The organism is Mycobacterium sp. IDUB_17, assembly GCF_055419465.1.
Genome location: NZ_JBVAXS010000006.1, coordinates 45489 through 276174 on the forward strand (window position 1 = coordinate 45489; position 230686 = coordinate 276174).

Annotated in this window: 212 protein-coding genes, 2 tRNA genes and 2 pseudogenes (1 of these 216 running past the window's edge); 86 read left to right on the plus strand and 130 right to left on the minus strand. The window is 67.3% G+C overall.

What is annotated here, in order from left to right:
• Positions 1–315 precede the first annotated feature (315 nt).
• Positions 316–1623 (plus strand): amino acid deaminase, encoded by a 1308-nt coding sequence (locus ACZYZ7_RS23630; RefSeq protein ID WP_463742137.1) that lies wholly within the window; start codon positions 316–318, stop codon positions 1621–1623.
• A 43-nt stretch (positions 1624–1666) separates the two neighbouring features.
• Here ACZYZ7_RS23630 and ACZYZ7_RS23635 read toward each other — a convergent pair whose 3' ends face one another.
• The 5 genes from ACZYZ7_RS23635 to infC all read right to left on the minus strand — a co-directional run bounded on the left by ACZYZ7_RS23635 (position 1667) and on the right by infC (position 4313).
• The gene (locus ACZYZ7_RS23635; RefSeq protein WP_463741961.1) at positions 1667–2107 is read right to left on the minus strand and encodes a hemerythrin domain-containing protein; all 441 of its coding nucleotides are present in this window, start codon (positions 2105–2107) and stop codon (positions 1667–1669) included.
• Between the two features lie 164 nt (positions 2108–2271).
• Positions 2272–3030 carry a TrmH family RNA methyltransferase gene (locus ACZYZ7_RS23640; protein WP_463741962.1) on the minus strand — a complete coding sequence of 253 codons (759 nt, stop codon included), beginning with the start codon at positions 3028–3030 and terminating at the stop codon, positions 2272–2274.
• A 23-nt stretch (positions 3031–3053) separates the two neighbouring features.
• The gene (gene rplT / locus ACZYZ7_RS23645) at positions 3054–3443 is read right to left on the minus strand and encodes a 50S ribosomal protein L20 (protein ID WP_135455381.1); all 390 of its coding nucleotides are present in this window, start codon (positions 3441–3443) and stop codon (positions 3054–3056) included.
• 40 nt (positions 3444–3483) lie between these two features.
• Positions 3484–3678, minus strand: coding sequence for a 50S ribosomal protein L35 (gene rpmI / locus ACZYZ7_RS23650; RefSeq protein ID WP_135455383.1), 195 nt, complete (start codon positions 3676–3678; stop codon positions 3484–3486).
• A 23-nt stretch (positions 3679–3701) separates the two neighbouring features.
• Positions 3702–4313, minus strand: a complete 612-nt coding sequence (gene infC / locus ACZYZ7_RS23655; protein ID WP_167858141.1) for a translation initiation factor IF-3 — start codon at positions 4311–4313, stop codon at positions 3702–3704.
• A gap of 263 nt (positions 4314–4576) precedes the next feature.
• Between infC and ACZYZ7_RS23660 the strand changes: the two genes are divergently transcribed.
• From ACZYZ7_RS23660 to ACZYZ7_RS23670, 3 genes are all read left to right on the plus strand, one after another.
• Positions 4577–4963: a DUF1844 domain-containing protein gene (locus ACZYZ7_RS23660; protein ID WP_450070534.1), complete on the plus strand. Its 387-nt coding sequence runs from the start codon at positions 4577–4579 to the stop codon at positions 4961–4963.
• A 67-nt stretch (positions 4964–5030) separates the two neighbouring features.
• Entirely contained in the window at positions 5031–8357 is a 3327-nt protein-coding gene (gene lysX / locus ACZYZ7_RS23665) for a bifunctional lysylphosphatidylglycerol synthetase/lysine--tRNA ligase LysX (protein WP_450070535.1), read from the plus strand.
• 74 nt (positions 8358–8431) lie between these two features.
• Positions 8432–9766 (plus strand): alpha/beta hydrolase, encoded by a 1335-nt coding sequence (locus ACZYZ7_RS23670; protein ID WP_450070784.1) that lies wholly within the window; start codon positions 8432–8434, stop codon positions 9764–9766.
• 3 nt (positions 9767–9769) lie between these two features.
• Here ACZYZ7_RS23670 and ACZYZ7_RS23675 read toward each other — a convergent pair whose 3' ends face one another.
• Together ACZYZ7_RS23675 and ACZYZ7_RS23680 are read right to left on the minus strand one after the other, a co-directional pair.
• A complete protein-coding gene (locus tag ACZYZ7_RS23675; RefSeq protein WP_463741963.1) occupies positions 9770–10909 on the minus strand; it encodes a hypothetical protein in 1140 nt (379 codons plus the stop codon).
• Positions 10906–12246: a hypothetical protein gene (locus ACZYZ7_RS23680; protein WP_450070537.1), complete on the minus strand. Its 1341-nt coding sequence runs from the start codon at positions 12244–12246 to the stop codon at positions 10906–10908. Before ACZYZ7_RS23680 ends, ACZYZ7_RS23675 begins: the two co-directional genes overlap by 4 nt.
• 61 nt (positions 12247–12307) lie before the next feature.
• Here ACZYZ7_RS23680 and ACZYZ7_RS23685 point away from each other — a divergent pair, with 61 nt between their 5' ends.
• Positions 12308–12751, plus strand: coding sequence for a hypothetical protein (locus ACZYZ7_RS23685; protein ID WP_135455394.1), 444 nt, complete (start codon positions 12308–12310; stop codon positions 12749–12751).
• Between the two features lies 1 nt (position 12752).
• Here the strand turns inward: ACZYZ7_RS23685 and ACZYZ7_RS23690 are convergent, their stop codons facing one another.
• From ACZYZ7_RS23690 to ACZYZ7_RS23700, 3 genes are all read right to left on the minus strand, one after another.
• Complete coding sequence (locus tag ACZYZ7_RS23690; protein WP_450070538.1) at positions 12753–13949, minus strand: CHAT domain-containing protein; 1197 nt, start codon at positions 13947–13949, stop codon at positions 12753–12755.
• Positions 13946–15691 carry a tetratricopeptide repeat protein gene (locus ACZYZ7_RS23695; RefSeq protein WP_450070539.1) on the minus strand — a complete coding sequence of 582 codons (1746 nt, stop codon included), beginning with the start codon at positions 15689–15691 and terminating at the stop codon, positions 13946–13948. Before ACZYZ7_RS23695 ends, ACZYZ7_RS23690 begins: the two co-directional genes overlap by 4 nt.
• A 71-nt stretch (positions 15692–15762) precedes the next feature.
• Positions 15763–16257, minus strand: a complete 495-nt coding sequence (locus ACZYZ7_RS23700) for a lipoprotein LpqH (protein WP_135460100.1) — start codon at positions 16255–16257, stop codon at positions 15763–15765.
• 123 nt (positions 16258–16380) lie between these two features.
• Between ACZYZ7_RS23700 and ACZYZ7_RS23705 the strand changes: the two genes are divergently transcribed.
• From ACZYZ7_RS23705 to ACZYZ7_RS23715, 3 genes are read left to right on the plus strand one after another with little or no spacing between them, the layout of a single operon-like run.
• Entirely contained in the window at positions 16381–16731 is a 351-nt protein-coding gene (locus ACZYZ7_RS23705) for a hypothetical protein (protein ID WP_450070540.1), read from the plus strand.
• 3 nt (positions 16732–16734) lie between these two features.
• Positions 16735–17904, plus strand: a complete 1170-nt coding sequence (locus ACZYZ7_RS23710) for a winged helix DNA-binding domain-containing protein (RefSeq protein WP_450070541.1) — start codon at positions 16735–16737, stop codon at positions 17902–17904.
• Positions 17904–18470, plus strand: a complete 567-nt coding sequence (locus ACZYZ7_RS23715) for a hypothetical protein (RefSeq protein WP_450070542.1) — start codon at positions 17904–17906, stop codon at positions 18468–18470. Before ACZYZ7_RS23710 ends, ACZYZ7_RS23715 begins: the two co-directional genes overlap by 1 nt.
• A 26-nt stretch (positions 18471–18496) precedes the next feature.
• Here the strand turns inward: ACZYZ7_RS23715 and ACZYZ7_RS23720 are convergent, their stop codons facing one another.
• Positions 18497–20143: an ABC-F family ATP-binding cassette domain-containing protein gene (locus ACZYZ7_RS23720; protein WP_450070543.1), complete on the minus strand. Its 1647-nt coding sequence runs from the start codon at positions 20141–20143 to the stop codon at positions 18497–18499.
• A gap of 63 nt (positions 20144–20206) precedes the next feature.
• Complete coding sequence (gene uvrA / locus ACZYZ7_RS23725; protein WP_450070544.1) at positions 20207–23101, minus strand: excinuclease ABC subunit UvrA; 2895 nt, start codon at positions 23099–23101, stop codon at positions 20207–20209.
• Positions 23102–23174: 73 nt separating this feature from the next.
• On the opposite strand from uvrA, the gene ACZYZ7_RS23730 reads away from it, so the two are divergent.
• The gene (locus tag ACZYZ7_RS23730) at positions 23175–23858 is read left to right on the plus strand and encodes an MBL fold metallo-hydrolase (protein WP_450070545.1); all 684 of its coding nucleotides are present in this window, start codon (positions 23175–23177) and stop codon (positions 23856–23858) included.
• An 18-nt stretch (positions 23859–23876) separates the two neighbouring features.
• Here the strand turns inward: ACZYZ7_RS23730 and ACZYZ7_RS23735 are convergent, their stop codons facing one another.
• Positions 23877–24320, minus strand: a complete 444-nt coding sequence (locus tag ACZYZ7_RS23735) for a universal stress protein (protein ID WP_044524035.1) — start codon at positions 24318–24320, stop codon at positions 23877–23879.
• A 349-nt stretch (positions 24321–24669) separates the two neighbouring features.
• On the opposite strand from ACZYZ7_RS23735, the gene ACZYZ7_RS23740 reads away from it, so the two are divergent.
• The gene (locus tag ACZYZ7_RS23740; RefSeq protein ID WP_450070546.1) at positions 24670–26208 is read left to right on the plus strand and encodes a glycosyltransferase family 39 protein; all 1539 of its coding nucleotides are present in this window, start codon (positions 24670–24672) and stop codon (positions 26206–26208) included.
• 1 nt (position 26209) lies between these two features.
• Here ACZYZ7_RS23740 and ACZYZ7_RS23745 read toward each other — a convergent pair whose 3' ends face one another.
• The 3 genes and pseudogenes from ACZYZ7_RS23745 to ACZYZ7_RS23755 form a co-directional block, all read right to left on the minus strand.
• Positions 26210–27055, minus strand: a complete 846-nt coding sequence (locus ACZYZ7_RS23745) for an acyl-CoA thioesterase (protein ID WP_450070785.1) — start codon at positions 27053–27055, stop codon at positions 26210–26212.
• An 89-nt stretch (positions 27056–27144) separates the two neighbouring features.
• Positions 27145–27777, minus strand: coding sequence for a type 2 periplasmic-binding domain-containing protein (locus tag ACZYZ7_RS23750; protein WP_463742147.1), 633 nt, complete (start codon positions 27775–27777; stop codon positions 27145–27147).
• A 165-nt stretch (positions 27778–27942) separates the two neighbouring features.
• Positions 27943–28101, minus strand: a pseudogene (locus ACZYZ7_RS23755) (LysR family transcriptional regulator); the annotation flags it as partial.
• 64 nt (positions 28102–28165) lie between these two features.
• Here ACZYZ7_RS23755 and ACZYZ7_RS23760 point away from each other — a divergent pair.
• The gene (locus ACZYZ7_RS23760) at positions 28166–28753 is read left to right on the plus strand and encodes a DapH/DapD/GlmU-related protein (protein WP_463741964.1); all 588 of its coding nucleotides are present in this window, start codon (positions 28166–28168) and stop codon (positions 28751–28753) included.
• 68 nt (positions 28754–28821) lie between these two features.
• On the opposite strand, the gene ACZYZ7_RS23765 is transcribed toward ACZYZ7_RS23760, so the two are convergent.
• The 3 genes from ACZYZ7_RS23765 to ACZYZ7_RS23775 all read right to left on the minus strand — a co-directional run bounded on the left by ACZYZ7_RS23765 (position 28822) and on the right by ACZYZ7_RS23775 (position 31192).
• Positions 28822–28892: transfer RNA gene (locus ACZYZ7_RS23765), tRNA-Cys, on the minus strand.
• A 61-nt stretch (positions 28893–28953) separates the two neighbouring features.
• A complete protein-coding gene (locus ACZYZ7_RS23770) occupies positions 28954–29721 on the minus strand; it encodes a DUF899 domain-containing protein (protein ID WP_450070549.1) in 768 nt (255 codons plus the stop codon).
• A 76-nt stretch (positions 29722–29797) separates the two neighbouring features.
• Positions 29798–31192, minus strand: a complete 1395-nt coding sequence (locus tag ACZYZ7_RS23775; RefSeq protein ID WP_450070550.1) for an MFS transporter — start codon at positions 31190–31192, stop codon at positions 29798–29800.
• Positions 31193–31348: 156 nt separating this feature from the next.
• Here ACZYZ7_RS23775 and ACZYZ7_RS23780 point away from each other — a divergent pair, with 156 nt between their 5' ends.
• From ACZYZ7_RS23780 to ACZYZ7_RS23790, 3 genes are all read left to right on the plus strand, one after another.
• Positions 31349–32452: a DUF418 domain-containing protein gene (locus tag ACZYZ7_RS23780; protein WP_450070551.1), complete on the plus strand. Its 1104-nt coding sequence runs from the start codon at positions 31349–31351 to the stop codon at positions 32450–32452.
• Positions 32453–32528: 76 nt separating this feature from the next.
• On the plus strand, positions 32529–33683 hold the full coding sequence (locus ACZYZ7_RS23785) for a sensor histidine kinase (protein WP_450070552.1): 1155 nt from the start codon (positions 32529–32531) through the stop codon (positions 33681–33683).
• Positions 33680–34357, plus strand: coding sequence for a response regulator (locus ACZYZ7_RS23790; protein WP_450070553.1), 678 nt, complete (start codon positions 33680–33682; stop codon positions 34355–34357). The genes ACZYZ7_RS23785 and ACZYZ7_RS23790 overlap by 4 nt, the downstream gene beginning before the upstream one ends.
• Positions 34358–34401: 44 nt before the next feature.
• On the opposite strand, the gene uvrB is transcribed toward ACZYZ7_RS23790, so the two are convergent.
• Complete coding sequence (uvrB, locus tag ACZYZ7_RS23795) at positions 34402–36561, minus strand: excinuclease ABC subunit UvrB (RefSeq protein ID WP_450070554.1); 2160 nt, start codon at positions 36559–36561, stop codon at positions 34402–34404.
• Positions 36562–36628: 67 nt separating this feature from the next.
• Here uvrB and ACZYZ7_RS23800 point away from each other — a divergent pair, with 67 nt between their 5' ends.
• Both ACZYZ7_RS23800 and ACZYZ7_RS23805 read left to right on the plus strand, forming a co-directional pair.
• Complete coding sequence (locus tag ACZYZ7_RS23800; protein ID WP_210115671.1) at positions 36629–37135, plus strand: ribonuclease FAU-1 family protein; 507 nt, start codon at positions 36629–36631, stop codon at positions 37133–37135.
• 11 nt (positions 37136–37146) lie between these two features.
• The gene (locus tag ACZYZ7_RS23805) at positions 37147–37722 is read left to right on the plus strand and encodes a hypothetical protein (protein ID WP_450070555.1); all 576 of its coding nucleotides are present in this window, start codon (positions 37147–37149) and stop codon (positions 37720–37722) included.
• An 11-nt stretch (positions 37723–37733) separates the two neighbouring features.
• Here the strand turns inward: ACZYZ7_RS23805 and glsA are convergent, their stop codons facing one another.
• Positions 37734–38657, minus strand: coding sequence for a glutaminase A (glsA, locus tag ACZYZ7_RS23810; RefSeq protein WP_450070556.1), 924 nt, complete (start codon positions 38655–38657; stop codon positions 37734–37736).
• Between the two features lie 190 nt (positions 38658–38847).
• Here glsA and ACZYZ7_RS23815 point away from each other — a divergent pair, with 190 nt between their 5' ends.
• Positions 38848–40395, plus strand: a complete 1548-nt coding sequence (locus tag ACZYZ7_RS23815) for an APC family permease (protein WP_210115531.1) — start codon at positions 38848–38850, stop codon at positions 40393–40395.
• Positions 40396–40468: 73 nt separating this feature from the next.
• On the opposite strand, the gene ACZYZ7_RS23820 is transcribed toward ACZYZ7_RS23815, so the two are convergent.
• Positions 40469–41203, minus strand: coding sequence for a FadR/GntR family transcriptional regulator (locus ACZYZ7_RS23820; RefSeq protein WP_135455432.1), 735 nt, complete (start codon positions 41201–41203; stop codon positions 40469–40471).
• A gap of 171 nt (positions 41204–41374) precedes the next feature.
• Between ACZYZ7_RS23820 and ACZYZ7_RS23825 the strand changes: the two genes are divergently transcribed.
• The 9 genes from ACZYZ7_RS23825 to ACZYZ7_RS23865 all read left to right on the plus strand — a co-directional run bounded on the left by ACZYZ7_RS23825 (position 41375) and on the right by ACZYZ7_RS23865 (position 51124).
• The gene (locus ACZYZ7_RS23825; protein ID WP_450070557.1) at positions 41375–42106 is read left to right on the plus strand and encodes an SDR family NAD(P)-dependent oxidoreductase; all 732 of its coding nucleotides are present in this window, start codon (positions 41375–41377) and stop codon (positions 42104–42106) included.
• Positions 42103–43371: a YlbE family protein gene (locus ACZYZ7_RS23830; RefSeq protein ID WP_450070558.1), complete on the plus strand. Its 1269-nt coding sequence runs from the start codon at positions 42103–42105 to the stop codon at positions 43369–43371. The genes ACZYZ7_RS23825 and ACZYZ7_RS23830 overlap by 4 nt, the downstream gene beginning before the upstream one ends.
• Positions 43368–44135, plus strand: coding sequence for an SDR family NAD(P)-dependent oxidoreductase (locus ACZYZ7_RS23835; RefSeq protein ID WP_450070559.1), 768 nt, complete (start codon positions 43368–43370; stop codon positions 44133–44135). Before ACZYZ7_RS23830 ends, ACZYZ7_RS23835 begins: the two co-directional genes overlap by 4 nt.
• Complete coding sequence (locus ACZYZ7_RS23840) at positions 44132–45211, plus strand: hypothetical protein (RefSeq protein WP_135455433.1); 1080 nt, start codon at positions 44132–44134, stop codon at positions 45209–45211. Before ACZYZ7_RS23835 ends, ACZYZ7_RS23840 begins: the two co-directional genes overlap by 4 nt.
• Positions 45204–46493, plus strand: a complete 1290-nt coding sequence (locus ACZYZ7_RS23845; protein ID WP_450070560.1) for a glutamine synthetase family protein — start codon at positions 45204–45206, stop codon at positions 46491–46493. The genes ACZYZ7_RS23840 and ACZYZ7_RS23845 overlap by 8 nt, the downstream gene beginning before the upstream one ends.
• On the plus strand, positions 46490–47869 hold the full coding sequence (locus tag ACZYZ7_RS23850; RefSeq protein ID WP_450070561.1) for a glutamine synthetase family protein: 1380 nt from the start codon (positions 46490–46492) through the stop codon (positions 47867–47869). The genes ACZYZ7_RS23845 and ACZYZ7_RS23850 overlap by 4 nt, the downstream gene beginning before the upstream one ends.
• A gap of 30 nt (positions 47870–47899) precedes the next feature.
• Positions 47900–48844 carry an alpha/beta hydrolase gene (locus tag ACZYZ7_RS23855; RefSeq protein WP_135455440.1) on the plus strand — a complete coding sequence of 315 codons (945 nt, stop codon included), beginning with the start codon at positions 47900–47902 and terminating at the stop codon, positions 48842–48844.
• Positions 48841–49569, plus strand: coding sequence for an SDR family NAD(P)-dependent oxidoreductase (locus tag ACZYZ7_RS23860; RefSeq protein WP_135455442.1), 729 nt, complete (start codon positions 48841–48843; stop codon positions 49567–49569). Before ACZYZ7_RS23855 ends, ACZYZ7_RS23860 begins: the two co-directional genes overlap by 4 nt.
• Before the next feature lie 91 nt (positions 49570–49660).
• Entirely contained in the window at positions 49661–51124 is a 1464-nt protein-coding gene (locus tag ACZYZ7_RS23865) for a flavin-containing monooxygenase (protein ID WP_135455444.1), read from the plus strand.
• A 27-nt stretch (positions 51125–51151) separates the two neighbouring features.
• Here the strand turns inward: ACZYZ7_RS23865 and coaE are convergent, their stop codons facing one another.
• Together coaE and rpsA are read right to left on the minus strand one after the other, a co-directional pair.
• Entirely contained in the window at positions 51152–52315 is a 1164-nt protein-coding gene (coaE, locus tag ACZYZ7_RS23870; protein WP_450070562.1) for a dephospho-CoA kinase, read from the minus strand.
• A 75-nt stretch (positions 52316–52390) separates the two neighbouring features.
• Positions 52391–53830 carry a 30S ribosomal protein S1 gene (gene rpsA, locus ACZYZ7_RS23875; protein ID WP_135455447.1) on the minus strand — a complete coding sequence of 480 codons (1440 nt, stop codon included), beginning with the start codon at positions 53828–53830 and terminating at the stop codon, positions 52391–52393.
• Positions 53831–54068: 238 nt separating this feature from the next.
• Here rpsA and ACZYZ7_RS23880 point away from each other — a divergent pair, with 238 nt between their 5' ends.
• Complete coding sequence (locus ACZYZ7_RS23880; RefSeq protein WP_450070563.1) at positions 54069–55259, plus strand: PrsW family intramembrane metalloprotease; 1191 nt, start codon at positions 54069–54071, stop codon at positions 55257–55259.
• Positions 55260–55325: 66 nt separating this feature from the next.
• Positions 55326–55961 (plus strand): LysE family translocator, encoded by a 636-nt coding sequence (locus tag ACZYZ7_RS23885; RefSeq protein WP_450070564.1) that lies wholly within the window; start codon positions 55326–55328, stop codon positions 55959–55961.
• 27 nt (positions 55962–55988) lie between these two features.
• Here ACZYZ7_RS23885 and polA read toward each other — a convergent pair whose 3' ends face one another.
• A complete protein-coding gene (gene polA, locus ACZYZ7_RS23890; RefSeq protein ID WP_450070786.1) occupies positions 55989–58661 on the minus strand; it encodes a DNA polymerase I in 2673 nt (890 codons plus the stop codon).
• A gap of 76 nt (positions 58662–58737) precedes the next feature.
• Complete coding sequence (locus ACZYZ7_RS23895; protein ID WP_450070565.1) at positions 58738–59625, minus strand: LysR family transcriptional regulator; 888 nt, start codon at positions 59623–59625, stop codon at positions 58738–58740.
• A 70-nt stretch (positions 59626–59695) separates the two neighbouring features.
• On the opposite strand from ACZYZ7_RS23895, the gene ACZYZ7_RS23900 reads away from it, so the two are divergent.
• A complete protein-coding gene (locus tag ACZYZ7_RS23900) occupies positions 59696–60826 on the plus strand; it encodes an FAD-dependent monooxygenase (RefSeq protein ID WP_450070566.1) in 1131 nt (376 codons plus the stop codon).
• Positions 60823–61536, plus strand: a complete 714-nt coding sequence (locus ACZYZ7_RS23905) for an alpha/beta fold hydrolase (RefSeq protein WP_450070567.1) — start codon at positions 60823–60825, stop codon at positions 61534–61536. Before ACZYZ7_RS23900 ends, ACZYZ7_RS23905 begins: the two co-directional genes overlap by 4 nt.
• Here the strand turns inward: ACZYZ7_RS23905 and ACZYZ7_RS23910 are convergent.
• The gene (locus tag ACZYZ7_RS23910; protein ID WP_450070568.1) at positions 61433–62902 is read right to left on the minus strand and encodes an FAD-dependent monooxygenase; all 1470 of its coding nucleotides are present in this window, start codon (positions 62900–62902) and stop codon (positions 61433–61435) included. The two genes, ACZYZ7_RS23905 and ACZYZ7_RS23910, sit on opposite strands and share 104 nt — an antisense overlap.
• Positions 62899–63468 carry a TetR/AcrR family transcriptional regulator gene (locus tag ACZYZ7_RS23915; protein ID WP_450070569.1) on the minus strand — a complete coding sequence of 190 codons (570 nt, stop codon included), beginning with the start codon at positions 63466–63468 and terminating at the stop codon, positions 62899–62901. Before ACZYZ7_RS23915 ends, ACZYZ7_RS23910 begins: the two co-directional genes overlap by 4 nt.
• Positions 63469–63578: 110 nt before the next feature.
• On the opposite strand from ACZYZ7_RS23915, the gene ACZYZ7_RS23920 reads away from it, so the two are divergent.
• From ACZYZ7_RS23920 to ACZYZ7_RS23930, 3 genes are read left to right on the plus strand one after another with little or no spacing between them, the layout of a single operon-like run.
• Positions 63579–64016 (plus strand): Zn-ribbon domain-containing OB-fold protein, encoded by a 438-nt coding sequence (locus ACZYZ7_RS23920; RefSeq protein WP_135455465.1) that lies wholly within the window; start codon positions 63579–63581, stop codon positions 64014–64016.
• Entirely contained in the window at positions 64013–65215 is a 1203-nt protein-coding gene (locus ACZYZ7_RS23925; protein WP_135455467.1) for a lipid-transfer protein, read from the plus strand. Before ACZYZ7_RS23920 ends, ACZYZ7_RS23925 begins: the two co-directional genes overlap by 4 nt.
• Before the next feature lie 11 nt (positions 65216–65226).
• Complete coding sequence (locus ACZYZ7_RS23930) at positions 65227–65454, plus strand: DUF167 domain-containing protein (protein WP_044524007.1); 228 nt, start codon at positions 65227–65229, stop codon at positions 65452–65454.
• Here the strand turns inward: ACZYZ7_RS23930 and ACZYZ7_RS23935 are convergent.
• The 3 genes from ACZYZ7_RS23935 to ACZYZ7_RS23945 form a co-directional block, all read right to left on the minus strand.
• The gene (locus ACZYZ7_RS23935) at positions 65432–67441 is read right to left on the minus strand and encodes a DUF7064 domain-containing protein (protein ID WP_450070570.1); all 2010 of its coding nucleotides are present in this window, start codon (positions 67439–67441) and stop codon (positions 65432–65434) included. The two genes, ACZYZ7_RS23930 and ACZYZ7_RS23935, sit on opposite strands and share 23 nt — an antisense overlap.
• A gap of 45 nt (positions 67442–67486) precedes the next feature.
• Positions 67487–69424, minus strand: coding sequence for a primary-amine oxidase (locus ACZYZ7_RS23940; RefSeq protein WP_450070571.1), 1938 nt, complete (start codon positions 69422–69424; stop codon positions 67487–67489).
• A 74-nt stretch (positions 69425–69498) separates the two neighbouring features.
• On the minus strand, positions 69499–71010 hold the full coding sequence (locus ACZYZ7_RS23945; protein WP_450070572.1) for a carboxylesterase/lipase family protein: 1512 nt from the start codon (positions 71008–71010) through the stop codon (positions 69499–69501).
• Between the two features lie 76 nt (positions 71011–71086).
• Here ACZYZ7_RS23945 and ACZYZ7_RS23950 point away from each other — a divergent pair, with 76 nt between their 5' ends.
• Positions 71087–71803, plus strand: a complete 717-nt coding sequence (locus ACZYZ7_RS23950; protein WP_450070573.1) for a hypothetical protein — start codon at positions 71087–71089, stop codon at positions 71801–71803.
• 7 nt (positions 71804–71810) lie between these two features.
• Here the strand turns inward: ACZYZ7_RS23950 and ACZYZ7_RS23955 are convergent, their stop codons facing one another.
• From ACZYZ7_RS23955 to ACZYZ7_RS23980, 6 genes are read right to left on the minus strand one after another with little or no spacing between them, the layout of a single operon-like run.
• Positions 71811–73235 (minus strand): APC family permease, encoded by a 1425-nt coding sequence (locus ACZYZ7_RS23955; RefSeq protein ID WP_135455475.1) that lies wholly within the window; start codon positions 73233–73235, stop codon positions 71811–71813.
• 16 nt (positions 73236–73251) lie between these two features.
• Positions 73252–74631 carry a glutamine synthetase family protein gene (locus ACZYZ7_RS23960; protein ID WP_463741965.1) on the minus strand — a complete coding sequence of 460 codons (1380 nt, stop codon included), beginning with the start codon at positions 74629–74631 and terminating at the stop codon, positions 73252–73254.
• Entirely contained in the window at positions 74628–76292 is a 1665-nt protein-coding gene (locus ACZYZ7_RS23965; protein WP_463741966.1) for a flavin-containing monooxygenase, read from the minus strand. Before ACZYZ7_RS23965 ends, ACZYZ7_RS23960 begins: the two co-directional genes overlap by 4 nt.
• A 13-nt stretch (positions 76293–76305) precedes the next feature.
• Entirely contained in the window at positions 76306–77496 is a 1191-nt protein-coding gene (locus ACZYZ7_RS23970; RefSeq protein WP_463741967.1) for an iron-containing alcohol dehydrogenase family protein, read from the minus strand.
• 43 nt (positions 77497–77539) lie between these two features.
• Positions 77540–78895: an aldehyde dehydrogenase family protein gene (locus tag ACZYZ7_RS23975; protein ID WP_463741968.1), complete on the minus strand. Its 1356-nt coding sequence runs from the start codon at positions 78893–78895 to the stop codon at positions 77540–77542.
• Complete coding sequence (locus ACZYZ7_RS23980) at positions 78892–79626, minus strand: gamma-glutamyl-gamma-aminobutyrate hydrolase family protein (RefSeq protein ID WP_463741969.1); 735 nt, start codon at positions 79624–79626, stop codon at positions 78892–78894. Before ACZYZ7_RS23980 ends, ACZYZ7_RS23975 begins: the two co-directional genes overlap by 4 nt.
• A gap of 66 nt (positions 79627–79692) precedes the next feature.
• On the opposite strand from ACZYZ7_RS23980, the gene ACZYZ7_RS23985 reads away from it, so the two are divergent.
• Positions 79693–80418, plus strand: coding sequence for a FadR/GntR family transcriptional regulator (locus tag ACZYZ7_RS23985; protein WP_463741970.1), 726 nt, complete (start codon positions 79693–79695; stop codon positions 80416–80418).
• Here the strand turns inward: ACZYZ7_RS23985 and ACZYZ7_RS23990 are convergent.
• On the minus strand, positions 80415–80753 hold the full coding sequence (locus ACZYZ7_RS23990; protein ID WP_463741971.1) for a hypothetical protein: 339 nt from the start codon (positions 80751–80753) through the stop codon (positions 80415–80417). The genes ACZYZ7_RS23985 and ACZYZ7_RS23990 overlap by 4 nt on opposite strands.
• Positions 80754–80877: 124 nt before the next feature.
• Here ACZYZ7_RS23990 and rbpA point away from each other — a divergent pair, with 124 nt between their 5' ends.
• The gene (gene rbpA / locus ACZYZ7_RS23995) at positions 80878–81216 is read left to right on the plus strand and encodes an RNA polymerase-binding protein RbpA (protein WP_135455492.1); all 339 of its coding nucleotides are present in this window, start codon (positions 80878–80880) and stop codon (positions 81214–81216) included.
• Between the two features lie 78 nt (positions 81217–81294).
• Here rbpA and ACZYZ7_RS24000 read toward each other — a convergent pair.
• The 11 genes and pseudogenes from ACZYZ7_RS24000 to ACZYZ7_RS24050 form a co-directional block, all read right to left on the minus strand.
• Positions 81295–82029 (minus strand): annotated as a pseudogene (locus tag ACZYZ7_RS24000) (polyprenol monophosphomannose synthase); the annotation flags it as partial.
• Positions 82030–82092: 63 nt separating this feature from the next.
• Entirely contained in the window at positions 82093–83970 is a 1878-nt protein-coding gene (gene lnt / locus ACZYZ7_RS24005) for an apolipoprotein N-acyltransferase (RefSeq protein ID WP_463741972.1), read from the minus strand.
• Entirely contained in the window at positions 83960–85555 is a 1596-nt protein-coding gene (locus ACZYZ7_RS24010) for an amidohydrolase (protein WP_463741973.1), read from the minus strand. Before ACZYZ7_RS24010 ends, lnt begins: the two co-directional genes overlap by 11 nt.
• Before the next feature lie 17 nt (positions 85556–85572).
• Positions 85573–86085: an FxsA family protein gene (locus tag ACZYZ7_RS24015; RefSeq protein WP_135455498.1), complete on the minus strand. Its 513-nt coding sequence runs from the start codon at positions 86083–86085 to the stop codon at positions 85573–85575.
• A 48-nt stretch (positions 86086–86133) separates the two neighbouring features.
• Positions 86134–86517 (minus strand): PPOX class F420-dependent oxidoreductase, encoded by a 384-nt coding sequence (locus ACZYZ7_RS24020; RefSeq protein ID WP_463741974.1) that lies wholly within the window; start codon positions 86515–86517, stop codon positions 86134–86136.
• Positions 86518–86576: 59 nt separating this feature from the next.
• Positions 86577–90248, minus strand: a complete 3672-nt coding sequence (cobN, locus tag ACZYZ7_RS24025) for a cobaltochelatase subunit CobN (protein WP_463741975.1) — start codon at positions 90246–90248, stop codon at positions 86577–86579.
• 304 nt (positions 90249–90552) lie between these two features.
• A complete protein-coding gene (locus ACZYZ7_RS24030) occupies positions 90553–90978 on the minus strand; it encodes a hypothetical protein (RefSeq protein ID WP_463742138.1) in 426 nt (141 codons plus the stop codon).
• A gap of 47 nt (positions 90979–91025) precedes the next feature.
• Positions 91026–92270 carry a DUF58 domain-containing protein gene (locus tag ACZYZ7_RS24035; RefSeq protein ID WP_135455505.1) on the minus strand — a complete coding sequence of 415 codons (1245 nt, stop codon included), beginning with the start codon at positions 92268–92270 and terminating at the stop codon, positions 91026–91028.
• 5 nt (positions 92271–92275) lie between these two features.
• Positions 92276–93247: an AAA family ATPase gene (locus tag ACZYZ7_RS24040; protein ID WP_450070583.1), complete on the minus strand. Its 972-nt coding sequence runs from the start codon at positions 93245–93247 to the stop codon at positions 92276–92278.
• On the minus strand, positions 93244–93726 hold the full coding sequence (locus tag ACZYZ7_RS24045) for a hypothetical protein (RefSeq protein ID WP_450070584.1): 483 nt from the start codon (positions 93724–93726) through the stop codon (positions 93244–93246). The genes ACZYZ7_RS24040 and ACZYZ7_RS24045 overlap by 4 nt, the downstream gene beginning before the upstream one ends.
• Positions 93723–94634 carry a DUF4129 domain-containing protein gene (locus tag ACZYZ7_RS24050; protein WP_135455511.1) on the minus strand — a complete coding sequence of 304 codons (912 nt, stop codon included), beginning with the start codon at positions 94632–94634 and terminating at the stop codon, positions 93723–93725. The genes ACZYZ7_RS24045 and ACZYZ7_RS24050 overlap by 4 nt, the downstream gene beginning before the upstream one ends.
• A gap of 68 nt (positions 94635–94702) precedes the next feature.
• Between ACZYZ7_RS24050 and cobG the strand changes: the two genes are divergently transcribed.
• From cobG to ACZYZ7_RS24075, 5 genes are all read left to right on the plus strand, one after another.
• The gene (gene cobG / locus ACZYZ7_RS24055) at positions 94703–95821 is read left to right on the plus strand and encodes a precorrin-3B synthase (RefSeq protein WP_135455513.1); all 1119 of its coding nucleotides are present in this window, start codon (positions 94703–94705) and stop codon (positions 95819–95821) included.
• A 9-nt stretch (positions 95822–95830) separates the two neighbouring features.
• A complete protein-coding gene (locus ACZYZ7_RS24060) occupies positions 95831–96457 on the plus strand; it encodes a precorrin-8X methylmutase (RefSeq protein ID WP_463741976.1) in 627 nt (208 codons plus the stop codon).
• Positions 96458–96465: 8 nt separating this feature from the next.
• Complete coding sequence (locus ACZYZ7_RS24065; RefSeq protein ID WP_463742139.1) at positions 96466–97980, plus strand: precorrin-2 C(20)-methyltransferase; 1515 nt, start codon at positions 96466–96468, stop codon at positions 97978–97980.
• Between the two features lie 97 nt (positions 97981–98077).
• Positions 98078–98716, plus strand: coding sequence for a TetR/AcrR family transcriptional regulator (locus ACZYZ7_RS24070; RefSeq protein ID WP_135455519.1), 639 nt, complete (start codon positions 98078–98080; stop codon positions 98714–98716).
• On the plus strand, positions 98713–99786 hold the full coding sequence (locus ACZYZ7_RS24075) for a phosphotransferase family protein (protein WP_463741977.1): 1074 nt from the start codon (positions 98713–98715) through the stop codon (positions 99784–99786). Before ACZYZ7_RS24070 ends, ACZYZ7_RS24075 begins: the two co-directional genes overlap by 4 nt.
• Here ACZYZ7_RS24075 and ACZYZ7_RS24080 read toward each other — a convergent pair.
• Genes ACZYZ7_RS24080 through ACZYZ7_RS24100 form a run of 5 tightly spaced genes read right to left on the minus strand, consistent with a single transcriptional unit; the run spans position 99776 to position 104783 of the window.
• A complete protein-coding gene (locus tag ACZYZ7_RS24080) occupies positions 99776–101335 on the minus strand; it encodes an adenylate/guanylate cyclase domain-containing protein (RefSeq protein ID WP_463741978.1) in 1560 nt (519 codons plus the stop codon). The two genes, ACZYZ7_RS24075 and ACZYZ7_RS24080, sit on opposite strands and share 11 nt — an antisense overlap.
• 28 nt (positions 101336–101363) lie before the next feature.
• Complete coding sequence (locus ACZYZ7_RS24085; RefSeq protein WP_450070588.1) at positions 101364–102095, minus strand: cobalt-precorrin-6A reductase; 732 nt, start codon at positions 102093–102095, stop codon at positions 101364–101366.
• Positions 102095–102850 (minus strand): precorrin-4 C(11)-methyltransferase, encoded by a 756-nt coding sequence (cobM, locus tag ACZYZ7_RS24090; protein WP_463741979.1) that lies wholly within the window; start codon positions 102848–102850, stop codon positions 102095–102097. The genes ACZYZ7_RS24085 and cobM overlap by 1 nt, the downstream gene beginning before the upstream one ends.
• On the minus strand, positions 102847–104028 hold the full coding sequence (gene cbiE, locus ACZYZ7_RS24095; RefSeq protein ID WP_450070589.1) for a precorrin-6y C5,15-methyltransferase (decarboxylating) subunit CbiE: 1182 nt from the start codon (positions 104026–104028) through the stop codon (positions 102847–102849). Before cbiE ends, cobM begins: the two co-directional genes overlap by 4 nt.
• Positions 104025–104783 (minus strand): SDR family NAD(P)-dependent oxidoreductase, encoded by a 759-nt coding sequence (locus tag ACZYZ7_RS24100; protein ID WP_463741980.1) that lies wholly within the window; start codon positions 104781–104783, stop codon positions 104025–104027. The genes cbiE and ACZYZ7_RS24100 overlap by 4 nt, the downstream gene beginning before the upstream one ends.
• 35 nt (positions 104784–104818) lie before the next feature.
• On the opposite strand from ACZYZ7_RS24100, the gene ACZYZ7_RS24105 reads away from it, so the two are divergent.
• The gene (locus tag ACZYZ7_RS24105; RefSeq protein ID WP_135455533.1) at positions 104819–105244 is read left to right on the plus strand and encodes a F420-dependent biliverdin reductase; all 426 of its coding nucleotides are present in this window, start codon (positions 104819–104821) and stop codon (positions 105242–105244) included.
• A gap of 104 nt (positions 105245–105348) precedes the next feature.
• On the opposite strand, the gene ACZYZ7_RS24110 is transcribed toward ACZYZ7_RS24105, so the two are convergent.
• Positions 105349–106476: a M24 family metallopeptidase gene (locus ACZYZ7_RS24110; RefSeq protein ID WP_463741981.1), complete on the minus strand. Its 1128-nt coding sequence runs from the start codon at positions 106474–106476 to the stop codon at positions 105349–105351.
• A gap of 10 nt (positions 106477–106486) precedes the next feature.
• Complete coding sequence (locus ACZYZ7_RS24115) at positions 106487–106882, minus strand: VOC family protein (RefSeq protein WP_463741982.1); 396 nt, start codon at positions 106880–106882, stop codon at positions 106487–106489.
• A gap of 22 nt (positions 106883–106904) precedes the next feature.
• On the opposite strand from ACZYZ7_RS24115, the gene ACZYZ7_RS24120 reads away from it, so the two are divergent.
• Together ACZYZ7_RS24120 and ACZYZ7_RS24125 are read left to right on the plus strand one after the other, a co-directional pair.
• Positions 106905–107765, plus strand: a complete 861-nt coding sequence (locus ACZYZ7_RS24120) for a hypothetical protein (RefSeq protein ID WP_463741983.1) — start codon at positions 106905–106907, stop codon at positions 107763–107765.
• Positions 107762–108721, plus strand: a complete 960-nt coding sequence (locus ACZYZ7_RS24125; RefSeq protein WP_463741984.1) for a 5'-3' exonuclease — start codon at positions 107762–107764, stop codon at positions 108719–108721. Before ACZYZ7_RS24120 ends, ACZYZ7_RS24125 begins: the two co-directional genes overlap by 4 nt.
• A gap of 78 nt (positions 108722–108799) precedes the next feature.
• Here ACZYZ7_RS24125 and ACZYZ7_RS24130 read toward each other — a convergent pair whose 3' ends face one another.
• From ACZYZ7_RS24130 to pafA, 7 genes are all read right to left on the minus strand, one after another.
• Positions 108800–109597, minus strand: coding sequence for a DUF4333 domain-containing protein (locus tag ACZYZ7_RS24130; RefSeq protein ID WP_135455544.1), 798 nt, complete (start codon positions 109595–109597; stop codon positions 108800–108802).
• Positions 109598–109635: 38 nt separating this feature from the next.
• Complete coding sequence (locus tag ACZYZ7_RS24135; RefSeq protein WP_463741985.1) at positions 109636–112386, minus strand: DEAD/DEAH box helicase; 2751 nt, start codon at positions 112384–112386, stop codon at positions 109636–109638.
• Positions 112376–113320: a twin-arginine translocase subunit TatC gene (tatC, locus tag ACZYZ7_RS24140; RefSeq protein WP_135455547.1), complete on the minus strand. Its 945-nt coding sequence runs from the start codon at positions 113318–113320 to the stop codon at positions 112376–112378. Before tatC ends, ACZYZ7_RS24135 begins: the two co-directional genes overlap by 11 nt.
• A 76-nt stretch (positions 113321–113396) precedes the next feature.
• Positions 113397–113645: a Sec-independent protein translocase subunit TatA gene (gene tatA, locus ACZYZ7_RS24145; protein WP_135455549.1), complete on the minus strand. Its 249-nt coding sequence runs from the start codon at positions 113643–113645 to the stop codon at positions 113397–113399.
• Between the two features lie 30 nt (positions 113646–113675).
• Complete coding sequence (locus tag ACZYZ7_RS24150) at positions 113676–114632, minus strand: helix-turn-helix transcriptional regulator (protein WP_463741986.1); 957 nt, start codon at positions 114630–114632, stop codon at positions 113676–113678.
• Positions 114629–115642, minus strand: a complete 1014-nt coding sequence (locus tag ACZYZ7_RS24155; protein WP_463741987.1) for a helix-turn-helix transcriptional regulator — start codon at positions 115640–115642, stop codon at positions 114629–114631. Before ACZYZ7_RS24155 ends, ACZYZ7_RS24150 begins: the two co-directional genes overlap by 4 nt.
• Positions 115643–115660: 18 nt before the next feature.
• Positions 115661–117019: a Pup--protein ligase gene (pafA, locus tag ACZYZ7_RS24160; protein WP_135455556.1), complete on the minus strand. Its 1359-nt coding sequence runs from the start codon at positions 117017–117019 to the stop codon at positions 115661–115663.
• A 146-nt stretch (positions 117020–117165) separates the two neighbouring features.
• Here pafA and ACZYZ7_RS24165 point away from each other — a divergent pair, with 146 nt between their 5' ends.
• Positions 117166–117846: a suppressor of fused domain protein gene (locus ACZYZ7_RS24165; RefSeq protein WP_463741988.1), complete on the plus strand. Its 681-nt coding sequence runs from the start codon at positions 117166–117168 to the stop codon at positions 117844–117846.
• Between the two features lie 14 nt (positions 117847–117860).
• On the opposite strand, the gene ACZYZ7_RS24170 is transcribed toward ACZYZ7_RS24165, so the two are convergent.
• The gene (locus ACZYZ7_RS24170; protein WP_450070598.1) at positions 117861–118520 is read right to left on the minus strand and encodes a TetR/AcrR family transcriptional regulator; all 660 of its coding nucleotides are present in this window, start codon (positions 118518–118520) and stop codon (positions 117861–117863) included.
• Between the two features lie 80 nt (positions 118521–118600).
• Here ACZYZ7_RS24170 and ACZYZ7_RS24175 point away from each other — a divergent pair, with 80 nt between their 5' ends.
• Positions 118601–119053, plus strand: a complete 453-nt coding sequence (locus ACZYZ7_RS24175; RefSeq protein WP_463741989.1) for a hypothetical protein — start codon at positions 118601–118603, stop codon at positions 119051–119053.
• A 22-nt stretch (positions 119054–119075) separates the two neighbouring features.
• On the opposite strand, the gene ACZYZ7_RS24180 is transcribed toward ACZYZ7_RS24175, so the two are convergent.
• Entirely contained in the window at positions 119076–120590 is a 1515-nt protein-coding gene (locus ACZYZ7_RS24180; protein ID WP_450070787.1) for a PucR family transcriptional regulator, read from the minus strand.
• A 176-nt stretch (positions 120591–120766) separates the two neighbouring features.
• Between ACZYZ7_RS24180 and ACZYZ7_RS24185 the strand changes: the two genes are divergently transcribed.
• The 4 genes from ACZYZ7_RS24185 (at position 120767) to ACZYZ7_RS24200 (ending at position 126854) form a co-directional block, all read left to right on the plus strand.
• Positions 120767–121618 (plus strand): universal stress protein, encoded by an 852-nt coding sequence (locus ACZYZ7_RS24185; RefSeq protein ID WP_463741990.1) that lies wholly within the window; start codon positions 120767–120769, stop codon positions 121616–121618.
• Positions 121611–123152, plus strand: a complete 1542-nt coding sequence (locus ACZYZ7_RS24190) for an APC family permease (protein ID WP_463741991.1) — start codon at positions 121611–121613, stop codon at positions 123150–123152. The genes ACZYZ7_RS24185 and ACZYZ7_RS24190 overlap by 8 nt, the downstream gene beginning before the upstream one ends.
• A gap of 102 nt (positions 123153–123254) precedes the next feature.
• Entirely contained in the window at positions 123255–124124 is an 870-nt protein-coding gene (locus ACZYZ7_RS24195; protein WP_450070602.1) for a DUF559 domain-containing protein, read from the plus strand.
• A 135-nt stretch (positions 124125–124259) separates the two neighbouring features.
• Positions 124260–126854, plus strand: a complete 2595-nt coding sequence (locus ACZYZ7_RS24200; RefSeq protein ID WP_450070603.1) for an NAD-glutamate dehydrogenase domain-containing protein — start codon at positions 124260–124262, stop codon at positions 126852–126854.
• Here the strand turns inward: ACZYZ7_RS24200 and ACZYZ7_RS24205 are convergent.
• Together ACZYZ7_RS24205 and ACZYZ7_RS24210 are read right to left on the minus strand one after the other, a co-directional pair.
• Entirely contained in the window at positions 126820–127851 is a 1032-nt protein-coding gene (locus ACZYZ7_RS24205; protein ID WP_450070604.1) for an agmatine deiminase family protein, read from the minus strand. The two genes, ACZYZ7_RS24200 and ACZYZ7_RS24205, sit on opposite strands and share 35 nt — an antisense overlap.
• Positions 127848–128840 carry a nitrilase-related carbon-nitrogen hydrolase gene (locus ACZYZ7_RS24210; RefSeq protein ID WP_450070605.1) on the minus strand — a complete coding sequence of 331 codons (993 nt, stop codon included), beginning with the start codon at positions 128838–128840 and terminating at the stop codon, positions 127848–127850. The genes ACZYZ7_RS24205 and ACZYZ7_RS24210 overlap by 4 nt, the downstream gene beginning before the upstream one ends.
• 81 nt (positions 128841–128921) lie before the next feature.
• On the opposite strand from ACZYZ7_RS24210, the gene ACZYZ7_RS24215 reads away from it, so the two are divergent.
• The gene (locus tag ACZYZ7_RS24215; protein ID WP_463741992.1) at positions 128922–129545 is read left to right on the plus strand and encodes a TetR/AcrR family transcriptional regulator C-terminal domain-containing protein; all 624 of its coding nucleotides are present in this window, start codon (positions 128922–128924) and stop codon (positions 129543–129545) included.
• A 107-nt stretch (positions 129546–129652) separates the two neighbouring features.
• A complete protein-coding gene (locus tag ACZYZ7_RS24220; protein ID WP_463741993.1) occupies positions 129653–130777 on the plus strand; it encodes a baeRF11 domain-containing protein in 1125 nt (374 codons plus the stop codon).
• Between the two features lie 12 nt (positions 130778–130789).
• On the opposite strand, the gene prcA is transcribed toward ACZYZ7_RS24220, so the two are convergent.
• The 9 genes from prcA to ACZYZ7_RS24265 all read right to left on the minus strand — a co-directional run bounded on the left by prcA (position 130790) and on the right by ACZYZ7_RS24265 (position 138887).
• A complete protein-coding gene (gene prcA, locus ACZYZ7_RS24225; RefSeq protein WP_450070608.1) occupies positions 130790–131539 on the minus strand; it encodes a proteasome subunit alpha in 750 nt (249 codons plus the stop codon).
• A complete protein-coding gene (prcB, locus tag ACZYZ7_RS24230; RefSeq protein ID WP_450070609.1) occupies positions 131540–132337 on the minus strand; it encodes a proteasome subunit beta in 798 nt (265 codons plus the stop codon).
• Between the two features lie 62 nt (positions 132338–132399).
• On the minus strand, positions 132400–132594 hold the full coding sequence (locus ACZYZ7_RS24235; protein ID WP_003880265.1) for a ubiquitin-like protein Pup: 195 nt from the start codon (positions 132592–132594) through the stop codon (positions 132400–132402).
• Positions 132595–132699: 105 nt separating this feature from the next.
• The gene (dop, locus tag ACZYZ7_RS24240; protein WP_135455580.1) at positions 132700–134208 is read right to left on the minus strand and encodes a depupylase/deamidase Dop; all 1509 of its coding nucleotides are present in this window, start codon (positions 134206–134208) and stop codon (positions 132700–132702) included.
• Positions 134209–134217: 9 nt separating this feature from the next.
• Positions 134218–135138, minus strand: coding sequence for an ectoine hydroxylase (thpD, locus tag ACZYZ7_RS24245; protein WP_463741994.1), 921 nt, complete (start codon positions 135136–135138; stop codon positions 134218–134220).
• On the minus strand, positions 135135–135527 hold the full coding sequence (locus ACZYZ7_RS24250; protein ID WP_463741995.1) for an ectoine synthase: 393 nt from the start codon (positions 135525–135527) through the stop codon (positions 135135–135137). Before ACZYZ7_RS24250 ends, thpD begins: the two co-directional genes overlap by 4 nt.
• Positions 135528–135540: 13 nt before the next feature.
• Complete coding sequence (gene ectB, locus ACZYZ7_RS24255; RefSeq protein ID WP_135455584.1) at positions 135541–136827, minus strand: diaminobutyrate--2-oxoglutarate transaminase; 1287 nt, start codon at positions 136825–136827, stop codon at positions 135541–135543.
• Positions 136828–136874: 47 nt separating this feature from the next.
• Positions 136875–137420, minus strand: coding sequence for a diaminobutyrate acetyltransferase (gene ectA / locus ACZYZ7_RS24260; protein ID WP_463741996.1), 546 nt, complete (start codon positions 137418–137420; stop codon positions 136875–136877).
• Positions 137421–137936: 516 nt separating this feature from the next.
• Positions 137937–138887 (minus strand): DMT family transporter, encoded by a 951-nt coding sequence (locus ACZYZ7_RS24265; protein ID WP_463741997.1) that lies wholly within the window; start codon positions 138885–138887, stop codon positions 137937–137939.
• A gap of 73 nt (positions 138888–138960) precedes the next feature.
• Between ACZYZ7_RS24265 and ACZYZ7_RS24270 the strand changes: the two genes are divergently transcribed.
• Positions 138961–139863, plus strand: a complete 903-nt coding sequence (locus ACZYZ7_RS24270) for a LysR family transcriptional regulator (RefSeq protein WP_463741998.1) — start codon at positions 138961–138963, stop codon at positions 139861–139863.
• Between the two features lie 221 nt (positions 139864–140084).
• Complete coding sequence (locus ACZYZ7_RS24275) at positions 140085–141164, plus strand: hypothetical protein (protein WP_463741999.1); 1080 nt, start codon at positions 140085–140087, stop codon at positions 141162–141164.
• A gap of 4 nt (positions 141165–141168) precedes the next feature.
• On the opposite strand, the gene ACZYZ7_RS24280 is transcribed toward ACZYZ7_RS24275, so the two are convergent.
• A complete protein-coding gene (locus ACZYZ7_RS24280) occupies positions 141169–141666 on the minus strand; it encodes an adenosine-specific kinase (protein ID WP_463742000.1) in 498 nt (165 codons plus the stop codon).
• Positions 141667–141719: 53 nt separating this feature from the next.
• Positions 141720–143561 carry a proteasome ATPase gene (arc, locus tag ACZYZ7_RS24285; protein ID WP_463742001.1) on the minus strand — a complete coding sequence of 614 codons (1842 nt, stop codon included), beginning with the start codon at positions 143559–143561 and terminating at the stop codon, positions 141720–141722.
• 145 nt (positions 143562–143706) lie between these two features.
• Here arc and ACZYZ7_RS24290 point away from each other — a divergent pair, with 145 nt between their 5' ends.
• From ACZYZ7_RS24290 to ACZYZ7_RS24300, 3 genes are read left to right on the plus strand one after another with little or no spacing between them, the layout of a single operon-like run.
• On the plus strand, positions 143707–144210 hold the full coding sequence (locus ACZYZ7_RS24290) for an MTB12 family secreted protein (protein ID WP_135455602.1): 504 nt from the start codon (positions 143707–143709) through the stop codon (positions 144208–144210).
• A gap of 8 nt (positions 144211–144218) precedes the next feature.
• Positions 144219–144761: a lipoprotein LppK gene (lppK, locus tag ACZYZ7_RS24295; protein ID WP_135455604.1), complete on the plus strand. Its 543-nt coding sequence runs from the start codon at positions 144219–144221 to the stop codon at positions 144759–144761.
• 6 nt (positions 144762–144767) lie between these two features.
• Positions 144768–145061 (plus strand): DUF503 domain-containing protein, encoded by a 294-nt coding sequence (locus tag ACZYZ7_RS24300; protein ID WP_135455606.1) that lies wholly within the window; start codon positions 144768–144770, stop codon positions 145059–145061.
• Between the two features lie 88 nt (positions 145062–145149).
• On the opposite strand, the gene ACZYZ7_RS24305 is transcribed toward ACZYZ7_RS24300, so the two are convergent.
• Positions 145150–146022: a tRNA (adenine-N1)-methyltransferase gene (locus ACZYZ7_RS24305; protein WP_135455608.1), complete on the minus strand. Its 873-nt coding sequence runs from the start codon at positions 146020–146022 to the stop codon at positions 145150–145152.
• Positions 146023–146107: 85 nt separating this feature from the next.
• Between ACZYZ7_RS24305 and ACZYZ7_RS24310 the strand changes: the two genes are divergently transcribed.
• From ACZYZ7_RS24310 to ACZYZ7_RS24320, 3 genes are read left to right on the plus strand one after another with little or no spacing between them, the layout of a single operon-like run.
• Positions 146108–146935, plus strand: coding sequence for a RecB family exonuclease (locus tag ACZYZ7_RS24310; protein ID WP_450070617.1), 828 nt, complete (start codon positions 146108–146110; stop codon positions 146933–146935).
• Positions 146932–147729, plus strand: a complete 798-nt coding sequence (locus ACZYZ7_RS24315) for a thioesterase family protein (protein ID WP_463742002.1) — start codon at positions 146932–146934, stop codon at positions 147727–147729. Before ACZYZ7_RS24310 ends, ACZYZ7_RS24315 begins: the two co-directional genes overlap by 4 nt.
• A complete protein-coding gene (locus tag ACZYZ7_RS24320; RefSeq protein WP_463742003.1) occupies positions 147726–148244 on the plus strand; it encodes a DinB family protein in 519 nt (172 codons plus the stop codon). Before ACZYZ7_RS24315 ends, ACZYZ7_RS24320 begins: the two co-directional genes overlap by 4 nt.
• Here ACZYZ7_RS24320 and ACZYZ7_RS24325 read toward each other — a convergent pair.
• From ACZYZ7_RS24325 to ACZYZ7_RS24335, 3 genes are all read right to left on the minus strand, one after another.
• A complete protein-coding gene (locus tag ACZYZ7_RS24325) occupies positions 148241–148486 on the minus strand; it encodes a hypothetical protein (protein WP_463742004.1) in 246 nt (81 codons plus the stop codon). The two genes, ACZYZ7_RS24320 and ACZYZ7_RS24325, sit on opposite strands and share 4 nt — an antisense overlap.
• A gap of 260 nt (positions 148487–148746) precedes the next feature.
• Positions 148747–148995, minus strand: a complete 249-nt coding sequence (locus ACZYZ7_RS24330) for a DUF3297 family protein (protein ID WP_135455621.1) — start codon at positions 148993–148995, stop codon at positions 148747–148749.
• 513 nt (positions 148996–149508) lie between these two features.
• A complete protein-coding gene (locus ACZYZ7_RS24335; protein ID WP_463742005.1) occupies positions 149509–150345 on the minus strand; it encodes a class I SAM-dependent methyltransferase in 837 nt (278 codons plus the stop codon).
• Positions 150346–150442: 97 nt separating this feature from the next.
• On the opposite strand from ACZYZ7_RS24335, the gene ACZYZ7_RS24340 reads away from it, so the two are divergent.
• From ACZYZ7_RS24340 to ACZYZ7_RS24355, 4 genes are all read left to right on the plus strand, one after another.
• Positions 150443–151033 carry a TetR/AcrR family transcriptional regulator gene (locus tag ACZYZ7_RS24340; protein WP_450070621.1) on the plus strand — a complete coding sequence of 197 codons (591 nt, stop codon included), beginning with the start codon at positions 150443–150445 and terminating at the stop codon, positions 151031–151033.
• A gap of 124 nt (positions 151034–151157) precedes the next feature.
• A complete protein-coding gene (locus tag ACZYZ7_RS24345) occupies positions 151158–151475 on the plus strand; it encodes an ArsR/SmtB family transcription factor (protein ID WP_463742006.1) in 318 nt (105 codons plus the stop codon).
• Complete coding sequence (locus ACZYZ7_RS24350) at positions 151472–152020, plus strand: SRPBCC family protein (protein ID WP_463742007.1); 549 nt, start codon at positions 151472–151474, stop codon at positions 152018–152020. Before ACZYZ7_RS24345 ends, ACZYZ7_RS24350 begins: the two co-directional genes overlap by 4 nt.
• Positions 152001–152633: a flavodoxin family protein gene (locus tag ACZYZ7_RS24355; RefSeq protein ID WP_463742008.1), complete on the plus strand. Its 633-nt coding sequence runs from the start codon at positions 152001–152003 to the stop codon at positions 152631–152633. Before ACZYZ7_RS24350 ends, ACZYZ7_RS24355 begins: the two co-directional genes overlap by 20 nt.
• On the opposite strand, the gene ACZYZ7_RS24360 is transcribed toward ACZYZ7_RS24355, so the two are convergent.
• From ACZYZ7_RS24360 to ACZYZ7_RS24375, 4 genes are all read right to left on the minus strand, one after another.
• Complete coding sequence (locus tag ACZYZ7_RS24360) at positions 152599–153975, minus strand: FAD-containing oxidoreductase (protein ID WP_463742009.1); 1377 nt, start codon at positions 153973–153975, stop codon at positions 152599–152601. The two genes, ACZYZ7_RS24355 and ACZYZ7_RS24360, sit on opposite strands and share 35 nt — an antisense overlap.
• A gap of 3 nt (positions 153976–153978) precedes the next feature.
• Entirely contained in the window at positions 153979–154461 is a 483-nt protein-coding gene (locus ACZYZ7_RS24365; RefSeq protein ID WP_450070625.1) for a DUF4126 family protein, read from the minus strand.
• Positions 154462–154550: 89 nt separating this feature from the next.
• The gene (hisG, locus tag ACZYZ7_RS24370; protein WP_450070788.1) at positions 154551–155405 is read right to left on the minus strand and encodes an ATP phosphoribosyltransferase; all 855 of its coding nucleotides are present in this window, start codon (positions 155403–155405) and stop codon (positions 154551–154553) included.
• Between the two features lie 15 nt (positions 155406–155420).
• Positions 155421–155702 carry a phosphoribosyl-ATP diphosphatase gene (locus tag ACZYZ7_RS24375; protein ID WP_070188706.1) on the minus strand — a complete coding sequence of 94 codons (282 nt, stop codon included), beginning with the start codon at positions 155700–155702 and terminating at the stop codon, positions 155421–155423.
• 37 nt (positions 155703–155739) lie between these two features.
• On the opposite strand from ACZYZ7_RS24375, the gene ACZYZ7_RS24380 reads away from it, so the two are divergent.
• Entirely contained in the window at positions 155740–156216 is a 477-nt protein-coding gene (locus tag ACZYZ7_RS24380; protein WP_450070626.1) for a hypothetical protein, read from the plus strand.
• Here the strand turns inward: ACZYZ7_RS24380 and ACZYZ7_RS24385 are convergent.
• Together ACZYZ7_RS24385 and ACZYZ7_RS24390 are read right to left on the minus strand one after the other, a co-directional pair.
• A complete protein-coding gene (locus ACZYZ7_RS24385; RefSeq protein WP_167857877.1) occupies positions 156213–157688 on the minus strand; it encodes a sugar porter family MFS transporter in 1476 nt (491 codons plus the stop codon). The two genes, ACZYZ7_RS24380 and ACZYZ7_RS24385, sit on opposite strands and share 4 nt — an antisense overlap.
• A gap of 98 nt (positions 157689–157786) precedes the next feature.
• Complete coding sequence (locus tag ACZYZ7_RS24390) at positions 157787–158470, minus strand: HAD family hydrolase (RefSeq protein WP_135460113.1); 684 nt, start codon at positions 158468–158470, stop codon at positions 157787–157789.
• A gap of 45 nt (positions 158471–158515) precedes the next feature.
• Here ACZYZ7_RS24390 and ACZYZ7_RS24395 point away from each other — a divergent pair, with 45 nt between their 5' ends.
• On the plus strand, positions 158516–159313 hold the full coding sequence (locus ACZYZ7_RS24395; RefSeq protein WP_450070627.1) for an SDR family oxidoreductase: 798 nt from the start codon (positions 158516–158518) through the stop codon (positions 159311–159313).
• Positions 159314–159367: 54 nt separating this feature from the next.
• Here the strand turns inward: ACZYZ7_RS24395 and metH are convergent, their stop codons facing one another.
• Positions 159368–163123 carry a methionine synthase gene (gene metH / locus ACZYZ7_RS24400; RefSeq protein WP_450070628.1) on the minus strand — a complete coding sequence of 1252 codons (3756 nt, stop codon included), beginning with the start codon at positions 163121–163123 and terminating at the stop codon, positions 159368–159370.
• Positions 163124–163555: 432 nt separating this feature from the next.
• Between metH and ACZYZ7_RS24405 the strand changes: the two genes are divergently transcribed.
• Positions 163556–164434 (plus strand): PAC2 family protein, encoded by an 879-nt coding sequence (locus tag ACZYZ7_RS24405; protein WP_135455640.1) that lies wholly within the window; start codon positions 163556–163558, stop codon positions 164432–164434.
• Positions 164435–164519: 85 nt separating this feature from the next.
• Here the strand turns inward: ACZYZ7_RS24405 and ACZYZ7_RS24410 are convergent, their stop codons facing one another.
• From ACZYZ7_RS24410 to ACZYZ7_RS24420, 3 genes are all read right to left on the minus strand, one after another.
• Complete coding sequence (locus tag ACZYZ7_RS24410) at positions 164520–165404, minus strand: SDR family oxidoreductase (RefSeq protein ID WP_450070629.1); 885 nt, start codon at positions 165402–165404, stop codon at positions 164520–164522.
• A 38-nt stretch (positions 165405–165442) separates the two neighbouring features.
• A complete protein-coding gene (gene mshC / locus ACZYZ7_RS24415; protein ID WP_463742010.1) occupies positions 165443–166681 on the minus strand; it encodes a cysteine--1-D-myo-inosityl 2-amino-2-deoxy-alpha-D-glucopyranoside ligase in 1239 nt (412 codons plus the stop codon).
• Positions 166682–166797: 116 nt separating this feature from the next.
• Positions 166798–167559: a 3'(2'),5'-bisphosphate nucleotidase CysQ gene (locus ACZYZ7_RS24420; RefSeq protein WP_463742011.1), complete on the minus strand. Its 762-nt coding sequence runs from the start codon at positions 167557–167559 to the stop codon at positions 166798–166800.
• Positions 167560–167637: 78 nt separating this feature from the next.
• On the opposite strand from ACZYZ7_RS24420, the gene ACZYZ7_RS24425 reads away from it, so the two are divergent.
• Positions 167638–168669 (plus strand): alpha/beta fold hydrolase, encoded by a 1032-nt coding sequence (locus ACZYZ7_RS24425; protein ID WP_463742012.1) that lies wholly within the window; start codon positions 167638–167640, stop codon positions 168667–168669.
• 126 nt (positions 168670–168795) lie between these two features.
• Here the strand turns inward: ACZYZ7_RS24425 and ACZYZ7_RS24430 are convergent, their stop codons facing one another.
• From ACZYZ7_RS24430 to ACZYZ7_RS24450, 5 genes are read right to left on the minus strand one after another with little or no spacing between them, the layout of a single operon-like run.
• Positions 168796–169632 (minus strand): SCO1664 family protein, encoded by an 837-nt coding sequence (locus ACZYZ7_RS24430; RefSeq protein WP_450070633.1) that lies wholly within the window; start codon positions 169630–169632, stop codon positions 168796–168798.
• Positions 169616–170203 (minus strand): DUF3090 domain-containing protein, encoded by a 588-nt coding sequence (locus tag ACZYZ7_RS24435; protein WP_135455653.1) that lies wholly within the window; start codon positions 170201–170203, stop codon positions 169616–169618. Before ACZYZ7_RS24435 ends, ACZYZ7_RS24430 begins: the two co-directional genes overlap by 17 nt.
• Positions 170204–170238: 35 nt before the next feature.
• The gene (locus ACZYZ7_RS24440; RefSeq protein WP_135455655.1) at positions 170239–170910 is read right to left on the minus strand and encodes a histidine phosphatase family protein; all 672 of its coding nucleotides are present in this window, start codon (positions 170908–170910) and stop codon (positions 170239–170241) included.
• Between the two features lie 55 nt (positions 170911–170965).
• Positions 170966–171796 carry an undecaprenyl-diphosphate phosphatase gene (locus ACZYZ7_RS24445; protein ID WP_463742140.1) on the minus strand — a complete coding sequence of 277 codons (831 nt, stop codon included), beginning with the start codon at positions 171794–171796 and terminating at the stop codon, positions 170966–170968.
• A 55-nt stretch (positions 171797–171851) separates the two neighbouring features.
• Entirely contained in the window at positions 171852–172163 is a 312-nt protein-coding gene (locus ACZYZ7_RS24450) for a hypothetical protein (RefSeq protein ID WP_135455657.1), read from the minus strand.
• A gap of 123 nt (positions 172164–172286) precedes the next feature.
• On the opposite strand from ACZYZ7_RS24450, the gene ACZYZ7_RS24455 reads away from it, so the two are divergent.
• Genes ACZYZ7_RS24455 through ACZYZ7_RS24465 form a run of 3 tightly spaced genes read left to right on the plus strand, consistent with a single transcriptional unit; the run spans position 172287 to position 174642 of the window.
• On the plus strand, positions 172287–173315 hold the full coding sequence (locus ACZYZ7_RS24455; RefSeq protein WP_463742013.1) for a YncE family protein: 1029 nt from the start codon (positions 172287–172289) through the stop codon (positions 173313–173315).
• Positions 173312–173581 (plus strand): DUF5703 family protein, encoded by a 270-nt coding sequence (locus tag ACZYZ7_RS24460; RefSeq protein ID WP_463742014.1) that lies wholly within the window; start codon positions 173312–173314, stop codon positions 173579–173581. The genes ACZYZ7_RS24455 and ACZYZ7_RS24460 overlap by 4 nt, the downstream gene beginning before the upstream one ends.
• Positions 173581–174642, plus strand: coding sequence for a quinone-dependent dihydroorotate dehydrogenase (locus ACZYZ7_RS24465; RefSeq protein ID WP_450070789.1), 1062 nt, complete (start codon positions 173581–173583; stop codon positions 174640–174642). Before ACZYZ7_RS24460 ends, ACZYZ7_RS24465 begins: the two co-directional genes overlap by 1 nt.
• Positions 174643–174660: 18 nt before the next feature.
• Here ACZYZ7_RS24465 and ACZYZ7_RS24470 read toward each other — a convergent pair whose 3' ends face one another.
• Positions 174661–175185, minus strand: a complete 525-nt coding sequence (locus ACZYZ7_RS24470; protein ID WP_463742015.1) for a YbhB/YbcL family Raf kinase inhibitor-like protein — start codon at positions 175183–175185, stop codon at positions 174661–174663.
• Positions 175186–175225: 40 nt separating this feature from the next.
• Positions 175226–176569, minus strand: a complete 1344-nt coding sequence (locus ACZYZ7_RS24475) for a M20/M25/M40 family metallo-hydrolase (RefSeq protein ID WP_167857878.1) — start codon at positions 176567–176569, stop codon at positions 175226–175228.
• Between the two features lie 88 nt (positions 176570–176657).
• Here ACZYZ7_RS24475 and ACZYZ7_RS24480 point away from each other — a divergent pair.
• Positions 176658–176743 (plus strand) — tRNA-Leu (locus ACZYZ7_RS24480).
• Positions 176744–176819: 76 nt separating this feature from the next.
• Here ACZYZ7_RS24480 and ACZYZ7_RS24485 read toward each other — a convergent pair.
• Both ACZYZ7_RS24485 and ACZYZ7_RS24490 read right to left on the minus strand, forming a co-directional pair.
• Positions 176820–178169 (minus strand): alpha/beta fold hydrolase, encoded by a 1350-nt coding sequence (locus tag ACZYZ7_RS24485; RefSeq protein WP_463742016.1) that lies wholly within the window; start codon positions 178167–178169, stop codon positions 176820–176822.
• 15 nt (positions 178170–178184) lie between these two features.
• Positions 178185–180023: a S8 family serine peptidase gene (locus ACZYZ7_RS24490; protein WP_463742017.1), complete on the minus strand. Its 1839-nt coding sequence runs from the start codon at positions 180021–180023 to the stop codon at positions 178185–178187.
• A 212-nt stretch (positions 180024–180235) separates the two neighbouring features.
• On the opposite strand from ACZYZ7_RS24490, the gene ACZYZ7_RS24495 reads away from it, so the two are divergent.
• The 3 genes from ACZYZ7_RS24495 to ACZYZ7_RS24505 all read left to right on the plus strand — a co-directional run bounded on the left by ACZYZ7_RS24495 (position 180236) and on the right by ACZYZ7_RS24505 (position 185936).
• Positions 180236–182098 carry a peroxidase family protein gene (locus tag ACZYZ7_RS24495; protein ID WP_463742018.1) on the plus strand — a complete coding sequence of 621 codons (1863 nt, stop codon included), beginning with the start codon at positions 180236–180238 and terminating at the stop codon, positions 182096–182098.
• Positions 182099–182106: 8 nt separating this feature from the next.
• Positions 182107–183213 (plus strand): catalase family protein, encoded by a 1107-nt coding sequence (locus tag ACZYZ7_RS24500; protein ID WP_450070790.1) that lies wholly within the window; start codon positions 182107–182109, stop codon positions 183211–183213.
• 122 nt (positions 183214–183335) lie between these two features.
• Complete coding sequence (locus ACZYZ7_RS24505) at positions 183336–185936, plus strand: LuxR C-terminal-related transcriptional regulator (RefSeq protein WP_463742019.1); 2601 nt, start codon at positions 183336–183338, stop codon at positions 185934–185936.
• Positions 185937–185957: 21 nt separating this feature from the next.
• Here ACZYZ7_RS24505 and ACZYZ7_RS24510 read toward each other — a convergent pair whose 3' ends face one another.
• The 5 genes from ACZYZ7_RS24510 to ACZYZ7_RS24530 form a co-directional block, all read right to left on the minus strand.
• On the minus strand, positions 185958–190019 hold the full coding sequence (locus ACZYZ7_RS24510; RefSeq protein ID WP_463742020.1) for a molybdopterin-dependent oxidoreductase: 4062 nt from the start codon (positions 190017–190019) through the stop codon (positions 185958–185960).
• Positions 190020–190138: 119 nt separating this feature from the next.
• Positions 190139–190531 (minus strand): universal stress protein, encoded by a 393-nt coding sequence (locus ACZYZ7_RS24515; protein WP_135455675.1) that lies wholly within the window; start codon positions 190529–190531, stop codon positions 190139–190141.
• 31 nt (positions 190532–190562) lie between these two features.
• The gene (locus ACZYZ7_RS24520) at positions 190563–192104 is read right to left on the minus strand and encodes a tripartite tricarboxylate transporter permease (protein ID WP_463742021.1); all 1542 of its coding nucleotides are present in this window, start codon (positions 192102–192104) and stop codon (positions 190563–190565) included.
• Entirely contained in the window at positions 192105–192590 is a 486-nt protein-coding gene (locus tag ACZYZ7_RS24525; RefSeq protein WP_463742022.1) for a tripartite tricarboxylate transporter TctB family protein, read from the minus strand.
• Entirely contained in the window at positions 192587–193570 is a 984-nt protein-coding gene (locus ACZYZ7_RS24530) for a Bug family tripartite tricarboxylate transporter substrate binding protein (RefSeq protein ID WP_463742023.1), read from the minus strand. The genes ACZYZ7_RS24525 and ACZYZ7_RS24530 overlap by 4 nt, the downstream gene beginning before the upstream one ends.
• 67 nt (positions 193571–193637) lie before the next feature.
• On the opposite strand from ACZYZ7_RS24530, the gene ACZYZ7_RS24535 reads away from it, so the two are divergent.
• The 5 genes from ACZYZ7_RS24535 to ACZYZ7_RS24555 all read left to right on the plus strand — a co-directional run bounded on the left by ACZYZ7_RS24535 (position 193638) and on the right by ACZYZ7_RS24555 (position 198728).
• Positions 193638–195260, plus strand: coding sequence for a sensor histidine kinase (locus tag ACZYZ7_RS24535; protein WP_463742024.1), 1623 nt, complete (start codon positions 193638–193640; stop codon positions 195258–195260).
• Positions 195253–195903 (plus strand): response regulator, encoded by a 651-nt coding sequence (locus tag ACZYZ7_RS24540; protein ID WP_450070645.1) that lies wholly within the window; start codon positions 195253–195255, stop codon positions 195901–195903. The genes ACZYZ7_RS24535 and ACZYZ7_RS24540 overlap by 8 nt, the downstream gene beginning before the upstream one ends.
• A 107-nt stretch (positions 195904–196010) precedes the next feature.
• A complete protein-coding gene (locus tag ACZYZ7_RS24545; RefSeq protein WP_450070646.1) occupies positions 196011–197219 on the plus strand; it encodes a cytochrome P450 in 1209 nt (402 codons plus the stop codon).
• A 58-nt stretch (positions 197220–197277) separates the two neighbouring features.
• Positions 197278–198000 (plus strand): type 1 glutamine amidotransferase, encoded by a 723-nt coding sequence (locus ACZYZ7_RS24550; protein WP_450070647.1) that lies wholly within the window; start codon positions 197278–197280, stop codon positions 197998–198000.
• 47 nt (positions 198001–198047) lie between these two features.
• On the plus strand, positions 198048–198728 hold the full coding sequence (locus ACZYZ7_RS24555; RefSeq protein WP_463742025.1) for a phosphoribosyltransferase: 681 nt from the start codon (positions 198048–198050) through the stop codon (positions 198726–198728).
• Here ACZYZ7_RS24555 and ACZYZ7_RS24560 read toward each other — a convergent pair.
• The 20 genes from ACZYZ7_RS24560 to ACZYZ7_RS24655 form a co-directional block, all read right to left on the minus strand.
• Positions 198725–199105: a hypothetical protein gene (locus ACZYZ7_RS24560; RefSeq protein WP_463742026.1), complete on the minus strand. Its 381-nt coding sequence runs from the start codon at positions 199103–199105 to the stop codon at positions 198725–198727. The genes ACZYZ7_RS24555 and ACZYZ7_RS24560 overlap by 4 nt on opposite strands.
• Before the next feature lie 72 nt (positions 199106–199177).
• Positions 199178–199999 carry a DivIVA-like cell division protein Wag31 gene (gene wag31 / locus ACZYZ7_RS24565; protein WP_450070649.1) on the minus strand — a complete coding sequence of 274 codons (822 nt, stop codon included), beginning with the start codon at positions 199997–199999 and terminating at the stop codon, positions 199178–199180.
• Positions 200000–200206: 207 nt separating this feature from the next.
• A complete protein-coding gene (locus ACZYZ7_RS24570; RefSeq protein ID WP_036449468.1) occupies positions 200207–200497 on the minus strand; it encodes a YggT family protein in 291 nt (96 codons plus the stop codon).
• A gap of 178 nt (positions 200498–200675) precedes the next feature.
• Positions 200676–201317, minus strand: coding sequence for a cell division protein SepF (locus ACZYZ7_RS24575; RefSeq protein ID WP_450070650.1), 642 nt, complete (start codon positions 201315–201317; stop codon positions 200676–200678).
• The gene (locus ACZYZ7_RS24580; RefSeq protein WP_135455700.1) at positions 201314–202147 is read right to left on the minus strand and encodes a YggS family pyridoxal phosphate-dependent enzyme; all 834 of its coding nucleotides are present in this window, start codon (positions 202145–202147) and stop codon (positions 201314–201316) included. Before ACZYZ7_RS24580 ends, ACZYZ7_RS24575 begins: the two co-directional genes overlap by 4 nt.
• Positions 202148–202180: 33 nt before the next feature.
• Positions 202181–202891: a peptidoglycan editing factor PgeF gene (pgeF, locus tag ACZYZ7_RS24585; RefSeq protein ID WP_135455702.1), complete on the minus strand. Its 711-nt coding sequence runs from the start codon at positions 202889–202891 to the stop codon at positions 202181–202183.
• A 34-nt stretch (positions 202892–202925) separates the two neighbouring features.
• Entirely contained in the window at positions 202926–204086 is a 1161-nt protein-coding gene (gene ftsZ / locus ACZYZ7_RS24590) for a cell division protein FtsZ (RefSeq protein ID WP_039321525.1), read from the minus strand.
• 180 nt (positions 204087–204266) lie between these two features.
• A complete protein-coding gene (locus tag ACZYZ7_RS24595) occupies positions 204267–205130 on the minus strand; it encodes a cell division protein FtsQ/DivIB (RefSeq protein WP_286175304.1) in 864 nt (287 codons plus the stop codon).
• A gap of 92 nt (positions 205131–205222) precedes the next feature.
• Positions 205223–206641 (minus strand): UDP-N-acetylmuramate--L-alanine ligase, encoded by a 1419-nt coding sequence (gene murC / locus ACZYZ7_RS24600; protein WP_450070791.1) that lies wholly within the window; start codon positions 206639–206641, stop codon positions 205223–205225.
• Positions 206642–206679: 38 nt separating this feature from the next.
• A complete protein-coding gene (gene murG / locus ACZYZ7_RS24605) occupies positions 206680–207882 on the minus strand; it encodes an undecaprenyldiphospho-muramoylpentapeptide beta-N-acetylglucosaminyltransferase (RefSeq protein ID WP_450070792.1) in 1203 nt (400 codons plus the stop codon).
• A 23-nt stretch (positions 207883–207905) separates the two neighbouring features.
• A complete protein-coding gene (gene ftsW / locus ACZYZ7_RS24610) occupies positions 207906–209525 on the minus strand; it encodes a putative lipid II flippase FtsW (protein ID WP_450070793.1) in 1620 nt (539 codons plus the stop codon).
• A gap of 14 nt (positions 209526–209539) precedes the next feature.
• Positions 209540–211081, minus strand: a complete 1542-nt coding sequence (gene murD, locus ACZYZ7_RS24615; RefSeq protein ID WP_450070652.1) for a UDP-N-acetylmuramoyl-L-alanine--D-glutamate ligase — start codon at positions 211079–211081, stop codon at positions 209540–209542.
• Position 211082: 1 nt separating this feature from the next.
• Positions 211083–212162, minus strand: coding sequence for a phospho-N-acetylmuramoyl-pentapeptide-transferase (gene mraY, locus ACZYZ7_RS24620; RefSeq protein WP_135455708.1), 1080 nt, complete (start codon positions 212160–212162; stop codon positions 211083–211085).
• Positions 212159–213721: a UDP-N-acetylmuramoyl-tripeptide--D-alanyl-D-alanine ligase gene (locus ACZYZ7_RS24625; protein ID WP_135455710.1), complete on the minus strand. Its 1563-nt coding sequence runs from the start codon at positions 213719–213721 to the stop codon at positions 212159–212161. The genes mraY and ACZYZ7_RS24625 overlap by 4 nt, the downstream gene beginning before the upstream one ends.
• The gene (locus ACZYZ7_RS24630; RefSeq protein ID WP_450070653.1) at positions 213718–215259 is read right to left on the minus strand and encodes a UDP-N-acetylmuramoyl-L-alanyl-D-glutamate--2,6-diaminopimelate ligase; all 1542 of its coding nucleotides are present in this window, start codon (positions 215257–215259) and stop codon (positions 213718–213720) included. The genes ACZYZ7_RS24625 and ACZYZ7_RS24630 overlap by 4 nt, the downstream gene beginning before the upstream one ends.
• Before the next feature lie 52 nt (positions 215260–215311).
• Positions 215312–217240, minus strand: coding sequence for a peptidoglycan D,D-transpeptidase FtsI family protein (locus ACZYZ7_RS24635; protein ID WP_450070654.1), 1929 nt, complete (start codon positions 217238–217240; stop codon positions 215312–215314).
• Entirely contained in the window at positions 217237–218379 is a 1143-nt protein-coding gene (gene ftsL, locus ACZYZ7_RS24640; protein WP_450070655.1) for a cell division protein FtsL, read from the minus strand. The genes ACZYZ7_RS24635 and ftsL overlap by 4 nt, the downstream gene beginning before the upstream one ends.
• Positions 218376–219554, minus strand: a complete 1179-nt coding sequence (gene rsmH / locus ACZYZ7_RS24645) for a 16S rRNA (cytosine(1402)-N(4))-methyltransferase RsmH (protein WP_463742027.1) — start codon at positions 219552–219554, stop codon at positions 218376–218378. The genes ftsL and rsmH overlap by 4 nt, the downstream gene beginning before the upstream one ends.
• Positions 219529–219960 (minus strand): division/cell wall cluster transcriptional repressor MraZ, encoded by a 432-nt coding sequence (mraZ, locus tag ACZYZ7_RS24650; RefSeq protein WP_135455719.1) that lies wholly within the window; start codon positions 219958–219960, stop codon positions 219529–219531. Before mraZ ends, rsmH begins: the two co-directional genes overlap by 26 nt.
• Before the next feature lie 421 nt (positions 219961–220381).
• On the minus strand, positions 220382–220783 hold the full coding sequence (locus tag ACZYZ7_RS24655; RefSeq protein WP_135455721.1) for a DUF3040 domain-containing protein: 402 nt from the start codon (positions 220781–220783) through the stop codon (positions 220382–220384).
• Positions 220784–221011: 228 nt separating this feature from the next.
• On the opposite strand from ACZYZ7_RS24655, the gene ACZYZ7_RS24660 reads away from it, so the two are divergent.
• From ACZYZ7_RS24660 to ACZYZ7_RS24675, 4 genes are all read left to right on the plus strand, one after another.
• The gene (locus tag ACZYZ7_RS24660) at positions 221012–221608 is read left to right on the plus strand and encodes a GNAT family N-acetyltransferase (RefSeq protein WP_167857880.1); all 597 of its coding nucleotides are present in this window, start codon (positions 221012–221014) and stop codon (positions 221606–221608) included.
• Positions 221609–221619: 11 nt separating this feature from the next.
• Entirely contained in the window at positions 221620–222336 is a 717-nt protein-coding gene (locus ACZYZ7_RS24665) for an LppM family (lipo)protein (RefSeq protein WP_135455723.1), read from the plus strand.
• A 122-nt stretch (positions 222337–222458) separates the two neighbouring features.
• Entirely contained in the window at positions 222459–223547 is a 1089-nt protein-coding gene (idsA2, locus tag ACZYZ7_RS24670) for a bifunctional (2E,6E)-farnesyl/geranyl diphosphate synthase (protein ID WP_463742028.1), read from the plus strand.
• A gap of 31 nt (positions 223548–223578) precedes the next feature.
• Positions 223579–225105: an alpha-(1->6)-mannopyranosyltransferase A gene (locus ACZYZ7_RS24675; protein ID WP_450070657.1), complete on the plus strand. Its 1527-nt coding sequence runs from the start codon at positions 223579–223581 to the stop codon at positions 225103–225105.
• Here the strand turns inward: ACZYZ7_RS24675 and ACZYZ7_RS24680 are convergent.
• The gene (locus ACZYZ7_RS24680; RefSeq protein WP_450070658.1) at positions 225094–225498 is read right to left on the minus strand and encodes an Rv2175c family DNA-binding protein; all 405 of its coding nucleotides are present in this window, start codon (positions 225496–225498) and stop codon (positions 225094–225096) included. The two genes, ACZYZ7_RS24675 and ACZYZ7_RS24680, sit on opposite strands and share 12 nt — an antisense overlap.
• A 36-nt stretch (positions 225499–225534) precedes the next feature.
• Here ACZYZ7_RS24680 and ACZYZ7_RS24685 point away from each other — a divergent pair, with 36 nt between their 5' ends.
• A complete protein-coding gene (locus ACZYZ7_RS24685) occupies positions 225535–226806 on the plus strand; it encodes a protein kinase domain-containing protein (protein ID WP_463742029.1) in 1272 nt (423 codons plus the stop codon).
• Here the strand turns inward: ACZYZ7_RS24685 and ACZYZ7_RS24690 are convergent.
• From ACZYZ7_RS24690 to ACZYZ7_RS24700, 3 genes are read right to left on the minus strand one after another with little or no spacing between them, the layout of a single operon-like run.
• Positions 226803–228200 carry a class II 3-deoxy-7-phosphoheptulonate synthase gene (locus ACZYZ7_RS24690; protein WP_135455732.1) on the minus strand — a complete coding sequence of 466 codons (1398 nt, stop codon included), beginning with the start codon at positions 228198–228200 and terminating at the stop codon, positions 226803–226805. The genes ACZYZ7_RS24685 and ACZYZ7_RS24690 overlap by 4 nt on opposite strands.
• 4 nt (positions 228201–228204) lie before the next feature.
• Positions 228205–228753, minus strand: coding sequence for a polyadenylate-specific 3'-exoribonuclease AS (locus tag ACZYZ7_RS24695; RefSeq protein WP_463742030.1), 549 nt, complete (start codon positions 228751–228753; stop codon positions 228205–228207).
• Positions 228753–229628, minus strand: coding sequence for a hypothetical protein (locus ACZYZ7_RS24700; RefSeq protein ID WP_135455736.1), 876 nt, complete (start codon positions 229626–229628; stop codon positions 228753–228755). The genes ACZYZ7_RS24695 and ACZYZ7_RS24700 overlap by 1 nt, the downstream gene beginning before the upstream one ends.
• A gap of 83 nt (positions 229629–229711) precedes the next feature.
• Between ACZYZ7_RS24700 and ACZYZ7_RS24705 the strand changes: the two genes are divergently transcribed.
• A protein-coding gene (locus ACZYZ7_RS24705) for a glycosyltransferase family 87 protein (RefSeq protein ID WP_463742031.1) crosses the window boundary here: on the plus strand, positions 229712–230686 show its 5' portion. The gene runs 339 nt beyond the window's last position; the window shows 975 of its 1314 coding nt (coding positions 1–975); its start codon is at positions 229712–229714; its stop codon lies beyond the right edge, outside the window.

The following is a 230686-nucleotide window of genomic DNA, read 5'->3' on the forward strand; positions in this document are numbered from 1 at the left end:
TGAGCACCGGCCAGGTGCAATCCGGCCTGAGCACCGGCCAGGTGCAATCCGGCCTGAGCACCGGCCAGGTGCAATCCGGCTTCCGCACCGGCGAGGACCAGCGGTTCACCGAGGCAGGCGACTCTGCCAACGGGGTCTGTGGCCAATTCGGGCACTGCTGTCCTTCGGAGTCGAGACGATTGACGCGGTGTCACATGCTATGTTAGATAGGTCACACTGAAAAATGCAACATAGATTGCATTGTTCGCAACGCAGCAGCTCACACCGTTCTGGTGCGTGCAACGCACCAGAATCACCATGGAGGACACGATCAGCATGACGACGCGAGGCGAGCTCACGCCGGCCGGTCGGGCGTGGGACACTCTTCGCGCCGAACGCCTGTCGGAATTGGACAAGGCGCTTCCTGTCGAGGCCGACGGCCTCACCACCGCGGAGTTCCTGGCCACCCAGCCCCGCCTCTCCGCCTTCACCACACCGGTGATGACGCTGGACGATTCGGCCATCGAAGACAATGTCGCCGCCATGGCGGCCTGGTGCACAGCACACGGGGTGGAACTGGCGCCGCACGGAAAGACCACCATGTCGCCGGTCCTGTGGGATCGCCAATTGCGCAGCGGCGCATGGGGAATCACCCTTGCCACACCGAGCCAGGTACGCGTCGCGGTGAACTTCGGCGTTCGGCGGATCCTGCTTGCCAATGCCCTGGTCGACCCGGCCGCCCTGCGCTGGCTGGCCCGGGAGATGGCCGCCCGGCCCGATCTCGTGGTGCTCACCTGGGCGGATTCGACAGCCACCGTCGACGCGATGGACGCGGCACTGGCCGACACCCGGGTGGCCCGGCCTATTCCGGTACTCGTCGAACTCGGCGAGCCCGGCGGGCGGACCGGAGCCCGCTCGGTCGACGAGGCCGCAGCGGTGGCCGCACGGATCGCGGCCACCGACTCCCTGCGCCTGGCCGGCGTGTGCGGATACGAGGGGTCACTGGCGCATGACGCTTCCGAGGCGTCGATGGCACGCGTCAGGCACTACCTGGAGGAAATGGCGCGGCTGCACCGGAACATCGACGCCGCGGGCCACTACCCCACCGACGCCGATGTGTACGTAAGCGCCGGCGGCAGCGCCTATTTCGATCTCGTGGCCGATGTTCTGGCCCCGCTCGCCGGTGGCCGCACGCACGTCGTGGTCCGCGCGGGGGCCTACATCATCCACGACGACGGCTTCTACACGGGGATAACGCCTTTCGGCCGCAGCCGTGAAAAGTACCGGCTACGTTCGGCGATGCACACCTGGGCGCGGGTGGTGTCACGCCCAGAACCCGGGCTGGCACTGCTGGACGCCGGAAAGCGGGATGTCCCGTTCGACGAGGGACTCCCCACCCCGCAGCTGGTCGCCGCGCAGCTCGGTGCACCCGCGCGTCCGCTCACCGGCGCCGAGATCGTCGCCGTCAACGACCAGCACGCATTCCTGACCATCCCGCCCGATTCCGACATTCGCGTGGGTGACGTTGTGCGGCTGGGGCTTTCCCACCCATGCACCGCCTTCGACAAGTGGAGATGGATCCCGGTGGTGGCGCGACAGGAGACGGATCCTGTCGTCGTCGACCTGATCCGCACCTACTTCTGACCCGGACCTCGCCGACACCGCGACGTAGGTTCTCGTCCACGCCCTAGGAAATCATCTCGCGACCCGGGTGGGCCTCGCGCCACCCGGCCATCGCGGCATCCAAGTCGACACCGTCGAGCGCGGTGAGCGCAGCCGGGAACAGTCCGTCCTCTTCTTTCGCGATGTGCGCGTAGAGCTCCTCGATCTCATCGCGCACCCGTTGCTGATCCCCGGGGTCGGACAGGTCCACGACCTCGAGGTAGGCGGCCAGCTCGCGGTGTTCGGCCACCAACGGGTCGATGTGCTCGGCGTAGAGCTCGTCGCGGTGCATCACCGCGAACAGCCCGTTTTCCTCACCCTGCCAATGGGAACGCAATTCCTCGAACATCGCCGTCAGCCGCTGACGGGCCACGTCCAGCTCGCCCCGATCCAGGGCGCGGACCGCTTCGCGGCCGTGATCGACGGCCCGCTCATGCTCGGCGATGTAATCCCGCAGAAGGGGCATGTCCCGGCATCCGCAGTATTGGCACACGGCTCGTCCTCCGGCGATCTCGGCGTATCCATCGACCTTAGACCGACCTTCTGACTCCACGAGTGAAGCGCTGCGGCGGAAAACGGGGCCGAAAATCGCCCCGGCGCTACGCCCGCGACGGACTGGCTGAGCCGAAACTACTCTGAGATCTGGCCGATGCGGTGGGCGCGGGCGCTCTGATACAGGCAGATCGACGCCGCCGAGGCGATGTTGAGACTTTCGGAATTTCCGGGCATCGGAATGTGCACCCGGTGGTCGGCTGCCGAGGCCAATTCGGTTGGCAGGCCGTGGGCTTCGGGACCGAACAGCCAGGCGGTGGGCCCGGCCAGGTCCACATGGTCGAGGCTGGCCTCGCCGTCGATCGTGGTGGCCAACACCTGCAACCCGGCGGCCTGAAGCCGCGCAACGGTTGCCGCCTCATCGGGCTCCCCGATCACCGGCAGCGAGAAGATGCTGCCGGCCGACGCCCGCAGACACTTGCTGTTGTAGGGGTCGACGCTGTTGCCGGCCAGCACCACCGCGTCCGCGCCCATCGCGTCGGCGGTCCGGATCAACGTACCCGCGTTGCCCGGCTCCGAGATCTGCACGGGTACCGCGATCAACCGGGGCGCGGCAGCCAGAACATCATCGAGGGAGACTTCCGGCAACCGGCACACCGCCACCAGGCCGACCGGTGTCACGGTGTCCGACAAGGCTTTTGCCGCACGCTCGGTGACCAACTGCACCGGCGCGTCGGCCAGCAGCGCGCCGAAGCGATCCAGCGCGGCCTCGGTCGCGAACACCTCGGAAACAAGTCCGCGCCGCAACGCGGCCTCGACGAGGTTGGGACCCTCGGCAAGGAAGCGTGCGGCGCGGCGGCGCCCGATGTGGCGCTGCAGTTTGACTGCAGCCGCCACCCGGGCAGAACGCTCGGTGAGCGTCAGGCGGCCTCATTCGAGGGCGCATTGACGTCCTCGGGCAGCGCGGCCTTGGCAACCTCGACCAGCGCAGTGAACGCGGCGGCATCGCTGACGGCGATCTCGGCCAGGTTCTTGCGGTCGACCTCGACGCCTGCGGCCTTGAGACCCTGGATCAGGCGGTTGTAGGTGATGTCGTTGGCGCGGGCCGCGGCGTTGATACGCGAGATCCACAGCTTGCGGAACTCACCCTTGCGGGCACGGCGGTCCCGGTAGGCGTAGGTCAGCGAATGCAGCTGCTGTTCCTTGGCCTTGCGGTACAGGCGGGACCGCTGGCCGCGGTAGCCCTTCGAGGCCTTGAGTACGGTACGCCGCTTCTTCTGGGCGTTGAGTGCGCGCTTCACGCGTGCCATGGGATGTTCCTATTCTCGTTCGGTACGGGGAGCGGCAGGTCTAGCCGTTGAGCAACTTGTTGACACGCTGGGTGTCGTTGGCTGCCACCACGGTGCGGCCGTCAAGCCGGCGGGTGCGCTTGGAGGCCTTGTGCTCCAGCAGGTGACGCCGGCCGGCCTTCTGGCGCACGATCTTGCCGGTCCCGGTCTTGCGGAAGCGCTTCGATGCTCCGCTGTGGGTCTTCGCCTTGGGCATGAATCCTCAGTTCTGTCTTGAAACTAGTTCTGCGTAACGTCTGGTTCTTCTGGTGCGGCTGGTGCAGCCTGCTGCCCGCCGCCGGGGCGCTCGGCCTGCTCCGCCGCCTTGGCGCGAGTCTTCGCGCCGCGGTGCGGTGCCAGCACCATCGTCATGTTGCGGCCGTCCTGCTTGGCAGACGTCTCGACGAAGCCGTAATCGGCGACATCGGCGCCCAACCGCTGCAGCAACCGGTACCCGAGTTCGGGGCGGGACTGCTCACGACCGCGGAACATGATGGTCACCTTGACCTTGGACCCGGCTTCGAGGAAGCGGACCACATGGCCCTTCTTCGTCTCGTAGTCGTGATCGTCGATCTTGGGACGCAGCTTCTGTTCCTTGACGACGGTCTGCTGCTGGTTCTTGCGAGACTCGCGCTCCTTGAGTGCCGTCTCGTACTTGAACTTGCCGTAATCCATGATCTTGCAGACCGGGGGTTTAGCGGCTGGTGCAACTTCGACGAGGTCGAGATCGGCATCCGCGGCGACGCGGAGAGCATCTTCGATGCGCACGATCCCTACCTGCTCGCCGTTCGGTCCGATCAGGCGGACTTCAGGTACGCGAATGCGCTCGTTGATGCGGGTCTCAGTGCTGATGGGGCCTCCTATGTTGGGTCTGCTGAGGAGACCCACCCATCTGCATCTCTGCCCGAAGAACAGAAAAGCCCTGCTAAAAGCAGGGCCCAATGCCGACCGATCACGGCTTACGCCGCCTGCACCTCCAGTATCTGGAGCACAGAACCGGCGTCCGAGGACACCGGCGACCGGACCGTTGTACCTTGTGGCCAACGGTGGGAGTGGGACTCCACTTGCTGTCCCTGACATAAGCCGGGACGGTCGCGCATGACAGTCTAGCAGGCATGACCGATCCGACAGAAACGCCCGCCGACGCTACGCCGCAGGACTCAAGCGATCTGGACGGCCCCGCCGTCCGCGAACTTGCCGACATCCCCGCGGTGGAAGTGATCACCCGGGCGGCGGTCATGTTGATGAGCGCCGCGGCCGAGAAGATCGGACTGTCCGCCGAGGATCCCGAGGATAGCCCGCACCGTGATCTTGATGAGGCCCGCAGGCTCATCACCGCGCTGGCCGGCCTCGTGACGGCATCGGCCGAATACCTCGGACCGCACGCGGGCCCCGTGCGCGACGGCCTCAAGAGTCTGCAACTGGCATTCCGTGAAGCCAGCGCCGCGCCCGAGGAACCGGGCAAAGGCCCAGGCGAGAAGTACACCGGTCCGGTCTGGTAATCGCCTGGAAGGTGTCTGTGCGCGCGATGGACCCAATTGACGGTTTGACCGCCTATTCTCCGGGCTTATGACCGTTATCAGCCGCGGCCGCCGCGCCGGGGTCCAGCCCGCGTCGAGGTTCTCCTGGGTTCCCGCAGCGGCGGGTTGGACCGTCGGGGTCATCGCCACCCTGTCGCTGATCGCCAGCGTTTCTCCGGCGGTGCGCTGGTTGATCCAGGTGCCGCGCGAGTTCGTCAACGACTACATCTTCAACTTCCCCGACACCAGCTTCGCCTGGGCCTTCGTGCTGGCGTTGTTGGCCGCCGCGCTCGCGGCCCGCAAGCGGATCGCCTGGTGGATCCTGGTGCTCTACATGGTGGGCGCCATCGGCTGGAACCTCGGTGACCTCGCCACGGGCGGTGATCCGCTCGCCGAGGATGTCGGCGAGGTCATCGGCGTCGCATTCCACCTGGCCGCCATCGCCTTGCTGATGCTGGCCCGCAATCAGTTCTGGGCCAAGGTACGGCGCGGGGCGCTGCTCAAATCCGCCGTCGTGCTGGTCGCGGGCATGGCGATCGGCATCCTGGCTGCGTGGGGACTGCTGGAGCTGTTCCCCGGCACGCTGGCCTCCGAGTGGCGGCTGCTGTATGCCGTCAACCGGGTGAGCGGCTTTGCGACGGTCCCGACCGAGGTTTTCGAGGGCTATTCGCACACCTTCCTCAACGCCATCTTCGGCCTGTTCGGCGCTCTCGCGCTGATGGTGGCCGCCGTCGTGCTGTTCCAGTCGCAGCGCGCCTCCAATGCGCTGACCGGTGAGGACGAATCGGCGATCCGCGGGCTGCTGGAGGCCTACGGCAAGAACGACTCGCTGGGCTATTTCGCCACCCGCCGCGACAAGTCGGTGGTGTTCGCCCCCAACGGGCGGGCCGCGATCGCCTACCGCGTGGAGGTGGGTGTGTGCCTGGCCGGCGGTGATCCTGTCGGTGATCCCAAGGCCTGGCCGCAGGCGATCGCGGCCTGGCTGCAGTTGTGCCAGACCTACGGCTGGGCGCCGGGCGTGATGGGCGCCAGCTCGGCCGCGGCCGAGGCGTTCCGGGCGGCCGGACTCAACGCACTGCAACTCGGCGACGAGGCCATCCTGCACCCGGACAACTTCCGGCTGTCCGGCCCGGACATGCGCGCGGTGCGACAGGCGGTCACCCGGGCTCGCCGGGCCGGGACCTCGGTGCGCATCCGGCGCCACCGCGAGCTGGATCAGGCGGAGATGGCCGAGGTGATCCGGCGCGCCGACGCCTGGCGGGACACCGAGACCGAACGCGGCTTCTCGATGGCGCTGGGCCGGCTCGGCGACCCGGCCGACGGTGACTGCCTGCTCGTCGAGGCGATGCAGCATCGCGGGGACAACTCAGAACCTGAGGTGGTCGCATTGCTCTCGTTGGTGCCGTGGGGCGCCAACGGCGTCTCGCTCGACGTCATGCGCCGCTCCCCCCAGTCCCCCAACGGCACCATCGAACTGATGGTCAGCGAACTGTGCATGCAGTCCGAAGGCATTGGGGTCAGCCGGATTTCACTGAATTTCGCGATGTTCCGGTCGGCGTTCCAACAGGGTGCGCAACTGGGCGCGGGTCCGGTGGCCCGGCTCTGGCGGGCCCTGCTGGTGTTCTTCTCCCGATGGTGGCAGCTGGAGACGCTGTACCGGTCGAACATGAAGTACCAGCCCGAGTGGGTGCCGCGGTACGCCTGCTACGAGGATGCCCGGCTGATCCCGCGGGTCGGGGTGGCCTCGGTGATCGCCGAAGGTTTCCTGGTGCTGCCGTTCTCCCGGCGAAACAAGCAGCACACCGGCGAACACGTCGCGGCCCCGGCCGATCTGGTGGATTCGGGCCAGCTGCACCACGACGGCAGTGCTCCGGACCGCAACGGGCTGCGGGACGTTCTGACCGACGACGATCAACAACGGCTACCCGAGCAGGTCCGGGTCCGGATGGCCAAGCTGCGCCAGTTGCAGGCCAACGGTGTGGACGCCTATCCCGTGGGCCAGGCCCCCAGCCATACCGTCGCGGCCGCACTGGAGTCCGCTGACAGTGACACCGTGAGCGTGGCCGGGCGGATCCTGCGGATCCGGGACTATGGCGGCGTGCTGTTCGCTCAACTGCGCGATTGGTCAGGCGAAGTTCAGCTGTTGCTCGACAACACCCGCCTGACGCAGGCCGGCACCGCCGACTTCACCGAAACAATCGATCTCGGCGATCTGATCGAGGTCACCGGTTCGATGGGACGCAGCCGCAACGGCACGCACTCGCTGCTGGTCGACAGTTGGCGATTGATCGGCAAATGCCTCCGCCCGCTGCCGGACAAGTGGAAGGGCCTGACCGACCAGGAGGCCCGGGTACGGGCCCGCTACGTGGACCTGGCCGTCAACACCGAGGCGCGGGATCTGATCCGGGCCCGTAGCGGCGTGCTGCACGCCATTCGGGAGACGTTGTACGGCAAGGGTTTCCTCGAAGTGGAGACGCCGATCCTGCAACAGATCCACGGCGGCGCCAACGCCCGGCCGTTCCTGACCCACATCAACGCCTACGACCTCGATCTGTATCTGCGGATAGCACCCGAGCTGTACCTCAAGCGGTTGTGCGTCGGCGGTGTCGAGCGGGTCTTCGAACTGGGCCGGGCGTTCCGCAACGAAGGCGTGGACTTCAGCCACAACCCGGAGTTCACCCTGCTGGAGGCCTATCAGGCCCACGCCGACTACAACGTGTGGATCGACGGCTGCCGCGAACTGATCCAGAACGCCGCCCAGGCCGCCAACGGAGCCCAGGTCTTCCAGCGGCCGCGTGCCGATGGGGTCCTCGAACCGGTCGACATCTCGGGCCGGTGGGCAGTCAAGACCGTGCACGACGCGGTGTCAGAAGCCCTCGGCGAGCACGTCACCGTCGAGACGGATCTGGCCACGCTGCGCCGGCTCTGCGATGCGGCGCACATCCCGTACCTGACCCACTGGGACGCCGGGGCCGTGGTGCTGGAGATGTACGAGCACCTCGTCGAGGACCGCACCGAAGAACCCACGTTCTACAAGGACTTCCCGACGTCGGTATCGCCGCTGACCCGGCCGCACCGCAGCGTTCCCGGGGTTGCCGAGCGCTGGGACCTGGTGGCCTGGGGCGTCGAGCTGGGCACCGCCTACAGCGAACTGACCGACCCCGTCGAACAGCGCCGGCGGCTGCAGGAGCAGTCGTTGCTGGCCTCAGGCGGTGACCCCGAGGCCATGGAACTCGACGAGGATTTCCTGCAGGCGATGGAGTATGCGATGCCACCGACAGGCGGTCTCGGCATGGGTGTGGACCGCGTGGTCATGTTGATCACCGGACGTAGCATCCGCGAAACACTGCCGTTTCCTCTGGCCAAACCTCGTTAGCAGGCGGTTCACAGCGGTTCCCAAGATTCGGCGACGACGATATTGGTGTGACCTTCACTCACCACCTGTCCTTGATGCACGGCTGGGTACCGACCAGCGTCCAAGTCATCGCCGCCGTGGTGCTGATCGCCGCAATCGGCTGGCGTACCCGCCGCTGGGCGCTCATCTGGCTGCCGCTGGCCGCCGCAGTGGGCGGCATCCTGGTCGTCGGCACCAACTGGTACATCGACTCCGAGGGCCTGGCGGGCAACCCTGCACCGCGGTCGCTGTGGGTGTGGATCGCGCTGACGGGTGTGGCCGTTGTGGTCCTGCTCGCCGGGTGGCGCGGCAGCCGTTGGTGGCGGCGCGGCACCGCGGTCATGGCGGTGCCGATGACCCTGCTGTGCACGGCCCTGGCGCTGAACCTGTGGGTGGGCTACTTCCCGTGGGTACAGACCGCCTGGAACCAGCTGACGGCCGGGCCGCTACCCGACCAGACCGATCAGGTCACGGTGGCCGCGATGCAACGTCAGGGCACCATCCCGGCCAAGGGCAGCGTGGTGCCGGTCGAGATCCCCAACACCGCATCGGGTTTCCGGCATCGTGGTGAATACGTGTATCTGCCGCCTGCGTGGTTCGCCACCAATCCCGCGCCACAGTTGCCGACGGTGATGATGATCGGCGGCGAGTTCAACACCCCAGCCGACTGGATGCGGGCCGGCAACGTGATCAAGACGATGGACGACTTCGCCGCGACCCACCACGGGTACGCGCCGGTGCTGGTGTTCGCCGACCCCGGCGGCACCTTCAACAACGACACCGAATGCGTCAACGGCAAGCGCGGGAACTCCGCCGACCACCTCACCAAAGACGTTGTGCCGTATATGAGCAACCACTACGGCGTCAACCCGGCCGCGGCCGGCTGGGGCATCGTCGGCTGGTCCATGGGCGGCACCTGCGCGGTGGACCTGGCAGTCATGCACCCTGAGTTGTTCAGTGCATTCGTGGACATCGCGGGTGACATCGGCCCGAACTCGGGCACCAAGGCGCAGACCATCGACCGGCTCTTCGGCGGGAACGCCGCGGCCTGGGATGCGTTCGACCCGAGCACGGCGATCAACCGACACGGCCAGTACGAGCAGACCGCCGGCTGGTTCGACGTCAACGACACGTCGACGGCGGGCAAGCCCGCGGGCCGCGCCAACGATCAGGCCAAGGCGGCCAACGCCCTCTGCGCACTCGGCTCGAAACACGGCATCGCCTGCGCGGTGGTGACCCAACAAGGCACACACGACTGGCCGTTCGCCAGCCACGCGTTCTCCGCTGCCCTGCCCTGGCTGGCCGGTGTGATCGGCACCCCCCAGGTGACCCCGGTCGGATTACCGCAGACATCGCCGTCGGCGGCCTACATCCAGACCGCCGCCAAATAACCGTCAGTAGTCGGATTCGGCCGCACGTACCTCGGCAAGGAACGCGTCGGCCGCCGCGGCGAGCCGCGAATCGGATACCGCGGCGAGCCCCGAATTGGATACTGCCCCAGCCAGCCGGGCCCGCGCGAACGCCCGCACCCGGTCCCGGTCCGCTGCGGACTCGTCGACGCCGTCCGCGCCGACCCGCACCGTGGCCTGTGACCAATCCGTATTCCACGCGCGGGTCTCGCTGAGCGGCTGCCCATCTGGAGCGCGCAGCGGCAGCACGGCGCGGCCTGTGGCGTCGAGGACACCGGAGCCGGCGCAGCCGCCGCCGCGCATTTCCACGCCGATGCCTGCCGATGAATCCGGGCCCGAGAGCGCCACCCGCACCACCGCGCTGGTTGCCTCGCCAACGGCGGTAACCGACCACTCGACGGTGTCCTCGGCGGCGTCGAATACCGCGGGCGGTACCGCCGCCCAGTCGACCGTCGCCACCCCTCGGGCGATCAGGCCCGCCTGGCCGGATCCGTCGCCGGCCCCGGCCGCCAGGGCGTAGTCCTCACGCCGAGCCGTCGCGACGACGGTGTCAGGCCAGTCCAGCCCGACCTCGGCGGCCAACTCCCGACATTCTCCGACCAGCTCGTCGACCCTCGGATCACCTTGACCGGCGAGGAAATTCAGCGCCTCCATGTGGGGTGCCAGCAGGCTCTCCACGTCGGAGTCCAGGGTGTCGTCGGTGAAGAAGTCCTCGGCCGCCACCGTCAGCAGGGCGAGTTCCGCATCGAGCAGCGGGCGCTCGAGCGCCGCGATGCCGTCGCGGTCACTGGCCGGCCACCACCGGCGCAGCCAGTGGCCAATCGCCAGGCGCCGCAACGCATCCGTCGAGCCGGGCAGCAGCTGCACATCGGGCAGGTCGAGCGGTTGTCCCAGTTCCCTGTGACGCAGCGCGTTCAAGACAGCGACGTGGCCGGACTCCCCGAGCACGCGCCACAACCAATCCGCACGCTCGGGGTCGGTGAATGCGATGGAAGGTGGTTCGCCGGCGCCCCCATCCACCACCCACGACAGCACGGCGCCGCCGACCTCCAGCACTGCGACCAAGGGCGCACCGTGGTCCAGGTGGCCCGTGCTCCACAGGCCGGCGTCAGCACCCAATTTCACTCTGCCACCTGCACTTCCAGCATCGCCTTGATCCGCTGCCGATGATCGAGGCTGACCGATCTGGCCACACCTTCCAACAGGGACCGCAGGTCGTCGACGTCCGCGCAGGACTCCTGCCACACGTCGCGGCCGTGCAGCCGCGCCCACAGCCGGCTCAGGTAGGGCCGGGCGAACGCACCGAGATCGTCGATGACCTGCTGCTGGCGCGGGTGCACCGCCGTGCCGGCCGCCAGATAGCGGCGGGCATGCAGCACATACGCCTCCTTGGCCAACCGGGCCTGGATCCGTGCCGACAGTTGATAGCGTCCCGACGCCGAGGCGTCGAGCGGATGGAGGTCGGTCGCCACCTCGATGCCTGTGAGAAGCGCGGCCTGTTTGTCCTCGGCGAGCAGCCCCCACGGCGCGCAGGCCCGGTCCACTTCCTCGGAGCACAGCAGCGGGAGATCGGGCAGCTCATCGCGGTCCAGGGCTCGGCGCAACGTCGCACGGACCCGGTCCACCACGCTGCGGTCCAGCGGGCGGTCCCCCTCGCCCGGCCCGCTGATCGACGGAGCCTGTTGCGGCAGAACTGAACTCAGCCCGATGTCGACGATCGACCACGGCTGAGCAGTCCCGACACGTCGCGCCCCGGCACCCAGGTTGTACGGCGTGGCGTCGGCCACCAACGCCGACCACACCCGCTGCCGGGCCGCCTCCGCACGGTGGCTGTCGGCCGGGCCGAGCACGGTGGCCAGCCCGGCGAAGAACGGACCGGTGATGGCGTCCGACGGGACGACGTCACCCCAGCTGCGCGCCAGTTGGCGCCGCAACCGGTCGACGACCTGCGGTTCGGCCACATACGCGTTGAGCGCTTCAATGGCCGTGCGGTCACGGCCCTCGTGCAGCTCGGCCAGCACCTCGGCCGCCACCTGCGATCGATCGGATGTCGGAGCGCCCCGCGTCACCGCGAGTTCGAAACACGCCGGAAAATACAACTCCTGGGCATTGCCGTTGGTGATGCGCAGCCGCCGGCGCTGCAGTTTGAGTTCGACGAACCAGGCCGCCGCAGCACGCAGATGTGGCCCGCTACGCACCATCTGCTCGTGCAGGTCGGCGGCCACGTCGGGCGCCAGAATCGGCGCCGAAAACTGTGTGTTGCTGCGGAGTCTGAGCACCAGTGGATCGATGATCCGTTTGACGGTCCGGCGCAGCGGCCCGCCGTCGTCACCGCTGAACACCTCGACCCCGGGCCCGAGTGCGCGCCAGGCCCGGTCGATCACGGCGCGGCGCGGCTGCGCCGAAGTCATGCCCGAATTGGGGCCGGCCTCAGCCCCAGCCGTATCGGACCCGATGCTCACCGGCACCAGGATAGAGCCGAAGTTGGGTTCGGTAGCGCTCCCCCGGCCGGACCCTGGGAACATGACCGACGCCGTGCTGATCACCGTCCTGTGCCTGTTGGGCACGGGCGCCGTGTTGACCGCCGCCCGCCGGGCCCGGTGTATCCACCCGAATGACGAGGCCGACGAGCGTCTGGTCACCCTGGGCGAGCTGGTGGCCGAGTTCGACCACATGCTGGTCCGCAAGGGATTACTGACCGGGACTCAGCTTGCCCTGATCCGTACCGGAACCCGGTCGCGCGGGATCATCACCGGGATGCGCGCCACCGGCGCGATCCGGGAGGACTACCGCGAGGTCGAACTCGATCTGATGGTCAGCCGGCGCGGCGGCGGTCAGTTCCCGGTGCGCCAGCGCGCGCTGATTCCCGCGACGGCACTGGCGAAAGTCTCACCTGGCAACGTGATCGACACCTACTACCGGCCCGGTGACGAGAGCACCGTCGCGGTGTGTGTGACCCCGGCCTGATTCAGCGGGCGCCGTCGACGGTGAACGTGGCCATCGCGGCCCAGTACAGCGGGCTGGCCGTGGTGTCACCGTCGCGCCAGCGGCGCATCGTGGCGCGCTGCCAGCGGTTCACCGCCAGGCCCGCGTTCTCGTCGCGATGTGCCAGATCCACTCCGACGATGGTGTCCGCCATCGGATCGGCCTCGGGTGCATTGCCGAACTGCCGGAAGCCCGCAGTCGTCGGCAGCGACCACAGCGTCGCGGTGACCAACTGCGCGCCGCCCAGGATCATGGCGGCGACCAGGCCGGCCGCCTCGTCGAACCGGTAGTCGCCGCCGGATGCGCACGCCAGCAACGCCACCCGGGGTGGGATCGGCAACCGCGCCGCGATCATCTCCCCCGCGGTCAGCGGCCGGTCTTCGGCCAGATGCAGCGCGGCCCGATCGGCGTGGCCGGCGGCACCGTCAGCGGCACTGGCGTGCCCGACGTAGAGCAGCCGGCTCGGGTCCTGGGCGCACGCGTCGGCCAACCAGCGCCGATCGGTATCGGTGCGACGGAACAGCTCGACGGTGTCGGCGACCTTCGGCAGGACGGCGTGGCCGGCCACCAGGTCACCGAAATGCTCCGACAGCGGAGTCTGTGGCGATGGGCGACCCATCACCGAGCCCAGGGCCGAATCCGGCCGCTGTCCGGGAATGCGCGGATCCAGCACCAGCACCGGCGGCCGTCCGAGGCGGTCCTGCCAACGGGCCGGGGTGCGCGGTGCGTGAACGATGTTGGGCGGCACCGCCATCAGCACGTCCACCAACTCCATCAACCGGAAGCCGTCGGGGCCCGGCATCGCCAGCTGCCCCCAGGGCACCCGGCCCAACCGCGGGCTCGGCGTCACGAACAGGACGGGCCGCACGTCGGCGACGCAGTCGGCCAGTAGCTGCCAGCCGGCGATCCCGATCAGGTGCGAGCCCAGCAACCGGGCCAGGTCGAGTTCCGCCTCGGCGGTGGCGAACGCGCCTGTGGTCACGGCCCGTTCAATCGCGTCGCCGTGGGTTTCGGTACCGATCGGGTCCGGCAGCGCAGGGTTGAGAACGGCCTCCACCGCCTGCATGTGCGGTTCCTCTATCACCCAGGTGACCGAACGTTGCGGCTCCCCGACCACACGCAGGCTCACATAGGTCGCGATACCGACATCGGCGAACCGCAGTACCAGAGTGTCGGTCATGGCCACGTCGTCCATTCCCCACCGGGCGCGGTGACGTCCTGTCCGTACCGCTGCAGCGCCAGCTCCCGGTAGTGGCTCATGATCGGGCCCGAACTCGGATCCATCCGCAGCGGGGGCAACGGTCCGAGCCGCGTCAGCTCGCCTTCGCCGCCGACCGGCCCTGCAGCGGCCGCAACAGCGAGTTGCGGCGCGAGTTCGGCTTCGACCGGAACCACAGCCGTGGCGGTTCCGGTCCAATCTGCGACCGGACCCGGCCCAGCTGCCGGATCTGTACTGAAGGTTCCTCGCGCGCTGTGGTATTCGACCAGTTCACACGTCAGATCGATATTGTCCGATTCCCAGGCCACAGCGAACGCCCCCGCCAACAACGGAGCCGAGACGCCGCTCGCCCAGCGGGCCCTGGCTCCGGCGTCGGTGATCGTGTAGCGCACCGAATCGACTGCCAGCGCGGCGGGAACCAACAGAGCGGCGGCCCGGTCGAGCTTGACCATCGCACGGCGGTACTCCGGCGTGCCCGGGGCGCAGTCGACCACGCCGACCCCCGCCGCGTACCGGGCCTCGACCTGGTTCCAGTCCTGGCCGGGCTCGCCGACGCCGTCGAAACCCATCTCGACGAGCGCATCGGCCCGCCAGATGTTTCCGAGGTGCGCATCGAGCCGGGCGTACTGCAGCCAGCTGTGTCGCGGCGACGCGTCCAGGAACTGCCTGGCCTGCTCCACCAGTTGTACCGCCTCCTCGAAGGCGCCACGGAAGATGGCGATCCAGCTGCGTTGCAACAGGATCCGGTGAATGTGGAGCGGCTTGCCCAGCTCCCGCCAGTGCCGCTCGGCGTGCTCCCAACATTCATCGGCTTCCTTCAGGCGACCGAGTCCCAACCGGATCAGTCCGAAATACAGCCAGCTCCGGGAGACGTCGTGGGCGCGGGCATGTTCGGCGATCACCGGGTAGGCCGCGGTGACCAGGTCCTGGGTCTCCGCGTAACGACCGGCCGACCAGGCCGAGGCCCCTCGCTCGAGCTGGGCGCGGGCGGTGGCGAGCCTCCAGTCGCGGGCCTCCGCGCGGGCACCGGCCCGGCGCAACCACGGTTCGGCCTCGTCGAGCCGGCCGGACTCGATGCAGAACCGGCCGTAACCCAGTGCGCCGGTGACGAAAAGGGAATCGGTCTCGGCGTCGTCGGCACCGGGCCCGGCATTCTGGAGTACGTCGAGCACCTCGGCCCACACCGGTACCGATGCCGCATACAGGTCATCGTCGCAAAGACCGCTCGCGATCAGAATTCTGGTGTGGCAGATCAGGTTACGGTGCTCGGACAGCAAGTCACCATAATTCCCGGGGACTTCGATCAGCGCCGCCAGATGCGCTGCGGCATCGTCATGATCGCCACGAGCCGCGGCGAGTCCGGCAGCGAGAAACTCGACGCGCCGGGTATACCGGCAGATCAGGTGATCGATGTCGTGGTCGGACATGGTGACCTCGGCCGCGAGGTCGGGGCGTTGCCCCGACCGGATCGCGACGTAGATCGCCAGGCAATCGCGGATGCGGGAAATACTCTCAACCACACCCTCATACGCGGTGCGCACCAGGTAGATCTCACCGAGTTGGGCGAACACCTCGAGCGCGTAGTCGTCGCGGTCGGCCTGCTCGATCAGGGGCAGCTGCGACACCAGCAGGTCGCGGGCAGCGACCTCCTCGGCAGACAGCGACAGGTGACGGGCGCGGTCGAGATCGCCGGCGATGGTCACCCCTGCACCATATAAAAGCGGCGGGCGTACCCGGCAGAAGGTCTGCCGGGCACGCCCGCCATGTCGGGAGATCAGCTGCAGGACACCGTGATGGTGAACGGCTTGTTGACCATCCCGGCCATCGGGTTCTTCATGTCGGCGCCCGACGCCTCACCGGTGATGGTGTAGGTGTCCCCGTCGACCTTGACCTCTGCCGAGCCGACCTTGACACCCATCGCCTCGCTGACCGCCAGTGCGCTGCCGTCATAGACCAGGCCGAGCGACTCGACCTTCGGAGTGGCCTCGTCCGTCATCACCACGCCCAGGCCCTGCTGGCCGCCGATCGCGGCGCTTGCCACGTTGATCTTGCCGCCCTGCTTGACACAGGTGACCGAGTTCAGGTCGAGTCCCGCCAGATCGGATCCATCGACCTTGACCTGGGCACTGCTCCCGGAGCTGACCTTGGTGTCGGTCGCCGACGCGGCCGGCTTGTCCGCGGGCTTGTCGGCCGCCTTGTCGTTCGAGCAACCCACCAGCACCGCACCGGTAGCGAGCAGTCCCATGGCGCCTGCGATAACTCGATTCATGGTCATTGCGTCTTCCCCTTCGTTCCGCGTTGCCCCGATGGCTCCGTCGTGTCCTGAAGTCTTGGCGGGGCCACGTGCTACCGATCCCAAGAAATGTCAGTTCCCGCAGGTAACGTGGGTTTCGTGACGAAGGACCCAGAGCAGCCGGATCAACCCGAAAAAGCCCAGGAGCCCGATGTGGTGGAGGGCGAGATCGTTCCCGCAGCCCCCCGCACGGGCCCGCTGCCCGGGCCTGTCCCAGGGCCGGTTTCTGAGCCGGCCGACACCGGCTACACCGCCGCCGGGGTACCGACGTTCGACGCGGTCCGCGAGAAGATCGAGACCCGGTACGGCACCGCAATCGGGGCGTCAGAGTTGGCCGCCGAGACCCCTGAGGGCCGCTCGATCGAGGAGCAGTACGAGAAGCGCCAGCAGGCTGCTGCCGAGCGCCTACAGCAGATCCGCGAGTCCATGCACAAGACGGACGACGCCTGATCCGTGCGGACGTTCACACTCGCCGAGCGCCGGGCTCGGCTGGCCCGGCGTCATTTCCTGAGCCGGCCGGCCTCCTCGGTCATGGACATCGCGGGATCCTTCGTCGGCCTGCATGCCACTGATCCATCGACCCCGTACCTGTCCCTGTGGGCGCGGCTGCCCGGTTTCACCGCCGACGATCTGGACGGCGAGCTTTATCGCCGACGCACAATCCTCAAGCACCTCGCGATGCGCCGCACGCTGTGGATCGTGCGCGCCGGGGACCTGCCGCTGGTGCAGGCCGGGGCCAGCGACCGGGTGGCCGGAAACGAGCAGCGGAAGCTCATCGCCGATGTGGAGAAGGCCGGGGTGGCCGTCGACGGCGCCCACTGGCTGGACACTGCGTGCCAGGCCGTACTGGCCCACCTGCACGAGCACGGGCCCACCCCTGCGGCACAGCTGCGCACCGCACTGCCCGAACTCTCAGGCAGCTACAACCCGGCACCGGGAAAGCACTATGGCGGTGACACTCCGCTTTCCCCAAGGGTTTTGACGGTGCTCGGGGTGCGCGGCGAGATCGTACGTGGCCCCAACGACGGCACCTGGACCACGTCGCGGCCGCGCTGGACCGTCACGTCCGAGTGGCTCGGGACTTCAGTGCCGCCGGCCGAGCCCGACCATGCCCGTGCCGAGCTGGTGCGGACCTGGCTGGGGACGTTCGGCCCGGCCACGGTCACCGACATCAAGTGGTGGTTCGGCAACACCCTGACCTGGGCCCGCCACGCGTTGCGCGATATCGGTGCCGTCGAGGTGGACTTGGAAGCCGCTCCCGACGCCGTGGGTTATGTACTGCCGGATGACCTCGACGTAGAGCCGGAGCCCGAGCCGTGGGCGGCCCTGCTGCCTGGTCTGGATGTCACCACCATGGGCTGGTTCGACCGCGACTGGTACCTGGGCGATCACCGCCGCCAGGTGTTCGACACCAACGGCAACGCCGGGCCCACAGCGTGGTGGAACGGCCGGATCGTGGGCGGCTGGGGTCAGGACACCGACGGTCGGATCGAGTTGCACCTGCTCGAGGAGATCGGCCGTGACGGCACCCGCGCGTTGCAGCAGCGCGCCGACGCGCTGACCGAATGGCTCGCCGGGGTGCGAACCAAACCCCGGTTCCCGTCGCCGCTGTCGAAGCGCTGATGCGCATCGCGGGTTGGGCGCTGTTGACTCTGACCGGATTCGCCGTCGTCGGTCAGCTCTACGGGGCGAGTTTTCCCGGCGATCCATCCGACATTTTCTATGTCGCCACGCTGGCATCGATCCCGCTGTTGGTGATCTGGTGCGTCGTCGGTGTCGCACTGCGGCGCACGGCCGGCCGCCGGGACTGGGCGGTGATGCTGGCAAGTCCCGCGCTGGTGATCGCGGGCATCGCGCTGATCTGCACAAACGTTCCACTGCAACTGCATTGGCGGATGGCGCAGCCATCGTTCGAGCGGGCTCTGCAGGCTTTCAACCAGGATGCCACCTTCGGTAAACACCCCGGCCATATCGCCGGCTACCCCATCGAGTACATCTCGGGCCGGTCCGACAACTTCGTCGACTTCACCTACCGCGACGACCAGAACGGTTGGAACGGCTTCGCCTACAGCGCCGACGGCAGCGCGCCACAGACCGAACACAAGTCATCGGGCGACTACGTCATCAGCTGGACGAAACGGCTTGGCCCGCACTGGTTTGCGTTCCAGAGCTACCACACCTTTGGGTGACCGATTCGGTCGCCGCTGACGAAAAGCTAACGCCGCGTGCGCATCACCCTCGACTCGTCCCATACCGGGTCGGTCGATTCATAGACGAAGCCATCGGCCCCGAACACCAGGAAGCGGTCGAACGATCGGGCAAACCAACGGTCATGGGTGACCGCGACCACCGTACCCGCGTAAGCGGCAAGTCCGTCCTGTAGCGCCTCGGCGCTGGCAAGATCGAGGTTGTCGGTCGGTTCGTCGAGCAGCAGAAGTGTCGCGCCACCGAGTTCGAGTAGCAGGATCTGCAGCCGGGCCTGCTGACCTCCCGAAAGTGTTTCGAACGGCTGTTCCGCACAGGCCTGCAGCTCGTAGCGAGCCAGGGCGCTCATCGCTTCGGTGCGCAGCCTGGCGTGCTCGACCATCACGATCTCGCACGGTGTTCGGCCGGCGAGATCCGGGCGTGCGTGCGTTTGAGCGAACAGTCCCGGTGACACCCTGGCACCGAGTTGCGCGAGACCGCTGTGCGCCACGGGCTCGGCGGTGGTGGCACCACGAGGCAATTCATCGGCCACCGCGGTCAGCAATCGCAGGAAGTGCGATTTGCCAGAACCATTGGAACCCAGCACCGCAACGCGCTCACCGTAAAAGATTTCCAGGTCGAATGGCTGCATCAGACCGGTCAATTCGAGGCTGTCGCAGACGACCGCACGCTTACCGGTACGGCCGCCCCGCAACCGCATCTTGATGTCCTGGTCACGCGGCGGCACCTCGGGTGGACCGGCCTCTTCGAACCTGCGCAGCCGTGTCAGCGCGGCCTGATACCGCGACGCCATACCGTCGTTGTACGCGGCCTTCTGGCGCAGCTCGACGACGAGCGTCTTGAGCTTGGCGTGCTCCTCATCCCATCGTCGTCGCAGTTCTTCGAGACGTTCGTTGCGGTCCCGGCGGGCCTGCGCATAACCATCGAACCCGCCACCGTGGATCCAGACGTGCCGCGATTCGACCGTGACGATCCGTTCCGCGGTGCGGTTGAGGAGCTCTCGGTCGTGGCTGACCATGAGGATCGTCTTGGTCGTCTCGCCCAGGCGCTGTTCCAACCACTGCTTGCCCGGCACGTCGAGATAGTTGTCCGGCTCGTCCAGCAGTAACACCTCGTCGGGTCCGCGGAGCAGCGCCTCGAGCACCAGTCGTTTCTGTTCGCCGCCCGACAGCGTGTTGACCAGGCGCCAGCGACAGGACTCGTAGGACATCCCGAGCGCGGCGATACAGCAGGCGTCCCAGAGAATTTCGGCATCGTATCCACCGGCGTCGCCCCAGCCGGCGAGCGCGTTGGCGTAGCGCATCTGGCTGGATTCGTCGTCACGCTCCATCAGTGCGAGCTCGGCCGCATCCACGTCGACCGCGGCGGCCCGCAGGCGAGGCGGCGCGACCGACAACAGCAGTTCGTGGACCGACGTCGAATCACGGATGCCGCCGATGAATTGGCGCATCACGCCCAGGCCACCGCTGTGCGCGACCGTGCCCTGCTGGGGTACCAGGTCGCTCGAAATCAACCGCAGCAGTGTGGTTTTGCCGGCGCCATTGGGACCGACAAGTGCCGCCGTGGCACCGTCGGCGATCCGGAACGAGACATCGTCGAGGAGCTGCCGACCGTCCGGCAGCGTATGGCTGATGTGTGCGACCTCAACGTGGCCCATACGTGCCAGTCTCCAGAACCGCACCGGCCCGGTGCAACCGAATTAGCGGCTGCACCGGGTCGATCAAGCACTGACCTTGCGCCGCTTGGGTTTCGGCGCGGGCACCTCGACCAGCTCGGCGAGGAACTGGCCGGTGTAGCTGTCCGGTTTCGCCGCCACATCCTCGGGCGTGCCCTGCGCGACGACGGTGCCGCCGCCGGCCCCACCCTCGGGACCCATGTCCACGATCCAGTCCGAGGTCTTGATCACGTCGAGGTTGTGCTCGATGACGATCACCGTATTGCCTTTGTCGACAAGGCCGTTGATCACCTTGAGCAGCTTGCGGATGTCCTCGAAGTGCAGGCCCGTCGTCGGCTCGTCGAGGATGTAGACCGTGCGCCCGGTGGACCGCTTCTGCAGCTCGGCGGCCAGCTTGACGCGTTGCGCCTCACCACCGGACAGTGTCGGCGCCGGTTGCCCGAGCCGGACATAGCCCAGACCGACGTCGACGAGGGTCTTGAGGTACCGGTGGATCGAGCTGATCGGCTCGAAGAACTCGGTGGCGTCCTCGATCGACATGTCCAACACCTCGGCGATGGTCTTGCCCTTGTAGTGCACCTCAAGGGTTTCCCGGTTGTACCGGGCGCCCTGGCACACCTCGCACGGCACATAGACGTCGGGCAGGAAGTTCATCTCGATCTTGATGGTGCCGTCACCCGAGCAAGCCTCACACCGGCCGCCCTTGACGTTGAACGAGAAGCGGCCCGGTTGATAGCCGCGGACCTTGGCCTCGGTGGTGGCGGCGAACAGTGACCGGATCTTGTCGAACACCCCGGTGTAGGTGGCCGCGTTGGACCGCGGAGTGCGGCCGATCGGTGACTGGTCGACGCGGACCAGCTTGTCCAGCTGGTCGAGCCCGTTGACCCGGGTGTGCCGGCCCGGCACCTGCCTGGCCTTGTTCAACTTGTTGGCCATCACCGTGGCCAGGATGTCGTTGACCAGAGTCGACTTGCCCGAGCCCGAGACCCCGGTGACCGAGGTGAGCACGCCGAGCGGGAACGCGACGTCGATCTCCTTGAGGTTGTTCTCCCGCGCCCCCACCACCGTGACCTGACGACGCTTGTCGGTAGGCCGCCGGATCGCCGGGACCTCGATGCTCTCCTTTCCGGAAAGGTAAGCGCCCGTGATGGATTCGGGATTGACCAGCAGGTCCTGATAGGTGCCGCTGTGCACGATCCGGCCACCGTGTTCACCGGCCGCGGGGCCGATGTCGACCACCCAGTCGGCGTGCGCGATCGTGTCCAGGTCGTGTTCCACGACGATCAGCGTGTTGCCCAGGTCGCGCAACCGCACCAGGGTGTCGATCAGCCTGCGATTGTCACGCTGATGCAGGCCGATGGACGGCTCGTCGAGCACGTAGAGCACCCCGACCAGCCCGGAGCCGATCTGTGTGGCCAGCCGGATGCGCTGGGCCTCACCGCCGGACAGCGTCGCGGCCGCGCGCGACAGCGACAGGTAGTCCAGCCCGACATCGAGCAGGAACCCGAGCCGCGACTGGATCTCCTTGAGCACCTGCCCGGCGATGGCCTGCTCGCGATGGCCGAGCGTCAATGCGTTGAGGAAGTCCGCGCAGTCCGCGATCGACAGCTCGGCCACCTGGGCGATGGATTTGGCGCCGAACTGACCCGCGGCCATCGTCACCGCGAGGATCTCGGGCTTGAGCCGCGTGCCGTTGCACTCCGGGCACGGGATGTCGCGCATGAAGCCCTCGTAGCGTTCCTTCATCTGCTCCGAGTCGGTCTGCTCCATGCGCCGCTGCAGGAACGCCATCACGCCCTCGAAATCGGCGTAGTAGGACCGGGTGCGGCCGTAGCGGTTCTTGTACTTGACGTGGACCTGGTGATCAGAGCCTTCCAGGATCGCCTTGCGCGCCTTGGCCGGCAGCTTCTTCCACGGGGTGTCGACGTCGAACCCGAGCTGATCACCCAGCCCGGACAACATCCGGGTGAAGTACTCGGCGCTCTGCCCGACGGCCCACGGCGCGATGGCCCCTTCGGCCAGCGTCAGGTCCGGGTCGGGCACGACCAGGTCAGAGTCGACCTCCTTGCGGACCCCCAGCCCTGTGCACTCCGGGCAGGCGCCATAGGGCGAGTTGAACGAGAACGACCGCGGTTCAAGATCATCCACGGCCAACGGGTGGCCGTTGGGGCAGGCCAGCTTCTCGGAGAAGCGCTGTTCACGATGGGGATGGTCGTCGTCACGGTCGACGAATTCGAGCACCACGATCCCGTCGGCCAGGTTCAGCGCGGTCTCCACCGAATCGGTGAGCCGCTGCTTGGAGCTGGCCTTGACCGTCAACCGGTCGACGACCACCTCGATGTCGTGCTTTTCCTGCTTCTTGAGCTTGGGCGGATCGGTCAGCGGGTGCACCACGCCGTCCACCCGCACCCGGCTGTAACCCTGCGTGTTGAGCTTGTCGAACAGGTCGACGAACTCACCCTTGCGGGTGCGGACCACCGGGGCCAGCACCTGGAATCGCAGGCCCTCGTCCATGGCCAGGACCTGGTCCACGATCTGCTGTGGGGTCTGCCGGGCTATCCGCTCACCACACACCGGGCAGTGCGGGGTGCCCGCGCGGGCGTACAGCAGACGCAGGTAGTCGTAGACCTCGGTGATGGTGCCCACGGTCGAGCGGGGGTTGCGGTTGGTCGACTTCTGGTCGATCGACACCGCGGGCGACAGGCCCTCGATGAAATCGACGTCCGGCTTGTCCATCTGCCCCAGGAACTGGCGGGCGTACGCCGACAGCGACTCGACGTAGCGGCGCTGGCCCTCGGCGAAGATGGTGTCGAACGCCAGCGAGGACTTGCCGGACCCGGACAGGCCGGTGAACACGATCAGCGCATCACGCGGCAGATCGAGGTCGACTCCTCGCAGATTGTGCTCGCGGGCACCCTTCACGATCAGGCGGTCAGCCACGCGTTTCCTTTCCCACGACAGACTTCACGCCCATGCTATGTGCGACCACCGACAAGCCCGATACGGTGGCGCTATGACCAGCCCTCACATCGCGGTTGACGACACGTACACCGGTCACCAGGAGCCAGGCACCGCCGCCCGGCGCACCCTCCCGAACGCCTCGATCATCAAGGTGTCAGTGGGCCCCATGGACAACAACGCCTACCTCGTGACCTGCACGTCCACCGGGGAGACCCTGCTCATCGACGCCGCAAACGACGCTGAGGTGCTCCTGGACGTGATCAAGCAGCAGGCACCCAAGCTGTCCCTGATCGTCACCAGCCACCAGCACTTCGACCACTGGCAGGCGCTGGCGACTGTGGCAGAGGTCACCGGGGCACCGACGGCCGCGCATGCACTCGACGCCGAACCGTTGCCGGTCACCCCGGACCGGATCCTGGCCGACGGGGACACCGTGCGGATCGGCGACCTCACGTTCGACGTGATCCACCTACAGGGCCACACCGAGGGTTCGGTCGCGCTGGCGCTCAAGGCGCCCGACGGTGTCACACACCTGTTCACCGGTGACTGCCTGTTTCCCGGCGGTGTCGGCAAGACCTGGCAGCCCGGTGACTTCGAGCGCCTACTGGGTGATGTGAGCGCCAAGGTGTTCGACGTCTACGACGACCGCACCGTCGTATACCCCGGCCATGGCGATGACACCACGCTCGGCGCCGAACGTCCCCACCTCGGGGAGTGGCGCGAGCGCGGTTGGTAGTCAGTCAGCGGGTGTGGCTCAGCTGGTGTGGACGATGAGCACGTCGGTCTTCGACCGCCGTGCCACGTTCGCGGGCACCGAGCCCAGCAGCCGGCCGGCGATCGTGCTCAGGCCGACATTGCCGACAACCAGCAGATCCGCCTGGACGTCCTCAGCCAACTCGACGAGGGCGTCGACCGGAGCGCCGACGACGGGCCGCTCCTCGATGTCCGTGGCGCCGGCGGCCTTCGCACGGTCGGTCGCCTCGCGCAGGATGGCGTAGATCGGCGCATTGCCGGCCATCTTGTAGCCCTCGTCCTTGAGCACATCGGCGGCACGCTGATCTTCGCTCTGGGGGAAGTACGCGGTTGCCACGATCAGTTTGGCATTCGAGCCGGCGGCAATCTGACCGGCGCGGTCGACTGCACGCAACGACGAATCAGATCCGTCCGTGCCGACCACCACGGTTCGATACGCGCTCATCAATACCCTCCCACTGTCAGTTGCAACGCCACCCGAGACAGTAACCCGTCGCCCGCTGACCAGGGGTGCGAATCACGACACCCATACGGACAACCGACAACTGGACCCACTTTTGGCGTCCCGAACGGCGAATCGGCACTGATGTTAACCCTCGGGACCGCAAAAACGATGCTGACCGTGACGTAGTCGACGCCGATCGAATCAGGGTTGCCGTCAGGACGATTCGCCGCACGTAGTGACCCAGCTCATCTACACCGCATGCGGTGGGCAATAGTGCTGTCGGAGAGAGCGAGTCGGGCGCCTCAGGTTACTGTTTGCCATGGGTTGAGGGGGTGGCACGGTCGCTGACGTGGATTTATCGCTGAATGAGCACGCCGAGGGCGCGGGCGGGCGAGTCGATCGACAAGCCCGCTTCGACGCCGTGGCGGTGGCCGCATTTGCGGTCGTGCTGAGTGCCGCGGGGGCGGCCCGTCCGTCACTGTGGTTCGACGAGGCCGCCACCATCTCGGCTGCTACCCGATCGGTTTCCCAGCTATGGGACCTGCTCGGCCATATCGATGCCGTGCACGGCCTTTATTACCTCGGTATGCATGGTTGGTTCACCGTTTTCCCGGTAACCGAGTTCTGGTCCCGGTTCTCCAGCTGCCTGGCCGTCGGTGGTGCGGCAAGCGGAGTGGTGGTACTCGGCCGGCAGTTCTGCGATCGAACGTTATCGGTCTGTGCCGGAGTTCTTTTCGCGATGCTGCCAAGGATCACGTGGGCCGGTATCGAAGCTCGTTCCTATTCGTGGTCGACGCTGGCGGCGGTGTGGCTGACGGTACTGCTGGTCGTCGCGATCCGGCGCGACCGCCCTGCACTGTGGGTGTCATACGGTGCGCTGCTGACGGTTTCGACGGTGCTGAACATCTTCGTGGTGTTGATGGTGGTTCCACACGCGGTTGCCGTCGCAGTGCTCTGCGACCGTCGTCGCACTCGAACGGCCTGGGCCGCGGTCGCCACAGCTGCAGTGCTGGTCGTGGTTCCGTTCGTGTTGTGGTGCCGTTCGCAGAGCTTTCAAGTCGGCTGGATCTCACCGCTAGGTCTGCACACCGTCACTGAGGTCGTCTTGGAGCAGTACTTCGACCACAGCGTGGCATTCGCGCTCCTGGCGGCCGCCGTTCTGAGCGCACCCCTGCTGGTTCGACGGCTGCGGCCCACCGGTGAGGGCACCCGGCGGCTGATGGTCGTGGCCGCGGCGTGGGTGGTTGCGCCGACCGCAGCTCTGTTGGCGTATTCAGCTGCGGCCCAACCGCTTTACTACCCGCGGTACCTCAGCTTCACCACGCCGGCGATGGCGCTGCTGCTCGCCGCATGTGTGGTGGCGGTGGCCCGCAGCCGGGAATGGATCACGGCCACTCTGGCGGTGTTCGCCCTGGCCGCGACACCGAACTACATCACCGTGCAACGCGGCCCATACGCCAAGGAGGGCATGGACTTCAGCCAGGTCGCAGACGTCATCTCGGCGCACTCATCCCCCGGCGACTGCGTGATCTTCGACAACACCACCTCGTGGAAGCCGGGTCCGATCCGCCCCATCACCGCCGCCCGGCCGGCCGCCTATGCCCACCTGGTCGACCCCGGTCGGGGTAAGCCGGCCTGGCAACGAAATCGGTTGTGGGATGCCCACCTCGGGATCTGGGGTGTCGCCGACCAGGTGCGCCGGTGCACCGTGCTGTGGACCGTGTCCGAACGCGACCCTTCGGTGCCCAGCAGGCAGAGCGGCCAACGCCTGGCGCCCGGACCGCGACTGGACCGCGCCCCGGCCTATCAGGTACCCGAAAGCATGGGCTTCCACATCGTCGAACGCTGGCAATTCAACTTCGCCCAGGTGGTCAAGTCCACGCGCTGAGTCAGTCGCGGCGGCGGCCGAAGTACAGCTCCTGGGTCGTCGAGCACACGAGTTCCCCACCGCGGTTGTAGACGGTGGCGCTGGCCAGGCCGCGCCCGTTGACACCGCTGGGTGAAACCTGGTCGGACAGCACCCAATCCGTCAGATCGGCGGGACGGTGGAACCAGACGGCCAGGTCGATCAACGCCGAGAAAACGGTCACGTGGGTGCCACGCCGCGCCGACAGGGTGGAATCCAACAATGCGGTGCCCGAAAAATACGTCAGCAGACAGCTGTTGATGATCGGATCGTCGGTGACCGGTTCGCCCACGCGCCACCACATCCGGGTGCGCTCCGGCGGTTCCGGCAGATCGATCGCCAGCCGCGGGGGCGGGTCGATGTAACGTCGCTCGATCCACTGCGGGCGCACCCAGAACCCGTCGGCCTCGTCGGCAAACGCCTGCAACTGTTCCTCGACCGGGGGCAGGGTTTCGGGATCGGGCACCGCGGGCCGGGGTTGCTGGTAATCCGCGGCGTCCATGGGGACGCTGAACGAGACCAGCGCTTCCAGCAACACCTCGCCACCTTGTCGGCCGATGACCCGGCGGGTGGACAGCGAGCCGCCGTCCCGCAGGTTGTTCACCTCCATCTGCACCGGATACCGGGCGTCCCCGGCGCGCAGCAGATAAACGTGCAGGCTGTGCGGTGATCGGCCGGGCACGGTGCGACTGGCCGCCATCAACGCCTGGGCCGCGATATGCCCACCGACGATGTGATGGCTGGGGTTGTCCCGCTGTTCGGCGACGTAGGTGCCGTCATCCGACTCCACCAGATCGAGGGTGGACAGGACGTCGGCAAGGGGCAGCATGGGCACGGCAGCATTATTCGATGCGGTGTCTTGCTGTTTGCGACGGGGTGGCGATGTGGGTCTCGTCGGCCCCATTGAGCAGTTCAGCGTCAGGGCTCACCGTCTGACCCCAGCTCGGAGACGGAGGCTGCCCACCGCGGCAACCAGACGTTCGGCTCGTGCGGCGAGGTCCGACGGTCTGCACTGAGGTGGGCACGCAACGCGGCCAAGCCGGGGTTCGAGTTCGTCGTGAGCCAGATCAACGAGTGCGGGTAGATCGGTGTCGGGTCGCGCAAGGGTATCCGTCGCAGTCCGTATTGCGCGGGCCAGAAGTAGCGGTCACGTCTACCCACCAGAGTTGCCACACTCGGGTCGTCGCGCAGGCGCTCCAACAAGGCCTCGTCACCGAAATGAGGACCGTGGCTGTCAATCGACAATCCGAATGCTCTCGCAAGGTCGTCATAGAACACAGCCCACTCGGCGCCGGGGACGATACCCGGAATCCAGATTCGGAACCCGCGTAGACAGCTCGGCGTCAGGCTGTCCTCGGCAGCAAGCGAATGTTCGGGCCCCACAAGCACTTCGAGTTCGTGGTCGATGGCGCGAGCGGCCACCACACCACGAGGCAGATCGTCGGACGGCAGGGTGACCGCGCGAAACGAAGCGTCGATCGTTCCCGACTGGACGGCGGACAACGCCCCGGTGAGGTTGTTGTCGAGCAAGGTCACCACTTCGACCCGCACGCTGGGATTCGCGACGTGGAAATCCTGGAATACAACCGACGGTGCGATGCGGCGATGGGTGACGTCAACGCGCAGAACCCGTTTCTGCGACCGGACGGAGTGCCATGCGCGCTCGGCGGCGCGAAGCAACTCACGTGCGTGCGGGAGAAACGACTCTCCGTCGGCAGACAGTCGTACACCGTGGGCAGTGCGTACGAATAATGCGGTGCCCAACGCACGTTCAAGTGCCGCGACGCGTTTCGACACTGCCTGCGGCGTGATGCTCAACTCGTCTGCCGCAACTTGGAATTGGCCTAGTTCAGCCGCAACGACGAAAGTACGCACCCCCTCAACGTCCAACCGTCAGTCCCCACCGTTGGTTGCGTCGTGCGTGCGTGTCAGTTGTTTGATGCTCGACTACGTTCGCTGCTGGGATCTGTCCATGCCTCATCTGACATCTGGCCGCTTGTACATCGACACACCTGAATGGGCTCAAGTGGCCCGACGGATAGAACAGGTCACAACACTCACATCGCGCCTCCATCTGCTGCCGTTCGATGCGGCGGAAGAACGGGCGGCGCTGCTTGCGGAGGTTTTCGGACAACCTCTCTCGGACACCGTCACGCTCTATCCGCCGTTCTTCACCGACAATGGGCTCAACACCGGCTTCGGCGAAAATGTGTTCGTCAACCAGGGATGCAGATTCATGGACCAGGGCGGCATCTGGATCGGCGACGGAACCATGATCGGTCCGAACACCCACCTCATCACCTCCGGACACCCCGTACCGCCTGCAGAACGGCGAGAGTACATCGTGGCTGCGCCGATAGCGCTTGAGGACAACGTGTGGCTCGGCGCCGGTGTCACGATTCTGCCCGGTGTCACCGTGGGCACGAACTCGGTAGTCGGTGCCGGTGCGGTTGTTGCGTCGGACGTTCCACCCGACACGCTCGTCACGGGACCGGCCGCCGCAACCAGGAAGCAGTGGGGAGACTGACTTCCCTATCCGGAGCCATGCCGAGCCGTCGAAACTGACGACACGGCACGGCTCCGAACGGATCCCAGAGCGAGTGACGGGATTCGAACCCGTGTAAACGGCTTTGCAGGCCGCTTCCTAGCCACTCAGACACACCCGCATCGATTGGCTACTGTGCCAGGCACTCCGGCGCCCGCCCATAGTTTCGATCTCAATGATCACTAACCGTCGGCGTCCCCCACCGGCCTGCCGACCACTGCCCCGCCCTGGGGCCATAAGGCCGGTGAGTCCTCCCACGGTTCCTGCCGTCCGTACGGGGTGAGGTCGAGGAAGGGATATCCCACCGCGGTGTGGTCGAGGCCGCGCGCGAAGGCCGAGTAGGTGTGGAAGACGTCGTCGCCCCGGCGCAGGAAGACGCTGGCGCCCGGCCAGTCACCACGGAGGTCGTCGTCGCTGAAACCGTCGGCGCGCAACTCGTCGGCGGACTTGTAGTTGTATTCGATCGGCGCACGGGCCAGGTCGAGCGTCACGTGATAGTCGTAGGTGAAGTCGCCGTCGCGCGACGAGTACCACGGGAACGTCCAACCGTGTTTGTCCCGGTAAGTGGCAATGCTCGCGTACGGCGCCCTGGACACGCAGGCGAAGGTGACGTCCTTGCAATGCAGCAGAGCCCGGTCCTGCTCGGTGAACGTGAGATCGGCCGCGGCCGTGCAACTCGGACAACCCTGATCGATCGCGTCGATCCACATGAAGTGATGGATGTAGAGCTGGCTGCGACCCTCGAACAAGTCGACCAGTCGCACTTCGCCGTCAGGCGCTTCGAAGGTGTAGTCCTTCTCCACCTTCACCATCGGCAGCCGGCGCCGCTGAGCGTTGACGGCGTCGCGCAGGTGTGTCACCTCGCGTTCAGCGGCCAGTAGTTTCTTGCGTGCCTCGAGCCACTCGTCCCGAGTGACGACGTCTGGGTAGGCATTGAGTGTGAGCGGCATGAATCACTCCTTGAATCGGTCCTATACGAGTGAGACCCACGGCGCCGGCGAAACTCATCGCGCACGGCCGCGACGGCTAGTGGGCCCTACGACCGGACCGGAACGAGGCCACCGCGCCGAGCGCGGCGAGGACCGCGAACACGGCGAACAGCCAACGCGCTGCGGCCGAATCTCCGGTATCGCGGAGGTTGACGACGACGCCGGCCAAGCCCGCACCGAACGCCCCACAGATGAGTTGCACGGTGTTGATCGCCGCCGCGGCCGCCGGCCCCTCATCTGGATCATCCACGCTGCTCATCGCCCACGCGGACAGATGGGGCCAGGCGATACCGATACCGGTGCCGGTGACCACCAGCGCCGCCGCCCACATGGCCACCAGCCACGGCGCCATCCCGTCCCGGATCAACACCGCCCCGGCCGCCAGGCCGATCGCCATCACGACGGGCGCGAACGCCACCGTGCGCACGATCACCCGCCGGTTCTGCAGCGACGCACTCACGATCTCCCCCGCCGTCCAGCCCACCGAGAGCACCGCAGCGAAGAATCCGGCCATCACGGGCGTCAGGTGCGCCAGCCATTGACCGAACAGCGGCACGTACATGTCGACCATGGTCGCGGCCATCAACACGCCGAGGCTCAGGTAGATCCACTTGAGCGGACCCGGGCCGAATGTGCTGGGCGGCAAGACCGATGCCCCGGCGCGACGGTCGACGAACAGGAACCGGGCCACCAGCACCACCCCGAGCACGAGCAGTGCTGCCGTGGCCCGCCAGTCGTGCGGGATACCGGCCACGCTCACCGCCATTGCCGCCGCGCCCAACAAGGTCAGCGACCGCACCGGAATGCCGGGTGTCGGGGCCGATGCTGCACCGTTGCGGCCGGGAAGCGCGACGGGTACCAGAGCGGCCATGGCGACCGTCAGCACAACGAGCACGCCGAAGGCCCACCGCCAGTGCCCGAATTGCGCGAACAGCCCGCCCGCCGCCGGGCCGATCACGGTGCCGACCCCCCACATCGCCGATACCAGCGCAGAGGCCTTGGTCCACAACGTATTCGGCAGCGCGGTGTTGATCACCGCATACCCCAGGCCGGCCAGCAGGCCGCCGGCGAAGCCCTGCACAGTGCGCCCGGCGAGCAGCACCTCCATGCTCGGCGCCAGCGCGCAGCCCAGGCTTCCGGCACCGAACACCGTGAGCCCCAACAGATATGCCCTCCGGGGCCCCACACGCATCAGCGTCGAATGGACCGTGGTGGCGGCGATCACCGAGGCGACCAGGTACACCGTCGTCACCCAGGCGTAGAACCGCTGACCGCCGATGTCGGCCACCGCACTGGGAAGCAGGCTGATCGTCAGGAATTCGTTGGTGGCATACAGCAGCACACCGCCGGCCAACACGGTCGAGGCGCCCAGATGACGGGCACCCAACAATTGCCGCCAGGTCCCGGTCTCGGGCGTCACGGTATCGGTCACATCGACGACGCTAGAAGCTGAACCGCTGTTGAGGTCAACCCGGGGTGGTGCCGAGCTTCCTCATCGACGCATCACCCCGTGGTAGGAGCGTCGAAATGCCACTTGTCAGACCTTGGAGCGATCCGTCGCGGGGCTGCCTGGTCCTACCGTCGCGCCATGACCAGCCAACGAAGCGTGGACGTGGTGCCACGGATAGCGGCCCTCGACGTCCTCCGCGGCTTCGCACTGGGCGGAATACTCATCGTGAACATCGCGGTGATGTCGAATCCCTCCGGGCTTTCCGCAGGGCCCGTCCGCACCTTGCTGACCGCGTTCTTCTTCGACAAGTTCTACGTTCTGTTCTCATTTCTGTTCGGCTACTCGCTGACTCTGCAATTTCGCTCGGCCGAACGCGACGGCGCCGACGCTCGACTGCGTACGCTGCGCCGCTGTCTGGCGTTGATGGCTATCGGCCTGGTCCACATCGCTTTCTTCTTCGACGGCGACGTACTGTTCGGCTACGGGATCCTCGGATTGATCCTGTTGACTCTGAACAGAATTCGACCCGCAAGGGCGATCCGGTGCGCTGTGATCCTGTATGGAACCTTCGCCCTCGCGCTGACCGTGCACGGCATGTTCGCACCGTCGGCTGAAGTCGTCGACGATCGTGCGGCCGCGAGCCTCCGAGCGGGCTGGCTCACCGCCGCGTCCTATCGGTGGGAGGCCTTCTTCGAGCGGTTCGACCTGTTTCTGATCTTCGGGCTCCTCAACGTCCTGCCTTTGTTCCTCGTGGGCTTCGCCGCCGGTAAGGCTCGACTCCTCGAGACGCCGGACAGATATCTGCCGCTGTTACGCAGGTTTCAATGGATCGGATTCGGCATCGCCGCACCGGTCTCACTGCTGATGGCGATCGTGGACAAGCCACAACTGGCCGGGGTCACCGCACTTCTCGATCTCCCGCTCGCCGCAGCGTATGCGGCGACGATCCTTCGGCTCGCTCACCACAGCCCCAGGCTGGTTGGTACTTTCGGGGCGGCGGGGAAGTTCGCGGCCACCAACTACATATGCCAATCGGTGATCGCCTCGGTGATCTTCACCGGATACGGCTTCGCCCTGGTCGGGCAACTGACGAACTGGCAGGTGCTGGTCATCGCGGCGGCTGTCTACGGCCTTCAGCTCATCGGTAGCCGGATGTGGGCGCGTCGACACCGATACGGTCCGATCGAATGGGCACTCCGCCGGGTCACCTATGGTCGCCGCGCGACGTGGCCCAGGCACTGAGAACAGGCCGGGCGATTCATCCCAGAGTATGAGGACACACGGGTCCGCACTTCCTACAGTCCTAGGTGTGGCAAGCATGAAGCGATCACGCCTCGATCGGATACTCAGCGCGATCGTGTACGCGGTGTCGACGTTTCTGTTCGTCATGGCCTGGTCGACTGTTGATGCAACCTATGCGGTGTCATCTGGTGTCCAACCTGTCATTGCCGCCCTGGCAGCACTTCCGCTGGTTGCCATTCGGTCGAATCCCGCTCTCGGTTGGACGATATCGGCAGTGGCCGGGTTGGCGATCCCGCTCGTGTATCCGTCGACCGACGGTGCCTTCCCCTGGCAGATGGTTCATCTGTTGGTGCTGGTGGCCCTGCTGTTCGCAGTGGCCGTCCGTTGCCGCCTTCCAGCGGTCCTGCTGGCCTGGTCGTCGACGTGTCTGCTGCTTCTGGTGAACGCCGCCGGCCAGACAGGTGCGGGTTTCGCCGGCGGGATCACCGTGGTCGTGCTGATCGGGTTGCTGATTCGCGGACTGTTGGTGTCTCGACGACAGCTCGCCAGTCAGCGCCGGACCAACGAGCTGGAGCGAGCACGCCGCTCTGTCCTCGAGGAGCGGGCGCGGATCGCACGCGACCTGCACGATGTCATCGCACACCACATGTCGATTGTCGTGGTGCAGGCGCAGAGCGCGCCGTACCGCCTCACCTCGGTCACCGAGGAAACCAAGGTAGAGCTCGACGCGATCGGGGCCAACGTACGCGCCAGCCTCAACGAGATGCGGGCCGTGCTCGGCGTTCTGCGCAGCGACGATGACGCGACAGAACTGAGCCCGCAGCCCGGCGTCGCGGGAGTCACGGAACTGGTCGAAAACAGCCGTCGCGCGGGAGTTGATGTGTCCCTCAACATTTCCGGTGATCCGCCGCCGATCTCCGAGCTGTCCGGCGTCGCCGTCTACCGGATTGTGCAGGAGTCACTTGCCAACGCGGTCCGACATTGCCCCGGCGCACCGGTCACGGTGACGATGGAGCACGGGCCCGACGCCACGGCGGTGACGGTGAGCAATGGGCCGGCTGCAGTGCCGGGATCAAGCGGGAATTCCTCTGGCGGGCACGGTATCGCCGGTATGCGCGAGCGGGCGGCTGCGATGGGTGGCAGTGTTGACGCACAAACCCGGCCCGACGGCGGATTCGAGGTTCGGGCTCATATTCCTGCGGCTATCCGTACGACACCGGGAGCGCTGTGACGCGGACGATCAAGGTCTTCATCGCCGACGATCAGGCAATGGTGCGTCAGGGATTTGGGGCACTGCTGGCTGCACAACCTGATATGAGCGTGATCGGCGATGCACCGAACGGACGCGTCGCTGTCTCCGAAGTGAAACGGCTGCGGCCCGATGTGGTCTTGATGGACGTCCGCATGCCGGAGATGAATGGCCTGGACGCCGCCCGGGAAATCCTGTCGATGACCGTGACGCCGCCGGTGCGAGTGCTCATGCTCACCACATTCGACATCGACGAGTACGTGTACGAAGCGCTCGGCGCCGGCGCCAGCGGATTCCTGTTGAAGGACGCACCCGCCGACGATCTGATCCGCGCGGTGCGAATCGTGGATGCCGGCGACGCGCTCCTCGCGCCGAGCGTCACGCGACGTCTCATCGCCGACATCGCCCAGCGCCGTTCGACACCGCGGCCATGGAGCCGGGAGCTGGCAACACTGACGCCACGGGAACAGGAAGTACTCGAACTCATCGCCAAAGGGCTGTCGAACACGGAGATCGCAGATCGCCTCTTCGTCACGGAACATACGGTGAAGACGCACGTCGGCAACGTGTTTGCGAAACTCTCACTGCGCGACCGCGCCCAGGCCGTGGTAGTCGCCTACGAATCAGGTCTCGTCAACCCGCAGTCGGCCGGCTGATCTCCCGGCGATCATTCGCGCACCCGGCTTGCGGCACTTCCGGATCACTTCAGGCCGGCCGCGTCCATCCCCCGCAATTCCTTCTTCAGGTCCTGGATCTCGTCGCGGATCCGCGCCGCCAGCTCGAACTGTAGATCCCGCGCGGCAGTCATCATCTGCTCGGTCAGATCTTTGATCAGATCGGCCAATTCGGCGCGCGGCATGTTGGCGGTGTCTCGGCCCTCCACGATGCCGGCACTGACCGCGCGCCCGGGTTCACCCTGAGCACGCCGGCCCCGCGAGGCGTTGCGTCCCGAGCCACCGATCTCAACCGACTCAGTATCGTCGGCCTCGCGGTACACCTGGTCGAGGATGTCGGCGATCTTCTTCCGCAGCGGCTGCGGGTCGATCCCGTTGGCCTCGTTGTAGGCGATCTGCTTGGCGCGGCGGCGTTCGGTCTCGTCGATCGCATCCCGCATCGAGTCAGTGATCTTGTCGGCGTACATGTGCACTTCGCCGGACACATTGCGGGCCGCGCGACCGATGGTCTGGATCAGGCTGCGCGTGGAGCGCAGGAAACCTTCCTTGTCGGCATCGAGGATCGCCACCAGCGACACCTCGGGAAGATCCAGACCCTCACGCAGCAGGTTGATACCGACCAGCACGTCGTACTCGCCGAGCCGCAGCTGCCGCAGCAACTCGACCCGTCGCAGCGTGTCGACCTCTGAATGCAGGTACCGGACCTTGATGCCGAGCTCCAACAGATAGTCGGTGAGGTCCTCGGCCATCTTCTTGGTCAGCGTCGTCACCAACACGCGCTCGTCGCGCTCGGTCCGGGCGCGGATCTCGCCGATCAGGTCGTCGATCTGGCCCTTCGTCGGCTTCACCACCACCTGCGGGTCGACCAGACCGGTCGGGCGGATCACCTGCTCGACGAACTCGCCGCCGGCCTGGCTGATCTCGTACGAGCCCGGGGTCGCCGACAGGTACAACGTCTGCCCGATCCGGTCGGCGAACTCCTCCCAGGTCAGCGGCCGGTTGTCGACGGCCGACGGCAGCCGGAAGCCGAAATCCACCAGGTTGCGCTTACGCGACATGTCCCCTTCGTACATGCCGCCGATCTGGGGCACCGTCACGTGGGACTCGTCGATGACCAGCAGGAAGTCCTCGGGGAAGTAGTCGATCAGCGTCGCGGGTGCCGAGCCGGCCGGGCGGGCGTCGATGTGGCGTGAGTAGTTCTCGATGCCCGAGCAGAACCCGACCTGCTTCATCATCTCGACGTCGTAGTTGGTGCGCATCCGCAGCCGCTGGGCCTCCAGCAGCTTGCCCTGCCCCTCCAGCTCGGCCAGCCGCGCCTCAAGCTCGGCCTCGATCGTGGAGATCGCGTGTTCCATCCGTTCTGGGCCCGCCACGTAGTGGGTGGCCGGGAAGATCCGCAGCGAGTCGACCTGGCGGACGATGTCGCCGGTCAGCGGGTGCAGGTAGTACAGCGCCTCGATCTCGTCGCCGAAGAACTCGATGCGCACCGCGAGCTCCTCGTACGACGGGATGATCTCGACGGTGTCCCCACGCACCCGGAACGTGCCACGGGTGAACGCCACGTCGTTGCGGTTGTACTGGACATCCACCAGCAGCCGCAGCAACCCGTCGCGCGGCACCTCCTGACCGACCTCCAGCTCGACCGAACGGTCGAGGTAGGACTGCGGTGTGCCCAGGCCGTAGATGCAGGACACCGAGGCCACCACGACCACGTCGCGCCGGGACAGCAGACTCGACGTCGCCGAGTGCCGCAACCGCTCGACGTCGTCGTTGATCGAGCTGTCCTTCTCGATGTAGGTATCCGTCTGGGCGATGTACGCCTCGGGCTGGTAGTAGTCGTAGTACGAGACGAAGTACTCAACGGCGTTGTGCGGCAACATCTCCCGCAACTCATTGGCAAGCTGGGCAGCCAGCGTCTTGTTCGGTGCCATCACCAGCGTGGGCCGCTGCAGCCGCTCGATCAGCCATGCGGTGGTGGCCGACTTGCCGGTGCCGGTGGCGCCGAGCAGCACGACATCACGCTCGCCGGCCCTGATCCGGCGCTCCAGTTCGTCGATCGCGGCCGGCTGGTCACCGGCCGGGTCGTACTCACTGACCACCTCGAACCGGGCACCGGTGCGGACGATCTCATCGACAGCCCGGTACTCCGAATGCGCGAGCACGGGGTGTTCGGTCGCGAAGGCCATGCTCACCAGCGTAGAACTGCGCACCGACAACTTCCGCCCGCGTTCGCTCCCCGCGTAGGCTTGGCCCATCCACCCGCCCAAACACGAGACATTCGACCTGGTCGCCCGCACGAACACCGACCCAAAAGGCATCGTGCGGGCGGTCGATGTCTACACCGTCGAGCCCTGGGGCCTGTACATGGCCCGGCCGACGCCCGGCCGGGCCCAGTTCCACTACCTGGAATCGTGGCTGCTGCCCTCGCTCGGGCTGCGGGCCACCGTGTTCCATTTCAACCCCGGCCACGAGCGTGACCAGGACTTCTACCTCGACATCGGCAGCTATACCGCCGGCCCGACCAGGTGGCATTCCGAGGACCACTACCTCGACCTGGTGATCCGCACCGGACGCGGCGTCGAGCTGTGCGACGTCGACGAGTTGCTCACCGCGGTGCGGCACGGTCTGCTGAGCCCGGAGATCGGCGAGCAGGCGGTGCAAACCGCGGCCACCGCCATCGAGGGGCTGGCGAGCTGCGGCTATGAGCTAGACCGGTGGCTGTCCGGCAACGGAATGGCCCTCACGTGGCGAGGCGCGTAAGGTCGGGATTCATGAGTTCAGCTAAGTACGTCTGGGGAGCCCTCCCCGCGCTGGCAGGACTGCTCACCGGCGCACTGTTGATTCCCGCTGCGGCACAGGCCGACCCGGAGGCACCGCCTCAGGTCGAGCCGCTGCCCGACCAGCAGCTACACAACGTCACCTACCGCGCCAGGATCGACGGGGTGTCGCGCAACGCGACTATCGCCTACAAGATCGACGACGCCAACATCAACACCGCCGACCCGTCCATGCTGCCGGGCCGGATCTTCGAAGCCACCGGCGTGGTGTCGAATCCGGAGGCGGCCGGAATGGCGGTGCGCATCGACTGGCCGTACTCGGCGAACCTGCACTGCGAGATCCTCGTGGACGACCAGGTGGTCGCCCAGGCCGACACCTTCGTCGCACCGCGGCTGACCCGCCCGAAGGATGATCCCAACTACGGCAGCCTGCCCTGTGGCGCCCCGTTGAACACCCAGGTTCCGGGCAATGTCATCGACACCGCGCCGGCGGGCGCCGCTCCCGCCGATCTGGCGCCGGGAGACACCGCAGTCCCGCCACCCGCGGAACCCGCCCCACCGGCCACCTAGGACCCGACGGCTCAGAACACCGACCAGCCGGCGCGGCGCGCGAACTCCTCGATGGCAGCGACCCCGCCCGCCGAGTTTCCGGCGCTGTCCAGCGGTGGGCTCCACACGCACACCGTGCCACGGCCAGGCATGACCGCCAGCACCCCGCCGCCGATGCCACTCTTGGCCGGCAGGCCGATTCGGTAGGCGATATCGCCTGCCGCCCCGTACATCCCGGACATCAGCAGCACCGCGTTCACTCGACGGACGGTCTCCGGATCCAGCACCGCCGAGCCCCCGTCCCGGTCGGCGAGGAACAGTGCGGCACGCGCCAGAGTCCGCACCGACGCGGTGATCGCGCACTGCGCAAAATACTGCGGCAACAACACATCGATCGGATTGATCAACCGGCCGTGCTCGGCCAGGACATGGGCGATCGCCGAATTTCGGTGATCGGTCGCGGTCTCGGACTGCGCGACCCGAGGGTCCGATGCCGCGACGGTTGGGCCGCCTAGTAGCTCAACCGTCGCGGCCACCGCGTCGCCGCTGTGCATCAGCAGCCGGTCGGTCACCACAAGCGCGCCAGAATTCACGAACGGATTCCGCGGCCGCCACTGGTTGTGCTCGAGGTCGGCGACCGAGCCGTATCCGGCATCCGACGGGCCCCAACCCACCGCAGACCAGGCGTCGGGTTCGTGCCGCAGCAGCGCGCACAGCGCGAACAGCTTCGACAAGCTCTGGATGGAGAACCCGACACCGGATTCGCCGACGTGAGCCTCGGCGCCGTCGACCGTGGCGACGGCCATCGCGAATCTGGTCGCGGAGACCTCCGCCAGGGCGGGCACCTGACGACTCACCGTTCCGGACGACGCGGCTCGGCACCCGTGCATCCGGGCCGCGTGCAGGTGCTCTCGCAGCTGCTGTTCAGAAGCCTGGAACAGTCGCGTCGCGGGCATGCACCACCTCCTGCCCCGGGCTTGCCGGGTGCCGATGAGTTAAATCACTACTTTTTAGACCAAAACGGTCCGCGTCGAAATCCGCTCGTGTAAACGTTATGTCACGCGTCAACACTTTAGGTCTATGGGTCTTGTCTTTAGACCTTTTCGCTCATAGTCTCCCGACAGTCGATTTGAAAGGCAGGTGGTGATGGCAGTCAGCTACGACCAGGGAACCGGAGCATCAGACTCCGCGCCCGGGCAGCGGCCGGCCACGTTGAAACGTGGAGCGATCGGTCTGGCCGGGGTGGTGTTCATGGTGGTCGCGTTCTCCGCGCCCATCACGGCGATGACCGGGAACCTTCCTGTCGCAGTAGGATTCGGCAACGGACTGGGCGCGCCGGGCGGGTTTGTGATCGCCACGATCGTCCTGTCCATCTTCAGCATCGGCTTCGTCGCGCTGGCCCGTCACATCACGGCCGCCGGCGCGTTCTACACCTTCGTGTCCAGGGCCTGGTCCAAGGTTCCCGGCCTGGCCGCCGGCGTCATGCCCATGGTCACCTACATGACCATGGAGGCCGGCCTCGTCGGGATCTTCTCCGCATTCGCGGATCAGGCGTTCACCGCCCAGTTCGGGCTGGACCTGCCGTGGGAGATCTACGCCGTGGTGGCCCTGATCGCCATCGCGGCCCTGTCGCATTTCGACATCTCGGTAGCGGCAAAGGTTCTCGGTGTCGTGCTGGTATGCGAGATCGGCATGCTGACGCTCACCGCCGTCGCCGGGCTGGCCCATCATCCCGACGGCATGAGCTTCACCTCGCTCAGCCCGCTGACCGCACTCAACACGAACGGAGTGGCCGGCGGCGTGGTCGGTCTCGGCCTGCTGATGGCGTTCTGGTCGTGGGTCGGATTCGAATCGACGGCCATCTACGGCGAGGAGTCCAAGGACCCGAAGCGCATCGTGCCGAGGGCCACCATGATCGCCGTGATCGGCATCGGTGTGTTCTACACCTTCATCTCCTGGGGCGTCGTGGTCGGCAACGGTCCGGCCAAAGCAGTCGAACTCGCATCCGGGCCGACTCCGTTCGACCTGCTCTACGCGCCCACCGAACAGTATCTGGGCCCCTGGGCGGTAACGGTTTTCGAGTGGCTGGTGGTCGGCGGGTCGTTCGCCTGCGCCTTGGCCATCCACAACTCCGCGGCCCGCTACCTGTTCGCATTCGGCCGTGACCGTCTGTTCTGGCACCGGCTCGGAGAGGCGCATCCCAAACACGCCTCTCCGTGGATAGCCTCGCTGACCCAGACCGTGTTCGCGGCGGTGCTGGTGGCCATCTGCTCACTCACCCGATCCGATCCCTACGCAGACCTGTTCGTACTGGTGGCGATCCTGGCCACGCTGCTGTTGCTGATCGTGCAGACCATGTGTTCGATCGCGACCGTGATCTACTTCCACGTCAAGAAGCAGCATCCCGAGACGGCCAGCTGGTGGCGGACCCTACTGGCCCCGATCATCGGTGGCCTCGGCATGGTCTACGTGATCTATCTGATGGCCTCGAACATGCAGGCCGCCGCGGGCGCTGCCTCAGATACGTTGTTCTTCAAGGCCATTCCCTATCTCGTCGTAGGGCTGTTCGCCGGGTCGATGGCGGTGGCCCTGTATCTACGCAAGGCCCGTCCGGAGCTGTACGAGCGCATCGGCAGCACCATCTTCGACGATCACGAACCCGCCTGCGAACCGGATTGCCCCCCAGCCCGGTGACGCAGGCGAGCGCTCGGTGCGACCCACCCCTCCATCGGGTCGCACCGAGCGCACCCATTCCTCAGAGAACGGGTCAGCGCTTGAGCCACGACTCGACGGTATGCCGGGTGTCGTTGATGTGGGCCTCCATCCGTGCGGCGGCCAACTCCGGGTCCCGGTTGTCGATCGCCTCGAGGATCGACTCGTGATAGTCGTTGGCGTTGGGTTCCAGGCGTCCGAAGATCGCACCGACCGGCAGCCACATCCTGCGGCGCGCATCCGCGACGGCGTCCAGCAGGCGGTCGTTCTGTGCGGCCTGCGCGATACCGAGGTGAAATGCCGAGTCCAGGGTTTGGAAGTCGGTGGTGTGCTGAGCCGACTGGTCGTCCATCGCGGTCTGCAGTGCGGACTGCATCCCGTTGAGCAGCTTGTAGAGCTCGGTCAGATCGGTGGCACGACGGCGGTCGGCGGCCAGCCGGGTGGCACCGGTCTCGACGATGATTCGGTAGTCAAACGCATCGCGGACCTCACGCTTGTTGCGGCGCATCTCCCGGCGCATCTCAGCCGGGTCGTACACCGGCGCCTGAACGGTGAAGCCACCGCCCCGTCCGCGCCGGACCGCGATCAACCCCTCGCGTTCCAGCACACCGACGGCAGTGCGCACGGTGGTGCGGGAGACGTCGAGCATGTCGGAGAGTTCACGTTCGGTTGGCAACCGGTCACCAGGACGGAACTGCCCGAGCTCCAGGGCCCGGCGCATCTGGTCGACGACCAGCTCATGGGCCGGAATCTGGCGGACCGGACCCAAAGCTGACTTGGTTGCTGACATGCGTACCCCCTTCTGGTGCACCAACGCTACCCCACCACCCCCGGCAGCCGAATGTATTTGCCTTGCCCAATAGACCATTGGATTTTAAAGTCCTAAATACTTGACCTTTAGGCCTTTTGGCATGAAACTTGGTGCAGTCCAGGGCAGCTGACCACTCGAAGGGATCGTGGATTGACTAACAAGGTGATCGTCACGGGCGGCGCCGGCGTGATCGGACAAGCGATCTGCCGACGCCTGCTGCAGAGCGACTATGTGCCCGTGGCAGCGGATCTGAAACCTGCCGTCGACGAACTCGACCTCCACGAGGCGGGCCTCGACGGCGCCCTCGCGGTGGCGATGGATGTTTCCGACCGTGGCAGTGTGGCCGAGGCGGTGGGTTCGGTGATCGCTGAGGGTGAGACAGTGGCCGGTTTGGTGAATTGCGCTGGGATCCTGCGTGATTCGTTTCTCGGTGAGCTTGATGAGGCGAAGCTGGAGCTGATGTTCCAGGTGAACATCGCCGGGATGGCCCGGGTGACCGATGTGGTGGCCCCGCTGCTGACCCGGGGCAGCGCGATCGTCAACATCGGCAGCCTGACGGGCCACTTCGGCCGGTTCCGCGGGGCCTCCGTGTACGGCGCCACCAAAGCCGGCATCGCCGCCTACACGCGTTACCTGGCCGAGGAGCTGGCTCCGCGGGGAATCCGGGTCAACAACATCGCCCCGGGGGTGATCCGCGCCCCGATGAGCCCGTCGATGGCGCGGGTGTCCGGCGGCGAGGAGGTCAGTGCGGGTTACGCGATGCTCAAGCGCATCGGGGAACCCGAGGAGGTGGCCGAGGCGGTCGAGTTCATGCTGTCCCCGCGGGCCTCCTTCATCACCGCCCAGACCCTGCTGGTCGACGGCGGCGTGGTGGCCTGGTGAGCACCGAACTCGACACCACCACCGTGGACGTGGACGCCGCCAACGCCGCGGCCTTCACCCGGCTCGACGAGGCCGATCCCTGGGTGATCGACGTGGCGCCGGCCCGGGAGGTACTGCCCGGCTTTCGCGACAACCTGGTGCTGACCTCGGGTGCGCCGATGCCGTGGTCGGCCTACACCGGCGGGCAGCGCGAGGCCCTGATCGGTGGCGCCCTGTTCGAGGGGCTGGCCACCGACCGCGAGGACGCCATCGCCAAGTTCGACACCGGGGTGATCGAAGTGGGGGCCTGTCACGACTACGCCGCGGTCGGTTCACTGGCCGGCATCTACACCGCGTCCATGCCGGTGTTCGTGGTGGTGAACCGGACCCACGGCAATCTGGGGTTCTGCAACTTCTACGAGGGCAAAGAACCCCGGCGGCTGAACTACGGTTGCTACGACGACGGGGTGCGCGACCGGCTTCGTCACGTCAACGAGGTGCTGGCCCCGGTGGTCGGCGACGCGATCCGCCGCCGGGGCGGTATAGCGCTCAAACCGCTGATCGCGCGGGCGCTGCGGATGGGCGATGAGGTGCACAGCCGCAACGCGGCCGCCTCGATCCTGTTCAACCGCGAGATCCTGCCCGCCGTGCTGGACATGGTCGACCAGAAGGTCGCCGGGGTCCGCGAGACCATGCTGCACCTGGCCGAGAACGACTACTTCTTCCTGCGGTTGTCGATGGCAGCGGCCAAGGCCTCCGCCGATGCCATGGCGGTGCCCGGTTCCACCCTGGTCTCGGCGATGGCGTTTTCCTGCCGCGGTTTCGCGATCAAGCTGGCCGGATTGGGCGACACCTGGTTCGAAGGACCGCCGCCGATCCATCAGGGCAAGTTGTTCGACGGCCACACCGAAGACGAGATCACGTGGATGGGTGGGGAATCGCCGATCACCGAGACCATCGGGCTGGGCGGTTTCGCTCAGGCCTGCGCACTGTCGCTGCAGGAGTACCAGGGCGGTTCGCCTGAGGTGATGATCGAGCGCAACCGTGAGATGTATGCCATCACCCACGGGGACAACAGCAGCTACCGGATCCCGGTGTTCTCGTTCCGGGGCACCCCGACCGGGATCGACGCGCGCAAGGTGCTCGATACCGGGGTGCTGCCGGTGATGGACGTCGGGCTGGCCGGGCGCGACGGCGGCCAGATCGGCGCCGGGGTGATCCGCGCGCCACGGGAATGCTTCGCCGACGCCATGGCCGAGCACACACGCAGGTTCGGTGCCTCATGAACGTGAGATCAACGACGTTGACCTACAGCGGCGAGCACGCCGTGGTCACCGGTGCCGCATCGGGCATCGGCGCCGCCACCGCCGCCACCCTGATGGGGGCCGGGATCCGGACCATCCGGCTCGACATCCGCCAACCCGACCCGGACCCGCGCTACGGCGAGGACCTACAGGTCTGCTGCGCCGCCGACGTCCGCGACCCCGGCGTGGTGGCGGTGCTGCAGGCCCGCGGCGTCGACACCACAGCCATCAGCTACCTGGTCAACTGTGCGGGCATCATCGACAACACCGGGTTCACCGGGGTGACCCGCGAGCAGTGGACCCGCTGTCTGGAGGTCAACCTGATCGGTGCCTACAACCTGATCGATGCCCTGACCCCGTCGCTGCGGGCCGGCGGCGCCGGTGCCGTCGTCAACATCACCTCGATCGAAGCGCACCGGGTGATCGCGCTGTCCGACCCGGACCCCACGCCTCAGTACGCCGCATCCAAGGCCGGATTGCGGATGCTCACCCAGACCAGTGCCCGCGCGCTGGCGGCCGACGGAGTTCGGGTAAACAGCGTCTCCCCCGGTTTCGTGGCGACGCCGATGGCCGCCACCCACGGCGACACGAGCAGTCTGCCGCCGACACTGGCAACACGCGTGCCGGCCGGCCGATTCGCGAGGCCGGACGAGATCGCCTCGGCCGCAGCCTTTCTGCTCAGCGACCAGGCGACCTACATCACCGGGTCCGACCTGCGGGTCGACGGCGGGTTCGAACTGACGTGAACGCCCCGTCCCCGAAACCGGCGGTCGTATTCTACGAACCCTCGCTTCGCCGCAATGCCCGCGCCGGAAGCTGGGCCGAGTTGGCCCGCGGCACCTTCCGCACCGCCATCGAGCATGTGCAGCGCCAGGATTGGGAGGCCGCGGCGCAACTCGTCGAGGTCTCGGCCGTCGAAGCCGACGAACTGCGCGACATCTACGACCGCTGGCCCGAGGCCACATCGCAGTGGATCCTCGACCACCGGGTCGCCCAGACCGACCTGGATGCCGCGGTGGCCCGGCTCGCCGGTCTGGTCGGGCCTCGGGCGATGGCCGGAATCGGGGCCGAGTGGCCGGACTACACCGACGCCGTCGCCCGGGCTGCCGGCGCCTGCCGGGATCAGGATCCCGCCGCCGGTGATCTGATCGAGTCCGCGCGACGGGTGTGGCAGCAGATCCATGACCGGGCCGTGGACCGGGTGGCCGGCATGGTCGACATCGCTGTCAAGCTGGTCGGCGAATCCTCGCTCGGGCAGCTGTGGGACTTCCTGATGGGTGACTGGTACGAAATCCATGCCCGCCGTTACTCATTGGACAACCAACCGTGGACTGACTCGGCGCACCAGCTGATGGTGGCGATTGTCGACGGTTTCCACGCGCACCTGACCGGAACCGGCCGCCAGGGCGACATCGAGCTGATCGAGGAACCCGGCCGCACCGGTTTCCGCTTCGCCCCCTGCGGATCGGGCGGCCGGGCCCTGGACGGCCGCATCACCGATGGCGTCCCTCGGTCCGGCGCCCCCTTCGAATACGCCGTCACCACCGAGCCGCACGACTGGGCCTGGAACACCGTCGGCATCTGCTCGTACTGCGTGCACTGCTGCCAGCTGAACGAGGTGATGCCGATCGATCGGCTGGGCTACCCGACCCGGGTCATCGACCCGCCGACCTGGACGCCTGAGCGGCCGGCGACCTCGTGCACGTGGTGGGTCTACCACGATCCCGCCGACGTACCCGACCACGTCTACCGCCGGGTCGGCCGCGACCCGGCGGTGCGACCGAGCCCGACAACGAGTATCAGGAGTACGCAGCATGACTGACACCGTGGCAACGACGCAGCTCGAGGTCGCCGATTACGATCTGGGACTGCGCGGCAAGCTGATCCGTTCGACCAAGACCCACGGCTCGTCGGGCCTGGCTTTCTGCACGATCGTGTACGGGCTGTCGCTCACCGACGACGTCACCGATACCCCGTTCAGCAACGCTGCCAACGGCTACCCCGACGCACTGCTGGTCCCCGATGAATCCACCCGCATCGCGCTGCCCTGGCGACCGGGGACCGACGCGGTGATCGCTGAACTCGTCGACGCCGACCGCCGACCGCTCGAGCTGTCGCCCCGAGCCGTGCTGGGTAGTCTCGTCGACCGCTACCGCGACGTCGATCTGGACCCGGTGCTGGGCTTCGAGTACGAGATGTGGATCTTCGAGGCCGGCGACTCCCCCACGGCCCTGCTGCCCGGCTTCACGCCCCGGGGCCGCACCGAGAACGCCTACAGCCTCACCCGAGGTGCCGAGATACACAGTCTGGCAACCGAGTTCATCAACCGGATGGATCAGGTCGGCATCGAGGTGGAGATGTTCCACACCGAACTCGGTCCCGGATTCTTCGAGTTCACCCTGGCCCCCGCGCCCGCTGTCCAGGCCGCCGACAACGCCGTGCGAGCCCGCCAATATCTGCGTGACCTGTGCGCCGAGCGTGGCATGCACGCGAGCTTCATGGCCAAGCCCTTCGCCGACAAGTCGGGGGCCGGCGGACACGTACATTCCAGCCTGAACCGCGACGGGGTCAATATCTTCGCCGATCCGTCGGGGTCACTGTCCGCCGAGGGCAGCCACTACCTCGCCGGGCTGCTGGACGGAATGGCCGACACCGTGCTCATGCTCAACCCGAATATCAACTCCTATAAGCGCATCGACCCGGAGATGTTCACCCCCACCGCCGCCACCTGGGGTTACGACGACCGCAGCACCGCTGCCCGCGTTCTGCTTCCCAACCGGAAATCGGCCCGGGTCGAGCACCGCAGGCCCGGCGCCGACGCCAACCCTTATGTCGTCGGGGCCGCACTGCTGGCCGCCGGTCTGCACGGTCTGACCAGCGAGCTCCCGCTACCGGACCCCGACGCCGAAGCTGCCGAGCTGCCCGGGGACCTGGGCAGCGCGCTGGCCCAGTTCGAGAACTCCGCCTGGGCGGCTGACCTGCTGGGCAAGACGTTCTGCACCTCCTTCGCCGCCACCCGGCGAGCCGAGATGGAACGCTATGAACAGTGGTTGCGCACCACGATCACCACATGGGAACTGCATCGACACCTGGAGCACCAATGAGCACCACGCCATCCGTGTTGACCCTCGACCGGTTCGAGGAGCTGGCCGCCGCCGGCGAGATCACCACGGTGATCTGCGCCGCGCCCGACCCCTACGGGCGCCTGGTCGGCAAGCGGCTGACCATTCCGGCCTTCCGAAGCCTGGGCCTGCAGGGCAGCGGCGTCAACGCCAGCAGCTTCATCTTCGGGGTAGATCTGGAGATGAACCCGCTGGACCTTCCGGTGTCCAACGCCGACAACGGCTGGGTGGACATCCGGCTGGTTCCGGATCTGGCGACGCTGCGCAGGGTCCCGTGGGAGCCGTCGGCCGCCCTGGTGATCTGCGACGCCTATCCCATGGACTCCGACGAGCCGCTCGCCGTGGCACCGCGCACCATCCTGCGCAACCAGCTGGCCCGGGCCCGGCAGCACGGGCTGTCGTTCAAGTTCGCCTCCGAGCTCGAGTTCTATCTGGCCGCCACGCCGCCGAGGCAGGCCTGGGAGCTGGGCTACCAGAACCTCAAGATGATGTCGGACTACCGCTCGGACTATCAGATGATCCAGTCCGCGCGCGACGACTGGTTCATCGAGCGGATCCGCAACCAGATGCCGGAATTCGGTGTGTCCGTGGAGTCCTCGAAGCCCGAGTGGGGTTTGGGGCAGCAGGAGGTCACCCTCGACTACTGCGACGCGCTGGAGATGGCCGATCGGCACGTCCTGTTCAAGTACGGCGTCAAGCAGCTGGCACACGCGGCCGATCTGACGGTCACCTTCATGGCCAAGCCCAAGATCGACGAGGTCGGCTCGTCCTGTCACCTCCACGTCAGCCTGTGGTCCGCCGACGGCTCCGAGCCGCTGTGCTGGGCCGACGACCGGCACGGGATGTCGCAACGGTTCGGCTCGTTCGTCGCGGGCCAGTTGCATCACGCGGCCGAGATCAGTCTGATGTTCGCTCCGACCATCAACTCCTACAAGCGATTCCAGCCCGACCAGTTCGCCGGGACCGCCATTGCGCTGGGCGATGACAATCGTTCGTGCGCGTTCCGGTTGGTCGGCTCCGGTCCGTCGTACCGGGTCGAGAACCGGATCCCCGGCGCCGACGTCAACCCCTACTACGCCTACGCCGCCACCATCGCGGCGGGCCTCGACGGGCTGGATCATGAGATGGCCGTTCCCGAGATCTTCAACGGGAATGCCTGGACCGGCGACGACATCCGCACCGTGCCCACCTCGTTGCACCGCTCCATCGACCTGTTCGCCGAGAGCAAGATGGCCCGCGCGGCCTTCGGCGACGAGGTCTTCGACCACCTCTTGGCCTCTGCCCAAAGCGAATTGGAGGCCTTCGACTCCCACACCGTGACCGATTGGGAGTCCCGCCGCTACTACGAACGCGTCTAGTACGCCAACCCACCGACACACAGGAGAACCATGCCGATCGACCCCATCGCCCAGAAGATGCTCGACGACTCCAAGGCCTCCGGCCGTCCCAACGCCCACCTGCTGCCGGTGCCCACCGCCCGGGAGAACTTCGAGAACACCTTCGCCGCACTGGCCAAACCCGCGGTGCACCGCGTCGTGGACCTCACCATCGGAACCCGTGACGGCGTAGGCATCCCCGGCCGGCTCTATCTGCCAACGGATGCCGCCGACCTGCCCCTGACGGTGTACTACCACGGCGGCGGCTGGCTGCTGGGCAGCGTGGACTCCCACGACGCCGCCACCCGGCTGCTGGCCAATGCCTCGGGCAGTGCCGTGCTCTCGGTCGGCTACCGGCGCGGCCCCGAAGCACGCTTCCCCACCGCCGTCAACGACGCGATCGACGCGGTCGAATGGGCCCGCAACCCGCAGTCCGGACTCGGAGTCGATGTCAGCCGGATCGCGGTGGCCGGCGACAGCGCGGGCGGCAATCTCGCGGCGGCGGTCGCGCTGCACTACCGCGACGCCGGGGACCCGGTGCTGCGCCATCAGCTGCTGGTCTACCCCGTCACCACCACCGACCTGGTCCGCGGTATGGACCCCGAATACGACGGCGTGATGCTCGAACGCGATGAGCTGCAATGGCATCAGGACAATTACCTGCCCGGTGCGGACGCCGCGTCGGACCCGCGGGTCAACGTCCTTGACGCCGACCTGTCCGGACTCCCCGCCGCCACCATCGTCCTGGCCGAATGCGATCCGATCCGCCCGCAGGGCGAGCTGTACGAGAGCGCGCTGCGTGCCGCCGGGGTAGCGGTTTGCAGTCACCGGACACCGGGCATGGTGCACGGATTCTTCGGTCTCGACGAGGTGTTCCCGACCGCCACCCCCGCCATGACCTTCGCCGGGCAGCGGCTGGCCGACGCACTGGCGCTGACCGAGCAGCCGGCCCGATGACGCGCACCGCGGTTGTCACCGGCGCCTGCGGCGGCATGGGCTCGGCCACCGTGGCCCGGTTGGTGGCCGACGGGGTGCATGTCATCGCCAGCGACCTCGGTGAGCGGGCAGCTGCCCTGCCACCGGAGGTCGACTACGTCGCGTTCGACCTCCTCAACGGGGATCCAGAAGAGTTGTTCGGCCGGCTGGACGGTCAGGGGCTGGACTACCTGGTGAATGCCGCCGGGGTGGCCCTGTTCGACCGGGACGGCTCCATGCTCGACATCGACGAGTCCGTCTGGGACATCACCCTCGGGGTGAACCTGCACGGCCTGCGCAAGGTCACCAGGGCCGCCGTCGAGCATCTGCGTCGCGGCACCGGCAAGAGCGTCGTCAACGTCGCCAGCACCGCGGGTATCCGCGGTATGGACTCCCCGCTGGACGCCTACCAGGTGAGCAAAGCCGCAGTGGTGTCGCTGACCCGGGCGCTGGCCCTGCAACTTGCGCCGGAAGGCATCCGGGTCAACACGGTCTGCCCCGGGGCGATCCTCACCCCGATGATCGACTACCTCTACGTCGACAATGCGGCCCGCCGGGCCGATATGGAAAACCGGACACCGTTGCGACGCCTTGGCATGCCCGACGAAATCGCCGGCGCCATAGCGTTTCTGCTGTCCGAAGACGCGTCGTTCGTCACCGCCACCGACCTTGTCGTCGACGGTGGCTGGACCGCGCAGATCAAGTAACCAAACCCATCGCCCCAACCGACCGTGGGGCATTGACAACCTCTTTATTGGTCTAAATACTGGACCTATAGTTCTTTAGACGGGAGACAGGATGAGCCGGCCAGCAAAACCGCGCGTCGCAATAATCGGATCCGGCTTCAGCGGCATCGCCGCGGCGATCGCCTTGCGCAAGAAGGGCATCGAGGACTTCGTCATCTTCGAGCAGGCCCCAGCACTCGGCGGTACCTGGTACCACAACCGCTATCCGGGTGCCGAGGTCGACCTGGAATCGCACATCTACTCGTTCTCCTACGAGCGGTACGACTGGACCCGCACCCATGCGGGCTGGCAAGAACTCGGCGAGTACCTCAACCATGTCGCGACGAAGTGGGATCTACCGCGGCGCATCCGGTTCAGCGAGAAGGTTGAGGACGTCACCTGGTCCGACACCGACCACACGTACACACTCAGCACCGAATCGGGTACCGACCACGGCCGATTCACCGCGGTGATCAGCGCCGTGGGCTTCCTGAACATCCCGCTTATCCCGCCCTTCGCCCGGGAGCAGGGTGACTTCGGTGGCGCGATCTGCCACACCTCGCGCTGGATCGACGGCCTGGACATGGCCGGCAAGTCGATCGGCGTGCTCGGCACCGGCTCGTCAGCGGTACAGGTGGTCACCGAGGCGGAACGCGTCGGGACCGAGGTCAAGATCTTCCAGATCGAGCCGAACTGGTTGCTGCCCAAGAACAGTCACGACTTCACCCCGCTGCAGCGCCAACTCAACCGGTTGGCACCGGTCTACGCATGGCGGCGGCTGAAGTTGTACCTGGGCTATGACGTCCGGCAGTACGGCTCCAGTCACGCCAAATCCACCGGCCACACCAACCGGCGCAAACACAAGGCCGCAGTGGAGTTCCTCAATCGCGAGCTCGGCGACCGGCCGGATCTACTGGAGCTGGCCACCCCGAAGTTCCCCTTCGAGGGCCGGCGCACCGTCGTCAGCGACACCTACTACGCCTCGCTGCACAGTCCGAAGGTGACCCTTGTCCCCCATGCGGTCAAGGGTCTCACCAAGACCGGAGCTGTGGATGCCAACGGCGACGAGCACGACCTCGACATCATCGTGCTGGCAACGGGATTCGATGCCGCGAACTATCTCGGCAACTACCGCGTCCACGGCCGCGGCGGCGCCGAACTGCACGACCAGTGGCAGGGTGAGCCCGAGGCGTTCCTGGGCATGATGGTGCCGAAGTTCCCCAACTTCTTCATCATGTACGGACCCAACACGAACTCCATCCCGCTGGTGTCCTTCTACGAGGCACAGGCCGCCTTCACCGCCAGCTTGATCGCCCGGGCGGCCGCGACCGGCGCCACCACGATCGAGGTCCGCCGCTCCGCATTCGCCCTCTACAACGAGTGGATCCAGGACCGGCTGTCGAAAACGGTTTGGGCGCAGGTCAACAACTACTTCCAGGCCGGCAGTGGGCGGATCGTCTCGCAATGGCCGTTCGGGGCGACCGCATACATCGCGGCCACCAAGCTGCTGCGCCGCATCGGGGTCCGGCTGTCCTGAACCACCGGACGCGGCGGATTGGCCGCGCTAGGGCCGCCAATCCGTCGCGTCCGTCCACTTCCAGGCGCGGTGGTAGGCATCCAGGAACCACGGCTCTTTGGCCACGGCGTAGTCCGGTGTCGTGACCGCGGCATGCTTGGCAGCCAGATAGTCGGCCTGCACACCCGGGTTCGCCCGTAGCCAGTCGACAAACATCAGAGCGAACCGCTGGTTGGGCCAACCATCCACCCGGATGTGCACATTGGTGGGTCGGCCCGGATCCGCCGAGGCGTGGAAACGCTTGTGCCACACCGCCGGATCGTCATCGTGCGGGGTGTCGGCGGTGATGTCCGGCACCACCGGATAGCCGGCCGTCAACAGCGCTTCGGCGAGTTCGTCGGCGACCGCGAGGGACTCGACCGTAACCTGCACATCGATGACATCCTTGGCATCCATCCCGGGCACGGCGGTCGAACCGATGTGGTCGATGCGCACCGCGCGGTGTCCGCATGCGGTGTTCAGTCGCGCCACGATCCGGCGGGCCTGGTCCGGCCAGGTCGGGTCGTAGGGCACCACGGCGGGGTGGCGGCGGGCGGGCTGTCGGATCTGCAGGTTGTGCGCGAACGGCAGGATCCGCTCATGCCACAGCGCCCGAGCCTGCTCGACGACTGCACCGGGGTTGCCCGAGTTGTCCAGCCACACATCGGCAACGGCACGGCGCTGCTCCTCGGTGGCCTGTGCGGCGATTCGGGCGCGGGCGTCCTCCTCGGTGAATCCGCGGTACTCGATGAGCCGCTTGACGCGTAGCTCCGGGTCGGCGTTGACCACGATGACCAACGGGAACATCGGCGCCATCTGAGATTCCACCAACAGCGGGATGTCCTCGACGATCACCGCGTCTTCGTGGGCCGCGGCAATGAGCTCCGATCGGCGGTGCGCCACCAGCGGATGCACGATGCCGTTCAAGGTGGCCCGCTTCTCGTCGTCGCTGAAGGCGACGGCGGCCAGAGCAGGACGGTTCAACGCCCCCTCGGGCAGCAGGATCCCGTCGCCGAACGCCGCGACCAGCTTGGCCAGTCCCTCGGTTCCCGGCTCGACCACCTCACGTGCGATGACGTCGCCGTCGACGATGATGCCGCCGAGATCGCTGAATGTGGCCGACACTGTTGACTTCCCGGCGCCGATACCGCCGGTTAACCCGATGCGAAGCACGCCCCACAGTCTGTCAGGCCCCCGGAACGACGAACGCCCCGGCCCAATAGGCCGGGGCGTTCGCTGTCGAACTTGTTAGGCGTTGCCTGCGAGCTTCTCACGCAGAGCGGCCAGCTGTGCGTCGCTGGCCAGCGTGCCACCGGTGGACTCCTCCGACCGCGAGGACCCGTTGGACACCGGACGGGCAGCTTCCTCGGCCTCGGCCGCGGCGAACTTCTCCATCTGAGTGGTGTGCATCTTGTGCCGGCGCTCGGCCTCGGCGTAGCGAGCCTCCCACTCCTCCCGCTGCTTGTCGAAGCCTTCGAGCCATTCGTTGGTCTCGGCGTCGAAGCCCTCGGGGAAGATGTAGTTGCCCTGATCGTCGTAGCTGTCGGCCATGCCGTACTTCGACGGGTCGAACTCCTCGGTGTAGTCCTCGTTGGCCTGCTTGAGGCTCAGCGAGATCCGGCGACGCTCCAGGTCGATGTCGATGACCTTGACCATCGCGTCGTCGCCGACCTGGACCACCTGGTCCGGGACCTCGACGTGGCGCTCGGACAGCTCCGAGATGTGCACCAGACCCTCGATGCCCTCCTCGACGCGGACGAACGCACCGAACGGCACCAGCTTGGTGACCTTGCCCGGCACGATCTGACCGATCGCGTGAGTGCGGGCGAAGTGACGCCACGGATCTTCCTGAGTCGCCTTGAGCGACAGCGAAACCCGCTCGCGATCCATGTCGACGTCGAGCACCTCGACGGTAACCTCGTCGCCCACCTGAACCACCTCGGACGGGTGATCGATGTGCTTCCAGGACAGCTCGGAGACGTGCACCAGGCCGTCGACACCGCCGAGATCGACGAAGGCGCCGAAGTTGACGATCGACGAGACGACACCCTTGCGGATGGCACCCTTCTGCAGCTGGTTGAGGAACTCGCTGCGGACCTCGGACTGGGTCTGCTCCAGCCAAGCGCGGCGGCTCAGCACCACGTTGTTGCGGTTCTTGTCCAGCTCGATGATCTTGGCCTCGATCTCCTTGCCGATGTACGGCTGCAGATCGCGGACACGACGCATCTCGACCAGCGATGCGGGCAGGAAGCCGCGCAGACCGATGTCGAGGATCAGGCCGCCCTTGACGACCTCGATGACGGTGCCCTTGACGGCCTCGTCCTTCTCCTTGAGCTCCTCGATCGTGCCCCAGGCGCGCTCGTACTGAGCGCGCTTCTTGGACAGGATCAAGCGGCCTTCTTTGTCCTCCTTGGTGAGAACGAGGGCCTCGACCTCATCGCCCACGGAAACGACCTCATTGGGGTCGACGTCGTGCTTGATGGAGAGTTCGCGCGAAGGGATGACACCTTCGGTCTTGTAGCCGATATCGAGCAGAACCTCGTCGCGGTCCACCTTGACGATGGTCCCTTCGACGATGTCGCCATCGTTGAAGTACTTGATGGTCTTGTCGATGGCGGCGAGGAAATCCTCCGCGGAGCCGATGTCGTTGACGGCAACTTGCGGGGACGTGACGGAGGGACTTGGCATGTGGTGGGTTGCTCCGGACAGGTTTACTAGTAGGGACAGTTTTGTAGCATTTATTGCGGTCGTGCTGATCCGTGGCAGTGACCAGACGGTGTCAAGCTGTGCACACAGATACGTAACGAGGGTACTCGACCAGGCACACGCAGGACAAACCGCCCCCGCGGCCCGGGCAGTCGGGCTCACCGGACCGTCGTCCGAATTTGTGCCAGGAATCGAGCCGGCCCGCGGCTACGCTCTGCAGGTGGCGTACTACCCGACCCCCGGACCAACCCATCGCCAGTGGTTTCCGGTCACCGCTCCATTACCCAGACCGGTCCGCAAGGTCGGCGCCCCGCTGGCCGCGATCATCGCCTGCGGCGTCGTCATCGGTGCGCTGGTACTGCTGTTCACCGCACTCAACCCGGCCGGCGCGATCATCGGGTTCACGCTGTCCAGCCTCGTGATGACCGGCGCGGTGTTCGCCTACCTGTGGCTGGACCGCTGGGAGCCGGAACCACCCCGCCTCCTGCTGCTGGCCTTCGGCTGGGGTGCCGCCGTCGCCGTCGTGTTGTCCCTCGTGCTGAGCCTGTTCACCGATGCCTTGTTGGCACCCGGTGTCGACTCGGCTGAATCGGCGCACAGTTTCGCCTCGGTGGCGATCCGGGCACCGTTCATCGAAGAGGCCGCCAAGGGCCTGTTCCTGCTGATCATGATGACCGGACGCCGCCGCAACGAGCTCAACTCGTTGACCGACTGCCTGGTGTACGCCGGCCTGGTCGGTCTCGGCTTCGCCTGGCTGGAAGACATCATGTACATCTCCAGCGCCGATTCACTGGCGGGATCGCTGCTCACCGCGGCGATGCGCCTCATCATGGCGCCGTTCGCCCACTCACTGTTCACCACGATGACCGCGATCGGGGTCTACTTCGCACTGCAGCGACGAAGCGCCGGCGCCAAGGCGCTGTGCATCCTGGCCGGCTACCTGGGTGCGGTGTTCATGCACGGGCTGTGGAACGGTTCTTCGCTCGTCGGCGCCGGAACCTACTTCGTCGTGTACGCGGTCTGGATGGTGCCGATCTTCGTCACGATGATCGTGGTGGCCGTCACCAGCCGTCGACGCGAACAGCGCGTGGTGGCCGCCAAATTGCCGGGCATGGTCGCCGCCGGATTGATCACCCACAACGAGGCCACCTGGCTCGGGTCCTTGAAGACCCGGCACGGCGCGATCACGCAGGCCACGCTCGCCGGCGGGCGGCCCGCGGGCAAGGCGGTCGCGGCATTCGCCGCCGCAGTCGTCGAACTTGCCTTCGTCCGCGACCGCATCGACCGCGGCTTCGGCGATGCACAGGTATATGCGCTGCAACAGGAAGAGGTGTACTCCGTGACCGCCGCGCGGTCGGCCGCACCGATCCTGCACTGGCTGGCCAACTACCAGGCGCCCGTCCGCTACTGACCAGCCGGCGTTCCACCGTCGAGCACGCGACGATATCGATTTGCACTGGTCAGCGATACTCCATGCATGCTCGCCCGCATTCTCGACGTCCTGCCGGCGTTCTTGGTCGCTGCGGTGATTCTCGCCGCGCTGCCCGGACCGGCGACGGTGCTGTTCCTGCACCGCTCGGTGCGGGACGGCCGTACGGCGGGGCTGGCGGCGGTCGTGGGCAACGAGATCGGTATCTGCGGATGGACGCTGGCCGGTGGCGGCGGACTGTCGATGCTGCTGACGGCCAACCGGATGCTGTCACTGGCGCTGCACATCATCGGAGCCGCCGTCCTGGTCTGGCTGGGCATCAGCGCCTGGCGCAGCGCCAAAGGTGCCGGCGACGTCGAAGTGGCGCTGCCACCCCGCGGACGGACCCCCGCAGCGGCGTTTCGCGCGGCACTGGTGTCCATCGCCGCCAACCCAAAGGCGGCGGCCTTCGGCATCGTGGTGCTCCCCCAGTTTCTGCCGACCAGCGGCCCCGTGCTGCCGACATTGCTGGTGCTCGCGGTCATCCAGTTGGTAGTGGACACCACGTGGTGCGTCGGCGTCGTGCTGGCCGCCCATCGCGCACGCGACGTCCTGAATCGCGCCCATATTCGTCGCCGAATCGAACGCGTGATGGGGGCCGCGCTGGTGGCGCTGGGCGTGGGGCTGGGCGCCGACGCCGGCTAGCCGTCGGCTGACCCCTCCGTAGGGCGGCTAGTGTGCCGCGGCGTCCCAGCTCCGGCCGTACCCGACCGACACCTCCAACGGCACGTCCAGCGGATAGGCGTTGCCCATGTGCTCGCGGACCAGGGCCTCCAAGGTCTCGCGCTCGCCATCGGCCACCTCGAACAACAGCTCGTCGTGAACCTGCAGGAGCATCCGCGACTTGAGCCCCGCCTCTTTCATCGCGGCGTCGACGTTGATCATCGCCACCTTGATGATGTCGGCGGCACTGCCCTGAATGGGTGCGTTGAGTGCGGCCCGTTCGGCGGCCTCGCGCACGTTGCGGTTGGTGCTGTCCAGCTCAGGCAGGTAGCGGCGACGGCCCAGCACGGTCGAGGTGAACCCGTCCTTGCGAGCCTGATCGACCACATCACGCAGATAGTCGCGGACCCCGCCGAACCGGTCGAAGTACTGCTCCATCTGCACCTTGGCCTCTTCGGTGGAGATCTTGAGCTGGCTGGCCAGCCCATAGGCGCTCAACCCGTAGGCCAGACCGTATGACATCGCCTTCACCCGCCGGCGCAGCTCCGGGGTCACCTCGTCGATCGGCACCGAGAACGCCCGCGACGCCACGAACGAGTGCAGGTCCTCACCGGTGTTGAACGCCTCGATCAGGCCTTCGTCTCTCGACAGGTGCGCCATGATCCGCATCTCGATCTGGCTGTAGTCGGCGGTCATCAGCTCGGCATACGGCCCGTCCGGCCCGGCCCCGACGACAAACGTGTCGCGGATGCGGCGGCCCGCCTCGGTGCGAATCGGGATGTTCTGCAGGTTCGGTTCGGTCGAGGACAGCCGGCCGGTCGCCGCGATCGTCTGGTTGAAGGTGGTGTGAATCCGCCCGTCGGACGCCACCGCGTTGAGCAAGCCGTCGACGGTGACCTTGAGCCGGGTGGCATCACGGTGCGCGAGCAGATGCTGCAGGAACGGATGCCCGGTCTTGTCGAACAGTGACTGCAGCGCATCGGCGTCGGTGGTGTAACCCGTCTTGGTGCGCTTGGTCTTGGGCATCTCGAGCTCGTCGAACAACACCGCCTGCAACTGCTTGGGCGACCCGAGGTTGATCTGCTTGCCGATCACCGCATAGGCGGCCTCGGCGGCGTCGCGGATCTGGTCGGCGAACTCGCTCTGCAGCTCCTGCAGTTTGTCCAGGTCGACGGCGATGCCGATCGACTCCATCTCGGCCAGCGCCCGCTGCACCGGCAGTTCCATCCGGCCCAGCAGGGACGACGAGTCGATGCGGGCCAGTTCCTCGTCCAGCGCCTCGGCGAGATCCAGCACCGCGCAGGCGCGCAGGATCAGCGTCTGCACCGCTTGCTCATCGACCCCGTCGGAATCGTCCAACAATGAAAGCTGTTGCTGCTCAGGCGCTTCGGCACGCAACTCGCGACGCAGGTAGCGCACCGCCAGGTCGTCGAGCGCGAAACTGCGCTGCCCGGGCCGCACCAGGTAGGCCGCCAGCGCCGTGTCGGAAGTGACCCCGCGCAGCGTCCAGCCCCGCCCGGCCAGATCGTGCATGGCGAGTTTGGCCTCGTGCAGCGCCTTCGGCGGGCCGGGATCGCCCAGCCACCGCGCCAGCGCCTCCTCGTCCTCCGGCGTCAGCGTGGCGGTGTCGATGTAGCGCCCGTCGCCGTCGCCCGCCACGATGGCCAGCGCGGTGGCGTCGGCGTCGTAGGCCAGATGCGTGCCGACCACCGCCAGTCCGAACCGGTTGCCCAGACTGTGCTCGGCGAGCCACGCGGCCAGCTCACCGGGCTCCAATGCCCGGCCACGCACGTCGAACCCGTGCTCGACCTCGGGCTCTGAGGCGACCAGCGTCTCGAACAGCCGGTCACGCAGCACGCGGAATTCCAGATCGTCGAACAGCCGGTGGATCTGGTCGCGGTTCCAGGGTTGCATCCGCAACGTGTCCGGCGTCTGGGCCAGCGGTACATCTTTGACCAATTCGGTGAGCTCACGGTTGAGCACCACGCCGGACAGGTTGGCCCGCAGCGAGTCACCCACCTTGCCCTTGACCTTCTCGACGTTGTCGACGAGCTCCTGCAGCGAGCCGTACTCGACGATCCACTTCGTCGCGGTCTTCTCCCCGACCCCCGGAATGCCGGGCAGGTTGTCACTCGGGTCCCCACGCAGGGCCGCGAAATCCGGATACTGCGTCGGCGTCAGCCCGTACTTCTCCACCACTGCGTCCGGGGTGAACCGGGTCAGCTCGCTGACCCCCTTCCGCGGGTAGAGCACGGTGACGTTGTCGCTGACCAACTGCAGCGAGTCACGGTCGCCGGTGACCACCAGCACCCGGTAGCCCTCCTGCTCGGCCTGCGTGGCCAGCGTGGCGATGATGTCGTCGGCCTCGAATCCGGGTTCGGCGAGCGCCGTGATGCCCAGTGCGCCGAGGACCTCTTTGGTGATGTCGATCTGACCGCGGAACTCGTCGGGAGTCGCGGACCGGCCCTCCTTGTACTCCGGGTACTTCTCCTTGCGGAAGGTCTGGCGCGACACGTCGAACGCGGCTGCGACATGGCTGGGCTGCTCGTCCCGCAGCAGGTTGATCAACATCGAGGTGAACCCGTAGACCGCGTTGGTGGTCAGCCCGCCCTGAGTCTTGAAATTCTCGGCGGGCAGCGCGTAGAACGCCCGGAAAGCCAACGAATTGCCATCCAGCAGCATCAGTGTGGGTTTGTCATCGGCGGTGGGGTTCGGCGCGTTCTTCGTCTCGGTCTTCGCGGGGCTCACGGCCCTCACTCTATGCGGGGCCACTGACGCGCAGACGGCGACGAGCCATCTCGATCAAGACCCTGGCGGCCGGATTCATCGGCCCCTGCGCACGCCACGCGAACACCAACCGGCCGCGCAGCTCAGGCGTGATGGGTAATGGGTGCAGCGCGGCACGGGTGACAGCCACCGATTCCGGTAACACCGCCACGCCGAGCCCACGTTCGGCGAGTTCAGCCAACGCGTTCGGGGTGCTCGCCTCGAACGCGACGCGCGCCGCCACCCCGGCCGCGCGGCAGGCCCGGTCGAACTGGTGGCGGATCCCGGCGCCGCTCGGCAGGGCGATGACCGGATGGTCCGCGAGATCGCGCAGCGTGACGGTGCGTCGTCGACGCCACGGATGGGTATCCGCCACCGCGGCGACGATGCGCTGATCGGTCACCACCTCGGCGGCCAACTCGGCGGGCAGTTCGGCACCCACCGACACGATGGCCGCATCGAGGCGTCCCGAATGCAGGCCGTCCAGCAGCGCGTCAGACTCATCACTGGTCAACGTGATGTCGACCAGTGGGTACGCCGCGTGGAACTGAGCGAGCAGGCCCGCCATGTCGAAGTCGTGGGCCGTCACGGTGCCCACCACCACCGAGCCCCGCACCAACTCGCCGAGTTCCTCGACCGCGGTACAAGCGTCGGCGACGGCGGCCAGCGCCGCTCGGGCGTGGGGCAGCACGGCTTCACCGGCGGCGGTCAGCCGGACCGCACGTCGGCTGCGATCGAACAGGGGCTGACCGAGTTCGCGCTCGAGGTGCCGAATCTGGGCGCTGACTGCGGGTTGCGCAACATGCACCCGCTCGGCCGCGCGGGTGAAGTTGGCTTCTTCGGCCACCGCGACGAAGTATTCGAGCTGCCGCAATTCCATAAGGAATCACAATAGTTTGTGGACTGACTATGTATTGGACTTATGGTTCGGCGCTGACGAGGCTGGAATCATGTCCACACGACCGATCGTCATCGCCGGCGCCGGCATCGGCGGCCTGACCACCGCACTCACCCTGCACGCCAGAGGTTTTCGCGCCCAGATCCTGGAAAGCGCCCACGAACTGCGGGCCCTCGGCGTGGGCATCAACCTGCTGCCGCACGCGGTACGCGAACTGACCGACCTCGGCCTCGGTGAGGCCCTGCTGGTCATCTCGGCCACCCCGGCCGCCATCGATTTCTACCGCTCCGACGGCGCTCTGCTGTTCCGTGAGCCCCGCGGCATCGAAGGCGGATACGGCTACCCGCAGTGCTCGGTGCACCGAGGCCGGCTGCAGATGCTGCTGCTCGAAGCGGTCCGGTCCCGGCTGGGCCCCGACGCGGTGCTCACCGGCGCGGCCGTCACCGATTTCGAAGAATCCGACGACCAGGTTCGGGTGGCCACCCGTGCCGGGGAGTTCACTGCTGAGGTGTTCGTCGGCGCCGACGGGGTGCACTCGACGGTGCGCCGGCAATTGCATCCCGGCCCCGACCCGCTGGCCTGGTCGGGGGTTCGGATGTTCCGGGGCACCAGCGGTATTCGGCCGTTTCTCGACGGCCGCACGATGGCCATCGTCAAAGGGCCCGACGGAGTCGAGCTGGTCACCTACCCGATCGGCGGCGAGCAGGTCAACTGGGTACTGCAGGTCACCGAGACGACGCCGGGCCCGCTTCCCGGGGACGCGAACTGGAACGCCCAGGTCGATCCCGCGGCGGTGGCGGCCCGCATGTCCGGCTGGCACCTGGACTGGCTGGACACGGCCGAACTCGTGGGCCGATCCGAGGCAGTGTTCGAGTATCCGATGGTCGACCGGGAGCCGTTGTCCCACTGGGGCACTCGACGCGTCACGCTGCTGGGCGACGCGGCGCATCCGATGTATCCCGTCGGCGCCAACGGCGGCTCACAGGCCATCCTCGACGCCCGCACCCTCGCCGACGAGCTGGCCGCCGGTCGCGGCGTCGCCGGCTACGAGTCCCGGCGCATCCAGGAGACCACGGCCGTCGTCCACGCCAACCGCACGATGCATGCCGGCGATCCACAGGATCTGGCCCGCGTCACCGCCGACTACCGACGGAACACCCTCGCAGACAGGAGTTCCCGATGACCACCTTCATCCTGATACCGGGTGCTTGCCACGGCGGTTGGTGCTTCGACGACCTCGCCGCCGCGCTGCGCGCCGAAGGCCACCGGGTGTTGACACCGACGCTGACCGGGGTGGCCGAGCGCGCCCACCTGGCCCACACCGGGGTCAATCTGGAAACCCATATCGCCGATGTGATCGCGGAAATGCAGGCCCAGCAGGTGACCCATGCGGTTCTCGCCGGACACAGCTACGGCGGCATGGTGATCACCGCCGTCGCGGATCGCATTCCGCAGCACGTTGATTCGCTGGTGTATCTGGACGCGTTCGTGCCGCGCGACGGCGACTCCTGCTGGACCCTGACCAACGACGAGCAGCGCCGGTGGTACGCCGGCGTCGATGCCACTGGCTACGGACTACCGCCGCTGCCGTTCTTCGACAACCGTGCCACGGCACATCCGCTCGCGTCGCTGATGCAGCCGATCCGGTTGCACGACGACCTGTCGCGCTTTCGGCTCGACTACGTCTACGCCACGAGGTGGGAGGGCGAATCGCCGTTCGCCGCGACCTTCGAGCGGGTAAGCGCCGACCCCGCCTGGCGCACACATGCACTCGACGGGGCACACAACCTCATGCGCGACAACCACAGTGATCTCGTTCGCATCCTGCTCGAAGCAGCTCGCATCCCCCAGCCTGGCCGAGTTGATCGCGGATCACTTCAGGCCGGGTGCTGATCGCCGCGATGTAGCCATCGGGCCGAACCAGGACGTAGGAGCCGACGGGCACGTCGTAGTCGGGGTTGGGCCCAACACTCACCTGCGGAATCCCGAAATCGACCGGCTCGGTGCCGAATTGCACCACGCTCCAGTGCGGGCCGCGGAAGACGTCGAACAGTCTGCGGCCGTCCGGCAGCAGGCCGTCAGGCGCCCGGTCGCCGGCACGCAACGCACCGGTCGGATCGGTGTCGACCGCGAGCGGGCCTCCCCGGTAATTGATGCCCAACTGGTGGATGGCCGCCGGCGCAGGCCCGGTTGCACCGAACCCCTGGCGGTGTAACAGACCACTGAGGTGCAGCACCTCGGCGGCGACGGGCAGGCGCTCCGCCTCATAGCTGCCCAACAGGGCGTCGGGCGCTCCGGCCGATACGGCGGCCAGTTTCCAGCCGAGGTTGTAGGCATCCTGCACCCCGGTGTTGACGCCCTGCCCCCCGGCCGGCGAATGCACATGGGCGGCATCTCCGGCCAGGAACACCCGCCCCATCCGGAAGCGTTGGGCCATCAGCAGATTCACCCGGTACAGCGAGATCCACCGCAGATCCGAGAGTGTCACGTCCCGTCGGCCCGACCTGTGCTGCAGCACTTCCTGCATGCCGTCGAGGGTCAGCGCGGGAATCTCCACGCCCGGCGCCATCGTCACCACCAGTTGGTAATGCTCACTGCCCGGCAGGTTCCACAGCGAGAACCGCGTGGACTGGTCGCCGTCCCGGGTCAGCAGGTGACAGCACCGGCCATCGAGGCCGCGGGCCCGCACGTCACCCACGATGATCTGTTCCTCGGTGAGGGCACCGCCGAGGAAGTCGACCCCGGACGCCTTGCGCACGGTGCTGCGGCCGCCGTCGGCGCCGACCAGGTAGTCGGCGTCGATCGATCCTCTCCGCGTATGCACCGTGACACCGTCATCGACCTGCGTGAAACCCGTTACCTCGGTGTCGAACTCGATGGTCCCGCCGAGTTCGGCGAAACGCGCCGCCAGGATCTGATCCGTGCGCCACTGCGGAATCAGCCAGGTGTACGGGTACGGCACCGCCGGCGTGGGTTCCAACTCGGGCAGTCCGAGCAGGTCGTAGATCGGTTTCTCCCACACCACGTCCGCGCCGCGGTACAGCCGCATCGGCGGAAAGGACTCACCGGCGGCCAGCACGGCACCGATCACGCCGAGGTCGTCGAAGACCTCCAACGTGCGCGGCTGCAGCCCTTTGCCACGCGAGCCGGGGAACAGCGTCGCGGCCTTGTCCAGCACCCGGCAGGGCACGCCACGCCGGGCCAATTCGATGGCCAGGGTGAGTCCGGTCGGCCCGGCGCCTGCGATCACGACGGTCACCTGCGGACACCTCCGAGCAGGACCAGCAGGACATCGTCGATCAGCCGCGCACTGAACGCCGCGTCGACCGGCAGGTCGAGGTGAACCTGGCGGAGGATCATCGCCTCGGCCACGTCGTGGATGAGCTCGACGTCGGTGTCAGCGGCGATGTCGCCCCGGGCGATGGCCCGTTGCAGCGCGTAATGGAACGGCGAGAGCTCCTCCTTGGCGAGATGTTCGCGGATGGCCTCGGCCAGCTGTGCGTCGTGGCGCATCAGCGTCGCGAGTTCCGCGGTAACCCGGGTCAGCGGGTCGGCCACGTTCGCCGCGACGGCGTCCATCACGGCGAACAGATCACTGCGCAGCGTCCCGGTATCGGGTACCGACGCATTGCGTGCGGCGTCGGCAGCGTCCAACGTGGCGCGGACCAGCTGGGCCTTGTTCGGCCACCGGCGGTAGATCGTCGCCTTGCTGGCGCCGGCCCGCGCGGCCACGGCATCGATCGTCAACGCCTGGTATCCCCGTTCCACCAGTAACTCGGCCGTCGCGGCCAACACGGCCCGCTCACGCTCCATACCTCGAACCATGGTCCGAAGAGTACGAAACTGTTTCGTACTCTTCAACACATTATCTTGGTCCGCGGGACAAAACTGCAACACGTTTCAGTTCTGCGGTCTTGATCGTTTAGGCTGGCCGCGTGCCAGCAGCATCTTCGCAACCCGCGATCGACGGGTGGTTCGCCACCGACGACGCCGGTGCCACCCACCTGATCGGCGGCAAGTGCACCCAGTGCGCCACGTACGTCTTCCCGCCGCGCGAGAACAACTGCCCCAACCCGGCCTGCGACAGCGACACCCTTGACCTGGTTCCGCTGTCCCGCCGCGGGAAGGTGTGGAGCTACACCGAGAACCGGTACCTCCCACCGTCGCCGTACCCCAAGACCGACCCGTTCGAGCCGTTCGCGATCGCCGCGGTGGAACTGGCCGAAGAAGGCCTGATCGTGCTCGGCAAGGTCGTCGAAGGCACCCTCGCCGCCGATCTCAAGGTCGGTATGGAGATGGAGCTGACCACCATGACGCTCTACACCGACGACGAGGGCGTCGAGCGCACCACCCACGCCTGGAGGATCGCATGAGCACTCCCGAACCGCTGTACATCCTCGGCGCGGGCATGCACCCGTGGGGCAAGTGGGGACGCGACTTCACCGAGTACGGCGTTGTCGCCGCCCGCGCGGCCTTGGCCGAAGCTGGCCTGAACGCGCAGCAGATCCAGTTCATCGCCGGCGCCGACACCATCCGCAACGGCTACCCGGGCTTCATCGCCGGGTCGACCTTCGCCCAGAAACTGGGCTGGAACGGTGTGCCGGTCTCGTCGAGCTACGCGGCCTGCGCATCGGGTTCACAGGCGCTCCAGAGCGCCCGCGCCCAGATCCTGGCCGGCTTCTGCGATGTCGCGCTGGTGATCGGCGCAGACACCACGCCCAAGGGTGCATTTGCGCCCGTCGGCGGCGAGCGCAAGAACGATCCGGACTGGCAGCGTTTCCACCTGCTCGGCGCGATGAACCCGGTGTACTTCGCCCTGCTGGCCCGCCGCCGGATGGACCTCTACGGTGCCACCGCCGAGGACTTCGCCCAGGTGAAGGTGAAGAACTCCCGGCACGGCCTGCAGAACCCGAATGCCCGCTACCACAAGGAATCCTCGATCGAGGACGTGCTGGCCAGCCCGGTGGTGTCCGACCCGCTGCGCCAGCTCGACATCTGCGCCACCTCCGACGGTGCGGCCGCGCTGATCGTGGCCAGCAAGTCGTTCGCCGAGAAGCACCTGGGCTCGCTGGAGGGTGTGCCGTCGGTGCGCGCGATCTCCACCGTGACGCCGCGCTACCCGCAGCACCTGCCCGAATTGCCGGACATCGCAACGGATTCCACCGCCGTGGTGCCCGCACCGGAGCGCGTGTTCAAGGACCAGATCCTGGACGCGGCCTACGCCGAGGCCGGGATCGGTCCCGAGGACGTCAGCCTGGCCGAGGTGTACGACCTGTCCACCGCACTGGAACTCGACTGGTACGAGCACCTGGGCCTGTGCGCCAAGGGTGAAGGCGAGCAGCTACTGCGTTCCGGTGCGACGACCATCGGCGGCCGTGTCCCGGTGAACGCGTCCGGCGGTCTGGCCTGCTTCGGCGAGGCCATCCCGGCGCAGGCCATCGCGCAGGTCTGCGAGTTGACCTGGCAGCTCAAGGGTCAGGCCACCGGCCGTCAGGTCGAGGGCGCAAAGGTCGGCGTGACCGCGAACCAGGGCCTGTTCGGCCACGGCTCCTCGGTGATCGTCGCGCGGTAGAAAATGACGGTGTGAGCGAAACCGTCGTCGTCCGCGTCAAGCCCGGCAGCCGCAAGGGCCCGCTGGTCGAGGTCGCTGACGACGGCGCGCTCACCATCTACGTTCAGGAACGCGCCGTCGACGGCAAGGCCAACGACGCCGTCACCAAATTGCTTGCCCAGCATCTGGGTGTGCCGCGCAGCCGCGTGGAGTTGATCTCCGGGGCGACTGCGCGGCTCAAGCGTTTTCGGGTGAGCTGACGTTCCGGTTCCACTCCAGCCACCCGATACCGGTGCGCCCATCGGTGGTGCGTACCTTCGCCCAGGCGCGCGGGAACTGGCTGACCCGCCCGTCCGCGGCCACCAGCAACACCGGCGCATGGCCCTGGATGTCGATGCTTGCCTCGATGTCACCCGGTTGCAGGGTCAGCGTCGTCGACACCGGCAGATCGTCGTCGCCGAGCGTGTATCGCGCTGTCACCGACTGCAATTCGACGAGCGGTTCGCCCGCGCGCTGCGAATAGCCGATACCGATCGGCGGCATCCCGGGGATCCGGATGTCCACGCCGTGCAGATGGGTGCCGTCGTCGAGATGGATCGCACTCCACACCCAGTTCATCGACCACCAGTCCCGCACACCCCACGAGTGGTCGCGCTGGCCCGCGACGGCCTTGATCTCGAAGGTCTGCTCACCGACGCTCACGGTGCCCGAGACGGTGCACGGAATCTCGTAGCGGGGCGTGATCCGGTACTGGTACGGAGTTCCCACCGTGGTCCAGGTCAGGTCCATGGTCACCGGAACCGGCCGGCCCGCCTCACCGCGCAGCAGCGCGGCGGGATCGTCATGGGCCTGCCCGGTACCCGAGGCGGTCACCCGGTAGACCTTGAGCGGCTCGACGGGCTGCAGGCTCAGCTCGACGCCCTCACCCGTGATCAAGGCCGGTTCGGCCGGTGCGGCGTGAAAGTCGTTGAGCGCCACGGTCGGCATCCCCGGACCGCAGAACAGCACATTGACCCACGCGGTGTCCTGATTGGGTATCAGCCCCAGGCGGATCCAGCCACCGAAACCCGCGTCGGCGTCAGCGAAGTCGAGATACCAGCTCTCGTTCCACAGTTCTTCGCCCGTGGGGGTATGCGGGTACTCGTCCTCGACGGCAGGCACCAGCGGCTGCGGGATCGCCGGTGGCGCAAGGATATCCAGCGCCCGGGTGTCCAGCACATGGCTGCAGTGCCGGTCGAGCATCGTCATGAACATCGCATCGCCACGGTCGGTACGTTCCACCAGCATCGAGGAGATGATCGCCATCATCACGCCGAAGAAGCTCTGCCGGCGCACACCGTCGCGCACCTGATCGAGCGTCAACGCCGAGTCCGGCCCGAGGGCCTCGTGATACGCCGCCAGCAGCCCGTCGTAGTGCGCACGGCGCTGCTCGACGGGCAGGGCGCAGCCGATGAAGTAAGCGACGTCGGTGAACGCCGGCCCCCTGGTGACGGTCTGCCAGTCGACCACGGTCAGGTCCCGGTCGGCACCGGAGTCCCCGAACAGCATGTTGTCGAGTCGATAGTCGCCATGCACCAGACCCATCGGCCTCTCGGGCGCGCCCTCGTCGGCCAGGTAGGCATCGAAACTCTCGACGAGCCGTTCACAGACGTGCCGCTGTTCCTGCGTGATCACGCCCGCGTAGCGGTCGACGAACGCCGCGTACAGGCCGGCGATCAGCCCCTGGTTGACCGGTGCCTCACGGTTGAGCCATTCGGCTCGGTCGAGCGCCTCGGCGCCGGGCTTCGACCCGTGAATGCGACCCAACTCGGTGAGCGCCACCGCGGCCTGTTCGGCTGTCGCGCCGCGGATCTCGTCCCCCACCACCGCGGGCACGGCATCGCCGAGCAACAGGTCGAAAGCACCGGTCTGCACATCGATCGCGGCGTGATAGCACGGCGCGACCGGCCCGGGCGCCAGGGCGGGAGCGATGTCGGTGTAGAACCGCACCTCGCGCTCGTAGAGTCCCAGCGCCAGCCCGGTCTGGCGGCTGTTCGGATCGGTGGCGGCCACCTTCAACACGACCGACGCCGGCCCGTCCGCCTCCCCGGTGTAGCTCAGCGCGACGCGATAACACTCGCTCATCTGGCCGGTTCCGATCCGCTCGAAACTGAATCCGCTGACCGGCCCGGCGCCCAGGGCGGCGGTCAGCCAGTCGCAGGTCAGGTCTTCAGGGCGGTCGAGTACGGCTGTCCGAGTCGGTTGCACACAGGCAACCTAGCAGTGTTCCGCGTCACATATGACAGGTGTCAACTAATGGTGTGCCGCCGTGGCATGACCGTGCGCGCAGGAGTCCGGCGGGGTGGGCGGCACGTCCAGGGCCGGGTTGCGGTCGAAGAAGCCGAACGGCTTGAGCCAGAACGACACCACGTCCACGGGCATCACCGGCCAGTCCTCCGGGCGGGTGATGTGGTGGATACCGAACACGTACCAGAGCACCACGTCGGTGTTGTCGATCGACCGGTCGGCCTTGGTCCACTCCCCCAACCCGGAGTCGGCCGCCGACTGGTTGACGAACTCCCCCGCCGGCCAGCGTTCGTCGGGCCGGTTCGGGGTCACCCACAGCGTGTGGGCGATGACATTTGCGCGTTGCAGCACCGGCGACGACGGGTCGAACATCGCCGGGATCGCCCCGGTGGGCACCAGCTTGTAGGACGGGTGGGCGCCGAAGCCGTTGACGACGTTGGTGTTGACCACCTTCCAGGCCCGCTGGGTGGCGAAGCTGACGTCCTGCTTGCCCTCCTGCTCGGTGCGCAGTGCCTGATTGCGCACCACCAGCGACAGCCCGTACGGATTGTCGGGACCGATCGGTTCGGCGTACGACTCCGTCATGTAGACCGTGTTGTCGGTGCCGTCGACGTCCAGGTCCAACCGGGCGATCAGGAAGTGCTGATGGAACGGCGCATAGGTGCGCTCGTCGACCAGCGTGCCGTTGGGATGCGGCTGCCCCGCCGGAACCGGTGTGGTGACCATGATCCCGGTGGCGCGGACCTCACACTCGATGTTGCCGTCCTGGTACAGCCGCCAGTACACCAGATACTCATAGTTCGCGACGGTGACGTGGAATGACAGTGTCAGCCTGCGCATCCGGCGCACCTCGGCGCCGGCATCGTGGTCGACGTGCTTCCACAGCACGGCATTGTCTTCCTCGTGGATGCAGATCGCATTGGTGATGGTGTACGGCTCGCCGGTGCTGTCGTGCAGAACCGCGTCCAGATAACGGATCTCACCGAGACAGTCGCAGCCGAGCTCCAGCGACGTGGTCATGAACCCCAGACCCCACTCGCCGATGTCGAACGCGGTCCGCCGGTAGTGATCGACCGAGGAGTCCCGATACGGCACCACCATCTCGGCGAACGACATCCGATGGGCCACCGAACGATTCACCTCGCCGTCGCGGTACCGCACGGTGTGCAGCGTCATCCCCTCGCGGTGGTTGAAGCCGACCCGCAACGACCAGTTCTGCCAGCCCAGCAGGTTGCCGTCCAAGGTGAACGACGGACCATCGGGCTGGGTGATGTTCAGCGGCTTCAGCGGCTCCCGGCGCGAGGCCGCGCGAATCCGTTCGGGGATGTGGTGCGGTACGTATTCGCCCATCACGTCGGGCTTTTCGGAGCTGCCGTCATCCTCGACGCGCAGCACCTCCATGGTGTTGATGTCGATCACGCAGTGCAGACCGCTGACCGGGTGGGCGTAGGGATTGGCGCCGGGGGCATCCTTGTACCAGGTGTCCGACCAGCCGATCCGACGGTCGCGGTACTCGGGCGGCGCGACCGCGTCACCGTAGGTCCAGGTGTCCATGAACACGTTGTCCAGATCGGTGATACCGCGTTTGGCGAGTGCGGCGATCACGTCGGGATGCCTGCGCAGCACCTCATCGCACTCGATGAACTCGTCGACGGTGAAGTTGGCCTGGACTCCCGGCACATGGTCGAAGTTCTCGACCCGGTCGTCGGTCAGCGACACCACGCCCTTGTAGGTGGCGTTCGCCGATCGGTCCAGGCAGATGACAGCCGCGCGGCGGCCCGGTGCCGCGCCGCCGCCGTCGAAAGCCGCCAGTTCGGCCTTGGACGGTTCGACGAGTTCCACCGAGGCGACCCGCCAGCCCTCCCCGACCCCGTGCTCACGCCGCAATATCGCTGCCACCGCGCGAAACTCGTCGGCGGACAGCGGATCCAAGGGATAGTCCACACCAAATACGCAACCACACCGGAGGATTCCGTGCAGCAAATCGCCCAGAGTGAATCAGCCGAACTCCGACCGACTCAGTGCTCGGCGAGCGTGAACCCTTCCCAGGCCTGACGCCGCACCGCCCGCGGGTCGTACTCCACGCGTGGCCGGCGGTCGAACACGAAAACCGCCCGCTCGGAACTGTCATAGGCCGGCCAGCCCGGGCCCGGCTCACCGGTCCGGCTGAACTCACGCCATCGCCGCTGCACGTCCCGGCTGACCCGCCGGGCCGACGCGCGGTCGCCCACGGCCGTCAGCAACGCGCCGTAACTCGTGTGGTACGTGTCGAATACCGCGAGCAGTTCCATCGCGTGCGTCGCCCCCAGCCCCGCCCAGTGCAGGGTGCGCGGCGCGTAGTCGTAGCGGTACACATAGGTGGGCGCGTGCCGGCTGTGTGCCTCGGCGATCTGCCAGGTGGCCGACGCGAACGCGAAATCACCACCGAGCCGCACACAGGCCGCGCTGCTCGGATAGTCCGGATAGGCCGCGACGATCCGGCGGCGCTCCTCGGGGTCGGCACCGGCGAACAGCTTCTCGATCATCGGCTCGTTGGTCGGCAGCAACTGGAGGAACCGGGTGAACAGCCGCCCCTCGTCGGCGTTGTTGCCGACGATCAACGGGACCCGGTGTGCACTGCCCTCGGCCATTGCGGTGACCGGATCGACCGGCAGGTATTCGGTACCGAAGGTCGGACCGACCGGAAACGCGCCGGGCATATCGGTCTGGCCGCGCATGATCTGTTCTTCCAGGGCCCGGCCCAGCTCGGCCGGGCGGGCGGACATCAGCGCTGCGGCCGCTGATCCCCCACCGGGACTGACCAATTGGGCGAGCTGGTCCGCGATACGGGCGGCAGCACCCGCGGAGCTGACCATCCCGCTGGCCGGGCTCTCCGAGATCACCCGGGCGAACAACCCCTCGGCATCGGGCACGGCGAGCAGGGTCGCGACCGCGTGCGCACCGGCACTCTCACCGAAGATCGTCACGTTGTCGGGGTCCCCGCCGAACACGGCGATGTTGTCGCGTACCCACCGCAGCGCCAACACCAGATCCCGCAGGAACAGGTTGTCGTCGATCGGATGCTCCGGCGTCGCCAGCGACGACAGCTCGACACACCCGAGCATGCCCAGCCGGTAGTTGACCGAGACGAACACACAACCGCGACGGGCCAGTGCGGCACCGTCGTAGATGGGGGTGGCCGAGCTACCCAGGATGTAGCCGCCGCCGTGTACGAAGAACATCACCGGCAGCGGACCATCGGAGTCAGGCTTCTCCGGCGCGACCACATTGAGCGTCAGACAGTCCTCGCTCATCGGCTGGTGCTTGCCCAGGCCGACGAGCGTGTAGCGATTTTGCTGGGGCGCGCAGTAACCGAACCCGTGGCAGTAGCGCACACCGGGCCACGGCTCGGCCGGTTCGGGTGCCCGCAGACGCAGCCGGCCGACCGGAGGCTTGGCGTAAGGGATCGAACGCCAACGATGTACGCCGTCGCGCGTGAATCCCTCGACGATGCCGGTACTGATCTTTGCCCGGACAGTCCGCTCGTGCATGAACCGACCGTATCGAACTACACCGGTGTGGGCGGACAGGCGGTGGGCCTGACACGCGCCCGCTAGCCTTGCGGGTATGCGCACCGTTGTGACTGTTGGGGCTGCTGTGCTTTCGGCGGCCCTCGTGGCGGCCTGCTCGTCGGGAGGGGGACACGAGTCGCAGTCGAGCTCGCAGCCCCGGATGTCGATGCCGGCCGGCGCCCCACACACCAAGACCACCACGCCCACCACGACGACGACCTCGCCACTGCCCACCACGGCACCGGCCCCAGGCACCCCGATGAGCCGGGTGATCAAGTGGGTCGAGGCAGGTACCGCGGCCGATCAGTCCGGTTTCCACACCGCCACCCGCGACGGCCATTCCACGAGTCTCGGCGACGGCATCGCGTTCGTCGCGCCTTCGGGCACCGCTCGCTGCGCCACCAACAAGTACGCCGAAGGTCAATTGGCGTGCCTGATCAAGGCCGACGACCTGCCGTCGAAGCCGTCCGACGTGGAGGGCCAGTGGATCCCCGGCTGGGTGGATTTCACCGGGGAAACCGTGGATATCGGCTCACTGCACGGGGATCCGGGCCCGTTCAACGACGGCGACGGCGCCGAACTGACCGAGGGCAAGTCGCTGGCGTTCGGTGACTACCGGTGCCGGGCCGACGCCACCTCATTGGTGTGCGTCAACTACGCCCACCAGTCCGGGGTGCTGCTGAACTCCTCCGGCGTCGAACCGCTGGGCTGTCTGAAGCCGGTCCCGCCGCCCGTGGGCGTCGGACGCCAGCTCAGCTGCCCGCCCGATTGATCCGCGGTTACGGGTGGTCCCCCTCGGCCAGCGACGACCCGATCCGATCCATCACCTCAGGCCTGCGGCGCAGCGTGTGCACGAGTAACCCGACACCGAGTGCGATCCAGGCCAGGTACACGAACGGCAATGCGCCGTAGATCCCGCTCTGCAGCGGCCACACCGTCTTGTACAGCGGGTACAGGAACACCAGGGAGCCGGCAAGCCCCAGCACCCCATGCCGGAACCAGCGAAACTCGCCGATCCGGATCATGTAGCGAACCATGCCGAAATTGGTGACGATGTAGGACACCAGGAATGCGATCGAGATCAGGAAGCCGAAGTAGCCCCACACGTTGAACGGGCCGACGAGGAACGCGAGCGGCACGCCGAGGGCCATCGAGATCACGCCCATCACCGCGATCGCCACGGCCGGTGTCTGCCGTGACGACACCTCGCCGAGTCGCCGCGGCAGCACCCGCTCGCGGCCCAGGGTGTAGAGCACCCGGGCACCCGCGATGAACGCCGTCTGGCTGAACGCCAGGATGCTGCTGAGGGTGGCCAACACCACCACGGTCAGCCCCAGCTTGCCCCAATAAGTCTCGGCGATCGTCTGCAGCGGCGCCGGATCCTCGCCGAACTCGGTCATCCGGTCGATTCCGTAGCCGTACACCATTGCGTACGCGATCACCACGTAGAAGACAGGCACCACGATGGCAGCGGCCCACAATCCGCGCGGGATATGGCGTTTCGGGTCACGCACCTCCAAACCCAACGTCGCGCCCTCCTCGATGCCGACGTGGGACAACACCGCGTAGGTCATCGCGAGACCGACCGCACCCCAGCCCATTGCGCCGGCCGAAGACGCCTCGAACGGTGCAGTGCCGAAGCCACTGCCCGACTGCGGTCCGGTGACGAAGATCCACAACGCCAACGCCAGCAGGACCACCATCTCGAAGCCCAACAGCCCGAGGGCGGCGTGCAGCGACTGGCTGATCCCCAGATAGGCCAGCACACAGACGTAGGCCAGCGCCGCGAAGGTGAAGGCCCACCACGGCACCTGCACGCCGAACTGCGTATCCAGCCACTGCTGGACCCAGCCCCCGAACACCGCGAAACCCGCCGCCGAGAACACCATGTACGCGCCGATGAACATCCAGCCGTAGACGAATCCGACGCTGGGGCCCCACGCCTTGGAGTTCCAGGTGTACAGGCCACCGGAGGTGGGCAGCCGCTTGGAGAACTCCGCGAACGTATTGACCAGCAACAGGATGCCCGGCCACACCAACAGAAACGCCAAAACCAGTGCAGATCCGGCGAATTGACCCATGAACTGCAAGTTCAACGCGATCACCGAGGCGGGTCCGCATCCGGCGACCGACAGGATCGCCACCTGCTTCCAGTCGATGGCGTCCCGGCGCAGCGTCGGCTCGGGGGTGATCTGTTCAGTCATGCTGACCTGGTTCCTCTCACATGGTTTCGAGGTAGCGGGCGACCTCCCAGTCGGTCACCGCTTTGGATTGGGCTTGCAGCTCGGCACGTTTCAGTGCCACAAAATGGTCGACGAAGTCGTCGCCGAACCACTCCCGGGCGACGCCGCTGTTCTCCAGCAGGTCGACCGCTTCACCGAGGTTGGCGGGCAGCGCGACCGCCTGATCGCCGGGCATCCCGTACACATCGCCGCAGACGAGTTCGCTGGGCTCGATGGCATGTTTGATCCCGTGCAGGCCACCGGCGAGGGTGGCCGCGGTCACGACATAGGGATTCGCGTCACCGCCGGGCTGCCGGTGCTCAAGCCGGGTTCCGTGTTCCCCGGCCCGGATCGCGCGCAGCCCCACCGACCGGTTGTCGACTCCCCAGGTGGCGGTGGTCCCGGCCCAGGAGTACGGCACGTAGCGGCGGTACGAGTTCGGCGTGGGGGCCATCAACGCGCTGAATTCGCGCATCGTGCTCAGAATGCCCCCGGCGAAGTACCTCATGGTTTGCGAAAACTGCTCCGGCGCAGCCGGATCGAAGAACACTCCGCGCCCGTCCAGATCCTGCAGACTGATGTGCACATGGCAGCTGTTGCCCGCCCACTCGCTGTTCGGCTTGGCCATGAAGCTGGCCAGCAACTCACGCTGCGCCGCCAGCTCCTTGACCCCGGACTTGAACAGGAAGGCATCGTCAGCGGCCTTCAGGCTGGGTCCGTAGTGCAGCGTGATCTCGAACTGGCCGGGCCCGGTTTCGGGGTTGCACGCCTCGATCGGCAGGCCGTAATCCAGCATCTGGTTGCGGATCAGCGCCCCGACATCCTCCTGCAGAGACCCCAACACCACTCCGTAGGTGCTCGTCGTCTCCTGCAACGGGGTCAGTTCCTCGGGACGCTTGCGGTGCGGTGTGCCCGGTTTTTCGCGCAGCAGGTAGAACTCCAGCTCAAGTGCGCTGAGCGGGGTGTAGCCCATCGCTTCGGCTTTACCGAGTACCTGACGCAGCACTCCTCGCGGCGAGATCGGCACCATCGTGGTGTTGTCGGGTAGGTACCAGTCGCACAACAAAAGTGCGGTATCAGCGTGCCACGGCACGATGTGCAGGGTGGACGGATCCGGTTTGGCATGGATGTCCGGATACCCCTGCCGCTCGGTGGGAAAGTAACCGGTGTGTCCCGCCGGCCGCTGCACCAGATCCGACTCGTCGACGTGCAGCACCCAGAACACATCACAGATCGGCAGGCCGTGGTCGAGGAATTCGGGTAACTGCGCCACGGGGATCCGCTTGCCGCGCATGACACCATGGGTGTCGCACCCGCCGAGGATCACCGTGGTGATCTGCCGCTCCCGCAGTTCGGCCAGCAACTGCGTTGAGGTCATCCCTGACATACCTGCTCCGTTCCGCTGTGTCCCAGCACGAATCCGGCGTACCCGCGCGCCACCACCGCGTCGCATTCCTGCCGGTATGGCCCACACCCGGCGACATAAGGCATGAAAATCCTTGGCTTGCCAGGGATGTTGGCGCCCAGGTACCACGACTGCGCCTTCGGATACAGGGTGTCGGCGGCGATCTCGGCGACATGTGCCATCCACGCCTCCTCCGCCGCCACGGTCGCCTCGATCCGGTCCAGCTGGTGGCTGCGCAGATGGTCGAGGCAATCGGCGATCCAGTCGACGTGCTGCTCGATGGAAATGAGCATGTTGCTCAGCACCGATGGGCTTCCAGGACCGGTGACCATGAACAGATTGGGGTATCCGGCGGACTGCAGGCCCAGCAGCGTGCGCGGACCGTGCGCCCATTTCTCACTCAGCGGAACGCCGTCGACACCGCGGATGTCGACATCGGTCAGTGCGCCGGTGATCGCGTCGAAACCGATCGCGAACACGATGGCATCCACGCGGATGTGCCGGTCGCGCAGCTGGATACCGGTGTCGGTGACGCTCTCGATCGGGTCTGCGCGCACATCGACCAGCTCGACGTTGTCACGGTTGTACGTTTCGAAATACCCGATGTCGGTGCAGGTCCGTTTGGTGCCGATGTGATGCCGCGGACTCAGCAGCTCGGCGGTTTCCGGGTCACGGACGGTCTCGCGGATCTTGCCCCGGGCGAACTCCTGAGCCGCGAGATTGGCCTGCTCGTCGGTGAAGAAGTCGGTGAACGCCGCAGACAGCGAGTTGATCCCGCCGCGGCGCCAGCCCTCTTCATATCGCTCGGCACGTTCGGCCTCGGTGACATCGAAGGTGGCCTGTGTGGGTGGCGGATGGGGCGTCCCGGCGTCGGATTCCCGGCACACCTGCCGCCGCTCGGCAAACTCGACGACCGCCGCCTCGAGCTCACCTTCGCCCAGTGACCGGTTCTGCGCCGGCATGCTGTAGTTCGGGGTCCGCTGCAGCACGTAGAGCTGACCGGCCTGGCGCGCGATGTTCGGAATAGCTTGGATACCAGATGATCCGGTGCCGACCACCGCCACCGTCCGACCGGTGAAATCCACCGGACGGTGTGGCCATTGCCCGGTGTGATACCAGTCGCCAGTGAAGTCGGACAGGCCCGGAAAGTCCGGCGCCTTGGCCACCGACAGGCAGCCGGTGGCCATCACACAGAAGGTGGCACGAACGGTCCGGGTCCCGCCGGCGGACGTTTCACACGACAGCACCCACTCGTTGGTGTCCTCCTCCCATACCGCCGATCTCACGGTGGTGTCGAACTCGATATCGGCACGCAGGTCGAAGCGTTCCGCGACATGTCCGATGTAGGACAGGATCTCCGGCTGCGCGGCGTAGCGTTCGCTCCACCGCCAGTCCCGGGTCAGCGACTCGTCGAAGGAATACGAGTAGTCGATGCTCTCGATGTCGCAGCGGGCACCCGGATAGCGGTTCCAGTACCAGGTGCCGCCGACGTCGTCGGCCCGTTCCAGGATGCGGGCCCGCATGCCGAGTTGGCGGGCGCGGTAGAGCATGTACAGACCGGCGAACCCGGCCCCGACGATCAGGACGTCGAAGCGCTCATCGGGATCGGGTCCCGAAGCCGCAGTGCGATGCATTTCGCTCCTCTCCCTATGCGGTGGTGAACTCGCGCGCCGACAGACCCAGCGCCGCGGCGAACAGGTCATGAACCTCTGATCGCTGCCACGGTTCGGGCGCCATGCTGATGAAGTAGTCAGCCAGGGCCAGATCGGTGAGCCGGTCCAGATCGGATGCGGACAGCCCGATGTCGGCGAGCACCGGGAAGTCCAGATCGGCCAGCAATGAACGCACCGCCTCGACTACCCGACTGCCGTCTCCGCTGCCGTCGTCGGGCAGCCCCCATGCGTCGGCCACCCGCTCCATTGCCTGCGGCACGAAACGCCGTTCCCGGTCCAGTGTCTCGGCCAGCACCAGTCCGATGGTGAGACCGTGCGGCACGCCGGTGAGCCCGCCGATCGCCTGCCCCAATGAGTGTTCGGCCGCACAGTCGGAGATGTTCATCGCCAACCCGGCCAGCATCGACCCGCAGGCCATGTTGGACCGGGCTACCGTGTCCGTGCCGTCACGGTAGGCGGGCAGTAGCGATGTGCCCATCAGCCGGACCGCCTCGAGGGCGATCGCGTCCCCGATCGGCGTGTGCACCTTGGCCACAACCGCGGCGATGGCCTGCGCCAGTGCGTCGATCCCGGTGTTGGCCGTCATCGACGGCGGCATGCTCCAGGTCAGCACGGGGTCGACAACGGCATATTGGGCGCGCAGGTTGGGGTGGGCGATGCCGGCCTTGCGGCCCGCCTCCGGGTCGGAGACCACTGCGCCGCCGGAGACCTCCGAGCCGGTGCCCGCGGTGGTCGGAACCGCGAACAAGGGCACTGTCGGTTCGGCGAACTCCCGTGTGGAATCCAGGAATTCAGCGAAGGTCATCCCGTTCTGGTAGCACAGCCGCGCCGCTTTTGCGGTATCGATCACCGACCCGCCGCCGAGGGCCACCACGGCCTCGACCCCCGCGCGCGTCATCGCGGCGGTGGCCGCGTCGATCATGTCGATGGTCGGTTCACCGGCGGGCTTGTCGATCCGGGTGATGTCGAGTCCCGAGCCCTCCAAAGTGGCAAGCAGATCCGCCACCGCGGGGTTGTGGGCATCGATGTCCTCGTCGGTCAGCACGAGTACACGGCCGGCGCCGGATGCCCGCAGTAGATCGGGTAGTTCGTGGGACTTACCCTCTCCGAACGAGATCCGGACGGGGAGGTGGTTGTTGAAGGGGGCGATGGGCTGATTGGTCACGGCGCTCCAGGGTGGTTTGTCTGTGGCAACGGTCGGTGTGCGATTAGGTCTTGACGAAGATGTTCTTCAGTTCCGTGTAGGCCAGTGGCGCGTCGGGACCCAGTTCGCGGCCCAATCCGGAATCCTTGAACCCGCCGAACGGCGTGTTCACCCGCACCGAGCTGTACGAATTGACCGCCAGCGCACCGGCTTCCATGGCCCTGGCCACCCTCAACGCACGCGCCCCGTCCAGCGACCAGACCGATCCGGCCAGTCCGTAGCGGGTGTCGTTGGCTCGCCGGACCGCCTCGTCCTCGGAATCGAACGGCAGCACACAGACCACCGGCCCGAAGATCTCGTCACGGGCCGCCGGGTGCTCGTCGCCGACCGGGTGCAGCACCGTGGGCGGGTACCAGAAGCCCGGCCCGTCCGGGGCGCTTCCCTCGAACAGCACCGGCGCCTGACTGACATACGATGCGACCCGCTCACGTTGGCGCTGCGAGATCAACGGGCCCATCTGGGTGTTCTCGTCGAGTGGATCACCGACCCGCAACGCGGTCGTGGTGTCCTTGAGGTGGGTCAGGAACTCCTCCATGGCCGGGCGTTCGACGAACACTCGCGATCGCGCGCAGCAGTCCTGACCGGAGTTGCCGAAGACACCGCCGGCCAATCCGGCTGCGGCAGCCTGCAAATCGGCGTCGGCGAACACCAGGGCGGCCGATTTGCCGCCGAGTTCCAGCGTCACCCGCTTGAGCCGGTCCCCGGCCCGCCTGGCGATATCGCGGCCGACCGCAGTGGATCCGGTGAATCCGACCTTGCGGATGTCAGGGTGGTCGACCAGCATCCGGCCGACCGGGTCGCCCGGCCCGACCACCACGTTGAGCAACCCCTCGGGCAGCCCGGCCGCCACGGCGATGCGCTGCAATTCCAGGGCGGTGAGCGGGGTGAGTTCAGAGGGCTTGAGTACGACCGCGTTCCCGGCCGCGAGCGCCGGAGCGACCTTCCACGCCGCGATGGACAACGGGTAGTTCCAGGGAGTGATCAAACCGACCACACCGAACGGCTCGTGGAAGGTCATGTCCAGCCCGCCCGAGACCGGGATCGTGTTGCCCAACAGACGTTCCGGGGTCGCCGAGTAATAGCGGAAGGTGCCGGCCACCCCGGCCATCGCACCGCGCGCGTCGGCGATCGGCATCCCGACATTGCGGGCCTCCAACCGAGCCAGGTCCTCGGCCTCCGCGCGTACCGCGTCGGCGATCGCGAGCAACACCTCGGCCCGGTGGGCGGGATCAGCGCGACTCCAATCACGCTGGGCACGTGCGGCTCTGCGCACTGCCGCGTCGACTTCAGCGGCGGTGGCCCACGGTACCTCTGCGAGCACCCCACCGGTTGCCGGTTCCAGAACCTGACCCTTCATCACAACCTCTCCGTACGTGACGAGTTCGCGTGGGCTGCCGCCCCGACGAACGAATCGAAAATTTGCTTCATGGGCTGATATTCGGGATGCCACTGCACGCCGAGCGCGAAGTGCCGGTCCGGCCATTCGATCGACTCGATCACCCCGTCGGGTATCGACCGGGCGGTGATGCGCCCTCCGCCACCCACCTCGGCCACACCCTGATGGTGATGCGAATTCACTTCCGACACACCGGCCAGCCCGGCGTGACCGAGCAGGGAGTCGACGTCCACCTCGATCGCGTGATGGGTCGCCTGGTCCAATCGGCCCGGCGCCGGACGGTGCTCGGCGAACCCGACGTCCAGCAGGTGCTGATGCAGCGTGCCCCCGGTGGCCACATTGAGGATCTGCAGGCCCCGACAGATCCCCAGAACAGGGATGTCACGCTCCAAAGCCGCTGCGGCGATCCGCAATTCGAATTCATCGCGGATCGAGTTGGTCTCTTCCATCCGCTCGGTGGCTCCTGCGCCGTAGTACTCGGGCTCGATGTCGGTACCGCCGGCCAGCAGCACACCGTCCAGCACGTCGAGCACTCGTCCGGCATCGGTGTTGAGCGAGGGCACCAGCACCAGCGACTGCCCGCCGGAGCACTCCACCGCATCGAGGTAGGTCTGGGCCGCCAGCACCGCATCCTGGCGCCAGAATCCCCACGTCGCCGTGGTCGAAACGCCGCAGATCCCTATCAGTGGGCGCATTCGGTGCACCATGGTATGGATTTCATACCTTAGGACAATAGGGCCACGCGGAGTACTCTGCAAGGGATGTCAGACGACTTTTTACTGCGCCCGCTCGACGCCCCGCCGGCCTATGCCGCGGTCGTCGACCGCATCCGCCGGGCCGTCACCCTCGGGGTGCTCCTGCCCGGCGACCGCCTGCCGTCTGAACGCTCACTGGCCGAGGGAATGCAGGTCTCGCGCGTCACGGTGCGGGAGGCCCTGCGAGTTCTGCAGGGCGAGGGCCTGCTGCTGACCAAACGCGGCAGCAGTGGCACAACCGTGTCGCCCGGAGTGATGGCGGCTGACCTCACCGACGACTACGACCGCAAGACCGCTGAAGTATTCGAAGTCCGCCTGGCGGTGGAGACCATGGCCGCCCGGCTGGCCGCCGAACGCGGCACACCAGCCGATCTGCAATGGCTGGATTCCTGCCAGGACGCGCTGGAATCGAGCACCGACATCCACGCGTTCCGCCGGGCAGACTCCAACTTTCACCTGGCCGTCGCCAGGATGAGCGGTAACACCATGCTGAGTCAGGTCATCGAGGACACCCGGGCGTCAGTGTTCTCCCGACTGGACCGCAGCAACTTCCCGGTGATCTACGAATCGTCGAACCGGGGCCACGCCGACGTCATCGCCGCCATCAAGAATCGCGATGCGGATGCCGCGGCGGCGGCGATGGCCGCGCACATCGAAGAGGCCAGGGGTGAGGTCATGGCGGTCTTCGCCGAACGCGGCCAGGAGCCACGCACCCCTGATACCGGCGGCTAGCGCCAGCCGTCGGCCGCCTTTGCGGCCTCTATCAACGCATCGCACAACTGCCGCAGTTCGTCTATTCCGGCGCCCTCGTCGACCGCGATCGCGACATCCTCGGCCGCACACCTGACCTGGTACACCCGGTCGGACAGCTGGGCCGCCTCATCGGCGCTGAGTACCACCGAATCCGGGGCCAGCGAGGTGCCCTTGACCATGGCGCGTTGTTCGTAGGCCCGCTGCCGGCAGGACTGCCTGCAGTACTGGCGACGGCGGCCCATCTGCGAATCGGCGACCTCACGACCGCACCACCGACACGGCTGGGGACGGCTTTGTCTGCGGTGGTGCGCCATGGGTCACGACTGTAGACTGCCCGACGCCTCGACCCGCGTATCATCAATGGTCGAGTCGGGAACTTGGCAACGCCGTGCAGCGTTGATACATCCGGACCAAAACGCCAAATAAGGAGTGTTGACGATGGCTGATCGTGTCCTGAGAGGCAGTCGCCTCGGAGCCGTGAGCTACGAGACCGACCGCAACCATGACCTGGCGCCGCGTCAGGTCGCGCGCTACCGCACCGATAACGGCGAGGTGTTCGACGTTCCGTTCGCCGACGACGCCGAGATCCCCGGCACCTGGCCGTGCAAGAACGGGCTCGAGGGCACCCTGATCGACGGTGACGTGCCCGAGCCCAAGAAGGTCAAGCCGCCGCGCACCCACTGGGACATGCTGCTCGAGCGTCGCTCCGTCGAGGAACTCGAGGAGCTGCTCAAGGAGCGCCTCGACCTGATCAAGACCAAGCGTCGCGGCAGCTGAACCGTACAAAAAACCGCGATACGCCCTCCGTGGGCGTATCGCGGTTTTTTCGTCTGCCGGTTAGCGGACCACACCCCGGGCGCGGTCCAGGCGCCCACGGATACCCCACTCCGCGACCTTGAACATCGCCTCGCGGATGTTGGAGCCACTCATCTTGGAGACCCCGAGTTCACGTTCGGTGAACGTGATGGGCACCTCGACGACCTTGAACCCGTTGTTGATCGCACGCCAGGTCAGGTCGATCTGGAAGCAGTAGCCCTTCGAATCGACCGCGGACAGGTCGATCTTCTCCAGCACCTCGCGACGGTAGGCGCGGTACCCGGCGGTGATGTCGTGGATGCCGACACCCAGCAGGAGCCGGGAGTAGGTGTTGGCGGTCTTCGACAGCACCAGCCGTCGAACCGGCCAGTTGCGCACCGTGCCGCCGGAGACATACCGCGAACCGATGGCCAGATCCGCCCCGGCGTCGACCGCATCGAGGAGCCGGTTCAGCTCCTCCGGTGCGTGACTGCCGTCGGCGTCCATCTCGACCAGGACCGAGTACCCGCGGCCCAGCCCCCACGCGAAGCCGGCCAGATAGGCCGCACCGAGGCCCGCTTTGCTGGTCCGATGCATCACGTGCACCCGATCCGGGTCGGCCAGGGCCAGCTCATCGGCCAACTGGCCGGTGCCGTCGGGACTGCCGTCGTCGACCACCAGGATGTGCACCTCGGGGCTGGCGTGGTGCACACGTCCGACGATCAGCGGCAGGTTCTCCCGCTCGTTGTAGGTGGGAATGATCACCAGAGTGCGCTGACTCGGGCGTTCACCGTCCTGGCGAGGGCTGGATTCCCCCTGCCGCTGCGCTCCGTCACCAGGGACTGTCATGTGGCTCCTTCATCGTCGCGGGCCTTCGCCGGTGCGACGCCTCAACATTCTTTGCACGAACCCTCCATTGTGCAGTATCGCGGCAACCAGTGCCCCAATACCAAGCGTGACCAGCGCCACCTGCAGGGCCGGCCCCCACTCGGTGGCCGGCGTCACATCTGACTTCAGCCTGATCTGGCTGTCCAGGTAGGCGGGCTGGAAGAACTCGGTGCGGGCCATCTCGCGCCCGTCCGGGGCGATCACCGCGCTGATGCCCGTGGTCCCGGCGACCACGAGGTAACGGTCGTGCTCGACGGCCCGCAGTTTGCCGAACGCCAACTGCTGGGCGCTCATGTTCTCGTCGAACGTCGCGTTGTTGGTGGGCACCGTCAGCACCTGGGCGCCATTGAGCACCGATTCCCGCGCAGCCCGGTCGAAGATGACCTCCCAGCAGGTGGTCACCCCGATCGGAACACCGGCCGCGTGCACGACGCCGTTGCCCTCACCAGGCACGAAGTAGCCGGCCCGGTCCGCATACGACGACAGGTGTTTGAAGAAACTGCGCCACGGCAGGTACTCGCCGAACGGCTGCACGATCTTCTTGTCGTGGCGCTCACCGGGACCGTGGTCGGGATCCCAGACGATCACGGTGTTGTTGGCCACCGGATTGTCCGGGGTGTAGCCGTCGGCCTTGACAACGGTGCCCACCAGGATCGGCGCGCCGATGGCATCGGCCGCCGCGGTGATCTGTGCGGCCGCGTCGGCGTTGGTCAGTGGATCGATGTCAGAGGCGTTCTCGGGCCAGACCACGAACATGGGCTGCGGAGCCCTTCCGGCGCGCACGTCGTCGGCCAGCCGCTGCGTCTGCTTCACGTGGTTGTCGAGCACCGCACGGCGCTGGGCGTTGAACTCCAGGCCGAGCCGGGGCACGTTGCCCTGCACGGCGGCTACGGTGACGGTCTGCTCATCCCCCGCGCCGGTGCCGGAGGAACGGACCTGGGGCCACAGCACGGCGGTGGCCAGCAGCACCACCGTGATGCTCAAACCCGGCAGCATGACCGCGGGCGCCGGGAAACCCGGCTTGTGTCCGTGATGCCACCACTGCACGATCTCCAGGACCAACAGCGTGGCGCTGAAGCCGACCAGCGCCACCGCGAACGACAACAGCGGCGCGCCACCCCATCGCGCGAGGGCCAGGAGCGGTCCGTTGGTCTGACCGAATCCGAGGACACCCCAAGGGAATCCGCCGAAGGGCACGGTCGATTTGAGCCACTCCTGGGTGCTCCACAGCGCGGCGAACCACAGCGGCCACCCGGGCAATCGCCTGACCACAACCGCCGCCAGGCCGAAGATCCCGCAGAACAGTGCTTCCATGGCGGCCAGGGCCAGCCACGGCACCGCCCCGACCAGTCCGCTGATCCATGGCAGCAACGGGACATAGAACGCCAGGCCGAACAGGAATCCGTATCCGAGGCCGCCGGCGCGGGTGGTGGAGCGAAGGGTCAGCACCCAGCCGATCAACGCCAGCCCGATGAACGCCGCCCACCACCAGCCGGTCGGCGGATAGCTCAGGCACAACGCGAGGCCGCCGCCGACCGATGCGCTCAACTGCGCCCACCGCACAGCCGCGGCCCGGCCGAATCGCGACGCCCAGGAAGCCACCACAGACCAGCGGTCGGGGGTGCCCGCCGCGGTCAGGCGATACCCACGCTCCTCGGGTTCCTCGTCGGGATCGATGTCGGCCACCGGATCGCCGGTGACGTCCTCGTCCAGTTCGTCGTAGGACTCGTCGTCGAGCTCGTCCAGCTCGGCGAGTTCGTCGTCCTCGATGGCCGGGATCACGTCGGTGGTCTCGTTGGGCCCCGGCCGCGGGCGGCCGAAACGCTCTCTGGGACGGTCACTGCCCATGGATGACGACACCCCGGTGAACGGTCTGACGGCAACGCGGCAGCTCCGCATCAGCGGTCAACCGCGGCAGTGCGGGCACCCGTGAGCGCGGATCCGTGGACCATCGCTGAACGGCGTTGGCCGGCGCGCTGACCTCCAGGTGGTCGGCCTCCCAGACCGCATAGCTGGCCGGGGCCCCAGGTGTGAGTGTCCCGCTGGCGCCGTCGCGCACCCCACCGGCGCGCCAGCCGCCGCGGGTGGCCGCAGCGAACGCGGCACGGGCCGAGATGGCACTGCCCGGGCTCCGGTGCAAGACCGCGGCGCGCACGGTCTGCCAGGGGTTCATGCTGGTGACCGGGGTATCGGAGCCGAAGGCGAGGGGCACGCCTTCGGATGCTAACAGCGCGAACGGGTTGAGCTGGTGAACTCGATCAAGCCCGAGACGTTGGGCGTACATACCCTCTGCGCCGCCCCACAGGGCGTCGAAGTTGGGCTGCATGCTGGCCATCACGCCCCAGGTCCCCAATTGGGCGGCTTGTTCGGGGGTGACCATCTCCAGATGCTCGAGACGGTGGCCGCAGCGGGCCACCGCCGGGCCGCCCAGTCGCTGTGCCGCGCTGGCGAATCCCTCGACGACAGCGGAGACGGCAGCGTCGCCGATCACATGGAACCCGGCCGCGATGCCGGCCTCGGTGCAGGCCTGCACATGCCTGGTGATGGCCTCGACGTCGAGATAGCAGTTGCCGCACGTATCGGGAGCGTCGTGGTAGGGCGCGTTCAGCCATGCGGTGTGCGAGCCGAGGGCACCGTCGACGAACAGGTCTCCGGCCAGGCCGCGGGCGCCGGTCTCGGCAATCAGGTGGCGGGCATGCTCGGCGTCACGGGCCGGCTCGCCCCAATAGCCGACGACCTCCACGCCGTGCTCCAGGGCGCGCAGCTCCTGCCAGTCGAGCAGACCGCCGATCTGCGGGCCGGCACATTCATGGACCGCGGCGATGCCCATCGCGGCGGCATGATCGAGCGCCGCGACGCGGGCGTCGTGCCGCTGCTGCGGGGTCAGCTGTTCACGCGCCGAAGCGCGCACCAGGTGATGTGCCTCGGCGGTCAGCGGGCGCTGCGGGTCGAACCCGGCGACCTCGGCCAGTGCGGGCACCAGCCGGCGCAGTGCGGAGGTTGCGGCGGCCGAATGCACGTCCACCCGGGCCAGATAGGCGGGCCGATCCCCCAAGACCCCGTCGAGGTCCCCGGTGCTCGGGCCGGTGCGCTCCGGCCAGCCCGACTCGTCCCAGCCGTGTCCCCACACCGGCCCGTCCGGATGCCGGCGCGCGTACTCGTCCACCAGACGCAGGCAGTGTTGCAGTGAGGTGGCCGCACGGAGGTCCAGACCGTCCAGGTTGAGCCCGGTGGCGGTCAGGTGGACGTGACTGTCGACAAATGCGGGTGCGACGAAGCCGCCGGCCAGGTCGACGATCTCGGCTTCGGGAAACTGCGACCGGCCGACCTCGTCGGTACCGAGCCACGCCACTACGCCGTCGCGCACGGCGAATGCGGTCGCGTCGGGATAGCTGGGGCTGTGGATGCGCCCGTTGATCAGAAGTGTGGTCAAGCTGTTTCTGCTGGCTGTTAGGCCTTGGGAGGCAGGCGGTGTGGATCGACTTCGGTCACGTCGATGAACTCATTGACGTCGATTACTTCGCCGTCAATGTAGTCGCCCGCCCCGTGCCGATAACCGGCGGTACCGGTCGGTGCACCGAAACCGGCAGGCGCCGCGGCGATGAGCGGCATCCGCCGGACGACCAGCCCGGTGAGCACCGGTCGCGCGGCGGCTCGGGTGGGTGGCAGCAGCAACAGCGCGCCCACGATCGAGCTGGCCAGACCGGGAATCACCACCAGCACGGTGCCCAGCGCCACCAACACGCTGTCGGACACCGCGCCCTGGGGATCGGACAGCCCACCGGACAGGCCCGTGCGCAACCGGCGGATGTGCCGGTTGAGCTGTGAACCCGCCAGCGCCAGTCCGATCACGAACGAGGCCAACAGCAACAGCACGGTGTAGCCGAACCCGATGGTCGCCACCAGGGCGACCATCACCGCCATCTCTACCAGGAGGTAGATCAGAAACAGCCGCTTTGCCATGTTCAGTACAACGTGGCTGATGCCCGTCAGGTTCCGCCGCGGTCCGTTTCAGTCCGCGGCCCGCAACTCCAGGCCGACATTGCGGTGCATGCCGCCCCTCAGCTTGCTGAACAGATTGAAGCCCTTACCCATCAGGCCGTAGCGCCTTCCGATGCCGTCGTAGATCTCGCCGTTGCGGGACTGCTCCAGCACCACGGCCTGCGCCTCGACCGGCTCGCTCTTGGGGTTGCCCCGCACATCGCAGATCGCCACAGTCACCCGCGGGGTGTTGCGGATCCGCTTGACCTTCCACGAATCGGCCTCGGTGATGACCAGCAGCCGGTCACCGGAGGGCACCGCCCAGATCGCGGTCGGCTTGGGCCTGCCGTCCTTGGTGAACGTGGTCAGCAGAACGTAGTTGGCCTTGGCGACATCGGCGAAGGTGGGAGCCATGGGTCAAATCTACTGCCCCGGGTCGCTGCGCTCCTGCCCACCGGAAATCAACTGTCTGCCTAGCCTTCCAGCTCACCTTCGGTTTCCAGCAGCACCTGCCGCAGCCCGTCGAGGGTCGTCTGCTCGGGCTCGGCCCACATCCCCCGGCCGGCGGCCTCCAGCAGCCGTTCTGCCATGCCGTGCAACGCCCACGGGTTGGATTCCGACATGAACTTGCGGTTCTCGTCGTCGAGCACGTATTCAGCCGAGAGCCGTTCGTACATCCAGTCGGCCATCACATGTGCGGTGGCGTCGTATCCGAACAGGTAGTCGACGGTGGCCGCCATCTCGAAGGCGCCCTTGTAGCCGTGCCTGCGCATCGCGGTGATCCAGCGCGGGTTCACCACCCGGGCCCGGAAGACACGGTTCGTCTCCTCCGACAGCGTGCGGGTGCGGACCGCGTCGGGGCGGGTGTTGTCGCCGATGTAAGCGGCCGGGGCCTGTCCGGTCAACGCCCGCACGGTGGCGACCATGCCGCCGTGGTACTGGAAATAGTCGTCGGAGTCGGCGATGTCATGTTCACGGGTGTCGGTGTTCTTGGCCGCCACCGCGATTCGCCGGTACGCCCGGTTCATGTCGTCACTGGCAGGTGCGCCATCCAGACCCCGCCCGTAGGCGAATCCGCCCCAGGCGGTGTACACCTCGGCCAGGTCGGCGTCGTCACGCCAGTTGCGGCTGTCGATCAGCTGCAACAGGCCCGCACCGTAGGTTCCCGGCTTGGAGCCGAAAATCCTCGTGGTGGACCGTCTTTGGTCACCGTGCTCGGCCAGGTCGGCCTGGGAGTGGGCGCGTACGTAATTGTCCTCGGCCGACTCGTCGAGGCCGGCCACCAGTGCCACCGCGTCATCGAGCATGGTGACCACGTGCGGGAAGGCATCGCGGAAGAACCCGGAGATCCGCACGGTGACGTCGATGCGCGGCCGGCCGAGCTCGGCGAGGCCGATCGGCTCCAGGTTCACCACCCGCCGCGAGGCGTCATCCCAGACCGGGCGCACACCCAGCAGGGCGAGCACTTCGGCGATGTCGTCACCGGCGGTACGCATGGCCGACGTGCCCCACACCGACAGGCCGACCGACTGCGGCCAGCGTCCGTAGTCGGTCCGGTAGCGGTCCAACAGTGAATCGGCCATCGCCACACCGGTTTCCCAGGCCAGCCGGGACGGAACCGCCTTGGGATCCACCGAGTAGAAGTTGCGCCCGGTGGGCAGCACGTTGACCAGGCCGCGCAGCGGCGATCCGGACGGCCCCGAGGCGATGAAGCCCCCGGCCAGGGCACGCAGCACCTGGTCGATCTCGGCGGCGGTGCCGGCCAGCCGGGGCACCACCTCGGAGGCGGCGAACCGCAGGATGCGGGCCACCTCGGGGTTGTCGGTGATCTTCTCGACGGCACCTGTGTCCCAACCGGATTCCTGCAACGCGGCCACCAGCTCGCGGGCACCGGCCTCGGCGGCGTCGACAGCCGCGCGGTCGTCACTGCCGTCCTCGATCAGGCCCAGCGCCTGGCGCAGCCCGGGCACGGTCTGCTCGCCACCGAACAGCTGCCGGGCCCGCAGGATTGCCAGCACCAGGTCGAGTTCGCCTGCGCCGGTGGGCTTCTGACCCAACACATGAAGGCCGTCGCGAATCTGGACATCCTTGATCTCGCACAGCCAGCCGTCGACGTGCAGCAGCATGTCGTCGAACGACTCCTCGTCGGGGCGATCCTCCAGGCCAAGGTCGTGGTCCATCTTGGCGGCGCGCATCAGCGTCCAGATCTGCTGCCGGATCGCCGGCAGCTTGCCGGGATCCAGCGCCGAGACCGTGGAGTGCTCGTCGAGCAGCTGCTCGAGTTTGGCGATGTCGCCGTAGGTTTCGGCGCGCGCCATCGGCGGGATGAGGTGATCGATCAGGGTGGCGTGCGCCCGGCGCTTGGCCTGGGTGCCCTCCCCCGGATCGTTGACCAGGAACGGATAGATCAGCGGCAGGTCGCCGAGGGCGGCGTCGGTGCCGCAGGCCGCGCTCATGCCGAGCGTCTTGCCGGGCAGCCATTCCAGGTTGCCGTGCTTGCCGAGGTGCACCACCGCGTGTGCGCCGAACGAGCCGGGGAACGACGAGTCCAGCCAGCGGTACGCGGCCAGGTAGTGGTGGCTGGGCGGCAGGTCGGGGTCGTGATAGATGGCCACGGGGTTCTCCCCGAACCCGCGCGGCGGCTGCACGATCAGCACCACGTTGCCGGCCTGGATGGCCGCGATGACGATCTCGCCGTCGGGATCGCGGCTGCGGTCGACGAAGAGCTCACCCGGCGGCGGACCCCAGTGCTCGACGACGGCGTCGGCCAGCTCGGCGGGCAGTGTGGCGAACCAGGCCCGGTAGTCCTTGGCCGGGACCCGAAGCGGATTGGCGGCCAGCGCCTCGTCGGTCAGCCAGTCCGGGTCCTGCCCGCCGCGCTCGATCAGGGAGTGGATCAGTGCGTCGCCGTCGCCGGAGGCGACAATTGTGGCGAGGTCGCCGGATCCGCCGATCTTGGCGAGGTCGCCGGGGGCGGTGGCCTCACCGATGTCGTACCCCGCATCGCGCATGGCGCGCAGCAGCGCGACCGCGCTGGCCGGAGTGTCCAGGCCGACGGCGTTGCCGATGCGGGCATGCTTGGTGGGATAAGCCGAGAACACCACGGCCACCCGCTTTTCCGCAGCGGGGATGGCGCCCAACCGGGCGTGGCGGACCGCCAGGCCGGCCACCCGCGCGCAGCGCTCGGGGTCGGCCACATAGGAGATCAGCCCTTCGGAGTCGATCTCCTTGAAGGAGAACGGCACCGTGATGATCCGGCCGTCGAACTCGGGAACGGCTACCTGGGTGGCGACGTCCAACGGCGACATCCCGTCGTCATTGTCGGACCACTGGTCGCGCGAACTGGTCAGGCAGAGCCCCTGCAGGATCGGAATATCCAGTGCGGCAAGGTGAGCGACGTTCCAGGAATCGTCGTTCCCTCCGGCGCCGACCGCTGCCGGGGTGGCACCTCCGGCCGCGAGCACGGTGGTGACGAGCGCGTCCGCGGTGCCCAGCAGCTCGAGAAGTTCGGGTTCGGCCGTGCGCAGGGATGCGCAGAACACCGGCAACGCGCGGCCGCCGGCCTGCTCGACGGCGTCGCACAGCGCCTCGACATAGGCGGTGTTCCCGGCCAGTTGCTGGGCGCGGTAGTACAGCACGGCGACGGTCGGACCCTCGGCACCCGTGACGGTGGCCGCCCGCTCCAGGACACCCCAACTCGGGGTGGCCACCGGAGCGGCGAAGCCGAACCCGGTCATCAGCAGCGTGTCGGACAGGAAGGAATGCAGATTCCCCAGGTTTTCCAGACCACCCTGCGCCAGATAGATGTGGGTTTGCAGGGCAGCCCCCTGCGGGGCGGTCGAGTGACCCATCAGTTCGGCGTCAGGCGACTGCTCGCCGCTGACCACGACCGTCGGCAGGCCACTGGCCACCACGGTGTCGATGCCGTCCTGCCAGGCCCGGTAGCCGCCCAGGATCCGGATCACCGCGATGTCGGCACCGTCGAGCAGCTCCTCGAGTTCACCGGTGACCAGCCGCGACGGGTTCGCCCACCGGAACCCCGCTCCGCTGGCGCGCGCGGTGATCAGATCGGTGTCGGATGTCGACAGCAGAAGAATGGTGGGACGGGGCTGGGCGGGATCGGATGTCGGACTGGAGGTGACCACGCACCATTCGTACCGCACCGGCTACCTGAGCGGTGAGCGCGGTGCGGTACGGGTCAGAAGTGCGTCAGGGCCGGATCTCGCCGAACCGGTTGTGCCAGGTCTGGCGGTAGGGCCGTCCGGTGACGCCGACGAGCACCAGAATGAGCGCAGCGAATGCACCGAATGCAACCATGGGCTTCCCCTTCCTCGATCGTTATCAACCCGGTACCAGCGGTCCCGGGTATGCGTCCGACGGTACTTCGGATCACCGAGAAAGTCGTCAATGTGTAAGAGAGCGAACAGCTTTCCCGACCAGTGACGAATGTCACAATCGACCGGGGTGTCCGACTTCCCACCTGCTGCTTTCCAGGAAGGGCCGGATGACCGACAGGTAGATCCCGGCGACGGCGAGAGGTGCCAGCAACGGCAGCCACCGCACCTGGGCAGGCACCGAAGCCGCCCCCAATCCGATGACGGTGAACCCGATCGCGGCCAGCACGGTGGCCCGCGTTGTCGTCACGACGCCGGGTGCGCCGACAGCATGCCGGATCACCAGATAGGCCGCTGCCGACAATCCCGACATGGCCGCGTACAGCGGCGCCGGTTCCGACAAAGCCAGCGCGACCACGGTGGCGAGCACGGCGACGGTCGCTGCGGGGCGCACCGCCACTGCGCCCAACACCGCGACTGCCCCGACCGCGGCGGCCAGCAGTGCGGGTCCGTCGGCGGGAGCGGCCGATGACGCCACCATCAACAGCCCGAACGCGGTCGAGAAGATCCGGGGCGCGGGTTGGGCCGTCACGCTCGACTCCGGTGCCGATCGGGGATCAGCCGCATCGCGTCAGCCAGCCCGGTATCGGGGCGCCACCGCACCACGTCGATCCCGACGGTCCCGAGGTCGCGGTACATCGTGGAGCGTCCCAGCGCCCACATGCGCGCGATCAGCGGATCCAGCTCGCCGATGAACGGAGCGCCGTCGAGCACGTCGACGGCCACCACCGGATGTCCCCGTTTGCACAGCTCGATCAACGCCAAGGCGAACTCGGTGTTCAACAGTGTCGAGAACGCCACCACGACCGCGCCCGGCGGAACCGCCGCCCGGGGCGCCAAAGTGCCGGTGACACTCTCGGTTCCACCGCCGGCCGCCAGCACCGCATCGAGCACGCGGTAGAACTGCCGTCGTCCGATGTCGACACCGAGCCAACGCGGCTGTCGGCCACCGAGCGCGACGACACCCGCGCGGTCGGAGTTGCGTAGCGCACTCTGCACCACCTGGGCGGCGCCCCTCGCAATGCGTTCTCCAGCCTCGGTGGCCGGACCGGGCGCTTGATCGTGCGTGTCGATCAGCACCACCACGTCGGCGCCACGATCGGTCAACCGCTCCGTGACGTGCAGGCGACCGCGCCGGGCGCTCACCGGCCAGTTCACGGTGCGGAGGTGGTCGCCCGGCACATAGGGACGCACGTCGGCGTACTCCACCCCCGGCCCGGTGTGCCGGGTCAGGTGCGCGCCGAGCCGGTCGGGCAGTTCGGTGTACGGGATCGCCGTGTCTTGAGGGGCGGCGAGCGGGAAGACATAGAACTGCGCGGCATCGACGACGCCGTAGCCCGCGCGTAGTCCGCCGGGTGCCAGGACGTCGACTCGAGCCCGCGCCGGATACCGGCCCCAGCGCTGCGCCACACCCGACACGGTCGCGTGCAGGCGGGTGCGGCCCGCGTCGGCAACGTCGAGTTTCAGCCCCTCGACGGTGTCCACGGTGAGCAGGCAATCGGTTCCGGCACCGTCGACGGTCGCGGTGAGCGTGATCTGGGTGGTCTCCCCTTCGAAGCAGCGCACCGTGTGGGGTTCGCAGCTGACCCGCACGTTCGCCACGGGCCGCTGCCAGTGGACCGAGCACAGCACGCCGAGCAGCGGCGCCACGAACACGATGAGCTGCCACCGTGCACCGATCGCCGCGGCCGCCAGCGCCACCGCCACCACGGTGGCCAGCGCCCTCGTCAATGAGGATGGGCGCCAATGATATTGGACTTCGTAGCCACTCATGACGGTCACGCCTGGGTGGCTCGCGGGACCGGTAGGCGGCGCAGCAGTTCGGCCATGACGTCGGATCCGTGGATGCTGCGCACCCACATCTCGGGCCGCAGACTGATGCGGTGCGCCATGGCCGCGACGGCCAGGGTCTTGACATCCTCGGGGATGACGTAGTCGCGCCCGAGAAGCACTGCCCGGGCGCGGGCCAGCTGCACCAGATCCAGTTCGGCACGCGGGCTGGCACCCACCGCGACCTGAGGATGGTGGCGGGTCGCGGCCGCCAGTGCGACCACGTAGTGCAGCACGTCATCATGCACCGTGACCTGTTCGACGGCTTCGCGCATCGCCAGAAACTGCGACCGGTCGACGACCTGGTGCACCACCACCGCGGCCGATCCCCGATCCAGCCGGCGGCGCAGCATCGCGGTCTCGTCCTGTTCGGACAGGTATCTGAGCTCAAGGCGCACGGCGAAACGGTCCAGTTGGGCTTCGGGCAGCGGGTAGGTGCCCTCGTATTCGATCGGATTGTCGGTGGCCAGCACGATGAACGGGGCGGGCAGCGGATGGGTCTGACCGTCGATGCTGACCTGTTGTTCGGCCATCGCTTCGAGCAGTGCGGCCTGGGTCTTGGGTGGCGTGCGGTTGATCTCGTCGGCCAGCAGCAGGTTGGTGAAGATCGGTCCGGGCCGGAATTCGAAACGGCCCGACTGCATGTCGTACACAGTCGAACCGAGCAGGTCGGCGGGCAGCAGGTCCGGGGTGAATTGCACGCGGGTGAATTTCAACCCGAGGGCCGCCGCGAACGATCGTGCGATCAGCGTCTTCCCCAGTCCGGGAAGGTCTTCGATCAGCACGTGCCCGCGGGCCAGCAGGGTGGTGAGGATGAGGGTCAGCGCGTCCCGCTTGCCGACCACGGCCCGTTCGATCTCGTCGAGCACGACCTGCGCCGTGGCGGCCGCCGACGCCAACTCCGACACGTGGCCGGTCATAGCCGCTCCAATCGTTGCAGGATCTCCGCGAGCACCTCGCGGCCCGGGCCGGGCTCGTCGGCCCGCTCCGCACTCACGTTGTTCGGATCCACCCACTGCCACAGCTGCGGGCCGAACAACATGCGGCCGGTTGCGGCGAATGCGGCCGGATCACCGGTCTGCCGATGGCCGGTGGCTGCCGAGAACTCCCTGGCCAACCGGGGACGTAGATGCCGGTCCCACTCCCGCCGGGTGGAGTCGGCCCGCCGCACCAGGGTCCCGGTTTGAGTCATCCACTGCGCCAACAACTCCGCGGCGTCGTCCGAGTCCACCGCTGGTTGCTGCCGATCCTCCCGCAGCATCCAACGCATCGATCCCAACACGATGGCCGCCGCCACGCCCGCAACCCAGCCCACCATCGCGCGGTCGGGCACCACCAGCGCGGCATATCCCTGCACCACGAGGATCACCAGAAATCCCACCAGGGCGGTTGCTTTCACGACACACCCCGGAGTTCAGCGAGAACGTCCTGCAACGCGGCCACGGCGCTGTCGCGGTGGACCTCGGTCATCACATGGGGGCTGAAGCGCGCCTCGGTGAACAACTGCACCAATTCCGTTGCACCCGAGGTAGATACCGCGTGATGGTCCACCGCGCGAGCCAGCACCTCCGACGGGGTGTCCGATTCGAGCGGGACCGCACCCGGGGCATGCGCGAGTCCGCGTTCCATCGCCGCGTAGCAGGCGATGATCGCAGCCCTGGGGTCCCGGCCGGCATCTCCCATTTCGGCCAACCCGAGTTCTGCTGCCCGCACGAGGGTTTGGGGTCCGGTCCGCTGTGGCGGCTCGCTTCCTGCATCGACGCGGATGGCCGGCTGCCTGCGTTTGACCTGGGCGATGGCCCCGACTGCGAGTATCAGCAGCAGGACCAACGTCGTAGCGACGAAATACGGCAGGAGCCGGTCGTCGACGCCGAACGAGTCGGGCGGTTCGGGCTCGACCGCGCCAGGCGGCGGGCGGGCCGGCGACGGCTTCGCTGCCGGCGGTTGGCTCGTCTGCACACCCAGCCGCGAGATCACCACGATGACCACCAGCCACCCGAGCAGTACGCCGAGCGCGATCAACACCCATTTCGCGCGTAGCTCCCCCGGCACCCCGCGCCGGGCGGTCGGCCGGTACTCCGCGCTGCTCGGTACGGACGGGCGGCGGGTCAGCACCGCGAACGCGAGCACCGCCAGCGCCACCGCCACCAGCGCGACGACGGCGATCAGGCTCAGAGTGGGATCGGTCGGCGCCCGTCGGGGTGCGGGCCGGGCCCCGGGCAGGTAGCCGCGCAGTGCCAGGACAGTTGTCACCAGCAGCGCGAGCACAATCGCCACGCGCCGTGTCGGCTTGTCGATACCGGACATCGCCCGATCAATCGTCGCACGTCACGTGGCCGGCGAGACGAGAATCCAAGGTTTCTAGAATGAACCCCGTGGCCCGAACCCGCGACCAGGACGCCTGCCCCGGCGCATTGACGGTGCACCAGGCCGCCGACGGCGCCCTGGTGCGGATCCGGCTACCCGGCGGGATGATCACCTCGGCCCAGTTGACGGCACTGGCCGAGGCGGCCGAGCAGTTCGGTTCTCCCGCAATGGAGCTGACCTCTCGCGGCAACATCCAGATCCGGGCGGTGACGGATACCGACGCAACCGCCACGGTGCTGGCCGACGCCGGGTTGCTGCCGTCACCGACACATGAGCGGGCCCGCAACATCGTGGCCTCGCCGTTGTCCGGACGCTCTGGCGGCGTCATCGACATCCGCCCCAAGGTGTCCGACCTCGACCGCGCCATCCAGGCCGACCCGGCTCTGGCCGGGTTGCCCGGCAGGTTCTGGTTCAGCCTGGACGACGGCCGCGGCGACGTGTCCGGGATCGACGCCGACGCCGGTGTACACGCCCGTGATGACGGCACCTGCGCGTTGCTGCTGGCCGGGCGCGACACCGGGGTGCGACTGGATACCGGCGATGCGGTCGCCACCTTGATCGAGGTGGCCAGACGGTTCGTAGAGATCCGCGGAAAGGCCTGGCGGATAACCGAACTCGATGATCATTCGGCACTGTTGGACGGTCTGACCGCCGACGCTCCGGCCGGCGCCACCTGGCCGCCGACGATGACACCGCCGGTCGGCTGGATAGAACAGCGGGACGCCCGGGTGGCGGTGGGGGCCGCCGTGCCGCTGGGGGTCCTGCAGGCTCGGGTCGCCCACTTCCTGGCCGCGATCGAGGCCCCACTGGTGATCACCCCGTGGCGTTCGGTGCTGGTGTGCGACGTCCCCGAGGGCGTCGCGGACGCCTCCCTGCGTGTGCTGGCACCACTGGGACTGGTGTTCGACGCCAATTCGCCGTGGCTGCGGATCAGCGCCTGCACCGGCCGTCCCGGATGCGCCAAGTCCGCCGCCGATGTGCGTGCCGACGCCGCCGAGGCGGTCGACACGCCCGCGGAGACGCACCGGCATTTCGTGGGCTGCGATCGGGCCTGCGGCAGCCCGCCCGTCGGAGAGGTCCTGATCGCCGCCGAGGACGGATACCGGCTGCGTATCCCGCCCCCGTAGGGTGTTCGCGTGCTCGACTACATCCGTGACGCCGCCGAGATCTACCGGCAGTCGTTCGCGACGATCCGCGCCGAGGCGAACCTGTCTCGCTTCCCCGACGATGTATCGCGGGTGGTGGTCAGGCTGATCCACACCTGCGGCCAGGTGGATGTCGCCGATCATGTCTCCTACACCGACGACGTCGTGACCAGGGCGCATGCCGCACTCGTCGCGGGCGCCCCGGTGCTGTGCGACTCGTCGATGGTCGCGGCCGGGATCACCCGCTCGCGACTGCCCGCCGACAACGAGGTCGTCTCGCTGGTGGCCGATCCGCGGGCCCCGGAGTTGGCCGCGAAGTTGAGATTCACCCGCTCGGCGGCCGCGGTCGATCTTTGGGCCGACCGCCTCGGCGGCGCGGTGGTCGCGATCGGCAACGCGCCGACGGCGCTGTTCCGGCTGCTGGAACTGCTCGACGAGGGCGCGCCCGTCCCGGCCGCGGTGTTGGGCGGCCCGGTCGGGTTCGTCGGCTCGGCGCAGTCCAAAGACGAACTGATCGAACGCCCGCGTGGCATGTCCTATCTGGTGGTGACGGGCCGGCGCGGTGGCAGCGCCATGGCCGCGGCCGCCGTCAATTCGATTGCGAGTGAGCGCGAGTGAGCACCGAGATGTCCAAACGCGGAACCCTTTATGGCGTCGGGCTGGGCCCGGGCGATCCCGAGCTCGTGACGGTCAAGGCGGCCCGGCTGATCGGTGCGGCTGACGTGGTGGCGTATCACAGCGCCAAGCACGGCCACAGCATCGCCAGGGGCATCGCCGAGCCCTATCTTCGAGACGGCCAGCTCGAGGAGCACCTGGTCTACCCCGTCACCACGGAAACCACCGAGCATCCCGGCGGCTACGTCGGTGCGATGGAAGATTTCTACGCCACCGCCGCCGACCGGATCGCCATCCATCTGGAGGCCGGCCGCGACGTGGCCCTGCTGGCCGAGGGCGATCCGCTGTTCTACAGCTCCTACATGCACATGCACACCCGGCTCACCGAGCGGTTCGACGCCGTCATCGTTCCCGGCGTCACCTCGGTGAGCGCGGCCTCGGCCGCTACCGGCACCCCGCTGGTGCAGGGCGACGACGTGCTGACGATCCTGCCGGGCACCCTGCCCACAGCGGAGCTGGAACGCCGCCTGGCCGACACCGACGCCGCCGTCGTACTCAAGCTGGGCCGGTCCTACACCCGGGTGCGTGACGCCCTCGAGGCGACCGGACGGCTGGATGAGGCGTACTACGTCGAGCGGGCCAGCACGGACCGGCAGCGGGTGTCACCGGCCCGCGAGGTGGGCGGCAAGGGCAGCGCGGATGCCAAGGTGCCGTACTTCTCACTGGCGATGGTTCCCGGCCGGTCCCGGTCCACCGCACCACAGGGCAGCGTCGTGGTCGTGGGCCTCGGGCCGGGCGACTCGGACTGGATGACCCCGCAGAGCCGCCGCGAACTCTCCGCCGCCACGGATCTGATCGGCTACGGACCGTATCTCGATCGCGTCGGGGCCCGCGCCGGGCAGCACCACCACCCCAGCGACAACACAGACGAGCCGGCCCGCGCGCAGCTGGCCTGCAAGCTGGCCCAGGAAGGCCGGACAGTCGCCGTCGTGTCCTCCGGTGATCCTGGGGTGTTCGCGATGGCCACGGCGGTGCTCGAAGAGGCCAAGCAGTGGCCCGGCGTCGAGGTCCGGGTGATTCCGGCGATGACGGCGGCGCAGGCGGTCGCCAGCCGGGTGGGCGCCCCGCTCGGCCACGACTACGCGGTGATCTCTCTGTCCGACCGGCTCAAGCCGTGGGATGTGATCGCGGCGCGTCTCACCGCCGCGGCCAAGGCCGATCTGGCGCTGGCCATCTACAACCCGGCCTCCAAGACCCGGACCTGGCAGGTGGGCGCCATGCGCGAACTGCTGTTGGAGTACCGCGATCCGAGCACCCCGGTGATCGTCGCGCGTGCGGTCTCCGGTGCGCAGCCCGGCCCTGGTGAGCGGGTGACCGTGGTGCGACTGGCTGATCTGGACCCGGCCCAGGTGGACATGCGCACCATGCTGATCATCGGCTCGTCGCAGACGCAGTGGTACACCGGTTCGGCCGCCGGCGACACCACCGAGGACCGGGTATTCACCCCCCGCCACTACCCCGGCTGAACCAACAGACTGACTCGCGTCGAGTTTCATTGACTGCTGTCAGAATGATCGATAGTGTCCGGCGTCACACCCGTTGAAAATGGGAGGGCCGGCCAGCATGCCGACGGCACCACAAGGCGCACCCGCACGGTCCCCGGTCGACCGACGTCAACCGCAACGCAGTGATCAGCGGCGCACCGCGATTCTGGCGGCGCTCAACGAGCACCTGCAGAAGACCGGCTTCGACGCGCTGAACATCGCCGAGGTGGCGCGGCAGGCCGGGGTGGGCCGTTCGGCGTTCTACTTCTATTTCGAGAACAAGGCGGCGGCCGTCGCAGCCCTGGTCGAGCCGATGTACGACGCATTGTTCGCCGCCAACAACATCCTGGCCGACACCACCCGGCCACCCCGCGACCGTGTGCACGACACCATCGAGGCGGTACTACGGACCGCCGAGGATCACCGCTATCTGGTGCAGGCCATGTTGGAGGCCCGCGGGTCCAGCGGCGCCGTGCGCGATCTGTGGGACGGCGCGCGAGAGTCCTTCGTCCCCACTGTCTCGACGGTGATCGCCGCCGAGCGAACCGCAGGCCGCGCCCCCGACGGTGCCGACCCGGTGGTGCTCGCGAGCCTGCTCATGGAATTCAACGATCGCTTGCTGGAACGGTTCATCCTGGGTGGACCGCTGTCGCGACAACAACTGTTGGAAGGCGCGGAGGCAATGTGGATGGGTTCGATCTACGGGACAGTGCAATGACCGCCGCAGGGTCGATCCCCAAGTCCATACCGGGCGAGCCCGCCGAGGTGACCGCCGCATGGCTGTCGCAGGTCCTTGGCGCCGAGGTGGATTCGGTGCAGACCGCGCCGATCGGCACGGGCCAGACCGGTGCCACCTACCGCGTCACGGTCACTTACCGCGACGACGCCGGCCTGCCGGGCACGTTCGCGGTCAAGCTGCCATCGCAGGACGACACCGTGCGTGACCGCGTCACCATCGGCTACCGCTCAGAGCACGCCTTCTACACCAATGTGGCCGACCACGTGCAGATTCCGGTCCCCCGCTGCCATCACTGTGAAATCGCCGGTGAGGGAGCAGATTTCGTCTTGCTCCTGGCGGACATGGCGCCGGCCGAACAAGGCGATCAGATCGCCGGGTGCACACCGGCCGAGGCCACCCTGGCGGTCCGGGCGCTCGCCGATCTACACGGGCCGACCTGGGCCGACCCACGGTGGGCGAACTTCCCCGGTATCGCGATGCCCAAGCCGGAACCGGACTCCGCCAAGGGATTCGGCGACGTCGCCAAGATGGCAGCCGATATCACCCTGGACAAGATCGGCGCGCGCCTGGATACCGAGGACCAGGACACCATGCGCGCGGCCATGTCAGTCGTCACCCCGTGGCTGCTGGCCGAACCGGACCGGTTCGCCGTTCTGCACGGCGACTACCGCCTGGACAACATGCTGTTCGACCCGGACCGCACCCGGATCACCGTGGTGGACTGGCAGACTCTCGGCTCAGGCCTGCCCGCGCGCGACCTGTCGTACTTCACCGCGACCAGCCTGGATCCGACTGTCCGCGCCGCCGCCGAAGCCGGGCTGGTCACTGCCTATCATGACCGACTGCTGTCGCACGGCGTCACCGGATACGATCGCGAAACCTGTTGGCAGGATTACCGTTTGGGCATGCTGCAGGCGCCGCTGATCACGGTGCTCGGCACCGCTTTCGCCAGCTCCACCGAGCGCGGCGACGACATGATGGTGGTGATGGCGCAGCGGGGCTGCCGGGCGATCCGGGAACTCGGAACACTCGATCTGATCAGCGCCTGACCGGCGGTCCCGTGACGCGGGTGCCCGGGGTGACGCGGGCGATCCCCCGCACGATCCGCGGCATCCGCCGCGCCATCACCGCCATGGCGTGATCCGACCGGCGCATCGTAGGCCCGGGCCCCGGCGTCGGCACCGATGCCAGTTCCGCCTCGGGTGTTCCCGCCCGCGCGCCGTGGCGATCCACCGCGAGGAGCCGCCAGGTACCCGGCACTCCACGCAACTCGACGTCGCCGCGGTCCTCGAAGCCGGTTCCCGAGCCCACCACCAGATCGCGAACGGTGCTGGACACCAGGATTTCCCCCGCACCGGCCAGGCCGAGGATGCGCGCCGCGATATGGACCGCTATTCCCCCGATATCGCCGTCCATCAGTTCACATTCGCCAGTGTGGATCCCGGCCCGGATCTCGATGCCCAAGCTCTCGGTTTGATCACGCAGGGCCTCCGCGCAGCGAATCGCCTGGGTCGGCCCGTCGAAGGTGGCCAGGTGTCCGTCTCCGGTGCTCTTCACCACGACGCCGCCGAACCGCCCGGTCAGGTCTGCGGTGATCTCCCCCATCCGATGGAGCACCGCACGCCACCGCTCGTCTCCGGTGGCCGCGGCGTGCTGCGTGGAGGCGACCATGTCAGTGAACAGCACCGTGCGCAGGGCCCGGTGGGACTGCGACGGTGCGGCATGGCCGCCGGTGAGGAATTCCTCGATCTCGCTGGTGATCTCGTCAGGATTGGCGATCCAGGGTGCGTGGTCGGTGCCGTCGACCTCGAGCAGCTGCGCACCCGGGATGTGGTCGGCGAGATACCGCCCGCCCTGGATCGGAACCAGGTCTCCGGTGGCATGGATGATGAGGGTCGGCGCCGTGATGGTCGACAGAATGGGTCGCGCGTCGATCCGGAACAGAGCTTCGAGGGTGGCCCGGGCCATTCCGGGACTGGCGCTCATTCTCTCGAACATCCCGAGTTGGCGCACCGACCCGGCCGCCGGGAACAAACGCTTGAGTGCGGCACCGGTGCCCCACACCGAGCCGCTGGCCCGGCCGAACTCCTGGAACTGCGCGACCTGCTCGGTCGACGGTGTGTAGCGCTGGCCGATCTCGGCCAGGATCCGCGCTTGCAGCTCGGCCGGGTCACGGTCGAAGTCAGCCCACTCGGTGATGCCGAAGTACGCGAACGTGCCGCTCAGGATCAATGCCCTCGTGCGTTCGGGCCGGGTCGCCGCGAACAACATCGCGGCGGGTCCGCCCTCGCTCAACCCGAACAGAACGGCACGCCCGAATCCTGCGGCATCCATCACGGCCTCGAGCTCGGCCGCCCGTTCGTCGAGCGTGCGCACCTGGGGCACCGGATCCGACAACCCGACCCCGGCCTTGTCGAACAGCAGGACGCGGCAGAACGTCGAAAGTCGCTCCATGAAGGCCTCGAACTCGGGCATGGTCCAGAAGACTTCGAGGTGGCTGACGAATGACCCGGCGTAGACGAGCTCGACGGGTCCGTCGCCGAATACCTGGTAGGCGAGACTCAGACCGCCGCACGGTGCGTATGACGTCTCCGCCACGGTGTGGAGCCTACTGCTGCCGGGGGCTTCAGCCTGCGGTTTCGGCCCGAACCCAATCCGCCGCCTCCTCGACCGTGGCCACCGTGTGTACTCCGGGCGGCAGCGGCGGACGGTCCACCATCACCACCGGCACGCCCGCAGCTTCGGCGGCCCGCAGCTTGGGTTCGGTCATCGCACCACCACTGTTCTTGGTCACCAACGCGTCGATGCGGTGCTCGCGCAGCAGGGCCAGCTCCCCGTCGTAGTCGTACGGGCCGCGCGACAGCAGCAGTTGGTGATCGGCAGGCAGGGTGTCGGGATCCGGCGGAGTGACGGCCCGGATCAAGAACCAGGCGTCGACGTCTTTGAAGACCCGGGTGCCGGACCGCCCGGTGGTGAGAAAGACCCGCGAATAACCGTTCCCCGCCACGGCTTCGGCCGCCTCCCGGTCGGATGCCACCATGATCGCGGCGCCCGGCGCCCAGGCCGGCCGGGCCAGCACCAGATGCGGCACGCCGAGCTCAGCGCACACCCGGGCTGCGTGCTCGGTGATGGTGGCGGCGAAGGGGTGGGTGGCGTCAACGACCGCGTCGACTCGCTCATCGACCAGCCATTGCCTCATCCCCTCCACGCCGCCGAACCCGCCGATGCGCACGGGACCGACGGGCAGCGCCGGGTCCGGTACCCGCCCGGCCAGCGAGCTGATCACGTCGACCTGCGGGTGCAGAGCCGCGGCCAGGGCGCGGGCCTCACCCGTGCCACCGAGCAGCAGGAGCTTCATCAGTGGGTGGCCCCGCGACGGCGGCCTGAGGAGTACAGGTAGCTGTCGGAGAATCCCTCGGCGGCGAGCACATCGCCGACCACGATGACCGCGGTCTTGGTAACCGCGGCGGCATGCATCTTCTCGGCGATGTCGGCGAGCGTGCCACGCAACACGATCTCCTGCGGCCAGCTAGCGAATGCCACGACGGCACAGGGGGTTTCGGGGCGGTATCCGCCGTCGATGAGCTGCGGGACGATGTTGTCGATCTGGGCCGCGGCCAGGTGCAGCACCAGCGTCGCCCCGGGGGCCGACAGCGTACGCAGGTCCTCGCCGTCCGGCATCGCCGTGGACAGCGTCGCCACCCGGGACAAGGTGACGGTCTGAGCGACGCCGGGGACGGTCAGCTCGCGGCCCAGTGCGGCGGCCACCGCGGCGAATGCCGGTACACCGGGCACGATCTCGTAGCCGATCCCCAGTTCATCGAGCCGACGGCACTGCTCGGCGAGCGCACTGTAGATCGACGGATCACCGGAATGCAGCCGTGCCACATCGACACCCGCACGATCCGCGGCGACCAACTGGTCGATGATCTGGTCGAGGTTCAGCGGCCCGGTGTCGACGACCCTGGCGTCGGGGGGACACAGCGCCAACAGGTCGTCGGGCATGATCGACCCGGCGTACAGACACACCGGGCAGCTGCCGAGCAGTCGCGCACCGCGCACGGTGATGAGGTCGGCCGCACCCGGGCCCGCCCCGATGAAGTACACCGTCATCGCTTGACCACCGCCCACTGGGTCACCGGCAGCGCCGGCCGCCAACCGGTGAATCCGCCGATCGCACCACCCTGGTAGTGCTGATAACGCCGCAACTCGCCGCCTTCCTTCGAATACCATTGTGCTACAACGACTTCTGATTCCAACGTCACCGCGTTGACCACCAGCCGCCCACCTGAGGGCAGGCGATCGAAGCAGGCCTGCAGCAATCCGGGCTGGGTGACGCCACCGCCGACGAAGATCACCGCGGGCTCGGGCGCACCGTCAAGGGACTCGGGAGCGCCGCCGCGGACGTCCACCCGGACCCCGAAAGCCGCGACGTTGCTCAAGATCCGCGCGCGTCGCTGCTCGTCGCGTTCGAATGCCACCGCGGCGCAACCCGGTACGCTGCGCGACCATTCGATCGCGATACTGCCCGACCCCGAGCCGACATCCCACAACAACTCGCCGGGCCGTGGCCCCAGTGCCGCCAGCGTGACCGCCCGGATGGACTGCTTGGTGAGCTGCCCGTCGTGGGCGAACGCCTCGTCGGGCAGCGCCTGGGCCCGGCGCTCGTCGGGACGGTAGGCCACCGCCACCACGTTGAGGTCGTCTATATCGACCGGGGCGGCCGCCGCCCAGTCCCGGGCGGTGCCGTCGTGGCGGCGCTCCCCCGGCCCGCCCAGCTGCTGCAGCACGGTCAATTCCGAATCGCCGCGGCCGGATTCGTTCAGCAGCCGCGCCAGCGTGGCCGGGGTCTGCGCATCGCGAGACAGCACGATCGCGCGCCCGCCACGGCGCACCGCGGTATGCGGCGCGGCGGTCACCAGGCTGATCACCTCGGTGTCGGGCACCGTCCAGCCCATCCGCGCGCAGGCCAGCGTCACGCTCGACACATGGGGCAGCACCCGCACCCGGTGCGCGCCGAACAACCGGATCAGCGTCGCGCCGATGCCGTGCAACAGCGGATCGCCGCTCGCCACCACGTGCACATCGCCGTCGGCGAAAAGCGTCGGCAGGGCCGGCAGCATCGGCGACGGCCAATCTCGGCGGTCCGACGTCACGCTGTCGTCGAGCAGTTCCAGTTGCCGCGGCGAGCCGTACACCACGGTGGCGCGCGCCAACTCGTCACGCGAGGCTTGCGACAACCCCGCCATCCCGTCGGCCCCGATGCCGACCACGGTGATCGTCCCCGTCACCGGGGCATCTTTCGCCAGATCGGCCGCGGCACGAATCTCGTCACGAAGATCATGGGGCGGATCACCCACGGCACCCAGACCGCACGCTTACCGCGGGCCAGCGCCTTGGCCGTAGCCTCGGCCACCTGAGCCGGTGTGCTGGAGAACGGCGCCGGTTCCATGCCCTCGGTCATCCGGCCGATCACGAACCCGGGCCGGACGATCAGCAGTTGCACACCGGTCCCGTGCAGGGCGTCGGTCAGGCCGGAGGCGAACGAGTCGAGGCCGGCCTTGGCCGAACCGTAGACGTAGTTGGCGCGGCGGGCCCGGGCTCCGGCGATCGAGGAGAACACCACCAGCCGGCCCCGGCCCGCTGCGCGCAGACGCTGCGCCAGCACCGTGAGCAAGCTGACCTGGGCCACGTAGTCGGTGTGCACGACGGCCACGGCGTGGGCCGGATCGGCCTCGGCCCGATCCTGATCCCCCAGCACCCCGAATGCCAGCACTGCCGTGTCGATCCGCCCGTGGGCGGTTTCGATCGCCTCGACCAAGCGGGTGTGGCCGGCGACGTCGTCGGCATCGAACTCGCAGGTGTGCACCGCGGCGGCACCGGCCGCCCGCACCGCGGCGACCTGCTCGTCGAGTTGATCGGCACGGCGTGCGGCCAGCACGACGACCGCCCCGGCCGCGAGCCGAACCGCGAGTTCGATCCCGATCTCGCTGCGGCCCCCGAAAATCACCACGACACGGGGATCCGTGCCAGCCGTGTCATCCATGGCAGCGATTATGTCCTGCGCTAGCGTGGACCCCGATGGCTACATCTCGTGGCAAGGCAACCACCAAGCTCACCAGCGAGGCGCTGGCGTTTCTCACCGAACGCCACCTGGCGATGCTCACGACGTTGCGCTCGGACAATTCCCCGCACGTCGTGGCGGTCGGTTTCACCTTCGATCCCAAGACGCACATCGCGCGGGTCATCACCAACGGCGGCTCGCAGAAGGCGGTGAACGCGCACGAGCGCGGGATCGCTGTGCTCAGCCAGGTCGACGGCGCCCGCTGGTTGTCGTTGGAGGGCAAGTCCACGGTGAGCAGCGAGCCGGACGCCGTCCGTGACGCCGAGCTGCGTTACGCCCAGCGCTACCGCACCCCGCGGCTGAACCCCCGTCGCGTGGTGATCGAGGTACGAATCGAGCGCGTGCTGGGCTCCTCGGAGCTGCTGGACCGCAGCGAGGCCTAAATTCCGGGGTCGACGGCCCGGCCCCGCTTCACGTGCGTAGCGCAGTGGCGGGAAAACGAGTCCAAAACCGCCACCACGCTACGAACGCGGCAGAGCGGCGGGCCTTAGTTCACCGGCACTACGACGAGATCGTGTGGCTGGTTGTTGACCGACAACGCGCCGTCCTCGGTGACGACGACGATGTCCTCGATGCGGGCGCCCCACTGCCCCGGGAAATACACGCCAGGTTCCACGCTGAATGCCATCCCGGCCTCCAGCGGCAGGTCGTTGCCGGCCACGATGTAGGGCTCCTCGTGCACCGACAGCCCGATGCCGTGCCCGGTGCGGTGTACGAATGCCTCGGCCAGCCCTTCGGCCGCCAGCACGTCGCGGGCGGCCGCATCGATCTGCTCGGCGGTCACGCCGGGGCGCACGGCCGCGACGGCCGCCTGCTGGGCGCGCTGCAACACCGCGTAGCGCCGCGCCACCTCGGGATCCGGTTCGCCGATGCTGTAGGTGCGGGTCGAGTCGGAGTTGTAGCCGGGCTCGTACGGCCCGCCGATGTCGACCACGACGATGTCACCGGCGCTCAGCTCACGCTCTGAGCATTCATGGTGCGGGTCGGCACCGTTGGGACCGGAGCCGACGATGATGAACGCCACCTCTGAGTGTCCTTCGGCGACAATAGCTTCGGCGATGTCAGCGGCCACGTCGGCTTCGGTGCGGCCGGGCACCAGGAACTCGGGCACCCGGGAGTGCACCCGGTCGATCGCCGCTCCGGCCTTACGCAGCGCGTCGATCTCGGCGGGATCCTTGATCATCCGAAGGCGCCGGAGTACATCGGTGGCCAGTACCGGGACCACACCGAGCAGGTCGGCGAGCGGCAAGAGGTGCAGGGCGGGCATGGAATCCGTCACCGCGACGGCACTGCCCGGCCCGCCGAGGGCGTCGGCGACCATCTGGTACGGGTTCTGCCCGTCCACCCAATCACGCACCGCCACATCGAGTTCGGTGACCGCCGACTCACGCAACGCGGCCAGTTCCAGGCGCGGCACCACGATGGTCGGGTCCCCGGTGGCGGGCAGCACCAGCGCGGTGAGCCGTTCGAAGGTCTGCGCGCGTGAGCCGACCAGGTACCGCAGGTCATAGCCGGGGGTGATGACCAGTCCGGCCAGACCGGCTTCTGCTGCAGCTGATGCTGCCGCGGAAAGGCGGTGGGCGTACACATCGGTGCTGAATCGGCTGACCGTCATGGCATCGAGGCTAGTGGTGCGGTAGATAACTGGCGATCTCGATCAGGTTGCCGTCGGGGTCGCGGCAATAGTGTGAGGTCATCGGGCCCAATGCGCCGGTCTTGGGAACCGGGCCCTCGGTGATCTCGACACCACAGGCTGTCAGATGCTCACCAACGGCCTCTGGTTCGACATCTGCGATGAAGCACAGATCCAAGGATCCCGGTGCGTCGACGGCGCCGGTCACCCAGTTGGCCGAACCGGTCGGCCGCACGTTGAGCTTCTGATCGCCGAACACCAACGCGATACGGCCGTCACCGAACACCTCCCTGCGCATGCCCAGCACCCGCACGTAAAACGAGACGGTGGCGTCGCTGTCCCGGCAGTTCACCACGACATGGTCAATACGGTTGACGGTGAAGGTCATACCTCACGCTACTGTCGCTGGAATGTTGCGTGATATCCGCGATCTCACCGGCGATCCCGAGGCGTATGCCGCTGAGCTGCGCAGGCGCTGGGGCGGCCTGTTGAGTTACCGGTACCTCGGGCGCTCGTATTCCTCGATGGACCTCGGTCCGGTCGACGACACGGTGACGTTGCGGCGCGACATGCGAAATCCGGCGGGCGGGTTGCTGCTTGCGGTGCTGGGCATCTCCTCCCCGGACAGCGGTGGCGTGAGCGATCTGGAAGCCGTACCCAACCCGGTCATCCACTCGTGCCAGGTGCTGGACCCGGCCGTCGATGTGGCCCGCATCCGGGTGGATACCGAGGTGCTCAAGCAGGGCAGGCAACTCGCGTACAGCCGGTCGGTGATCGTCGATGCCGACAATCCGGACCGGGTCATCGCGCTCACCGAGGGGCAGGGCATCTCCATCGGTACGCCCCCGGAGGGCCTGGAGAAAATGCCCGTAGACCCGATCGACATCGTCGACGGTCCGGATCTACCGCCACTGTGGCAGGTGTTCGGCGGCCACAAACGCGACAACGGACATTGGGCCCTACCCGAGCTCGCGGTCGAGGTGGCCTCACCAGACGCCGCGCTGCACATCGGCCCACAGTTCGTGATCCTGGAGACGGCCGCGGCGGACGCCTCTGCCGAGGCCGCAGGAACCGATGCGCTGCAAGGCCTTTCGTCGCATGTGATGTTCCTGGCCCGCGGTAAGGTCGGCCCGTTCCGGGTCGACACCCAGGTGCTGCCCGGCGCGGCTGGCACCGTCGCCGTGCGGGCCACGCTGTACGACGAGGGTGCCGGCGGAAAAGCCGTCACGGCTGCGTCCTATGTATTCGGTCGGATGGAGGAAACCCGATGAGCGACCCAGTTCTGCTGCTCGACGGCGCCAGCATGTGGTTCCGGTCCTACTTCGGCGTGCCGTCGTCGATCAAGGCACCCGACGGCAGGCCGGTGAACGCGGTACGCGGATTCCTGGACTCGGTTGCCACGCTGGTCACCCGGGAGCGACCGCGCCGGCTGGTGGTGTGCCGCGACGACGACTGGCGGCCGCAGTGGCGCGTCGATCTGGTGCCGTCGTACAAGGCGCACCGGGTGGAACAGCCGCAACCCGACGGCATCCCCGATGTCGAAGAGGTTCCCGACGACCTCACCCCGCAGGTCGACATGATCATGGAATTGCTCGATGCATTCGGCATCGCGACGGCCGGGGCGCCCGGGTTCGAAGCCGACGACGTGCTCGGCACGCTGGCCACGCGCGAACAGCACGATCCGGTCGTGGTGGTCAGCGGAGACCGTGACCTGTTGCAACTGGTACGCGACGAGCCGGCCCCCTCCGTCCGCGTGCTCTACATCGGCCGGGGACTGGCCAAGGCCACGAAATTCGGTCCGGAGGAGGTCGCCGAGCAGTACGGGGTTCCCATCGACCGGGCCGGACCGGCGTACGCGGAGTTGGCCCTGCTGCGGGGTGACCCGTCCGACGGGCTGCCCGGGGTCGCCGGGATCGGCGAGAAGACGGCGGCGACGCTGCTGGCCCGGCACGGCTCGCTGCTGGGTATCCGGGCGGCCGCCGAGGACCCGAAATCCTCACTGTCCAAAGCACATCGGGCCAAGCTGCTGGCCGCCGCCGACTACATGGCCGCGGCTGAACCGGTGGTCCGGGTGGCCACGGATGCCCCGGTGACGTTGTCTGCTGCGACCGACGATCTACCGTTGGCCGCCGGCGACCCGGCGCGGGTCGCCGAGCTGGCCGCGGCGTACGGGGTGACCTCGTCGATCAGCCGGTTGCAGTCAGCCCTCGACCGACTGCCCGGCTGACTCCGTCCGCGCCATTTGCTACATCAGGGTCGCTCGCGCGCGGCGAAGCGACCCTGATGTAGATATCGGCGGGCTGACTTACTTGGGTCGACCGACCTCGTAGGTGCCCTTGTCGTCCTTGAAGGTCACCGTCACCTTGCGCTTGGTGCCGTCGATGGTGACCTCGCAGTCGAAGGTCGAATCCTTTTTGACCGTCGGATTCTCACCGTCGTTGCACTTGACGCCGGTGACCTTGGTGGCACCGTAACCGTTGGTCTTGTCGGTCAGGATCTGCTCGACGCCGGTCTGGGCCTTGTTGATGTCGAGCTTGGTCGTCACCGCCCATCCCGGAAGCCAGAACGCGGTGACCGCGAGGATGATCAGCAACAGGGCCAGCAGGCCGCCGACGACGCCGCCGATCACGGCCAGCGAACGCTTGGATTCCCCCGAAGCGCCCGGCACACCGTAAGGCCCGAACTGACCGGGAGCGCCGTACTGGCCCGGCTGAGGGTATTGACCCGGCTGGCCGTACTGCGGCGGCTGCCCGGGCTGCCCGTACTGCGGTTGCTGCCCATAGCCAGGCACCTGGCCGTACTGCGGCTGGCCGCCGGGGTACGCCGGCTGGCCGTACTGCTCGGCCCCGGGGTACTGCGGCTGTTGTGGCTGCTGCGGCTGCGAATAATCCGGCTGCTGCACGCCTTGGGCAGGCGGCTGGTACGACGGATACTGCTGCGGCGTGTACGCCGGCGGCTGCCAGGCCGGAGCGTGAGGCGTCGGGTCCTCGGAAGCGGGGGTGGGTGGCTGCCACGCCTCGGCACCCTGCGCCTGGTCCCCCGTGGGCTCAGGCTGCTGACCGGGCCACTGCTGTCCCTGGTCAGATCCCTGCGGTCCGCTCATGGTTCTCCTTGATCCTGTTCGGTATCGCCTGCCACACATTACCCCGCATCAACAGCAACAACACCGCGCCGAACATCGTTGACAGCGCGTTTCGCGGTATTGCGCAGGGCAGTTGCGGGTGCGGCATTGCGCACCTGGTCGAGCAAGTCGAGCACCTGACGGCACCACCGCACGAAATCCCCCGCCGACAGCGCAGAACCCGAACCAGCGACATCCGAGGCCGCGAGTGCGGCGGCCAGATCGCCGGTGGTCGCCCACCGGTAGACGGCGGTCACGAAGCCTTCGTCGGGTTCACGGCTCGGCGCGAGCCGGTGCCGCTGCTCGTCGCCGCGCAGGTCCGCCGAGACGCGCCGGGTCTTGGCCAGCGCGCGGCGCAGGCTCTCGGTGGGAATGTCGACTCCCAGGACCCCGCCCGCGGAGTCCCCGCGCGATTCGAACAGCACTGCCGAGAGCACGCCGGCCAGTTCCGCGGGCTGCAAACCGTCCCACAGGCCGGCGCGCAGACATTCGGCCACCAGCAGATCGCTCTCGCTGTAGATCCGGGCCAGCAGGCGACCGGCGTCGGTCACCCTGGGTTCACCAGAGTCGGCCTCGATGAAGCCGCGTTCACTGAGCAGCGCCACGATTCGGTCGAAGGTGCGGGCCAGCGAGTTCGTCGCCGCGTTCACCTTCTGCTGGATCTGGGCGTTGTCACGTTCGATGCGCAGATAGCGTTCGGCGATCCGGGCCTGGGCCTCGCGGTCCGGTAGTTGATGCGCCGGGTGATGACGCAGTTCGTCACGCAGGCCGGCCAGTTCGGGATCGACGTCGCGTTCGGGGGCCGCGGCGCCCCTGCTCGCGCGCTTCGAGGGCACCGAGAGGTCGGCGGCCGCCGAGCGCAACGCCGACGCCAGATCCCGACGCACTCGTGGCTGCCGGTGTTCGACCCGCTTGGGTAGCGTCATCGCACCCAGCGGGGCCGACGCACCCGAGTAGTCGGCCGACGAAATCCGGCCTGCCCAACGGTGTTCGGTGAGCACCAGCGGTCTCGGGTCGTCACTGTCGCGTTGCGCGGGCTCGAGCACCACCGCCAGTCCGCCGCGGCGGCCGTGGGTGATGGTGATGATGTCGCCGCGGCGCAACTCGGCCAGTGCGTCGGTGGCGGCCCTGCGGCGTTGCAGTCGCGATGCCCGCGACTGCGCGCGTTCGCGTTCGCCGATCTTGGTCCGCAGCCGGACGTAGTCGAGGATGGGCGCGTCTTTGCCGCCGAACTCGGCCGCCAGCTCGCTCATCATCCGTTCGCCGCGCGCGATCCCGCGCACCAACCCGACCACCGATCGGTCCGCCTGATACTGGGCGAAGGAGCGTTCCAGCAGTTTGTGCGCCTGTTCGGGCCCCATCTGCTGCACCAGGTTGATGGTCATGTTGTAGCTCGGCGCGAACGAGCTGCGCAGCGGGAAGGTCCGGGTCGAGGCCAGGCCGGCGACCTCCGCGGGTTCGGCGTTGCTGTCGTCGGGCCGCCACAGCACCACGGCATGGCCTTCGACGTCGATACCGCGGCGCCCGGCCCGCCCGGTCAGCTGGGTGTACTCCCCCGGCGTCAACGGAACATGCTGCTCGCCGTTGAACTTCACCAGCCGCTCGAGCACCACGGTGCGGGCCGGCATGTTGATGCCCAGAGCCAGGGTCTCGGTGGCGAACACTGCCTTGACCAGGCCCGCGGTGAACAGCTCCTCCACGGTGTGCCGGAACACCGGCAGCATGCCGGCGTGGTGGGCGGCCAGCCCGCGCAGCAGTCCTTCGCGCCATTGGTGGTAATCGAGGACGATCAGGTCGGATTCGGCCAGGTCGGCGCAGCGCCGGTCGATGATCTCGGCGATCCGGCTACGTTCCTCGTCGGTGGTCAGCCGCAGTGGCGCACGCAGGCACTGCTGGACAGCCGCGTCGCATCCGGCCCGCGAGAACACGAAGGTGATGGCGGGCAGCAGCCCCTCGGCGTCCAGGGTGGCGATCACGTCGGGCCGGCTGGGCGGCCGGTACAGCTGCGGGCGCCCGCCTCCGCGCCCTCTTCCGCGTGGTTGCCAGTCGGCCAGCCGATCGGCCTCGCGCCGATGGCTGATGTGGCGTAACAGATCCGGGTCGACGAGCGTGCTGTTCGTGCCCTCGAACAGATCGAACAGCCGCCGGCCGACGAGCATGTGCTGCGAGAGCGGCACCGGCCGGTGTTCGTCGACGACGACGGTGGTGTCGCCGCGAACGGTCTGGATCCAGCCGCCGAACTCCTCGGCATTGCTGACCGTCGCCGACAGGCTGACCAACAGCACGTCCTCGGGCAGATGAAGGATGACCTCCTCCCACACCGCACCGCGCATCCGGTCGGCCAGGAAGTGCACCTCGTCCATTACGACATAGGAAAGCCCATGCAGCGCAGGCGAATTCGCGTACAGCATGTTGCGAAGCACTTCTGTGGTCATCACCACGATGTCGGCGTCACCGTTGATGGACTGGTCTCCGGTGAGCAACCCGATCTTGTCGGCGCCGTAGCGGGCCACCAGATCGTTGTGTTTCTGGTTGCTCAGCGCCTTGATCGGTGTGGTGTAGAAGCACTTGCCGCCCGCCGCCAGCGCCAGGTGCACGGCGAATTCGCCGACCACGGTCTTGCCCGCCCCGGTCGGTGCACACACCAGGACGCCGTGACCGCTTTCCAGCGCACGGCAGGCACGCAGCTGGAAATCGTCGAGGGCGAACGGATATTCGGCGGTGAACCTGATCAGTTCACCGCCGGATTGCTCACCAGGATCAGGTGGCATCGTCGTCGATGTCGATTCGCGACGGTCCGCTCACCGGTTCCGGCGTCTGGATCGGTTCCGCTGTCGGGATCGGCGCGGCCTCGTCCTCGGGCACCTCCAGTGCCTCGCGCCGCGCCTTGCGCCTGTCGTTGACCCGCGCGATCTGGATCGCGAACTCCAGCAGCAGGCTGAGCGCAGAGGCCAGCGCCAGCATCGTGAACGGGTCAGAGCCCGGCGTGGCGAATGCCGCGAAGACGAACAGGCCGAAGATCAGGCCGCGGCGCCAGACCTTGAGCCGCTCGTAGCTGAGCATGCCGATCAGGTTGAGCATGATGATCAGGAGTGGGAACTCGAAGCTGATGCCGAACACCAGCAGCAGATTGATCAGGAACCCGAAGTACTGCTCGCCCGACAGCGCGGTGACCTGCACGTCGCTGCCGACGGTGAGCAGGAAGCCCAGGGCGGTGGCCAGGACCACGTAAGCCAGGATCGCGCCGGTGATGAACAGCACGGCGCCGACGCCGACGAACGCCATCGCGAAGCGGCGTTCCTTCTTGTACAGACCTGGCGTGATGAACGCCCACAGCTGATAGAGCCACACCGGGCAGGCCAGCACCAGCCCGGCTGCCAGCGCCACCTTGAGGCGCAGCATGAACTGGTCGAACGGGCCGGTGGCCAGCAGCCGGCACTCGCCGTCCGGGGCGATGGTCGCGCGGGCCGAGGCGGGCAGTGAGCAATACGGGCCACGCAGCCATTCCCCCAGGCTGTGCAGACCGAAGAAGCCGTTGGTGTACCAGAGGAAGCCGAAGATCGTCGTCACGAGAACAGCGAGCACGCTGATCAGCAGACGGTTACGCAGCTCGTGCAGGTGGTCGACCAACGACATCGTGCCGTCGGGGTTGACCCGCGAGCGGCGGCGGCGGGGATCGAGCTTCTTGATGAATCCGGAGGTCACTGGCGTGTTCTAGAGGCCTGGTCGTAGACGTGGCACGGCATCGCGGGGCGATGACCGCGATCGGATGCCGGACCGGTCAGGCCGTGTGGCGGTCCGGGGACTGCTCGGGAGCCGGAGCGTCGACCCGCTCGGAAGCAATCGGCTTGGCTGGCGGGGCCTCCGCCGGGGAGGCCGCAGAATCCGACTGCATCTCCTTGATCTCAGACTTGAAGATCCGCATCGACTTACCGAGCGACCGCGCGGCGTCCGGCAGCTTCTTGGCGCCGAAAAGCAGCACGAACACCGCGATGACAATGATCCAGTGCCAGGGTTGTAGACCACCCAATTTGGTTACCTCCAGACGTCGGTGCCGAGTCTACCCGCGTGCGTCGTCGGCGTCGTAGACACGCAGGGCCTCGGCGGCCGCGTCCCGCACCCGCTGCGCCAACGACTCCGGGGCCAACACGGTGACCGCCGAGCCGAAACCGAGTACGAACCTGGCCATCCATTCGTCGGAGGCGTAGGTCATCGCAGCTTCGCAGGCCCCGCCGGGCAGCTCGTTGACCACCCGCAACGGGTAGTAGTCGAAGGCCCACGCGGCAGTCGCGTCGACCAACAGGGTGGCCGACGGGAGGGCCGGATCCGCGTCGAACAGTGACATGTCGGGGCCGGCCTGTACCGCCGGTGGCGGCGGTGCCGATATCTCGTCGAGCACCTGCGCGTCGACGATGCGGTCGAAGCGGAACAGCCGCACCGCCTCGGCGGTGCGGCACCACGCCTCCAGATAGCTGTTGTCACCGACCAGCGCGACCCGGATCGGATCGACCGTGCGTCGGCTCAGCGAATCCCGCGACGCCGAGTGGTACTCCACCGTCACCGCCCGGCCGTCGCGCACCGCGGCCCGCACGGCCGCGGCAGCGACGCTTTCGGTCTGCGCCGGCTCGTCGACGGCCGCCAGCTTGCTGCCCGCGGCAGATTCGATCTTGGCGATCGCGCTGCGCGCGGCTTCCGGATCGACCATGCCGGGCACGTCGACCAGTGCCCGCAGCGCGACCAGGATCCCGGTTGCTTCGGTGGAGGTCAGCCGCAGCGGGCGGTCCACACCCGCACTGAACGTGACTTCGACTGTGTCGCCTTCGAAATCGAAGTCGATGAGGTCGCCGGGGCTGTACCCGGGCAGCCCGCACATCCACAACTGCCGCAGGTCGTCGTCAAGCTGCTTGCGGGTGACGCCCAGCGCCCCGGCCGCCTCGGCCCGCGTGACCTTCGGGTTGGCCTGGAAGTACGGAACCATGTTCAGCATCCGGACCAGCCGGGTGGAAACCTGACTCATGCGCGATCCTCGCTGACCCTCATGCCGCGGTCCGCCTGCGCCCGCAACCGCGCCAGCACGTCGTCGCGCAGCGATTGTGGCGCCAACGCCACGGCGTCGGCCCCGTAACTCGCGATCTCCCTGGCCAATCTGTCGTATCCGCCGACGTCGACGGTGATCTCCTCACCTGCGCGGCCGCCCAGCGTGCGCGGTACGGTCCCGACGGCCTGTCGTCGCAGGGCAGTTGCCCGGCCGTCGGCCACCCAGATCCGGGCCTGTTCCCCGGTCGGTGCTTCGGCGACGACGCGCTGCACCACCTCACGCAAGTTGACGCCGTCGGGTTTCTGCACGGTACCGGCTTCTCCGATGGCGGTGACCGTGTCACCGAGGCGGGACAGCCGGAACGTGCGGGTGTCGTCGCGGAGCCGGTCATGACCGACGAGGTACCAGCGGCCCCGGTGCGTCACCACACCCCACGGTTCGACGGTGCGGGTGGTGTACGGATCGCTGCGCGAGTACCGGTGTTCGAACTGCACCACCCGTCCGGTGTCGATCGCCGACAACAGGGTTCCCAGGACCTTCTCCGAACCCCTGATACCCGGCAGTACAGTCGTGGAGGTGATCGCGACGGACGAATCGCCGCCTTCGACGTCCACCCCTGCCGCCCGCAGTTTGAGCAACGCACCCTGGGTCGCGGTGATCAACTCCGGGGATTGCCACAGCTGGGTGGCCACCGCGACGGCGGTGGCTTCGTCGGTGGTCAACGCGACGGCCGGCAGTGCATAGGCCTCGCGGTTGATCCGATAGCCCTCGGTGGGGTCGAACTTCGACACCCGGCCGGTCTCCAGCGGGATTCCAAGATCGCGCAATTCGTTCTTGTCGCGCTCGAACATTCGCGAGAACGCCTCGTCACTGGAGCTGTCGTCGTAGCCCTGGACGATATTGCGGATCTTTTCTGCCGGCAGAAAACGATCGGTTGACAGCAATGCGATGACAAGGTTCATCAACCGCTCGACTTTGGATACCGCCACGAGATGAAAGCTTAGAGCTCACATGCTGGCGATCAGGCGCTTGACTCGCTCATCAACCGACCGGAACGGGTCCTTGCACAGCACGGTGCGCTGGGCCTGGTCATTGAGCTTGAGGTGCACCCAGTCGACGGTGAAGTCCCGCCCCGCTTCCTGTGCCGCGCTGATGAACTCGCCGCGCAGCTTGGCCCGGGTGGTCTGCGGCGGAGTGTTGACCGCGGCGTCGATCTCCTCGTCGGTGGTGATCCGGGCGGCCAGACCCTTGCGCTGCAACAGGTCGAACACCCCGCGACCACGCTTGATGTCGTGGTAGGCGAGGTCGAGCTGGCTGATCTTCGGGTCGGACAGCTCCATGCTGTAGCGGTCCTGGTAGCGCTGGAACAGCTTGCGCTTGATCACCCAGTCGATCTCGGTGTCGACCTTCGCGAAATCCTGGCTCTCGACCGCGTCGAGCTGGCGGCCCCACAGGTCGACCACCTGCTCGATCTGGGTGCTCGGTTCGCGGGTCTGCAGGTACTCGACGGCCCGGCTGTAGTACTCGCGCTGGATGTCCAGGGCGCTGGCCTGCCGGCCGCCGGCCAGCCGCACCGGACGCCGCCCGGTGAGGTCGTGGCTGACCTCGCGGATGGCGCGGATCGGGTTGTCCAAGGAGAAATCACGGAACGGGACGCCGGCCTCGATCATCTCCAGCACCAGCGAGGCGGTGCCCACCTTGAGCATCGTGGTGGCCTCACACATGTTGGAGTCACCGACGATGACGTGCAAACGGCGGTACTTCTCGGCGTCGGCGTGCGGCTCGTCGCGGGTGTTGATGATCGGACGTGACCGCGTCGTGGCGCTGGAGACGCCCTCCCAGATGTGCTCGGCGCGCTGGCTCAGGCAGAAGGTGGCGGCCTTCGGCGTCTGCAGCACCTTGCCCGCACCGCAGATGAGCTGGCGGGTGACGAGGAACGGCAGCAGCACGTCGGAGATCCGGGAGAACTCACCGGCCCGCACGATCAGGTAGTTCTCGTGGCAGCCGTAGGAGTTGCCCGCCGAGTCGGTGTTGTTCTTGAACAGGTAGATGTCACCGCCGATGCCCTCGTCGGCCAGCCGTTGCTCGGCATCGATCAGCAGGTCCTCCAGGACGCGCTCACCGGCGCGGTCGTGGGTGACCAGCTGGGTCAGGTTGTCGCATTCGGCGGTCGCGTACTCGGGATGGCTGCCGACGTCGAGATACAACCGCGCGCCATTACGAAGGAACACGTTGGAACTGCGGCCCCACGACACCACCCGCCGGAACAGATAGCGGGCAACCTCATCGGGGCTGAGCCGACGATGGCCATGGAAGGTGCAGGTCACACCGAATTCCGTCTCGATGCCCATGATTCGTCGCTGCACGCTAACGAGCTTACGGGGTGGTTCACCGCAACGGTGGACAAGCGCGCGCTGACGGTGCGGCAAAATCTGGACATCGTGGCCGTCACACTCGTCGGCACGACGCCCGTCGGTCCCGGATCGGGCGGACCCGGAGAGTTGGGAGAGCCATGGGCCTGTTCGGCCGGAAGCACAAGGACAGCGCCGCGGAGCAGCCGGCGGCTGACGTCGCCGCGGGCGACGACGACAGCGCACCTGGCTGGGACGCGATCACCGCGGCGTTCGACACGCTCTATCCGGATCAGCCCGAGCCGCTGCACATGGCCGCCCTCATCAAGTGGTGCTTCGGGGGCCCGGACCCGCTCGACGGCATCAGCATCTACCGGAGCCCGGAGGCCCTGCACTTCGTCACGTACGGGTTCTCCGACCTCTACGCCAAGGAATCCACCGATCCGGCGTACAGCGGCTTCGGCATCGAGCTGACGCTGAAGCTGAAGCTCGCACCCGGGGCCAACGAGGACGAGGAGATGCGGACCGCCTGCGTCAACCTGCAGGGCTTGGCACGCTACGTGTTCGAGTCGGGCAAGGTCTTCCAGCCGGACGAGTACGTCTACACGGGCCAGGAGGCCGGCATCGACACCGGGCACCGGTCGGCGCTCACCGGCTTCCTGACCACCCTCGACGCGGCCGGTGAGATCGATACCCCGCATGGCCGGGTCACGTTCGTTCAGCTCGTCGGCGCCACCGACGCCGAGCTGCGCGCGATCGTCGACAAGCGGTACACCGCCGGGCAGATGCTCGAGCTGATCGGTAGCGACATCACCGATCTCGGGCGCGCCAGCGTGGTGTGAGGTTCCGAAAGCCCCTAGGCACCGGACGCCAGCGAGCCGTCGGGCAATCCGAGGATGCGCTCGATCGCCTGTAGGTACGCGCCGATCACACGTTGTGCGCGGGGTCCGCTGACGTCGATCCCGGGTGATTCGTGCTGCTCGACCGCGACGGCGAAGGCATCGGCGAGCACGCCGTCCAGGCCCGCGATGAACATCGCGGCCTCGTGCGGGAACCCGACGTGGAACACGCCTTCGTCGCAGCCCTGGCGGATGACGGCTTCGAGCATGGGCACCGAGGTGCGCATCGACTGCTTGGCCAGCTTTTGGCGGAACAGCGCGTTCTCGTCCCGCCACAGGTTCATGAGGGTTGTCACGACCTCCGGGTTTTCGGCCTTCCAGGCTGACGATGCACCGAAGTAGGCGTGGAGCTTGGCGACGGCGTCGAGGCTGTCGTCGGCGATCACGGCTTGCAAGGGCAGCGACGCACTTTCCGCCATCGCGTCGACGATTCCTTCCAGGAGCGCCTGTTTCGAACCGAAGTAGTGATAGAGCGCGCCCTTGGACATCTGCACCTTGGACAGCACGTCCTCGATGGTCATGCGTTCATAGCCCTTGTCATGCATGAGCTCCAGAGCGGCATCGAGGATCTCGCGCCGCCGGGCTGCGTACTCCTCCGGTTTGACCCGACGGGCCACGAACACCTCCCATTGACGACTGCTCGGGTCGAGCCTAACCTAAAAATAGACCGTCCGTCGGTTTATTGATTGGAGTAGCGATGCCACAGGCCACCCCCGAAGCCCGACGCCGCACCCGGGCGTTCGCCCGCGTCCTGGGCCCGTTCGTCGCGGCCGCGACCGCGATCATCGCGATTCGCCTGCCCGACCTCACCGGGCTGCTCGGCGGACTGTTCGACAACGCGGTCCTGCCCTGGATCCTCGGTGCGGCGATGTTGATGATGGGCCTGATCGTGATCGCGTTCCACCAGTACTGGTACAGCGTGACGGCGGCGCTCATCTCGCTGTTCGGCTGGTTCGTGGCGCTGCGCGGACTGGCGATGATGGCGATTCCGTCGGCGATCGACTCCGGGGCGAACGCGACGGCCACCAGCCCGGGCCTACAACTGGGCGCCCGGGTCTTCTTCCTGCTGCTGGCCGCGATGGGCTTGTGGTTGACCTACGTCGGCTGGCGTCGCGAGCCGACGCCGGACGAAGCGGCGGTCACCGTCTGAGCACGCGGCCGCGGTGGCGCGGTCAGCCGCGCGCCAAGATCGCCAACAGCAGCTCGGCCCGCACCCGGGCCACCCCGAGATCACACCCCAGCAGCCCCTCGGCGATCTCGATCCGCTTGCGCATCGTGTGCCGGTGCACGCCGATGGCCGCCGCGGCGGCCTCCCACTGGCCGTTGGCCTCCAGGAACGCCCGCAGTGCCGCCATCAACCCGGATCCGTGCTGCGCGTCGTGGTCGGCCACCGGAGTCAGCACCGCCGCCCCGAGCGCCATCAGCACCTCCCGGCTGGGCCCGGAGGACAACAGTGCGCTGCCCGCCAGATCGGCGAATTCCAATGGATAACAGCCGCGTTCGGCCACCGATGCGGCCAGCCGGGCATCGTCGACGGCCTGTATCAACCGCGCCAACGGCCGCATCCCGCTGAGCCCGCTGCGGCTCGACTTGCGCACCGAACGGTCCAGCCCGCTCAGCAGACCGGCCGCGCTCTCAACCGTCGCCGTGCCCGGCAGCAACACGGTCAGCCGGCGATCGGCACCGTGCACGAACACCGGATGTCCGGCCGCCTCCAGCTCGCGCACCACCGCGGCCCGCGCCCGGCTCCGGTGACTCGCGGACTTCGTTTCTCCGTCGAAGTCGACGATCAGGACCCGAATCCGGCCCTCGACATCGGCGACCGGCGCCAGCTGCGCATACACCGGATCCAGGTCGTGTTCGCCGGCCAACAACAGCCCCAGCGCCTGTTCATTGAGCAGCCGCTGCACCTCCTGCAACCGGGCCGGCTTCTCAAAATCCAAGGCCAGCAACGATGTTGCGTGCCCGAACAGAACCTGGTCGACCGGACTAAGGGCACCGGGGCCGACCACCGCGAGTACACCGTGCGAACGGCCGCCGACCCGGATGTCCTGTTGGGCCACGGTGGTGCCATCGGACAGCACGCGGACGCCTGACGCGGCTCCCGGTTCGATCGAGTCGCGTACCAGGTTGACCGTCGTGACGCTGAGGTTGCTCGGGTGCGATGCGATCACCGTCCCGGTCGGATCCAGCACCACCACGGCGGCCTTCAGCGCGCGGCCCAGTTCGGCCGCGACACCGCGCGGACCGTCGCTCACCACCGCCCGGGTGATCCGCGGCTGCGCCCGGGAAGCACGCAGCACGGCGTCATATTCGAGCGCTGCAATGCGCGAACCGACCCGCTGCACGACTGCCGCGAACGGTGTCCGAAGCGGGACCTCGATCAGCGCCAACCCGAGCTCATCGGCGGCTGCCACCACTTCTTCCGGAACCGCATCGAACGTCAAGCCGATTCCGAAACCCACTGCAGTGACGCCACTTTCGGCGAGCAGCTGCAGGTAACGTCGGCGACCTCGAGCGCTTGCGGGCAGGCTGATGCCGGTGGTCAGCACCAACTCGCCGCCGGAGAGCCATTCGGCCGGATTCGCCAGTTCGGTGGTCAGCACCAGGTTCACCTCGCGCCCGACACCGGCCGCGCCGGCGAGCAGACGCAGATGCAGATCCGACTGCTCGATCACCCACGACACCGGGACCGCCACCCACAGGAATGTACAGAGTGTCGAAAACCTGCACTGAGAATCTCCATATTGTCGGATGATCTGCGATGTGTTACGCGACACACTTGGCCCGCCAGAGACCTGATGAAATTCACAAGAGATGGACGGCGCGGGGTGTCGGCTGGACAGCTGCGGAGGACTAGTCGATGAGTAGCCCACGAATCGCCGTCGCCTACATCGCCACACCGGGAGGCGACGACGCCGTGGCAGTCGGGGAACAGATCGCCCGCACCCTGAGCGCGGCCCTTGACCTGTGCATGGTCCTGCCCAGTGACCGCTCGGCGCTGGCCCCCACCCCCGGCGACGTGCTGCACCGGGAAGCCGACGGCTGGCTGGCTGCGGCCGCGGCGCGGGTGCGCAACGACGTGCCGGTGACCACCCACCTGAGCTACGACGAGTCCAGCACCATGGGCCTGATCGCGGTGGCCGAGAACCTGGGCGCCGATGCGCTGGTGGTCGGTGGAGCCGGCGGCGGGATGGCCGGTCCTCTGTCACTCGGCTCGGTGGTCAACGACCTGGTGCATGCCTCCCCCGTACCGGTGGTGATCGCACCGCGCGGCGCCCGATTGCAGCGCAACGAGCGGATTCGGGAGGTCACCTGCGCCATCGGCACCCGGCCCGGAGCCACCCAGTTGCTCAACACCGCCTTGCGGTTCTGCCGGGCCACCGAGACGCCCGTTCGCCTGGTGTCGCTGGTCGCCGTGGATGACGCCCGCCGGCTGGACGCCGCCCAGCAGCACGCTCAGCGCGCCCTGGACCAGGCGAAAGACTTTCTGCCGGATGATGTTCCGGTCTCCTCACAGGTGGCCACCGGCCCGACCGTCGAGGAGGCGGTCGACAAACTGGGCTGGCGTGACGGCGACATGATCATGGTCGGTTCGAGCCGGCTGGCCCAGCCGCGCCGCCTGTTCCTCGGGTCGACTGCGGCGAAGATGCTGCGTGTTCTGCGGGTCCCGATGTTTGTGGTGCCTAAAGATGAAGGGGCAGAGCATGTCTGAGCAACTGGCCAGCACCGAACTGGAACGGGCCGAGCGCGAGGAGGGCCTGGTCGCCAAAGGCCTGGCGCCGGGGCGGATCGGCACCTTCACCGGCGCGATCCTCGGCATCTCGACGGTGGCGCCGGGCTACACCCTGACCGCCAGCATCGGGCTCATCGTCGCGGCGGTCGGGCTCAAGATGCCCGCCATCCTGATCGCCGGCTTCATCCCGATGTTCCTGACCGCCTACGCCTACCGTGAACTGAACTCCCGGGCTCCCGACTGCGGCGCGTCGTTCACCTGGTCCACCAAAGCCTTCGGGCCGTACGTCGGCTGGATGTGCGGGTGGGGCATGGTGATCGCCACCATCATCGTGCTGTCCAACCTGGCCTCGATCGGCGTCCTCTTCGGCTACGAGTTCCTGGGCAAGGTGCTGCACAACGACACGCTCGCGATGCTCCCTGCCGACAATGTCGGCGTCAACATCGTTTCGACGGTCGCGCTACTCGCCATCGCCACCTTCATCTCGTGCCGCGGCATCACCACCAGCGAGAAGGTGCAGTATGTGCTGGTCGGATTCCAGATGACCGTCCTCCTGACGTTCGCGGTCGTCGCCATCGTGCGGTCCGGCGGCGTCGAGGGGCATTTGAGTTTCGACATCCAATGGTTCGACCCGTTCACCGGACTCACGATGAGCGCCTTCGTCATTGGGCTGATCGGCTCGATCTTCGCCTTCTGGGGCTGGGACACCTGCCTGACGCTGGGCGAGGAGAGCAAGGACCCCACCAAGGTGCCCGGCCGCGCCGGATTGCTGTGTGTCCTGTCCATCCTGCTGACCTACCTTCTGGTGGCGGTCGCGGTGATGATGTACGCCGGGGTCGGCGACACCGGGCTGGGATTGGGCAACGAGGAGATCGCGGAGAACGTGTTCGGGGCGCTGGCCTATCCGGTGCTGGGTGACTGGGGCGGGCCACTGCTGCTGCTGGCGGTGTTCGCATCGTCGATCGCCAGCCTGCAGACGACCGTTCTCCCGGCCGCCCGCACCATGCTGGCGATGGGCGCCTACGGCGCCTTCCCCAAGCGGTTCGCCAGCGTCAGCCCACGATCTCTGTCACCGGTGTTCAGCACCGTGGTCGCCGGTGTGGTGACCGCCTGCTTCTACACGGTGGTGACACTGCTTTCCGAGCGGACACTGCTGGATACCATTGCCGCCCTTGGCATCATGATCTGCTGGTACTACGGCATCACCGCGTTCGCCTGCGTGTGGTTCTTCCGCAAAGAACTGTTCCTCAGCCCGAGGAACATCATCTACAAGCTGGTGTTCCCGGCGGTCGGCGGCATCATGCTGCTGTCGGTTTTCGTCAAGTCGGTTCTGGTGAGCATGGACCCGGAGGCCAGCGGCAGCGGCGCGTCGATCGGCGGCGTCGGCCTGGTGTTCTACCTCGGCTTCGGCATTCTGCTGCTCGGTGCCGTCCTGATGCTCGTCCTGCGTTTCGTCCAGCCGGCATTCTTCCGGGGCGAAACCCTGACCATGGACACGCCCCCGATCCCCTGAGCCTGGGGTGATTTGTGCACGATTTTCCGCGCCTGCCGCGGACAATCGTGCACAAATCACAGTCGGTGGAACCGAAGCGGCGGCGCGGACGTCCGATTCAGTGTGCTCGATGACTACCTTCGCAATCACGATGGCGTGATCACCCGGGCACAAGCCCTGTCCGCCGGCCTCAGCGACGACGCCATCAGCCGTCGCGTTCGTTCGGGCCACTGGCTGCGTTGCGCACCCGGGGTGTTCTTCGTCGACGATCGTCCATTCACCGATTCAGCACGGGTGCGCAGCGCGGTGTGGTCGTACGGGCCATCTGCCACCGCCAGCGGACTGGCCGCCGCATGGTGGCACGGCGTCACGCGCTACCCGCCGAAGAGCGTCGAAGTGACCGTGCCCAGGGTGAGCAATCACCGCAAGCGCGACGGGATCCGCGTCCGACGCCGCGATCTGCCCGGCTCCGACATCATCGAACGCAATGGACTCCGCGTAACCGCACTTCCACTTTCGGTCGTCGAAGCCGCGACCCGCCGCGGGGGTGGCGCCAAGCTGATGGATGCGGCATTGCAGCGGCACGTCGAGCTGAAACAACTATGGGATGCGCATCTGCGCAACAAGGGCCGGCACGGGTCGCCCGCCGCCCGGATACTACTGCTCTCCGCAGCAGACGGCGCCCGCTCCGAAGCCGAACGCCTGCTGGTGAAACTATTGCGTCGCAACAAGATCACCGGATGGAAGGCCAACTGTCCGGTCGCGGGATACCAGGTCGACGTTGTCTTTCCGGCGGCGAGGCTTGCCATCGAAGTCGACGGCTGGGCTTTCCACAGCAACGCTGACGACTTCGTGAACGACCGGAACCGGCAGAACATCATCTCGCTGCACGGATATCAGATCTTGCGGTTCACCTGGCTCGATCTGACGGAATATCCCGATCGGGTCCTGGCCGAGATCCGGAATGCCTTGCGGCTTCGACACTCTGCCTGAGTGATTTGTGCACGATTTTCCGCGCCAGGCGCGGAAAATCGTGCACAAATCACTAGACAATATGGCGCCGCGAACGTCACCATCATCGCCAGTATGTCGATGGCCGTTCGGCCCGCCATGGCCGAGACTCGGCCTGTGGAAAACCCTTCTGCCCGAGTGTCTTTTGCCGCCGACGAAGCCGGCACCCACGCCGAGGTGCAGTGGACCGGATCCCCGCCGCTGCTCGCCGAGGTCTGCGCCATGTTCGAACACTTCGGCTTGCGTGTCGCCTCCTATCGGGCCAGCGACGCCGGACACCACTACGAATTCGGCGGTCTCGACCTGCCGACATCCACGCTCGATCTGATCGCACGGGCCTACGAAGCCGCGATCGCCGGACGCTGGCAGGTCGACCGATACGCCGCGCTCATTCCGTCAGCCGGAATCGATTGGCGCCGGGTAGTTCTGATCCGGGCGGCCACCCGATTCATCCGGCAGACCGGGTTGGGTTTCTCGTCCGACTACATCATCGACTCGCTGGTCGCCGCACCGGATTTCGTCAACGCGCTGCTGGTGCTGTTCGATGCCCGCTTCAACCCCGACCGCACCGACCGCACCGACCGCGCCGACGCCGCCCAAGCAGATCTCGACGTGGCGGCCCTGGTGGACGCCGCGACCTCGCTCGACGACGAGCGTATTCGCCGCACGCTGCACAGCTTCGTGCGGGCGACCTTGCGTACCAACTGGTTCCAGCTCGGACCAGATGGCCAGGCCAAGGACTACCTGTCCTTCAAGATCGATTCGGCCCAGCTGGCCGACACCGGCCCGGTGGTCCCCTACCGCGAAATCTACGTGTGCTCCGACACCGTCGAGGGCATACACCTGCGCAGCGGCGCCATCGCCCGAGGTGGGCTGCGCTGGTCGAATCGCCCTGAGGACTTCCGCACCGAGGTGCTCGGCCTGATGAAGACGCAGGCCGTGAAGAACGCCCCCATCGTGCCGGCCGGCGCCAAAGGCGCGTTCGTGCTCCGCAACGCCGATATCGCCCCCGCCGACGGCTACCGCACATTCATCCGCGGGCTGCTCGACGTCACCGACAACATCGTCGATGGTGCGGTCCGTCATCCGGACCGGACGGTGTGCCCCGACGGCACGGACGCCTACCTGGTCGTCGCTGCCGACAAGGGCACCGCGAAGTTCTCCGACCTGGCCAATTCCATTGCCGCCGAGTACGGCTTCTGGCTCGGAGATGCTTTCGCCTCGGGCGGTTCGGCCGGCTACGACCACAAAGCGATGGGCATCACCGCACGCGGTGCGTGGCTCTCGGTACGGCGGCATTTCGCCGAAGCCGGCCACGACCTCGATGTCGATCCGTTCACAGTCGCCGGTATCGGCGACATGTCCGGTGACGTGTTCGGCAACGGAATGTTGCTGTCCCACAACATCAAACTCGTCGCGGCGTTCGACCATCGGCACATCTTCGTCGATCCCGACCCGGACCCCAAGGTGTCCTTCAACGAGCGCACACGGCTGTTCGGTCTGCCCGCATCGAGCTGGCAGGACTACGACTCGACGCTGATCTCGGCCGGTGGTGGGGTGTGGCCCCGCACTGCCAAGTCGATACCGCTGTCACCGCAGGCACGGACCGCGCTGGGCATCGAAGCGGCCGAGTGCACCCCGGACGACTTGATCTCGGCGGTGCTGCGCGCCCCAGTCGACCTGCTGTGGAACGGCGGCGTCGGCACATACGTCAGGTCCGACGGGGAATCCGACTCCGACGCCCGGGACAAGGCAAACGACCGCGTTCGGGTGACGGCATCGCAGCTGCGCTGCAAGGTGATCGGCGAAGGCGGCAACCTCGGACTCACCCAGCAGGCGCGGATCGGATTCGCCCTGAACGGTGGCCGGGTCAACGCCGACTTCATCGACAACGCGGCCGGTGTCGCGACCTCAGACCTCGAGGTCAACATCAAAATCGCCCTGGATTCCGGCAACATCGATACTGCACAACGCAATACGCTGCTCTCCGACGCCACCGAGGACGTCGCCGCGCGGGTGCTGGCCGACAACGCCGAGGCGATCCTGGCAATCAGCATGGCCGCCGCCGAAGCCGATTCGCTGCTGGACCGGCACATCAGGTTGATCGGCAATCTGCGGGACGAAGCGGGCGTCGACCCCCAAGTCGAGGGGCTGCCTGCCGGGCCGGAACTGGCACGCCGTCGCACCATGGGACTGGGACTCACCCGACCTGAGATCGCGGTGCTGCTGGCCCAATCCAAGAATCTGGTGGCACAGGAGTTGCTTGCCTCCGACATTCCGGACCAGGAGGTGTTCGCGCACCGCCTCGGGGACTACTTCCCCGCTGGGATCGCCCAGCATGCCCGCGCCGAGATCAGCCGCCATCCGTTGCGCCGTGAGATCGTCGCGACCTCGGTGGCCGGCGAGCTGATCAACCGGGTCGGCCCCGGCACCATCTACCGCATGCAGGAGCGGTTGGCGGTGACCACGCCGCAGGTGGCGCAGGCCTACGCCACGGTGCGCGACATCCTCGATCTGGACGCGCTGTGGGCGGCGGAACTGGCCGGCAGCAGCGATGAGGGGCAGCGCATCCAGGCGTTGCTGCAGGTACGCGAGCTGGTCGAGCACCTGACGTCCTGGGTGCTGCGCAACGGGACCGGCAACCGCGCCCGGGTGAGCGCGGCGATCGGCCGGCTGATCACCGCTGGAGAGCGGCAGGCTGATGTTGGGTGATGCAATGAATGCCGCCGCCGCGCTCGAATAGCGGGCGGGCATCGACGCTGAGCACACGGCGGCCCGGATACTGTTCGGCGAGGATCGCCGCCGCGTCGGCGTCCCGCGGATCACCGAAGGCACAGGCGATCACCCCGCCGTTGACCACCAGGTGGTTGATGTAGCTGTAGTCGACGAAGCCGTCGGCGTCGGTCAACTGGTCCGGCGCCGGTAGCTCCACGATCTCCCACGGCCGTCCTGTGCTGTCGTGGGACTGCTCGATCGATGCGCGGATTTCCTTGCACACCACGTGATCCGGATGCTCCTCGGCGCCCTGCGCATGCAGCAGCAGCCGGCCGGGCGACGTTATCGCGGCCACGATGTCGACATGGCCGCGAGTGCCGAAGCGCTGCGAGTCACGGGTCAACCCGCGCGGCAGCCACACCGCGTGATCGGCACCGATGGTTCGGGCCAGCTCGGCCTCGACGTCCGCCTTGGTGGCGCCGGGGTTGCGACCGGGGTCCAGTTGCACGGTCTCGGTGACCAGGACGGTTCCCAGCCCGTCGACCTGGATGCCGCCCCCTTCGTTCACCAGATTCGAGTCGACCACCGGCACTCCGGACCAATCAGCCACGGCCGCAGCGATTTTCGAGTCACGATCCCAGCGTGCCCAATCCTGTGCGCCCCAGCCGTTGAACACCCAGTCCACCGCGGCCACCGAACCGTCCTCGGCGTGCACGAAGGTGGGGCCGATGTCGCGCATCCACGCGTCGTTCAACGGAGCCTCGACGATGTCGACAGCTGCGGATAGATAGCGTCGGGCCGCGGCCATTTCGGCGGGATCCACCACCATTGTCACGGGCTCGAACTCCAACACCGCGTGCGCCACCGCCGCCCAGGTGGTGCGCGCTTCGTGGTGTTCGGCTTCGGAGTCGCCCAGCGAATAGCCGGCGGACGGGAAGGCCATCCACACGCGATCCTGAGGTGCACTCTCCGCCGGCATCCGGTGAGTGGTCATTTCACCACTGCCGTGGCTGCGTGGCCGGCTCCGTACGGGTGCGCCACATCGACCGGCGCGGTCAGCGCGGCATAGGTGTCGGGCCGCCGGGTGAGCAGAAACGGGAACAGCTCCAGCCAGTCCCGGCGCTGATCCAGATCCAGGTCGGCGACCAGCACGGCTTCTTCGTCGCGAGGTGCCTGCACCAGCACCCGGCCGAACGGGTCGGAGATGAACGACGAACCGTAGAAGGTGACCTTGCCCTCGTCACCGATCCGGTTGGGCACCACCATGAACAGCCCGCTGCTGATGCCGTTGGCGACGATCACGTGCTGCCACAGCGGCTGGGTGTCGAAGGCCGGGAACACCGGCTCCGAACCGATCGCCGTCGGGTAGACCACGATCTCGGCGCCGCCGAGTGAGTAGCTGCGCGCCACTTCGGGGAACCACTCGTCCCAGCAGGTCGGCAGGCCGACACGGGCACCCAGGCCCTCTGGGTTGTACACGGGATAGGGGTCACCGTCGGCGGACGGCCCCGGACCCGGACGGAAATAGGTGTCTTCGTAGTAGCCGGCCGAGATCGGGATGTGCAGCTTGCGGGTATATCCGGCCAACTCCCCCGACGGGGTCACCAGGATCGCCGTATTGAAGCCCAATCCGTCTTCGGCCGGTGCTTTTTGGTACAGCGAAGCATGCACGAAGACGCCGTTCGCGCGGGCGGCCTCGGCGGCGAGGGCAAAGGTCGGGCCTCCGGTGAGATCCTCGGCGGACTCGCCGGGATTCTGTCCGGCCGGGGTGTCCGCGGGGTATCGCAGCAGGGTGATCTCCGGCAGGCAGACCAGCGCGGCACCGGCGCCGGCCGCCCGATCGATACCGTCCCGTAGCACCCTGACCAGCTCCGTCGCGTCGGGCCGCCACCGATGCTGCACCAGCCCCACCCGCAGCGGAGGGCGCGTCGACTCGGCGCTTCGGGACAGCGACTCGGGCGCGGTGGCGGTCAGGGTGATCATCGGTCGACTCCTAAAACGAATGGTGTTCGTTTTATTGTGACCCCGCTTACAGCGGTTGTAAAGAGGTAGTAGAAATGTGCCATGGGACGCCCGCCGGTACCGCTGCTCTCCCCCGACCGCATCACCAGTGCGGCAATGGATTTGGTGAACTCAACCGGCGGATTCAGCGTCCCCCGACTCGCCCGGGCGCTGAAGGTCCGGCCGTCCTCGCTCTACAACCACGTCGCCGGACGCGAACAGATCGTCGAACTGCTACGTGAGCGGGCCATGTCCGAAGTCACCCTCCCCGACGACGACCCGGCCCGCCCCTGGACCGAGGTGGTCGCCGACATCATGCGGTCCTACCGGCAGAGCTACGCCCGCTATCCGCGACTCATCCCGCTGCTCACCGCACACGCGGTGAACAGCGAACATGCCCTGACCATGTACAACACCCTGGCCCTCACCTTCAGCCGCGCCGGGTTCGACCCGGCCGACACGCTGCGCGCCATCACCCTGATCGACTCATTCGTGCTGGGCTCGGCCCTGGATGTCGCCGCCCCCGACGAACCCTGGAGCACCGGCGCCGAGGTGGGCCCGGAACTGACCGCCGCCCTGGCCACCGGCAGCGCCAAGCCCGCCCGCGCCGACGACGCCTTCGAATTCGGCATCGCGGTACTGCTGAGCGGACTGACGGTTGTGAAAGCAGACGCCGACCGGGATTGAGGCCGCGGTCGACGCGCTGCGCGATGCCACCTTCTGGGACTTTTTACCCTGGTCAACAGCCATCACAGGCATAAGGTTGGCAGCACAGTCCGCACGAAGGAGTGGTGATGACCCGCTACGAACTGCCCGATGTTGCCGACCTGATCCGCCTTGGCGAGCCTCATGAGCACGCCATCACGGTGTACGCGGAAACCGCACCGGGACCCGACGAGCGGGAAAAGAGCCTGCTGACCGCGAAGAGCGCAGTCGACCGGGCCCTGCGCACGATCCGCGAGTCCGGGGCACGGCATGCCGTCGAGGAACAGTTGCGGTCGCGCTGGACCGAGATCGCCGAATCGGACCTGTGGCTGAGCCTTTCCGGATCGGTGGCCATCTTCATCGCCGACGACTTCCACGAGGTCTACGTGCTGCCCAACGCTCTGGAGAGCCAATCGCAGGTGGGCAGTTATTTCGACATCGGCCAGCTGGTGCGGGCAGTCACCACGCCGCAGGAGGCCTACGCCCTGACCCTGTCGGCCGACGGCTGGAACCTGTGGCAGGCCACCGCGAGCACGCGGGCCAACGAGTTGGAGCTCACCGGCGAGTACGCGGCCGACGTTGCCGACGCGACCCATCGCGCCACCGTGCGGGACCGGGGCCATGTACGCCGCCTGGTCGGCGACGAAGGCAAGAAGGTGTTGCTTGAGAAGTACGCCAAGCGGGTCGCCGAGGCGGTGGACGCCGAACTGGGTCAGCTCGATCCGTCATCGAACCGGCCGCTGTACCTGTTCGCGACCGACCCGCTGCTCGATATGTACCGCTGGCTCGACCACAAACGCCGGATCGTGGCGGTGCCCGGTGCTGCCGACGAGCTGCGGCCCGATCAGATCGACGGTGCCATCCGCGAGTCGCTGCCCGCCCTGAATGCCGAACAGGCCAACGCGTGGGTCGAGGAGCTCGGCAACGACGTCAGCAAGGGGCTGGTGGCCACCGACCTGGGCGACATCGCCCGCGCCGCGGCGGCCGGGGCGGTGGACACGCTCGTATACAACTTCACCGTCGACGTGCTCGGCCGGATCGAGTCCGGCACCGGAGCTCTGCAGTACGACGACGCCGGCTACGACGTGCTGTCCCGCATCGCAGTGACGGTCCTCGACCACCGCGGTGAAACCTATGCCGTACGGCCTCACGAGATCACCGCCGGCGTGTGGAACCAGACCGCAGTCGCGAAACTACGGTTCGCCCTGGGATGACGGCCCGCACACCTACTTTGCTGACTTCTTCGGCTTTTCCGACGACTCTTCGGCCGGCTTCGCTTCGGGCAGAAGGGCTTCCAGCGCTGCCCCGGTGATCCGGCGGAACGCCCGGCGAGGACGGTTGGCGTCCAGGACCGCCACCTCGAGGGTGGCCGGGCCCAGCGCGCGCGGCTCGGAACCGTTGCCGCTCGCGCTCAGCGCTTCGACGGCGATCTTGACCGCTGCGGCCAGATCGGCGTTCTCCGCGTACGAGTTGTTCAGCGCGGTGATGATCGGCTCGGTGGTACCGCCCATCACGACGAAGTGCGGCTCGTCGGCGATCGACCCGTCATAGGTGATGCGGTACAGCTCAGGCGACTTCGTCTCGCCGTAGTGCGCCACCTCGGCGACGCACAGCTCGACCTCGTACGGCTTGGCCTGCTCGGTGAAGATCGTGCCGAGTGTCTGCGCGTAGACATTGGCCAGCTGCCGGCCGGTCACGTCTCGACGGTCGTAGGCGTAGCCGCGGGTGTCTGCGAACTGGATACCGCCGCGCCGCAGGTTGTCGAACTCGTTGAACCGGCCCACGGCGGCGAAACCGACCCGGTCGTAGAGCTCGCTGACCTTCTGCAGCGACCGCGACGGGTTCTCCGCCACGAACAGCACGCCGCTGTCGTAGGCCAGCGTCACAACGCTGCGACCTCGGGCGATGCCCTTGCGCGCCAGTTCGGAGCGCTCACGCATCGCCTGCTCAGGCGAGATGAAATACGGGAAACTCATTTACCCCTCACCGCCCGTCCGGGTCCGGCGCGCGATGACCTCGCGAGCCAGCTCGGCGATGCGTTCCTCGGCGATCTCCGCCGCCCCCTCGGCACCGATGGTCACCGCGGTCGGATAGATGCCACGAACCAGGTCGGGCCCACCGGTGGCGGAGTCGTCGTCGGCCGCGTCGTAGAGCGACTCGATGGCCACCTGCAGTGCCGAATCCGCATCCACCACGTGCGGGTAGAGCTTCTTGATCGACGACTTGGCGAAGATCGAGCCGGAGCCCACCGACTGGTAGCCCTCTTCCTCGATGTTCCAGCCGCCCGCGGCATCAAAGGACACGATGCGGCCCGCTTTCTCGGCATCGGCGGCATCGACGTCGTAACCCACCAGGAGTGGGAGCGCCACGAAACCCTGCAGTGCCGCACCGAGATTGCCGCGCACCATGATGGCCAGCCGGTTGACCTTCCCGCGGAAGGTCAGGGCGACGCCTTCGAGCTTCTCGTAGTGCTCCAGTTCCACGGCATAGAGGCGGGCGAACTCGACGGCGATGGCCGCGGTACCCGCGATGCCGGTCGCCGTGTAGTCGTCGGTGATGTACACCTTCTGCACGTCGCGCCCGGCAATCATGTTGCCCTGGGTGGAGCGGCGGTCACCCGCGATCAGCACCCCGCCGGGGTACTTGATCGCGACGATGGTCGTCCCGTGCGGCACCGCGTTGGTCGGGTTGATGGCGCCATCGGCGACACGGTTGACCGGCAACAGTTCGGGAGCCTGACGACGCAGCAGTTCTGAGAACGACGACAGGTCCATGGCTACAGAAGGGATACCGGTATGGGGCTTGGGCAAAGACGAAGACAGATTTTCGTGCCAGGTCACTGGCCGCCCTTTTGGACGTACGCGCGCACGAAGTCTTCTGCGTTCTCTTCCAGCACGTCGTCGATCTCATCGAGCAGATCGTCGGTCTCCTCGGCCAGCTTCTCGCGACGCTCCTGGCCGGCGGCAGATGCACCCGGGAGGTCGTCATCCTCGCCGCCGCCACCGCCACGCTTGGTCTGCTCTTGAGCCATCGCTGCCTCCTGCAATTGTCATCGGCTGGGCTAACCGCCCAACCGGTCCTTCCACAGTACCGGTCGGCACCCGGATTGCCCGGGATAGCTCACCGCCGGAAACGGTCAGTTCGTGAGTTGCTCGACGAGTTCGGCGGCGCTGTCCACGGAGTCCAGCAGGGCGCCGACGTGCGCTTTGCTGCCGCGCAACGGCTCCAGCGTCGGAATCCGGACGAGCGAATCGCCGCCGAGGTCGAAGATCACCGAGTCCCAGCTGGCCGCGGCGATGTCGGAACCGAACCGGCGAAGGCATTCGCCACGGAAGTACGCGCGGGTGTCGGTCGGCGGGTTGTCGACCGCGTCGATCACCTGCTGTTCGGTGACCAGGCGCTTCATCGAACCGCGTGCCACCAGCCGGTTGTACAGGCCCTTGTCCAGCCGGACGTCGGAGTACTGCAGGTCGACCAGGTGAAGCCGCGGCGCCTGCCAGCTGAGGTTCTCGCGCTGACGGAACCCTTCCAGCAACCGCAGCTTGGCCGGCCAGTCCAGGATCTCGGCGCATTCCATCGGATCGCGTTCCAGCAGGTCCAACACATGGGCCCAGGTCTCGACGACGTGGGAGGCTCGTGGGTCGGGGTCCCTGATGTCGACCAGTTTGGCCACCCGGTCCAGATAGACCCGTTGCATCGCCAGGGCGGTCATCTCACGGCCGTCGGCCAGCGCAACGGTGGCCCGCAGCGACGGATCGCGACTGATCACGTGCACCGCGTGCACCGGTCGGGCCAGCGCGAGATCGGACAGGTCCAGCCCGTACTGCGGGCCTTCCTCGATCAGATCGAGCACCAGCGAGCTCGTCCCGACCTTGAGGTAGGTCGACGTCTCGGCCAGGTTGGCATCGCCGATGATGACGTGCAGCCGCCGGTACTTGTCGGCGTCGGCGTGCGGCTCGTCGCGGGTGTTGATGATGCCGCGCTTGAGCGTGGTCTCCAGGCCGACCTCGACCTCGATGTAGTCGGCCCGCTGGGACAGCTGGAAGCCGGGATCGTCACCCGACGGACCGATGCCGACCCGGCCCGAGCCGGTCACCACCTGCCGGGACACCAGGAACGGCGTGAACCCTGCGATCACCGCGGAGAACGGTGTCTGACGGCTCATCAGGTAGTTCTCGTGCGACCCGTAGGACGCGCCCTTGCCGTCCACGTTGTTCTTGTAGAGCTGCAGCTTGACCGCCCCGGGCACGCTCGCCACGTGGCGGGCCGCGGCCTCCATCACACGTTCACCGGCCTTGTCCCAGATCACCGCGTCCATCGGATCGGTGCACTCAGGCGCCGAGTACTCCGGGTGGGCGTGGTCCACATACAGCCGGGCACCGTTGGTGAGGATCATGTTGGCCGCGCCGACCTCGTCGGCATCGACGATCGGAGCCGGCCCGGAGGCCCGGGACAGATCGAACCCGCGGGCGTCGCGCAGCGGGCTTTCGACCTCGTAATCCCACCTGGTGCGTTTCCCGCGCTGGATGCCGGCGGCAGCCGCGTATGCCAGCACCGCCTGTGTCGAGGTCAGGATCGGATTGGCGGTCGGATCGGACGGCGATGAGATGCCGTATTCGACCTCTGTTCCGATGATCCGTTGCATGTGGCCAGCCTAGGTGACGGCCTGTGTACCCCGGGCCGCCAGGTATTCGGGCCGCGGCCGCGGGGCGGCGAACGGGTCTGTCAGCGCGTTGTCGACCGAGTTGAACACCAGGAAGACGTTCGACCTCGGCAGCGGCGTGATGTTGGATCCCGAGCCGTGCAGCAGATTCGCGTCGAACCACAGTGCGGTACCGGGCGGGCCGGTGAACTGGTGGATGTCATGGGTGTCGACAGCCTTGGTCAAGGTCGTCTGATCGGGCACGCCGATGTTCTGCGCCACCAGTGAGGTGTCGTGGTTGTCTTCGGGTGTGGCGCCGACGCAGGGATAGAACGTCTGGTGCGATCCGGGGATCACCATCAGCGACCCGTTGTAGGGGAAATTCTCGGTCAGGGCGATCGAGCAGGAGACGGCGCGGATCGCCGGCATGCCGTCCTCGGCATGCCAGGTCTCGAAGTCCGAATGCCAGTAGAACCCCGTCCCGGTGAACCCGGGCATGAGGTTGATCCTGGCCTGGTGGATGTACACGTCGCCGCCGAGCAACTGCTGAGCGACCGGCAGCACGGTGTCCAGCCGGACCACCTGGGCCACCAGATCGCTCAGCAGATGCGGTTCGAAGATCGACCGGATCGTGCCGCCCGGCTCACGGATCACCCGCGGGTCGTCCTTGTCCAGATCCGCTGCCACCCGGTCGATTTCGTGCCGCAGCAGCGGCAGCCAATCGTCGGACACCGTCTCGGGCGCGACCAGGTAGCCGTACTCGGAGAAGCCGTCGAGATGATGCTGGCTCAGCGGCCCATCGGCCACAGTGCCCCACACCACCGGCTCGTGGCGCGGTATCGGCTCGATCGCGTGCTCGAGCCGTGTCGGGTAGCGATCCTCGACACCCGTGCTCCCACGCGATACGCCTTCAGCGGTCCGCTGTGCCGTCATGCGACCGACTGCGGCGCCGGGTATACGCCGTTCTCGTCGTGCACCTCCCGCCCCGTCACCGGGGGGTTGAACACGCACAGCATCCGGAGCTGCTCGTCGCACGTAACGCGGTGGCGGTCATGGTTGTTGAGGAGATACATGGTGCCGTCAGCGAGCGGGTACTGCTGTCCGGTCTCCAGATCCGTCAGCGTGCCGGTCCCCTCGATCACCCAGACCGCCTCGACGTGATGCTGATAGTGGAACTCGTTGACCGACCCCGCCTCGATGGTGGTCTCGTGGAACGAGAAACCGACACCGTCGCCGGCAAGGATGATGCGCTTGGATCGCCAGCTGCCGTCGGCGACGTCACGGTCCGTACCGGTGATCTCAGCTGTGGTGCGAACAATCATGTTTGAAGCCTCCTCAGGCCAGCGTGACTGCGACGGACTCGGCGAGAATGTCGAGTCCCTCGGACAATTCGGTCGGAAGAGTGGTCAGCGGCGGCAGCAGCTTGACCACTTCGTCGGACGGTCCGCTGGTTTCCATCAACGCACCGCGGTCGAAGGCGGCCCGGCAGACCTTTCCGGCCAGGTCAGGCTCGTCGAACTTGATCCCCTGGGCCATTCCGCGGCCACGAGCGCTCAGCCCGTCGTGGGCAGCGGCGATCTCCTCCAGACGCGCCCGGATCAGCTCACCCTTGGCGGCGGTGTCGACGCTGAATTGATCATTCTCCCAATATGTCTCGATCGCGGCCGTGGCGGTGATGAAGGCCGGATTGTGACCGCGGAAGGTGCCGTTGTGCTCCCCCGGCGTCCACATGTCGAGCTCGCGGCGGAACAGTGTGAGCGCCATCGGCAGGCCGTAACCACTGACCGACTTCGAGATCGTCACGATATCGGGCACGATGCCGGCGGCCTCGAAGCTGAAGAACGGCCCGGTGCGGCCACACCCCATCTGGACATCGTCGACGATCAACAGGATGTCGCGTTTGCGGCACAACTCGGCCAGGGCCTGCAGCCATTCGATCCGCGCGACGTTGAGACCGCCTTCGCCCTGGACGGTTTCGACGATCACCGCGGCCGGCCGGTTGAGTCCGCTGCCCGAATCGTCGAGCACGCGCTCGAACCAGTGGAAGTCCTCGGTGACCCCGCCGAAATAGTTGTCATAGGGCATCGGCGTGGCGTGCACCAGCGGGATGCCTGCCCCGGCCCGCTTCATCGAGTTGCCGGTGACCGACAGCGCACCCAGTGTCATGCCGTGAAATGCGTTGGTAAAGCTGATAACCGACTCGCGTCCGGTGACCTTCCTGGCCAGTTTCAGGGCCGACTCCACCGAGTTGGCCCCGGTCGGCCCGGGGAACTGCACCTTGTAGTCGAGCCCGCGCGGCCGCAGGATCAGCCGCTCGAAGCTCTCCAGGAACCGTTGTTTGGCCGCGGTGGCCATGTCCAGCGAGTGCACGATCCCGTCGGAGACAAGGTATTCCAGCAACGGTTCCTTCAGGGCGGCGTTGTTGTGGCCGTAGTTCAGCGCCCCCGCTCCGGCGAAGAAGTCGATGTAGGTACGCCCCGAGGTGTCGGTCACCCAGGAGCCAGCGGCGCTGTTCATGACGGTGGGCCAGCCGCGGCAATAGCTACGGACCTCTGACTCGACCGAGCTGAACACGTCGGGAAGGTCAGATTCGGACAACGGCGCTGTCGTAGCGAGCAGCAAGGGATAATCCTTCCAATCAATTCAAAATGGTTATCAGATAACTGATTTCAGCGAGTAAGCGGTGTGGCGATGGGCCCCATCCGCAGAATCGGCTCGTCCTCGTGCGCTCCGTCGGCGTCGAGGAGATCGCAACCGAAATGTGGGTCCTCGACGAGCGGGACACCGTGCCGGCGGGCGAACGCACCGAAGAATGCGCGTGAGGCGGTGTTGCCGGGTGAGACCGTGGCCTCCACGGTGACCGGGCGCCCGCCGCGCTGCGTCCGCACCCGGTGCACGAGGGCGTCGAGCATCGTGCTGGCCAACCCTCCGCCCTGCGCCGACGGCGCCACGGCGACCTGCCACACAAACAGGACGTCCGGTCGTGGCGGCGGGTGGTAACCCGTGATGAATCCGTGCAGGTCACCGTCACGTTCGGCCACGATTGACGTGGCAGCAAAATCGGTTGCCAGCAACAGATAGGCGTAGGTGGAATTCAGATCGAGCACCCCAGTGGCTTCCACAAGGCCGCGGATGCCAATCGCATCGGTACCCCGCGGAGGGCGCAGGAATTCTTCCCGGGAATGGCGTCCCGGAACGCTTTCTAAAACACGCATATCGAGTTAAAAGTCACCACCGAACTTCTCAGCGAACATCGTCAGTTTCAGGCCATCGGTGCCCTCGACGTAAGCACACCGCTCTGCCCGGATCAAGCTCCGACACCGCCCGAGGAGCGACAATTCGTCTCCGATCACCCCACTTGACCTGCAATAACTCCGCCAATCGTCAATCTCAGGAAAGTGTTAGCGCCGTTATCCAATCGTTACATTGGTGCGCGGGTACCACCCTCGGAGTCACTAGCTATCCCGCCGCCACAGTTGTCTCGGCATGCCGAACGCCCCCATACACTGGTTTATCCGCCGAAACTCCGCGCCCAGAAATTCAAATCAAAATCTAATAATCGCGGCCGGGTTTCAACCCCATTAGGCGGTCGAATATGCTCGGAGGGTTTCCGTGAATCAACCCATCCAGCAAGCCAGCCGTATCGCGATACGGGCAACACCACGCGATCCGTAGCCAGGATTCGACCGCTGCCGAAACCAGACGGGCACCATCCGCGGCGCACCCCGCTGTCACGCGCCGAACAGGTCAACGTGGTCGCGGACGTCGCGGTCAGCCTGGCCGGGCGAGACGCCTACCTGGAGTTGGAGCGACGCTGACGCCGGCGGCGTCAGCACCATGCGCCCCCAGGTGGTTCCGGCGATCACCAGTGCGGCTCCGGCGATTCCGGCGCCGGTGACGCGATCGCCGGCCATGGCGATGCCGATGATGGCGGCCCACAGCGGTTCGGTACCCACCAGTAGGCTGACCCGGGCCGGACTGGTTGTGTTCAGCGCCCGCAACTGCACCAGGAAGGCAAACACCGTGCAGGCCAACACCAGATACCCGATGACGGCCCAGTCCGCCACCCCGTAGGCCGCGGTCGTCGCCACCACGGATTGCCCGGACGGCCCGCAGAGGGCGAGCGCCACACCGGCGACGGTGACCAGCTGGACCAAAGTGGTTCGGGCCGAGTCGATCTCACTTTTCTCTGACATCCGCGCCATGACGGTGACGTGCACCGCGCGCAGTAGCGCGGCGATCACGATCACGATGTCCCCCGCCCGCGGGGCGGTCAGGCCGCCGGACTGGGTCAGCAACGCGCAGCCGACCACCGCGAGCGCCGCCGCGGAATAGAAGCGGGGCGCCACCCGATGGCGCTGGATCATGGGTGTGGCCACGATGGTCAACGCCATGATCAGTCCCGCATTCGATGCCGATGTCATGGTCACGCCGTAGGTTTCGGCAACACAGACCGCGGCCAGAAGGATCCCGCCGACCACACCCGAAGTCCCCTCGGCGCGGGTCAATCCCGTCAGCCGCCGGCACAGGACGGCGGCCAGCACCACTGTGGCGAGGGCGAACCGCACCGCCAGAAGGGCGAAAACCGTGTCGGGCGCGGCGATCTCTTTGGTGGCCAGATAGCTCGATCCCCACACCACAGCGACGGCAAGCAGACAGAGGTCGGTGGATCGTTGGGCCATACCCACCAGCGTGTTGCCCACCCAATAGTTCAGTCAAGCTAATCTTTTTTCACTATATATGTAGAATTACTTCATGGATGCGGGTCGCCTGCGGATGTTGCGTGAACTCGCCGACCACGGCACGGTCGCCGCAGTGGCTGAGGTGCTGTCCATGACACCCTCGGCCGTCTCCCAGCAGCTGAAGATCCTGCAACGCGAAGCCGGTGTGACATTGATCGAACCCGACGGCAGGCGGGTGCGCCTCACCGATGCCGGACAGGTGCTGGTCGGACACGCCGATGCCGTGCTGGCGGCACTGGACTGCGCCCGGGCCGAGATGGACGCCTACCGCAGCACACCCCGCGGCACGGTCAGCATGTCATTCTTCCCCTCCGGGGCGGCAATGTTGCTGGCCCCGTTGATCATCCGGGCAGCCGAACACGGAGTCCAGGTGCTCGGGCGTGACATCGACGTGCCTGCGTCCCGGGCACCGGCCCAACTCGCCGACTTCGACGTCGTGGTAGTTCACCGCGACGAACGCGACGCGTCCTCGTGGGGTCCGCGATTCGAATCCACCGAACTGTTGCGGGAGCCCCTGGATGTCGTCCTGCCGCCCGGGCATCGCCTCGCCGGCCGCGCTCAAGTGCGGCTGGCCGACCTGGCCGACGAACCCTGGCTCGGTGTCGAAGGCGGATTGATGGTCGACGACGTGCTGAACTCGATCACGATACTGTCCGGCGTCCAGCCGCGAATAATCCAGCGGATCAACGACTTCCGCGTGGTCGAGGAGCTGGTCCACGCGGGCACCGGCATTGCCCTGATGCCCCGCTACGTGAGGCTCGCGCGCAAGTTGGTGCGATTGCCGATCATCGACATCTCGGTAGCCCGGCGGGTGGAGGCGGTCACCCGCTCGGGCGCGACCGCGCGGCCCGCGGTGGCCGTCGTACTCGACGAGCTGAGGGCGATCGCCGCGGAGGTCAGTTCGGCGCTCACGTGACATCCGCGCGCGGTGCGCCACGACACGCTGCCCCGGTAACTACGCCCGGTGCTTGCCGTACCGGTGATTGCTTGGTGCAGTAGTCGTGATGACGAACCTCGTGAGGCGCAACGCAACGCTGGTCGCGGCACCGGTGTGGCGGTGAGGAACCGTGGCGAGTTCACGATCCCCCTGACCGCATCGAGGCCGAACGCTGGTTCCTGGCCAACGGGCTGCCCGCGGTGTTGCGCCCGGGAGCGCTGGTCCGTTCGGTGTGGGCGCGGTCGGCGCCGGCTCTGGCCGCCTACGCATGGGTGATGTTGAGTTCGGTGCTGGTGGTCGGCCTGACCGGCAAGCACACCATCGCCATCGACGGCACCCCGACGCGCACCGAGTGGTTCGTGCTGGCGGTACTGCTTCTGGTGCTGCCGACTGCCGCTCTGGTCGGGTGGGCGGTCTCGCTACTCCCGACCGGACGCGCGGCCGATGCGGCGTCGGCGGTGGCCTGCCTGGTGATCGTGGTGAGCGGATTCTACGGCGGACTGACTGCCCGGGACGGCGTGAACCTGATCATCGAACTGCTCGTCATCGCGGCTGTATTAGTCTGCACCGCAACAGGAATCGGATCGATCCTGGGTTTTGCAGCCCAAGTCACGACCTCCAATCTGGCGTCGGTCGGCAGCCTCTTCGTCCGGGCGCTGCCGGTAGTTCTGCTGACCGTGCTGGTGTTCTTCAACACCTACGTCTGGCTGATGGCATCCACCTTGAGCCGCACCCGTCTCTGGCTGGCTCTGATGTTCCTCTTCGCGGTCGCCACGGTGTTCCTGGTCTCCAGCACGCTGGAGCGGGTGCGGCCGATTCTGCGGCCCGGCGCCAAGGAACCCGAGGACGACGGGCGTCTTTCCGGTACGCCGTTCGCCGACATGCCCGACCGGCCACGGCGGGTCCGGCTGTCGAAGCCGGAACGGCTCAACGTGGTGTTTGCGCTCGTGCTCTCGCAGATCGTCCAGGTGCTCACCGTGGCGATCGTGACCGCGCTGATCTTCTTCGTCCTGGGACTGATCGTGCTCAGTCCCGAGCTTCTGGCCGCCTGGACCCGTAATGGATCCCCCGACGGCCAGCTGCTGGGAATGACGTTCCCGGTACCCCCGGCGCTGATCCAGACCACCATGTTCCTGGCGGCGCTGACGTTCATGTACCTCAGCGCCCGGGCGGTATCCGACCCCGAGCAGCGGACCCGGTTCCTCGACCCGCTGCTCGATGATCTGCGACTCACACTGGTAGCCCGCGACCGCTACCGCACCCACACGGCGGAATCCTGACGCGTCAGAGCTTGTAGCCGATCGCACGCAACAGGTCCCGGCGGGCCGTCACGTCATCATCGGATTCGACGCCCAGCGGCGGCTGCCCGTCGATCACGCCCGCGATGCCGCGGCCAAGTTGAGTGACGGCGACCACGATGTCGACCGGATTGGCAGTGGCGCAGTAGATCGAGCAGACCTCGGGGACCACTTTGATCGGGTTGAGGACGTTCACCGGGAATCCGTCCCGCAGGAAGATGATGAAAACATGCCCTGCGCCGATCGCCAGCGCATTGCGAACGGCCAACTCGACCAGGTCGGGATCGTTACCGCTGCGGCGCACCAACCTCGGACCCGATGCCTCGCAGAAAGCCAGCCCGAACCGCAACGACGGGCTGACTCCCACCATCGCCTCGTGCAGGTCGTCCGCCGTCTTGATGAAGTGCGCCTGCCCGATGACGACGTTGAGGTCGTCGGGCTTGTCGACGGACACCACGTCCCAGGACAGCGCCGGTGTGGTCACAGCTTCATGCTGCCACCGACGCCGCCCGGACGGGTGCCGATTCGACCAAGGGCCTACAGGTACTGCCCCAGGTTCGATTCGGTGTCAATCGCGCGGCTGGCCGACGAACTCTTCCCGGTGACCAGGGTGCGGATGTAGACGATCCGCTCGCCCTTCTTGCCCGAGATCCGCGCCCAGTCATCAGGATTGGTGGTGTTGGGCAGGTCCTCGTTCTCGGCGAACTCGTCGACGATCGAATCCAGCAGGTGCTGGATTCGCAAACCGGGCTGCCCGGTCTCCAGCACGGCCTTGATCGCGTTCTTCTTCGCCCGGTCGACGACATTCTGGATCATGGCGCCGGAGTTGAAGTCCTTGAAGTACATGACTTCCTTGTCACCGTTCGCGTAAGTGACCTCCAGGAACCGGTTGTCGTCGATCTCGGCGTACATCCGGTCCACGACCTTTTCGATCATCGTCTTGATCGTCAGGGTCCGGTCACCGCCGAACTCGGCCAGATCGTCGGCGTGCACCGGCAGAGCCTCGGTCAGGTACTTCGAGAAGATGTCCTGTGCCGACTCGGCGTCGGGCCGCTCGATCTTGATCTTGACGTCCAGGCGGCCGGGCCGCAGGATCGCCGGGTCGATCATGTCCTCGCGGTTGGACGCGCCGATGACGATGACGTTCTCCAGCCCCTCCACGCCGTCGATCTCCGAAAGCAGCTGCGGCACAACGGTTGTCTCGACATCGGAGCTGACACCGGTGCCGCGGGTACGGAAGATCGAGTCCATCTCGTCGAAGAACACGATCACCGGGGTGCCCTCGGAGGCCTTCTCACGGGCCCGCTGGAAGATCAGCCGGATGTGACGTTCGGTCTCACCGACGAACTTGTTCAGCAGCTCGGGGCCCTTGATGTTGAGGAAGTAGCTCTTCGCCTCGCGGGCGTCGTCGCCACGAACCTCGGCCATCTTCTTGGCCAGCGAGTTCGCCACCGCCTTGGCGATCAGCGTCTTACCGCAACCGGGCGGGCCGTAGAGCAGCACACCCTTGGGCGGCCGCAGTGAGTACTCGCGGTAGAGCTCCTTGTGCAGGAAGGGCAGCTCCACGGCGTCGCGTATCTGCTCGATCTGGCGGCCCAATCCACCGATGTCGTTGTAGCTGACGTCGGGCACCTCTTCGAGCACCAAGTCCTCGACCTCGGCCTTGGGGATGCGCTCGAAGGCGTACCCGGCCTTGGTGTCGACCAGCAGCGAATCGCCGGGCCGCAGTTTGCGCGGACGGTCGTCGTCGAGAGCGGCTTCGGAATCCTCCGGCAGATCCTCGACGGCGACCAGTGGCTCGGCCAGCCAGACGATGCGCTCCTCGTCGGTATGCCCGACCACCAGTGCCCGGTGGCCGTCGGCCAGGATTTCGCGCAGCGTGCTGATCTCGCCGACCGCCTCGAAGTTGCCGGCCTCGACCACTGTGAGCGCCTCGTTGAGCCGAACCGTCTGGCCCTGCTTGAGCAACGCGGTCTCGATGTTCGGGGAGCAGGTGAGTCGCATCTTGCGGCCCGAGGTGAACACGTCGACGGTGTCGTCCTCGTGGGTACCCAGTAGCACGCCGTACCCGCTGGGCGGCTGCCCCAGCCGGTCGACCTCCTCGCGCAGGGCGAGGAGTTGCTGACGTGCTTCCTTCAGGGTGTCCATGAGCTTGGCGTTGCGCGAGGCGAGCGAGTCGATCCGCGCCTCCAGCTGGTGCACGTCTCGGGCACTGCGCAATCCGCTCTGAGGCCCTACTGCATTCTCCAGCTGCTCACGCAGAACCGCGGCCTCACGGCGCAGCGATTCCAACTCGGCGGCATCATCGCTGGACATGGGCTGCGAGAAGCCCGCCGAGAAGCTCTCGGCGTGGCCCTCCGAACGCTCTGACTCACTCATATTGCGCTCCCTCCCGCACCGCAAGTTGGTGCAGTAACAACTTCAACGCTACCGGCGATTCAGCCATTGTGTGCGCTCTAGGAACGAGACACACCAGCACCACTGTTAGCCTCTTAGTTCAGTTGGTCCGATCGAAAGGACAATCGTGGCCTTGAAAACCCTCGTTACCGGCTTTATCACCGCAGCTGCAGCCGCCGCCGTGGTGGGCGGAGCAGCGGCGGGTGTGACTTCTATTGCATCCAGCGGCATGTCGACCTCGCCGGCCATCCAGCCGGTGGTCTTCGGCGCGCCTTTGCCGGCCACGCCGGCACCGGACCTGGCGTCGCCACTGGTGCAGACCCTGCAGGCACTCGCCAACGGTGGCTCGTTCAGCGGCAAGGCCCCCTACATCCAGGGCGGCATCGGCCGTATCGAGAGCATCGCCGCCGACCGCGCCTACAGCAAGGCCGCCGCTGAAGGGAAGTTCCCGCTGACCTTCAACATCGCCAACATCGATGACCAGGGCGGCGTGGCGTTTGCCGATGTCACCGCCACCTCGGCAACCGGCGGCACCGCCACCCAGAACATCCAGTTCGTGGCCGGCCCGAGCCCGACCGGCTGGCAGATCTCCAAGGGATCGGCCATGGCCCTGCTGTCCTCTGTCGGCTGAGTAGGTAATTGAACCGCACCCGAATCGCAGTCCTGAGTGCCGCCACGATCGTGGCGGCACTTGGGCTCTGTGGGTGCAGCAGCGGAGATCGTCCGGCGAACCGCTCGCACCCGACCACGAGCGTGCTGACCACCACGACACCGGCCGCACCGCCCACCGCACCGCTACCGGCCCCCGAAGCTCTGACCGGGGTGCTGGACCAGCTGGCCGACGTCAACGTGCCCGGCGCCGACAAGGTTGTCCTGGTCGAACAGGGCACCGCCGATGACGCCGCCGCGCTGGACAAGTTCGGCCGGGCCTTGGCCGACAACGGATTCACCCCGCTGACCTTCGAGGCCACCGATCTGGCCTGGTCTCAAACCGAGCCGAACAACGTGGTGGCGAACGTCAAGGTCACCGCGGGCGGCGAGAATTCGGCCCGCAACTTCAGCTTCCCGATGGAATTCACCCCGCACGGCGACGGCTGGCAGCTGACCCGGCACACCGCCGATCTGCTGCTGGTCATGGGATCGGCGGCGGGTTCCTCGAACGCTCCCACACCGCCCCGCTGATCCGCCATGTGGATCGGCTGGTTGGAGTTCGACGTGCTGCTCGGTGATGTGCACTCGCTCAAGCAGAAGCGTTCGGTTATCCGGCCGGTGATCGCCGAACTGCACCGCAAGCTCGCGGTGTCGGCAGCCGAGACCGCGACCCAGGATCTGCACCGTCGCACCGGCATCGGCGTCGCCCTGGTCGCCGCTGACCGGGCTCACGTGGTGGACGTGCTCGATGCCGCCGAACGGATGGTTGCGGGCCACCCGGAGCTCGAACTGCTCTCCACCCGCAGGGGCCTGCACCACAGCGACGACTAGGCCGACTCGGACGCACCGGTTTCTACCGGAGGGCGGTAGTCCTCGCCGGCGCGCAGCCGTGCGGTAGAAAACGCCGACGACTCAGCCGTCAGGCGCCCGGCTGAGACTCGACGGCAGACTCGACGGCCAGATGACGTTTCTTGCGCAGCGGGACCGGCGCCACCGCGCCCGGCGCCAATTTGCGCGCACTGACCAGAAAGGCAGTGTGTCCGCGCATGTTGTGTTCCGGGCGTACCGCCAGGCCCACCACGTGCCAACCGCGCTGCATGCTCTCCCAGGCCCGCGGCTCGGTCCAGCACTGCTGCTCGCGAAGCGCCTCCACGACCCGCGACAGCTGGGTGACGGTGGCGACGTAGACCATCAGCACGCCGCCGGCGACCAGCGCCTTGGAGACTGCGGGCAGCACCTCCCAGGGCGCCAGCATGTCCAGGACCACGCGGTCCATCTCCGGACCGTCGTAGTCTGCGAGGTCCGCGATCACCAGGTCCCAGTTGTCGGGCCGCTCACCGAAGAACGTGATCACGTTCTTCTCCGCGGTCGGCGCGTGATCGTCGCGAATCTCGTACGACGTCACCCGGCCCTCGGGGCCGACCGCCCGCAGCAGTGAGCAGGTCAGCGCACCGGATCCGGCACCGGCCTCCAACACCCGGGCGCCCGGGAAGATGTCACCCTCGTGGACGATCTGCGCGGCGTCCTTGGGATAGATCACCTGCGCACCGCGGGGCATCGACATCACGTAGTCGACCAGCAGCGGTCGCAGCACCAGGAACTGATCGCCGTTGGTGGATTTGACCACGCTGCCCTCCGGCAGCCCGATCACGTTGTCGAAGGCGATGATGCCTCGATGGGTGTGGAACTCACCGCCGGGGTTGAGCACCATCGTGTAGCGCCGGCCCTTGGCGTCGGTGAGTTGCACCCGGTCGCCAACGGCAAACGGTCCGGTCGGTCTCTTCCCTGCCACGGACGTCCAGCCTGCCAGTAGCCCCACCGGGCCGGGTGCCCGGGGTTCCGCAAGTTTGTCGGGGCTCCGTCCTAGGCTTACGGGTGTGAGCGAAGAACCGACCCCGACGCCGCGCCGCCCGGCGCTGTCGCCGTCGCGGGCCGGCGATTTCAAACAGTGCCCGCTGCTGTACCGGTTCCGCGCCATCGACCGGCTCCCCGAGCCGCGGTCCACCGCCCAGCTGCGTGGATCGCTGGTGCATGCCGCGTTGGAGCAGCTCTACGGCCTGCCTGCGGCCGAGCGGGTGCATGACACCGCGCTGACGCTGGTCGAGCCGGCCTGGGAGCAGGTCGTCGCCGCCGAGCCTGAGCTGGCCGATACCGAATATCCGGCCACGCTGCTCGCCGAGGCCCGGGCGCTGTTGTCCGGCTACTACCGCCTGGAGGATCCGACCCGGTTCGATCCGCAGTGCTGCGAGCACCGGCTCGAGGTCGAACTGACCGACGGCACGCTGCTGCGCGGATTCGTCGACCGGATCGATGTCGCACCGTCCGGCGAGTTACGCGTCGTCGATTACAAGACGGGCAAGGCCCCGCCCGAGGCGCGGGCGCAGGCCGAGTTCAAGGCGATGTTCCAGATGAAGTTCTACGCGGTGGCGTTGCTGCGCTCGCGTGGGGTGATGCCGTCGCGGCTGCGGTTGTTGTATCTGGCCGACGGTCAGGTGCTCGACTACTCCCCCGAGCACGACGAGCTACTGCGGTTCGAGCGCACGCTGATGGCGATCTGGAAGGCCATCCAGGTGGCCGGGGCCACCGGCGACTTCCGGCCCAACCCGTCGAAGTTGTGCTCGTGGTGCGCACATCAGAGTTTGTGTCCGGCGTTCGGCGGCACCCCGCCGCCGTATCCCGGGTGGCCAGAATCAGGAGCTGCATGATCGGGTGTCACTACCATCGGCTTGGTTCCGATGGTGAGTACCAGCTGTTCGAATCCACCGCCGATACCCGGAGCAACTGGGATCCGGCGATCCAGCACGGCTCGCCGCCGCTGGCGCTGTTGACCAAGGCGATCGAAGAGTTGGCCGCCGACTCAGACCTGCGGATCGGGCGGCTGACGCTCGACATCCTGGGCGCGATTCCCGTTGCGCCGGTGCGGGTTCGGGCCTGGGTGGACCGGCCGGGGTCACGGATCTCGATGGTCGTCTCCGAGATGGAGGCCGCTCGACCCGACGGCACCTGGCGCGCGGTGGCGCGGGTCACCGCCTGGCTGCTGGCTCCCAGCGACACCAACGACGTGGTCACCGACCGCTTCCCGCCATTGGTGGAGGGCGAGGCGGCCGACGTGGCGCACAACTGGGAAGGCGCACCGGGCTATCTGGAAAGCGTGTCGTGGCGTCGGCAGAACGCGACCGACGGTGAGTCGGCGGTGGCCTGGATGAGTCCGTTGACGCCGGTGGTCGACGACGAGGAGACGACGGCCCTGCAGCGCCTGGCGCTGGTGGTGGATTCGGCGAACGGCATCGGCGCGGCGCTCGATCCGGAGAAGTTCGTGTTCATGAACACCGATACCGCGGTGCATCTGCACCGGCTTCCGGAGGGGTCGGACTTCGCGGTGCGAGCCCGCGGTTCGATCGGACCGGACGGTATCGGCGTGACGACGGCGGAAATCTTTGACCGCCAAGGGTTTATCGGGACCTCGGCCCAGACCCTGCTGGTGATGCGGGTGCCGTGATCGTCGAATTGCGTCGCCAGTTCGACCTGGCCTGGGCGCTGACCGACCTACACCTGTCGGCGCTGGCCGACGAGGATCACCTCTGGGAGCCGGGTCCGCTGGTGTGGACCGTGCACGAGGATTCGTCGGGCCGGTGGTGGCCGGACTGGGCGGACACCGAGCCCGACCCGATTCCCGTTCCGACCATCGGCTGGCTGACCTGGCACATGATCTTCTGGTGGACGAGCGCGCTGGCGCACGTCGACGGACGGCCGCCACCACCGCGCTCCGAGATCGACTGGCCCGGCCCCGCGGCCGCGGTGCAGCGGATCAGAGTGCTCAGCGCACGCTGGAGCGGCCTGCTGGACTCGTTGACCGACACCGATCTTGTTGCCCCCGCGACGTTTCCGTGGGGGCCGGATAGCGGCCGTTCGCTGGCCGACACAGTCCTCTGGTTGAACGTCGAGCTGACGAAGAACGCCGCGGAGATCGGCCAGTTGCGCCTGCTGCGAGCGGTGAGCCGAACCGGCGACTAATCGTCCTCGCCCTGGCTGTTGCCGTCACCGCCATGCCAATCACCGCGCCAACGCGGACCGTCGTACCAACCGTTGTACCAGCCGGGCGTGTCCACGCAGGCATGCGCGAAACCATATGGACCACTCACACACAGGCCCGGATCGGCCGATGCCGACCCCGCCCCGGCAAACGCGACCCCGATCGGCACCGCCATTACGCCAAGGCCGACGGCCAACTTTCCAAGATTCTTCAAACGGATCACACCCCACCTCCGGCATAGCCTCGAGCAAGTAACCCCGTCCCCTGCCCACTGTAGTCCCACAGGGCATGGCCGCACGGCTCGCTCCGGGTCCGCCGCACGCTGGTTCAATTCTCGCCTGGCTCGCGCGGATGCGCTAAAGAGCCGCTGGGCCTTTGCGAACCAGTACTCGTTGTAGCTGATGGCTGCCACTCGAGCTACATGCCGACCGCCGGGGCCATTCGACAGCCGCGCCGGAAGTCCAAGCGCGTCCGCTCTTTTGCTCAGCGAAAATAAGGTTCAACCGTGCCACTGATCTTGACGACCATAGGATTTCCGCGGCGATCCTTCGCGGTAGGGACTTCAACACGCACCCAACCCTCGGCCACGTTGTATTCGTGAACATTGGTTTTCTCGACGCCATTAAAGCGAATACCCACGTCGCGGCGGAGCACCTCTTCGCTATAGAAGGGGCTGCGCGGGTCGATGGAGAGATGATTCGGTGGAACGTCTACGTTCTGGTCCTCGGACATGATGGCCTTCGTTGAATGCTGCGTTAGGTGCTCGGATTGATCCTCAGAGAATCTACGCGACCGTGCAGTAGCGGGTTGCGCGTAGGTCTTGGCGGGCCGCCTTGAGGATTACGAACGCCGGCCCCAGGGGGTGGCTTCAACCACTCGATACCCATGTGTGCTGCAGGTTCCCAATTCCAGTGACACATCCCATCAGTTAGAGCTGGGCCTTTCGAAAGCCATGCGAGAGCAATACCAGTTTCGTGCCATACCGGAAAGTCAGCCGAACGAGAGGCTCGCAGGTTGATCTGGCGGGCCGTCCGCGCCTGAGTCCGAACGCCGCCGCACCGGTGAGCCGCTGAGATCGATGCCGACCCGACCAGGCATGGACGTCAGGCCTCAGCGGTTCGACGTCACTGCCACTTCGGCACCTCCCCAACGCATCATCGGTGACGCCGCAGCTCCGACGACGTGACGGACCCAATGCGATAGCTCCACCTGTAGCTCACGAAAGTCGCTGTGCCAGTGTCGGAGTCAGCCGATCCTCCGGGCCACGATTGCGAAATTCAACGGAATGCGCGGAACACCTGCGGGCAGTGCCCAGCCGTGCGAATCAGGAATCAGAGCCGGGAAAGCTTGCCAATCCATGTAGGGAAGCTCGCGAACGGCCTCGATGCGCAGATTGGCTTCCAGGAGTGCGGTGATGACTTCACTGAGATCGTGCCGCCACTCGTAATTTGTTGTCTGGCGGATCGCCACATCGGTGTTCTCCGTGTACGTGCTGGCGTCTTCGTAGGTCCTGGCACCGCCGCCCGAGAGGTAGTCGTCACTGATAGTCCAAGGCTGAAACTCCATCGCCGCCAACATCGGGTGGTCGTCTCGGATCACGAAAACTCCGTCGGGCGTGAGCAGGTCGTGGATCGATTGAGCCCACGCCGACAACTCAGGCAGCCACACGATGGTTCCGGCGCTGGTGACAACGACATCGAACTGCTCATCAATAAGCGAGGAGGCGAACCGAGCATCGCCCTGCACCCACGTGATTGTCTGGCAGTCCGTTTCGGCGATGCGTTGGGCATGGCGCAGGGAGTTGGGCGATAAATCCAAGCCGGTGACGTTGACCGCGCCGAGCCGTGCCCACGACACGGTGTCGGTGCCGATGTGACACTGCAGATGCAGCAGTGACCGACCGGTCACCCCCGATGAGGGTAGGTGCGGTTGCATTACTGACAGGTCGTTTCGGACCACCGACGAGATCATCGACCGGTCAGCCAGGAATCCCTCCACGTCATACATCTGTGACCGGGCATGGATGTCTGCGCGTTCATCCCAGTTCTCCTTGTTACGAGCAAGCGCATCAACATGTTTCATCAAGATCCCCTATGTCTCCGCTCGGCGCCTCCGCCGGCGTTACCTTCTTTTTATCACAGTCGTGATACATATCGTTGGATCCCGCTACACTCTGACCATGCCAGCCCGTATCGACCCCGTGAAACGTCGAGGTCATATCGTCGAAGCCGCGTTACGTCTGGTGGTGAAGGAGGGGCTGGCCGCCGCTACATTCCGCCGCGTCGCAGCAGAATCACAGCTGAACATCGGATCAGTCCGTCACTATTTCGCCGATCACGAATCTCTCGTCGTCGCAGTGGTCACCGAAGCCGGCAACCGCATGGGCCAGCGGCTGATAAAGCACACACCACCCGAATCACGCGACGTCACAGAACACCGACAACACCTCCTGGCACTCCTGAAGGAACTGGTCCCCCTGGACGACGAACGTCACAGCGAGGCCGTGATCCTCATGGAGGTCATCGCGGCCTCCCGCACCACCGCAGCTTTCCGCCCAACGACAGCGCAGATGGCTACCGACCTACACGATGTTCTGGTCAAAGCCCTCAAGAACATGGCGGTACCAAAGCCCAGCCTGGAAGCTCAGCGTCTCGCGTCACTTCTGTCCGGCCTCGCCCTCGACGCTGTGACAGCACACGGCCCCAGGTCCACGGCCACCATCACCAAGATCTTGCAACTCCACGTGAACTCGCTACCGACAGATCGCTAAGCGGCCGCGGCTGAGCGATTGGCAGGCGGATACCTCCGCGCACCGCACTCCGTCCAACACCTCGCCACCTCCAGCCCCTTTATATTTGCTTGTATCTATATAGCTATACTGCAATACTCAACGCATGGACGTGTTCGAAGCAGTCGCCGAACCCAGCCGACGCGCATTGCTCGACGCCCTCGTCGACGGTGAACGCACCGCAGGCGAGTTGGTGGCCACCCTGCCGGGGCTGACCCAGCCGACGGTGTCACGGCACCTGCGGGTGTTGCGGGAGGTCGGTCTGGTCGAGGTGCGACCCGACGCACAGCGCCGCATCTACGCCTTACGCGCCGACGGCCTGGTGCAGATCGACGAGTGGATCGAGCGGTACCGCCGCTACTGGTCGGATCACCTGGACGCCCTGGAACGTCATCTCAAAGCGACCCACAAGGAGTCGAAATGACCAGCCGTGAAGGCAAACTCACCGTCGAGGGCGACCGGGCCGCCCTGAACTTCGAGCGGCGCCTGCCTTATCCGGTCGAGGCGGTGTGGGCCGCCATCACCGATCCCGCACAACGCGACCAATGGATGGGCGAAACGATGATCGACGCCCGCGAAGGCGGCGCGATCGAGATGATTCCGCACTCTCCGCCCATCCCGGCGCAACAGAAGAAGATGACCGGACGGATCCGGGTGTGGGACCCGCCACGGGTTTTCGAACACGAGTGGAACCAGCCCGTCCTGTCCGCCCCCGAATCCGGCGTCGTACGTTACGAACTCATTCCGGATGGCGAGGGCACCCTGCTCCGATTCACGCACCGCGGCCTGACGGTCTCCGACGGTCAGGGATTCCACCCCGGCACCCACGCCTATCTGGACCGACTGGAGGCCTATCTCGGCGGGCAACCCTTGCCCGACTGGGCCCAGCGTTATCAGGAAGTCGCTCAAACACTCGGAACCCAATGGACCACGGAGACAGGAAACGACCATGCATCGCAACGGAACTGACGTCGCCGCACCCACCGTCGCGGTGGTCTACCACTCCGGGTTCGGTCACACGTCGACCCTGGCCGATGCGGTCGCGGCCGGAGCCGCTGACGCCGGAGCCGACGTCACCGTCATGCACGTCGAGGCCGTGACCGACCGGGATTGGGACGTGCTGGACGGTATCGACGCCATGATCTTCGGCAGCCCCACCTACATGGGCAACGTGTCAGCAGGATTTCAGACCTTTGCCGAGAAGACCGGCCGGCGGTGCATGGAAGGCAGGTGGCGCGACAAGATCGCGGCCGGGTTCACGAACTCCGGAGCCAAGAGCGGAGACAAACTCGCCACGTTGAACTCCCTTGCGATCTTCGCCGCCCAGCACCACATGCATTGGGTGAACCTGGGTTTGGGAGCCGGCTGGAACAGCGCGGGCGGCAGCGAGCATGACCTGAACCGACTCGGGTTCTGGCTGGGTGCCGCGGCAGCCACCGATGTCGACGCTGGGCCCGACCAGATGCACCCGGCGGATCTCCAGACCTGCCGCCACCTCGGGCATCGTGTCGCGCTGGTGACGCGTCAGCTCAACATCGGCCGCACGCTCAGTCCAGCGGCTTCAGCTCCTGCAGCATCGTAGGCACCAGCTCGCTGACGGTGGGGTGGATGTGCATCGTGCGTGAAATCGCGGTGTAGGGCAGTTTCGCCGTCATGACGTCGAGGATCGAGTGCACCACCTCGTCGCCGCCGACACCGAGGATCGACGCCCCCAGAATCTCCTCGGTCTCGGCATCCACCACCACCTTCATGAAGCCCTGTGTCTCACCCTTCTCCACCGCACGGCCTACCCTGGTCATCGGACGCTTGCCCACCAACGCTTTTCGGCCGGACTTCCGGACCTGATCGACCGTCATCCCGGCCCGACCCAGGGGCGGATCGATGTAGAGCGCGTAGGTGCTGATGCGATCGCTCACGCGACGCGGATCATCGTCGAGCAGATTGGCGGCGACGATCTCGAAGTCGTTGTAGGACGTGTGGGTGAAGGCGCCCTTGCCGTTGCAGTCCCCCATCGCCCAGATGTGCTCGGCCGTGGTGCGCAGCTGATCGTCGACCACGACATAGCCACGTCCGTCGACGTCCACGCCGGCGTTCTCCAACCCGAGATCGTCGGTGTTGGGCGCCCGCCCCACCGCGAGCAGCAGGTGCGTTCCGGCAATCGGATCGGCACCGTCGCGAGGCGTCACCTCGAAACCGCCGTCCCGCTTGGCAAACCGGATGCCGGTGGCATTGAGCACCACGTCGATCCCCTCGGCCCGGAGGATCTCGGCGATGGTGGCGGATACGTCCTCGTCCTCACGCGAGGTCAGCCGTGGCCCCTTCTCGACTACCGTCACCCGGGCACCGAACCGGCGGTACATCTGCGCGAACTCCAGCGCGATATAGCTGCCGCCCACGATCACCAGATGCTCGGGAACAAGGTCCAGGTCCAGGATGCCGACGTTGGTGAGGTAGTCGATACCGTCCAGGCCGGGAAATTCCGGAACCACCGCGCGGCCACCGACATTGAGGAAGATCCGATCGGCCCGCAGCAATTCGCCGTCGACGTCGACGGTGTGCGGGTCGACGAAACGGGCGTGGCCACGGATCAGCACCGCGCCGTTCATCGCCTCAAGCCAATCCTCCACCCCGTGGCGGTCGGCCAGCATGATCGCATCCTTGCGGGCCTTCACCTTGGCCATGTCGATGTCGATTTCGCCTGTGCCGACGCCGAAATCAGCGCCGCGCCGCGCGAGATGGGCGGCATGCGCGCTGGCCACAAGGGTTTTGGTGGGGATGCAGCCGTAGTTGACGCAGGTGCCGCCGACCAGTTTGCGTTCGATCACCGCGACGGTCTGCCCCGCTGCGGTCAACCGGCCCGCCAGCGGCGGCCCCGCCTGACCCGCGCCGATGACGATTGCGTCGAAACTTCGCGCGGGCACCATGAACTAGAGGACGGAGGTCAGAGCCGCGATCGCGAAGCCGCCGAGTACGGCGACCGCGTCCTCGAACAGCGCGACCGGCAGATCATGGCCATCATTGCGGCTGACCAAGCGCTTTCGCGCCTCGTATCCGCCGAGGGTGCCGATCACCGCACCCACGAGGGCCGCACCGAGCGCGGTGTACGTGTAGCCCCATGCGGTGCCGATCACCGCACCGGCGAACGCCCCGGTGATCAGCCGGGCGATGAACTGCACCGGGGTCTTACGGCTGGGCGTGCGCGGCAGCTGATCGGTGACCAACTCCACCACAGCAAGAACGGTCAGCACGGTGACCGTGACCGGGTGGGCCAACCACTGGGCCCAGGTGCCGTCGAGGTTGATCCAGTTCAGTGCGGCGGCCCACGCCACCGCGGCCGGAGCGGTGAATGCCCGCAGTCCGGCCACCACACCGATGAGAAGAGCCAACAACAGAACCAGAAAATGCGTCACGGCGACCTCCGAGGCCTGGAATTGTCACCCGGACGCTAACACGCAATGCGACGCTGCACGCGCCGATCAGACAGGGCGGTGTCCGTCCGTCAGAAACGGCAGAACCGAATATCCGATGCGAGTATCGCTTTGGCACCGATCGCGGCGATCTCATCCATGATGGCGTTGACGTCGCGGCGCGGTACCAAAGCCCGCACCGCCACCCAATCGGGATCCGCCAGCGGCGCGATGGTCGGTGACTCCAGTCCCGGCGTCACCGCGGTGGCCTGGTCCAAAACCGTACGCGGGCAGTCGTAATCCAGCATCAGGTACTGCTGGCCGAACACCACGCCCTGCACGCGCGCCGTCAGCTGATCCCGCGCGGACGTACTGCCATTCCCCTCGGCCCCGTCGCGTTCGATCAGCACGGCCTCCGACTCGCACAGCGGCGCACCGAATGCCACCAGGCCGTGCAGCCCCAGAGTGCGACCCGAGCCGACCACGTCGGCGATCACGTCGGCGACCCCGAGCTGGATCGAGATCTCGACCGCGCCGTCGAGCCGGATCACCGAAGCCTCGATGCCCTGCGCCGCAAGGTCCTTGCGAACCAGGTTCGGAAACGACGTGGCGATCCGTTTGCCCGCCAGATCCTTCGGGCTCCACTCCCGGCCGGCCGGAGCGGCGTAACGGAAGGTGGAGCCACCGAAGCCCAGCGACAGGCGCTCCCGCACCGGGGCGTCGGAATCGGCGGCCAGGTCCCGTCCGGTGATGCCCAGGTCGAGCTGACCCGAACCCACGTAGATCGCGATGTCCTTGGGCCGCAGAAAGAAGAACTCGACGTTGTTGACCGGATCGACGACCGTCAGATCCTTGGGGTCACGACGGCGCCGATACCCGGCCTCGGCGAGGATCTCGCCGGCCGCTTCGCTGAGCGAGCCCTTGTTGGGCACCGCGACGCGCAACATCTGATCGGCCACGGCTCACAACTTCCGGTAGACGTCGTCGAGGGTCAGGCCCCGGGAGATCAGCAGCACCTGGGTCCAGTACAGCAACTGGCTGACCTCCTCGGCGAGCGACTCGTCGCTCTCGTGCTCGGCGGCCAGCCACACCTCGCCGGCCTCCTCCAGGATCTTCTTGCCGAGCCCATGGACGCCGGCGTCAAGTGCGGCGACCGTGCCGCTACCGGCAGGTCTGGTGCGCGCTTTGTCGCTGAGTTCGGCAAACAGGGCCTCGAAGGTCTTCACAGGCATGAATTGTTTCATGCTCGGCGGGGGTCGATTTGTGGGGTGCAATAGAAGGGTGAGCGAACCTGTCGGCGACGAGCTGCGGACCTACACCGCCCGGGTCACGGCGATCCGCGCGATCCTGTCCAGATACCTGACGGTGGACGGCCTGGTCCAGAACAATCGCCTCGCCAACCCCATCCTCCCGCTCGATTGCCTGTCCGCATCCTGGGGCGCTGATGTGGCCGCGTCCCCGATTCTCACCGTGTCGGTCCACCCGATCGACGACTTTGCCGCCGAGGTCGACCAGTTGCGCTACGGCGCCGACCCCGCCCGGGGAACATTCGAGGTGCAACGCGCCGCACCCGACGAGTTCGCCCTGGTACAGGTGCAATTGTCCAGCGTGTGGGTGGTCGTTGGGCGCTGCGAGGTCTATCTGGCCCACCGGGACATCTCGCCGGAGAAGCTGGTCGAGGCGGCCGTCGAGATCGCCCGCAGCGTCGGCTGCGCGCCGTATGCCGACGACTACCGGCCTCCGCCGGACCACCGCTAGGCGCTCAACGCGTTTGCGTGCATGTCCTCGAGGTTCTTGCCCTTGGTCTCCTCGACCCAGCGCCAAACGAACACGAACGACAGCACCGCACACAGCGCATAGAACCCATACGCCGCGCCCAACACATTGCGCAGTTCCGGGAACGTCACGGTGATCAGCCAGTTCGCCGCCCACTGGCCGGCGGCGGCCAGGCCCAGCGCGGCCGCCCGGATGCGGTTGGGGAACATCTCGCCGAGCAGGACCCACACCACCGGGCCCCACGACATGCCGAAGGCCACCACGAACAAGTTCGCCGCGACCAGGGCGACCGGGCCGGTGATCCCGCCGAGGAACGGCTGCGACTCCATCAGACCGGTCGAAGTGTTGAGCACCTCGTGCGTTTTGGCGGTACCGAAGATCACGGCCATGGTGCCCAAGGTCAGCGCCATACCCACCGAGCCGATCAGCAGCAGCGGCTTGCGGCCGACCCGGTCGATCAAGGCGATGGCGATCAACGTCGTCAGGATGTTGGTCACCGAGGTGATCACGGTGATGATGAACGACGCGCTCTCGTCGAATCCGACGGCCTGCCACAACACATTCGAGTAGTAGAAGATCACGTTGATGCCGACGAACTGCTGAAAGACCGACAGCCCGAGGCCCACCCACACGATGCCGTAGACGCCGCCCGCCGGCTTACGCAGATCACGCCAGGCCGGCGGCTTCTCCTGTTGGAGGGTGTCCTGGATGCGGCCCAGGGTGATCTCCAGGTTCTTCTCCCCCAGCAGCCGCGAGAGCACCTTGCGGGCCTCGGGAATGCGGTGTGTGGCAACCAGATACCGGGGTGATTCGGGAATCGTGAAAGTCAGCAGGCCGTACACGACGGCGGGAACCGTCATCAACAGGAACATCCATCGCCACGCCTCCATGCCCAGCCACAGTTCCTTGGTGGCGTCCCCGGCGATGTGCGCCAGCAGCGCGTCGATGCTCAGGGACAGGAAGATGCCGGTGACGATCGCCAACTGCTGAAGGGACCCCAGCCGGCCGCGGATCCCCGGCGGCGAGGTTTCGGCGATGTAGGCCGGGGCGATGACCGAGGCGATACCGACACCGATTCCGCCGACGATACGAAAGAACACCACTACCCAGACGCTGGGCGCCAGCCCGGTGCCGATGGCACTGATGAAGAAGAACACCGCGGCGATCTTCATCACCGCGATCCGGCCGATCCGGTCGGCGATCCGGCCCGCCGACAGCGCACCGACGGCCGCCCCCAGCAGCGCCGAGGCCACCGCGAAGCCCAGGATCTTGTTGTCGATGACGAAATGCTTCTGCACGGCGTCCACCGCGCCATTGATCACCGCGCTGTCATAGCCGAACAACAACCCGCCCAGTGCGGCGACCGCGGCGATACGGACGGCACTGCGTCCGGACGAGTAGTAGTCGTCGTCGTGGACCGAAGGTGTGCCGTCACTCACCGGACCGTGTGACATGCCGTGTCCTCTCCGCGCCATTGCGTGACCGAACATCATCACCTTGACACAGAGAGCCCGCAGCTAGGGCCATATCCGGCAGCTGAATTCGATGCGCCTCAGGCGCCGCGCACGCCCGGCCCGGCAGCCAGTTCGGCGTGGATTGTCCGCAGGTCGGAGACATCGAGCGCGCCGAGCGTTTGGACATGCCGGCGCCCAGCGCCCGCGGGAACCTCGACATCGTTGGGCACCACCAGCACCGGGCAGCCCGCGGCCTCTGCCGATGTTGTCCCGGTGACTGAATCCTCGACCGCCAGACAGGATGCGGCGGAGACGCCGAGAAGATCCGCCGCCCGCAGATACGGGTCGGGCGACGGCTTGCCGCTCGCGACCTCATCACCGCAGACGGTCACCGAAAAGTAGTGGCGGCCAATGCTGTTCAACGCGCGTTCGGCGAGATCCCGGCGGGTGTTGGTGACCAGCGCCATGGGGACCCGGGCCGCGGTGAGAGCGTCGAGCATCTCCTGGGCACCCGGCCGCCACGGCAGGCCCTGCTCGAACAACTCGCCGGTGTAGTCGTGCAACCAATCGGCCGATTCGGCCATGGCGCCAGGGTCAGGTTCCAGCCCCAGATCGTCATAGACGATTCGCATCACGCTCTCGGCAGAGCCGCCGACCGTCGATTCCCGTACCTCCGCGGTCAGCACCCCGCCCATCCGCGCATACAGGGCCTGCATGGCGATGTCCCACAGCTTTTCGGAGTCGACGAGCGTGCCGTCCATGTCCCACAGCACCGCCTGCATGACAGCCATTCTGACATTGTCCGACCCCGTCGATAGCGTGGGAGCATGACGATATTGGTGACGGGAGCCACAGGGAACATCGGCAGGCGCGTCGTGGATCATCTGATCACGTTGGGCGCCCACGACATCCGCGCACTGACCACAAATCCGGCGAAGGCGGCGCTGCCGGAATCTGTGACAGCAATCACCGGCTTCCTGGGTAGGCCGGAGACGCTGCCGGCTGCCTTCGAAGGCGTGGAACGCGTTTACCTGGCCCCGTTCCCGGCCACCGTCGGGCCCACACTCGAGCTGATGGTGCGGGCGGGTGTGCAACACGTGGTGGCACTGTCCGGCGGTGCACACTGGGCCGAACACGCCGATGCGGTCGCCGCCTCGGGACTGGCGCACACCCAGCTCGGGCCCGGCGAGTTCTGCGAGAACTTCGCGATGTGGGCCCCGCAGATCAAGACCGGTACGGTCCGTGACATCAATCCGGATTACGTCGAATCACCGGTATCCATGGACGACATCGCCCGGGTCGCGGCGCATCTGTTGACGGCACCGGCGGACGCCCATCCCGGCGCGATGTACGAACTCACCGGTCCGGTCGCATTGTGCCGCGGCGACATCGCCCGCCAGATCGGAGCGGGGCTCGGCCAATCAGTCGAGGCGCAGCGGTGCGGCCGGGCCGAGGCCGAAGAATTGCTGCGCCCTGTCATGGGCGACGGCGCGCAGTGGTACCTCGACCTTTTCGAGGACGATCCGCAACCCCAGGCCGCCAACGACAACGTCGAACGGCTCACGGGCACACCGGCCGAATCGATGGCGCAGTGGGCGGCCCGGAATCGGGACCTGTTCGGCTAGCCGCCAGACCGGGTGCGTCCGTGAACCGTTCGGGCGCACCCGGTTTCGGCGTGCTCAGTCCTCCGGGTTGTACCCGAGGTTGGGGGCGAGCCAGCGCTCGGCTTCGGCCAGGGTCCAGCCCTTGCGCCTCGCGTAGTCGGCGACCTGGTCCTGAGCCATCCGGCCGACCACGAAGTACTGCGACTGCGGGTGCGAGAAGTACCAGCCACTGACGGCAGCACCGGGCCACATCGCCATCGACTCGGTCAGCTCGATCCCGGTCCGATTCTGGACGTCCATCAGCTCCCAGAGCGTCGCCTTCTCGGTGTGCTCCGGGCAGGCCGGGTAGCCGGGGGCGGGGCGGATGCCGACGTACTTCTCCCCGATGAGTGCGTCGTTGTCCAGCTGCTCGTCAGGCTGATATCCCCAGAACTCCTCGCGGACCCGTTGGTGCATCCGTTCGGCGAAAGCCTCTGCCAGCCGGTCGGCGAGCGACTCCAGCAGGATGGCGCTGTAGTCGTCGAGGGCCGCCTTGAACTCCACGATCTTGTCCTGGCTGCCGAGGCCCGCGGTGACGGCGAAGGCGCCGACGTAGTCCGCGACCCCGGTTTCTCTGGGCGCGATGAAGTCACCCAGTGACCGGTTCGGGATGCCGTCCCGGTGCTCGCCCTGCTGGCGCAGGTTGTGCAACGTGGTCAGCACCTCGGTCCTGGTCTCGTCGGTGTAGACCTCGATGTCGTCGCCGACCGCGTTCGCCGGGAAGAACCCGATCACCCCGTTGGCCTTGAGCCACTTCTCTTTGATCAGGGTGTCGAGCATCTGCTGGGCATCGTCGTACAGCTTGCGGGCGGCCTCGCCCGAGACCGGGTTGTTGAGGATGTCAGGGAACCGGCCCTTCATCTCCCAGGCGTTGAAGAACGGCTGCCAGTCGATGTACTCCCGCAGCTCGGCGAGGTCGTACTCATGGAACTCCCGCACGCCGAGGCCTTGGGCGGGCACCGGCGGCGTGTAGCCGTCCCACTCGATCGGCGTCCGGTTGGCGCGGGCCTTCTCCAGCGTCAGCATCGGCCGCTCGTTCTTCTGGGCGTGCCGTTCGCGAAGGGCGGCGTAGTCGGTCGCGGTGGCCTCCAACAGGGCCGGCCGCTGCTTGTCGTCCAGAAGCGCGGCAGCGACCGGCACCGAACGGGAAGCGTCCTTGACCCACACCACCGGACCACTGCGACGCGGTGCCACCTTCACGGCCGTGTGGGCGCGCGAGGTGGTCGCTCCACCGATGAGCAGCGGAATCTGAAGCCCCTCGCGTTCCATCTCGACGGCGAAGTTGACCATCTCGTCCAGGGACGGGGTGATCAGGCCGGACAGCCCGATGATGTCGGCGTTGTGCTCCCTGGCCGCGTCCAGGATCTTCTGAGCGGGCACCATCACACCGAGGTCGATCACGGTGTAGTTGTTGCACTGCAAGACGACCCCGACGATGTTCTTGCCGATGTCGTGGACGTCGCCCTTGACGGTGGCCATCACGATCGTGCCGTTGGTGGTGTCGGCGTCGCCCGGCTGCTTCTCCGCCTCGATGTACGGCAGCAGGTACGCAACAGCCTTCTTCATCACCCGGGCCGACTTCACCACCTGGGGCAGGAACATCTTGCCCGCGCCGAACAGGTCACCGACGACGTTCATGCCGTCCATCAGCGGGCCCTCGATCACCTCGATCGGGCGGCCACCTGCCGCGGCGATGTCGGACCGCAACTCCTCGGTGTCGGAGTCGACGTGGGCGTCGATGCCCTTGACCAGGGCGTGGGTGATCCGCTCACGCACCGGGAGGCTGCGCCACTCGGCTGCCGCGGGATCCTCGGCCTTGTCCTTGCTGTTGAACCGTTCCGCGATCTCCAGGAGCCGCTCCGCCGCGTCCTCGCGACGGTTCAGGACGACGTCCTCGATCCGGTCCCGCAATTCGGGGTCGATCGAGTCATAGGGCACCAGCGCACCGGCGTTGACGATGCCCATGTCCAGACCGGCCTTGATGGCGTGGAACAGGAACACCGAGTGGATCGCCTCGCGGACGGGGTTGTTGCCCCGGAACGAGAACGACACGTTCGAGATGCCGCCGGAGATGTGCACCCCGGGCAGGTTCTCCTTGATCCAGGCGCAGGCCTCGATGAAGTCGATCCCGTACGTCGCGTGCTCCTCGATACCGGTCGCCAGCGCGAAGCAGTTCGGGTCGAAGATGATGTCCTCGGCCGGGAAGCCGACCTCTTCGGTCAGGATCCGGTAGGCGCGCCCGCAGATCTCTTTGCGGCGCTCCAGGTTGTCCGCCTGGCCCTGCTCGTCGAAGGCCATCACGACGACGGCGGCGCCGTACTTGCGGCACAGCCGTGCCTCACGGATGAACTTCTCCTCGCCCTCCTTCATGGAGATCGAGTTGACGATCGGCTTGCCCTGCACGTTCTTCAGGCCCGCCTGGATGACCTCCCATTTGGAGGAGTCGATCATCACCGGGACGCGGCTGATGTCCGGCTCGGCCGCGATCAACTTGGTGAACCGGTCCATCGCGGCGACGCCGTCGATCATGCCCTCGTCCATGTTGATGTCGATGACCTGCGCCCCGACCTCGACCTGCTGCAACGCGACCGACAGCGCGGTGTCGTAGTCCTCGGCCTTGATCAGGTTGCGGAACCGGGCGGAGCCGGTGATGTTGGTGCGCTCACCGATGTTCACGAACAGGGAGTCGTCGGTGATGTTGAGCGGCTCCAGACCCGCGAGCCGGGTGGCCACCTCGATATCCGGCAGCTCGCGCGGCGGCTTACCCTCGACGACCTTGGCGATCTCGGCGATGTGCGCCGGCGCCGTTCCGCAGCAACCACCGACCAGGTTGACCAGGCCGGCCTCGGCGAACTCGGCGATGTAGCCGGCCTGATGCTCCGGGGACTCGTCGTACTCGCCGAAGGCGTTCGGCAGGCCGGCGTTCGGGTAGCAGGAGACGTAGGTGTCCGCGATCCGCGCCATCTCGGCGATGTAGGGCCGCATCTCCGGGGCGCCCAGGGCGCAGTTGAGGCCAACGGCGATCGGCTTCGCGTGCCTGATCGAATTCCAGAACGCCTCGGTGACCTGACCGGACAACGTCCGGCCGGAAGCATCGGTGATGGTGCCCGAGATGATCACCGGCCACCGGCGGCCGCGCTCCTCGAACAGCGTCTCGACGGCGAACACCGCCGCCTTGGCGTTCAGCGAGTCGAAGATCGTCTCGATGATGAGGAGGTCGGCACCACCGTCGACCAGGCCGTTGGCGGCTTCGAGGTAGGCGGCGACCAGCTGGTCGTAGGAGACGTTGCGGGCTCCGGGGTCGTTGACATCGGGCGAGATCGACGCGGTCCGCGTCGTCGGCCCGATGGCACCGGCGACGTAGCGGGGCTTCTCGGGGGTGCTGAACTCGTCGGCGGCCTTACGGGCCAGGGCGGCGCCGGCGTAGTTCAGCTCGTAGCTGAGGTCCGCCATGTCGTAGTCGGCGAGCGAGACCGCGTTCGCGTTGAACGTGTTGGTCTCCAGGATGTCGGCGCCCGCCTCGAGGTACTCGCGGTGGATGCCCTCGATGATCTGCGGCTGCGTCAGGTTGAGCAGGTCGTTGTTGCCCTGAAGAGCGGTTGGCCACTCTGTGAACCGGTCGCCGCGGTAGCCGGCCTCGTCGGGCCGGTCGCGCTGAATCGCGGTGCCCATCGCGCCGTCGATCACGATGATCCGCTCGCGCATGGCCGCCGTCAGTTTGTCGGTGCAGTCGGGGCGGATGTTCGGCGTAAAGGTCGTCGACTCAACAGCGGTCACGTGCACTCCTTCCATAACGGAAGGCGTCCTTGACTCTGCCGAGCGTGGCGGATACGGGCAGGAACCCGGAACCGTTGCAACGCCTCTCGACCAGAAGAGTCTACGTCGTCATCCGACAGACTTGTGGACGCCCAACCCGTCGCCACGATCGACCCCCACCCGCGTGGCGATCGCGGTGCCCTTGAGTGACAGCTCACCGATCTTGTCAGCAATGTCGTAGGCACCAGGGTTAACCAGATTGCAGCCGAACGTATTTCGCCTCGACCGCGCCGCGGCCTGCCACTACGCGCTTCGACAGGGTGTCGAGCAGGTCGGTGCCGTAGGCAGATTTGTCAGCGACAGTCACATGAACAGGGTAGTCGGTCTATCAAACACCGCTGTTCGGCGCGGCGGCGGCCCACGTGCACAACGGGCTCATCGGCACCCGACAAGGCTTACCCTCTATGTGTGACACCGTCGTATCCGAACGCCGGCCGGAGTTTGAACCTGCCCGAACTGAAGGACGCCACGATCGTGGCCGCCTTCGAGGGCTGGAATGACGCCGGCGACGCGGCCAGTGACGCGCTGGACCACCTGGATGCGATCTGGGAGGCCCAGCCGATCGTCGAGATCGACGACGAGTCGTACTACGACTATCAGGTGAACCGACCGGTGATCCGCCAGGTCGACGGCGTCACGCGGGAGCTGGTCTGGCCGTCGATGCGGATCTCGCACTGCCGTCCCCCGGGCAGCAACCATGACGTGGTGTTGATGCACGGCGTCGAGCCCAACATGCGCTGGCGCACCTTCTGCGCCGAGTTGCTGGCCATCGCCGACAAGCTCAACGTGCAGACCGTGGTGATCCTGGGCGCGTTACTGGCCGACACCCCGCACACCCGGCCCGTGCCGGTGTCCGGCTCGGCGTATTCAGCCGAGTCGGCGAAATTCTTCGGCCTGGAAGAGACCCGCTACGAAGGCCCGACCGGGATCGCCGGGGTGTTCCAGGACGCCTGCGTGCAGGCCGGTATCCCGGCCGTGACCTTCTGGGCCGCGGTGCCGCACTACGTGTCGCAGCCGCCCAGCCCCAAGGCGACCGTGGCCCTGCTGCGCCGGGTCGAGGACGTGCTGGACGTCGAGGTGCCACTAGCCGACCTGCCCGCCGCCGCCGAGGAATGGGAACAGGCCGTCACCGAGATGACCGCCGAAGACGAGGAGATCGCGGAGTACGTCGCCTCGTTGGAACAGCGCGGCGACGCCGAGGTCGACATGCACGAGGTGCTCGGCAAGATCGACGGCGACGCGCTGGCGGCCGAGTTCGAGCGCTATCTGCGGCGCAGAGGCCGCTGAACTTCCCGGCTCACGCCGAGTGGCCACCTAGTGCACGGAAACTTCCGGATCACGTGTCATAACTGGCCGCTCGGCGTTGAAACCGCTAAGTCTCCGGCTTCTCCAGCGCCTCGATGCGGGCACTCGTCGAGCGGCCGAGTGCGGCTGCCTCCGCGTCGAGTTTCGGCAGCAGTGTCGGGGTGAACTTGAGGATGTCGCGCTCCGCCAGCGGCGTGGTGACGAACGGCCGGATCCAGCGGAACACCCCGACCCACTCCGGGCTGTAGATGCGCTTCTTGCGTCCCTCGATGCCCTTGACGAACGCGGCGCCACAGGCGTCGACCGTGGTGGTCCGGTTCAGCGGCGGCGGCAGCTTGGACAGCATCTCCCGGAACGCCGACAGGTCCGACTTGGCGTCCTGCACAAGCGGCGTGTCGATCCAGCTCATGTGGGCCGAGCCGACGTCGACGCCGAGGTGCGCCACCTCCAGGCGCAGCGTGTTGGCGAAGTACTCGGCGCCGGCCTTGGAGGCGTGGTAGGCGGCCAGCCCGGGTGCCGAGGTGAACGCGGCGAGTGAGGACACCACCAGCACGTACCCGCGACGCTTGACGACTGCGGGCAGGGTGGCGCGCACGGTGTTGAACACCCCGACGACGTTGATGTCGACGACCCGTTTGAACGCCTCAGGATCTACCTGCATGACCGAACCGAAGCTGGCGATGCCCGCATTGGCCATCACGATGTCGATGCCGCCGAATCGCTCGACCGCGGCGTCGGCGGCCTTCTGCATGGCGGCCAGATCACGCACGTCGGCCAGCGCCGTCAGCACGTACTCCTCGCCGAGTTCGGCGGCCAGCGCGCTCAACGGCGCCTCATCGAGGTCGGTCAGCACCAGTTTGGCGCCCCTGCGCCGCAACCTGCGGGCAACCTCGGCACCGACGCCGCGCGCACCGCCGGTGATGAAGACGACTTTCCCGTTCACAGAACCCATGGCCGCACCGTACCCCACCGGGGCGCAGCCGACGAGGTCTAGAGCTCAACCCCCAGCAGCGCATCCACCGTGTCGGCCACCTGCCGTGGCGCGGCCGTGTCATGCCCGCCGTAGGCCAGTGCGTCGGTACACCAACCATCCAGCGCGGCAAGGGCTTTCGGGGTGTCCAGGTCGTCGGCGAGGTATTGGCGCACCCGGGCCACCACATCGGTGGCGTCCGGCGCGGCGGGCAGCGCGGTGGCGCTGCGCCAGTGCTTCAGCCGAGCGTTGGCCTCTTCGAGCACGGCATCGCTCCAGAACCGGTCGCTACGGTAGTGCCCGGCGAACAGCCCGAGCCGGATGGCCGACGGATCCACACCCTGGGCGCGCAGCCGCGACACCAGCACCAGGTTGCCCCGGCTCTTGCTCATCTTGTGCCCGTCCCAGCCGATCATGCCCGCGTGCACGTAATGGCGGGCGAAACGCCGCTCCCCCGTGACGGATTCGGCGTGCGCGGCGGAGAACTCGTGGTGCGGGAAGATCAGATCGCTGCCGCCGCCCTGGATGTCCAGACCCGAGCCGATGCGGGTCAGCGCGATAGCCGAGCACTCGACATGCCAGCCGGGCCGACCGGCGCCGAAAGGCGAGGGCCAGCTGGGCTCACCAGGTCGCTGAGCCCGCCACAGCAGGGCGTCGAGTTCGTCACCCTTGCCGGCGCGGTCCGGGTCACCGCCTCGCTCGCCGAACAGCCGCAGCATGGTGTCGCGGTCATAGCCCGACTCGTAGCCGAACTGCGGGGTGGCATCGGCGCGGTAGTACACGTCGGGGTATTGGGCGTCGTCGACGACGTAGGCCGCACCCGAGGCAAGCATCTTCTCCACCAACTCGACCACCTCGGAGATGGTCTCGGTGGCGGCCACGTAGTCCTGCGGGGGCAGCACCCGCAGGGCCGTCATGTCCTCGCGGAACAGTTGGGTTTCGCGGTCACCGAGGTCCCGCCAGTCGATGCCGTCGCGGTCGGCCCGCTCGAACAGCGGATCATCCACATCGGTGACGTTCTGCACGTAGTGCACGGTGTGCCCGGCGTCCAGCCACAGCCGGTGCACCAGGTCGAACGTCAGGTAGGTCGCGGCGTGGCCCAGATGGGTGGCGTCATAGGGGGTGATGCCGCACACGTACATGGTGGCCGTCGGTCCCGGCGTGACCGGACGTACCTGCCGGTCGGCGCTGTCGTACAGCCGCAGTTGCGGACCACGCCCTTCCAACACCGGAATTGACGGTGCCGACCACGATTGCATGGCTTCGACTCTAAGGTGCTCGCTCAGGACGGCCTCCCGCCGGTCGGTCCCGCACAGTTCTCCCAAGTCAGACAACGCCGCCGACGATTCCATTCCCGGAACGCTGCGGAGATCGCTCACCGGGCCACCCCGATCGCCTCCAGCAGGATCGGCGCCAGCTCTTTGCGGCACATCACGAAGTCCGGCAGGTACGGGTCGGCGCGGTTGTAGCGCAGCTCCGAGCCGTCCAGCCGGGAGGCGTGCAGGCCCGCGGCCAGCACCACCCCCGCAGGTGCGGCCGAATCCCACTCCCACTGCCCGCCGGCATGGATGTACGCGTCGACGTCGCCGCGCACCACGGCCATGGCCTTGGCCCCGGCCGAGCCGATGCGCACCATCCGGAAATCGAGCTGCTCGCGCATCCGCCACAGCACCGCCGGGGGCCGGTTCGAACTCGCGGTGATCAACAGCGGCCCGTCGCGCCGCGGCCGGGGCGGCGTGACCGTATCGCTGCGGTACACCTCACCGCGGGCGGGCAGGGCCACCACCGCATCCGACAAGCCCCCGGCGACACCCACCGAGCGCTGCCACAGGGCGATGTGTACCGCCCAGTCCTCCCGACCGGGCAACGAGAATTCGTGGGTGCCGTCCACCGGATCGACGATCCAGACCCGGTCGGCCTCGACACGGGCCAGGTCGTCGACCGCCTCCTCGCTCAGCACCGAATCACCGGGGCGGGCTTGGGCGAGACGATCCAGGATCAGCGCGTTGGATCGCCGGTCTCCCTCGTCGCCCAGGTAGTAGGGATCGTAGAAACCGATCTCCTCGCGCACCGCCAGCAACAGCTCACCGGCCTCCTTGGCCACTGCGGCGGCCAGGTCGGCGTCAGTCGAGTGCACCAAGCCAGTATCGGTGGCCCGAACATCCGGTGTCGGATCGGGGCCCGGGTTGCGCTGGCGCGCCGGTAACTTGGCAGCGTGAGGCGACTGGTCAAAGTGATCCCGCTGTGCGTCCTGGCGACTGTGGTCGTAGTGATCGGGTCGGGCGCGGCATGGGAACAGATCGAACGAAACCGCGCCGCCGCGGAGTTTCCAGCCCCGGGCAAGATGATCGATATCGGCGGCCGCACCGTTCATCTCGACTGTCGCGGCCAAGGCTCGCCAACAGTGGTGCTCGAATCCGGTGCCGACACGAGCGGTTCCGCGTTGTGGTTCCCGGTGCATCGACAAGTGGCCACCTTCACCCGGGTGTGTTCGTACGATCGCGCCGGACTCATGTGGAGCGAGTCTGCCGGCGACAGGCCACGTGACCCCGTCGCGGTTGTCGCAGATCTTCAGCAAACGCTGCGGGCGGCAAACGAATCGCCGCCCTACGTCATGGTCGGGGCATCGCTCGGCGGCCCCTTCACGATGATCTTCACCAAGTACTACGGGAGCGAAGTAGCCGGCCTGGTCTTCGTCGACGCTGCCCACCCGGATCAGACCGACCGGTTGGCGGCCGCGACCGGACGCCCGGAAGACGGCATCCCTGCGGTGTTCAAAGTCCTTCGGTATCTGGCTTGGACGGGCTTGCCGCGGCTGCTCATCCCCGGGCCGACCGTGAAGGAACTACCGCCTGACGTCGTGCGCGCAATCGGTGCCTATCAGCCCGTCTCACTGGCCGCCTCATTCGACGAAGCCGAAGCGATGGAGAGCACGTTGCGGGAGGCGGGAACCTTCCGCGAACTGGGCGACCGGCCCCTGTCCGTCCTCTCCCGGGGCAAGCCTTGGAGCGCCTACAGCGAATCCGAGCGGGCGGGCACCGGCCTGTCCTGTGACCAGTTCGACCGAATGCAACAGGCGTGGTGGGAAATGCAGGTGGAGGAGGCGAGCTGGTCGACCCGGAGCACGCATCGCAAGCTCGACGATTCCAGTCATGTCATTCAGCTGGAGAGGCCTGACGCAGTCGTCGATGCGATCCACACGGTGGTGTCGCAGGTACGCGCACGGAATGCCACGTCGACGCGGTAGCCGGGCCGGGCCCGATTGTTGCGCTGACGGGGTCGGTTGTGCCAGTGCCTGGCCGAGCAGGCCATCTGGGCCGACACGGGCGACTACGGCCGGTTGCAGTACACCTTCGCCCAGCTCGAATCCGAGCTAGAAGGCCGGCCACGGGATCGGCCGGTGCCGATCGGGCGTCGGCATCACCGGATTGTGCAGTAACCCAACGATTCTGGACCGCAACGCGGCGATCTCCGCCTCGGTGATGTGTATGCACAACTGCTCGGCCAGACCGCCGAACCCGTCGCGCAGCGCCGCGACGTCGGCCAGGGTCTCGTCGTCGACGGGTTTTCCTGCCCAGCCCCACAGCACGGTCCGCAGCTTGTCCTCGACATGCAGGCTCACCCCGTGGTCCACGCCGTACACGCCCCCGTCGAGCCCGGCCAGAATGTGCCCGCCCTTGCGGTCGGCGTTGTTGATCAGCACGTCGAACACCGCCATGCGGAACAGCCGGCGATCGTCGGCGTGCACCAGCGTCACCTCGTCGCCGGCGTAGTCGTAGGCCTGCAGGATCGGCAGGAAACCCGGCGGAAGGTTCCCGGCCGGCACCAGGTCCACCAGATCGGGGCCGGAGTCGGGCTCGTCGCCCACCTGATCCCCGGGCTGTTCCACCCACAGCTGCAGCATGCCCGGCCCGGCCGGCCCGTCACGAATAATGGTGTGGGGCACGATGTTCCAGCCCAAAGCGGCCGACACCAGATATGCACTCAGCTCGCGGCCCGCCAATGTGCCGTCGGGGAAATCCCACAGCGGCGCCTCGCCCCGGATCGGCTTGTACACGCAATGGACCTGCCGCTCACCGGAGGTCGCCTCACACAGGAAGGTGGCGTTGCTGGCTGACCGGATCCGGCCGATCACCGTCAGTTCGCCGTCGGCCAGCACCGCATCATCGTCGGGGTCGGGATCCGGATCGGGGCTAGGATTCTGCGTCATCTTCGGACCCGGCCACCTCACCGCGCCGATAGCCGTTGGTACGCACACAGATGTGACCGTCGGGATCCAGCGGCTCATCACACAGCGGACACGGCGGGCGTCCGGCCGAGATCACCCGGTTGGACCGGGTGGCGAACTCCCGTGCCGACTCCGGGGTGAGGAACACCCGCACGGCGTCGGGGCCGTCCTCGGCATCGTCGAGGACCACCGACGCGTCGAACTCGCCTTCGGAGACCGCAAGCAGCTCCACCACGACGGTCTGCGCTTCCGAATCCCAGCCCAGGCCCATCGTCCCGACGCGAAACTCGGCGTCGACCGGGGTGACCAGGGGCAGCAGGTCACTCACCTCGCCGGTTTCCGGCGGGATCGGTGTGCCGAAGCGGCGGTTGATCTCGGTCAACAAGGCGGCGATCCGCTCGGCCAGCACGGCGACCTGCTGCTTTTCCAGGATCACCGAGATCACTCGCTTGTCATGGACAGCTTGCAGGTAGAAGGTGCGGTTACCGGGTTGGCCGACAGTCCCGGCCACAAAGCGGTCGGGAGTACGGAAAACATGAATTGCGCGGGCCATGGCACCTTCCAAAATACCGGTAGCAATACCGCGGGTCAGTTGGTGGACCCACCCACCACGGCGTCGGTGGCGGGTTTGGCCGCCAGCCCGGCGCTCAACTGCGCGCCAGTGTGGTTGATGTGCATCACAAATGGGCGGAGGTCGGTGTAGCGGATCACGCTCATCGACGCGGGATCGGCGGTGATGCGCTGGAATCCATCCAGATGCACGCCCAAGGCATCGGCCAGCACCGCCTTGATCACGTCACCGTGGGTGCAGGCGACCCAAAGCACGTCGGCACCATGCTGTTCGGCCAACGCGCGGTCGCGTTCCCGCACCGCGGCGACGGCACGAGCCTGCACCTGGGCCAATCCCTCACCGTCGGGGAACACCGCCGCGCTGGGCTGCTGCTGCACGACCGCCCACAGCGGTTCCTTGACCAGCTCGCCGATGGCACGGCCGGTCCAGCTTCCGTAATCCACCTCGGTGAGCCGGTCATCGACGATCGGCTGCAACGCGAGCGCCTCGGCCAGCGGCGCCACCGTGCGCTCGCAGCGCAACAGCGGCGAGTGCACGATCGCGGTCACCGGTAATTCCCCGATTCGCGCGACCAGGCCTGCGGCCTGTTCGGCGCCGCGCTCGTCGAGTTCGACACCCTCACTGCGGCCGGCGAGGGTATGCGCGGTGTTCGACGTCGAACGGCCGTGGCGCAGCAGGATCACGGTCATTTCGACTCCTCGTGCGAGCGCTCGTCGGTCATCGGCCATGCCCTCCCGGTCTGGATCATTGCGCGGCGACCACCCCGGTACCCAGTAGCGCCAGCACCACCACGCCCAGCCCCACCCGGTAGCCGACGAACCAGTACATGCTGTGCGACACCAGGAATTTCAGGAACCAGGCGATGGCGGCCAAGCCCACGACGAACGCGATCACGGTGGCCACCAGCAGTTGGGCCCCGCTGGCGCTCATCCCCTCCCCGACCGGGTGAAAGGCATCGGGCAGGGAGAAGATGCCCGAGGCGAACACCGCGGGGATCGCCAGCAGGAAGCCGAACCGGGCAGCCAGCTCGCGCTCCATGCCCAGGAAGAGCCCGGCGCTGATGGTCGCGCCCGAGCGGGAGACCCCCGGCACCAGGGCCAGACACTGGGCCAGGCCGACGATGATGCTGTCGCGCCAGGTCAGCTGCTCGACGCGGCGAACCTGCCTGCCGTAGTACTCGGCCGCTGCGATCACCGCCGAGAACACGATGAGCGCCGAGGCCACCAGCCACAGATTGCGTGCGCCGGTTCGGATTTCGTCCTTGAACAGCAGCCCGAACACGCCGATCGGAATGCTGCCGATGATCACCCACCAGCCCAGCCAGTAGTCGGCCGACCGGTGCGCCGCGTTGAACAGTCCACTGAACCAGGCCTTGATGATGCGCCCGATGTCCCGGGCGAAGTACACCAGCACGGCAAGCTCGGTCCCCAGCTGAGTCACCGCTGTGAACGAGGCGCCCGCGTCGTCGTGGAAGAACACCCGCGAGGTGATCGCGAGGTGCCCCGAGGACGAGACCGGCAGAAACTCGGTGAGCCCCTGGACAATCGACAGCACGACAACTTGCAGCCAGGACATGGCACCGACGTCAGTCACGACGATGACCGTACCGTGGCGAGCGGGCCGAGATGCGTCAGCGAGCGGTACGCGAAACCGGCTGCGCGCCGGCGACCGCGTCGCGCACCGTTGCCGACAGACTGCGTTCATCAGTCAGGTCGATATCGGTCAGTTTGCGGGTGGCCACGGCCACTACGTCGTCGTCGACCGGAACCGGGCCCGACAGCCGCGGGCGGTAGACCTCGATCATGAGCTGCTGACGTTCGATGTGGAAAGAAAAACTCCGGCCATCGCCAACTTGGCCAAACCCACTGGCGTGTACACCAGTGGAAATATCCTCCATAGCAAACTCTCGGTTACCCAATTCCCGGTCTGCGGCGAGGGTCATGGTCGAACCATACCTCGACTTATGCCGCGTTGGTTGCAGACGCGACCATTTCGGTCCAATGGCCATGCCTAAACTGGATTCCTGCACGTCACCGACCATCCATTTCCGATCGAGAGCGATCCGTTGCGCCCAATCCTTGCAGGTCAGCCAGTTCGCGCCGGCCTCGTTGCGCTGGCCCTGCTGCTCACCGCGGGCTGCACGTCCAACCCCGCCGATGCCCCGCCTCCGACCATCGAGCCCGCTCAGGCCGCCGTTTCACCCCCAGTGGCGGCGAAACCAGACGGGGAGGTCCGGGAACTACGCGGGCACGCCGCGAGCGCCCTATTCGACCCAGCAACCGGCACGCTGGCCGTTCTGACCCCCGGCCCAGAAGGCCAGTCGACACTGAGCCTGCTGACCGGAAACCAGCCGCGGCGCGACATGACGCTGCTGCCCGCGGCCACGGCGCTCGGCGTCGACGGCAAGGGCGACATCCTGGCATCCACCCGGGGTGGATACTTCCGGGTCGACGTGGCCGCGGCCAAGGCCAGCAAAATCGACGTGGACGGCGCCCAGGGTGTGGAGTTCACCGCGATCGCACTGCGCGCCGACGGCAATCCGGTGCTGGGCACCTCCGACGGAGCGGTCTACACCTTGGGCAGCGACCACACCGTGGCCGCCCACCTCAAGATCTTCGCCCGAGTGGATTCTCTTGTCACACAAGGAAACACCGCGGTGGTTCTGGACCGCGGGCAAACCTCGGTGACAGCCGTCAACCCCAGCGGGACCAAAGCCGCCCAGGCATTGCGGGCCGGTGATGGTGCCACCACCATGGCCGCCGATGCGCGCGGACGGGTCCTGGTCGCCGATACCCGCGGCGACGAGCTATTGGTGTTCGGCACCGAGCCGTTGATCATGCGCCAGCGCTACCCGGTACCCGCCGCCCCCTACGGCCTGGCCGGATCCGCCGAGCTGGCGTGGGTGTCGCAGACCGCGGCCAACACCGTGATTGGTTACGATCTCTCCACCGGCATACCGGTGGAAAAGGTGCGTTATCGAACCGTGCAGCAACCGAACTCCCTGGCCTACGACGACAAGACCGACACCCTCTACGTGGTGTCGGGCTCGGGAGCCGGTGTGCAGGTGATCCGCACCGCGTCGGGCCGCCGATGACCACCATCCAGCAGGGCCGCATGCCTCCCGGATGGGACAGGGTCGTCGCCGAGGATCGTTCCGAGGAATACGACTGGATACCGCTGCGGCTACCGCCGGATGTCACCAGGATCAGCGCCTCGATCCGCTTGTCGATCGAGGCCGAGTACCGCGGCTGGGAACTGACCCGGGTGCGGGCCTATACAGATGGGAGCCGACGGGTGCTGTTGCGCCGCAAGAAGACCGCGTCATCCATGCCGGGCACACCCCAGGCGCCTTCGCTGTGATCTACGCGGCTCTGCGGCGGGCGCTGTTCCTGGTGCCCCCGGAACGGATTCACCTGTGGGTGTTCGCCCTGCTGCGCGCGGTCACCGGCCCCGCGATCCTGCGGCGCGCACTGGCGCGACGGCTGGCTCCGACCGATCCGGCGTTGGCCAGCACGGTGTTCGGGATGCGGTTCGCCGGCCCGATGGGCCTGGCCGCGGGTTTCGACAAGGACGGCCGCGGCCTGGGTACCTGGGGTGCACTCGGCTTCGGGTTCGCCGAGGTGGGCACCGTCACGGCGCAGCCACAGCCGGGTAACCCCGAGCCGCGGCTGTTCCGGCTGCCCGAAGACCACGCGCTGCTCAACCGGATGGGGTTCAACAACGAGGGCGCGGGGGCGCTGGCCATCCGGTTGGCCCGGCACACCCCCGATGTGCCGATCGGGGTGAACATCGGCAAGACCAAGCTCACCCCGCCCGAGGACGCGGTAGCCGACTACGCCGAGAGCACCCGGTTGGTGAGCGCGCTGGCCGCCTACGTCGTCGTCAACGTGAGCTCACCCAACACCCCCGGGTTGCGGGATCTGCAGGCCGTCGAATCGCTACGGCCGATCCTGGCCGCGGTCAAGGCCGAGACCGACAAGCCCGTACTGGTCAAGATCGCCCCCGATCTCTCCGATACCGATATCGACGAAATCGCGGACCTGGCAGTCGAATTGGGGCTGGCGGGGATCGTCGCCACCAACACCACCATCTCGCGTGACGGGCTGGCCACCCCCGGTGTCGCAGACCTGGGCACCGGTGGGATCTCGGGGCGCCCGGTGGCACACCGGTCCCTGCAGGTGCTGCGCCGGTTGTACCGCCGCGTGGGCGACAAGCTCGTGCTGATCAGCGTCGGCGGCATCGAAACCGCCGACGACGCATGGGAGCGAATCGTCTCCGGGGCCACGCTGCTGCAGGGCTACACGGGGTTCATCTACGGCGGCGGGTTGTGGGCCAAACAGATTCACGACGGCATCGCCGAACGGCTGCACGCCGGCGGGTTCGCCTCGCTGACCGACGCGGTGGGTTCAGCTGCACGCTGACCCACCGCGCGCCGCGAACTACTTCTGCTCGTAGGTGCCGTGGATGACGGCGCGGGCGATGGCCTGGCCGAAGAGGTTGAAGCCCAGGTAGGCCGGGGTGGCACCCTCGGGCAGCCCCAACGACTCGACCGGCAGGGCGTGCACCGCGATGTAGTAGCGGTGCGGGCCGTGACCGGCCGGCGGGGCCGCACCGAGGTAGCGCTTCAGGCTCGCGTCGTTGGTCAGCGTGACCGCCCCACCGGGCAGGTCGCCACCGTCACCGGCACCGGCGGGCAGTTCGGTCACCGTCGCGGGCAGATCAGCCACCGCCCAGTGCCAGAAACCCGAGGCGGTCGGGGCATCGGGGTCGTACACCGTGACCGCGAAGCTCTTGGTCTCGGCCGGGAAGCCCGACCAGCTCAGCTGCGGCGAGACGTCCGAACCGCCGGCCCCCATGATCCCGCTGACCTGATCATTGGCCAGCGGCTGTCCGTCGGTGACCGATTCGGAGGTCAGGGTGAACGTCGGCAGCTTCGGCAGGCTGTCGTACGGAGATGTGCTCATGGTTCCCTCTCGTCGTGGCTCGTGTAACCGGCTCGTGCGGTCAGCAGTTCCGCAGAAAGTGTTCCAGAACCCCCGCACCGAACTGCAGCGCGTCCACCGGCACCCGCTCGTCGACACCATGGAACAGCGCCGCGAAGTCCAGTTCCGGCGGCAACCGCAGCGGCGCGAATCCGAAGCATCGAATCCCCAACCGCTGGAACGACTTCGCGTCGGTTCCGCCCGACATCATGTAGGGCACGGTGCGGGCTTCCGGATCGAGCGCCAGGATCGCCGCGTTCATGGCGTCCACCAGATCACCGTCGAACGTCGTCTCGTAGGACGGCAGATCCCGCTCCCAGCTGCGGGTTACATCGGGCCCGATCAACTCGTCGACCTCGCGCTCGAAGGCCTCCTTACGGCCCGGCAGCACCCGGCAGTCGATCACGGCCTCCGCCGATGCGGGAATCACGTTGGCCTTGTAACCGGCATTGAGCATGGTCGGGTTGGCCGTGTCGCGCAGGGTGGCCGACACGATCCGGGCCACGCCGCCGAGTTTGGCGATGGTGCCGTCGAGGTCCGGCGAATTCACGTCGAAGTCGTAGCCGGTCTCCTCGGCGACCGCCGTGAGGAACTGTTCCACGGCCGGATTGAGGACCAACGGGAACTGGTGACGGCCCAGCCGGTCAACGGCACCGGCGATGGCCGTCACGGCGTTGTCGTCGTGCACCATCGAGCCGTGCCCCGCCCGGCCCCGCGCGGTCAGCCGCATCCACGACAGCCCCTTTTCGGCGGTCTCGATCAGGTAGAGCCGACGCTCCCCGCCATCCTTGCGGGGCACGGTCAGGGAGAACCCGCCCACCTCACCGATCGCCTCGGTGACGCCGTCGAACAGGTCGGGCCGGTTGTCCACCAGCCAGTTGGCCCCGTACGTGCCGCCGTGCTCCTCGTCGGAGAGAAATGCGAACACCAGGTCGCGGGGAGGGACGATGCCGGCCCGTTTGAAATGCCGGGCCACCGCGATGGTCATCCCGACCATGTCCTTCATGTCCACCGCGCCGCGGCCCCAGACGTAGCCGTCCTTGATCGCACCGGAGAACGGGTGCACGCTCCAATCGGCGGGCTCGGCCGGGACCACGTCGAGGTGCCCGTGGATCATCAGCGCGCCGCGGGACGGGTCGGCGCCGGGCAGCCGGGCGAAGACGTTGCCCCGCCCCGGAGCCCCCGCCTCGACGTATTCAGTCGTGTAGCCGACCTCCCGGAGCCGGTCGGCTACCCATTCCGCACAGTCCGCTTCAGGCTTCAGGGTGGCCGGATCACCGGTGTTGGAGGTGTCGAATCGGATGAGCGCACTGACGAGATCGACTACCTCGTCCGCGCTGGAGTCGGGGACCGTCACAGAGTCCATTGGTACCACCGATTCCCTCCGGGGCACCGGTTTGGGTCTTCGGCACCCAATCCGTTAGCCTTAAGCGCCCAGCCCGCGAGGCTGGCAAGTCCGAGTGGCGGAATGGCAGACGCGCTAGCTTGAGGTGCTAGTGCCCTATTAACGGGCGTGGGGGTTCAAGTCCCCCCTCGGACACACAACGAAGGCGAGCGAAATGAACGCTCGCCTTCATTTCTGAGCCGATGCAGTGTGATGAGCGGCGAAGCCGCCATCACACCCGGGCCGGGTTCAACTTCCCAGCGGTGGCGGCAACCCAGGTCAGCTCTTCGTGGAAGATGTCGCTGTGCGCGCCCGACGGGCCGTCATCCTTGGCCACCACACCCGAAGAATCCAGGTTCAGGATCTGCCCGGGCTGGAATGGGTAAATCGCTCCCGTGGCGCCCAGGCTCTGGGTCTGCGACTGGTATGCCCCGTTCGAGCCCATGGCCCGCCAGCGGAACAACGGATCCTCCACTCCGGCCGCATCGTCGCCCGCAGCGGCCGAGGCCAGCGGATAGAACGTCCCCAATGCCCGGTCATGGCTGGAGAAGCAGACCGTCAACGGGCCGTCGATGCGATTGAGCATGCCCGCCAGCTCCCCCGCCCCCTTCCGGAACGGCAGCCGCTCGGTGAAGCTGAACCGGGAGTACGCGCCCTGCAGCAGGGTCACCGCCTTGACCGGTGAGGGTTGGACATCGGTCATCCCGGCGAGCGCATAGGACACCACCCGGGCCCCGAAACTGTGTCCCACCAGGTGGATCCGCAGGTCGGGGAAGTCAGCGTGGAGCTGGTCGATGACCGGTCCCAGCCCGCGTCGGCCCACCACGCCGGCGCGGTTCTTCATCTTCCAGTAGCTGAGCTGACGCAGCGCCTCCTTGGCGCCCTGCCACAATCGGCCCGCGATATCACCCAGGCCGGCTGCTCCCCCGCCTCCGCCATCGAATTCCACACCGGCAGCCGCCAATTCGTCAGCGAAGGTGGTGAACAGCTTCTCCGGGTCCTGGTCCGGCGCGATCATTCCCGGACCGGCCTCCGGGCTATCGGCCTCGCCATCGCTGAACCCGGTCTGGGTGGCGGCGCTGAACGCGCGCAATGCATCGAGCAGTTCCGGCAGGCGTTCGTTGCTCGGCGGGGCGGCCAACAGGCCGGCGATGGTGTCCAACTGCTCTTTGCCGTCGGGAAACATGTCCTTGAGGTCGGCCAGTTGAGCCGGATCGATCGTCACCGGTCCGGCCGGTACCTCCACGTCGTCGCCCAGCGCGGCCGCACCCCCGGCGTCGCGCGCCGCCGGCCCGGGGAAATCGGGGATCGGCTCGTCACGCCACAGCTCGGACGGCCACCGCAGCCCGACGAACCCGACTGTGTGAGCCGGATCGAGTTGCGGAGCCAATAGCCCGAACCATCGGTTGTACAGTGACGTCGCTGCCGCTTCGTCGTTGTTCCAGCCGTGGGAGAAGATGATCAGATCGGTCAACCCCGCCGCACCGATCCGGCTCTTCAGATCGGCCAGCACGTCCGGATCCGGGTCGCCGTCGGCGTCGAACACCAGGCGCCAGATCCGTTCTGCCACATCGTTGGTCATCGGATTCCTTTCAGGTCAAACGGATTGCATAGCCCGCATCAGGTCCACCATGCCGCTGCCCTGGAACGCCGGGTCGCGGTTCAGCGTGATGGCCGAGTCGACGAAGATGCGTTTGATCGCCTCCGGCTCACTGACGAATTCGCGTTGAACCGACAGGAACGCCGCGATCGCGCCGGACACATGCGGCGCGGCCATGCTGGTGCCGCTCTCCTCGACATACACCGGCACGTCGGGTCCGACGTCGATCTGATTGGTCACGGCGTCCCGGAAGCTTCCGGCCGCTGCCGAGGTGATGCGCTCGCCGGGTGCGACGAGGTCGGGTTTGCGCCGCCCGTCCCCGGTGGGGCCGCGGGAGGAGAAGTACGAGACGCCGAAGGTGTGCGGCGAACTCCGGTGTGTGGAGCCGACGGTGATCGCGCCCTCGGTGTTACCCGGATCGTTGATCGTCATGTCGGCGGTGAACTTCACCGAATCCTTGCTGAACGCCGTATTCAGTGACACGTAGCCGGAATTGCCCGCGGCCACGACCACCACCACTCCCGAGCGCACGGTCTTGTCGACCTCGATGCACATCGGGCTCTGCCCGCAGGCATACCACTCGGCGTCGAACTCGTAGCCGAGGCTGAGATTCACGCCATGTATCCGGGGCACCCGCTCGCTGCCGGCGTTGAGCTTCCGGACGTAGGCCAGGGCCTGCATCACCCGGCTCACCCGCGACGCGTCATCCCCGGGCCCGAGCACCTTGAGGCTCACCAGCTTGGCCTTCGGCGCCATTCCCGCCAGCCGCGACGGATCGGCCACCGTGCGCGGCGCGGTGATCGGATCACCGCCGAACTCAGGGTCGTTGAGCCGCTTCTCGACCACCACGATGTCCTCGGGCTTACGGTCCACCAAACCACCGGCGATGATCCCGGCCACGTGGGTGCCGTGTCCGTCGGTGTCGGTCAGCGGGGCGTTGCCGCCGGTGAAGTCTTGGTGCAGATCGGCCACCGCGGGATCACTCAGGTTGTGGTACGCCGCAAAGTGGGCGTGCTTCTCATCGATACCGGAATCGACCACCGCCCAGACGATTCCCTCACCGAAGCTGTCGAACGATCGCTGGGCGGCGATGGCTTTGATGGTGGTCGAGGAGGCATCGATCTGCGGGTGCACCTCGAAGTCCGGCCAGATCCGGTAGACCGCGCGCTGCGGCCAGACCTGCGGGACGGCATCGGCCGACACGATCGACTTGATCTGGTCGGACGTGAGATCCCCGGCCATGAACTGATCGGCCAGCGGCACGGGCACCCCCGCCCCGCCGACCAGCTTCCAGAGCCCCTCGACCCTTTCCATCGCGGCGGCCACCGACGGCTGGAAGGTCAAGTTGAGCTCGATCATGATCGGTATCGGGGTGTCGTTGCTCTCCCGCGCCATCGCCGTGCGCAGCGGCGGTGTCACGACGCCGGCCAGAACCGGGTCGCGTTTGGGAGGTTCGGGAGTCCCGACCTGCGGTGCGGGGGCGAGTTCGTCCGAAGGAGCCGCGGCCCGCACCGCCGGCCCGGGTACCGCCTCGGCCCGTTCGCGGGCATCGGCTACGGCTCCTCGACCGGCTTCGGTCAAATGCACCGCCGCGCTTTTCCCTGCCTTGGGCGCGATCAGCTTCCGCCTCCGCAGTGCCGCGACGGCATCATGAACACGGTTGTGCCAGTACGGTTTGTCGTTCTCGTACTGGCGGTCACGCTCGGTGAATCTCGAAGCGAATTTGGCGGCGACCGTCTCGGTCAACAACGGCACGTCCGCGGTGGTGCCGGACGCCTCCAGATCTCCCAGCGCACTGAGCACCCGATCTGCCCAGATTTCCCCCGTTGAACTCACCGCGCTCCTCGGCATACTCAGCCACCCCAGGTTTTCCTGCGTCGATTGATCGTCGCTCAGCCGAGCCGCACATACACGCGTATTCGACTACTCGAAACGCACACCGATCAGCAAGGTCGGATCGAGTAGCCCACTACTCATGTCATTCCCGTCCCGGTGAACAACAATCGTGTTTGGGGAGGCAGCACATCCTCACCGGAGGGAAACAACGAATGGTGACCACGGCGAGACAGGCTCCTGCGTACATCGCCGCGGTCTGGTCCCAGTCCCGATCGGTGACGGTCACACTCGCGACACGGATCGCTCAGGGCATCGACCAGTCGGTGGGCTGGGCACGCCTTCCCAAGATCGTCGGTCTGGCCGTACTGATCGGACTGCGGCACCAGCTGCGGGCGTCGAATCTGTATGCCGCCGAACCTGCCCCGATCCCCCCGAGCGGACCCGTCGACATCGGCAATTACCTGGGCGCCCGCACCCGTGACGGTTCCTACAACGACCTCAGCGACCCGAGGATGGGTGCGGTGGGTTGCCGGTTCGGCCGGAACGTCCCACCCGAATACTCCTATCCGGAATCCGCCCAGCAACTGCTCGAACCCAACCCGCGGCTGATCAGCCGCACCCTGCTGACCCGCGACAGTTTTCAGCCCGCAACCACACTGAATCTCCTGGCCGCGGCGTGGATTCAGTTCGAGGTCCACGACTGGTTCGCCCACGGCTCGGTCCCCACCCAGCCCTGGGTGGTGCCGTTGCACGACGACGACCCGTGGCCCCAGCGACCGATGCGGGTCGAACGCACGCCGCCCGATCCGCACCCCAGTCCCGTCGGGCCGCCAACCTTCGTCACGCAGGAGTCGCATTGGTGGGACGCCTCCCAGATCTACGGGACCACACCGGCATTCGCCCGTGCCCTGCGCGCACCCGATAAGGGCAAGCTGCGTATCGACGACGCGGGTCTGCCGCCGCCCGAGGTCGAGGCGACGGCCGACCTGACCGGCACCGTCGGGAACTTCTGGGTGGGCCTGGCCCTGCTGCACTCACTGTTCATGCGCGAGCACAACGCCATCTGCGACCACCTGGCCCAGGCGTACCCCTATCTCACCGGCCAACAGCTCTACGACAAGGCCCGCCTGGTCAATTCCGCATTGATGGCCAAGATCCACACCGTGGACTGGACGCCGGCCATCATCGCGCACCCGACGACGGTGACGGCCATGCGCGTCAACTGGTTCGGGCTGCTGGGCGAGCGGTTGGGCCGCCGGTTCCGACACAGCATCGGTCGGATCAGCATCAGTCCGCTGCTGCACGGCATCCCCGGCTCACCCACCACACATCACGGCGTGCCGTATTCGTTGACCGAGGAGTTCGTCGCGGTGTACCGGATGCACCCGCTGATCCCCGACGAGTTCACCTTCCGCTCGCTGGCCGACGACCACGTCACCGCTCAGCACGAGCTTCCTGAACTGTCGGTGCTCAATGTGCGTGCCCGGCTGTCCGAAAGCCCGATGGCCGACCTGTTCTACTCCTTCGGTCGCGCCCACCCCGGGGCGTTGTCGCTGCACAACTTCCCGCGGCACCTGCAGCACATGCATCGCGTCGACGGCACCCTGATGGATCTGGCCACGATCGACCTGATCCGGTCCCGGGAACGAGGTGTGCCGCGCTACAACCAGTTCCGGGAGTTGTTCCGGCTCAGGCCGGTGAAGACTTTCGAGGAGCTGACCGGTGAGACGGTGCTGGCCGCCGAGCTGCGCGAGGTCTACGACGACGACGTGGACCTCGTCGACCTGATGATCGGCCTCTACGCCGAGCCCAAACCGCCTGGATTCGGCTTCAGCGACACCGCGTTCCGGGTGTTCATCCTGATGGCCACCCGTCGGCTGGAAAGCGACCGCTTCTTCACCAGCGACTTCCGTGACGAGACCTACACCGTCGCCGGCATGAACTGGGTGCGCGACAACGACATGCGCTCGGTGTTGTTGCGCCACTTTCCCGAACTATCCCCGGCCCTGGCCGGGGTCGCCAACCCGTTCGCCCCTTGGAACCCCGTCTCCCCCACCAGAAAGGCATCCGCATGACCGAAGCCATGGCCCCCGCCGACGTACGTCGCCTCGCAGAGAGCCTCGACCCGGTTCGCTACCGCGACAGTCTCGAGCAACCCAAGGCCGGCGAAGCCAAGGACATCGAGAAGATCATCAAGGCCTTGCACAAGAACAACGAACGGGCGTACAAGAAGTTCAAGCACGGGCTGCGGGACGCGCACGCCAAGAGTCACGCCATCCTGCGCGGCGAGCTCATCGTCAATCCGGATCTGCCCGAGGTGCTCGCCCAGGGAATGTTCGCCGAAGCGCGCAGCTTCCCGGTGATCGCCCGCATCTCAACCACCTCGGGGGTACTGCGCAGCGACAAGAACCGCGGCGTGCGCGGACTCGGCATCAAAGCCATCGGCGTGCACGGCGAGCGCGCGATGGACGATGAACCGAATGTCACGCAGGACTTCGTGCTCGTCACCCACGAGGAATTCCTGTTCGCCGATGCCCATGCCTACCGGACGCTGGGGATGCTGAGCGCCACCTTGCTGGCCCGGTTGTCCGACGGCGCGCTGTGGGCAGGCAGTGAACTGCTCGGCGCGCTCCAGAAGATCGGTCTGCCGATACCGCCCAATCTGGCCGTGTTCGTCGCGCCCAACCGTCCGATCCTGGGCGAGACGTTCTACTCCTCCGCCCCGATCCGCTATGGCGACTATGTGGCGCGATTCAAGTACGAGCCCACCTCACCGGAGGTGAAAGCGCTTGCCGACCAGACCCTTCCACGCAATCCCGGCCAGGATGAGCACCGCGATCTGATCATGGCGTTCTTCGAAAAGCACTCCGCGGAATACACATTCAGCGTGCAGCTGTGTCTCGACACCAAGGAGATGCCGATCGAGGACGCCACGAAGCCCTGGAAATCCCCGTACCTACCGGTCGCCAAGGTGGTGTTCCCCGAGCAGAACCCCTACAGCGCATTGCGCCGCGCGTACGGCGACGACGTGCTGTCCTTCAACTCGTGGCGCGGCCTCGAGGCACACCGGCCTCTGGGATCCATCAATCGGTTGAAGCGCAAGGTGTACGAGGCATCGAGCGACTTCCGGCACCAGATGAATCACATCGACCGGCACGAGCCCGCCAACATTGCCGAACTTCCGGATTGACCCTCAGCGAACGGGAAATGCTTGCAATGGGAAGAACATTCGCCTCCACCGCCGACACACACCGCCCCGTCGACCCCTTGTTCGGCAGCGATCCGGCCCCGGTACCCCTAGACTCAGGATTCATGCCTGGTCAGTGGCAGCTTTTGGACCGGCCCGCCGAGCACGAGGCCATTCGGGCCGCCCTCAGCGGGACGGACAGCTGCGGAGTCGTCCTCGTCGGAGCTGCCGGAGTCGGCAAAACCACGTTGGCGCGCACCGTCACCGCATCGTTGAGCCGGAAGGTGCACTGGACCGCATGCACCGAATCGTCGCGCAGCATCCCGCTCGGCGCGTTCGCCCACTGGGTGTCGTCGTCGGGATCGCGAGACCCCATCGCGCTCATCGGATCGGCACGCGAATCCCTTGTGGCCGACGGTGACACCATCGTCGGAATCGACGATGCCCACCTGCTGGACCAGCTGTCGGCGACGCTGCTGCACCAGATCGCGGTCGAGCGCTCCGGCCACGTGGTGGCCACGGTCCGCACCGGCGAGCCGGTACCCGACGCCGTCACCTCACTGTGGAAAGACGGTTACCTCCAGCGCTTCGAACTCAGCCCGTTCACCAAGCAGCAGAGCATCGCTCTCATCGAAGCCGTGCTCGGCGGAACCCTCGAAGGGCTCAGCGCCGACGTGATGTGGGAGACCTCGGGCGGCAACCCGCTGTTCCTGCGCAACATGGTCGAGGGCGCCGTCGACGCGGGCACGTTGACCAAGGTCAACGGGGTGTGGCAGTTCCGCGGCCCCACCGTCATCCCGTCCGGGCTGGTCGAACTGCTCGACGAGCGCCTGGCGCACGCCGGTGAGGATGTGCTGCACGCACTGAAGCTGCTGGCCCTGTGCGAACCCCTGGACATCGATGCCCTGGCCGAATTGGCCGGGGAGGAAGCGGTGGATGCGGCCGAGATGCGCGGCCTGATCCGGATCGTCGCCGACGACGGTCAGATCAATGTTCGGTTCAGCCACCCACTGTTCGGCGAGGCGGTGCGCCGCCGGGTCGGCACCGCGTCGGCCCGCAAGCTGCGGGGCCGGATCGCCAAGATCCTGCACGAACGCAACCTCGATTCGCCCGCCAGCCGAATCAAATTGGCCGAGTTGGCCATCGAGAGCGACCAGGGCACCGACATCGAACTGCTGATCACGGCCGCCAAGGATGCGGTGTTCCTGTCCAACCTTCCGCTCGGCGAGAGACTGGCCCGTGCGGCCTTCGCCCACGGCGGTGGCCTGAGCGCAGCCGCACTACTGTCCCGCGCGCTGTTGTGGCAGGGCCACCCGGTACAGGCCGACGCCATCCTCGAGCAGTTCTCCCCTGCCGACCTCAACGAGATGGAGCTCGTGCAGTGGGGCATTCCCCGACTGTCCAACCTCTTCTGGTCAATGGGCGATGTGGTGCGCGCGGATCAGGTGCTGGCTCTCCTGCGGGAGCGGGTCACCCATCCGACCCTCCGACTGATCGTCGATGCGACCGGCGCGGGCATGGCCGTTCACCGGAACAAGATTCCCGAGGGGCTGGAGATCGCCGAACGGGTGCTGGCAAACCCTGAGGCGCCCCGGCAGGCGGTGGATTTCGCGGCGTTCGCGGCCGGCCTGTCGATGCCGTTGATCGGTCGCGGCAACGATTTCCTGCCGATCGCATCGCGGTGCCGCACCGAGCGCAAGACCACCGACGGCATGGTCCGGATCATGGTGTTCTACGGCGAGGTGCTGGCTCTGGCGTACACCGGCCGGTTGGATCTGGCCCAGCAGCGCGCCACCGAGTACGCCGAGTTCTCCTCGGCCGGCCAGTTCGCCGGCTGGGCCATCGCCAAGATCATGGAAGGCGTGGCGGCCACGCACAGCGGCCGGTTCCGCGACGCCATCCTGGCGATCGAACAGGCCCTGGCCGCGCTGAACGCCGAGAGCTCCCTGCCCTGGCAGCTGCCCGGCCGGTTGCTACTGGCCCGCGCATACGCCGGGGTGGGCAACCCCGCCGAGGCCGAGCGGGTGCTCGAGGATGCCAAGGAACACTCGGGCGAGTTCATGGCACTGCACGAGCCCCTGCGGATGATCGCCAAGGCCTGGCTGGCCGCAGCCAAGGGCGGACACCGCTCGGCGATCGACCTGGCCCGGGCGGCCGCCGATGCGGCGCACTCGTCCGGCCAGTTCGCGGTCGAGGCCGAGGCCCTGCACAGCGCGGCACGCTTCGGCGACCGCAGCGTGACCCGCCGCCTGCAGGACCTGGTCGACCGGACGGAGGGGCCGCTGCCCGCCCTCTACGCACGACACGCCGCGGCCGTGACCGCCGCCGACCCGAGCGAACTGGACAAGGTGGCCGGCGCGTTCGAGGAGGTCGGTCTGCTGCTGTCGGCGGCTGACGCCGCCGCTCAGGCGGTGCCCCTGCACGACAAGGCCGGGCATCGCCGCAACAGCACCGAATCCGCCGCGCACGCACTGCAATTGGCGTCCAAGTGCGGCGGCGCCGCCACCCCGGCGATCCGATCGGCCGCGCGCCCGCTGCCGGTCACCGCGCGCGAACGCGAGGTGGCCGGACTGGTGGCCCAGGGATTGTCGAACCGCGACATCGCCGAACGGCTCACCGTCTCGGTCCGCACCGTGGAGGGACACATCTACCGGGCCTGCATCAAGCTCGGCGTGGCCGACCGTGATGAACTCGCCAAGATCGTCTGGAACGACCTGGGCCAGTAACCGGAGTTCAATGACGCGAGCTCAATACACGTCTCGCACGTACCTCTTCTGGGCGACCAGTTCCCGCTTGTAGTCGCGCGCGGCGTCTTCGGACATCGCACCGTGGGTGCGCAGGATCGTGGTCAGCGTGGTGTCCACATCTTTGGCCATCCGGGAGGCGTCACCGCAGACGTAGAAGTGGGCACCGTCGTCGAGCCAGCGCCATACCTCGGCCCCACGGTCGAGCATCTTGTGTTGCACGTACACCCGGTCGGCCTGATCGCGGGAGAACGCCAGATCCAGCCGGCTCAGAAAGCCGTCCTCGACCATGTCCTCCAGGTCGTCGCGATAGTAGAAGTTCTCGCGGCGGTGCTGATCGCCGAAGAACAACCAGTTGCGACCGCCGTGCCCCAGCGCCCGGCGCTCCTGCAGGAATCCCCGGAAGGGCGCCACGCCGGTACCCGGGCCGACCATGATCATCGGCGTGCCCGCGTCCTCGGGCGGCCGGAAATGCGGTGACCGCTGCAGGAACACCGGCGCGGCCGCGGCGCGGTCGGCCAGGAAGGTGGAACACACTCCGCCCCGGGCCGAGCCGCCGGCACCGCGGTAACGCACCACCGACACCGTCAGCTGGACCTCGTGCGGACTGACCAGCGGGCTCGACGAGATCGAGTAGTTGCGCGGGGTCAGCCGGACCAGAACCTCTTGCCACTGTTCGGGCTCCGCGCGCACCGCGAACTCGCTCACGACGTCGAGGCCGTTGCGGTTGCGCATCCAATTGCTGCGCCGCTCACCGGAATTGCGCAGGATCTTGGCCGCGGACTTGTCCGTGCAGGACTCCGCGACGAACCGCAACAGGTCCGGCGTCACCCTACAGATGTCGTATGACGAGATGAGGGCATCGCGCAGCGACTGCTCCACACCGTCGACCTCGATCACCGAGTCCGGGTTGAGTGCGGTGGCCGCCAGCCAGGAGTCGACCACGGCCGGATCGTTGCTGGCATAGACGCCCAGTGAGTCACCGACCGAATAACTCACGTCGTACTCGGAGATGTCGAAGCCGAATTGACGGACCTCCTTGGCCGCGGTCGACGTCGTCAGCAGCTCGTTGCGCGCCAGTACGGCCAGAATCGGCTTGGCCCTGGTGAATTCGTCAGACTCGGTGCGGATGACGGTGCCGGGACCTCCGCCGGCGATGGCCGGGACGGGCGTGGCACCGGCGAGCGCTGTGGTAACCGAATCGGCCCAGCGCCGCAACGGCTCGTCATCGTAGGCCTCACAGTCGGCGCGCTCGAGCAGCTTGGTGGCACCGAGATCGGCCAGCCGCTGGTCCAGGGATTTGGCGTGCCCGCAGAAGTTGTCGTAGGACTTGTCACCGATGCCGAGTACCGCATAGCGGACACCGTGCAGCCGCGGGGCGTCCGGGGCCTGCAGCCGGCTCCAGAAGTCGGCGCCGTTGTCCGGTGGGCCCCCGTCACCGAACGTACTGGTGACCACCAGGATGTCGCGTGCGGCGGCAAGGTCGGCCAGCGCGAGGTCGTCCATGTTGACCAACGAAGCCCCGTCGATGCGGCCCGCCAGCCCCGCCGCGAATTCCTCGGCGGTGCCGGTCTGCGAGGCCCACAACACCAGCGGCCCGCCGGGCACCGACCTCTCGCCCGGCGCACCGCCGCCGGCCCGCGAATAGCGTCCGGCCAGCATCCCGTCCACCCAAAGCCGCACCTTGGCACTGAGCGGCGCTGCCGCCGGAGCTACCGGCATGCCCACGGGGGCGTCCGGCAGACCGGTGAAAAATCCGGCCAGATAGATCTTTTCGTCCTGACTCAGGGACGGCTTGTGTGCGGCGCTCAACCCCATCTCGGCCGCCAGCGGATGCAGCGCCGGGGTCCCGTCGACCGTCAGGACCGGACGCAGGCTGACTGCGCACACCTTGAACTCCGGCTGCAACGAGTCCGGGTCGACAGCATCGTTGGTCACGGCATTGACGGTCAGGTACTCGCCGTGTTCGTCGTTCCAGTGAAACGGCGCAAAGCAGTTGCCCGGCCGCACCCGGTCCGACAACACCGCGGGGAGCACTGCACGCCCACGCCGGGACGTCAGCTCGACCGGCTGCCCCTCCACGATGTCGAGCTCCAGGGCGTCCAGCGGGTGGATTTCGACGAACGGAGCGGGATTGAGCTTGTTGAGTTTGTCCACCTTGCCGGTCTTGGTCATGGTGTGCCATTGATGTTGCAGCCGACCGGTGTTGAGCACCATCGGATAATCGTCATCGGGCAGTTCCGCGGCATCCATGTGCGGCCGGGCGAAAAAGACAGCCCGCCGCGACGGCGTCGGGAAGGCCAGCCGGGGCCGGTTACCGTCGGCGTCGACGAACAGGTCCTGGCTCACGCCGTCGTTGAGGTAGCGGATGGGGTGCCGGTCGTCCTCCCCACCGGGGCCGTCGACCGGTGGGACCGGCCACTGCAACGGGGTCTCGCGCAGCCGCTCATAGTCGGCGCCGCGCAGGTCATATCCGGTCTTCGGGTTGGCGAACCCGCGGATCTCCGAGAAGACCTCTTCCGCGGACCGGTAAGCGAAGTGTTCGGCGAACCCGAGATGCGCGGCCACCTGGCAGATCAGCTGCCAGTCCGGTCGGGCCTGCCCCAGTGGGGCGACCGACGGGGACAGCAGGGTCAGGTTGCGCTCCGAATTGACCATGACGCCTTCGGATTCCGCCCACAACGCAGCGGGCAGCAGGACGTCGGCGTAGTGATTGGTCGCCGTGGACCGGTAGGCATCCTGGACGACGACCAGCTCGGCGGCCTCCAAGCCGTTGATCACGGTCTTCCGGTTGGCCACGGTGGCAACGGGATTCGTGCAGATGATCCAGCAGGCCTTGATCTTGCCCTGCTCCATTTGTTCGAACATACCGATGGTGCCCGGGCCCACCTCGGAGCGGATGGTGCCGGGTTCGACACCCCACCGGGTCTCGACGAATGCGCGGTCATCGGCCGCGAGCACTGACCGCTGGCCGGGCAGACCCGGTCCCATGTAACCCATTTCCCGGCCGCCCATGGCGTTGGGCTGACCGGTCAACGACATCGGACCGCTGCCGGGGCGGCAGATCGCGCCGGTGGCTAGATGCAGGTTGCAGATGGCGTTGGTGTTCCAGGTTCCGTGTGTGCTCTGGTTGAGACCCATGGTCCAGCAACTCATCCACTCCCCGGCCTCGGCGATCATCGCTGCGGCGGTGCGGATGTCAGCTTCGGGGATTCCGGTGATCTCGGCAACCCGGGCCGGTGGGTAGCCGGCCAGGAATTCCGGCATCGCATCCCAACCCGTGGTGTGTTCGGCGATGAACTCATGATCGATGTCGCCTCGTTCGACCAGCAGGTGCAGCAGGCCATTGAGCAGCGCCAGATCGGTTCCCGGCTTGATCTGCAGGAACAGGTCGGCGCGTTCGGCGGTCGCCGTCCGGCGCGGGTCCACGACGATCAGCTTGGCTCCGGCCTTGAGCCGATCGGCCATGCGCAGGAACAGAATCGGATGACAGTCGGCCATGTTCGCACCGGAGACGAAGAACAGGTCGGCCCGGTCGAAGTCGGTGTAGGAGCCCGGCGGCCCGTCGGAGCCGAGCGACTGTTTGAAGCCGGTGCCCGCACTCGCCATGCACAACCGGGAATTCGATTCGATGTGCACGGTACGCAGGAATCCCTTGGCGAGCTTGGTGGCCAGGTACTGCGCCTCCAGAGTCATCTGGCCGGACACATAGAGCGCGACGGCATCGGGTCCGTGCTCGTCGACGATGGCCCGCAGCCGGCGTCCCGCCTCGGCTGCCGCGTCGTCCACCGGTGTCGGCAGCAGTTCATCCGCACGCGTGGGCCGCAGCAAAGCGGACTGGAGCCGATCTTCGTCAGCGGCCATCATCTCGGCGTGCATCGCCCCCTTGGTGCACAGCCGGCCGAAATTCGTGGGATGCAGCTTGTCGCCGCTGACCCGGGCAATCACCGTGCGGCCGTCATCGACCCTGGTAGTGACCTCGATGCCGCATCCGACGCCACAGTACGAACACGCCGTCCGGTGTGTCTTGTCCGGGACCGAACCCGGGGCCGCGCCGTCCGCCATGCCCCCATCATCGGGTGAGGGTGTTGTCGGATCTTTCCGGCGACGTTATCGCCACGAAAACTGATGCTCACCACCCGTAGATGCCCCGTGTGAGGGGCATCATCCCAGGTCAGAGTGCATCAGTGATGTGTGGGCTTGACCGCCAGCACCGGTTTCGGGCATTCCAGCAGCAGTTGTTGCGACACGCTGCCGAGCAACAACTTGCCCACCGGGCTGCGGTGCCGGATGCCGATCACCAGCAACTCAGCGTCGGCGGCCTCCATCGCATCGAGCAGTTCGGTGGCCGCGTCGACCCCCACGGGTTGGCGCAACTCGAACGGCACGCCACTCTCCCGCAACCGTTCCTCGACATCGTGGACCTGACCGGAGCGGGCGAACCGGGAATCCACATAGGCCTCGCCCGAGGTCGCGTTGATCACCAGCAGGCTGGTGCCCCGCAGGGCGGCCTCGGCGATACCGTGCTCGACGGCGGCAATGCCGAAGGCGTCCGCGGTGTAGCCGACGACGATCATGAATTCTCCTCGCGCAAGCGCTCGTCGGTTGTCATGCTTGGGCCGCCTTCTCCTGCTGATCCGCATCATCCTCGACGATCAACAGCGTCTCCTCACTGCGGTGCATCAGCTTGAGCACCAACGGCATCAACAACAGGATGGCCACGAGCACATAAGTGACGATCGCGACGGGCTCGGTGAACAGACTGGTCCACTCGCCGCCGCCGAGTTGCAGGCTCTGACGTAATTGCCGTTCGATGCGCGGGCCCAGGATCACCCCGATGATCAACGGCAGCACCGGCAATCCGAAGCGGCGCATCATCAAACCGAGCAGCCCGAATACCAGCAGCAGGACCAGGTCCAGGGTTTGCACGTTGACCGCGAACGCCCCCAACGTGGCGAAGAACAGGATGCCCGCATACAGGTACGGCCGCGGCGTGCGCAGCAGCTTGGCCCACAGCGGCGCCAGCGGCAGGTTGAGCACCAGCAGCAGGAAGTTGCCGATGAACAGGCTGGCGATCAGGGTCCAGATCAGCAGCGGTTCCTTCTCGAAAAGCGTTGGCCCGGGCTGAATCCCATAGGACACGAACGCCGTCAGCATCACCGCGGCGGTGGCGTTGGTGGGCAGCCCCAGCGACAGCATCGGCACCAGGGTGCCCGCCGCCGAGGCGTTGTTGGCCGCCTCGGGTCCGGCCACGCCCTCGATGGCGCCCTTGCCGAACTCTTCAGGGTGCGCCGACAGCCGCTTCTCGGTGATGTAGGACAGGAACGTCGGCAACTCGGCGCCGCCGGCCGGCAGCGCGCCGAACGGGAACCCGTAGGCGGTGCCACGCAGCCACGGCTTCCACGACCGGCCGAAGTCCTCACGGCTCATCCACGGCCGGCCCACCGGGATCACGTCGGCCGGCCGGCGGCGCAGATGCGCCGCCACCCACAGCGCCTCGCCGAGCGCGAAGATCGCCACCGCGATCACCACGATGTCGATGCCGTCGGACAACTGCGGCAGGCCGAACGTGGCGCGTGGCTGGCCGGTGAGGAAGTCGATGCCGACCACCCCGATCGCCAGACCGAGGAACAGCGAGATCGCGCCGCGCAACTTGGAGGAGCCGAGCACGGCGGTGACCGCGACCAGGGCGAACAGCATGATCGCCAGGTAGGACGGCGCGCCGAGGGTCACCGCGAACCGCGAGATCGGCGGCGCGAAGGCAGCCAGCAGCGCGGTGCCGATCGCGCCCGCGACGAAGGAACCGATCGCGGCGGTGGCCAGCGCCTGCGCGGCCCGGCCGGCCTTGGCCATCTTGTTGCCCTCGATCGCGGTGATCACCGACGAGGATTCACCCGGGGTGTTCAGCAGGATCGAGGTGGTCGACCCGCCGTACATCCCGCCGTAGAAGATCCCGGCGAACATGATGAAAGCCGCGCTGGGGCTGACGTTGTAGGTCACCGGCAGCAGCAGGGCCACCGTCATGGCCGGGCCGATGCCCGGCAGCACACCGACCGCGGTACCCAACAGCACGCCGATCACGGCGTACAGCAGGTTCATCGGGGTCGCGGCCTCGGCGAACCCCTGAAGCAACCATTCGAAGTTACCCATTCACAGAATCCCGTCCAGAATGCCTGCGGGCAGCGGAATTCCGAGCCCGGAGTAGAACGCGTAGAAGCTCGCCACCGACAGCACCGTGCCGATCGCGAGGTTGCGGAGGTAGTGGCGATTGCCGAGAATCGTTGCCGCCCCGGCGAACAGCAGTGCGCCCATGATCGCCCAACCCAACGGCTTGACCAGAACGATCACCAGCACGAACAATCCGACCAGGAGACCCACCGTGCGCCAGTCCCCCGGCATGTTCGGGTCGACATCCTCACCGGCGTCCGCCTCACCGACCGATCCGCGCGGGATCACGATCGCCAGGACGACGGCGAGCACGATCAGGACGATCCCGGTCCCCAGCGGAAATGCCCGCGGCCCAACGGGGTCGACCTTGGCGAACCCGCCGGTCAAGGTGAGCGCGTCATAAATCAGGAATCCGCCCACGGCCACCAGGACCGCGCACACCAGATACTGGGCCTTGTCGACCTTCACAACAACCCCAATTCGGTCAGCGTCGTCGAGACGCGCTTGTCCTGATCACGCAGGAATTGTTCGAAGTCCGCGCCGGTGCTGAACGCGTCACTCCAGCCGTTCTTGACCAGCGCGTCGCGCCACTGCTGGGTGCCGTGCAGATCAGTCAGGGCGCGCACCATCGCGTCCCTGGCCTCACCGGAAATCCCTGGCGGCGCGAGTATTCCGCGCCAGTTGGTGAACGTGAGGTCGATGCCGGCCTCGGTCAGGGTGGGCGCATCGATCCCCTCGACGCGTCTGGCCCCCGACACCGCCAGCACCCGGACCTGCCCGGCCTCGATCTGGTCGACGAACTCGCCGAGTCCGGTGGTGCCGGCCGCGATCTTCTTGCCCAGCAGGGCCGTCAGCAGGTCACCGCCGCCGTCATAGGTGATGTAGTTGACCTTGCGGGGGTCGACTCCGACGGCGCGTGCGGTTTCCATCGGGAACAGGTGATCCGGTCCGCCGGGCGAGGATCCGCCGCCGATCGTGACCTTCGCGGGATCGGCCTTCCACGCCGCGACCAGCTCGCCGATGGTGCGGAACGGCGAATCCCCTGGCACCAGAATGCCTTCCTGCTCCTCGACCATCTTGGCCAGTGCAGTGGCGTCCGATGCGCGCGCCGAGGAGCCGTTCGTGTACACGGCTCCCACCACTCCCAGCCCCATCATCATCATGAGGTCGTCGTTGCCCTTTTCGTTCATCAGCCGGGCCATGGCCACGGTGCCGCCGGCCCCGATGACGTTGAATACCTCGATGCGCCCGGTGATATCGGTGTCTTCCATGATCTTCACCGCGGTGCGCGCGGTCAGGTCATAGCCGCCGCCCGGGCTGTTGGGCACCATCATGCGCAGCCGGTGCAGGCCGCGGGATTGGTCACCGCGGGTGACGCCGCACGCCGTCACCAGCATCACTGCGACCACGGCCACCATCAGCGCGGCACCTAGACGTCGGAACCTCATGGTCAGCAATACTGGACCCCTGACGTGACGCAGGTCACCCATTCGGACGCAAAGGAAGTTTTGGTCGTTGAGTTCACCGGTCGGGCGTTCACCAGTCGCGCGGTCACGGTTGTTGCGGGGCGGCAGCCTGGCCGGGCGCTTCCTGGTGTTCCAACTGCTGGTCGTCGCGGTGGTACTGATTGCGGTGGCCGCGGTGTCGGTGGCGCAGTCCACCCGGGAGTTCCGGGATGTCCGCGGGCAGCGGATGATCGCGGTCGCCGAGAACATGGCGTCCACACCGATCGTCCGGGACCGGTATGACGACCCGTTCGCCGCCCAGGTGCTGGCACCCGAGGTCGACCGCGCGGTGGCGCTGTCGGGCGCCGAGCTGGCCGAGATCGCCGATCCAGCCGGAAATGTGCGCGTGTCGTCCGATCCGGCGCGCGTCGGGCAACGACTCGACCTGAGCACCACCCGCGCCGATGAGGGCCGCGCCTGGTCCGGAGACACCGACGTCAGCGGCACGCATCGACTGGTGGGCCAGGTGCCGGTACTGGGTGCCGACGGTGCGGTGCTGGCGATCGTCTCGGTCAGCGAGCGCTACCCGTCGATGTGGGAGTTGTTGGGCGGGGCCGGCGAACGGCTGCTGATCTACCTCGGACTGGGCGCGACGCTCGGGATGCTTGCGTCGTGGCTGTTGTCGCGTCGCATCAACCGCCACACCCGTGGTCTGGACATCGCCGAGATCGCCAGCCTGGCCGATCACCGGGAAGCCCTGTTGCACAGCATCCGTGAGGGCGTGGTCGCAGTGAACAACGAGGGAGTCGTCACGGTGATCAACGACAGCGCATCCGACCTACTGGGCATCGGCGCAGACGCGGTTGGCCGCCGTGCCGACGAGGTCGGTCTGGAACCTGCCGTGGTGTCATTCCTGTTGTCCGGTGGAGGAACTCGCGCCGACGATTCGGACGTGGTGATCACCACCCGGACCCGGGTGCTGGCGCTCAACCGCCGCGCGGCCCGCAGTCAGGGCAGGACCATCGGTACCGTGACCACCATGCGCGACAGCACCGAGCTCGCCGCACTGCAGGCACAACTGTCCTCACACCGAAGCGTGACGGACACCCTGCGGGCTCAGACCCACGAGTTCTCCAATCAGCTGCACACCATCTCCGGACTGGTGCAACTGGCCGAATTCGACGCGGTACGAGACCTGGTGGGCACCCTGACCCGGCGCCGTGCCGAGATCAACGAGGCTGTCACCCAACACGTTTCCGATCCCGCGGTGGCCGCACTGCTGATCGCCAAGACGTCGCTGGCCGCCGAGAGCGGGGTTGCCCTCGCCCTGACCGGCGACAGTCACCTCAGCCCGCTCGACCCGGCCCTGGCGACCGACGTGATCACACTGCTGGGCAATCTGATCGACAACGCCGTCGACGTGTCCGTCGGCTCGACAACAGCACAGGTGACCGTGCGCATCGACGACTCGGCCGGGCTGCTGCTGGCCGTGTCGGATTCGGGACCCGGTGTGCCCGAGGATCTTCGGGAGACCATCTTCTCCCGCGGAGTCACATCCAAGGCCGACGTCCCAGGGGGCAGGGGCATCGGGCTGGCCCTGGTGCGCCTGGTGGCCGCCCAGCACGGCGGAGACGTCGAAGTGACCGACGCCCCCGGCGGCGGCGCGCTGTTCGTGGTGCGGCTCCATGCGTGACGTACTTGTCGTCGACGACGACTTCATGGTCGCCGAGATACATCGCCGCTTCGTCGACCGTGTCGACGGATACCGCGCGGTGTCGGTAGCACACAACGGAACCGAGGCCCTCGCGGTCTCGGCCGAACTTGGTCCCGACCTGATCCTGCTCGACGTCTACCTGCCGGACATGACCGGGTTGGAGGTGCTGCGACGGCTGCGCGCCGAGGGCAACCGCGTCGGCGTCATCATGGTTACCGCAGCCCGCGAACTCGACACGGTGCGCGGCGCGTTGGACGGCGGGGCCGCCGACTACCTGATCAAACCGTTCGACTTCGATCAGCTGCAGGCGAAACTGGTGGCCTTCGCCGCGCGTGCCGAGGCGCTGGCGGCTGAGGGCGGCGCGGATCAATCGACCATCGACGCCCTGTTCGGTGGCCCGGCAGCCGTCCTGCCCAAGGGGCTCGGATCCGAGACCGGCCGGCTGGTGATGGATGCGGTTCGCGGCGCGGGCGAGGTATCAGCCGCCGAATGTGCTGAACTGGTGGGTATTTCAAGGGTCAGCGCGCGCCGCTACCTGGAGTACTACCTGAGCACCGGCGCACTCGAGCTGCGGTTGCAGTACGGTGCCGGCCGCCCCGAGCGGCGCTACCGGGCAAGGTGACCGCATCCGAACCGCAGAACTGACGTAGCGCGCTACTCACGACCCGCGGCAGCCGACAGACCAGCATCAACATCAGCAGGTCCTGGCCCGATCACGCGGAGGCTGTCATGACCCTGGTAACCAACGCCGCCCTTCCCACGCTCGACTACGAACACGAGACCGACCCCGAGGAAGTGCACCGGCTGATCGCAGCGGCCCGCGCCCACGCCCCGATCGCGATGGGACCGCACGGCCCGGAACTGCTGACCTACGACCTCGTGCGCACCGCGCTGCGCGACGCACGCTTCGAGGTGCCCAGAGGCATGTTCCTGGCCGCCCAGGGAATCACCTCGGGCCCGCTGTGGGACCGCGCCAACAGCAGCCTTCTGGGCATCGACGGCGAATCACACACTCGGCTGCGCCGACTGGTGGCCAAGGCGTTCGCCCCCCGCAGTGCCGAGAAGCTGCGGGAGGCCTGCATCGACATCGTCACCGAGCTCACCGACCCCTGTCTGTCCGAGGGGCGGTGCGACGTGGTGACCGACATCGCCATGCAATATCCGATCCCGGTGATCTGCGCGCTGCTCGGCGCACCGCGCCGGGACTGGCATCTGTTCTCCCGATGGGCCGATGACATCTTCAAGATGTTCAGCTGGAACCTCGGCGACCACGCCCACACGGTCGAAGCGGCCTGGCTGCAACTCGACGATTACGTCGACGCCATGGTGACCCGCCGAAGCACCACCCTCACCGACGATCTGCTGTCCGACCTGATCCGGGCAGAGGTCGACGGAGACCGGCTGACCCACTCCGAGCTGCAGATGCTGGCCGGTGGCGTCCTGCTGGCCGGCACCGATACCACCCGCAATCAACTCGCGGCAGCCGTCCAGGTGCTGTGCGACTATCCCGACCAGTGGCTCCTACTGGCCGAGAATCCCGACATAGCACCAACTTTCGTCGACGAACTCCTTCGGCACACCCCCATCGCCCTGAGTAGTGTGCGGACCACCCGCGAGGATGTCGAACTGGCCGGCCTGATCTTCCCGGCCGGAACCCACGTGGCCGTGAACTTCGCTGCGGCCAACCGCGATCCACAGGTGTACGACGACCCCGACCGGTTCGACGTCAACCGGATCGGCCCGCCGGCCATGATGACGTTCGGCGGCGGGCTGCACTACTGCCTCGGCGTTCATCTTGCCAGGGTCGAACTCACCGAGGCATTGCGCGTGCTGACCCGAAAGCTGCACAACCCACGCTGCGTTGGCCGAGCCCGATGGAAGCCGATGACCGGGATCACAGGGCCCGCCTCACTGCCCGTGACCTTCGAGGCGGCCTGAAGGTCCAAAAACTGGACCTGAAATACGATCGCCGGCGGGGTTCCGAGATAATGACGGAGTGACATCGAAGGTTCTGTTTCTGCGCAACGACCGCACGGCCACCGAGGCCATGCTGGCCGGTGTCTTCGCCGAATGCGGATTCGACATCGACACGTTCGATGTCGTGGCCCCCGAGCGGGACGACGACCCCGCCGGCGAGGTGACCCTCCCCGACCCGACCCGCTACGACGTGATCGTTCCGCTGGGTGCGCGCTGGTCGGTCTACGACGAATCCCTGGTCGACACCTGGGTGGGAGCCCAGATGGCCATGGTGCGCCGCGCGGTCGAGTCCGGCGTCGGAGTGCTCGGGGTGTGCTTCGGTGGACAGCTCATCGCGCAGGCCTTCGGCGGTTCGGTCAGCAGGTCCCCCGCGCCCGAGGTCGGCTGGTACGACGTGGCCAGCGACGACGATCAGGTGGTTCCGGGTGGCCCGTGGTTCCAGTGGCATTTCGACCGCTGGACCCTTCCGCCCGGGGCCACCGAGATCGCCCGGACACCCGACGCCTCACAGGCGTTCATCCTGGGCACGGCGCTGGCGCTGCAGTTCCACCCCGAACTCGATTCGGAGCTGTTGGAAGTCTGGTTGGCCCACGACCGCGACGGTTCGGCAGCCGACATCGGCCGCAGCCACGATGAATTGCGCTTGCAAACAAAGGAATTCACCGACGACGCGGCCGCCCGGCTGCGCACGCTGGTCCGCGGCTTCCTGAACCGGGTGGTCCGGGCGCAGCCGTCGACGTAGGCTGGCATCTAGCCGGCAGAATTTTTCGAGAGCCGGCAACAGCGCTGATGAACGCCTGGAGTCTGCGAACCGGCAGAGATCGCATCTACCAGGACCGCCACGAAGCGGGCCGGGTCCTGGCCGAACAGCTGGTGTCGTATCGGGACCGACCCGACGTACTCGTCCTGGGCCTGGCCCGGGGCGGAGTCCCGATCGCCGCAGAAGTCGCCGCCCACCTCCACGCGCCGCTGGACATCTTCGTGGTCCGCAAGCTGGGCGTGCCCCAATGGCCGGAGCTCGCCATGGGTGCGGTGGCTTCCGGCGGCGGCCTGGTGATCAACGACGGACTGGTGGATCGCCTCGGTATCGATGAAGACACCATCGTCGAGACCATCCGGCGCGAGACCGCCGAAATCGAACGGCGGGAACAGGCCTATCGCGGAGGACGTCCGGCGCCCGAACTTCCCGGCAGGACGGTGATCCTGGTCGACGACGGCATCGCCACCGGGGCCACCATGCTGGCCGCGGTCCGCGCTGTGCGGGCGGCCCGGCGGGTCGTGGTGGCGGTACCGGTCGGCCCACCGACCCTGAGCAATCAACTACGGGATGAGGCCGACGACGTGGTGTGCATGAGTACCCCGCCCATGTTCGAAGCGGTGGGTCAAGCGTTCGTGGATTTCCACCAGGTCAGCGACGACGAGGTGCGCCGCCTGCTGGCCGAGTCCACCACGGGACCAGGCGAGAGTTAGTTCTTGTGCTTCTCGGCGGAATCGTCGGCCTCGACGTCCACATCAGCGGCGTCGGACTCCACGGCGACATCTGACTCAGGCTCGGCGACCAAGTCATCGGGATAATCCACCGGCGCATCCACCGCGTCGAAGGTCTCGGTCGTCTCGGTGGCGCCGGCCTCGGGGATATCCGAAACCGCGACAGTGCCGTCGCCGTCTTCGTCGTCACCGGTCTTCGTTCCGCGCGAGCGTTCCCGCAATGCGTCGATGATCAGCAGCAGCACACCGATCACGCTGGCGCCGATACAGACCCAGGCGATCAGCTCATTGCTGGTGACCACAGCGGTCACCAGCGCGGCCAGGCCGATGACGGCAAGCACGAGCGCAATGATCAACATCGTTCAACCCTAAGTGTGGTGGGCCCGAGATCGGGCCGGTTCACGACAGTGCGAGGACGTCAGTCTTGCCGGTTAATTATTGCCGCGGTTGAACTGGCTGAAACCACCAGCCGAGTCGTTGTTGGCACTGGAATCAACCGGCGCGGCCGAACCGCGCTGGCCCAGCTCTTCCAGCTGAGACTCCAGGTAGGTCTTCAGACGCGTCCGGTACTCACGCTCGAACGTGCGCAGCTGCTCCAGGCGGCCCTCGAGGACCGTGCGCTGCTGATTGATCGTGCCCATGATCTCCGAGTGCTTACGCTCGGCGTCGGCCTGCAGGGCATCGGCCTTCTCCTGAGCCTGACGCAGCTGGGTCTCCGAGCGGGTCTGCGCGTCGGCCAGCATGGCGTCGGCACGCGTGCGCGCCTCCGAGACCGTGGTCTCGGCGGTCTTGCGGGCATCGCTGACCATGGCGTCGGCCTGGGCGCGGGCATCCGAGAGCAGCTTGTCCGACTCGGCCTTGGCCGTGGAGGTCAGACGGTCGGCGGTGTCCTGCGCCAGGCTGAGCACCCGGGCGGCACGTACGGCGGTGTCTTCGCTCGGCGGTGCGGCAGGGGCGACCGGCACCGGCGGGGCCTCGTACACCGGCTGGGGCGCCGGGGTCGGCTCGGGCTCCGGCTCGTAGAGCGGGATGGACTGGGTGGACTGAGCACCACCGCCGGCCCGCGCCGATGCCAGCTCCTGATCGAGCTCGGACACCCGCTGCCGGAGGTCGGCGTTTTCCTCGATGAGCCGAGTCAGCTCGTTCTCAACCAGATCGAGAAAGGCATCGACCTCGTCCTCGTTGTAGCCACGTTTGCCGATGGGCGGCTTGCTGAACGCGACGTTATGGACGTCCGCTGGTGTGAGCGGCATTGTCTGCCCCCTTGAAGTCTTGGACCGTCAACCGATCTCAAAGTGTAAAGCCTTGCTTGATCGCAACTGGAGTCCATCCTGTCACACCAGACCCGGCGGTTGCAGTGGAGGCCTATTTTTAAGAACGAATTTCAATCTTCTTACGCAATTGTGGACCATTCGGCAAACGCCGAGATCGCGTCTGCCCCACCCGCGTACATCGAAGGTCTACATCGCCGCGTTGAACGCCAGCTGCATCCCGATGAACGCCGCGAGAAGCAGCACCATGATCGACAGGTCGAACCGCACGGCGCCTATCGTGAGCTGGGGAATGAGCCGCCGCAGAAGTTTCACAGGCGGGTCGGTCACGGTCATGATGAGCTCCAGCACCACGACGGTCAGCCCCTTGGGGTGCCAGTCGCGGCTGAAGGACCGGATGAACTCGACGACGACGCGCGCGATGAGCAGCAGCCAGAAGATGAACAGCGCGAAACCGAGAATTTCGAAGAACAGCGACAACTGAGCCGACCTCACTACAGCAGGATGTGTGACATTGGATACAGGTCGCCGTAGGCCGGACACATCTCACACAGATGACGTGGTCAACCGATATTGCGACGCCGCCAGCCTACCCGGGCCCCATCTGGGCGTCCGGTACGCGCAGCGGCGTCACGGTGCCGCGACGGACGTCGCCGCGCTACTGATAGGCGTAGAAGCCGGCCTCGGCGATCCGACGTCGCTGCTCAGCGCTGACGTCGACGTCTGCGGGCGACAACAGGAAGACCTTCGTGGCCACCTTGTCGAAGGAGCCGCGCAGCGCGAACGCCAGACCGGCGGCGAAATCGACCAGCCGCTTGGCGTCGGCGTTGTCCATCGAGACCAGGTCCATGATCACCGGGGTGCCGTCGCGGAACCGTTCACCGATGGTGCGCGCCTCGCTGTAGTCCTTGGGCCGCAGCGTGGTGATCTTCGCCAGCGGGCTGCCCGCTTCGAACAGCTCCGCCATCCGGCGGGGGTCCATTGCCAGCGCACCGCGGGTAGATCCGGACAGTGCACCGAGACGCGGTGCGGCACGGTCGAATTCGCGGGGGGCGCGCATCCGCGCGTCGAACCGCTGCTCGTCGGCGAAACCACCACCCGGGTAGCCGCCCCGATAGGCCGGGCCCTCGTCGTACTCAGGGGCCTCGTAGCCGTAGCCATCCTCTTCAAAGCGCTCGTCACGGGGGCGCCGGGCGTAGCTGCGCGCAGCTCCACGGTCGTCGTCCTCGTAATACTCGTCGTCGTAGTCCTCCATCGGCGCCATGCCGAAGTAGGCCTTGACCTTGTGCAGTGTGCTCATCTCGGCGACCCTTCTGCGGACTGTGGGGGTGGTGGTGTCTGTGATGAAGATGTGACTGGAGTGACTACTGCGGGTGACGTTAGCGGGCGTTGCCCCATGAGCGCGGTACCGACACGCACACACGTCGATCCGTGTTTGACCGCACTTTCGAGATCTCCGGACATCCCCGCCGACAGTTCGAGCCGGTGCTGGTAGTCGCGCTGTACCCGCTCCCGCTCGGCGGCCAGCCGCGCGAACGCGTCGTCGGCATCCCATTCCAGTGGCGGGATTCCCATCAGACCGGCGAACTCCAACCCCTCGGCGGCGTTCGCTGAACCACAGATTTCGTCGACGAGATCGGGGGCATTCACATCGACACCACCCCGCTCGGTGTCCCCGTCGAGACTGATCTGGATGTAGACCCGCAGCGGCTGCGCCCGCCCACCGGCGGCCAGCGCCTCCCCTGCGGCCCGGTCCAGCGCGGTCAACAGACGCATGCTGTCGACCGAGTGCGCGGTGTGCGCCCACCCCGCGACGGCCCGCGCCTTCTTGCGCTGGATGCGCCCCACCATGTGCCAGCGAATCGGCACGTCCGGCAATTCGGCGCGAACAGAACCGACTTTATCGGCGGCCTCTTGTTCGCGGGATTCACCAAAAGCGAGGCACCCTAATTGATTGAGAATAATGACATCGGAGGCCGGAAAGTATTTCGTAATCGGAAGTAATTCAATTTCATTGACATTTCGCCCGACCGATTCTGCGGCACGCGCCAGGCGCGCCCGCGCCGCACCGAGCGCGGCGGTCAACTCGGCCGTCCGATCCGCGTCACGCCCGCGCTGCACGGTGCTCATCTCACCCTCACTCCAGACTCATTCTGGGATCGTTCATCGGGACTGCTCCATCCACACCACACTCGCCAGACGTCCGGTCGGTGCGTCCCGGCGATGGCTGAACAGTGCGCGGTCGGCGACCGTACACCGCGGGTCCACACCAATCGCAGTGACACCCAAAGCCGTTAATTGCCGGGCAATTCCGGCTCTGAGGTCCAAACCGGGCGTGCCCCGCGAGGTGGTGGTGCGCGAGCCGGGCAGGACGGCCTCCACCTCGGCCGCCATCTGTTCGGGCACCTCGTAATTGGCGCCGCTGACCGCAGGGCCGAGCAGCACCGAGATATCACCGAGATGCGCACCGGCGGCCACCATCGCCTCCAGGGTCCGGGCGACGATGCCCTTCTGGGCGCCGACCCGCCCGGCATGGACAGCTGCGATGACCCCGGCGCGCGCGTCGCCCATTAATACCGGGACGCAATCGGCGGTCACCACGACCAATGCCAAACGCGGCGTCGTCGTCACCAATGCGTCGGCATTATCGACCGCCGTGTCTCGCGGGCCGTCCACGGTGACCACGTGGTCGCTGTGTACCTGATTCATCCAGACCAGCGCATCGGCCCCGACGGCGGCGGCCAGCCGTCGCCGGTTCTGGGCCACCGCCCTCGGATCGTCGCCGACGTGGTCGCCGAGGTTGAAGGAATCGAAGGGCGGTGCCGAGACGCCGCCGGCGCGGGTTGTCGTCACCCGCCGAATACGAACACTCACAATCCCAGTATCCGAACCCGCCGCCGGGCCCGGCTCAGTGCCGCATGAAGGGCGGCACGTCGACATCGTCGTCGGCGATCCCGCCGTCTCCGTCGCCACCGACACTCACGGTGGCGCCATTCGTGTGTGCCGGGACGCTCACCGCGTCCGTCGGCTCGAACAACGACGTGGTCACCTTGCCCGCCCGTGCCGAGGCGATCGGCTGCGTCTGTGCCGCGCTGGGGCTGACCACCGGCTTCCGGCTGGGACCGGCACTGTCGAAGCCGGCCGCGATGACCGTGACCCGAACCTCGTCGCCGAGCGAATCGTCGATCACCGTGCCGAAGATGATGTTCGCTTCGGGATGCGCCGCATCCTGCACCAGCGACGCGGCCTCGTTGATCTCGAACAGACCCAGGTCGCTACCGCCGGCCACCGACAGCAGCACGCCCTGCGCGCCTTCCATCGACGCTTCCAGCAGCGGTGAGTTGATCGCAATCTCGGCCGCCTTGAGCGCACGGCCGTCGCCGCGTGCCGAGCCGATACCCATCAACGCCGTACCCGCCCCGCTCATCACACCCTTGACGTCGGCGAAGTCGACGTTGATCAGGCCGGGTGTGGTGATCAGGTCGGTGATGCCCTGAACACCGTTGAGCAGCACCTCATCGGCGCTGCGGAACGCGTCCATCAACGACACCGCGGCATCGCCCATCTGGAGCAGCCGATCGTTCGGGATGACGATGAGGGTGTCGCAGCTCTCGCGCAACGACTGAATCCCGTTCTCGGCCTGGTTGCTTCGCCGCTTGCCCTCGAACGAGAACGGCCGCGTCACGACACCGACGGTCAGCGCGCCGAGCTTGCGCGCGATCGATGCGACGACGGGTGCGCCACCGGTTCCGGTGCCGCCACCCTCGCCCGCGGTGACGAAAACCATGTCGGCGCCGCGCAACAGCTCCTCGATGTCGTCCTTGGCGTCCTCGGCGGCCTTGCGGCCCACCTCGGGGTCCGCCCCGGCGCCGAGTCCGCGGGTGGAATCGCGGCCGACGTCGAGCTTGACGTCAGCGTCGCTCATGAGCAGTGCCTGTGCGTCGGTATTGATGGCGATGAACTCGACGCCCTTGAGGCCCTGTTCGATCATCCGGTTGACGGCGTTGACACCGCCGCCGCCGATACCAACCACCTTGATTACCGCTAGGTAGTTATGCGGGGGGGTCATGGATCGTCTTCCTCCCAGGTCGGGTGTTCATGGCCGCCGAACTCTCCTCCTGCAAACCCTCAACCTCAACCATAGGCTTAGAGTTATGTCAAGTAGTTCCGCGCAAACAGAACGGTAGGGGGCCGACGCCGGTGATCGCGGCAGGCGCGCCGACGCGCCGCGCGGCAATTTTCCGCGGATCTACTTGACAGTCGGCAGATCCGGGCTGGACACGTCATACGTATGACCCGGCTGGGTCAACAGGGCCGCCAGCTTCAGCGCCTTCTCGTCGGTCCGATCGTTGGTCCCCCACACCACCACTCGGCCGTCGGCGAGCGTCAGCGCGATCGAGGCCACCGACGGCGCGGCAATCCGGCCCACCTGTGCCACGACATCGGGCGGCAGGGCCAACATCACCTCGAGCGCGGCCTTGGTCGCCGGATCCGTCGGGCCCGGATTGTCGGCGTCCAGGTACGGCAGCGTCGGCGGTGGCGGCTCGGTGGCGAAATCCACACCGTCGCGGTCGAACAGATGAGGACCGTCGGGATAGTCCTTGACCACCACCGGAACCCGCTCGACGACCGTGATCCTCAGCGTCGAGGGATACTCACGCTGGACCCGTGCCGTGGCGACGCGGCGGATCGTGGCCACCCGCTCGGCGACCGCGTCCGTATTGACCTGCAACAGCGGCGTGCCCGGTGCCACCGCGGCAGCGGCCAGCACCTGCTCCTGCGGCACCGCGGCCGCACCACTGACCTCGACATTCCGCGCCGACATCACCGGCGTGAAGTACAGAACCAGACCCAACGCCACCGCGACCACACTCGCCAGCGCAGACCACAGCAACACCTTCAGACCACGAATCGTGCTGCGGGTCACAGCATTCGGAGCGTCTGCAGACTGCCCGACCACCTTGCGCTTGGCCTCACGGCGGGCGTGTTCGATCGCCACTGCCCGGTCCCGCGCGGCTCGTCGCTCCGCGCGCTCGCGCCGGGCACGCCGGCGCGGGCCTTCGAAATCGCCTTCCGCCTCGGGCGGCGTATCGGTCTCAGTCGCGGGCGGCACATCGGGCCCAGCCGGGCCGGATGCGGAAGCCTCGGTCGAAGCCTCGCCGGGAACCTCGGTCGCCTCCTCGGGACCGTCAGAACCCGTCTCGGTCACGGCGCACCCATCGGGGGACGGCCCGGGGCACTGCGGTTCTCCTTGATGCCGAGTTCGGTCAGGATCTCCTTGCCCAGCATGGTCACGTCGCCGGCACCCATGGTGAGCACCACGTCACCGGGGCGCGCGGAAGCCGCCACCGCGGCGGCGACCGCCGAGAAATCCGGAACATAGGTGACCGCCGAGCTGACATGCTCGGCGACGGTGGCGCCGCTGATGCCGGGCAGTGGCTGCTCACGCGCGCCGTAGACGTCGAGCACGAAGACCTCGTCGGCAGCGCTCAGCGCCGATCCGAACTCGGTCGCGAAAGTCGCTGTGCGCGAGTACAAATGCGGCTGGAAGGCGACGAGGACGCGGCCGCCGGTCTGGTCCACCACGGTCCGGGCCGCCTCGAGGGTGGCCCGCACCTCGGTGGGATGGTGCGCATAGTCGTCAAAGACCCGGACACCGCCGAGTGAGCCCACCAGCTCGAAACGCCGCCGCACACCCTCGAATCCGGCCAGTCCGTCGAGAACGGCCTCCGCGGGTGCGCCCACCTCGATGGCAGCCAGCAGCGCACCGAGTGCGTTGAGCGCCATGTGCCGGCCGGGCACCGCGAGCCGGATCGCGCGCGGGTGCGGCTCACCGGTGAGCTGGATGTGGGCCACCGCCCCGGTCCCCTGCTGCTCCCAGCTCAATAAGGTGCCGGCCAGATCGTCGGCGGGCGTGCTGCCGTACCGCAACACCCGGATACCCAGTGAGGCAGTGTGTTCGGCGAGGGCAGCGGCTCCCGGATCATCGGTACACACCACGAGGGCACCGCCCGGCGCGATACGGTCGACGAACGCGGAGAACACCGCGGTGTAGGCCTCCTCGCTGCCGAAGAAATCCAGGTGGTCGGCCTCGATGTTGGTGACCACCGCGACATTCGGGGTGTACTCCAGCAGCGAGCCGTCACTCTCGTCAGCCTCGGCGACAAAGCACTTCCCGCTGCCGTGATGGGCATTTGTGCCTGCCTCGCCCAGTTCACCGCCCACGGCGAAGGACGGGTCGAAACCGCTGTGCTGCAACGCCACGATGAGCATCGACGTGGTGGTGGTCTTACCGTGGGTGCCCGTCACCATCAACGTGGTGTAACCGGCCATGAGCTTGGCCAGCACCACCGGGCGCAGGATCACCGGGATTCCGCGGCGCCGGGCCTCGACCAGTTCCGGGTTGGTCTTGGGGATCGCGGCGTGGGTGGTGACGACCGCGGTCGGCCCGCCGGGCAACAGATCCAGCGACGACGCGTCGTGGCCGATCCTGATCTCGGCACCGCGGGCCCGCAGGGCCACCACGCCACGCGACTCCTTGGCGTCCGAGCCGGACACCAGGCCACCCCGGTCCAGCAGGATGCGGGCCACACCCGACATCCCAGCTCCCCCGATCCCGACCATGTGCACCCGCTGCAATTCAGCCGGAAGTGAATTACCGTTCACTGCAGCTTCTTTCGTTGAGCACGGGCGATATCGAGGGCGACCTGCGCCACCCGCCTCGCGGCGTCGGGATGACCCGACAACGAGGCAGCGGCCGTCATCGCCGCCAACCGCGCGTCGTCGGTCATCAGGCTTGCCACCGTATCGGCCACGAATCCGCCGGTGAGCTGGGCATCGTCGACGACGATGCCGCCACCCGCCGACACCACCGGTAGCGCGTTGAGCCGCTGCTCACCGTTGCCGATCGGCAGCGGGACGTACACCGCGGGCAGTCCGACGGCGGTCACCTCGGCCACCGTCATCGCTCCGGAACGGCAGATCGCCAGATCTGCCGCGGCATACGCCAGGTCCATCCGGTCCAGGTACGGCACCGCGACATAAGCCGGTGCGCCCGCCGCAGCCGGCGGCAGGTCGAGCGTGTTCTTCGGCCCGTGCGCATGCAGAACCGAAACTCCCGCCGCACCAAGGGCTTCGGCAGCCGACGACACCGCACGGTTGATCGACTGCGCCCCCTGCGACCCACCGAACACCAACAGCACCTTGGCGTCGGGGGCGAATCCGAAGAATGCCCTGGCCTCGGCCCGCAAGGCGGCCCGGTCCAGTGAGGTGATCGCCGCGCGCACGGGCACTCCGACCACCTCGACCTTGCGCAGTCCGGGCTCGGGCACCGCCGAGAGCACACGTCGTGCCGATACCGCGCCGACGCGGTTGGCCAGGCCGGCGCTGGCGTTGGCCTCGTGGACCACCACCGGGATGGCACGACGACGACCGTGCAGGCCGAAGCCGCCACGGGCGGCGAGGTACGCCGGCAGCGCGACGTAGCCGCCGAACCCGATCACCACGTCGGCCTCGACACCGGCCAGGACCGAACGGGTCTGCCGGATTGCGGTGCGCACGCGCAGCGGCAACCGCACGAGGTCTCCCGACGGCTTGCGCGGAAGCGGCACCGGGGTGATCAGCTCGAGGTCATAGCCGCGCTGTGGCACCAGCCGGGTTTCCAACCCGCGGGCGGTTCCGAGTGCGGTGATCCGCACCTGCGGATCGAGTTCACGGAGTGCATCGGCCACCGCCATGGCCGGCTCGACGTGACCCGCCGTGCCGCCACCGGCGAGAACGATGGATATCCCCCGGTCGCTACTTTCCTGCCCCCGAGGACCAGATATCCCGCGCTCGCCACGCTCCTGCCCCCGAGGACCAGATATCCACCGGTCCGTCTTACCGTCGCTCACCCGTAACGCTGACCTTCCAAAGTCCGGGTCCGTTGACCCTGTTTCCGCTGGCCTGCAGGATATCGGACCGAGGACCTCCCGCCCCCGGCCGGCTGCTGACCGGCAGCGCGACCCGACCGGCGCACCGGCCGGTCGGCGCCGTGCGGCGAGCGGCGCGTGGCCGCCTGTCTGGCGCCCGTTTGTTTGGCTCTGGCCTGCTTGCCCGCCTGCTTGCCGGCCGGCTTCGCACCGGCCTTGCCGTTGGGCTTGCCCGCGCTGCCCGAGGGCGACTTCCGGCGGTCGTGCAGCCGGTTGCGGGCGGCTTCCAACCGGGTCGGGACGTACGGCTCGGGCAGTGGCAGCCGCAGGAGCCGGGTCATCCGGTCGTCGCGCCCGGCGCGCAGCGCCGCCACCGCCTCCGGCTCGTGCCGGGCCGCGTTGGTGATCAGCCCCATCATCAGAAGTGTTGTAGCTTGCGCAGATCCACCGGCAGAGATCAGCGGCAACTGCAGCCCGGTGACCGGCAGCAGACCCACCACATAGCCGACGTTGATGAACATCTGACCGACGATCCACAGCGTGGTGGTCGCAGTGAGCAGGCGCAGGAACGGGTCTGCCGAACGCCGGGCGATGCGCATTCCCGTGTAAGCGAACAGCCCGAACAGCGCCAGCAGCCCCAGGGCGCCGACGAACCCCAGCTCCTCGCCGATGATGGCGAAGATGAAGTCGTTGTGCGCGTTGGGCAGATAGTTCCACTTGGCGGTGCCCTGGCCGAGCCCGTCACCGAAGATGCCGCCGTTGGCCAGGGCGAACCGGGCCTGCCGGGACTGATAACCGATCCCCTGACCATCGGCCGCCGGGTCCAGCCAGGACTGCACCCGATCCGACCGGTAGCCCGCGGAGACCGCCAGCACCGCGGCCGCCAACACCGCCGCCAGCAGGGAGGACAGGAACACCCGCAGCGGCAGGCCCGCGTACCAGAGCAGGCCGAGCAGGATGATGCTCAGCGAGACGGTCTGGCCGAGGTCGGGCTGGGCGACGATCAACGCCAGCGCGATCACCGCGGCGGGCACCAGCGGGATCAACATCTCGCGCAGCGAGGCCCGCTCCAAGCGCCGGGCCGCCAGCAGGTGCGCACCCCAGATGGCGAAGGCGATCTTGGCCAGCTCCGAGGGCTGCATCGAGAACCCGGCGACGACGAACCAGCCGCGGGAACCGTTGGCCACCTTGCCGATTCCGGGGATGAGCACCAGGACCAGCAGCACGATGGTGAAGGCGAACCCAGGGAACGCCAGCCGGCGCAGGGTGCGCACCGATATCCGCAGGGCCAGGTAGAACGCGATCAGTCCGACAACCGTCCACATCACCTGGCGGCCGAACACCGCCCAGGGTGACCCGTCGAAGTCGTAGGAGTACACCCCCGACGCCGAGAGGACCATGATCAGTCCCAGCGTGGTGAGCAACGCGGTGACCGCGATGATCAGGTGGAACGATGTCATCGGCCGGCCCAGCCAGGCGCCGAACCGGGTGCGCGGAGCGGTGGCCGTCGACGTGGAACTCGCCTCGGCCGATCCGCCCTCGGCAGCGGAGGTATCGCCGGTTGCGTCATCGCCACGGCGGCGCAACCGGGCCAGGATGCTGGCCACCTCGACTACCCGATTGCGGCGCGGACGGCGCCGGCGAACGCATCGCCGCGCTGGCCGTAGCCGCTGAACTGATCGAAGGACGCGCCTGCCGGGGCCAGCAACACGGTGTCGCCCGAGGCGGCCAGGCCGCGGGCGACATCGACGACCGCCGTCATGACCGCGTCGGAGACCGGACGGTCTGCGACTTCGATCACACGAGTCACATGATCACCAATAGACTCATTTGTCTCAAGCACCCCAGAATCCTCCCCCGTCACAACCTCGACGACGGGGACATCCGGGGCGTGTCGCGATAACGCATCGGCAACCATTTGCCGATCCCGCCCGATCAGCACGACCGCAACCAGCCGATTCGCCACCTGGCGCACCAACTCATCGACGGAAGCACCCTTCAGCAAGCCCCCAGCGATCCAGACCACCCGGTCGAACGCGGCGATCGAGGCCTGCGCGGCGTGCGGATTGGTGGCCTTGGAATCGTCGACGTAGCGCACCCCGTCGGCCTCCCCGACCAACTCGGCGCGGTGCCTGCCGACCTGGAACGACGCCAGCGCGGCGGCAATCGATTCCGGAGCCACCCCGACGGCACGGGCCAGCGCCGCGGCCGCCAGCGCATCGAGCACGCCGACCGGCCCGGCCACGCTGATCGACGCGGCATCAGCCAACTCGACATCGACACCGAAAGCGCGGTCGACGAGCTTGCCGGCGCGGACGCCGAGCTCGCCGTCGGCGGGCTCGCCCAGGCGGAATCCGACCCGAACCGCGGCCGTCGCGGTGGGCAGCAGTCCGGCCGCCACCGGATCATCGAGACCCACCACAGCCACCCGGCCGGTAAGCGCCCTGGCCTTGTCGGCGGCATAGGCAGCCATCGAACCGTGCCAGTCCAGGTGGTCCTCGGCCACGTTCAGCACCACACCGGCATCCGGGCGCAGCGAGGGCGCCCAGTGCAACTGGAAACTCGACAACTCGACGGCCAGCAACTCCGCGGGCTGATCCAGCACCGCCAGAACGGGATCACCGATGTTGCCGCACAACAGGCTTCGTCGTCCATCGGCCAGCAGCATCTCGTGCAGCATCGAGGTGGTGGTGGTCTTGCCGTTGGTGCCGGTGACCACCAACCAGCGCCGGGGCGGACCGTAGCGGCCTGCGGCGTCCAACCGCCAGGCCAGCTCGACGTCGCCCCAGATCGGGACACCGGCCTCGGCCGCGGCGGCCAGGACAGCAGCGGTAGGCGGGAAACCCGGGCTGGTCACCACGAGTGCGTAGTCGGCGATACCGGCGATGGCCCCGGCCGGATCAGTGACCGCGGTGCCCTGCTCGGCGTACACCTGCAGGGCCTCGGGACGGTCATCACACAGCGTCGCAGCGACCCCCAGCGGTGCCAGCGCGGTCAATACGGCGCGTCCGGTAACCCCCGCACCGGCGACCAACACCGGAGCCCCAGGGGTCAGCAGCGACAACAACCCCTCTTCCTCCTCGCGTGCGGGAAACCCCTCTTCCTCCTCGCGTGCGGGAAGCCCCTGGTCGTCACCGTCCATCGGGCCGGCCATGTCAGGCCCCGACTGCGGTGAGCCACTCGCTGTAGAACAGGGCCACACCCAGACCGCAGGCGATCGCCGTCAGCAGCCAGAACCGGATGATGACCGTGGTCTCGGCCCAACCCACCAATTCGAAATGGTGATGGAACGGCGCCATCCGGAACACCCGGCGGCCCGTGGTGCGGAACGTCAGGATCTGCACCACCACCGAGGTCACCTCGGCGACGAACAGTGCACCCAGGACCACCGCGAGGATCTCGGTGCGGCTCGTCACCGACAGCCCGGCGATGATGCCACCAAGAGCCAGCGAGCCGGTGTCGCCCATGAAGATCTTGGCCGGCGCGGCATTCCACCACAGGAAGCCGATACACGCGCCCGCCGTCGCAGCCGCGATGATCGCCAGGTCCAGCGGATCGCGCACGTTGTAGCAGCCCAGGCCCGGCGCCGTCGCGCAGGCGTTGCGGTACTGCCAGAACGTGATCAACACGTAGGCCGCCGTGACCATCGCCATCGCGCCCGCCGCCAGTCCGTCCAGGCCGTCGGTGAAGTTCACCGCGTTGGACCAGGCACTGACGATCACCACGCAGAACAGCACGAACACCCACGACGCCAACGTCACCGTGGCGATCTCACGGACATACGACAGTTCCGGGCTGCCCGGGGTGAGCCCGTTCCCGTTGCGGAACTGCAGGACCAGCACGCCGAACAACACCGCCGCGGTCAGCTGCCCGACGGTTTTGGCGGTCTTGTTCAGACCCAGATTGCGCGAGCGCCGGAGCTTGATCAGGTCGTCGACAAAACCCACCAGGCCGAGCATCGTGGCCAGCCCCAGCACCAGCAGCCCCGATGCCGACGGGCCGTCGCCGCCCAGCGCCACCCCGACCAGATGGGTGCCCAGGTATCCCGCCCAGATGCCGGCCACGATGGCCACGCCACCCATCGACGGCGTCCCGCGCTTCTTGGCGTGACTGGCGGGACCGTCCTCGCGGATCTCATGGCCGAGCCCACGCTTGGTGAACAGCCGGATCAACGCGGGAGTCAGCAGGATCGAGACCGTCAGAGCGATGCCGACGGCAATCAGAATGAGCTTCATAGGGCGGCATCCCCGTCTGCGTCCGGACCGGCCGCGGCAACCAGCGAGTCTGCGAGGGCACCCAATCCCACCGAGTTGGATGCCTTCACCAGCACCACGTCCCCCGGCTGCAGTTCAGCCTGCAACAGGGCTAGCGCGGCATCGGCGTCGTCGACCATCGTGGACTCAGATCCCCACGAACCCTCCATCACCGCGCCATGGTGCATGGCGTTCATAGTCCTCCCGGTTCCGACGACGATTAACCGAGACACATCTAAGCGCACCGCGAACCGTCCGATGGCGTCGTGCTCGGTTATGGCGTCGTCGCCGAGTTCAGCCATCTCGCCCAACACTGCCCAGCTGCGGCGCTTCCCACCCGCCTCACCGGCGAGTTCGCCTGCTGCATCTCCGGCGGGCCGGCGCGCCATCCACGCCAGTGCCTTCAAACCGGCGCGCATCGAATCCGGGTTGGCGTTGTAGGCATCGTTGATCACCGTCACACCGTCGGCACGGGTGGCGACCTGCATCCGGTGCCGCGAGACCGGGCCGGCGCCGCCCAGCGCCGTGGCCACCTGATCCAGGCCGGCGCCGCACTGCAGCGCGACCGCCGCCGCGCACAGCGCATTGCCGACCTGGTGATCGCCGTGCACCGCCAGTGCCACTTCGGTCTGTTCGCCGCCGGCGTGCAGGGTGAACCGCGGACGCGCAAGAGCATCGAGGGCGACCGGGCCGGCCCACACGTCGACCTCGGAGCCGGGCTCACGCGACACCCGCACCACGCGGGCCGCGGTCTTACCGGCCATCGCCGCGACGGCGGTGTCGTCGACGTTGAGGATCACCACGCCAGAGGCCGGAACAGCTTGCGGCAACTCGGCTTTGGTGTTCGCAATGGCCTCACGCGAGCCGAACTCGCCGAGGTGGGCGGTGCCCACGTTGAGCACCACCGCGATCTGCGGCGGAGCGATCGCGGCCAGGGCGGCGATATTGCCCGGGTGCCGGGCCGACATCTCCAGGATCAGGTAATCGGTCTCGGGCGTGGCGCGCAGCACCGTCCACGGATGCCCCAGCTCGTTGTTGAACGAGCCCGGCGGCGCAATGACCTGCCCGAGCGGCTCCAGCACCGCGGCCAGTAGATCCTTGGTCGAGGTCTTGCCGGAGGATCCGGTCACCCCGATGATCGTCAGGCCGCCGGCGACGAGCTCGGCGGCCACCGCCGCCGCGAGCTTGGCCAGCGCAGCCAGCACCGCGGCACCGGAACCGTCGGTATCGAATTCCAAAGCGCCCGAAGAAACATCGACGCCCCCGGCGGAGCCGCTGGGCTTCTTCACGATGATGGCAGGCACCCCGACCGGGCGTGCGGCAAGCACCGCAGCGGCCCCGGACGCCACCGCCGAGGCGGCGAAGTCATGGCCGTCGGAGCGTGCGCCGGGCAACGCCAGGAACAATCCGCCCGGGCCGATCGCGCGGGAGTCGAATTCGACGGTGCCGGTGATGCGGGTCGCAGCGGCCTCTTCGGCAGTGATGTCGGCCAACTCGCCGCCGACGATCTCGGCGATCCTGGCGATGGTCATCTCGATCACGTGCCCGACTCCCCTGACTTGAGTGCCTCCAACGCCGCCGCCAACTCGTCTCGGTCATCGAACGGCCGGGTGTGGCCGCCACCGGTCTGCCCGCTCTCGTGGCCCTTTCCGGCGATCAGCACGATGTCGCCGGGACCGGCCCAGGCCACCGCATGCTCGATCGCCGCGCGCCGGTCACCGACCTCCACGATCTCGGCACCGGCGGTTGCTTCGGCCGCTCCGGCCACGATCGCCGCTCGAATCAGTGCGGGGTCCTCGTCCCGGGGATTGTCGTCGGTGACGACGACGAGATCCGCGAGTTCGGCCGCGACCCGCCCCATCGGCGCGCGCTTGCCGGTATCCCGGTTGCCCCCGGCCCCGAACACCACCGCGATGCGCCGCGGGCCCGATCCCCGGAGGGTCTCCAGCACTGCCTGCAGTGCGCCGGGTTTGTGCGCGTAGTCGACCAGAGCCAGGAAGGGCTGCCCACGGTCGATCGGCTGCAGCCGGCCCGGCACGGTCGCCGTACCCAGTCCCGGAGCCGCCTGTTCGGGCGACACCCCGGCCCCGTCCAGCAGTGCGACCGCCAGGGCCGCGTTGGCGATGTTGTATCCGCCGGTCAGCCCGATCCGAAGCTCGTGGGACACGCCGGCGGGGTCGACGAGGGTGAACTCCTGAGATCCGACGCCGACCGCCGTGATGTCCCGGGCCTGCCAGTCAGCCGCGGCGCCCGTGGCGCTGACGGTTGTCACCTTCTCGGCCCGGCGGGCCATCGCCGCGCCCGCGTCGTCGTCGACACAGACCACCGCCGCCGCGGCGTGGTTGCGCGAACCGGCATCGAACAGCCGGGCCTTGGCCTCGAAGTAGTCCTGCATCGTCGGATGGAAATCCAGGTGATCGCGCGAGAGGTTCGTGAACCCGCCGAGCGCAAATACGATCCCGTCGACGCGGCCCAGCGTCAGCGCGTGGCTCGACACTTCCATCACCACGGTGTCGACGCCGCTTTCGACCATCACGGCCAACAGCGCCTGCAGATCCGGCGCCTCCGGGGTGGTCAGCGCGCTCGGCAGATCGCGTCCGGCGATGCGCACCCCCACCGTGCCGATCAGTCCGGCCACCCGGCCCGCGGCCCGCAGCCCGGCCTCGACCAGATAGGTCGTGGTGGTCTTTCCCGAGGTTCCGGTGACCCCGATGACCGTCAACCGCTCGGAAGGACGCCCGTACACCTCCGCCGCCACCTCACCGAGCACCGAACGAGGGTCGGGGTGAATCATGACCGGGACGTCGAGCCCACCAAGTTCAGCGGCGCCGGCAGCGTCGGTGAGCACCGCCACCGCGCCGGCGGTGACCGCGTCGGCCGCATAGCGTGCGCCGTGCACCGCCGCACCTGGCAGCGCGGCGAAAAGATCCCCCGGCTGGGCGTCCTGACCCCGCAGGGTCACTCCTGTAACCCGAAGTTCCGGTAGGGGATTTCCGGTAGCGGCTACCGCTTGAACCTGTTCGGCGAGCGGCACGAGGTATTGGCCGGCGGGACGGCTGGGACGCAGCTTCATGGCCATGCCACAGTACCCATCTGCGGTCCGCCGACCGCACCACCCACGACTATCCCGGTCAGGTCGCCTGCAGGGTCAACCGCGGCCCCGGATCGGCCGACAACGGAACGTTGTGACGTTGCAGCAGCCACGAGGCGATGTTGTGGAACAGCGGCGCCGCCGAGGATCCCGGCGAGCCGTCCGCCGCGCGGTGCGGCGCGTCCATCATGATGCCGACGACGTAGCGCGGATCGTCCGCAGGCGCCATGCCGGCGAAGGTGATCCAGTAGACGTCGTCGTAGTAGCAGCCGCACGCCGGATTGATCTGCTGGGCGGTACCCGTCTTGCCGGCGATCTGGTAACCCTCGACTGCGGCCTGCGGGCCGGTGCCCTGCTGAAAGCCCATCGGGTCGCGCTGCACGATGGCGCGGAACATGTTCCGCACCGTTCGGGCCGTCTCAGGTGTCACCACCCGGACCCCTTCCGGGCGCGCCTCATCGGTGCGGGTGCCATCCGGCGCGATGGTGGACTTGATGATCCGCGGCGGTATCCGCACCCCGTCATTGGCGATGGCTTGATACATCCCGGTCATCTGCAGCAGCGTCATCGAAAGACCCTGCCCGATCGGCAGGTTGGAGAATGAGCTGCCCGACCACTGGTCGATGGGCGGTACCAGGCCCGAGCTCTCACCGGGCAGACCGACACCGGTGCGCTGACCGAGCCCGAACCGGCGGACCATGTCGTAGAACCGATCGGGGCCGACCCGCTGGGCCAGCATCAGGGTGCCGACGTTCGACGACTTCCCGAACACCCCGGTCATCGTGTACGGCATCACGCCGTGGTTCCACGCGTCGCGGACCGTGACGCCGCCCATGTCGATCGAGCCGGGCACCTGCAGGACCTCGTCCGGATTGGCCAGCCCGTACTCGATCGCCGCGGAGGCGGTGATGATCTTGTTCACCGAACCGGGCTCGAACGGCGAGGACACCGGCAGGTTGCCCATCTGCCGGCTCTCCTGCCGACCCAGATCCTGGCTCGGGTCGAACGTGTTGTCGTTCGATATCGCCAGCACCTCACCGGATTTCGCATCCAGCACCACCGCGGAGACATTCTTCGCCCCGGAGGCGTCCTTGGCCTGCTGCACCTGCTGCTGGACGTAGTACTGGATGTCGTCGTCGAGTGTCAGCTGCACCGTGGATCCGTTGACCGCGTCGTGCCGGTTGCGGTAGCTGCCCGGGATCACCACGCCGTCCGAACCGCGGTCGTAGGTGACCGAACCGTCGGAGCCGGCCAACACCGCGTCGAGCGAATCCTCCAACCCGAGCAGACCGTGGCCATCCCAGTCGATCCCACCGACGATGTTGGCAGCCAGCGAACCGCCCGGGTACTGCCGAAGATCCTGACGCTCGGCACCGACCTCGGGAAACTTGTCCATGATCGCGCCGGCGATCGAGGGATCGACCGCGCGGGCCAGATAGACGAAGGTTTCGTTGCTCCTGAGTTTCTTGAGCACGGTCTTGAAATCGGGCCGGTTGTCCAGCCGGGTGGCGATCTCCTTGGCGATCTCGGTGAGCCGGTGATCCGGATCGGGTGCCTCACTCGATTTGGCCTTGGCCTCGGCGAGTTGCTTGCGAACCCGGACCGGCTGGAAGGTCAGCGCCTTGGCCTCGATGGTGAATGCCAGCTTGTCATCGTTGCGATCGACGATGCTCCCCCGCATGGCCGGGTTCACATCGGTGACCTTGAGCTGGCTGGCCGCCTCGGCGCGCAGACCCGCCGCCCTGGGCACCTGAAGGCTGAACAACTGCGCGGCCGCGATCACCAACACCGCAAGCATGACCAGGTTGCCGGTACGGTGCCGGAACACGAAAGACGAACTGCGCAAACCTGTTTCGGGTGCGGCAACCCGGGTGCGGCGAACCCCGGCCTCATGCCCCGGCCCGGGCGAGGCCTTCTTGGCCCGCTGCGGCTTCGGCGACTGGCCCTGGCGGCCCGGGCGGCGGTTCATGCGGCGGGCGCCGGGGCGCTGACGGCGACGGCCGGGGCATGCACCGCCGGCGCCGCCGGCGGGCTGAACTGTTCCAGCGGGACCGCGGGTCCCGGTGCGGCCGGTGCCGGCGCGGCCGGTCCGGGCAGGATCGGTACACCGGCGGCGGGCAGATGCGTCGGATCGGTCACCACCTGCGGTGCGAGCTGCGCCGGGTCAGCGGGAACAGGCCCCGGCGCGGGGGCTGCCAGCGGAGCCGGCGCAGGAGCCGCGAGCACATCCGGTGCGGGACCGGCCGACGGGCCCACCGGGACGGGCCCGGGCACCGGCGGCACGGCACCCGGCACCCCGTGGGGCGCGTCGGCCTGAGGAACCGGAATACCCGGTAGCGCAGGGGAACCCGCACGGGGCGTCCGTACTGTCAGCTCGCGTGGATCGAGCACCCGCGGCGCCGGAGGTGCAGGCGGGGCCGGCGGGGCCTCCTCCGGCAGCGGCGTGTTCAGCGGAGGCGGCGGCACGCCTTCGGCAGGCTTGGGGGTCCCGACGACGGTCCAGTTACCGGCCGCATCCTGCACCAGATGTGCGGTGTCGCGCGACGGGATCATCCCCAGGTTGCGGGCAGACTCAGCCAGCGCCGGAGCGGCCTGCGCCTCGAGCACATCGCGTTCCAGCGCCTCTTTCTGTTGCAGCAGGCCCTGATTCACCTGGCGAGCGTGGCCCAGCTGGTAAGACCGCTCGGCCGAACCCGTGGACAGCCACAGGGTGACCGCCAGTCCGACGCCCAGCGCCGCGATCACCAGAACGACGAACGGGACCCGAGAGATCAGCACCCGCGGATTGAGCTCGATCGAGGCCAGCCGGACCAGAAGACGTTCCCGCAGCCGGACCCGCAGTGGCGGGCGGACAACCTTGGGAGCCTTGGCCTTACGCGCCTTCGCCCGGGCCTTCGCCTGGCTGGTGCTCTTGGGCCGGGCCGGCCGGGTGCCCGGACGCTGAATCGGTCCGGCACTCGGTGCGGTCCGCGCGGGGCGCTGCTCGGCGCCCGGCCGACGCTTGCGCGGCGGAGCCTGCTCGGCGCGCCGCCCGCCACCTCGCGCGGGTTGACGCACCGGACGCCTGCGATCTGCCTCACGCAGCTGTTCGGGTCGCTTCACCTTCATGAGTTGCCCCCTTCCCCCACCTTTTCCAGTGCCCGCAGCCGCACCGGAGCGCTACGCGGATTTCGATCGATCTCTGCCTGGCGGGCCTTCTCGGCGCCGCGGGTCAGCGTGACGAATTCGGGTTCGTGGCCGGGTAACTCGATGGGCAGGCCGGGCGGTGTCCGCGATGCGGTGGCCGCGGTGAACGCCTGCTTGACGATCCGGTCTTCGAGCGACTGATAGGACATCACCACGATCCGTCCACCGTCGACCAAAGCTGCGAGGGCGGCGGGCAGCGCCGCACGCAGCGAATCCAGTTCGCTGTTGACCGCCACCCGCAGTGCCTGGAATGTCCGCTTGCCCGGATGCCCACCGGTTCGCCGCGCCGGTGCCGGGATCGCCTCGTAGAGCAGCTCCACCAGCTCTCCGGTGGTGGAAAACGGTTGCTGTGCACGCCGTTTGACGACCTTGTCGGCGATTCGGCTGGCGAAGCGCTCCTCGCCGAAATCGCGCAGGATCCGGGCGATCGACTTGGCGTCGTAGGTGTTGAGGATGTCCGCGGCGGTCAGCGGCGCATCGGGATCCATCCGCATGTCCAGCGGTGCGTCCGCGGAGTAGGAGAAGCCGCGATCGGTCTGATCCAGCTGCATCGACGACACCCCGAGGTCGAACAGCGCACCGTCGATCTGGCGGAAGCCGGATTCGGCGATGGCCCCGGCAATTCCGTCATAGCGGGTCCGCACCAACCGCATCCGGTCGCCGAACGGAGCCAGACGGGCACCGGCGATGCCGAGCGCATTGGGGTCCCGGTCCAGGCCGATGACCTGCAGGCCGGGAAAGTCGGTCAGAAAGCGTTCGGAGTGGCCGCCGGCACCGAGGGTGGCATCCACCAGAACTGCACCGGTTCCGTCGTCATGACGGCGGGTCAGTGCGGGGGCCAGCAGCTCGACGCAGCGGTCGAGCAGCACCGGGATATGACCGTGGTCCTGGGAGTCTGAGTGATCTGGGGAATCTGGCACCGCTGAAACACCTCCGCTCGGAATGGCCCCTGCACCGGGGTCTCTGTCCGAATTAACGGACCTGGCGTTGGGGAAGTACGCCAGGGCCAATTCGGGCAGAGGCCTCGTTGCACGGGCTAGGTCCAGGCCAGCCGCCGGTTGATGGGCCGCATCAGAGGATGTCGCGTAGAGCTTCATCGGTGGCCGCGGAGAAGTTCTCTTCGTGGGACTGCTGGTAGGACTCCCAGGCTTCGGCGTCCCAGATCTCCAGGTAGTCGACCGACCCGATCACCACGCACTCCTTGGACAGGCTCGCGTAGCGACGGTGATCCGCCGACAGGGTGATCCGGCCCTGCGCGTCGGGATGCTGCTCATCGGTGGCGGCCGCCAAGTTACGCAGGAACGCCCGAGCGTCGGGGTTCCTTCGCGATGCGTCAGCAGCGCGCCGGGCCACCTTTTCGAACTCGTCGCGCGGATACACGGCAAGGCTGTGATCTTGGCCCTTGGTGACCATCAACCCTCCTGCCAGTGCGTCGCGGAACTTGGCGGGCAGCGTGAGCCGCCCCTTGTCGTCGAGCTTGGGCGTGTAGGTACCCAGAAACATCTGGACACCTCCCGCCACCCGGTTCGGATCCCGGGTCGCTTCGCCTTCTGCCCTCCGAACGGGGCTCCGATTTCCCCGTTGGCCGCCACTTTACCCCACGATCCCCCACTTTGCTCCATTTGGTCCGTCCAGTTTGGGTTTTCTCCCCACCCGCGCCCCCCAGAACGGCTCGCAGCGCGCACGAAAACGCCGGTTCCGGGCAGCGGAAAACGGAAAAACGCAGGTAGAACCCCGCAGCGAGAAGGTGGGGCGTTGTGGGGCAAAAATCCCTGAGAATCTGATGCCTTCCCCCACACCGCCCCACGCAGCTGCGCGAAGGAACTACTCGGCGTGTCGCTGGGCACCCCGACGCCGGGCCTGGGAAAGGGCAAAAAAAAAGGGGCAGCCCGTTACGGGCTACCCCTTGAAACCGTCGACCGGCTCAGTCGTCGAACCGGCGACGGAACCGATCTTCCATGCGAGTGGTGAACGAGCCGCCGCGCTGACGACGCTGACGCGGCGCGTTGCCGGAACCCTGGGCCGCACGGTCGCGAGCACCGGTGACACGCGGGCCTGTGACGGCGAACACCACGCCGGCGAACATCGCCACGAAGCCGAACACCGACAGAACCGGGAAACCACCGAGCCACAGCGACTTCACCGCGACACCGACAACCAACAACGCCAAACCGAGTACGAACAAAAACGCGCCCTGCAGCCTGCGCCGAGCCGATGGCGCGCGCAAGGTCCCACCACGAACGCTCGAGGCGAACTTGGGATCCTCGGCATAGAGCGCGCTCTCGATCTGATCGAGCATGCGCTGCTCATGATCGGAGAGTGGCATTCGTCCCTCCTTGCCGACGCCGCCGTCGCTTTTCAAAATTTCACATGCCCGCAATCACGGGCACCTAACCCTAATGATACGAGGTCGATCCGAGCCGTACCACCTTGTTCGCCCTCGATTGTAGGTCGTTCCGAGATCACCCCGGTCGAGGGGACCGACCGCCTCACAGCCGGATAATGCTGAAGATAATGAGCTCGGCACACACCGGGCGGGCGAAAGGCGAGGGCATTGGCGACGTATCTCATCGATCTGTCGCCGGACGACATGAAGCGCCGGCTCCCCGAGGCGCTGCGCGTGTACGTCGACGCGATGCGCTACCCACGCGGAACCGAGGAACAGCGCGCCGCGCTCTGGCTCGAACACACCCGCCGCGCAGGCTGGAAATGCGTGGCCGCCGTCGAGGTCGCCGACCCGGCGGCCGCACCCGACAGCGCCGACGTGAACGACGCTCCGCTGCAGGGAATCGCCTACGGCTACAGCGGAGCGCCCGATCAATGGTGGCAACAGCAGGTCATCTCCGGCCTCCAGCGGGTGGGCGCCAGCCCCGGACACATCGCCGACCTGATGGCCAGCTACTTCGAACTCACCGAGCTGCACATCGCGCCCGGCGCACAGGGTCAGGGCCTCGGCGAGGCCCTGACCAGGCGACTGTTAGCCGGACGCGCCGAATCTCACGTGCTGTTGTCGACCCCTGAGATCAACGGCGAGGCCAATCGCGCGTGGCGGTTGTACCGGCGACTCGGCTTCACCGACGTGATCCGCGGATACCACTTCGCCGGTGATCCCCGGCCATTCGCCATCCTCGGTCGCCCACTGCCGCTGTGACATCTGGCACGATGACCAGCGTGCACGTCCGACCACCGAGCCGCCTTCCCAGACGTAGCCGACGGACCCGCGTCCTCACCCTGGTGATGTTGCTGCTGATCCTGCCCATGGCGGTGGGCTGTGTCCGGGTCCGCACCTCGATCACGGTGTCCCCCGACGACCGGGTGTCCGGCCAGATCATCGCCGCGGCAAAACCCCGGGACGCCGACGACAAGGGCCCCCAGCTGCTGAACAACCTCCCGTTCGCCACGAAGGTCGCGGTCTCGGAATACAGCCGCGACGATTTCGTCGGCTCCCAGGCGGTGTTCTCCGACCTCACCTTCGCCGAGCTGCCCCAGCTGGCCGGCATGAGCCGCGATGCCGCCGGAGTCGACATCTCCCTGCGCCGCGCCGGTGACCTGGTGATCCTGGAGGGCCGGGTCGACCTCACCTCACTGTCCGATCCACAAGCCGATGTCCTGCTGACCGTGTCGTTCCCCGGCGAAGTGACCTCGACCAACGGCGATCAGGTGAGCTCCTCGATCGTGGAATGGAAACTGCGGCCGGGCGTCGTCAGCACGATGAACGCCCAGGCGCGCTACACCGACCCGAGTGCCCGGTCGTTCACCACCGCGACCATCTGGCTCGTCATCGGCGCGTTCCTGGTGGCCGGAGTGATCGGTGCCCTGGCCTGGATGAGCCGCGACACCTCGCCCAAGCCGGGTGACCCCGTCGCCGGCAGCGACTGAGCGGACCGTCCCGGCCGAGCTCACAGCTACGCCGCACTCGCTTGGTACAAAACGCGTGGCACGCTCTACGCTGAGTGCACTCGGGGACACATCGTTGACACAGAAAGGGGCGGGCGCTGAGCGTGCAAACATCGGCTCCGTCAACCGTCGAGCTGGCGGGAGCCGTCACCGACCAATTGCGCGACTACCTGCGTGAGCGCCGCAGCGACTGCGAATACATCGGAACCGACTACGCCGAGCTGACCGAGGCCCTCGAGGAGTTCGTGCTCCGTGGCGGCAAGCGGATGCGCCCGGCCTTCGCCTACTGGGGCTGGCGCGCGGTGATCGATCCGGCCGACCGCCCGGCCGGTCCCGACGTGCTGAGGCTGTTCGCCGCGCTGGAAATGCTGCAGGCCTGCGCCCTGGTTCACGACGACGTCATCGACGATTCAGCCACCCGGCGTGGCCTGCCCACCGTGCACCGGCTGTTCGCCGACCGGCACCGCGACCGCAACTGGCACGGCTCGTCCAAGCAGTTCGGCCTGTCGGCGGCCATCCTGGCCGGCGACCTGGCCCTGTCCTGGGCCGACGACATCGTCGCCGCGGCCGACATCCCGGCTGACGCGCAGCGCCGCGTCCAGCAGGTCTGGCGGCACATCCGCACCGAGGTGCTCGGCGGCCAGTACCTCGACATCGTCGCCGAAGCCAGCGGTGCCGAATCGGTGGCCTCGGCGATGAACGTCAACACCTACAAGACCGCGTCCTACACGGTTGCCCGGCCACTACAGCTGGGCGCGGCGGCCGCCGCCGACCGGCCCGACGTGCAGCAGATCTTCCACCAGGTCGGTAACGATCTCGGCGTCGCCTTCCAGCTTCGCGACGACGTCCTCGGGGTGTTCGGAGACCCGGCGGTGACCGGCAAGCCCTCCGGTGACGATCTGCGATCCGGCAAGCGCACCGTGTTGCTGGCCGAGGCACTCGAGCTGGCCGACAAATCCGATCCCGGCGCCGCCGAGCTGCTGCGCACCTCGGTGGGCACGGAGCTGTCCGATGAACAGGTCGGTGACCTGTGCCGGGCCATCGAATCGGTCGGCGCGCTGGCCGCGGTCGAAGCGCACATCGAACTGCTCACCCACCGCGCCCTGGATACGCTGGCGGCCGCACCGATCCACGACCAGGCGAAGACCGGCCTGGCCGAAATCGCCCGGTTCGCGGCGAACCGGTCGGCGTAGAACGCCGTCACCACGACATGACAGCTCCCTCATGACGCCCTTGCCTACCGAGACCCCGAGCACCGGGGTCGCACAACATATCTCGCGCTTTGCCGCATTCGCGGTGTCCGCCGAGGCCCGGCCGGCCCGGCTGGGGTGCCTGGGCGCAGCCCTGCTGACGATCGGTGGTCTGGGCGCGGGCAGCACCCGACTGCACGACCCGCTGCTGGAGTCCCTGCACCTGTCGTGGTTGCGGTTCGGGCACGGTCTGGTGCTGTCCTCGATCCTGCTGTGGGTCGGCGTCGCTGTGATGTTGATCGCCTGGCTGTGGCTGGGCCGGCGCGTGATCGACGGCACCGCCACCGAATACACCATGGTGGCCACCACCGGGTTCTGGTTGGCTCCGCTGCTGCTGAGCGTGCCGCTGTTCAGCCGCGACACGTACTCATACCTCGCCCAGGGAGCCCTGCTGCGCGACGGCTTCGACCCCTATGTGGTGGGCCCGGTCGAGAATCCGAACTCGTTGCTGGACAACGTGAGTCCGATCTGGACGACGACCACCGCACCGTACGGACCGGCGTTCATCCTGGTCGCGAAGTTCGTCACGATCCTGGTGGGCGACGACGTGGTGGCCGGCACCATGCTGCTGCGGTTGTGCATGCTGCCCGGCCTCCTGTTGCTGATCTGGGCGGCGCCACGGGTGGCCCGCCACGTCGGTGCCAACGGGGCTGCGTCGCTGTGGATCTGCGTGCTCAATCCGCTGGTGATCGTGCACCTGATGGGCGGCGTACACAACGAGATGCTGATGGTCGGCCTGATGATGGCGGCGATCGCACTGACCTTCGCGGGCCGGCCGGTGATCGGGGTCAGCCTCATCGCGATCGCCGTCGCGGTCAAAGCGACCGCCGGGCTTGCGTTGCCGTTCCTGGTCTGGGTATGGATGCGCCAACTGCGGGACAAGCGAAGCATGCCCGCCCTGCGGGCGTTCGCCCTCGCCACGGCCGCCTCGGTGCTGATCTTCGTGGCGGTGTTCGCGGTGACGTCGTTGTTGGCCGGCGTCGGCCTCGGCTGGCTGACGGCGCTGGCCGGGTCGGTCAAGATCATCAACTGGCTCACCGTGCCCACGGCGGCCGCCAACCTGATCAATGCCATTGGCGGCCTGATCTTTCCGGTCAATTTCTACGCAGTGCTCGAGGTCGCCCGGATCATCGGCATCCTCACCATCGTGATCGCCCTGCCACTGTTGTGGTGGCGCTACCGCCACACCGACCGCGAAGCCCTCACCGGCATCGCCCTGGCCATGGTGGTCGTCGTGCTGTTCGTTCCGGCCGCCCTGCCCTGGTACTACACCTGGCCGCTGGCGGTGGCTGCCGCCCTGATCCAGACCCGGCCCGCCATCGCCGCGGTCGCCGGATTCTCCACCTGGATCATGGTGATGTGGAAACCCGATGGGGCACACGGCATGTACTCGTGGGCACATGTCCTGCTGACCACGGCATGCGCAGTGGTGGCGTGGTACTCGCTCTACCGCACACCCGAGACGACGCCCGAGGCGCAGGGCCAGCCGTCAGTAACCTAGCGCCTGCGCGCGGCGCAGGACCTCGCGTGCCTGGTGGGAATGCAGCGCGTCGACCGGGCGGGCATTGGACACCTGCTCGGTGCGGCCGTCGGCGGTGATCGTCAGCGACTCGTCCGGGGTGAACAACCAGCGCACGATCTCGGTGTCGCGGTAGCCGCCATCGCGCAGCACGACCAGCAGACCGGGCAGGTGCTTGACCACGTGACCGTCGCCGTCGAAGAAGATCTTCGGCACCACCAGGGCGCGGTTGCGGCGCACGGCGATCAGCTGCCCGTCACGCAACTGTTGGTGCACCTTGGTGACCGGGATGCCGAGCAAATCCGACACTGTGGGTAGGTCATACACGGCCTCGTCGGGGGCCAGAACGTCATCGGCCGCTGGAATGCTGCTCACCGCATCGATTCTAGGACCTCGTCCGAAACTCGTAACATGTGTCCGGTGGGGCAGCAATCGGATCCACTCGTCGGCACGATGCTCGACGGGCGTTATCGCGTGGACACGCCCATCGCCACCGGCGGCATGTCCACGGTCTACCGCGGCCTTGACGTCCGCCTGGACCGTCCTGTGGCCCTGAAGGTGATGGACTCCCGCTACAGCGGCGACAGCCATTTCCTGACCAGGTTCGGCCGTGAGGCCAAGGCCGTGGCCCGGCTGAAGGATCCCGGGTTGGTCGCGGTGTACGACCAGGGCGGCGGAGGCTCAGGAAAAGGCCCAGACGGGCAGCCACCCTTCCTGGTGATGGAACTGGTCGAGGGCGGAACGCTGCGCGAACTACTGGCCGAACGTGGTCCGATGCCGCCGCATGCGGTCGCCGCGGTGCTGGAGCCGGTGCTCGGCGGGCTGGCGGTGGCACACCGCGCCGGACTCGTACACCGCGACATCAAGCCCGAGAACGTGCTGATCTCCGACGACGGCGAGGTCAAGATCGCCGACTTCGGTCTGGTACGTGCCGTGGCCGAGGCCAAGATCACATCGACCAGCGTGATCCTGGGCACCGCGGCCTACCTGTCCCCCGAGCAGGTCAGCACCGGTGACGCCGACCCGCGCAGCGATGTGTACGCGGTCGGCATCCTCACCTACGAACTTCTCACCGGCGTCACACCGTTCACCGGAGACTCCGCACTCACGGTCGCCTACCAGCGGATGGACAATGACGTGCCCGCACCCAGCGCGGTAATCGCAGGGGTACCAACACAATTCGACCAGTTCGTGCGCCGGGCCACCGCCCGCGACGCCGCGCAGCGATTCGCCGACGCCGATGACATGCGGGCCGAACTCCACGCGATCGTCGACGACCTCCGCCTGCCGGCGTTCCGGGTGCCCGCTCCGCAGCAGTCAGCACAGCACCTGGCCGCGACCCGCGTCCATGATCTCGCCGAGCCCGACGATCCCCGCGTCGGGGCCACCACCGTCGTGACAGCCGCACCGCCGCCCCCGCCCCCGGCACCCGCGCCGCGCCAGCCCACCCGCGAGATCACCCGGGACCGACATGACTGGGCGCCGATCCCGGCTGATCCCGACACCAGTGAATACTCTTTCGGCGCAGGACAATTCGCCGGTATCGAGATGAGTGAGTTCTACTGGGCCCGCCACCGCGCCAAACGGGTACTCGCGTTCTGGTTGATCGCGATCATCACGCTGACCGGCCTTGTCGCCGCCGCGGCCTGGACGATCGGCAGCAACGTCGGCGCTTTGCTCTAGCTGCGCAGCATCTCGGCGACGAGGAACGCCAACTCCAGGCTCTGCTGGGTGTTGAGCCGTGGATCGCAGGCGGTCTCGTAGCGGCCGGACAGGTCCGAATCCGAGATGTCCTGTGCCCCACCGAGACATTCGGTCACGTTCTCGCCGGTGATCTCGACATGGATGCCACCGGGGTGGGTGCCCAGAGCGTTGTGCACCTCGAAGAACCCCTGCACCTCGTCGACGATGCGGTCGAAGTGCCGGGTCTTGTAGCCCGTCGACGACTCGTGGGTGTTGCCGTGCATCGGGTCGCACTGCCAGATCACCTTGTGGCCGGTGGCCTCGACCTTCTGGATGATCGCAGGCAGCAGATCGCGCACCTTGTTGTTGCCCATCCGCGTCACCAGGGTCAGCCGGCCGGGCTCGTTGTTCGGGTCCAGCCGCTCGACATATTCGACCGCCTGCTCCGGGGTCGTGGTCGGCCCCAGCTTGATCCCGATCGGGTTGGCGATCACCTCGGCCAGCGCGACGTGGGCACCGTCGAGCTGACGCGTGCGCTCACCGATCCACAGGTAGTGCGCGGACTGGTCGTACAGCTTGGGTGGTCCGTCCGGGTTCTCCGCCGGGTCGGACAGGCGCAGCATCGCGCGTTCATAGTCGATGACCAGCGCTTCGTGGCTGGCGAAGATATCGGCGGTCTGCAGATTGCGGTCGGCCACCCCGCAGGCGGACATGAACTTCAGGCCGCGGTCGATCTCCCCGGCCAACGCCTCGTAGCGGGCCCCGGCGGGCGAGGTCCGGACGAACTCGCGGTTCCAGTCGTGCACCAGGTGCAACGACGCCAGCCCGGACGAGGTCAGCGCGCGCACCAGGTTCATGGCGGCGCTGGCATTCGCGTAGGCCCGCACCAGCCGCGACGGGTCATGGTCGCGCACAGCAGCATCCGGGGCGAACCCGTTGATCATGTCACCGCGGTAGGACTTCAGGCCCAGCGAATCCAGATCGGCCGACCGCGGCTTCGCGTACTGGCCCGCGATCCGGGCCACCTTGACCACCGGCATGCTCGCGCCGTAGGTCAGCACGACCGCCATCTGCAGCAGGGTGCGGATGTTGGCCCGGATGTGCGGCTCGGTGTTGTCGACGAACGTCTCGGCGCAGTCGCCACCCTGCAGCAGGAACGCCTCGCCCCGCGCGACGTCGGCCAGCAGGCTCTTGAGCTTCTCGATCTCCGACGGCACGGTGACCGGCGGCACGCTCTCCAGCACGGTGCGCATGGCTTTCGCCTCGTCCGCGTCCCAGCTGGGCTGCTGCACGGCCGGCTTGGCCAGCGCTGACTCGAGCCGCTGACGCAGCTCGTCGCTCAGCGGAGGGAGCGGCGGCAGCTCGTCGATGGGGATGTCAACGGTCCAGTTCACCCATTCATGGTAGCCGCCGGTGAACGGCCGTTTTCGCCGGTTGCGTGGTGTCGGATTCCCGCGCCTGCGCCGGCCCAAGGCCCGTCATCAGCTGGAACCGGTGCAGGTTGTGCCGTGCGTCGACCAGCGCGTCATGCGCTTCGGTCGGCCGCGGTGGCATCCGCGGTGATCCGCGGTCCTCCCAGAACTGCCGCAGCTCGCGGGTGAATCGCGGCATCGCCGGAGGCAGATCGGTCATCGGGCCCCACAGCTGGCAGAGCACGACGTGGTCATAGGCACCCACCCAGGCCCACAACTCGATCGGCTCGTCACCGTCGATGTCGAAGAAATCCTCCAGTTCCGACCGGATCTGCCGCCGCGACCGCCAGAGTTGCGAGGACGGGGACGGCAGCTTGGGCAGCACGTGCTTGCGTACCCACCGACCCGCGCGGTCCGGATTGAACTCGGTCGAGATCGCGTAGTACTCGCGTCCGTCCTCGGCGGCCACGCCGATCGAGATCAACTCGATGGTGCGACCGTCGTCGATGAACTCGGTGTCGTAGAAATAGCGCATCAGGCGATCTGCTCCGTCTTCGTGTCCGGCACTGTGACCGGGGCGGGGGCCGCGTGGATCTCCCGATCGAGCTCCGCGTCGACGGCGGCGTCGTCGGGGAACTTCGGCATGCCGGTGATCGCGTCCTGCAACCACAGTTTGGCCTGCACCACGGGCCGGCGCAGCCAGCGCTCCCGTTCCAACGCGCGGTGCATCTTGCGGGGACGACTGGTGTAGCGCCAGCGTGCCCACGGTGCGTGCGGCCGCGACAGCCGAACCGCCCCGACGAACAACAACGGGGTTATGAACATGCCCACCAATCCAGTCCACACCTTGCCTTTGAGCAGGACCACCACCGCCAGCAGCAGGGTCAGTACCGCCACCATGACCACGAGTACGCGGATGGCCAACGACTGGTCCTCGCGCCAGATACCGATATCAAAGAATGACAGCGGGTTGAAACCCAGGATCAACAGCCCCGCGACCGCCACGGCCGCGAACACCGCGTCCACCGAGGTGCGGCCGTCCTCGGCCCAGTACACATCCGAAAGGTGCAGGATCAGCGCGAACTCGTCGAGCACCAGGGCCGCACCGATGCCGAAGAACACCGCGGCAACGGTGAACTCCGCTACACCGCCGTTGACTGCCAACGTCACCATCGTCACGCCCGACACCATCACGAGCACGACCCCGATCACCATGTGGTGAATGTGCACGGAACCGTGTCCCATGTTGCGGGGCTGCCACCACTTGGGCGGGCGTTCGCTGTCGGCATTCCGGCGGATGTAACGCACCACGATGCGGGTCACGAAGAACGTGAGAATGAACGCCACCAGGCAGCACAGCAAAGGCAGACGATCCTGGGTGAGGAAATCGAGATGAACGGTCGCGTGCACGCACAGAGAACTTACGCCGACCGGCGCGCGGCGCGAGAGCGGATGCGCCGTCGGCGGGTTACCCCCGATAGTCTGTTGAGAACATGAGTAAGCGGCAGTCGCCCGGCGGAGTTGGTTGGGCACCGACGATCGGGTGGCGGCTTTTTCAGTTGCTCACAGTGGCCGGGTTGATCCTGGTCGGCTGGCGGCTGCTGGGCCACGTGCCCTATCGCATCGACATCGACGTGTACCGGATGGGCGGACGGGCCTGGTTGGACAACCAACCGCTGTACGCCGACGGCGCCATCTTCCACACCCAGGGCGGCCTCGACCTCCCGTTCACGTATCCGCCGCTCGCGGCGATCATGTTCGCGCCGTTCGCCTGGCTCTCTCTGCCTGCGGCCAGTGTGGCGATCACCGCCACCACTCTGGTGCTCCTGATCGTCTCGCTGGTCATCGTGCTCACCCGGCTGAACGTCTGGCCGGAGACCACGATCACCTCGGAGCCGGTCTGGCTGCGCCGCTGCTGGCTGGCGACCGCGCTGGTGGTGCCTGCGGTCTTCTGGCTGGAGCCGATCCGGTCGAACTTCGAGTTCGGCCAGATCAACGTGGTGCTGATGACGCTGGTGGTCGCCGATTGCGTACCGCGCCGGACGCCGTGGCCACGCGGTGTGCTGCTGGGCCTGGCGATCGCCCTCAAGCTGACTCCCGCGGTCTTCCTTCTGTATTTCCTGCTGCGCCGCGACGTCCGCACCCTGCTACGGACCGCCGCGGCCGCAGTGGTGGCGACGATCGCCGGATTCGTGCTGGCCTGGACGGATTCGATCGAGTACTGGACCAAGACGGTGCGCAACACCGACCGGATCGGTACGGCCACGCTCAACACCAACCAGAACATCGCGGGCACGCTGGCCCGGCTCGGCCTGTCCGAGGGGCCGCGGTTCCTGTTGTGGGTGGCCCTCTGCTTCGCGGTGCTGGCCCTCACGGTTTGGGCAGCCCGGCGGGCCCTGCGCTCCGGCACCGATGAGGCCCCTGTGGTCGCACTGATCTGTGTGGCGATGTTCGGCCTGGTGGTGTCA

What these genes read in the sequence shown, in the direction of transcription:
- ACZYZ7_RS24355 (WP_463742008.1), top strand. Translation starts at nt 152,001, where the DNA reads ATGCATCGCAACGGAACTGACGTCGCCGCACCCACCGTCGCGGTGGTC.
- ACZYZ7_RS24460 (WP_463742014.1), top strand. Translation starts at nt 173,312, where the DNA reads ATGACCACCATCCAGCAGGGCCGCATGCCTCCCGGATGGGACAGGGTC.
- rsmH (WP_463742027.1), bottom strand. Translation starts at nt 219,554, where the DNA reads ATGAAGCTCTACGCGACATCCTCTGATGCGGCCCATCAACCGGCGGCT.
- ACZYZ7_RS23770 (WP_450070549.1), bottom strand. Translation starts at nt 29,721, where the DNA reads ATGCCGCTCACACTCAATGCCTACCCAGACGTCGTCACTCGGGACGAG.
- ACZYZ7_RS24575 (WP_450070650.1), bottom strand. Translation starts at nt 201,317, where the DNA reads ATGAGCACACTGCACAAGGTCAAGGCCTACTTCGGCATGGCGCCGATG.
- ACZYZ7_RS24035 (WP_135455505.1), bottom strand. Translation starts at nt 92,270, where the DNA reads ATGAGTGGCTACGAAGTCCAATATCATTGGCGCCCATCCTCATTGACG.
- ACZYZ7_RS24150 (WP_463741986.1), bottom strand. Translation starts at nt 114,632, where the DNA reads ATGAGTCAGGTTTCCACCCGGCTGGTCCGGATGCTGAACATGGTTCCG.
- wag31 (WP_450070649.1), bottom strand. Translation starts at nt 199,999, where the DNA reads ATGCCGCTCACACCAGCGGACGTCCATAACGTCGCGTTCAGCAAGCCG.
- ACZYZ7_RS24475 (WP_167857878.1), bottom strand. Translation starts at nt 176,569, where the DNA reads ATGGACTCTGTGACGGTCCCCGACTCCAGCGCGGACGAGGTAGTCGAT.
- ACZYZ7_RS24385 (WP_167857877.1), bottom strand. Translation starts at nt 157,688, where the DNA reads ATGTCACACGGTCCGGTGAGTGACGGCACACCTTCGGTCCACGACGAC.
- ACZYZ7_RS24330 (WP_135455621.1), bottom strand. Translation starts at nt 148,995, where the DNA reads ATGTCCGAGGACCAGAACGTAGACGTTCCACCGAATCATCTCTCCATC.
- cobM (WP_463741979.1), bottom strand. Translation starts at nt 102,850, where the DNA reads ATGACGGTGTACTTCATCGGGGCGGGCCCGGGTGCGGCCGACCTCATC.
- ACZYZ7_RS24580 (WP_135455700.1), bottom strand. Translation starts at nt 202,147, where the DNA reads ATGAGCACCGTGCAGCGCGGGCGTGACGCGGATCGGACGGCCGAGTTG.
- ACZYZ7_RS23845 (WP_450070560.1), top strand. Translation starts at nt 45,204, where the DNA reads ATGACTGACACCGTGGCAACGACGCAGCTCGAGGTCGCCGATTACGAT.
- ACZYZ7_RS23990 (WP_463741971.1), bottom strand. Translation starts at nt 80,753, where the DNA reads ATGGCGCACCACCGCAGACAAAGCCGTCCCCAGCCGTGTCGGTGGTGC.
- ACZYZ7_RS23860 (WP_135455442.1), top strand. Translation starts at nt 48,841, where the DNA reads ATGACGCGCACCGCGGTTGTCACCGGCGCCTGCGGCGGCATGGGCTCG.
- ACZYZ7_RS24190 (WP_463741991.1), top strand. Translation starts at nt 121,611, where the DNA reads ATGTCTGAGCAACTGGCCAGCACCGAACTGGAACGGGCCGAGCGCGAG.
- ACZYZ7_RS23730 (WP_450070545.1), top strand. Translation starts at nt 23,175, where the DNA reads ATGACCAGCCCTCACATCGCGGTTGACGACACGTACACCGGTCACCAG.
- ACZYZ7_RS24125 (WP_463741984.1), top strand. Translation starts at nt 107,762, where the DNA reads ATGAGCGACCCAGTTCTGCTGCTCGACGGCGCCAGCATGTGGTTCCGG.
- ACZYZ7_RS24695 (WP_463742030.1), bottom strand. Translation starts at nt 228,753, where the DNA reads ATGCGCTATTTCTACGACACCGAGTTCATCGACGACGGTCGCACCATC.
- ACZYZ7_RS24485 (WP_463742016.1), bottom strand. Translation starts at nt 178,169, where the DNA reads ATGACCAACGATGTGGCAGAACGGATCTGGCGCCTGGTGTTCGACGCC.
- ACZYZ7_RS23720 (WP_450070543.1), bottom strand. Translation starts at nt 20,143, where the DNA reads ATGGGCCACGTTGAGGTCGCACACATCAGCCATACGCTGCCGGACGGT.
- glsA (WP_450070556.1), bottom strand. Translation starts at nt 38,657, where the DNA reads ATGCCCGCGACGCGACTGTTCCAGGCTTCTGAACAGCAGCTGCGAGAG.
- ACZYZ7_RS24220 (WP_463741993.1), top strand. Translation starts at nt 129,653, where the DNA reads ATGACCCGCTACGAACTGCCCGATGTTGCCGACCTGATCCGCCTTGGC.
- ACZYZ7_RS24175 (WP_463741989.1), top strand. Translation starts at nt 118,601, where the DNA reads ATGCCACAGGCCACCCCCGAAGCCCGACGCCGCACCCGGGCGTTCGCC.
- ACZYZ7_RS24555 (WP_463742025.1), top strand. Translation starts at nt 198,048, where the DNA reads ATGAACGCCTGGAGTCTGCGAACCGGCAGAGATCGCATCTACCAGGAC.
- ACZYZ7_RS23760 (WP_463741964.1), top strand. Translation starts at nt 28,166, where the DNA reads ATGCTCGACTACGTTCGCTGCTGGGATCTGTCCATGCCTCATCTGACA.
- murC (WP_450070791.1), bottom strand. Translation starts at nt 206,641, where the DNA reads ATGGTCGGGATCGGGGGAGCTGGGATGTCGGGTGTGGCCCGCATCCTG.
- ACZYZ7_RS24030 (WP_463742138.1), bottom strand. Translation starts at nt 90,978, where the DNA reads ATGGTGGCGTCATCGGCCGCTCCCGCCGACGGACCCGCACTGCTGGCC.
- ACZYZ7_RS24390 (WP_135460113.1), bottom strand. Translation starts at nt 158,470, where the DNA reads ATGCAGGCGGTGCTGTGGGACATGGACGGCACGCTCGTCGACTCCGAA.
- ACZYZ7_RS24500 (WP_450070790.1), top strand. Translation starts at nt 182,107, where the DNA reads ATGGCCCCCGCCGACGTACGTCGCCTCGCAGAGAGCCTCGACCCGGTT.
- ACZYZ7_RS23660 (WP_450070534.1), top strand. Translation starts at nt 4,577, where the DNA reads ATGACCGATCCGACAGAAACGCCCGCCGACGCTACGCCGCAGGACTCA.
- ACZYZ7_RS24315 (WP_463742002.1), top strand. Translation starts at nt 146,932, where the DNA reads ATGATCGGGTGTCACTACCATCGGCTTGGTTCCGATGGTGAGTACCAG.
- thpD (WP_463741994.1), bottom strand. Translation starts at nt 135,138, where the DNA reads ATGACGGCACAGCGGACCGCTGAAGGCGTATCGCGTGGGAGCACGGGT.
- ACZYZ7_RS24470 (WP_463742015.1), bottom strand. Translation starts at nt 175,185, where the DNA reads ATGAGCACATCTCCGTACGACAGCCTGCCGAAGCTGCCGACGTTCACC.
- ACZYZ7_RS23815 (WP_210115531.1), top strand. Translation starts at nt 38,848, where the DNA reads ATGGCAGTCAGCTACGACCAGGGAACCGGAGCATCAGACTCCGCGCCC.
- ACZYZ7_RS23885 (WP_450070564.1), top strand. Translation starts at nt 55,326, where the DNA reads ATGCTCGCCCGCATTCTCGACGTCCTGCCGGCGTTCTTGGTCGCTGCG.
- ACZYZ7_RS24085 (WP_450070588.1), bottom strand. Translation starts at nt 102,095, where the DNA reads ATGAAGCTCCTGCTGCTCGGTGGCACGGGTGAGGCCCGCGCCCTGGCC.
- ACZYZ7_RS24165 (WP_463741988.1), top strand. Translation starts at nt 117,166, where the DNA reads ATGGGCCTGTTCGGCCGGAAGCACAAGGACAGCGCCGCGGAGCAGCCG.
- ACZYZ7_RS24235 (WP_003880265.1), bottom strand. Translation starts at nt 132,594, where the DNA reads ATGGCTCAAGAGCAGACCAAGCGTGGCGGTGGCGGCGGCGAGGATGAC.
- ACZYZ7_RS23820 (WP_135455432.1), bottom strand. Translation starts at nt 41,203, where the DNA reads ATGTCAGCAACCAAGTCAGCTTTGGGTCCGGTCCGCCAGATTCCGGCC.
- ACZYZ7_RS24340 (WP_450070621.1), top strand. Translation starts at nt 150,443, where the DNA reads ATGCCAGCCCGTATCGACCCCGTGAAACGTCGAGGTCATATCGTCGAA.
- mraZ (WP_135455719.1), bottom strand. Translation starts at nt 219,960, where the DNA reads ATGTTTCTGGGTACCTACACGCCCAAGCTCGACGACAAGGGGCGGCTC.
- ACZYZ7_RS24445 (WP_463742140.1), bottom strand. Translation starts at nt 171,796, where the DNA reads ATGTCCTGGCTGCAAGTTGTCGTGCTGTCGATTGTCCAGGGGCTCACC.
- ACZYZ7_RS23690 (WP_450070538.1), bottom strand. Translation starts at nt 13,949, where the DNA reads ATGACCGACACTCTGGTACTGCGGTTCGCCGATGTCGGTATCGCGACC.
- ACZYZ7_RS24110 (WP_463741981.1), bottom strand. Translation starts at nt 106,476, where the DNA reads ATGACGGTCAGCCGATTCAGCACCGATGTGTACGCCCACCGCCTTTCC.
- ACZYZ7_RS24130 (WP_135455544.1), bottom strand. Translation starts at nt 109,597, where the DNA reads ATGAGCGGACCGCAGGGATCTGACCAGGGACAGCAGTGGCCCGGTCAG.
- ftsL (WP_450070655.1), bottom strand. Translation starts at nt 218,379, where the DNA reads ATGAAGGTGAAGCGACCCGAACAGCTGCGTGAGGCAGATCGCAGGCGT.
- murD (WP_450070652.1), bottom strand. Translation starts at nt 211,081, where the DNA reads ATGGCCGGCCCGATGGACGGTGACGACCAGGGGCTTCCCGCACGCGAG.
- ACZYZ7_RS24410 (WP_450070629.1), bottom strand. Translation starts at nt 165,404, where the DNA reads ATGGGTTCTGTGAACGGGAAAGTCGTCTTCATCACCGGCGGTGCGCGC.
- ACZYZ7_RS23735 (WP_044524035.1), bottom strand. Translation starts at nt 24,320, where the DNA reads ATGAGCGCGTATCGAACCGTGGTGGTCGGCACGGACGGATCTGATTCG.
- ACZYZ7_RS24345 (WP_463742006.1), top strand. Translation starts at nt 151,158, where the DNA reads ATGGACGTGTTCGAAGCAGTCGCCGAACCCAGCCGACGCGCATTGCTC.
- ACZYZ7_RS24185 (WP_463741990.1), top strand. Translation starts at nt 120,767, where the DNA reads ATGAGTAGCCCACGAATCGCCGTCGCCTACATCGCCACACCGGGAGGC.
- ACZYZ7_RS24495 (WP_463742018.1), top strand. Translation starts at nt 180,236, where the DNA reads ATGGTGACCACGGCGAGACAGGCTCCTGCGTACATCGCCGCGGTCTGG.
- prcB (WP_450070609.1), bottom strand. Translation starts at nt 132,337, where the DNA reads ATGGACCTGTCGTCGTTCTCAGAACTGCTGCGTCGTCAGGCTCCCGAA.
- ACZYZ7_RS23905 (WP_450070567.1), top strand. Translation starts at nt 60,823, where the DNA reads ATGACCACCTTCATCCTGATACCGGGTGCTTGCCACGGCGGTTGGTGC.
- ACZYZ7_RS24115 (WP_463741982.1), bottom strand. Translation starts at nt 106,882, where the DNA reads ATGACCTTCACCGTCAACCGTATTGACCATGTCGTGGTGAACTGCCGG.
- ACZYZ7_RS24430 (WP_450070633.1), bottom strand. Translation starts at nt 169,632, where the DNA reads ATGACGCAGAATCCTAGCCCCGATCCGGATCCCGACCCCGACGATGAT.
- ACZYZ7_RS24665 (WP_135455723.1), top strand. Translation starts at nt 221,620, where the DNA reads ATGACCAGCGTGCACGTCCGACCACCGAGCCGCCTTCCCAGACGTAGC.
- arc (WP_463742001.1), bottom strand. Translation starts at nt 143,561, where the DNA reads ATGAGTGAGTCAGAGCGTTCGGAGGGCCACGCCGAGAGCTTCTCGGCG.
- ACZYZ7_RS24435 (WP_135455653.1), bottom strand. Translation starts at nt 170,203, where the DNA reads ATGGCCCGCGCAATTCATGTTTTCCGTACTCCCGACCGCTTTGTGGCC.
- ACZYZ7_RS24560 (WP_463742026.1), bottom strand. Translation starts at nt 199,105, where the DNA reads ATGTTGATCATTGCGCTCGTGCTTGCCGTCATCGGCCTGGCCGCGCTG.
- ACZYZ7_RS24395 (WP_450070627.1), top strand. Translation starts at nt 158,516, where the DNA reads ATGACGATATTGGTGACGGGAGCCACAGGGAACATCGGCAGGCGCGTC.
- ACZYZ7_RS23635 (WP_463741961.1), bottom strand. Translation starts at nt 2,107, where the DNA reads ATGCCCCTTCTGCGGGATTACATCGCCGAGCATGAGCGGGCCGTCGAT.
- ACZYZ7_RS24515 (WP_135455675.1), bottom strand. Translation starts at nt 190,531, where the DNA reads ATGATCGTCGTCGGCTACACCGCGGACGCCTTCGGCATTGCCGCCGTC.
- ACZYZ7_RS23980 (WP_463741969.1), bottom strand. Translation starts at nt 79,626, where the DNA reads ATGCGCCCACTGATAGGGATCTGCGGCGTTTCGACCACGGCGACGTGG.
- ftsZ (WP_039321525.1), bottom strand. Translation starts at nt 204,086, where the DNA reads ATGACCCCCCCGCATAACTACCTAGCGGTAATCAAGGTGGTTGGTATC.
- ACZYZ7_RS24050 (WP_135455511.1), bottom strand. Translation starts at nt 94,634, where the DNA reads ATGTCCGGTATCGACAAGCCGACACGGCGCGTGGCGATTGTGCTCGCG.
- ACZYZ7_RS24635 (WP_450070654.1), bottom strand. Translation starts at nt 217,240, where the DNA reads ATGAACCGCCGCCCGGGCCGCCAGGGCCAGTCGCCGAAGCCGCAGCGG.
- ACZYZ7_RS24065 (WP_463742139.1), top strand. Translation starts at nt 96,466, where the DNA reads ATGTCCAAACGCGGAACCCTTTATGGCGTCGGGCTGGGCCCGGGCGAT.
- ACZYZ7_RS24135 (WP_463741985.1), bottom strand. Translation starts at nt 112,386, where the DNA reads ATGCCACCTGATCCTGGTGAGCAATCCGGCGGTGAACTGATCAGGTTC.
- ACZYZ7_RS24655 (WP_135455721.1), bottom strand. Translation starts at nt 220,783, where the DNA reads ATGCCACTCTCCGATCATGAGCAGCGCATGCTCGATCAGATCGAGAGC.
- ACZYZ7_RS24505 (WP_463742019.1), top strand. Translation starts at nt 183,336, where the DNA reads ATGCCTGGTCAGTGGCAGCTTTTGGACCGGCCCGCCGAGCACGAGGCC.
- polA (WP_450070786.1), bottom strand. Translation starts at nt 58,661, where the DNA reads ATGCTGCTGGATGGCAATTCGTTGGCTTTCCGGGCGTTCTACGCGCTG.
- ACZYZ7_RS24685 (WP_463742029.1), top strand. Translation starts at nt 225,535, where the DNA reads ATGTGTCCGGTGGGGCAGCAATCGGATCCACTCGTCGGCACGATGCTC.
- ACZYZ7_RS24375 (WP_070188706.1), bottom strand. Translation starts at nt 155,702, where the DNA reads ATGAAACAATTCATGCCTGTGAAGACCTTCGAGGCCCTGTTTGCCGAA.
- ACZYZ7_RS24335 (WP_463742005.1), bottom strand. Translation starts at nt 150,345, where the DNA reads ATGAAACATGTTGATGCGCTTGCTCGTAACAAGGAGAACTGGGATGAA.
- ectA (WP_463741996.1), bottom strand. Translation starts at nt 137,420, where the DNA reads ATGCGTGTTTTAGAAAGCGTTCCGGGACGCCATTCCCGGGAAGAATTC.
- ACZYZ7_RS24350 (WP_463742007.1), top strand. Translation starts at nt 151,472, where the DNA reads ATGACCAGCCGTGAAGGCAAACTCACCGTCGAGGGCGACCGGGCCGCC.
- ACZYZ7_RS23855 (WP_135455440.1), top strand. Translation starts at nt 47,900, where the DNA reads ATGCCGATCGACCCCATCGCCCAGAAGATGCTCGACGACTCCAAGGCC.
- rpsA (WP_135455447.1), bottom strand. Translation starts at nt 53,830, where the DNA reads ATGCCAAGTCCCTCCGTCACGTCCCCGCAAGTTGCCGTCAACGACATC.
- ACZYZ7_RS23700 (WP_135460100.1), bottom strand. Translation starts at nt 16,257, where the DNA reads ATGAATCGAGTTATCGCAGGCGCCATGGGACTGCTCGCTACCGGTGCG.
- ACZYZ7_RS23715 (WP_450070542.1), top strand. Translation starts at nt 17,904, where the DNA reads ATGCGCATCGCGGGTTGGGCGCTGTTGACTCTGACCGGATTCGCCGTC.
- ACZYZ7_RS24205 (WP_450070604.1), bottom strand. Translation starts at nt 127,851, where the DNA reads ATGACCACTCACCGGATGCCGGCGGAGAGTGCACCTCAGGATCGCGTG.
- ACZYZ7_RS23985 (WP_463741970.1), top strand. Translation starts at nt 79,693, where the DNA reads ATGTCAGACGACTTTTTACTGCGCCCGCTCGACGCCCCGCCGGCCTAT.
- ACZYZ7_RS23950 (WP_450070573.1), top strand. Translation starts at nt 71,087, where the DNA reads ATGCGCACCGTTGTGACTGTTGGGGCTGCTGTGCTTTCGGCGGCCCTC.
- ACZYZ7_RS24210 (WP_450070605.1), bottom strand. Translation starts at nt 128,840, where the DNA reads ATGATCACCCTGACCGCCACCGCGCCCGAGTCGCTGTCCCGAAGCGCC.
- ACZYZ7_RS23955 (WP_135455475.1), bottom strand. Translation starts at nt 73,235, where the DNA reads ATGACTGAACAGATCACCCCCGAGCCGACGCTGCGCCGGGACGCCATC.
- ACZYZ7_RS24450 (WP_135455657.1), bottom strand. Translation starts at nt 172,163, where the DNA reads ATGACCCTCGCCGCAGACCGGGAATTGGGTAACCGAGAGTTTGCTATG.
- ACZYZ7_RS24215 (WP_463741992.1), top strand. Translation starts at nt 128,922, where the DNA reads ATGGGACGCCCGCCGGTACCGCTGCTCTCCCCCGACCGCATCACCAGT.
- ACZYZ7_RS24100 (WP_463741980.1), bottom strand. Translation starts at nt 104,783, where the DNA reads ATGGATGACACGGCTGGCACGGATCCCCGTGTCGTGGTGATTTTCGGG.
- ACZYZ7_RS23965 (WP_463741966.1), bottom strand. Translation starts at nt 76,292, where the DNA reads ATGCATCGCACTGCGGCTTCGGGACCCGATCCCGATGAGCGCTTCGAC.
- dop (WP_135455580.1), bottom strand. Translation starts at nt 134,208, where the DNA reads ATGCAACGGATCATCGGAACAGAGGTCGAATACGGCATCTCATCGCCG.
- ACZYZ7_RS23850 (WP_450070561.1), top strand. Translation starts at nt 46,490, where the DNA reads ATGAGCACCACGCCATCCGTGTTGACCCTCGACCGGTTCGAGGAGCTG.
- ACZYZ7_RS24545 (WP_450070646.1), top strand. Translation starts at nt 196,011, where the DNA reads ATGACCCTGGTAACCAACGCCGCCCTTCCCACGCTCGACTACGAACAC.
- ACZYZ7_RS23780 (WP_450070551.1), top strand. Translation starts at nt 31,349, where the DNA reads ATGACCAGCCAACGAAGCGTGGACGTGGTGCCACGGATAGCGGCCCTC.
- ACZYZ7_RS23945 (WP_450070572.1), bottom strand. Translation starts at nt 71,010, where the DNA reads ATGCACGAGCGGACTGTCCGGGCAAAGATCAGTACCGGCATCGTCGAG.
- ACZYZ7_RS24440 (WP_135455655.1), bottom strand. Translation starts at nt 170,910, where the DNA reads ATGACCGTGATCCTGCTGCGCCACGGCCGTTCGACGTCGAACACCGCG.
- ACZYZ7_RS24040 (WP_450070583.1), bottom strand. Translation starts at nt 93,247, where the DNA reads ATGACCGGCCACGTGTCGGAGTTGGCGTCGGCGGCCGCCACGGCGCAG.
- ACZYZ7_RS24360 (WP_463742009.1), bottom strand. Translation starts at nt 153,975, where the DNA reads ATGGTGCCCGCGCGAAGTTTCGACGCAATCGTCATCGGCGCGGGTCAG.
- ACZYZ7_RS23835 (WP_450070559.1), top strand. Translation starts at nt 43,368, where the DNA reads ATGAACGTGAGATCAACGACGTTGACCTACAGCGGCGAGCACGCCGTG.
- ACZYZ7_RS23865 (WP_135455444.1), top strand. Translation starts at nt 49,661, where the DNA reads ATGAGCCGGCCAGCAAAACCGCGCGTCGCAATAATCGGATCCGGCTTC.
- lysX (WP_450070535.1), top strand. Translation starts at nt 5,031, where the DNA reads ATGACCGTTATCAGCCGCGGCCGCCGCGCCGGGGTCCAGCCCGCGTCG.
- uvrB (WP_450070554.1), bottom strand. Translation starts at nt 36,561, where the DNA reads ATGGCCTTCGCGACCGAACACCCCGTGCTCGCGCATTCGGAGTACCGG.
- ACZYZ7_RS24265 (WP_463741997.1), bottom strand. Translation starts at nt 138,887, where the DNA reads ATGGCCCAACGATCCACCGACCTCTGTCTGCTTGCCGTCGCTGTGGTG.
- ACZYZ7_RS23630 (WP_463742137.1), top strand. Translation starts at nt 316, where the DNA reads ATGACGACGCGAGGCGAGCTCACGCCGGCCGGTCGGGCGTGGGACACT.
- ACZYZ7_RS24270 (WP_463741998.1), top strand. Translation starts at nt 138,961, where the DNA reads ATGGATGCGGGTCGCCTGCGGATGTTGCGTGAACTCGCCGACCACGGC.
- ACZYZ7_RS24105 (WP_135455533.1), top strand. Translation starts at nt 104,819, where the DNA reads ATGGCTACATCTCGTGGCAAGGCAACCACCAAGCTCACCAGCGAGGCG.
- ACZYZ7_RS24015 (WP_135455498.1), bottom strand. Translation starts at nt 86,085, where the DNA reads ATGGCAAAGCGGCTGTTTCTGATCTACCTCCTGGTAGAGATGGCGGTG.
- ACZYZ7_RS24070 (WP_135455519.1), top strand. Translation starts at nt 98,078, where the DNA reads ATGCCGACGGCACCACAAGGCGCACCCGCACGGTCCCCGGTCGACCGA.
- ACZYZ7_RS24520 (WP_463742021.1), bottom strand. Translation starts at nt 192,104, where the DNA reads ATGGGTAACTTCGAATGGTTGCTTCAGGGGTTCGCCGAGGCCGCGACC.
- ACZYZ7_RS24530 (WP_463742023.1), bottom strand. Translation starts at nt 193,570, where the DNA reads ATGAGGTTCCGACGTCTAGGTGCCGCGCTGATGGTGGCCGTGGTCGCA.
- ACZYZ7_RS24250 (WP_463741995.1), bottom strand. Translation starts at nt 135,527, where the DNA reads ATGATTGTTCGCACCACAGCTGAGATCACCGGTACGGACCGTGACGTC.
- ACZYZ7_RS23960 (WP_463741965.1), bottom strand. Translation starts at nt 74,631, where the DNA reads ATGACCTCAACGCAGTTGCTGGCCGAACTGCGGGAGCGGCAGATCACC.
- metH (WP_450070628.1), bottom strand. Translation starts at nt 163,123, where the DNA reads ATGGAAGGAGTGCACGTGACCGCTGTTGAGTCGACGACCTTTACGCCG.
- ACZYZ7_RS24120 (WP_463741983.1), top strand. Translation starts at nt 106,905, where the DNA reads ATGTTGCGTGATATCCGCGATCTCACCGGCGATCCCGAGGCGTATGCC.
- rpmI (WP_135455383.1), bottom strand. Translation starts at nt 3,678, where the DNA reads ATGCCCAAGGCGAAGACCCACAGCGGAGCATCGAAGCGCTTCCGCAAG.
- ACZYZ7_RS23785 (WP_450070552.1), top strand. Translation starts at nt 32,529, where the DNA reads ATGAAGCGATCACGCCTCGATCGGATACTCAGCGCGATCGTGTACGCG.
- ACZYZ7_RS24675 (WP_450070657.1), top strand. Translation starts at nt 223,579, where the DNA reads ATGACGCCCTTGCCTACCGAGACCCCGAGCACCGGGGTCGCACAACAT.
- ACZYZ7_RS23915 (WP_450070569.1), bottom strand. Translation starts at nt 63,468, where the DNA reads ATGGTTCGAGGTATGGAGCGTGAGCGGGCCGTGTTGGCCGCGACGGCC.
- ACZYZ7_RS23670 (WP_450070784.1), top strand. Translation starts at nt 8,432, where the DNA reads ATGCACGGCTGGGTACCGACCAGCGTCCAAGTCATCGCCGCCGTGGTG.
- mraY (WP_135455708.1), bottom strand. Translation starts at nt 212,162, where the DNA reads ATGAAGCTCATTCTGATTGCCGTCGGCATCGCTCTGACGGTCTCGATC.
- lnt (WP_463741972.1), bottom strand. Translation starts at nt 83,970, where the DNA reads ATGGGCAGTGACCGTCCCAGAGAGCGTTTCGGCCGCCCGCGGCCGGGG.
- ACZYZ7_RS24630 (WP_450070653.1), bottom strand. Translation starts at nt 215,259, where the DNA reads ATGGCCATGAAGCTGCGTCCCAGCCGTCCCGCCGGCCAATACCTCGTG.
- ACZYZ7_RS23685 (WP_135455394.1), top strand. Translation starts at nt 12,308, where the DNA reads ATGACCGACGCCGTGCTGATCACCGTCCTGTGCCTGTTGGGCACGGGC.
- ACZYZ7_RS23925 (WP_135455467.1), top strand. Translation starts at nt 64,013, where the DNA reads ATGAGCACTCCCGAACCGCTGTACATCCTCGGCGCGGGCATGCACCCG.
- hisG (WP_450070788.1), bottom strand. Translation starts at nt 155,405, where the DNA reads ATGTTGCGCGTCGCGGTGCCCAACAAGGGCTCGCTCAGCGAAGCGGCC.
- prcA (WP_450070608.1), bottom strand. Translation starts at nt 131,539, where the DNA reads ATGAGTTTCCCGTATTTCATCTCGCCTGAGCAGGCGATGCGTGAGCGC.
- ACZYZ7_RS23805 (WP_450070555.1), top strand. Translation starts at nt 37,147, where the DNA reads ATGAGTTCAGCTAAGTACGTCTGGGGAGCCCTCCCCGCGCTGGCAGGA.
- ACZYZ7_RS23745 (WP_450070785.1), bottom strand. Translation starts at nt 27,055, where the DNA reads ATGCTGCCCCTTGCCGACGTCCTGTCCACCCTCGATCTGGTGGAGTCG.
- mshC (WP_463742010.1), bottom strand. Translation starts at nt 166,681, where the DNA reads ATGCAATCGTGGTCGGCACCGTCAATTCCGGTGTTGGAAGGGCGTGGT.
- ACZYZ7_RS24510 (WP_463742020.1), bottom strand. Translation starts at nt 190,019, where the DNA reads ATGGCGGACGGCGCGGCCCCGGGTTCGGTCCCGGACAAGACACACCGG.
- ACZYZ7_RS24300 (WP_135455606.1), top strand. Translation starts at nt 144,768, where the DNA reads ATGTGGATCGGCTGGTTGGAGTTCGACGTGCTGCTCGGTGATGTGCAC.
- ACZYZ7_RS23895 (WP_450070565.1), bottom strand. Translation starts at nt 59,625, where the DNA reads ATGGAATTGCGGCAGCTCGAATACTTCGTCGCGGTGGCCGAAGAAGCC.
- ACZYZ7_RS24540 (WP_450070645.1), top strand. Translation starts at nt 195,253, where the DNA reads ATGCGTGACGTACTTGTCGTCGACGACGACTTCATGGTCGCCGAGATA.
- ACZYZ7_RS24020 (WP_463741974.1), bottom strand. Translation starts at nt 86,517, where the DNA reads ATGGCTCCCACCTTCGCCGATGTCGCCAAGGCCAACTACGTTCTGCTG.
- rplT (WP_135455381.1), bottom strand. Translation starts at nt 3,443, where the DNA reads ATGGCACGCGTGAAGCGCGCACTCAACGCCCAGAAGAAGCGGCGTACC.
- ACZYZ7_RS24075 (WP_463741977.1), top strand. Translation starts at nt 98,713, where the DNA reads ATGACCGCCGCAGGGTCGATCCCCAAGTCCATACCGGGCGAGCCCGCC.
- rbpA (WP_135455492.1), top strand. Translation starts at nt 80,878, where the DNA reads ATGGCTGATCGTGTCCTGAGAGGCAGTCGCCTCGGAGCCGTGAGCTAC.
- ACZYZ7_RS23900 (WP_450070566.1), top strand. Translation starts at nt 59,696, where the DNA reads ATGTCCACACGACCGATCGTCATCGCCGGCGCCGGCATCGGCGGCCTG.